Origin of the sequence: Allobosea sp. NPDC003192 (assembly GCF_050275675.1) — a bacterium.
Lineage (GTDB): Bacteria > Pseudomonadota > Alphaproteobacteria > Rhizobiales > Beijerinckiaceae > Allobosea.
This window is the reverse complement of record NZ_JBNNPK010000010.1, coordinates 53,465-218,107: the sequence shown is the minus strand read 5'-3', so window position 1 is coordinate 218,107 and position 164,643 is coordinate 53,465. Positions and strand designations below refer to the sequence as shown.

The 164,643-nt window shown below is 66.3% G+C and carries 152 protein-coding genes, 1 tRNA gene and 1 riboswitch (1 of these 154 running past the window's edge); of the genes, 75 read left to right on the top strand and 78 right to left on the bottom strand.

Features of this window, described 5'->3' with window-relative positions:
- Window positions 1-295: 295 nt before the first annotated feature.
- The gene (locus ACQKLX_RS15970) at window positions 296-1,504 is read right to left on the bottom strand and encodes a M20 family metallopeptidase (RefSeq protein ID WP_427362544.1); all 1,209 of its coding nucleotides are present in this window, start codon (window positions 1,502-1,504) and stop codon (window positions 296-298) included.
- A gap of 232 nt (window positions 1,505-1,736) precedes the next feature.
- Here ACQKLX_RS15970 and ACQKLX_RS15965 point away from each other — a divergent pair, with 232 nt between their 5' ends.
- A complete protein-coding gene (locus ACQKLX_RS15965) occupies window positions 1,737-3,203 on the top strand; it encodes a methyl-accepting chemotaxis protein (RefSeq protein WP_427362543.1) in 1,467 nt (488 codons plus the stop codon).
- Between the two features lie 27 nt (window positions 3,204-3,230).
- On the opposite strand, the gene ACQKLX_RS15960 is transcribed toward ACQKLX_RS15965, so the two are convergent.
- Window positions 3,231-4,421, bottom strand: a complete 1,191-nt coding sequence (locus ACQKLX_RS15960; RefSeq protein ID WP_427362542.1) for a pyridoxal-phosphate-dependent aminotransferase family protein — start codon at window positions 4,419-4,421, stop codon at window positions 3,231-3,233.
- 108 nt (window positions 4,422-4,529) lie between these two features.
- A complete protein-coding gene (locus ACQKLX_RS15955; protein WP_427362541.1) occupies window positions 4,530-5,162 on the bottom strand; it encodes a LysE family translocator in 633 nt (210 codons plus the stop codon).
- A gap of 178 nt (window positions 5,163-5,340) precedes the next feature.
- Between ACQKLX_RS15955 and ACQKLX_RS15950 the strand changes: the two genes are divergently transcribed.
- Window positions 5,341-5,877, top strand: a complete 537-nt coding sequence (locus tag ACQKLX_RS15950; protein ID WP_427362540.1) for a GNAT family acetyltransferase — start codon at window positions 5,341-5,343, stop codon at window positions 5,875-5,877.
- Between the two features lie 18 nt (window positions 5,878-5,895).
- On the opposite strand, the gene ACQKLX_RS15945 is transcribed toward ACQKLX_RS15950, so the two are convergent.
- From ACQKLX_RS15945 to ACQKLX_RS15935, 3 genes are all read right to left on the bottom strand, one after another.
- Complete coding sequence (locus ACQKLX_RS15945) at window positions 5,896-6,402, bottom strand: DinB family protein (protein WP_427362539.1); 507 nt, start codon at window positions 6,400-6,402, stop codon at window positions 5,896-5,898.
- Window positions 6,403-6,421: 19 nt separating this feature from the next.
- A complete protein-coding gene (locus tag ACQKLX_RS15940) occupies window positions 6,422-7,642 on the bottom strand; it encodes an NAD(P)/FAD-dependent oxidoreductase (RefSeq protein WP_427362538.1) in 1,221 nt (406 codons plus the stop codon).
- A 143-nt stretch (window positions 7,643-7,785) separates the two neighbouring features.
- Window positions 7,786-8,700: a LysR family transcriptional regulator gene (locus ACQKLX_RS15935; protein ID WP_427362537.1), complete on the bottom strand. Its 915-nt coding sequence runs from the start codon at window positions 8,698-8,700 to the stop codon at window positions 7,786-7,788.
- Between the two features lie 258 nt (window positions 8,701-8,958).
- Between ACQKLX_RS15935 and amaB the strand changes: the two genes are divergently transcribed.
- The 5 genes from amaB (at window position 8,959) to ACQKLX_RS15910 (ending at window position 15,333) form a co-directional block, all read left to right on the top strand.
- Window positions 8,959-10,479 carry an L-piperidine-6-carboxylate dehydrogenase gene (gene amaB, locus ACQKLX_RS15930; protein ID WP_427362536.1) on the top strand — a complete coding sequence of 507 codons (1,521 nt, stop codon included), beginning with the start codon at window positions 8,959-8,961 and terminating at the stop codon, window positions 10,477-10,479.
- A 22-nt stretch (window positions 10,480-10,501) separates the two neighbouring features.
- Window positions 10,502-11,719 carry an acyl-CoA dehydrogenase gene (locus ACQKLX_RS15925; RefSeq protein ID WP_427362535.1) on the top strand — a complete coding sequence of 406 codons (1,218 nt, stop codon included), beginning with the start codon at window positions 10,502-10,504 and terminating at the stop codon, window positions 11,717-11,719.
- 121 nt (window positions 11,720-11,840) lie between these two features.
- Window positions 11,841-13,031, top strand: a complete 1,191-nt coding sequence (locus ACQKLX_RS15920) for a CaiB/BaiF CoA transferase family protein (protein ID WP_427362534.1) — start codon at window positions 11,841-11,843, stop codon at window positions 13,029-13,031.
- Entirely contained in the window at window positions 13,024-14,694 is a 1,671-nt protein-coding gene (locus tag ACQKLX_RS15915) for a thiamine pyrophosphate-binding protein (RefSeq protein ID WP_427362533.1), read from the top strand. Before ACQKLX_RS15920 ends, ACQKLX_RS15915 begins: the two co-directional genes overlap by 8 nt.
- Before the next feature lie 141 nt (window positions 14,695-14,835).
- Window positions 14,836-15,333, top strand: coding sequence for a hypothetical protein (locus tag ACQKLX_RS15910; protein WP_427362532.1), 498 nt, complete (start codon window positions 14,836-14,838; stop codon window positions 15,331-15,333).
- Here ACQKLX_RS15910 and ACQKLX_RS15905 read toward each other — a convergent pair.
- The 5 genes from ACQKLX_RS15905 to ACQKLX_RS15885 form a co-directional block, all read right to left on the bottom strand.
- Window positions 15,327-16,043, bottom strand: coding sequence for an SDR family NAD(P)-dependent oxidoreductase (locus tag ACQKLX_RS15905; RefSeq protein ID WP_427362531.1), 717 nt, complete (start codon window positions 16,041-16,043; stop codon window positions 15,327-15,329). The two genes, ACQKLX_RS15910 and ACQKLX_RS15905, sit on opposite strands and share 7 nt — an antisense overlap.
- Window positions 16,040-17,008 (bottom strand): transaldolase, encoded by a 969-nt coding sequence (gene tal / locus ACQKLX_RS15900; protein WP_427362530.1) that lies wholly within the window; start codon window positions 17,006-17,008, stop codon window positions 16,040-16,042. The genes ACQKLX_RS15905 and tal overlap by 4 nt, the downstream gene beginning before the upstream one ends.
- Before the next feature lie 128 nt (window positions 17,009-17,136).
- Window positions 17,137-17,973 (bottom strand): carbohydrate ABC transporter permease, encoded by an 837-nt coding sequence (locus tag ACQKLX_RS15895; protein ID WP_427362529.1) that lies wholly within the window; start codon window positions 17,971-17,973, stop codon window positions 17,137-17,139.
- Window positions 17,973-18,860, bottom strand: a complete 888-nt coding sequence (locus tag ACQKLX_RS15890) for a carbohydrate ABC transporter permease (RefSeq protein WP_427362528.1) — start codon at window positions 18,858-18,860, stop codon at window positions 17,973-17,975. Before ACQKLX_RS15890 ends, ACQKLX_RS15895 begins: the two co-directional genes overlap by 1 nt.
- Window positions 18,861-18,964: 104 nt before the next feature.
- Complete coding sequence (locus ACQKLX_RS15885) at window positions 18,965-20,335, bottom strand: ABC transporter substrate-binding protein (RefSeq protein ID WP_427362559.1); 1,371 nt, start codon at window positions 20,333-20,335, stop codon at window positions 18,965-18,967.
- Between the two features lie 299 nt (window positions 20,336-20,634).
- Here ACQKLX_RS15885 and ACQKLX_RS15880 point away from each other — a divergent pair, with 299 nt between their 5' ends.
- The 3 genes from ACQKLX_RS15880 (at window position 20,635) to ACQKLX_RS15870 (ending at window position 24,883) form a co-directional block, all read left to right on the top strand.
- Window positions 20,635-21,618 (top strand): ABC transporter substrate-binding protein, encoded by a 984-nt coding sequence (locus ACQKLX_RS15880; RefSeq protein ID WP_427362527.1) that lies wholly within the window; start codon window positions 20,635-20,637, stop codon window positions 21,616-21,618.
- 32 nt (window positions 21,619-21,650) lie between these two features.
- Window positions 21,651-23,396, top strand: a complete 1,746-nt coding sequence (locus ACQKLX_RS15875; RefSeq protein WP_427362526.1) for an ABC transporter permease — start codon at window positions 21,651-21,653, stop codon at window positions 23,394-23,396.
- Between the two features lie 182 nt (window positions 23,397-23,578).
- Window positions 23,579-24,883, top strand: a complete 1,305-nt coding sequence (locus ACQKLX_RS15870; protein WP_427362525.1) for a diguanylate cyclase — start codon at window positions 23,579-23,581, stop codon at window positions 24,881-24,883.
- A 12-nt stretch (window positions 24,884-24,895) separates the two neighbouring features.
- Here ACQKLX_RS15870 and ACQKLX_RS15865 read toward each other — a convergent pair whose 3' ends face one another.
- A complete protein-coding gene (locus ACQKLX_RS15865; protein WP_427362524.1) occupies window positions 24,896-25,831 on the bottom strand; it encodes a LysR family transcriptional regulator in 936 nt (311 codons plus the stop codon).
- A gap of 121 nt (window positions 25,832-25,952) precedes the next feature.
- Between ACQKLX_RS15865 and ACQKLX_RS15860 the strand changes: the two genes are divergently transcribed.
- From ACQKLX_RS15860 to nudC, 4 genes are all read left to right on the top strand, one after another.
- The gene (locus ACQKLX_RS15860) at window positions 25,953-27,449 is read left to right on the top strand and encodes a CoA-acylating methylmalonate-semialdehyde dehydrogenase (protein WP_427362523.1); all 1,497 of its coding nucleotides are present in this window, start codon (window positions 25,953-25,955) and stop codon (window positions 27,447-27,449) included.
- Between the two features lie 21 nt (window positions 27,450-27,470).
- Window positions 27,471-28,622 (top strand): isobutyryl-CoA dehydrogenase, encoded by a 1,152-nt coding sequence (locus ACQKLX_RS15855; RefSeq protein WP_427362558.1) that lies wholly within the window; start codon window positions 27,471-27,473, stop codon window positions 28,620-28,622.
- A 12-nt stretch (window positions 28,623-28,634) separates the two neighbouring features.
- Complete coding sequence (gene mmsB / locus ACQKLX_RS15850) at window positions 28,635-29,621, top strand: 3-hydroxyisobutyrate dehydrogenase (protein ID WP_427362557.1); 987 nt, start codon at window positions 28,635-28,637, stop codon at window positions 29,619-29,621.
- 93 nt (window positions 29,622-29,714) lie between these two features.
- Entirely contained in the window at window positions 29,715-30,671 is a 957-nt protein-coding gene (gene nudC, locus ACQKLX_RS15845; RefSeq protein ID WP_427362522.1) for an NAD(+) diphosphatase, read from the top strand.
- Window positions 30,672-30,793: 122 nt separating this feature from the next.
- Here nudC and ACQKLX_RS15840 read toward each other — a convergent pair whose 3' ends face one another.
- Both ACQKLX_RS15840 and ACQKLX_RS15835 read right to left on the bottom strand, forming a co-directional pair.
- On the bottom strand, window positions 30,794-31,648 hold the full coding sequence (locus ACQKLX_RS15840; protein WP_427362521.1) for a prephenate dehydratase: 855 nt from the start codon (window positions 31,646-31,648) through the stop codon (window positions 30,794-30,796).
- A gap of 16 nt (window positions 31,649-31,664) precedes the next feature.
- On the bottom strand, window positions 31,665-32,402 hold the full coding sequence (locus ACQKLX_RS15835) for a 3-deoxy-manno-octulosonate cytidylyltransferase (RefSeq protein ID WP_427362520.1): 738 nt from the start codon (window positions 32,400-32,402) through the stop codon (window positions 31,665-31,667).
- Window positions 32,403-32,575: 173 nt separating this feature from the next.
- Here ACQKLX_RS15835 and ACQKLX_RS15830 point away from each other — a divergent pair, with 173 nt between their 5' ends.
- The 6 genes from ACQKLX_RS15830 to ACQKLX_RS15805 all read left to right on the top strand — a co-directional run bounded on the left by ACQKLX_RS15830 (window position 32,576) and on the right by ACQKLX_RS15805 (window position 40,277).
- Entirely contained in the window at window positions 32,576-33,121 is a 546-nt protein-coding gene (locus tag ACQKLX_RS15830) for a c-type cytochrome (RefSeq protein ID WP_427362519.1), read from the top strand.
- Window positions 33,122-33,285: 164 nt separating this feature from the next.
- The gene (locus ACQKLX_RS15825) at window positions 33,286-35,154 is read left to right on the top strand and encodes an extracellular solute-binding protein (RefSeq protein WP_427362518.1); all 1,869 of its coding nucleotides are present in this window, start codon (window positions 33,286-33,288) and stop codon (window positions 35,152-35,154) included.
- 6 nt (window positions 35,155-35,160) lie between these two features.
- Window positions 35,161-36,252, top strand: coding sequence for a microcin C ABC transporter permease YejB (locus ACQKLX_RS15820; protein ID WP_427362517.1), 1,092 nt, complete (start codon window positions 35,161-35,163; stop codon window positions 36,250-36,252).
- 1 nt (window position 36,253) lies between these two features.
- Window positions 36,254-37,435: an ABC transporter permease gene (locus ACQKLX_RS15815; RefSeq protein WP_427362516.1), complete on the top strand. Its 1,182-nt coding sequence runs from the start codon at window positions 36,254-36,256 to the stop codon at window positions 37,433-37,435.
- Window positions 37,432-39,060 carry an ABC transporter ATP-binding protein gene (locus ACQKLX_RS15810; RefSeq protein WP_427362515.1) on the top strand — a complete coding sequence of 543 codons (1,629 nt, stop codon included), beginning with the start codon at window positions 37,432-37,434 and terminating at the stop codon, window positions 39,058-39,060. The genes ACQKLX_RS15815 and ACQKLX_RS15810 overlap by 4 nt, the downstream gene beginning before the upstream one ends.
- Complete coding sequence (locus tag ACQKLX_RS15805) at window positions 39,060-40,277, top strand: phosphopentomutase (protein ID WP_427362514.1); 1,218 nt, start codon at window positions 39,060-39,062, stop codon at window positions 40,275-40,277. The genes ACQKLX_RS15810 and ACQKLX_RS15805 overlap by 1 nt, the downstream gene beginning before the upstream one ends.
- A gap of 40 nt (window positions 40,278-40,317) precedes the next feature.
- Here the strand turns inward: ACQKLX_RS15805 and ACQKLX_RS15800 are convergent, their stop codons facing one another.
- Together ACQKLX_RS15800 and ACQKLX_RS15795 are read right to left on the bottom strand one after the other, a co-directional pair.
- Complete coding sequence (locus tag ACQKLX_RS15800) at window positions 40,318-41,775, bottom strand: methyl-accepting chemotaxis protein (RefSeq protein WP_427362513.1); 1,458 nt, start codon at window positions 41,773-41,775, stop codon at window positions 40,318-40,320.
- Complete coding sequence (locus ACQKLX_RS15795) at window positions 41,772-42,134, bottom strand: hypothetical protein (protein WP_427362512.1); 363 nt, start codon at window positions 42,132-42,134, stop codon at window positions 41,772-41,774. The genes ACQKLX_RS15800 and ACQKLX_RS15795 overlap by 4 nt, the downstream gene beginning before the upstream one ends.
- A 193-nt stretch (window positions 42,135-42,327) precedes the next feature.
- Here ACQKLX_RS15795 and ACQKLX_RS15790 point away from each other — a divergent pair, with 193 nt between their 5' ends.
- The gene (locus tag ACQKLX_RS15790) at window positions 42,328-42,786 is read left to right on the top strand and encodes a TadE/TadG family type IV pilus assembly protein (protein ID WP_427362511.1); all 459 of its coding nucleotides are present in this window, start codon (window positions 42,328-42,330) and stop codon (window positions 42,784-42,786) included.
- Window positions 42,787-42,821: 35 nt separating this feature from the next.
- Window positions 42,822-44,501, top strand: coding sequence for a pilus assembly protein TadG-related protein (locus ACQKLX_RS15785; protein ID WP_427362510.1), 1,680 nt, complete (start codon window positions 42,822-42,824; stop codon window positions 44,499-44,501).
- A 6-nt stretch (window positions 44,502-44,507) separates the two neighbouring features.
- On the opposite strand, the gene ACQKLX_RS15780 is transcribed toward ACQKLX_RS15785, so the two are convergent.
- The 6 genes from ACQKLX_RS15780 to ACQKLX_RS15755 all read right to left on the bottom strand — a co-directional run bounded on the left by ACQKLX_RS15780 (window position 44,508) and on the right by ACQKLX_RS15755 (window position 48,844).
- Window positions 44,508-44,915: an arsenate reductase/protein-tyrosine-phosphatase family protein gene (locus ACQKLX_RS15780; RefSeq protein WP_427362556.1), complete on the bottom strand. Its 408-nt coding sequence runs from the start codon at window positions 44,913-44,915 to the stop codon at window positions 44,508-44,510.
- A 46-nt stretch (window positions 44,916-44,961) separates the two neighbouring features.
- Window positions 44,962-45,435 (bottom strand): UPF0262 family protein, encoded by a 474-nt coding sequence (locus ACQKLX_RS15775; protein WP_427362509.1) that lies wholly within the window; start codon window positions 45,433-45,435, stop codon window positions 44,962-44,964.
- 47 nt (window positions 45,436-45,482) lie between these two features.
- Window positions 45,483-46,775, bottom strand: a complete 1,293-nt coding sequence (hisD, locus tag ACQKLX_RS15770) for a histidinol dehydrogenase (RefSeq protein ID WP_427362508.1) — start codon at window positions 46,773-46,775, stop codon at window positions 45,483-45,485.
- A 25-nt stretch (window positions 46,776-46,800) separates the two neighbouring features.
- Complete coding sequence (locus tag ACQKLX_RS15765; protein WP_427362507.1) at window positions 46,801-47,241, bottom strand: DUF2948 family protein; 441 nt, start codon at window positions 47,239-47,241, stop codon at window positions 46,801-46,803.
- A gap of 96 nt (window positions 47,242-47,337) precedes the next feature.
- Entirely contained in the window at window positions 47,338-48,627 is a 1,290-nt protein-coding gene (gene murA / locus ACQKLX_RS15760; RefSeq protein ID WP_427362506.1) for a UDP-N-acetylglucosamine 1-carboxyvinyltransferase, read from the bottom strand.
- Between the two features lie 52 nt (window positions 48,628-48,679).
- On the bottom strand, window positions 48,680-48,844 hold the full coding sequence (locus ACQKLX_RS15755) for a hypothetical protein (protein WP_427362505.1): 165 nt from the start codon (window positions 48,842-48,844) through the stop codon (window positions 48,680-48,682).
- Between the two features lie 507 nt (window positions 48,845-49,351).
- Between ACQKLX_RS15755 and ACQKLX_RS15750 the strand changes: the two genes are divergently transcribed.
- The 4 genes from ACQKLX_RS15750 to ACQKLX_RS15735 all read left to right on the top strand — a co-directional run bounded on the left by ACQKLX_RS15750 (window position 49,352) and on the right by ACQKLX_RS15735 (window position 55,875).
- Window positions 49,352-50,314 carry an enoyl-CoA hydratase-related protein gene (locus tag ACQKLX_RS15750; RefSeq protein WP_427362504.1) on the top strand — a complete coding sequence of 321 codons (963 nt, stop codon included), beginning with the start codon at window positions 49,352-49,354 and terminating at the stop codon, window positions 50,312-50,314.
- Window positions 50,315-50,488: 174 nt separating this feature from the next.
- Window positions 50,489-52,840, top strand: coding sequence for a putative bifunctional diguanylate cyclase/phosphodiesterase (locus ACQKLX_RS15745; protein WP_427362503.1), 2,352 nt, complete (start codon window positions 50,489-50,491; stop codon window positions 52,838-52,840).
- A 123-nt stretch (window positions 52,841-52,963) separates the two neighbouring features.
- Window positions 52,964-54,409: a dihydrolipoyl dehydrogenase family protein gene (locus ACQKLX_RS15740; RefSeq protein ID WP_427362502.1), complete on the top strand. Its 1,446-nt coding sequence runs from the start codon at window positions 52,964-52,966 to the stop codon at window positions 54,407-54,409.
- Window positions 54,410-54,420: 11 nt separating this feature from the next.
- Window positions 54,421-55,875, top strand: coding sequence for a sensor histidine kinase (locus ACQKLX_RS15735; RefSeq protein WP_427362501.1), 1,455 nt, complete (start codon window positions 54,421-54,423; stop codon window positions 55,873-55,875).
- A gap of 15 nt (window positions 55,876-55,890) precedes the next feature.
- On the opposite strand, the gene ACQKLX_RS15730 is transcribed toward ACQKLX_RS15735, so the two are convergent.
- Window positions 55,891-56,517 (bottom strand): S24 family peptidase, encoded by a 627-nt coding sequence (locus ACQKLX_RS15730; RefSeq protein WP_427362500.1) that lies wholly within the window; start codon window positions 56,515-56,517, stop codon window positions 55,891-55,893.
- A 238-nt stretch (window positions 56,518-56,755) separates the two neighbouring features.
- On the opposite strand from ACQKLX_RS15730, the gene ACQKLX_RS15725 reads away from it, so the two are divergent.
- On the top strand, window positions 56,756-57,097 hold the full coding sequence (locus ACQKLX_RS15725) for a DUF952 domain-containing protein (protein ID WP_427362499.1): 342 nt from the start codon (window positions 56,756-56,758) through the stop codon (window positions 57,095-57,097).
- Window positions 57,094-58,182 (top strand): quinone-dependent dihydroorotate dehydrogenase, encoded by a 1,089-nt coding sequence (locus ACQKLX_RS15720; RefSeq protein ID WP_427362498.1) that lies wholly within the window; start codon window positions 57,094-57,096, stop codon window positions 58,180-58,182. Before ACQKLX_RS15725 ends, ACQKLX_RS15720 begins: the two co-directional genes overlap by 4 nt.
- Window positions 58,183-58,185: 3 nt before the next feature.
- On the opposite strand, the gene ACQKLX_RS15715 is transcribed toward ACQKLX_RS15720, so the two are convergent.
- Window positions 58,186-58,458, bottom strand: a complete 273-nt coding sequence (locus tag ACQKLX_RS15715; protein WP_100961135.1) for a DUF6460 domain-containing protein — start codon at window positions 58,456-58,458, stop codon at window positions 58,186-58,188.
- 84 nt (window positions 58,459-58,542) lie between these two features.
- Window positions 58,543-59,223, bottom strand: coding sequence for a response regulator (locus ACQKLX_RS15710; RefSeq protein WP_427362497.1), 681 nt, complete (start codon window positions 59,221-59,223; stop codon window positions 58,543-58,545).
- 295 nt (window positions 59,224-59,518) lie between these two features.
- Between ACQKLX_RS15710 and ACQKLX_RS15705 the strand changes: the two genes are divergently transcribed.
- From ACQKLX_RS15705 to ACQKLX_RS15685, 5 genes are all read left to right on the top strand, one after another.
- Complete coding sequence (locus ACQKLX_RS15705; protein WP_092154960.1) at window positions 59,519-59,776, top strand: DUF4212 domain-containing protein; 258 nt, start codon at window positions 59,519-59,521, stop codon at window positions 59,774-59,776.
- A 13-nt stretch (window positions 59,777-59,789) separates the two neighbouring features.
- The gene (locus ACQKLX_RS15700) at window positions 59,790-61,775 is read left to right on the top strand and encodes a sodium:solute symporter family protein (protein ID WP_427362496.1); all 1,986 of its coding nucleotides are present in this window, start codon (window positions 59,790-59,792) and stop codon (window positions 61,773-61,775) included.
- A gap of 176 nt (window positions 61,776-61,951) precedes the next feature.
- Window positions 61,952-62,263, top strand: a complete 312-nt coding sequence (locus ACQKLX_RS15695) for a hypothetical protein (protein ID WP_427362495.1) — start codon at window positions 61,952-61,954, stop codon at window positions 62,261-62,263.
- On the top strand, window positions 62,260-62,601 hold the full coding sequence (locus ACQKLX_RS15690) for a hypothetical protein (protein WP_427362494.1): 342 nt from the start codon (window positions 62,260-62,262) through the stop codon (window positions 62,599-62,601). Before ACQKLX_RS15695 ends, ACQKLX_RS15690 begins: the two co-directional genes overlap by 4 nt.
- Before the next feature lie 73 nt (window positions 62,602-62,674).
- Window positions 62,675-63,058 carry a hypothetical protein gene (locus tag ACQKLX_RS15685; RefSeq protein ID WP_427362493.1) on the top strand — a complete coding sequence of 128 codons (384 nt, stop codon included), beginning with the start codon at window positions 62,675-62,677 and terminating at the stop codon, window positions 63,056-63,058.
- Window position 63,059: 1 nt separating this feature from the next.
- On the opposite strand, the gene ACQKLX_RS15680 is transcribed toward ACQKLX_RS15685, so the two are convergent.
- Window positions 63,060-64,697 (bottom strand): cisplatin damage response ATP-dependent DNA ligase, encoded by a 1,638-nt coding sequence (locus ACQKLX_RS15680; RefSeq protein WP_427362492.1) that lies wholly within the window; start codon window positions 64,695-64,697, stop codon window positions 63,060-63,062.
- Entirely contained in the window at window positions 64,694-65,749 is a 1,056-nt protein-coding gene (locus ACQKLX_RS15675; protein ID WP_427362491.1) for a ligase-associated DNA damage response exonuclease, read from the bottom strand. The genes ACQKLX_RS15680 and ACQKLX_RS15675 overlap by 4 nt, the downstream gene beginning before the upstream one ends.
- Before the next feature lie 60 nt (window positions 65,750-65,809).
- Here ACQKLX_RS15675 and ACQKLX_RS15670 point away from each other — a divergent pair, with 60 nt between their 5' ends.
- Window positions 65,810-66,748: a methyltransferase gene (locus tag ACQKLX_RS15670; RefSeq protein ID WP_427362490.1), complete on the top strand. Its 939-nt coding sequence runs from the start codon at window positions 65,810-65,812 to the stop codon at window positions 66,746-66,748.
- A 21-nt stretch (window positions 66,749-66,769) separates the two neighbouring features.
- On the opposite strand, the gene ACQKLX_RS15665 is transcribed toward ACQKLX_RS15670, so the two are convergent.
- The gene (locus tag ACQKLX_RS15665; RefSeq protein WP_427362489.1) at window positions 66,770-67,699 is read right to left on the bottom strand and encodes a LysR family transcriptional regulator; all 930 of its coding nucleotides are present in this window, start codon (window positions 67,697-67,699) and stop codon (window positions 66,770-66,772) included.
- 105 nt (window positions 67,700-67,804) lie between these two features.
- Between ACQKLX_RS15665 and ACQKLX_RS15660 the strand changes: the two genes are divergently transcribed.
- The 9 genes from ACQKLX_RS15660 to ACQKLX_RS15620 all read left to right on the top strand — a co-directional run bounded on the left by ACQKLX_RS15660 (window position 67,805) and on the right by ACQKLX_RS15620 (window position 77,973).
- Window positions 67,805-68,494: a L,D-transpeptidase gene (locus ACQKLX_RS15660; protein ID WP_427362488.1), complete on the top strand. Its 690-nt coding sequence runs from the start codon at window positions 67,805-67,807 to the stop codon at window positions 68,492-68,494.
- Between the two features lie 55 nt (window positions 68,495-68,549).
- A complete protein-coding gene (locus ACQKLX_RS15655) occupies window positions 68,550-71,036 on the top strand; it encodes a ligase-associated DNA damage response DEXH box helicase (RefSeq protein WP_427362487.1) in 2,487 nt (828 codons plus the stop codon).
- A gap of 44 nt (window positions 71,037-71,080) precedes the next feature.
- A complete protein-coding gene (gene pdeM, locus ACQKLX_RS15650) occupies window positions 71,081-71,743 on the top strand; it encodes a ligase-associated DNA damage response endonuclease PdeM (RefSeq protein WP_427362555.1) in 663 nt (220 codons plus the stop codon).
- Between the two features lie 194 nt (window positions 71,744-71,937).
- A tRNA-Thr gene (locus ACQKLX_RS15645) sits at window positions 71,938-72,012 on the top strand.
- Between the two features lie 323 nt (window positions 72,013-72,335).
- Window positions 72,336-73,316: a glycosyltransferase family 10 domain-containing protein gene (locus ACQKLX_RS15640; RefSeq protein ID WP_427362486.1), complete on the top strand. Its 981-nt coding sequence runs from the start codon at window positions 72,336-72,338 to the stop codon at window positions 73,314-73,316.
- A 319-nt stretch (window positions 73,317-73,635) separates the two neighbouring features.
- Entirely contained in the window at window positions 73,636-74,223 is a 588-nt protein-coding gene (locus ACQKLX_RS15635) for a class I SAM-dependent methyltransferase (protein WP_427362485.1), read from the top strand.
- A gap of 52 nt (window positions 74,224-74,275) precedes the next feature.
- Complete coding sequence (locus tag ACQKLX_RS15630) at window positions 74,276-75,985, top strand: hypothetical protein (RefSeq protein ID WP_427362484.1); 1,710 nt, start codon at window positions 74,276-74,278, stop codon at window positions 75,983-75,985.
- 100 nt (window positions 75,986-76,085) lie between these two features.
- Window positions 76,086-77,027 carry a glycosyltransferase family 2 protein gene (locus tag ACQKLX_RS15625; RefSeq protein WP_427362483.1) on the top strand — a complete coding sequence of 314 codons (942 nt, stop codon included), beginning with the start codon at window positions 76,086-76,088 and terminating at the stop codon, window positions 77,025-77,027.
- Between the two features lie 25 nt (window positions 77,028-77,052).
- Complete coding sequence (locus ACQKLX_RS15620; RefSeq protein WP_427362482.1) at window positions 77,053-77,973, top strand: class I SAM-dependent methyltransferase; 921 nt, start codon at window positions 77,053-77,055, stop codon at window positions 77,971-77,973.
- Between the two features lie 3 nt (window positions 77,974-77,976).
- On the opposite strand, the gene ACQKLX_RS15615 is transcribed toward ACQKLX_RS15620, so the two are convergent.
- Window positions 77,977-78,792: a phytanoyl-CoA dioxygenase family protein gene (locus ACQKLX_RS15615; RefSeq protein ID WP_427362481.1), complete on the bottom strand. Its 816-nt coding sequence runs from the start codon at window positions 78,790-78,792 to the stop codon at window positions 77,977-77,979.
- A gap of 9 nt (window positions 78,793-78,801) precedes the next feature.
- Window positions 78,802-79,965 carry a class I SAM-dependent methyltransferase gene (locus tag ACQKLX_RS15610; RefSeq protein ID WP_427362480.1) on the bottom strand — a complete coding sequence of 388 codons (1,164 nt, stop codon included), beginning with the start codon at window positions 79,963-79,965 and terminating at the stop codon, window positions 78,802-78,804.
- A gap of 137 nt (window positions 79,966-80,102) precedes the next feature.
- On the opposite strand from ACQKLX_RS15610, the gene rffA reads away from it, so the two are divergent.
- Together rffA and ACQKLX_RS15600 are read left to right on the top strand one after the other, a co-directional pair.
- Entirely contained in the window at window positions 80,103-81,260 is a 1,158-nt protein-coding gene (gene rffA, locus ACQKLX_RS15605; protein WP_427362479.1) for a dTDP-4-amino-4,6-dideoxygalactose transaminase, read from the top strand.
- The gene (locus tag ACQKLX_RS15600; RefSeq protein ID WP_427362478.1) at window positions 81,257-81,997 is read left to right on the top strand and encodes a WbqC family protein; all 741 of its coding nucleotides are present in this window, start codon (window positions 81,257-81,259) and stop codon (window positions 81,995-81,997) included. The genes rffA and ACQKLX_RS15600 overlap by 4 nt, the downstream gene beginning before the upstream one ends.
- Before the next feature lie 15 nt (window positions 81,998-82,012).
- On the opposite strand, the gene ACQKLX_RS15595 is transcribed toward ACQKLX_RS15600, so the two are convergent.
- Both ACQKLX_RS15595 and ACQKLX_RS15590 read right to left on the bottom strand, forming a co-directional pair.
- Window positions 82,013-82,915 carry a glycoside hydrolase family protein gene (locus ACQKLX_RS15595; protein ID WP_427362477.1) on the bottom strand — a complete coding sequence of 301 codons (903 nt, stop codon included), beginning with the start codon at window positions 82,913-82,915 and terminating at the stop codon, window positions 82,013-82,015.
- 5 nt (window positions 82,916-82,920) lie between these two features.
- Entirely contained in the window at window positions 82,921-83,583 is a 663-nt protein-coding gene (locus tag ACQKLX_RS15590) for an acetyltransferase (RefSeq protein ID WP_427362476.1), read from the bottom strand.
- A 243-nt stretch (window positions 83,584-83,826) separates the two neighbouring features.
- Between ACQKLX_RS15590 and ACQKLX_RS15585 the strand changes: the two genes are divergently transcribed.
- From ACQKLX_RS15585 to ACQKLX_RS15570, 4 genes are all read left to right on the top strand, one after another.
- Window positions 83,827-84,207, top strand: a complete 381-nt coding sequence (locus tag ACQKLX_RS15585) for a hypothetical protein (protein WP_427362475.1) — start codon at window positions 83,827-83,829, stop codon at window positions 84,205-84,207.
- 440 nt (window positions 84,208-84,647) lie between these two features.
- Window positions 84,648-85,565, top strand: coding sequence for a LysR family transcriptional regulator (locus tag ACQKLX_RS15580; protein WP_427362474.1), 918 nt, complete (start codon window positions 84,648-84,650; stop codon window positions 85,563-85,565).
- Window positions 85,566-85,655: 90 nt separating this feature from the next.
- Window positions 85,656-87,707, top strand: coding sequence for a hydantoinase/oxoprolinase family protein (locus ACQKLX_RS15575; protein WP_427362473.1), 2,052 nt, complete (start codon window positions 85,656-85,658; stop codon window positions 87,705-87,707).
- Window positions 87,708-87,709: 2 nt separating this feature from the next.
- Complete coding sequence (locus ACQKLX_RS15570; protein WP_427362472.1) at window positions 87,710-89,713, top strand: hydantoinase B/oxoprolinase family protein; 2,004 nt, start codon at window positions 87,710-87,712, stop codon at window positions 89,711-89,713.
- A 10-nt stretch (window positions 89,714-89,723) separates the two neighbouring features.
- Here ACQKLX_RS15570 and ACQKLX_RS15565 read toward each other — a convergent pair whose 3' ends face one another.
- From ACQKLX_RS15565 to ACQKLX_RS15550, 4 genes are read right to left on the bottom strand one after another with little or no spacing between them, the layout of a single operon-like run.
- On the bottom strand, window positions 89,724-90,437 hold the full coding sequence (locus ACQKLX_RS15565; protein ID WP_427362471.1) for an MOSC domain-containing protein: 714 nt from the start codon (window positions 90,435-90,437) through the stop codon (window positions 89,724-89,726).
- On the bottom strand, window positions 90,434-91,333 hold the full coding sequence (locus ACQKLX_RS15560; protein ID WP_427362470.1) for an ABC transporter permease: 900 nt from the start codon (window positions 91,331-91,333) through the stop codon (window positions 90,434-90,436). Before ACQKLX_RS15560 ends, ACQKLX_RS15565 begins: the two co-directional genes overlap by 4 nt.
- The gene (locus ACQKLX_RS15555) at window positions 91,330-92,286 is read right to left on the bottom strand and encodes an ABC transporter permease (protein ID WP_427362469.1); all 957 of its coding nucleotides are present in this window, start codon (window positions 92,284-92,286) and stop codon (window positions 91,330-91,332) included. Before ACQKLX_RS15555 ends, ACQKLX_RS15560 begins: the two co-directional genes overlap by 4 nt.
- A 60-nt stretch (window positions 92,287-92,346) precedes the next feature.
- Window positions 92,347-94,029, bottom strand: coding sequence for a peptide ABC transporter substrate-binding protein (locus ACQKLX_RS15550; RefSeq protein ID WP_427362468.1), 1,683 nt, complete (start codon window positions 94,027-94,029; stop codon window positions 92,347-92,349).
- A 279-nt stretch (window positions 94,030-94,308) separates the two neighbouring features.
- Here ACQKLX_RS15550 and ACQKLX_RS15545 point away from each other — a divergent pair, with 279 nt between their 5' ends.
- Together ACQKLX_RS15545 and ACQKLX_RS15540 are read left to right on the top strand one after the other, a co-directional pair.
- On the top strand, window positions 94,309-95,637 hold the full coding sequence (locus ACQKLX_RS15545) for an NAD(P)/FAD-dependent oxidoreductase (RefSeq protein WP_427362467.1): 1,329 nt from the start codon (window positions 94,309-94,311) through the stop codon (window positions 95,635-95,637).
- Window positions 95,638-95,726: 89 nt separating this feature from the next.
- Window positions 95,727-97,049 (top strand): NAD(P)/FAD-dependent oxidoreductase, encoded by a 1,323-nt coding sequence (locus tag ACQKLX_RS15540; RefSeq protein ID WP_427362466.1) that lies wholly within the window; start codon window positions 95,727-95,729, stop codon window positions 97,047-97,049.
- A gap of 4 nt (window positions 97,050-97,053) precedes the next feature.
- Here ACQKLX_RS15540 and argE read toward each other — a convergent pair whose 3' ends face one another.
- Window positions 97,054-98,196, bottom strand: a complete 1,143-nt coding sequence (gene argE / locus ACQKLX_RS15535; protein WP_427362465.1) for an acetylornithine deacetylase — start codon at window positions 98,194-98,196, stop codon at window positions 97,054-97,056.
- A 212-nt stretch (window positions 98,197-98,408) separates the two neighbouring features.
- Here argE and ACQKLX_RS15530 point away from each other — a divergent pair, with 212 nt between their 5' ends.
- Window positions 98,409-99,077 carry a haloacid dehalogenase type II gene (locus tag ACQKLX_RS15530; protein ID WP_427362464.1) on the top strand — a complete coding sequence of 223 codons (669 nt, stop codon included), beginning with the start codon at window positions 98,409-98,411 and terminating at the stop codon, window positions 99,075-99,077.
- Between the two features lie 2 nt (window positions 99,078-99,079).
- Complete coding sequence (locus ACQKLX_RS15525; protein ID WP_427362463.1) at window positions 99,080-100,549, top strand: aldehyde dehydrogenase family protein; 1,470 nt, start codon at window positions 99,080-99,082, stop codon at window positions 100,547-100,549.
- 9 nt (window positions 100,550-100,558) lie between these two features.
- Here ACQKLX_RS15525 and ACQKLX_RS15520 read toward each other — a convergent pair whose 3' ends face one another.
- Window positions 100,559-101,512, bottom strand: coding sequence for a LysR family transcriptional regulator (locus ACQKLX_RS15520; RefSeq protein WP_427362462.1), 954 nt, complete (start codon window positions 101,510-101,512; stop codon window positions 100,559-100,561).
- A 230-nt stretch (window positions 101,513-101,742) separates the two neighbouring features.
- On the opposite strand from ACQKLX_RS15520, the gene ACQKLX_RS15515 reads away from it, so the two are divergent.
- The 6 genes from ACQKLX_RS15515 (at window position 101,743) to ACQKLX_RS15490 (ending at window position 107,815) form a co-directional block, all read left to right on the top strand.
- A complete protein-coding gene (locus ACQKLX_RS15515; RefSeq protein ID WP_427362461.1) occupies window positions 101,743-102,828 on the top strand; it encodes an ABC transporter ATP-binding protein in 1,086 nt (361 codons plus the stop codon).
- Between the two features lie 29 nt (window positions 102,829-102,857).
- Window positions 102,858-103,562, top strand: a complete 705-nt coding sequence (locus tag ACQKLX_RS15510) for an HAD-IA family hydrolase (protein ID WP_427362460.1) — start codon at window positions 102,858-102,860, stop codon at window positions 103,560-103,562.
- 5 nt (window positions 103,563-103,567) lie between these two features.
- A complete protein-coding gene (locus ACQKLX_RS15505) occupies window positions 103,568-104,884 on the top strand; it encodes an NAD(P)/FAD-dependent oxidoreductase (protein WP_427362459.1) in 1,317 nt (438 codons plus the stop codon).
- Between the two features lie 39 nt (window positions 104,885-104,923).
- On the top strand, window positions 104,924-105,979 hold the full coding sequence (locus ACQKLX_RS15500) for an ABC transporter substrate-binding protein (protein ID WP_427362458.1): 1,056 nt from the start codon (window positions 104,924-104,926) through the stop codon (window positions 105,977-105,979).
- A 241-nt stretch (window positions 105,980-106,220) separates the two neighbouring features.
- Window positions 106,221-107,033: an ABC transporter permease gene (locus ACQKLX_RS15495; RefSeq protein WP_427362554.1), complete on the top strand. Its 813-nt coding sequence runs from the start codon at window positions 106,221-106,223 to the stop codon at window positions 107,031-107,033.
- Window positions 107,030-107,815: an ABC transporter permease gene (locus ACQKLX_RS15490; protein WP_427362457.1), complete on the top strand. Its 786-nt coding sequence runs from the start codon at window positions 107,030-107,032 to the stop codon at window positions 107,813-107,815. Before ACQKLX_RS15495 ends, ACQKLX_RS15490 begins: the two co-directional genes overlap by 4 nt.
- Before the next feature lie 196 nt (window positions 107,816-108,011).
- Here the strand turns inward: ACQKLX_RS15490 and ACQKLX_RS15485 are convergent, their stop codons facing one another.
- Window positions 108,012-109,289: an NAD(P)/FAD-dependent oxidoreductase gene (locus ACQKLX_RS15485; protein WP_427362456.1), complete on the bottom strand. Its 1,278-nt coding sequence runs from the start codon at window positions 109,287-109,289 to the stop codon at window positions 108,012-108,014.
- Window positions 109,290-109,520: 231 nt separating this feature from the next.
- Between ACQKLX_RS15485 and ACQKLX_RS15480 the strand changes: the two genes are divergently transcribed.
- On the top strand, window positions 109,521-110,342 hold the full coding sequence (locus tag ACQKLX_RS15480) for a GNAT family N-acetyltransferase (RefSeq protein ID WP_427362553.1): 822 nt from the start codon (window positions 109,521-109,523) through the stop codon (window positions 110,340-110,342).
- A 6-nt stretch (window positions 110,343-110,348) separates the two neighbouring features.
- On the opposite strand, the gene ACQKLX_RS15475 is transcribed toward ACQKLX_RS15480, so the two are convergent.
- The 12 genes from ACQKLX_RS15475 to ACQKLX_RS15420 form a co-directional block, all read right to left on the bottom strand.
- Window positions 110,349-110,825, bottom strand: coding sequence for an Lrp/AsnC family transcriptional regulator (locus tag ACQKLX_RS15475; RefSeq protein ID WP_427362552.1), 477 nt, complete (start codon window positions 110,823-110,825; stop codon window positions 110,349-110,351).
- A gap of 243 nt (window positions 110,826-111,068) precedes the next feature.
- Window positions 111,069-112,463 carry an aminotransferase class III-fold pyridoxal phosphate-dependent enzyme gene (locus ACQKLX_RS15470; protein WP_427362455.1) on the bottom strand — a complete coding sequence of 465 codons (1,395 nt, stop codon included), beginning with the start codon at window positions 112,461-112,463 and terminating at the stop codon, window positions 111,069-111,071.
- Between the two features lie 9 nt (window positions 112,464-112,472).
- The gene (locus ACQKLX_RS15465) at window positions 112,473-112,916 is read right to left on the bottom strand and encodes a helix-turn-helix domain-containing protein (protein WP_427362454.1); all 444 of its coding nucleotides are present in this window, start codon (window positions 112,914-112,916) and stop codon (window positions 112,473-112,475) included.
- 148 nt (window positions 112,917-113,064) lie between these two features.
- Window positions 113,065-114,534, bottom strand: a complete 1,470-nt coding sequence (locus ACQKLX_RS15460) for an NAD-dependent succinate-semialdehyde dehydrogenase (RefSeq protein ID WP_427362453.1) — start codon at window positions 114,532-114,534, stop codon at window positions 113,065-113,067.
- Window positions 114,535-114,547: 13 nt separating this feature from the next.
- Window positions 114,548-115,474: a 2-hydroxyacid dehydrogenase gene (locus ACQKLX_RS15455; protein ID WP_427362452.1), complete on the bottom strand. Its 927-nt coding sequence runs from the start codon at window positions 115,472-115,474 to the stop codon at window positions 114,548-114,550.
- A 19-nt stretch (window positions 115,475-115,493) separates the two neighbouring features.
- Window positions 115,494-116,378, bottom strand: coding sequence for a GNAT family N-acetyltransferase (locus tag ACQKLX_RS15450; RefSeq protein ID WP_427362551.1), 885 nt, complete (start codon window positions 116,376-116,378; stop codon window positions 115,494-115,496).
- A gap of 5 nt (window positions 116,379-116,383) precedes the next feature.
- Entirely contained in the window at window positions 116,384-117,091 is a 708-nt protein-coding gene (locus tag ACQKLX_RS15445; protein WP_427362451.1) for a cupin domain-containing protein, read from the bottom strand.
- Between the two features lie 230 nt (window positions 117,092-117,321).
- A complete protein-coding gene (locus ACQKLX_RS15440) occupies window positions 117,322-117,657 on the bottom strand; it encodes a hypothetical protein (protein WP_427362450.1) in 336 nt (111 codons plus the stop codon).
- The gene (locus ACQKLX_RS15435; RefSeq protein ID WP_427362449.1) at window positions 117,657-118,541 is read right to left on the bottom strand and encodes a DUF6772 family protein; all 885 of its coding nucleotides are present in this window, start codon (window positions 118,539-118,541) and stop codon (window positions 117,657-117,659) included. The genes ACQKLX_RS15440 and ACQKLX_RS15435 overlap by 1 nt, the downstream gene beginning before the upstream one ends.
- A 5-nt stretch (window positions 118,542-118,546) precedes the next feature.
- Window positions 118,547-119,374 (bottom strand): carbohydrate ABC transporter permease, encoded by an 828-nt coding sequence (locus tag ACQKLX_RS15430; protein WP_427362448.1) that lies wholly within the window; start codon window positions 119,372-119,374, stop codon window positions 118,547-118,549.
- A complete protein-coding gene (locus ACQKLX_RS15425) occupies window positions 119,367-120,239 on the bottom strand; it encodes a carbohydrate ABC transporter permease (protein WP_427362447.1) in 873 nt (290 codons plus the stop codon). Before ACQKLX_RS15425 ends, ACQKLX_RS15430 begins: the two co-directional genes overlap by 8 nt.
- A complete protein-coding gene (locus ACQKLX_RS15420; protein WP_427362446.1) occupies window positions 120,239-121,363 on the bottom strand; it encodes a mandelate racemase/muconate lactonizing enzyme family protein in 1,125 nt (374 codons plus the stop codon). The genes ACQKLX_RS15425 and ACQKLX_RS15420 overlap by 1 nt, the downstream gene beginning before the upstream one ends.
- A gap of 96 nt (window positions 121,364-121,459) precedes the next feature.
- Between ACQKLX_RS15420 and ACQKLX_RS15415 the strand changes: the two genes are divergently transcribed.
- Genes ACQKLX_RS15415 through ACQKLX_RS15400 form a run of 4 tightly spaced genes read left to right on the top strand, consistent with a single transcriptional unit; the run spans window position 121,460 to window position 125,597 of the window.
- Window positions 121,460-122,251: a FadR/GntR family transcriptional regulator gene (locus ACQKLX_RS15415; RefSeq protein WP_427362445.1), complete on the top strand. Its 792-nt coding sequence runs from the start codon at window positions 121,460-121,462 to the stop codon at window positions 122,249-122,251.
- Window positions 122,223-123,524 carry an ABC transporter substrate-binding protein gene (locus ACQKLX_RS15410; RefSeq protein ID WP_427362444.1) on the top strand — a complete coding sequence of 434 codons (1,302 nt, stop codon included), beginning with the start codon at window positions 122,223-122,225 and terminating at the stop codon, window positions 123,522-123,524. The genes ACQKLX_RS15415 and ACQKLX_RS15410 overlap by 29 nt, the downstream gene beginning before the upstream one ends.
- Before the next feature lie 31 nt (window positions 123,525-123,555).
- Window positions 123,556-124,845, top strand: a complete 1,290-nt coding sequence (locus ACQKLX_RS15405) for an ABC transporter substrate-binding protein (protein ID WP_427362443.1) — start codon at window positions 123,556-123,558, stop codon at window positions 124,843-124,845.
- Window positions 124,845-125,597, top strand: a complete 753-nt coding sequence (locus tag ACQKLX_RS15400; protein ID WP_427362442.1) for an SDR family NAD(P)-dependent oxidoreductase — start codon at window positions 124,845-124,847, stop codon at window positions 125,595-125,597. The genes ACQKLX_RS15405 and ACQKLX_RS15400 overlap by 1 nt, the downstream gene beginning before the upstream one ends.
- Window positions 125,598-125,918: 321 nt before the next feature.
- Here ACQKLX_RS15400 and ACQKLX_RS15395 read toward each other — a convergent pair whose 3' ends face one another.
- Together ACQKLX_RS15395 and ACQKLX_RS15390 are read right to left on the bottom strand one after the other, a co-directional pair.
- Window positions 125,919-127,127: an MFS transporter gene (locus ACQKLX_RS15395; RefSeq protein ID WP_427362441.1), complete on the bottom strand. Its 1,209-nt coding sequence runs from the start codon at window positions 127,125-127,127 to the stop codon at window positions 125,919-125,921.
- Window positions 127,124-128,443, bottom strand: coding sequence for a tetratricopeptide repeat protein (locus tag ACQKLX_RS15390; protein ID WP_427362440.1), 1,320 nt, complete (start codon window positions 128,441-128,443; stop codon window positions 127,124-127,126). The genes ACQKLX_RS15395 and ACQKLX_RS15390 overlap by 4 nt, the downstream gene beginning before the upstream one ends.
- A 133-nt stretch (window positions 128,444-128,576) precedes the next feature.
- Here ACQKLX_RS15390 and ACQKLX_RS15385 point away from each other — a divergent pair, with 133 nt between their 5' ends.
- Both ACQKLX_RS15385 and ACQKLX_RS15380 read left to right on the top strand, forming a co-directional pair.
- Window positions 128,577-129,443 carry an AraC family transcriptional regulator gene (locus ACQKLX_RS15385; RefSeq protein WP_427362439.1) on the top strand — a complete coding sequence of 289 codons (867 nt, stop codon included), beginning with the start codon at window positions 128,577-128,579 and terminating at the stop codon, window positions 129,441-129,443.
- On the top strand, window positions 129,440-130,219 hold the full coding sequence (locus ACQKLX_RS15380; RefSeq protein ID WP_427362438.1) for a GntR family transcriptional regulator: 780 nt from the start codon (window positions 129,440-129,442) through the stop codon (window positions 130,217-130,219). Before ACQKLX_RS15385 ends, ACQKLX_RS15380 begins: the two co-directional genes overlap by 4 nt.
- On the opposite strand, the gene ACQKLX_RS15375 is transcribed toward ACQKLX_RS15380, so the two are convergent.
- The 5 genes from ACQKLX_RS15375 to ACQKLX_RS15355 all read right to left on the bottom strand — a co-directional run bounded on the left by ACQKLX_RS15375 (window position 130,208) and on the right by ACQKLX_RS15355 (window position 135,726).
- On the bottom strand, window positions 130,208-131,728 hold the full coding sequence (locus tag ACQKLX_RS15375) for a tripartite tricarboxylate transporter permease (RefSeq protein WP_427362437.1): 1,521 nt from the start codon (window positions 131,726-131,728) through the stop codon (window positions 130,208-130,210). The two genes, ACQKLX_RS15380 and ACQKLX_RS15375, sit on opposite strands and share 12 nt — an antisense overlap.
- A gap of 4 nt (window positions 131,729-131,732) precedes the next feature.
- Window positions 131,733-132,224: a tripartite tricarboxylate transporter TctB family protein gene (locus ACQKLX_RS15370; protein ID WP_427362436.1), complete on the bottom strand. Its 492-nt coding sequence runs from the start codon at window positions 132,222-132,224 to the stop codon at window positions 131,733-131,735.
- A gap of 70 nt (window positions 132,225-132,294) precedes the next feature.
- Window positions 132,295-133,245: a Bug family tripartite tricarboxylate transporter substrate binding protein gene (locus ACQKLX_RS15365; RefSeq protein WP_427362435.1), complete on the bottom strand. Its 951-nt coding sequence runs from the start codon at window positions 133,243-133,245 to the stop codon at window positions 132,295-132,297.
- A 90-nt stretch (window positions 133,246-133,335) separates the two neighbouring features.
- Window positions 133,336-134,268, bottom strand: coding sequence for a methylisocitrate lyase (gene prpB, locus ACQKLX_RS15360; protein WP_427362434.1), 933 nt, complete (start codon window positions 134,266-134,268; stop codon window positions 133,336-133,338).
- A gap of 6 nt (window positions 134,269-134,274) precedes the next feature.
- Window positions 134,275-135,726, bottom strand: coding sequence for a bifunctional 2-methylcitrate dehydratase/aconitate hydratase (locus ACQKLX_RS15355; protein WP_427362433.1), 1,452 nt, complete (start codon window positions 135,724-135,726; stop codon window positions 134,275-134,277).
- A 210-nt stretch (window positions 135,727-135,936) separates the two neighbouring features.
- Between ACQKLX_RS15355 and ACQKLX_RS15350 the strand changes: the two genes are divergently transcribed.
- The 3 genes from ACQKLX_RS15350 to ACQKLX_RS15340 are packed head-to-tail and all read left to right on the top strand — an operon-like array spanning window position 135,937 to window position 138,871.
- Window positions 135,937-136,908: a Bug family tripartite tricarboxylate transporter substrate binding protein gene (locus ACQKLX_RS15350; RefSeq protein WP_427362432.1), complete on the top strand. Its 972-nt coding sequence runs from the start codon at window positions 135,937-135,939 to the stop codon at window positions 136,906-136,908.
- 34 nt (window positions 136,909-136,942) lie between these two features.
- A complete protein-coding gene (locus ACQKLX_RS15345) occupies window positions 136,943-137,368 on the top strand; it encodes a tripartite tricarboxylate transporter TctB family protein (RefSeq protein WP_427362431.1) in 426 nt (141 codons plus the stop codon).
- Entirely contained in the window at window positions 137,369-138,871 is a 1,503-nt protein-coding gene (locus ACQKLX_RS15340; protein WP_427362430.1) for a tripartite tricarboxylate transporter permease, read from the top strand.
- Window positions 138,872-138,904: 33 nt separating this feature from the next.
- Here ACQKLX_RS15340 and ACQKLX_RS15335 read toward each other — a convergent pair whose 3' ends face one another.
- From ACQKLX_RS15335 to ACQKLX_RS15285, 11 genes are all read right to left on the bottom strand, one after another.
- Window positions 138,905-139,561: a class I SAM-dependent methyltransferase gene (locus ACQKLX_RS15335; protein WP_427362429.1), complete on the bottom strand. Its 657-nt coding sequence runs from the start codon at window positions 139,559-139,561 to the stop codon at window positions 138,905-138,907.
- A complete protein-coding gene (locus ACQKLX_RS15330) occupies window positions 139,558-140,337 on the bottom strand; it encodes an ABC transporter ATP-binding protein (protein WP_427362428.1) in 780 nt (259 codons plus the stop codon). Before ACQKLX_RS15330 ends, ACQKLX_RS15335 begins: the two co-directional genes overlap by 4 nt.
- A complete protein-coding gene (locus ACQKLX_RS15325; protein WP_427362427.1) occupies window positions 140,334-141,377 on the bottom strand; it encodes a FecCD family ABC transporter permease in 1,044 nt (347 codons plus the stop codon). The genes ACQKLX_RS15330 and ACQKLX_RS15325 overlap by 4 nt, the downstream gene beginning before the upstream one ends.
- Window positions 141,374-142,381 (bottom strand): ABC transporter substrate-binding protein, encoded by a 1,008-nt coding sequence (locus tag ACQKLX_RS15320; protein WP_427362550.1) that lies wholly within the window; start codon window positions 142,379-142,381, stop codon window positions 141,374-141,376. Before ACQKLX_RS15320 ends, ACQKLX_RS15325 begins: the two co-directional genes overlap by 4 nt.
- Before the next feature lie 240 nt (window positions 142,382-142,621).
- Window positions 142,622-142,933, bottom strand: a riboswitch (cobalamin riboswitch).
- 35 nt (window positions 142,934-142,968) lie between these two features.
- Entirely contained in the window at window positions 142,969-144,675 is a 1,707-nt protein-coding gene (gene lhpI, locus ACQKLX_RS15315; protein ID WP_427362426.1) for a cis-3-hydroxy-L-proline dehydratase, read from the bottom strand.
- A 302-nt stretch (window positions 144,676-144,977) separates the two neighbouring features.
- Entirely contained in the window at window positions 144,978-145,604 is a 627-nt protein-coding gene (locus ACQKLX_RS15310; RefSeq protein ID WP_427362425.1) for a DUF1345 domain-containing protein, read from the bottom strand.
- 59 nt (window positions 145,605-145,663) lie between these two features.
- A complete protein-coding gene (locus tag ACQKLX_RS15305; protein WP_427362424.1) occupies window positions 145,664-146,845 on the bottom strand; it encodes an enolase C-terminal domain-like protein in 1,182 nt (393 codons plus the stop codon).
- Window positions 146,846-146,856: 11 nt separating this feature from the next.
- Entirely contained in the window at window positions 146,857-148,131 is a 1,275-nt protein-coding gene (locus tag ACQKLX_RS15300) for a TRAP transporter large permease (RefSeq protein ID WP_427362423.1), read from the bottom strand.
- Window positions 148,132-148,136: 5 nt separating this feature from the next.
- Window positions 148,137-148,649, bottom strand: a complete 513-nt coding sequence (locus ACQKLX_RS15295) for a TRAP transporter small permease (protein ID WP_427362422.1) — start codon at window positions 148,647-148,649, stop codon at window positions 148,137-148,139.
- A 9-nt stretch (window positions 148,650-148,658) separates the two neighbouring features.
- Window positions 148,659-149,657: a TRAP transporter substrate-binding protein gene (locus ACQKLX_RS15290; protein WP_427362421.1), complete on the bottom strand. Its 999-nt coding sequence runs from the start codon at window positions 149,655-149,657 to the stop codon at window positions 148,659-148,661.
- Between the two features lie 54 nt (window positions 149,658-149,711).
- A complete protein-coding gene (locus ACQKLX_RS15285; RefSeq protein WP_427362420.1) occupies window positions 149,712-150,371 on the bottom strand; it encodes a GntR family transcriptional regulator in 660 nt (219 codons plus the stop codon).
- Window positions 150,372-150,842: 471 nt separating this feature from the next.
- Here ACQKLX_RS15285 and minC point away from each other — a divergent pair, with 471 nt between their 5' ends.
- From minC to minE, 3 genes are read left to right on the top strand one after another with little or no spacing between them, the layout of a single operon-like run.
- A complete protein-coding gene (gene minC, locus ACQKLX_RS15280) occupies window positions 150,843-151,592 on the top strand; it encodes a septum site-determining protein MinC (RefSeq protein ID WP_427362419.1) in 750 nt (249 codons plus the stop codon).
- A gap of 39 nt (window positions 151,593-151,631) precedes the next feature.
- The gene (gene minD / locus ACQKLX_RS15275; RefSeq protein ID WP_427362418.1) at window positions 151,632-152,447 is read left to right on the top strand and encodes a septum site-determining protein MinD; all 816 of its coding nucleotides are present in this window, start codon (window positions 151,632-151,634) and stop codon (window positions 152,445-152,447) included.
- Window positions 152,444-152,707 carry a cell division topological specificity factor MinE gene (gene minE, locus ACQKLX_RS15270; protein WP_427362417.1) on the top strand — a complete coding sequence of 88 codons (264 nt, stop codon included), beginning with the start codon at window positions 152,444-152,446 and terminating at the stop codon, window positions 152,705-152,707. The genes minD and minE overlap by 4 nt, the downstream gene beginning before the upstream one ends.
- 29 nt (window positions 152,708-152,736) lie before the next feature.
- Here minE and ACQKLX_RS15265 read toward each other — a convergent pair whose 3' ends face one another.
- From ACQKLX_RS15265 to ACQKLX_RS15250, 4 genes are all read right to left on the bottom strand, one after another.
- Window positions 152,737-153,150 carry a (R)-mandelonitrile lyase gene (locus ACQKLX_RS15265; protein ID WP_427362416.1) on the bottom strand — a complete coding sequence of 138 codons (414 nt, stop codon included), beginning with the start codon at window positions 153,148-153,150 and terminating at the stop codon, window positions 152,737-152,739.
- An 86-nt stretch (window positions 153,151-153,236) separates the two neighbouring features.
- The gene (locus tag ACQKLX_RS15260; protein WP_427362415.1) at window positions 153,237-156,599 is read right to left on the bottom strand and encodes an error-prone DNA polymerase; all 3,363 of its coding nucleotides are present in this window, start codon (window positions 156,597-156,599) and stop codon (window positions 153,237-153,239) included.
- Entirely contained in the window at window positions 156,596-158,131 is a 1,536-nt protein-coding gene (locus ACQKLX_RS15255) for a Y-family DNA polymerase (protein ID WP_427362414.1), read from the bottom strand. Before ACQKLX_RS15255 ends, ACQKLX_RS15260 begins: the two co-directional genes overlap by 4 nt.
- The gene (locus ACQKLX_RS15250; RefSeq protein WP_427362413.1) at window positions 158,049-158,867 is read right to left on the bottom strand and encodes an ImuA family protein; all 819 of its coding nucleotides are present in this window, start codon (window positions 158,865-158,867) and stop codon (window positions 158,049-158,051) included. The genes ACQKLX_RS15255 and ACQKLX_RS15250 overlap by 83 nt, the downstream gene beginning before the upstream one ends.
- A gap of 174 nt (window positions 158,868-159,041) precedes the next feature.
- Here ACQKLX_RS15250 and ACQKLX_RS15245 point away from each other — a divergent pair, with 174 nt between their 5' ends.
- From ACQKLX_RS15245 to ACQKLX_RS15235, 3 genes are all read left to right on the top strand, one after another.
- Window positions 159,042-160,046, top strand: coding sequence for a DUF808 domain-containing protein (locus tag ACQKLX_RS15245; protein ID WP_427362412.1), 1,005 nt, complete (start codon window positions 159,042-159,044; stop codon window positions 160,044-160,046).
- 77 nt (window positions 160,047-160,123) lie between these two features.
- Window positions 160,124-161,062 (top strand): AEC family transporter, encoded by a 939-nt coding sequence (locus ACQKLX_RS15240; protein WP_427362411.1) that lies wholly within the window; start codon window positions 160,124-160,126, stop codon window positions 161,060-161,062.
- 20 nt (window positions 161,063-161,082) lie between these two features.
- Window positions 161,083-162,180, top strand: a complete 1,098-nt coding sequence (locus ACQKLX_RS15235; RefSeq protein ID WP_427362410.1) for an NADH:flavin oxidoreductase/NADH oxidase — start codon at window positions 161,083-161,085, stop codon at window positions 162,178-162,180.
- 12 nt (window positions 162,181-162,192) lie between these two features.
- Here ACQKLX_RS15235 and ACQKLX_RS15230 read toward each other — a convergent pair whose 3' ends face one another.
- The 5 genes from ACQKLX_RS15230 to ACQKLX_RS15210 all read right to left on the bottom strand — a co-directional run.
- The gene (locus ACQKLX_RS15230) at window positions 162,193-162,501 is read right to left on the bottom strand and encodes a DUF1330 domain-containing protein (RefSeq protein WP_427362409.1); all 309 of its coding nucleotides are present in this window, start codon (window positions 162,499-162,501) and stop codon (window positions 162,193-162,195) included.
- A 2-nt stretch (window positions 162,502-162,503) separates the two neighbouring features.
- Complete coding sequence (locus ACQKLX_RS15225; RefSeq protein ID WP_427362408.1) at window positions 162,504-162,791, bottom strand: DUF1330 domain-containing protein; 288 nt, start codon at window positions 162,789-162,791, stop codon at window positions 162,504-162,506.
- A 36-nt stretch (window positions 162,792-162,827) separates the two neighbouring features.
- The gene (pyrF, locus tag ACQKLX_RS15220) at window positions 162,828-163,535 is read right to left on the bottom strand and encodes an orotidine-5'-phosphate decarboxylase (RefSeq protein ID WP_427362407.1); all 708 of its coding nucleotides are present in this window, start codon (window positions 163,533-163,535) and stop codon (window positions 162,828-162,830) included.
- A gap of 121 nt (window positions 163,536-163,656) precedes the next feature.
- Window positions 163,657-164,316, bottom strand: coding sequence for a DsbA family oxidoreductase (locus ACQKLX_RS15215; protein WP_427362406.1), 660 nt, complete (start codon window positions 164,314-164,316; stop codon window positions 163,657-163,659).
- A gap of 13 nt (window positions 164,317-164,329) precedes the next feature.
- Window positions 164,330-164,643, bottom strand: the 3' portion of a protein-coding gene (locus tag ACQKLX_RS15210; protein ID WP_427362405.1) for a type II toxin-antitoxin system VapC family toxin. 73 nt of this gene lie beyond the right edge of the window; 314 of the gene's 387 nt are visible here — the last part of the coding sequence; the start codon falls outside the window, past its right edge; the stop codon is at window positions 164,330-164,332.

Genomic DNA, 164,643 nt, shown 5'->3' with positions numbered 1-164,643 from the left:
AGAGCCGGCCGCGCTCCTCGTCGAAGGCCTTGCCGAGCCCCCGGACCTCGGCGGTGAAATTGCTGACGTAGTCGGGCGAATGAGAAATGCGCGGGGGAACCCCTCTCCCGAATGGGAGAGGGGCAGGGGTGAGGGACCGCCGCTGACCATCAAAGCGAGGCGGCGCCGCTGCGCCTTCTGTTGTTAGGGCAGGCCCTCATCCCTGCCCTTCTCCCACTCGGGAGAAGGGTTCCCCGCGCCTGCCACTTGAACCTCCGCCCACTCGATAAGCGTCAGCGATCCGAGTTTGCCAATTTCACTCCATCCGCGCCGCGGTCCGCATCACCGCCAGCGCCAGCGTCTGCGCTGCCGGCACGATGCTCTCGACCTCCAAGAACTCGTCCGGCGTATGGGCCATGCCGCCGACCGGGCCGACGCTGCATAGCGTCGGGCAGCCCTGCGCCGCGGTGAAGCCGGAATCGGCGCAGCCGCCGGTGTATTCCGCGGTCACCGCGACACCCAGGCTCGCCGCCGCCTCGCGATAGGTGTCGTAGAGCAGCAGCGAATCCGGCGTCTGCTCCAGCGGATGGAACTCGCCCTTGATGATCAGCTTGGCCGAGGTGCCATCGACCACCGGCGTCTCGACGATCTCGCGGATCGCCTCGACCAGCTCTTCGCGCTGCGCTGGCGTCTTGTAGCGCAGGTCGATCTCGCACCAGGCCGAGGGCGCGACAGTGTTGACGGTCTGGCCGCCACCGATCAGCCCGACATTGACGGTGACGCCTGCTTCAAGGTCGGTCAGTCCCTGCAGGCGCGGGATCTTGTGGCCGAGATCGACAATGGCCGAGACGCCCTTCTCGTAATTCGCGCCGGAATGGGCCGCCTTGCCGACGAACTCGGCCCGCATGAAGACGCCCCCCTTGCGGCCCGAGGTGATCGACTGCTTGTGATCGCGGTTGTAGTCGGTGCCTGCCGGAAGCCGGCTCGGCTCGGCGTTGAAGACACAGCGCGACTCGCGCGCGGCCGCCTCGATCACCGGACGCGAGGACGGCGACGCGATCTCCTCATCGCTGGTGGTCAGCATCATCAGCGGCGCCTTGAGGCCACCATTGGCGGCGAAGGCCGCAGCGACAAAGGCTTCGATCACGAGGCCGGCCTTCATGTCGGCGACGCCCGGGCCATAGGCGCGGCCATCGCGGATGGTGAAGGGCCGACGCGTCGGCTCGCCCTCGGGGAAGACGGTGTCGCGATGGCCGAGCAGCAGGACCGGCCGCTGGTCGTTGGCCGTCGGGTTGGGCAGGCGCGCCTTGACCGCGTCGCCAAAGCGAGCGTCGGGCACGATCTCGACGGAAAGCCCGTTCGCCTCGTGGAAGCGCACCAGCACCTGCCCCGCCCGGTCGACGCCCGCCTTGTCGTAGGAGCCTGAATCGGTGTCGACCATCTCGCGCAGCAGATCGATCATCGCCTGCTTGCGGTCGCCCAGCCAGGCGAGGATGCGGGCTTCTTCCTGCGTCGTGTCGGTCATGGTCGGCTTTCCGTGTCTGATGCGGTCGCGAGCTTAGCCAAGCCGCTCCGGCGACGATAGGAGACGCACGCACATCCGTCAGGCCTTCGGCGCGACCCGCCGCGCGAAATCCCGGCGATGTGCGCATGGTTAAGCGAAAATTCAGCGCGAGGAGGCAGACTGCGGACGGGGGATTGGCCTGCCGACAGCTATCGGCCGCCTCCTGACCGCACGCTCACAGGCTACAGCCCGCATGCAGACAGATTCCGCCACGACCTATCTGACGCAGCTCCGGCTGCGCGTCGGCGGCGCCCTGACCTTGCTGCTCTGGTTCTTCGTGCCGACGACGATGCTGGCCTGGTTCGCGACCGGCGGCACCGGGACGTTCACGCCCCTGCTCATCACGATCGGCCTGGCCGCTTTCGCAACCCTGGCCTGCCGGCGCGACCCGATCGGTATGGCGACGCAGATCATCCTCTCGCTGGCCGCCACCGGCAGCGCGCTCGCCTTCACCTATGTGCTGGAAGGGGCGGACTGGCATGAGGCAGGGCATGCGGTGCTGCTGATCATGCTGACGCTCTCAGCGGGCTGGTGCGCCTGGCAACCACTCGTTGCCGTCACGGTCATGGCGTTGGGACATGTGGCCCTCGTCGAGACCGCGTCGCCGCAGCCCAACCTCTCCCTTCAAGACGACAGTCTCTTCCTCGCCTGCGTCGTCATCCAGCTCGGCCTGCTGCTCTGGATCATCAGGCAGCAGAGCCGGACACTCGCGGCGGCGGGCGACATGGCCACGCAAGCACGGAACGACGCCACGGCGCAGGCCGAGGAGCTGCATCAGGCGCAGTTGCGCGACATGGAGCGCGAGGCGGCCCGCCGCCAGGCCACCAAGGACATCGTCTCCGGCTTCAACACGCAGTTCCTCGCCACGCTCGACACCGTGCTGCACGACATCCGCAATCTGAAGGGGCGCGCCGCCGCCCTGAACGAGATCGCCGACATCGCCAATGGCGAGGTCACCGCCGTGGCCTCGACCTCGGAGGAATCCTCGCGCAACGTCTCCGACGTCGCGACGGCAACCGAACAGCTCTCGACCGCGATCACCTCGATCGACCGTCAACTCGCCACCACCCAGACGCTGGTCGCCGACATGAACGGCAGCGCCCGCGCCACCGCAGGCTCGGTCGACCTGCTCGACCAGGCGGTGCAGCGCATCGACGGCATCGTCGCCCTGATCCGCGGCATCGCCGGGCAGACCAATCTCCTGGCGCTCAACGCGACGATCGAGGCGGCGCGCGCCGGGGATGCCGGCAAGGGCTTCGCCGTCGTCGCCGGCGAGGTGAAGAGCCTGTCGCACCAGACCGCGATCGCAACGCAGGACATCGCCGGGCAGATCGCCGAGATCAAGCAGGCGACGGCCGGCGTGGTCGAGACCATCGCCAAACTGACCGCCGGCATGGCCGACATGGACGAACGGACGCTCTCGATCGCCGCCGCGCTGGAGGAGCAGGGCCAGATGACCCATGTCATCAGCCGCAGCATCGCCGAAGTGGCGACCGGCACGGAATATCTGGCGCAGACCACCAACAACATCCGCGGCTCGGCCCACCAGACCCATGAGGTGGCGAGCGCGGTGCTTGCCTCGACCACAGCGCTGGAAGGCAAGGCAGAGGAACTCGGCACCGCCGTGAACCAGTTCCTGCAGCGCGTCTCCGCCGCCTGAGGAACTAGCCGATCGTCCGAAAGACGCCTAGACCGCCATCTCGCGCGCGTTGGCGCCGAGATGAGCGATAGCAGCGGCGACGCCGCCCTCGCCATGCGGGATGCCTTTCGCCTGCAACGCCATCTCGACTGCGCTCAGGCTGCCCAGCACCATCGGCGCGTTGACGTGGCCCATATGGGCGATGCGGAAGGCCTTGCCGGTGAGATCGCCGATGGCGAGGCCGAGCGTCACACCGCAGACCTGCTGCGCGTAGTCGGTGATTCCAGCCGGATCGCCGTCGACGAGGATGGTGGTGACCGAAAGAGCGCGATGCGACGGCTCGACGACATTGAAGCTCAGCCTCTGGCCTTCAGCCCATTTCGCCATGGCCGCCTGCGTCGCAGCGGCCAGCAGGGCATGGCGACGCCAGACAGCCTCGAGCCCTTCCGCAAAGATCATGTCGAGCGCGGCGCGCAGGCCGAACATCAGATGCTCGGGCGGCGTGCCGCAATGCTTCATGTAGAGCAGCGGGTCCATGCGCGCGGTCCAGTCCCAATAGGGCGTGCGCATGTTCGCCTCCCGATGCGCCTGCAGCGCCTTGGCGTTGGCAGAGACGAAGGCGAGGCCGGGCGGGGTCATCAGCCCCTTCTGCGAGGCCGACATCGCGACATCGACGCCGAAGGCGTCCATCTCGAACGGCATGCAGCCGAGCGCTGCGACCCCGTCGACCATGTAGAGCGCCGGATGGCCGGCCGCATCGATGGCGCGGCGGATCGCCGGGATGTCGTTGACCACGCCGGAGGCCGTGTCGATCTGGACCGTCAGGACCGCCTTGATCTCATGGCCGGTGTCGCGGCGCAGACGCTCTTCCACAGCGGCCGGATCGACCGCCGCGCGCCAGGAACCGGCGAGCACCTCGACATCCGCCCCCATGAACCTTGCCATCTCGCCCCAGCCGATGGCGAAGCGGCCACTGGCGAGCACCAGCACCTTGTCGCCGCGCGAGAGCACATTGGTGAGCGCCGCTTCCCAGCCGCCATGGCCATTGGCAGCGTAGAGGAAGGTCTCTCCCTCCGTGCGGAAGATCGCCTTGAGATCGACCAGCAGCGTCTCGGTCAAGTCGACGATTGTCTTCGACGCCAGCTCCTCGGCCGGCCGCATCATCGCCTGGAGCACGCGGTCGGGAATATTGGTCGGACCCGGCATCGCCAGGAGGGCCCGGCCGTTGGCAACACTCATCTAGAACTCCTGCCTTGTGCACTGCGCCCGGCATGACCGGCTGCCCGCGACCGAACAGCGCGAAGCAAAAGCCCTGCTAACCGTGCAGAAATCGTTGCCGGCCGCGGTTCAGCGGCGCGCTTCGGCCGCCATGCGCACGGCAAAGCCGGCGAGCATCGTGGCCATCAGCCAGCGCTGCACCAGCGACCAGAACGGGCGCGTGCGCAGAAAGATGGCGATGCCGCCGGCAGCGAATGTGATCAACGTGTTGACGCTGACCGAGACGATGATCTGGATGAAGCCGAGGATGATCGACTGTGCCAGCACGCTGCCGGCGGCCGGGTCGATGAACTGCGGCAGCAGCGCGAGATAGAACATCGCGATCTTCGGGTTCAGCAGACTGGTGAGGAAGCCCATCATGAAGAGCTTGCGCGGGCCATCGTGCTTGAGCTCTCGGACATTGAAGGGCGAACTGCCGCCGGGCCGGACCGCCTGCCAGGCGAGCCAGAGCAAATAGGCGGCGCCGGCGAGCCTGAGCGCGTCATAGGCGAAGGGCACGGCGAAGAGCAGCGCGGTGATGCCGAAGGCGGCGCAGAAGACATAGAAGACGAAACCGAGCGCGATGCCGCCGAGCGAGATCAGGCCGGAGGCCGGCCCCTGCGAGATCGAGCGCGAGATCAGGTAGATCATATTCGGCCCGGGCGTCAGCACCATGCCGAAGGCAAGCAGGATGAAGGTGACGAGGTTAGTCGTGTCGATCATAGGATTCCCCAGCCTGGAGCTGGCGAACCATGACATTGCCGACGAAAGCCGCAAGACGCGCTCCATGCAGCAGCCGCATCGCCGTCATCCCGGATTGAACAACGCCTGACAGGAGATGGCGGGAACGAGTCACAGTCTGCCGGGTTTCATGGCGCACGATCTCGGGGGGAGACGCTCCATGACCTTGTTCAGCCGCCTGCTCTACTCGGCCATCGCCGGCGCCCTGCTACTGGCCTCGATCCTGCTGATGGCGGTCGCGATCTCGCGGACCTTCACCGGCTTCTGGACCGGCGAAGGCGCGCTCGACACCATGCTCGACGGGATCGGCCTGGTGATCATCGCGGTCGCCGTCGCCGATGTCGGCAAGTTCCTGTTCGAGGAGGAGGTCATCGCAGACCGGGAACTGCGGCGGCCGGCGGAGGCGCGGGGGTCGCTGACCAAGTTCATGACGATCATCATCGTCGCGCTCAGCCTGGAATCACTGGTGCTGATCACCAAGGCCTCACGCGACAAGCCGGCCGACATCCTGTTCCCGGCGCTGCTGATGCTGGTTGCGGTGGCGGCGCTGGTCGGGCTCGGCCTGTTCCAGAAGCTCAGCCAGCATGCGACCGCGGCCATCCCCGACGATGTTGGGGACGACGAGGGCGAAAGCACGCCGGGCAGCCCCGCAAAGGGAAAACTCCAACGCCCCAAAAGGCGGGCGGCCGAGGCCTAGCCCCCCCGGGCCGACGGCTCAGCTCCGCAACTCCACCAGCATCAGATCAGTGTCGTCCGGCTTCGCGCCAGCCGCGGTGAGCATCGCATGCGCCTGGCCGCGATGATGGGTCTGGTGGTTGAAGAAGTGCATGACGAGCACCGGCGCCTGCATCGTCATCTCGCGCCCGTTCAGGCCGGAGAACCAGGTCACATTCCCCGAGAGCCATTCCGGCGAGAGATCTTCCGCCCAGCCCAGGATTGTCTTGTCGAAATCGCGGCGCGCGACCTTCAGCTTCTCCCAGTCCTCGATCATCGAGGCCGACTCGCGATTGGGCACGGCCGGCTTCGGCGTTCCGGCGAAGCGCGACAGCCAGGTCTGGTCGGCCCAGAGCAGATGGCAGAAGGTGCCATGGATCGAGCGGAAGAAGGCGCCGCGATCCTGCCGGCGCGCCTCGTCGGTGAGCGTATCCGCCGCCTCGTAAAGGCTGCGGTTCTGCCAACGATTATAGCGCGCCATGGTCGTGACATAGGCCGTGTCGATCATGATGCGCACACCTTTCAGATCAGATGATGTTCGCCTCGCGCAGAGGCCGACCGGCGACGATGCGCTCATGGCCGAGATCGGCGAGATCGAGCGTCAGGTAGCGGCCGTTGACGATGTGCTCGGCGAGGCCGCGCCCGACCGCCGGGGATTGCTGCAGGCCATGGCCGGAGAAGCCGTTGGCGAGGTAGAGATTGGGAACCCCGACCGCGGGGCCGAGGATGGCGTTGCCGTCGAGGCCGTTCATGTCATAGGGGCCGGCCCAGGCGCGGCCGGGCTTGATCGCCTCGAAGGCGGGCACGCGATGAGCGAGCGGCGCCCAGACATATTCCTCGAAGAACGACCAGTCGACATCCTCGACATCGGCGTCGGTCTCGATCCATTCGCGATCGAGCTCTTCCGGCGGCGAGGAACCGCAGATGAACATCTGGCCGTCACTGCCGCGCTTGCCCTCCGGGCGGACATAGGCGCCGGAGGTGTCGATCAGCAGCGGGCAGTCGTCGACCTCGCCCTTGCAGGTGAAGCTGTAGACATAGCGCTTCATCGACTTGACGGGGATGGCGACGCCGGCTGTCGCGGCGAGCCTGGCGCCATGGGTGCCGGAGGCGTTGACTGCGGCGGCGCAGGCGATGCGGCTGCCATCGGCCAGTTCGACGCCAGTGACGCGGCCGCCCTCGACGACATAACCGGCAACCTCGCCCTGGCGGTATTCGACGCCGAGCGCGCGCGCCTTCTTGCGGAAGGCCTGCAACAGGGCCCAACCGTCGAACCAGCCCTCGCCGCTGACGCCATAAGTGCCGCAGAGGAGATCCGAGGTATTTAGCCAGCTGAATTTGCTGCGCAGCATCTCTGCAGCATAAAGCGCGACATTGGCACCTTCCTGCTGCTGAAGCCTTTGATTCTGTTCGAGAACCTTACGCCCTTCATCGCCTGCGACATAGAGATAGCCGCCCTCGTGCAGATCGATCGACGGCGCCTCACCATCGACCGAGAGGTAGCGGCCGATATTACGCAAAAACGCGATGCCGAAGAGCGAGACGCGGATGTTCACCGCGCTGGAAAACTGCTGGCGGATCGAGGCGGCCGAGAGCGCCGAGGCCGAGAGCCGATAGGTCGGGTCCTTCTCGACGACGATGACCTTGCCCTTGAAGCCGGGATCGCTGGCGAGGTGGTAGGCGACGGAGGAGCCGATCGCGGCGCCCCCGACAATGACGATGTCGGCCGAGGCTGGAGCGGAAGACATGAGTGACCTGCGCAAGCGGTGGTTCGTGATCTCCGCGCATGAATGACGGCTCAACCGGCGCTTGTCGAGAGGTTAGATTCTCGAACCATGTCGTCATTCCGGGGCAGGCCGAAGGCCTGAGCCCGGAAAGACGGTGCAGCAGGTCAGCTCGCGACCTCGCATTCCCCGACGAGCCAGTCGCGGAAGGCGACCACCGCCGGCAGGCTCGCCTTGGCCTCGGGGTAGACGAGGTAATAGCCTTCCGGGCCGCGCACCGGCCGATCCACCGGAATGACCAGCGCGCCCGAGCGCAGTTCATCCTCGACCAGGAAGCGCGGCACGATGGCGACCCCGAGCCCAGCCACCGCCGCCTGCGCCACCATGGCAAACTGCTCGAAGCGCGGCCCCATCAGCGCCCGCTCCGGCGGCAGGCCCTGCTGCTCCAGCCAGTTGGCCCAGGCGCGCGGGCGGGTCGACTGTTGCAGCAAGGGCTGGCGCAGCAGATCGGCAGCCTCGCTGATGCCGCCCCGCGCCACCAGCGCCGGCGCCGCGACCGGCACGACCTCCTCGCCCATCAGCCGGTGCAGCCGCGCGCCCGGCCAAACCGGATGGCCGAAATGGATGGCCGCATCGGCCGGATCATGGGCGAAGTCGAAGGGCACGAGCTTGGTCGAGAAATTGATGGTGACGCCGGGATGCGCCTCGGTGAAGCGCGGCAGCCGCGGGATCAGCCAGCGCGTGCCGAAGGTCGGCAGGATCGCGAGATGAAGCACGCCAGCGCCGCCGCGGAAGGCCATGGCCGAGAGCGTCGCGGCGGCCAGTCGCGAGAGCCCGTCGCGCACCTCGGCGGCATAGGCGCCGCCGGCCGGCGTCAGGCTGACGCGCTTCTTCACCCGCTCGAACAGCTTGAGGCCGAGATTCTGTTCCAGCAGCGCGATCTGGCGGCTGACGGCGCCCTGCGTCAGGTTGAGCTCCTCGGCGGCGCGCGTGAAGCTGCCATGGCGCGCCGCTGCCTCGAAGGCGGCGAGCGCCGAGAGCGAAGGCACCGAAAGGCGGCCGGGAACGATCTCCGAGGTCATGATCTCAACTCATCAAGTCGTGAGAACATATCGATTGCGGAGAGCGGCTGGAAGAGGGCATTCTACCGCTCGAATGCCGGGCTGCATGTCGTGGCCCAATACGAGCCCTCATCCTGAGGAGCCGCGTAGCGGCGTCTCGAAGGATGCTTCAGATTGCACCGTTCCGGCGGGCTGGAGCATCCTTCGAGACGCGCTTCCTTTGGAAGCGCTCCTCAGGATGAGGGCTGTGGTTCGCCGGCGATCAGGATCAGAGCACCCATGACGACCTCCCTTCCGAACGATGCCCTCGCCTTGCTGAAGCGTCTCGGCGTGCCCGAGAGCGCCTATGCCGGCGCCGGCCTCAACGCCCGCTCGCCGATCACCGGCGAGAGCGTCGCGACACTGCGCGAAACCTCGCCCGCGGAAGCCGAGGCCGCGATCGGCCGGGCCCAGTCCGCCTATCTCGCCTGGCGCAAGGTGCCGGCGCCGCGGCGCGGCGAGTTCGTCCGCCTGCTCGGCGAGGAACTGCGCACGCACAAGGCCGATCTCGGCCTGCTGGTGACACTCGAAGCCGGCAAGGTCACCTCCGAGGGCCTCGGCGAGGTCCAGGAGATGATCGACATCTGCGACTTCGCCGTCGGCCTGTCGCGCCAGCTTTATGGCCTGACCATCGCGACCGAGCGCCCGAACCATCGCATGATGGAGACCTGGCATCCGCTCGGCGTCTGCGGCGTGATCTCGGCCTTCAACTTCCCGGTCGCGGTCTGGTCGTGGAATGCTGCGCTCGCCTTCGTCTGCGGCGACAGCGTCGTCTGGAAGCCGTCGGAGAAGACCCCGCTGACCGCGCTCGCCGTGCAGGCCATCGTCGAGAAGACGATGAAGCGCTTCGGCCCCGAGGCCCCGGTCGGCCTCTCGGAAATCCTGATCGGCGGCCGCGAGATCGGCGACATCCTGGTTCAGGACCATCGCGTCCCTGTCGTCTCCGCCACCGGTTCGACCCGGATGGGCAAGGAGGTCGGCCAGAAGCTCGCCGCCCGCTTCGCCCGCGCCATCCTCGAGCTCGGCGGCAACAACGCCGCGATCGTCGCGCCTTCCGCCGATCTCGATCTCGCGCTGCGCGGCATCGCCTTCGCTGCGATGGGCACCGCCGGCCAGCGCTGCACCACTCTGCGCCGCCTGATCGTGCATGAAAGCGTCTATGACGCGCTCGTGCCGAAGCTCGCCAAGGTCTACGGCTCGGTGAAGATCGGCGATCCGCGCGAGGCCGGCGTGCTGGTCGGCCCGCTGGTCGACGAGGCCGCCTATCAGGGCATGCAGAAGGCTCTGTCCGAGGCCAAGGCCGAGGGCGGCAAGGTCCATGGCGGCGAAAAGGTCGATGTCGGTACCGGCGGCTTCTATGTCCGCCCAGCCCTGGTCGAGATGCCCAGCCAGTGCGGCCCGGTCGAGCGCGAGACCTTCGCCCCGATCCTCTATGTGATGAAGTACAAGTCGATCGACGAGGCGATCGCCATTCAGAACGCTGTCGGCGCCGGCCTGTCCTCTTCGATCTTCACGCTCAACATGCGCGAGGCTGAGCTGTTCGTCTCCGACGAGGGTTCGGATTGCGGCATCGCCAACGTCAATATCGGCCCGTCCGGCGCCGAGATCGGCGGCGCCTTCGGTGGCGAGAAGGAGACGGGCGGTGGCCGCGAGGCCGGCTCGGATGCCTGGAAGGCCTATATGCGCCGCGCCACCAATACGCTGAACTACGGCACCACGCTGCCGCTGGCGCAGGGCGTCAGCTTCGACGTCGACGCCTGATCAAGATCAAGGGGAGAGCACCATGGCCGAAGCCGCGCGCAAGACCGCCCATAGCCACAAGCTGGCTGAGTTCAACTGGGAAGACCCCTTCCTGATCGACGAGCAGCTCTCCGAGGACGAGCGGCTGATCCGCGACACGGCCCGCCAATACGCGCAGGAGAAGCTGCAGCCGCGCGTCGCCGAGGCCTATCTCGAGGAGAAGACCGAGCGCGGCATCTTCAACGAGATGGGCGAGCTCGGCCTGCTCGGCGTGACGGTCCCGGAAGACTATGGCTGCGCCGGCGCCAACTACGTCTCCTACGGGCTGGTCGCCCGCGAGGTCGAGCGCGTCGACTCCGGCTATCGCTCGATGATGTCGGTGCAATCCTCGCTGGTGATGTACCCGATCTACGCCTATGGCGACGAGAACCAGCGCAAGAAGTACCTGCCCAAGCTCGGCTCGGGCGAATGGGTCGGCTGCTTCGGCCTGACCGAGCCCGACGCCGGCTCCGATCCGGCCGGGATGAAGACCCGGGCCGAGAAGGTCGCCGACGGCTACAAGCTGACGGGATCGAAGATGTGGATCTCGAACTCGCCGATCGCCGACGTCTTCGTCATCTGGGCGAAATCGGCCGCGCATGACAACCAGATCCGCGGCTTCATCCTCGAAAAGGGCATGAAGGGCCTCTCCGCGCCGAAGGTCGGCGGCAAGCTCTCGCTGCGCGCCTCGATCACCGGCGAAGTCGTCATGGACGGCGTGATCGTGCCGGAAGAGAACCTGCTGCCGAACGTCTCGGGCCTGAAGGGTCCGTTCGGCTGCCTCAACCGCGCCCGCTACGGCATCTCCTGGGGCGCGATGGGCGCTGCCGAGGACTGCTTCCACCGCGCCCGCCAATACGGGCTCGACCGCAAGCAGTTCAACAAGCCGCTCGCCCAGACGCAGCTCTTCCAGAAGAAGCTCGCCGACATGGTCACCGAGATCACGCTCGGCCTGCAGGGTTCGCTCCGGGTCGGCCGTCTGCTCGACGAGGGCAAGATGGCGCCGGAGATGATCTCCCTGGTGAAGCGCAACAATTGCGGCAAGGCGCTCGACATCGCTCGCGCGGCCCGCGACATGCACGGCGGCAACGGCATCTCGATCGAGTACCATGTCATGCGCCATGCGGCGAACCTCGAGACGGTCAACACCTATGAGGGCACGCACGACGTTCACGCGCTGATTTTGGGCCGGGCCGTCACCGGGCTGCAGGCGTTCTTCTGATCCTCCCTCTCGGGTCGTCCCGGGCGAGCGCAGCTCGACCCGGGACCCATGCCTGAACCGTTCCGGCATGGGTCCCGGCTCTCCGCTTCGCTGCGGCCGGGACGACGGCGTGGATTTCAATATGACTTCAGCCCCTCCCCTCGCCGGCCTGCGCGTTCTTGAACTGGCGCGCATCCTCGCAGGCCCTTGGATAGGCCAGCTGCTCGCCGATCTCGGCGCCGACGTCGTCAAGGTCGAGGCGCCCGAGGGCGATGATACCCGCAAATGGGGCCCGCCCTTCGTCGAGGGCACGGGCGAGGAGCATCTCTCGGCCGCCTATTTCCATTCGGCCAATCGCGGCAAGCGCTCGATCACGGCCGATTTCCGCACCGAGGAAGGCCAGGCGCTGGTGCATCGCCTCGCGTCCCATGCCGATGTGGTGATCGAGAACTTCAAGGTCGGCGGGCTCGTCAAATACGGGCTCGACGCCGTCTCGATGCGCAAGGCCTATCCGCGGTTAATCTATTGCTCGGTCACGGGCTTCGGCCAGGACGGGCCCTATGCGCCGCGCGCCGGCTACGACTTCCTGGTCCAGGGCATGGGCGGGCCGATGTCGGTCACCGGCGAGCCCCAGGGCGCGCCGATGAAGGCGGGCTATGCCGTCGCCGACATCTATACCGGCCTCTACGCCACCACCGGCATCCTCGCCGCCTTGCGCCGGCGCGACGCGACCGGCGAAGGCGCCGCCCTCGACATGGCGCTGCTCGATGCGCAGGTCGCCGTGCTCGGCAACCAGGCGATGAACTATCTCACCTCGGGCAAGGCGCCTTCGCGCCTCGGCAACGCCCATCCCAACATCGTGCCCTATGACGTCTTCCCGGTGGCGGACGGGCACATCATCATCGCGACCGGCAATGATGGGCAGTGGCGCAAGCTTTGCGAGGCCGTCGGCGACGCCGGCTTCGCCAGCGAGCCGGACTACATCGACAATCGCTCGCGTGTCGCCAACCGCGTCGCCCTGACCGCGCGCCTCAACGCGCTGACCAGCCGCTTCGCCAAGCTCGATCTGCTGGCGAAGCTGGAGGCCGTCGGCGTGCCGGCCGGCCCGATCAACACGATCGAGGAGGTCTTCGCCGATCCGCAGGTCAAGGCCCGCGGCGTGCGCGTCGACCTGAAGAACCCGGCGGCCAAGGCCGGCTCGACCCCGACCGTCGCCTCGCCGATCGTGCTCGACGGCGTCAGGCAGGTCGCGTGCCGGCCGAGCCCGCGCCTCGGCGAGCATGCAGACGAGATCCTGAACGACCCGGCCTGGGGAGGGCCGCACAATGGCTGAGCGCACTGGCGGGCAGATCCTCGTCGACCAACTTCTGATCCACGGCGCGACCGACGCCTTCTGCGTGCCGGGCGAGAGCTATCTCGCCGTGCTCGATGCGCTGCACGACGCCGAGATGAAGGTCACCATCTGCCGGGCCGAGGGCGGCGCGGCGATGATGGCGGAGGCCGCCGGCAAGCTGACCGGTAAGCCCGGCATCTGCTTCGTGACGCGCGGCCCCGGCGCGACCAACGCCTCGCCCGGCATCCATATCGCCGACCAGGACTCGACGCCGATGATCCTGTTCGTCGGCCAGATCGAACGCGGCATGCGCGAGCGCGAGGCCTTCCAGGAACTCGACTACCGCGCCGTCTTCGGCACCATGACCAAATGGGCGACCGAGATCGACGATGCAGCGCGCATCCCCGAGATCATCAGCCGCGCCTTCCATGTCGCGACCGCCGGCCGCCCCGGTCCGGTGGTGATCGCGCTGCCCGAGGACGTGCTGACCGACCTCGCCGATGTGCCGGATGCAGCGCCCTACCAGATCACCGAGACGCACCCGTCCCTGCTGCAGACGATCGACCTGCAAAAGCGGCTCTGGGCGGCCAAGGCGCCGGTCGCCATTCTCGGCGGCTCGCGCTGGGACCCGCAGGCGATCGCGCGCTTCCAGCGCTTCGCCGAGCGTTTCGACCTGCCGGTCGCGGTCTCGTTCCGCCGGCAGATGGTTTTCCCGGCCGATCATCCGAACTTCGCCGGCGATCTCGGCATCGGCCCCAATCCGAAGCTGCTGAAGCGCATCCAGGACAGCGACCTCGTGCTGCTGGTCGGCGGGCGTCTCTCGGAGATGCCGAGCCAGTCCTATACCCTGTTCGGCATTCCCAATCCGGGCCGGCCGCTGGTGCATGTCCATCCCGACCCGGAAGAGCTCGGTCGCGTCTACCGGCCGGAGCTGGCGATCAACGCCTCGCCGACGGCCTTCTGCGCCGCGCTCGAGACCGTGCATCCGCCGCAGGTGATCCCGTGGGCTGGCGCGGCGGCCGAGGCGCATGACGCCTATCTCGCCTGGAGCGAGCAGCCGGCGCCGGTGCCCGGCAAGTTTCACCCCGGCGAGATGGTGACCTGGCTGCGCCGCAACATCCCGGCCGACGCCATCATGTGTAATGGCGCCGGCAATTACGCGACCTGGGTGCACCGCTTCCATCGCTTCACCAAGTTCGCGACCCAGCTCGCGCCGACCAGCGGCTCGATGGGTTATGGCGTGCCGGCGGCGATCGGCGCCAAGCGGCTCTTCCCCGACCGGATGGTGATTGCCTTTGCCGGCGATGGCTGCTTCCTGATGAACGGTCAGGATTTCGCGACGGCCGTGCAGTACGAACTGCCTGTTATCGTCATCGTCGTCGACAACGGCATGTACGGCACCATCCGCATGCACCAGGAGAAGCATTATCCTGGCCGCGTCTCGGCGACGACGCTGAAGAACCCCGACTTCGCCGCCTATGCCAAGGCTTTCGGCGGGCATGGCGAGCGGGTCGAGACGACCGAGGAATTCGCTCCGGCCTTCGAGCGGGCGCTGAGCAGCGGCAAGCCGGCGATCATCCATTGCCTGCTCGATCCAGAGGCGATCACCCCGGCGAAGTCGCTCTCAACCATCCGCGCCGAGGCAATCGCCGCGCAAGGTTGAGGCCACACTGAACTTTCCCGTCCGTTCCTCGTTTCAGAGGAGCGGGCGCCTGATCTAGTCGATTCGATTGCGGCGCTGACGCGAACAAGCGCGACGCAACCGGGCGAGGCAGGAACAGGAGGTTCGGCCATGACGAGACGGATGATCCTGGCAATCGGCATTGCCGGCGGCCTCGCCTTTGCTTCGCAGGCCCAGGCCGCGGGCTTCCTCGATGATCTCACCAGGGCGATCTTCGGCAACCCAGCGCCGCCCGCGATGATCGGCAGCCCGGACGGACCTGCGATCAGGCCGAAACCCAGCAAGCCGCGGCCGGTGAACACGAAGCCGGCGGAGCCTGCAGTCAAGCTCGATCCTGCCAGCGACGCCTATTGGTATCTGCGCGACCCTACCCTTCGGAAAGGCGACATCGTCGTCACCCGCAGCGGCGTCGTTGTCTTCGACGGGCAACGCGCGTCCGGCCATGAAACCAGCGATTTCACTGCGCTCGAAGGAACCAAGCGGTTGCCGAAGGCGCAGCAGCAGACGCTGGAAGCCGCCGCCGCACGCGGACGGGCCTATTTCACCCCGTCAGCCACCGCACCCGTTGTTCCGGCGATGGAAACGAAAATCGATCCCAACGCAACCGCGCAGGCTCAGTAGGTCGCGCGACCGCCGGAGAGATCGAAGATCGCGCCGGTCGAGAAGCTGCATTTGTCGCTGGCAAGCCAGGCGACCAGCTCCGCCAGTTCGTCGACCGTGCCGAGCCGTTTCAGCGGGCTCTTGCCGATCATGGTCGCGACCGTCTCGGCGCTCATCTGCTGCAATAGCTCAGTCTCGATCGCCGCCGGCGCCACCGCGTTGACCAGCACGCCGGTGCCGGCGAGTTCCTTGCCATGGGCCTTGGTCAGCGCGATCACGCCGGCCTTGGCAGCGCTGTAGGCCGAGAGCGTCGGCGTGCCTTCCTTCCCGGCGAGCGAGGCGATGTTGACGATGCGGCCATGGCAGCGCCGCATCATGACATCCGCCACCGCGCGCGAGCAGAGGAAGGTGCCGGTCAGATTAACCGCCTGGACCTTTTGCCATTGCACCAGGGGCGTCTGTGCGACCGTGGTCGAAGGGCCGGTCAGCCCGGCATTGTTGACGAGCACGGCGACCGGTCCGTGCTCACGTTCCGTTCGTTCGAGCGCGGCGGCGACCTGCGCCTCATCGATGACATCGCAGGCGATGAAGGCGTGACCGCCCTCACCTGCCGCCAGGTCCCAAATCACCGGGACGAAGCCCTCCTGCGCCAAACGCTCGCAGACAGCGCGGCCGATGCCCTTGGCGCCGCCGGTGACGACGGCGACCTTCACCGAGACGGCCGGGCTCACGCCGCCTTGGCCTCGTCGAGCTTGGCCGCGACGAGCTTGCGTAGGCTGCGCAGGTCCTTGACGAAGCCGCGAATGCCTTCGGCGAGCTTCTCGGTCGCCATCGGATCCTCGTTCATGGCGAAGCGGAAGGCTTTCTCGTCGAGATCGAGCTTTTGCGACGCCTTGCCGGAGGCTTCGGGCGAGAGCTTGCGGGGGAGGTCACCCGTCGCACCGGCGAGCTCGTCGAGCAGGCCGGGGCCGATGGTCAGACGATCGCAGCCAGCCAGCGCCTCGATCTCGCCGGTGTTGCGGAAGGAGGCGCCCATCACCACCGTGTCGATGCCATAGGCCTTGTAATAGCTGTAGATCGTGCGGACCGAGACGACGCCGGGATCGGTCTCGGCCGTGTAGGGACCACCGCCGGCCTTGACGTGCCAATCGAGGATGCGGCCGACGAAGGGCGAGATCAGGAAGGCCTTGGCATCGGCGGCCGCGACCGCCTGCGGCAGAGCGAAGAGCAGGGTCAGGTTGCAGTCGATGCCCTCGGCCTGCAGGACGCGGGCGGCCTGGATGCCCTCCCAGGTCGAGGCGATCTTGATCAGGATGCGCTCGCGCCCAACGCCGCGCTCCTTATAGGCGGCAATGATGGCGCGCGCTTTGGCGATCGTGGCGTCCGTATCGAAGGAGAGATCGGCGTCGACCTCGGTCGAGACGCGGCCGGGGACGATCTTGGTCAGTTCGGTGCCGAAGGTGACGGCGAGCCGGTCGCAGACCGCCTCGACCGCACCGGTCCCGCCCTGGCGCTTGCCCCAGGCGATCGCCTCCTCGACGAGGCCGGCATAGGCCGGCGTCTCCACCGCCTTGAGCAGCAGCGTCGGATTGGTGGTGCAGTCGACAGGCTTGAGACGGCGCACGGCCTCGATGTCGCCGGTGTCGGCGACGACGGTGGTCATGGCGCGGAGCTGGTCGAGCTTTGAGGCGGTCATCACGTCATCCGTAAGGGTTGCTGTCGGTCCTGCCGTCAATATGAGACCTGCCGGCCGTCATTGCGAGCGAAAGCGAAGCAACCCGGCTCTGCATCAACCCCGGCCGGGTCGCTTCGTCGATGCTTTCGTCAGCTCTTCACAGCACCCGACGTCAGGCCCGTGACCATGTTCTTGCGGAAGCCGTAATAGATCACTGCCGGCGGAATGGCGTAGATCAGGCCGGCTGTCATCAGGAGGTTCCAGGGCGCATCGTCGGCCGAGAGAAAGAGGCCGAGGCCAACGGCGAGCGGCACCGCCCTTTCGCTGGAGAGCAGCAGGAAGGCGTAGAGATACTCGTTCCAGGCGAGCAGCAGCGCGTAGATGCCGATCACCACCATGGAAGGCTTCATCAGCGGCAGGTAGACCAGCCGGAAGAGCTGCAGCGAGTTGGCGCCGTCCATGATCGCGGCTTCGTCGAGCTCCTTGGGCAGTTTGTCCGAAGCCTGCTTCAGCACCCAGATTGCATAGGGCGAGGCGAGCGCAACCATGGCGAGGATCAGCGCGACACGGGTGTTGAGCAGCCCGAAGGTGCCCATCGCCTTGTACATGGGGATGGCGAGGAAGGCGGCCGGGATCAGATAGGTCGCCAGGGCGAAGTTCATGATCGAGCGGCCGCCCGGCGCCTTCAGCCGCGAGATGGCGAAGGCGGCGCAGGTCGCGATGAACAGCGTGATCAGCCCGGTCGCGATCGCGATCAGGAAGCTGTTGAATAGCTGCACCCAGAAATTCGTCAGGTAGTAGTGCTGCTGGTTGAAGACGATCTGGAAGTTCTGCAGCGTCGGCTTCTCCGGCCAGAGCTTGCCGGCGAGCATCGATTCCTGCGTCGAGATCGACAGCACGAAGAGGTGGTAGATCGGCAGCAGCGTCCAGATCAGCACGGGAATGGCGATCAGGATCAGCTTGCCTTCGTCGAGGACCCTTTTCATCACTCGGCTCCCTTCGACAGACGCTTCACCATGAACCAGACCATAGGCAGGATGAGCGGCATCGCGCAGATGATCGAGGCGATGCCGAGGTCGAGATTGTTGTTGCGCATGTAGCGGATGCCGAGCGTCGCCAGGACGTGGTTGAGGTCGCCCGGGCCACCGCCGGTGAGCAGGTAGACGCTGTTGAAGTCGCCGAGCGTCCAGATCATCGAGAGCAGGGTCGAGGTGACATAGAGCGTCGCCAGGGACGGCCAGGTGATGAAGCGGAACTGCTGCCATTTGTTGGCGCCGTCGACGCTGGCGGCCTCGTAGAGGTCCTGCGCGATCGCGAGCCGGCCGGTGACGAGGATCAGCGTCCAGAACGGCAGCGACTTCCAGATATGGACGAGGATCGAGGAGGCGAAGGCGAGCGTCGGGTCGGTCAGCCAGCCCGGGCCCTCGACGATGCCGAACCACTGGAAGAGCTGCTGGTTGATCATGCCGTTCTCGGGGTTGAGCATGATCCGGAAGGACAGGATGGTCGGGATCGAAGGCACCGCCCAGGGCAGGATGAACAGCACCAACATGAAGCGCACCCAGGCGCGCTGCTGGACGAAGAAGCCCGAGAGGAACAGTGCGATGATGAACTTCAGGTTCACCGCGATGAACAGGAAGACGATGGTATTGACGACCGTGCGGAAGAAGATCGGGTCGGCGAAGAGCGCCTTGTAGGACTGCCAGTTGAGGCCGAGCCAGAGGCCGTAGGCGACGGGGTAGACCACCATCACCGCGAAGACGAGGAGATAAGGCGCGAGCATGAGCACGCCCCAGAGCACGCGGTCGCGCGCCTGCCCGGACGTAGCCTCGCTTGAAACGGTCGTGGGGGGTGCCATCGCCGTGGTGGTCATCTTGTTGTTCTCCCTCGATACGCCCTGCCAGCGGAGACGGGCCGGCATCCCGCGGCGCGTGCGCCGCGGGATGCCGTATTTGTCGGCTTCGCGTTATCCCGGCGTCAGCCGGCGATCTGCTTGATGCGGGCGATCATCTCGTCGACCGCCTGCTCGGGCGAGATCTTGTCCTGGACGACGCGGTTGACCGCCTTGGCCCAGACGTTCTCGGCATTCACCGTGGTGAACTTGTAGTTGTAGACGAACTGGAACGGCACGGTGCCGTCCGTGTATTGCTTGTAGACGATCTTGCGATGCGGGTCGGCGCCGGTCCAGAACTCGGCCTTGGCGGCTTCGATCGTGGTCGGGAACCAGCGGCCGACCGAACCCTCGACGAAGGGACGCAGATTCTCGTCCTTCATCATGAAGGCCATGAATTCCTTGCCGCGCTTCTTGTTCTTGCCGTCGGCGAAGACGACGGCGGTCTTGACCGCGGCGAGGTTGGTCATCGGCGAGCCGTCCGGCTTGTTCGGGAACTCGGCCGTGCGGATGTTGTCGTAATAGTTCTTCTTGGCCTGATCACGCTGCTCCTGCGTCAGAGCCTGATTGTTCATGTCGTCGAGGTGCTTGGCCGCGATCGAGATCGTAGCGTTGTGGGTCAGCACCGTCGTGCGGTTGTGGAAGGCGACGTTGTTGTCGGGGTCGAGCCAGTTCACCGAGGAGGGCGGCGTACAGCCGCGCTGGGAGATGTTGGAATAGTCCTTGACCGCCTTGACCATGGCCGCCTTGTTGGCCGGCTGGTCGAGCACGATCTTGCCGTCCTCGTCGACGACCTTGGCGTTATGGGCGTTGGCGAAGGTCAGGAAGGAGTAGAAGGTGTCCGAGGCGGCGACGCCCATCGGATGGCCAACGGCGTAGATGCGCTTGCCTTTGGAGCGCAGCGCGCCCTGGACCTTGTCGCACCAGAAGTCCCAGTAACCGTCCCAGCCCTTCGGAATGTCGCTTTCCTTGAAGCCGGCTTCTTCCAGCATGTCCTTCCAGTAGGTGATGTGCATCATCTGCTGCTGGACCGGGAAGGCGTAATAGGCCTTCTTCTTGGTCTTGTCGTTCATCAGCAAGGTCGTCGCCAGCGCCTGCGGCTGGATCTGCGCCTTGATCGGCTCCAGCACGTCGGTGACGTCCTCGAGCTTGCCCTCGAAGGCCCATTGCCCGGTGGTGCGGAAGTCATAGGTGGTGCAGAAGCCGACATCCGGCGGCGTGCCGGCCTGGACGGCACCGACCGACTTGGTGACGCAGTCTTCCGTCGCATAGAGGGAGAGGTCGACCTTGACGCCCGTCGCCTTCTGGAATTTGTCTACGACGGCGAGCAGCGCGTCGTCCTCGCCCTTGTAGAAGCCCTTGGTGAACCAGACCGTCACCGTCTCCTGGGCGAGCGCCGCTCCGGACCAACCGGCGGCGATGGCGGCCAAGGCTGCGCCGGCAGCCAGAGAGCGCACGGATTTCATGGTAACCTCCCATTTCAAACGTTTAAATTGAGCTTTTTTGCCCGCTCCTCATAAACACTAGTCGATCAGCCATGCAACTCACAAGCGGCTGGGTTGCACGATTTTCATGCGACGCTCGACCGACCGCTTCGACGAGAACCCGCGTGAATCGGCTTTGACGGCGCAGCCCCGCCGCGTCAAAGAAGACAATGTCACGGATGTGTCATGAGCGCAGCTTACCCCGCGCCGCACGATCCATACCCTGACGTTCGCGCGATCTTGCTGCGCGGCAGAGCCAACCGGAGTTTCCCATGCGCGCCCTCGCAATCGCCGCCCTTGCGCTCGGCCTCGCTGTTCCGGCGATCGACGCCGCCTTCGCAGTCGAAGGCAAGCTGGTGCTCTACACCAGCCAGCCCAACACCGACGCACAGCAGACGATCGACGCCTTCAAGGCGAAATACCCCAAGGTCGAGATCAGCTTCGTTCGGGACGGTACGCCGCGCGTGATGGCCAAGCTCCGGGCCGAGATCGAGGCCGGCGCGCCACAGGCCGACGTGCTGCTGATCGCGGACGCTGTGACCATGGAAGGCCTGAAGAAGGAAGGCCGCCTGCTTGCCCATGACAAGGCCGATGTCTCGGCCTTCCCGGCCGGCGTGCACGATCCCGCGAAGATGTGGTTCGCGACCAAGCTGATCACCACCGGCATCGTCTACAACACCAAGGCGGCGCTGAAGCCCGAAAGCTGGCTCGACCTCGCCAAGCCCGAGGTCAAGAACCAGCTCGCCATGCCGAGCCCGCTGAATTCGGGCGCCGCGATGATCCACACGATCACGCTGACCGGCAACCTGCCGGGCGGCTGGAGCTTCTACGAAAAGCTGAAGGAGAACGGCACGCTCGCGGCCGGCGCCAATGGCGACATCCTGCGCCAAGTCGCCACCGGCGAGAAGCTCTACGGCATGATCGTCGACTTCATGCCGATTCGCGAGAAGGCCAAGGGCGCTCCGGTCGAGTTCGTCTTCCCGAAGGAAGGTGTCTCGGCGGTGAGCGAGCCGGTCGCGATCCTGAAGAGCAGCAAGAACCCGGAAGCTGCCAAAGCCCTGGTCGACTTCCTGATCTCCAAGGACGGCCAGGAGCTCGCGCTGAAGCAGGGCTATGTCTCGGCTCATCCCGACGTCGCCCTGCCGGCAGGCTATCCCTCGCGCGGCGCGATCAAGCTGATGCCGTTCGACGCCGCCAAGGCGCTGGCCGACGAGCCGGCCGCCCGCAAGCGCTTCAGCGCGATCTTCGAAGGCTGAGGCCCGATCAGACCGGTCCAGGCACCGACACGATGACGCTCGCAGCACCCGCAGAGCTCCGGCAGGCCGGTATCCGCCCGGCCTTTCCCGGCCTCGCGCTGCCGGCCGGCCTCGGCTTGCCGGTGCTGCTGCTGCTGTGCGCAACGCTGTTCGGCGCCCTGCCCTTCCTGCGGCTGCTGATTGCGGCCTTCGCTCCGGGTTGGCAATTCGCACCCGAGGCGGCGCTGGCCGAGATCACCAGCCGCGCCGCGGTCAACGCGACCCTGCACACCTTCGAGACGGCCGGCCTTTCGGCGCTCGGCGCGTTGCTGATCGGCGGCACGACGGCGATCCTGCTCGCCGTCACCGACGTGCGTGGCAAGCGGCCGCTTGCCTTCGCGCTGGTGTTCTCGATGATGATCGCGCCGCAGGTGGCGGCGCTCGCCTTCCTCAGCCTGTTCGCGCCGAGCTCGGCTCTGCTCGGCATGCTCGGGCTCGCTCCCGAGCCCGGCACCCCCAATCCCCTGCTCGGGCGCGGCGGCATCATCCTGGTGATGGCACTGCACCATGCCCCGCTGGTCGCGATCACGCTCTGGACAGGTTTGCGCAGCGTGCCGCATGCATTGGTCGAGGCCGCGCAGATGGAAGGCGCGGCGCCCGCCACCATCGTCGGGCGCATCCTGCTGCCGGTGCTGCGGCCGCAGATCATCGCCGCGGCGCTGCTCGCCTTCGTCGCCGGCATCGGCAATTTCGGCATCCCGGCCCTGCTTGGCCTGCCGGTGAACTACCTGACCTTGCCGACGCTGATCTATCGCCGGCTGTCGAGCTTCGGCCCGGCCGGGCTGCCGGATGCCGCAGCGCTCTCGCTGCTGGTCGCGCTCGTCGCCGGCTGCGGCATCGTCGCCAGCCTGATCGCGACGCGCCGCGGCGGCGGCAAGGTCGAGATCGAGCGGCCCCTGCAGCCGTTCTGGCAGCTCGGCACCGCGCGCCCCTTCGTCGCTGCCGGCCTCTGGCTGCTGATCGCGCTCAAGCTCGGCCTGCCGCTGCTGGCGCTGATCGGCGAGGCGCTGACGCCGGCGCTCGGGGTTGTCCTCACCTGGCAGAATCTCACCTTCGACAAGTTCGCCGAGGTGCTGCTGCGCCAGGACGTGACGGTGCGCGCCTTCCGCAATTCCTTCCTGTTCGCCGGTACCGCCGCCGTACTGCTGGCTTTCCTCTCGATCGCCTTCGCCTACGGGCTGGAGCGGCGCATGGGCAAGCTCAGGCGCGTCGTCGACGTGGTGATCGAACTGCCCTACGCGCTGCCCGGCGTCGTGCTCGCCATCGCCTGCATCCTGATGTTCCTGAAGCCGCTGCCGCTGATCGGCGTCAGCATCTACGCCACGCCCTTCATCATCCTCTTCGCCTATATGGCCCGCTTCCTGCCGCTGGCGCTGAAGGCCCCGGTCGCGGCTATGGCCCAGATCGAGGCGCACCACGAGGAAGCCGCCAGGCTCGACGGCGCCGGCCTCTGGCAGATGCTGCGTTTCATCGTCGCCCCGATCCTGGCGCCGGCGGCGGCCGTCAGCGGGCTGATGGTCTTCCTCGTCGCCTTCAACGAACTCACCGTCTCGGCACTGCTCTGGTCGTCCGGCACCGAGACGCTCGGGGTCGTGCTGTTCAGCCTGAAGGAAGCCGGGCTCGCCGGGGAAGCTGCCGCGGTGGCGATCAGCGCCTGCGCGGTGATCCTTGCCGTGATGCTCGGGCTCGACGCGCTCGGCCGCAAGCTGCCGGCGAACATCCTGCCCTGGCGGATCTGAGCGGCAGCGTCCTGCCGCCCTGATAAGAGCGCCTTATCAGGGCGATCCAGACCGACATAGTTAAGCCCAATTTAACGTTACGGCAGGATGGTCTGCCGCATGGAGTTCGCCCTTCCGCCGCGAAGCAGAGCTTGCAACCCGCCGCATACCTCGCCGGCGCCGATCAGGGACTTGTGAGTTCAATGGCCTATCGCGCAAACGGACGCCGCCAGAGCGAGCCCATCGACGATCAGCTCAAGGTCCTCCTCGTCGAGGATTCACGGACCTATGCGCTGGCGCTGTCGCGCCGCCTGGAAGCCGAGCTGCGCCTGCCCATCGTCGTCTGCCAGTCGCTCAACGAGCTGCACGAGGTCGTCACCGAGAACCGCGCCGCCTATACCATGGCCGTGGTCGACCTGAACCTGCCCGACGCGCCGCATGGCGAGGCCATCGACTTCACGGTGCAGCGCGGCATTCCCACTATCGTCCACACCGCGAGCTACGATCTCGACACGCGCAACCGGATCATGGAGCGCGATGTCATCGACTATGTCCCCAAGGACAGCGCCTTCACGCTGGAGACCGTGGTCGCCACCGCCAGACGCGCGCTCGCCAACCGGCAGACCCGCATCCTGGTCGTCGACGACGTCTCTGCGACCCGCAAGCTGCTCGCCCATATGTTGAAGGTGCAGCAGTACCAGGTGATCGAGGCAAGCTCCGGCGACCAGGCGCTGTCGCTGCTTCAGAACGATCCCGACATCCGGCTTGTGGTGAGCGACTACTATATGCCTGACCTCGACGGCTACGAGCTGACGCGCCGCATCCGCCGGCAGTTCGCATCCGATCGGCTGCGCGTGATCGGCGTCTCCTCGTCGAGCGACCGCATGGTTTCGGTCGGCTTTCTCAAGGCGGGCGCGAACGACTTCATCTCGATGCCGTTCATTCCGGAAGAGCTGCAATGCCGGATCGCCAGCAATGTCGAGACGCTTGAGCAGCTCGTGCAGCTCCACAGCCTGGCCTCGCGCGATGCCTTGACCGGGCTGTTCAACCGGCGCCACTTCTTCGCGAATGCCGGCAGGCTGATCGAGGACGCACAGGCGAAGAAGCGAAAGAGTGCCGTCGCCATCCTCGACATCGATGACTTCAAGCAGCTGAACGACAGCCATGGTCATGATTTCGGCGACCAGGCGCTCGCCAGCGTGGCGCGATGCCTCGCCCAGTCGATCGAAGGCAGCGGCCACCTGCTCGCCCGCATCGGCGGCGAAGAGTTCGCCATCCTGTTCCCGGGCCTCGACGCCAAGGCGGCGATGCGCATCAGCGATCACATCCGGCTCGACATCTCGCACGAAACGCTGCTGGTCGACGACCAGCAGGTCACGCTGACGGTCTCGATCGGCGTCGCGGAGATCGATGCAGCAAGCAGGTTCGACCAGCACCTGATCGCCGCCGACCGCGCGCTCTACGTGGCCAAACGCGAGGGACGCAATCGCGTGCGCCTCGCGGAGTAACCACGCACAGGTTTAGCCCGCCGCGGCGAGACGAGCGCCGCCAGCAGCCAGCTCACCCATCAGCAGGGCGCGGTTGGCCTTCGACTCGCGCACGATGAAGTCGACGACCGCCCGCACCCGCGCCACATCCTTGAGATCGGCGTGGACGAGCAGCCAGAAGGAGCGCGTGATCGAGACGCTCTCCGGCAGCACCGGCACGAGCCGCGGCTCGTCGACCGCCATGAAATGGTGGATGACCCCGATGCCGGCGCCTGCGGCGACCGCGTTCATCTGCGCCAGAACGCTAGAACTCTGGATGTGGGCACGCAGGCCCTTGGCGACCTCGTCGAGATAGTCGAGTTCGGGCGTGAAGATCAGGTCGTCGATATAGCCGACGACGCGATGGCCGAAGAGATCCTCGGCCGCTGTGATCGGCGGCATGGTGTCGAGATAGTCCTGCGAGGCGTAGAGCCCGAGCCGATAGTCGCAAAGCTTGCGCGCGACGACCTTGCCCTCCTTGGGCGGGGCGAGCGTGATCGCGACATCGGCCTCGCGCTTCGACAGCGAGAGCAGGCGCGGCATGGCGATGAGCTGCAGTTCCAACCCGGGATAGGCCTTGGTGAGCGCAGCGAAACGGGACGCCAGGAAGGTCGAGCCGAAGCCATCAGGTGCGCCGATCCGGACCGTGCCGGAGAGCGCCATGTCGGCCCCGCCGATCTCGCTCTGGATCGCCAGCGCCTCGGTCTCCATGCTCTCGGCCTTGGCCAGCAACTGCTCGCCATGACCGGTCAGCGCATAGCCCTGCGGGCGACGCTCGAACAATTTGGCCTTGAGCGATTCCTCCAGCGAGGTGATGCGGCGTGAAACGGTGGCATGGTCGGCGCCGAGGCGGCGCGCCGCCGCAGTCAGCCGGCCCGAGCGGGCCACGGCGAGAAAAAAGCGCAGGTCGTCCCAGTCGAACCGTTCCATGGCGCTTCTCCCATATCTGTGTTTTCGCACGACGCTGGTCGATATCCGCCTATAGTCGTGCGCAAACGATAATGATAGGGGTAGCGCCAATCAGCAGCACACGACTTTAGGGGAGGATGCCATGCGTCAGATCGGTCACTTCATCGGCGGCAAGCACGTCGCCGGCACCTCGGGCCGCACGGCCGACGTCTACCAGCCGATGGACGGCTCGGTGATCGGCAAGGTTGCGCTCGCTTCCGCCGCCGAGATGCGCGCCGCGGTCGAGAACGCCGCCGAAGCCCAGCCGAAATGGGCGGCGGTCAATCCGCAGCGCCGGGCCCGCGTGCTGATGAAGTTCCTCGACCTGATCGCGCAGAACAATGACGAGCTCGCCGAGCTGCTCGCCCGCGAGCACGGCAAGACCATTCCCGACGCCAAGGGCGACATCCAGCGCGGCGTCGAGGTCGTCGAGTTCTCGCTCGGCGTGCCCAATCTGATGAAGGGCGAGTTCACCGACGGCGCCGGCCCCGGCATCGACATCTACTCGCTGCGCCAGCCGCTCGGCGTCGTCGCCGGCATCACCCCGTTCAACTTCCCGGCCATGATCCCGCTCTGGAAGCTCGGCCCCGCCATCGCCTGCGGCAATGCCTTCATCCTGAAGCCGTCCGAGCGCGACCCCGGCGTGCCGATGCGCCTGGCAGAGCTCTTCGTCGAAGCGGGCGGACCTCCCGGCATCCTCAACGTCGTCAACGGCGACAAGGAGGCGGTCGACGCCATCCTCGACGACCACGACATCAAGGCCGTCGGCTTCGTCGGCTCGACCCCGATCGCCGAGTACATCTACGCCCGCGGCTGCGCCAACGGTAAGCGCGTGCAGTGCTTCGGCGGCGCCAAGAACCACATGATCATCATGCCCGACGCCGACATGGACCAGGCGGTCGACGCGCTGATCGGCGCCGGCTACGGCTCGGCCGGCGAGCGCTGCATGGCGATCTCGGTCGCGGTCCCGGTCGGCAAGGCCACCGCCGAGGAGTTGGTCAAGCGTCTCATCCCCCGCGTCGAAAGCCTCAAGATCGGCCCCTCGACCGACATCTCGGCCGATTACGGCCCGGTCGTCACCAAGGCGGCGATGGAGAAGATCAAGTCCTATGTCGACATCGGCATCGGCGAGGGCGCCAAGCTCGTCGTCGACGGCCGCGACTTCAAGATGCAGGGCTACGAGAACGGCTTCTATGTCGGCGGCTGCCTGTTCGACAACGTCACCAAGGACATGCGCATCTACAAGGAGGAGATCTTCGGCCCCGTCCTCTCCGTGCTGCGCACCGAGAGCTATGACGAGGCGCTGAAGCTCACCAACGACCATGAATACGGCAACGGCACCGCGATCTACACCCGCGACGGTGACGCCGCCCGCGACTTCGCCTCGAAGGTCCAGGTCGGCATGGTCGGCATCAACGTGCCGATCCCGGTTCCGCTGGCCTACTACACCTTCGGCGGCTGGAAGCGCTCGTCCTTCGGCGATCTCAACCAACACGGCCCGGATTCGATCCGCTTCTACACCAAGACCAAGACGGTGACGGCGCGCTGGCCCTCGGGCATCAAGGACGGCGCCAGCTTCGTCATCCCGACGATGAACTGAGCCGGCGGCGAAGGAGATCGGATCGTGTTCTCCCTAACCGAAGACCAGATTGCGATCCGCGACATGGCCCAGGGTTTCGCTGCCGAAACCCTGGCGCCGCATGCCGTGCGCTGGGACGAGGAGAAGCATTTCCCGGTCGAGGAAATGCGCCAGGCGGCGGCGCTCGGCATGGGCGGCATCTACATCCGCGACGATGTCGGCGGTTCCGGCCTGTCACGTCTCGACGCAGCGGTAATCTTCGAGGCGCTCTCGACGGGCTGCCCGACGGTCGCCGCCTATATCTCGATCCACAACATGTGCGCCTGGATGATCGACCGCTACGGGTCGGACGAGCAGCGCCATAAGTTCCTGCCGAAGCTCTGCAGCATGGAGCATCTGGCGAGCTATTGCCTGACCGAGCCGGGCGCCGGCTCGGACGCCGCGGCGCTGAAGACCAAAGCCGTGCTCGACGGCGACCATTACGTGCTCGACGGCCAGAAGCAGTTCATCTCCGGCGCCGGCGTCTCCGACATCTATGTCGTGATGGTCCGCACCGGCGAGGCCGGTCCATCCGGCATCTCGACCATCGTCGTCGAGAAGGGCACGCCCGGCCTCTCCTTCGGCGCCAACGAGAAGAAGATGGGCTGGAACGCCCAGCCGACGCGGGCAGTGGTCTTCGAGAATTGCCGCGTGCCCGTCGCAAACCGGATCGGCCCGGAAGGCATCGGCTTCAAGATCGCCATGGCCGGGCTCGACGGCGGCCGGCTCAATATCGGCGCCTGCTCGATCGGCGGGGCGCAGGGCGCGCTCGACAAGGCCCTCAGCTATGCGCAGGAGCGCAAGGCCTTCGGCTCCCGCATCGCCGATTTCCAGGCGCTGCAGTTCAAGCTCGCCGACATGGCGATCGAGCTCGAGGCTGCCCGCACCTTCCTCTGGCGCGCCGCGGCGGCGCTCGACGCCAAGACGCCGGATGCCAGCAAGCTCTGCGCCATGGCCAAGCGCGTCGCGACGGATACTGGCTTCGAGGTAGCCAACCAGGCGCTGCAGATCCATGGCGGCTATGGCTATCTCGCCGATTACGGCATCGAGAAGATCGTCCGCGATCTCAGGGTCCACCAGATCCTGGAAGGGACCAACGAGGTGATGCGGATGATCGTGGCGCGCTCGCTGGTCGGGCGGGCGAAGGGGAATTGAAGACGCACCGTCATTCTCGGGCGAAGCGAAGCGCAGACCCGAGAATCTCCTGAAAGAGATGCTCGGGTCAGGCCCGAGCATGACGCCAATGACAGCGGGAAGGACACGACCATGAGCACCATCGCCTTCATCGGGCTCGGCAATATGGGCGGGCCGATGGCCGGCAACCTGGTCAAGGCCGGGCACAAGGTCTCGGCCTTCGACCTGTCGCAAGCCTCCAAGGATGCCGCCGCCGCGCTCGGCGTCGGCATCGCCGGCTCGGCGAAGGAAGCGGTCGCCGAGGCCGAGATCGTCGTCACCATGCTGCCGGCCGGCAAGCATGTGCTGGGGGTCTGGGCCGACATCCTCCCCGCCGTGAAGCCTGGGACGCTCCTGATCGATTCCTCGACCATCGACGTCGAAAGCGCCCGCAAGGCGCATGCGCTCGCCGCCGAGCGCGGCTGCCTCTCCCTCGACGCGCCGGTCTCCGGCGGTGTCGGTGGCGCCCAGGGTGCGACCCTGACCTTCATGGTCGGCGGCAGTACAGACGCCTTCAAGCGCGGCGAGCCGGTCCTCTCGGCCATGGGCAAGAAGGTCGTGCATTGCGGCGACGCAGGCAACGGTCAGGCAGCCAAGATCTGCAACAACATGATCTTGGGCATCTCGATGATCGGCGTCTCCGAGGCCTTCGTGCTGGCCGAGAAGCTCGGCCTGTCGCATCAGGCGCTGTTCGATGTCGCATCGACCTCCTCGGGCCAGTGCTGGTCGCTGACGACCTACTGCCCGGTGCCAGGCCCGGTGCCGACCTCGCCGGCCAACAACGACTACAAGCCGGGCTTCGCCTCGGCGCTGATGCTGAAGGACCTGAAGCTCGCCCAGGAAGCAGCGCAGGCCGCCGGCGCCTCGACCCCGCTCGGCGCTGCGGCCGCGCAGGTCTACGGCATGCACAACGCCTGGGGCGAAGGCGGCACCGATTTCTCCGGCATCATCCACCTGCTGCGCGGGCGCGGGAAGGAGTGAGCAGGCGGCCCCTCTGTCGGCGACTGTTCGCATACGTATAATTCTGCGTTCGCCCCGTTCCGGTCGGACCGAAAGGGGAGTAGGACGGGAGGCATGAACGACGCCTCCCGCCGCACCGAACGCTCAGCCCAGACCGGCTTCGCCACCAGCTCGCTCGACCGACGCGCCGATCTGCGCGACCGGCCGGACGAGGTCGCCACGCTGCGCGCCCGCAGCGATGCGCGTTTCACCGTCGTCGCCGGCGAGACGCCGATCCTGCTGCGGACAGGCGCCGAGACGCAAACCGTCTGGTTCGACGAGCGCGGCGCCGACGGCCTCGGCGAAGGGCAGGAAGAAGTCTTCCTCGGACTCGATCCGGATGGCGCCCCGCGCTTTGGCCGATTGATCGATCGCGAGCTGCTGGACGGCCTGCGCGAGCAGGCCGTGCTTGTCGTCACCGACCTGCGCAGCGTCGCGCTGAAGCGACTGGTGCCGAAGGACGAACTCGGCCCGCTCGGCGAGGCCAAGGCCCTGCTCGACTGGCATGCCCGCCATCGCTGCTGCGCCCAATGCGGCGCACCGACCAAGCTCAGCTCGGCCGGCTGGAAGCGGCAATGCGAATCCTGCGGCGCGCAGCATTTCCCGCGTACCGACCCGGTCGTGATCATGCTGGCGGTGCGCGGCGACAACTGCCTGCTGGCGCGCCAGGCCCGCTTCGCGCCTGGCATGTATTCCTGCATCGCAGGGTTCGTCGAGCCGGGCGAAACCTTCGAGGATGCGGTGCGCCGCGAGACCTGGGAGGAAGCGGGCCTGCGTACCGGCACGGTGCGCTACATCGCCTCGCAGCCCTGGCCCTTCCCGGGCTCGCTGATGATCGGCTGCATCGCCGAGGCGCTGAACGACGACATCGTCCTCGATGGCACCGAGCTGGAAGCCGGCCGCTGGTTCAGCCGCACCGAGGCGCTGCAGATGCTGGAGGGCAAGCACCCCGACAACCTGTTCTGCCCGCCGCACATGGCGATCGCCAACACGATCCTGAAGGCGTGGGCGGTGGACGGCGAGGAACCGTGATCGTCCGGACGCGTCATTCTCGGGCGAAGCGTAGCGCTGACCCGAGAATCTCCTGACGAGAAGGCGCTATCGGAACCTCCTCCGGCCTGAGATGCTCGGGTCAAGCCCGAGCACGACGGATGTCACTCCCCCGGCTCGGGGAAGCTGTCGCGGAATGCGTGGGCGGGGTAGACGCCCAAAATCTTCAGCTCCTTGGAGAAGAAGGCGAGTTCGTCGAGGGCGCGCTTCAGCGCCGGATCGTCGGGATGGCCCTCGACATCGCTGTAGAACATCGTCGCCGAGAAATGGCCGTCGACCATGTAGCTCTCGAGCTTGGTCATGTTGATGCCATTGGTGGCGAAGCCGCCGAGCGCCTTGTAGAGCGCCGCCGGCAGGTTGCGGACCTGGAAGATCAGCGTCGTCACCGTCTTGCCCGAGCCCTGACGGGCGAACTCCGGATATTTCGAGAGCACGACGAAGCGCGTGGTGTTGTGCTTCTCGTCCTCGATGTCCTCCATCAGGATGTTGAGACCGTAGACCTCGGCGGCGATGTGCGGTGCGATCGCGGCCCGCGTCGGATCGCCAGCCTCAGCCACCTGCCGGGCCGAACCGGCGGTGTCGGCCGCGACCTCGGCCTTGAGGCCGAGCTTGCGGATGATCTTGCGGCACTGGCCGAGCGCATGGATGTGGCTCTGCACCGTCTTCAGCGTCGCCAGCGTCGCGCCCTCGACCGCCATCAGATGGAAGCGGATCGGCAGGAAGTGTTCGCCGATGATGTGCAGGCCGGAGCGCGGCAGCAGGTGATGGATGTCGGCGACACGGCCGGCGATCGAATTGTCGATCGGGATCATGCCGTAGCGGGCAGCGCCGTCGGAGACTGCGGCGAGCGCGTCCTCGAAGGTGCGGCAGGGCAAGAGCTCGCAATCCGGAAAGACCTGGAGGGCGGCCTGCGAGGAGAAGGCTCCGGGCTCACCCTGATAGGAAACGACGACTGACATTTTAAGTCTTTCAGGCTCAGGCTCTGGATGTCAGGAACGCGCGGGCGCGGTCCAGATCGGGGGGCGTGTCGACGCCGCGCGGGACGTGATCGATGATCATCGCGTCGATGCGCATGCCGTCCTCGATCGCCCGCAGCTGCTCGAGCTTCTCACGCAGTTCGAGCGGCGACTGCGGCAGCGAGACGAAGCGGTCGAGCGCGCGGCGGCGATAGGCGTAGAGGCCGACATGGTGATAGAGCGGGCCGTCGCCATAAGGCGCGGTCGCGCGGGTGAAGTAGAGCGCCCGCATCCGGCCGGGCGAAATCTCGCTGCCGATCAGCTTGACTACGCTCGGCGCGGTCTTTTCCTCTTCCTCGGTGATCTCGCCGGCAAGCGTCGCGATATCGACGGCCGGATCGGCGAGCGGCTCGACCGCTGCCGCGATCGCGGTCGGCGCCAGCGTGGGGAAGTCGCCCTGGACGTTGACGATGATGTCGTGCTCGCCCTTCGGGTCGATGATATCCGCGGCTTCCTTGATCCGGTCGGAGCCGGTCTGATGCGCCGGGCTGGTCATCACCGCGCGCCCGCCGGCCTGCTCGATCGCGGCGAGGATGCGCTCGTCATCGGTCGCGACCACGACATCGCCGACACGCGCTTCGATGGCGCGGCGCCAGACGCGAACGATCATCGGCTCGCCCAGGATGTCGGCCAGCGGCTTGCCCGGCAGGCGTGTCGCCTGCATGCGGGCCGGGATCAGGATCAACGGATTGGGCATTGGCTGGGGAAAGCTCGCGGGGCGGCAAAAGGTCTCAAAGCGGTGCGTGCTTATACGAGTTGCAATGCAGCGCGCAAAGCGGTTAAGCAGCGCAGGCGTGCCGGCTCCCGCAAGGGTCCGGCCGCAGCGCTGTCTTGCCTCGCCGACGGGCGGGCTAGGGGTTGTGAGAGACGATGAATATCGAACTGAACAAGATCGCTGGCGCGGGCCTCTCGACCCTGCTCGTCGTGATGGCCCTGAACATGGGCGCCGGCATCGTCTTCGCCCCGAAGAAGCCGGCCGTGCCGGGCTTCGACCTGCCGAGCCTCGAGCCGGCAGCAGCTGGCGGTGGCGGCGCGGCCGCTGCGGCGGCCGAGGAGCCGATCGCGGTGCGCCTCGCCAAGGCCGACCCGGCCAAGGGCGAGAAGGCCGTCGCAGCCTGCAAGGCCTGCCACACCTTCGAGAAGGGCGGCGCCAACAAGGTCGGCCCGCATCTCTATGACGTCTATGGCCGCCCCGAAGGCTCGGTCGCCGGCTTCGGCTATTCGGCCGCGATGAAGGGCCGCAACGACAAGAGCTGGGATGCCGACGCTCTCGACCACTTCCTGAAGAACCCGAAGGCCTACGTCCCCGGCACCATCATGGCCTTCGCTGGCATCAGCAGGCCCGAGGCCCGCGCTGACGTCGTCGCCTATCTGAACACGCTGGCCGACGCGCCCAAGCCCCTGCCGAAGCCCTGAGCGGCAGCGCTTTCGCAGCAACGTGATCCATGAGCCGGGCCAAGCGCCCGGCTTTTGCTTGTTTGCGCCATGCAATTGCCGCCACCATCGCGGCGAATGCCGGTTGCGCTGGCTTTAGCTGAACGCAACGACATAATCGGACGACGAATCGCAAGGGGTATCGCATGGCGATCCGGATCACCCGCCGCAGGCTGCTCGAAGCTGGTGGCGCGCTCGCAGGCGCGGCCGCACTGCCGGGCTCGCTCACGACGGCGCTCGCGCAGGAGAACGAGGTCCATGGCCTCTCGACCTTCGGCGAGCTGGCGCTGCCGCCGGATTTCCCGCATTTCGCCTATGTGAACCCGAAAGCGCCGAAAGGCGGCTCGATCACCATCCAGATCAAGCGCGCCGGCGGCAACCAGAGCTTCGACACCTTCAACACGCTCAACACCTATGTGCTGCAGGGCGATGGCGCCGCCGGCATGGATGCGTGCTTCGACAGCCTGATGGCCGGCTCCGGCGACGAGCCCGGCTCGCTCTACGGCCTGCTGGCGAAGAGCGTCGTGGTATCCACGGACAAGCTGACCTATCGCTTCCGCATGCGGCCGGAAGCGAAGTTCCATGACGGCTCGCGCGTCACCGCGCGTGATGCCGCCTTCTCGTTCAACCTGCTCAAGAGCAAGGGCCACCCGACTTATCGGCTGATCCTTGCCGAGATGGAATCGGCGATCGCCGAGAGCGACGACCTCATCGTGGTCAAGCTCACGCCCAAGCGCAGCCGCGACCTGCACCTCGTCGTCGCCGGCCTGCCGGTCTTTTCCGAGACATTCTGGTCGACCCGCAATTTCGAGGCCTCGACATTGGAGCCGCCGCTTGGCTCGGGCGCCTACAAGGTCGGCAAGTTCGAGCAGGGCCGCTTCATCGAGTTCGACCGGGTTCCTGAGTACTGGGCCAAGGATCTGCCGGTGAATGTCGGCCAGAACAATTTCGACCGCGTGCGCTGGGAGTATTTCCGCGACCGGCAAGTGGCGTTCGAGGCCTTCAAGAGCGGCGTGATCACCTTCCAGGAGGAGTTCACCTCGCGCATCTGGGCGACCGGCTACGACTTCCCCGCCATCCATGAAGGCAAGGTCAAGAAGGAGGCCCTGCCGAAGACCGAGCCGATCGGCTCGCAGGGCTGGATCTACAATCTGCGCCGCGAGAAGTTCGCCGATCCGCGCATCCGCGAGGCGCTCGGCCTCGCCTTCGACTTCGAGTGGACCAACAAGAACATCATGTTCTCGTCCTTCTCGCGGGCGACTTCCTATTTCGAGAACTCGGATTCGAAGGCCGTCGGCAAGCCCTCGCCGGAGGAGCTGGCGCTGCTGGAGCCGTTCCGTGGCAAGGTGCCGGAGGAAGTCTTCGGCGAGCCCTTCCTGCCGCCGGTCTCGGACGGCTCTGGCAGCGATCGCGCCCTGCTGCGCCGGGCCGACGAGATGCTGCGCGCTGCCGGCTGCAAGCGCGACGGCAATGTGCTGAAGCTGCCAAACGGTCAGCCCTTCGAGATCGAGTTCCTCGACTCGACTCCGTCCCTGCAGCCGCACACCCAGCCTTTCCAGGCCAATCTGAAGCGGCTCGGTATCAACGCGACCTCACGCATCGTCGACGGCGCGCAATACCAGCGCCGGCTCGACGAGTTCGACTTCGACATGATCAGCCGAGCAATGAGCGGCAGCGCCATCCCGAGCGACACGATGCGCGTCGTCTACGGCTCGGAAGCGGCCAGGACACGCGGCTCGCGCAATGTCGGTGGCATCGCCAGCCCGGCGATCGACGCGATGATCGACAAGATCGGCCAGGCCGACAGCTATGCCGAGGTCGTCGTCGCCGCAAAATGCCTCGACCGGCTATTGCGGGCCGGGCGCTACTGGATCCCGATGTGGTGGAACGCCAGCGAGTGGCTGGCCTATTGGGACATGTATGAGCGCCCGCAGACCAAGCCGAAATTCAGCTCCGGCGCTCCGGGCACCTGGTGGTACGATCCGGAAAAGGCCAAGCGGATCGGGAAGGCATAAGCGGGAATGCTGAATTACATCGCCCGACGTCTGGCGTTGATGGTGCCGACTCTGTTCGGCATCCTGCTGATCTCCTTCGTCATCGTGCAGTTCGCGCCGGGCGGGCCGGTCGAGCGGATCATCTCACAGCTCAATAATCCCAATAGCGGCGCGGCCGAGCGCGTCGGCGGTGGCTCGGGCGGTGATGCCGGCGCGCAAGCGCTGGATTCAGGCTCGGCCTATCGCGGCGCGCAGGGGCTCGATCCAGCCTTCATCAAGGAGCTGGAGAAGCAGTTCGGCTTCGACAAGCCGGCGCATGAGCGCTTCCTCAAGATGCTGAAGGACTATGCGACCTTCGATTTCGGTCGCAGCTATTTTCGCGACGCGCCGGTGCTGCAGCTGATCAAGGAGAAGCTGCCGGTCTCGATCACGCTCGGGCTGTGGATGACCCTGCTCTCCTATGCGATCTCGATCCCGCTCGGCATCCGCAAGGCGGTCAAGGACGGCTCGCGCTTCGACACCTGGACCAGCGCGGTCGTGATCATCGGCTACGCCATTCCGAGCTTCCTGTTCGCGATCCTGCTGATCGTGCTCTTCGCCGGCGGCTCGTTCTGGCAGATCTTCCCCTTGCGCGGCCTGACCTCGGAGAACTGGGCTCAGCTCAGCCTGATGGGCAAGATCGGCGACTATCTCTGGCACATCGCCCTGCCGGTGCTGGCGATGGCGCTCGGCGCCTTCGCGACCTCGACGCTCCTGACCAAGAACTCCTTCCTCGACGAGATCCGGAAGCAATACGTCCTGACGGCGCGGATGAAGGGGCTGTCGGAGCGCGGCGTGCTCTACGGCCATGTCTTCCGCAACGCCATGCTGATCGTCATCGCCGGCTTCCCCGGCGCCTTCGTGCATGCGCTCTTCGCGGGATCGCTGCTGATCGAGACGATCTTCTCGCTCGACGGGCTCGGGCTCCTCTCCTTCGAGGCGATCGTCAACCGCGACTATCCCGTCGTCTTCGCCAATCTCTACATCTTCTCGCTGATCGGCCTCCTCGTGCACCTGATCACCGACCTGACCTATGCCTGGGTCGACCCGCGCATCGACTTCGAATCGCGGGAAGCCTGAGATGAGCGACACCCTCCTCGACGCCCCGCCGCCGGTTCTGCGTTCGACTGCGCCCGCAGCTGCGGCTCCCCCGCAGATGAAGCAGGGCTGGCTCAAGCTCTCGCCGATCAACCGGCGCCGGCTCGACAGCTTCAAGGCCAACAAGCGCGGCTGGTGGTCGTTCTGGATCTTCCTGACCCTGTTCGTGCTCTCGCTCTTCGCCGAGTTCATCGCCAATGACCGGCCGCTGATCGTCCGCTACAAGGGCGAGACGCTGTTCCCGGTCGCAGTCAACTATCCCGAGGAGAAGTTCGGCGGCTTCCTCGCCACCACCGACTATCGCGATCCGACCATCGCCAGGGAGATCGCCAGCAATGGCTGGGCAATCTGGCCGCCGATCCGCTATTCCTACCGCACGCATAATCTCGACCTGCCGGTACCGGCCCCTGCCCCGCCGACCTGGATGCTCAAGGACGAGCAATGCCGGCCGATCGCCGAGCGGACCGGCGGCATGACCTGCCGCGAGCTCGAATGGAACTGGCTCGGCACCGACGATCAGGGCCGCGACGTCGTCGCGCGGCTGATCTACGGCTTCCGCATCTCCGTGCTGTTCGGGCTGATCCTGGCCTCGATCTCTTCAGTGATCGGCATCGCCGCCGGCGCGATCCAGGGCTATTTCGGCGGCTGGACCGACCTGATCTTCCAGCGCGTCATCGAAATCTGGACCTCGATTCCCGCGCTCTATCTGCTGATCATCGTCGCTGCGATCATCACGCCGGGCTTCTTTGTGCTGCTCGGCATCCTCCTGCTGTTTTCCTGGGTCGCGCTGGTCGGCGTCGTCCGTGCCGAATTTCTGCGGGCGCGCAATTTCGAATATGTCCGGGCGGCGCGAGCACTCGGCCTCTCCAACCGGGCGATCATGGTCAAGCACCTGCTCCCCAACGCCATGGTGGCGACGCTGACCTTCCTGCCTTTCATCCTCAATGGCTCGATCACCACGCTGACCTCGCTCGACTTCCTCGGCTTCGGCCTGCCGCCCGGCTCGCCCTCGCTCGGGGAACTGTTGGCGCAGGGCAAGGCGAACCTGCAGGCGCCCTGGCTCGGCCTCTCCGGTTTCGTCGTGATCGCGCTGATGCTGTCGCTGCTAATCTTCATAGGCGAGGCGGTGCGGGATGCCTTCGACCCGAGGAAGACCTTCGCGTGAGCGCTCCCCTCCTCTCCGTCCAGGACCTCTCCGTCGCCTTCCGCCAGGGCGGGCAGGAGACGCTCGCGGTCGACAAGATCTCGTTCGAGATCGCCAAAGGCGAGACGCTGGCGCTGGTCGGTGAATCCGGTTCGGGCAAGTCGGTCTCGGCGCTGTCGATCCTGAAGCTGCTGAACTACCCGGCGGCACATCACCCGTCGGGCAAGGTGCTGTTCAATGGCCAGGACCTGATCGGCGCCAACGAGGACGCGATGCGCAAGGTCCGCGGCAACGACATCACCATGGTGTTCCAGGAGCCGATGACCTCGCTCAACCCGCTGCACACCATTGCGCGGCAGATCGGCGAGATCCTCGAGCTGCACAAGGGCCTGCGCGGCGAGAAGGCGCGTGCCCGCACGCTCGAGCTGCTCACTTTGGTCGGTATCCGCGACGCGGCGAGCCGGCTCGACGCCTATCCGCACCAGCTCTCCGGCGGTCAGCGCCAGCGCGTGATGATCGCGATGGCGCTCGCCAACGAACCCGACCTCCTGATCGCCGACGAGCCGACCACCGCGCTCGACGTCACCGTGCAGGCGCAGATCCTGACGCTGCTCAAGGAGCTGCAGGCCCGCCTCGGCATGGCCATCCTCTTCATCACGCACGACCTCGGCATCGTCCGGCGCATCGCCGACCGTGTCTGCGTCATGCTGAAGGGCAAGATTGTCGAGCAAGGCCCCGTCGCCGAGATCTTCGGCAGGCCGCAGCATGCCTATACGCAGCGCCTGCTCGCCGCCGAGCCGAAGGGCCGGCCGGAGGCGGTGCCGGACGGCGCGCCGATCCTGCTGGAGGCCGGCCCGGTCAAGGTCTGGTTCCCGATCAAGACGGGGCTGCTGCGTCGCACGACCAGCCATGTGAAGGCGGTGGATGGCATCTCGGTCAAGGTCCGCGAAGGCGAGACCCTCGGCATCGTCGGCGAGTCCGGCTCCGGCAAGACGACGCTCGGCCTCGCCATCCTAAGGCTTATCGCCTCGGAAGGGCCGATCGTCTTCCTCGGCGACCGCATCGACGGGCTGAAGAGCAAGGCGGTCCGGCCGAAGCGCAAGGATCTGCAGGTCGTCTTCCAGGATCCCTATGGCTCTCTCTCGCCGCGCATGTCGGTCGCCGACATCGTCGCGGAGGGGCTCACCGTCCAGCAGAAGGGGCTGAGCTATCAGCGCCAGCGCGAGATCGTCGCCCAGGCGCTCGCCGATGTGGGCTTGGATCCGGCGACCATGGACCGCTATCCGCACGAATTCTCCGGCGGCCAGCGCCAGCGCATCGCCATCGCCCGCGCCATGGCGCTCGATCCGAAATTCGTCGTGCTGGACGAGCCGACCTCGGCGCTCGACATGTCGGTCCAGGCGCAAATCGTCGAATTGCTGCGCGGGCTGCAGTCCAGACGCAAGCTCGGCTATCTCTTCATCAGCCATGACCTCAAGGTGGTCAGGGCGTTGTCGCACCGGGTGGTGGTGATGCAGAACGGCAAGGTGGTCGAGGAAGGGCCGGCGGAGGAGATCTTCCAGCGCCCGCGCGAGGCCTATACGCAGGCGCTGCTCGCTGCCGCCCTCAACATCGAGCCGGCCAACAGCCCCGCGGTGCGCGACTGATGGCGCGCGCCATCCTGATCGTGCTCGATTCCGTCGGCTGCGGCGGCGCCGAGGATGCGGCTGCCTATGGCGACGAGGGCGCCGACACGCTCGGCCATATCGCGCAGGCCTGCGCTGAAGGACGCGGCGACAGCGAGGGTTTGCGCAGCGGGCCGCTCCATATCCCTAATCTCGCCCGGCTCGGCCTCAGCCATGTCTGCGAGGCTTCGACCGGCAAGCCGCTGGCCGGCGTGGCGCGGCCGGATGCTCCGCAGGGGCGGTATGGCTACGGCGTCGAGATCAGCCAGGGCAAGGACACCCCGTCAGGCCATTGGGAGATCGCTGGCTGCCCCGTCCCGTTCAAATGGGGCTATTTCACCGCGCTGGAGAACACGTTCCCGGCCGATCTGATCGAGGCGATCATCCGCGAGGGCGCCCTGCCCGGCATCCTCGGCAACAAGCACGCCTCCGGCACGGCGGTCATCGACGAGCTCGCCGAGGAGCACATCATGACCGGCAAGCCGATCTGCTACACCTCGGTCGACTCGGTGCTGCAGATCGCGGCGCATGAGGAGCATTTCGGCCTGGAGCGGCTTTATGCGCTCTGCAGACGAGTCCGTGTCCTGGTCGATCCGTTGAGGATCGGGCGCGTCATCGCCCGCCCCTTTGTCGGCACGACCGAGACCGGCTTCACCCGCACCGGCAATCGCAAGGACTTCGCGATTCCGCCACCGGACGAGACCATTCTCGACCGGCTCGTGGCCAAGGGCCGGCCCGTCGTCACCGTCGGCAAGATCGGCGACATCTTCGCCCATCGGAACACCGGCGAGGAGATCAAGCCTTTCGGCAACGCCGCCATGTTCGCGGCCGCACTGGAAGCGTTCGAGCAGTTGCCGGATGGAGGCTTCTGCTTCGTCAACCTCGTCGACTTCGACACCGAATACGGCCACCGCCGCGACATTCCCGGCTATGCGGCGGCGCTCGAAGCCTTCGATCGCGAGCTGCCGAAGCTGGAAGCGCTGCTGAAGCCCGGCGACCTCGCCGTCATCACTGCAGACCACGGCAATGATCCGAGCTGGCCGGGCTCAGATCATACGCGCGAGCATGTGCCGATCCTGGCCTTTGGGCCGGATGTGCCGGCCGGGCCGATCGGCCGCCGCGGGAGCTTTGCCGATATGGCAGCGACCCTCGGCAACTGGCTGAAGGTCGGCACGATCGGCCCCGGCCGCGCCTGGTAGCCTCGTCCCCGCGCCTCCCGCCGAACACAGCAGCGGTGGCCTAAGCGGCAGCGACACGCTCGCAGAACTCGGCAACCTCGCGGCGGATGCGCTGGGCCTGCGTCGCCAGGTCGCTGGACGAACTCTGCAGGCTGCCCGCCGCGGCGTAAGTGCGCTCGGTCACCGCCTCGAAGCTCTGCAGGGTCTGGGCACTGCGGCTGGCGCCGTCGGAGGACACCTGGACCTCCTTGGCAATCTCGGCAGTGGCGCGATCCTGCTCGCCGACCGCATAGGCGATCGCGACCGAGACGGTCTCGACCTCGCCGATCGCCTCGACGATCTCACGGATCGACTTGAGCGAACGCTGCGAGGCGGTCTGGATCGCCTCGATCGAGCGCGCCACCTCGGCGGTCGCGCTCGCAGTCTGTGCCGAGAGCGTCTTCACCTCGCTGGCGACGACGGCAAAGCCCTTGCCCATGGCGCCGGCGCGTGCCGCCTCGATCGTCGCGTTCAGCGCCAGCATGCTGGTCTGCGCCGCGATGCCGCGGATGATCTCGACCACGGCGCCGACGCTTTCACCGGTGCGGGCCAATGCCTCGATCTCGGTGCTGGCGGCCCGCGCCAGCTTCGCGGCAGATTGCGAGCTGTCGGCGGTCTGCGTGACGTTGCGGCCGATCTCGGCGATCGAGGAAGCGAGCTCCTGGCTGGCTGCCGCAGTCTGCTCGATGCTGGTCGTCACTTCGGTCGAGCTGCGCGAGACGAGCGCTATCTGCTGGCGCGCGCGGTCGGACGCGCCGGTCAGGCCGCGGGCGTCGACCTGCATCGCCTCGGAGGCCTTGTCGAGCACGGCCATGGCGCCGTCCATCTCGTCGCGGAAGTGCTCGACCATGGCGCGCAGGCGCCCGGCGCGGGCTTCGGCATCGTCGGCGAGCGCCCGCTCGCGCTCACCCGCCAGCCGCTCACGCTCGGCGACCTCCTCTGCGCGGCGCAGATTGGCCTCGGTCTGCGCGAAGATGCGCGCCGTCATCACTGCGATCACCGCGAGGAAAGCGGTCTCGACCACCACGATGACGGCATGCAGCAGAACCCGGAGCAGGTTGCCGCCCTGGTAGAAGACGGCGGCGGGCAGGATGAACTGCAGCACCAGATGGTGCATCGCCGTGAGCGCTGCGCCCAGGATGATCGGCCGCCAGTCGCAGAAGCCGGCGAGCAGCGCCAGCACGGCGAAGTAGTACATGTGCATGTCGGGCTGCCAGGGATGCCCGGAGAAAACAGCGACCAGAATGGAGACCTGGCCGATCAAGGCGACCGCGATCGCGCATTGCGCCAACAGCGTCGCACCGGCACTGCGATAGGCGATCAGTGCTGCGAGCGCGAGCATCAGTGCGCTGATTGCCGGGATCAGCCCGTCGCCGGACTGGGCCAGCGACGCCAGCGCGAGCAGCGGAACATGAATGAAGGTAAGGCCGATGAGGCAGCGCGCGACCAGATCCCGTAGGCCAGACAGAGTCAACGTCATAGGCGGCTCGTTTCGACCTCGGGAGAAATGATGCATCCGGCAAGGCCGTCGAGGCGCAGCATCAGCAGGGCGCCGGAGGGCCTTGCTGTGGTTTCCGGGGCGAGTATGACGACGAACGGCACCGTACCTTGCCGCAGGATTCTGGCACTGGTCGCCAGGCTGCGCGCCACGGCCTCCTCGCCGGAGACCCAAGGCGGGAAGATCGCCGCCAGCGGAGGCGATGCTCCCGCGGCCGGGCCGGGCAAGCTCGCGAGTGTCAGTAGGCCGGAGCAGAGCGCCAAGCCCGCAATCAAGCCGATATCGCGCCACTGCCGAAGTCGCCGAGAGCGGGAAGCTGTCGATATCGCGACGGGTGTCATCCTCAGCTCGGCTCTCGACTTGGCTAACGCAACGTCGCCCTTCAGAAAGCTCCTGAGCGGTATCGCTTAAATTTCGATTAATCAGCCCGTCTCGTGCCTATTGCTACTGCCGCGCCCAGCCGCGGCATTAACGTTTCGTAAACATGCCAGCTATACACTTTATAGTTGTTGTATCGAGGGGAGCGGATATGCCATGCGCTCGCTCAGCTATATACTACATACCATGCGCAGGTTCATGCAGCGCTTTCGTTCTAACCTTCTCGGCGCCATCGCCGTAGAATTTGCCTTAATTGCGCCGATCCTGCTGCTTCTCCTGTTTGGTATCATAGGCTATGGATACACGTTCAGCGTGTATAACGGTGTTCAACAGCTTGCCGCGGAAGCGGCTCGCGCCTCTGTCGCCGGCCTGGACGATGCCGAGCGCGAGCGGCTGGCACGCGCTTTCGTCGCCCGTAGCGTCGGGTCCTACGCTTTTCTCGATCCGAGCAAGCTAACCGTGCGGACGGTCGCTCTGGGGGCGCCAGCCCCGAGCTTCGAGGTCACGGTCGCCTACGATTACTCGGACACTATTTTCAATCGCCTCGGTTCAATCGTCGCGCTGCCAATGCCCGTGGTCGAACGCCGCGCCGTCGTCCAGCGCGGCGGTTACTGACGCCATCCCCGTATCGAGCGGACAAGGAGGCCATCATGATCCGTGCGTTCCGGAAACTCCTCGCCGATCGCCGCGGCGTCTCTTCGATCGTTTTCGCCGGCTCCTCCCTCGTCCTCTTCGGCTTCGGCGCAATGGCGGTCGATGCAAGCAGCTTCTTCTATCAGAAGCGCCGGCAGCAGACCGCGACCGACCTCGCCGCCCTCGCCGCTGCGGCCGATCTGGAGCGCGCAACGAATGCAGCCAGGGCGAGCGCGAGCCGCAACGGCTTTGCGGCCGGAACCGTTGAGATCGTGCAGACCGGCACCTACACGCCCGATGCGCAGCTGACGCCCGATGCGCGCTTCCGGCCGGGTTCAGGGCCCGCGGCCAATGCGGCCCGGATCGAGATGCGCGCGACCACGCCGATGATTCTCGGCCGTGTCCTCGCCGTCGGTCTTGGCGGCGAGAGCGGCGACGTCGCCATCGTGACGCGCGCGACCGCTGCACAGGAGGCGCAAGCCGCCTTCGCCATCGGCTCGCGCCTGGCCCGCGTCGAGGGCGGCGCTCTCAATGGCCTGCTCAGCGGCCTGCTCGGCACGAGCATATCGCTGTCGGTGATGGACTATGAGGGGCTGGCGCGGGCGCGAATCGACCTGTTCGGCTTTGCGCGCCGGCTGGCGACGCGTGCCTCGATCTCGGCCCTGACCTTCGACGAGGTCGTCCGCGCCAATGTCCGCATCGGCGACGTCATCCTCGCCGCCCAGGACGCGGCGCGAGACCAGGGCGCAGGCAGCGACGCGATCTCGGCGCTGGGACGCCTTGCGGCTGCTGCGACTGGCTCGAGCCAGCGTCTCAACCTGCAGAACCTCGTCTCGTTCGGCAGCTATGGCAGCAGGCAACTGAACGAAGAGGTGCCGCTCAAGGCATCGCTATCGGCGCTCGACCTCGTCTCGGCCGCGGCCCAGATCGCCAACGGCTCGCGCCAGCTCGATCTCGGCCTCGCGGTCAACGTGCCCGGGCTCGCTGCCGTGTCGCTCAAGCTCGGCATTGGCGAGCGCCCCGTGGGCACCAGCCTCGTGCGCGTCGACCGCACCGGCACGAGCGTCCACACCGCCCAGACACGCCTGCTGCTGACGCTGACCCTCGTCGGCAGCGGCCAGGCCTCCTTGGTCAAGCTGCCGCTCTATCTGGAGCTCGCCTCCGCAACCGCCCGGCTGACCTCGATCTCTTGCGGGGCCGGCGACGTCGCGAGCTCGCGGGTGACGCTCGGCGTGACACCGGCGGTGGCCGATGCCTGGATCGGCCAGGTCTCCAATGCCGAATTCAGCAATTTCAGCGCGAGACCAAATCCGCCCGCAGCGACGCTGCTGAACCTCGCCGGACTCGCCAAGGTGACGGGTCGGGCGCATGTCACGATCAGCAACACCGGCGAGACGCCGGTCAGCTTCAGCTATGCCGAGATCCAGCGAGCCGACAAGAAGACGACCTCGACCCAGAACTTCGTCGCGAGCCTTCTGTCGAGGCTGGTCGGCGATCTCGATCTGCGTGTCGAGCTGCTGGGGCTCGGACTTCCGATACCCGGCCTCGATGGCGCGGTGTCAGGCGTCATCGCCGGCGCGGCCACCCCGCTCGACCAGGTGCTGACAAGCCTGCTCAACACGCTGGGGATCGGACTGGGGCAGGCGGACAGCTGGGTCAGCGGCGTGCGCTGCGGCGGCGCCGTGCTGATTCAATAGCACACCTCAGGAGCGCAGCCGCGTCTTGATCCGCTGCATCAGCCCATCGCGGACGGCGCGATAGGCGTCGAGCACCTGCTCGCGCGAGCCCTGGATGATGGTCGGGTCCGGCGTCGGCCAGTATTCGACCTCGGCAGCCAGCGTGCGCGTCAGCTCGAGCGCCTTGTGGTGCGCCTCGGGCGAGAGCGAGACGATCAGGTCGAAGTTGAGGCCTTCCCACTCCTCCAGCTCCTCGACTGTCTTCGGCTTGTGCTTGTGCGCGTCGATGCCGATCTCGTCGAGGACCGACAGCGCGAAGGGATCGAGCTCGCCCTTGCGCTTGCCGGCGGCGGACTGGACATAGATCGACTTGCCGAAGAAGTGCTTGGCCAGCGCCTCCGCCATGGGCGAGCGTACCGCGTTGTAGGCGCACATGAACAGCACGCTCTGGAGTTTGCGCGGTACGGGCGGCTCCAAGCGCTCAGCCCTTCCAGTGCAGCGCGTAGATCAGGGTGAAGAGACGGCGCGCGGTCTCGTTGTCGATCTCGACCTTGTTCGACAGCCGCTCGACCAGGAGAACCGCCGCCTCGTCGTGCAGGCCGCGGCGGCCCATGTCGATCGCCTCGATCTGGGCAGGCGTGGCGGTGCGGATGGCAGCGTAGTAGCTGTCGCAGACCAGCTCGTAGTCCTTGATGATGCGCTTGAGCGGCGTCAGCGAGAGATGATGCGTGACAACCGGCGCGCCGTCGGCACTCTTCACCTCGAAGGCGAGCCGCCGTTCGATCAGAGCGAGATGGACCGCGTAGGGGCCGCCGTCGAAATCCGGCAGGGCAAAGTGGTTGCGCTCGATCAGGTCGTAGATCGCGACGGCGCGCTCATGCTCCTGGTCGGCACTGCCGCGCCCGAGCGAGGCCTCGTCGAGCGTGACGGCGACCAGATGGTTGCGTTCCGACATGTCCCCTCCGCCCAACTCCGTGCAGGCGCAGAATCGCCAACCTGCCGTCAGCCGTTGAGTCGGATCGTCACGGAACGTGCGTGAGCCTGCAAGCCCTCGGCTTCCGCGAGCTCGGTCGCGGCGCCCGCCAGCGCCCGCAACGCCTCCGGATCGCATTTCAGCAGCGAGGTACGCTTCATGAAATCGAGCACGCCGAGCCCGGAGGAGAAGCGGGCCGAGCGTGCCGTCGGCAGGACATGGTTCGAGCCGCCAACATAATCGCCGATCGCCTCCGGCGTATGCCCACCCAGGAAGATCGCGCCGGCATTGCGGATGCGCATCGCCAGCCCCTCGGCATCGTCGGCGATGATCTCAAGATGCTCCGGCGCCAGCCGGTCGACCAGCGGGATCGCACTGGCGAGCGTATCGACCAGGATGATCGCACCGAACTCGCGCCAGCTCGCCCCCGCGATTTCGGCTCGCGGCAAAGTCTTGAGCTGCCGTTCGACCGCGCGCTCGACCGCGTCGGCGAGCGCGGCGTCGTCGGTGATCAGGATCGACTGGGCGGCGGTGTCGTGCTCGGCTTGGGCGAGCAGGTCGGCGGCGATCCAGTCGGCATTGGCGCCGGTATCGGCCAGGACCAGCACCTCGGAGGGGCCGGCGATCATGTCGATGCCGACCGTGCCGAAGACGCGGCGCTTGGCGGCGGCGACATAGGCGTTGCCGGGACCGACGATCTTGGCGACCGGGAGAATCGTCTGCGTGCCATGGGCGAGCGCGGCGACGGCCTGCGCCCCGCCGATCCTGTAGATCTCGTCGATGCCGGCGAGCCTCGCCGCGGCGAGCACGAGCGGATTGCCCTCGCCACGCGGCGTCGGGGCGACCATGACCAGGCGCTCGACACCGGCGACCTTGGCCGGGACGGCATTCATCAGCACCGAAGAAGGATAGCTCGCCGTGCCGCCCGGCACGTACAGTCCCACTGCCTCGACCGCGCTCCAACGCCAGCCGCTCTCGACGCCGAGCGCATCGCGCGACCATGAATCGTTGGGCTTCTGGCGCAGATGGTAGGCCTCGATCCGGGAGCGGGCCGTCTCGAGCGCAGCGAGCTGCTCGGGCGTGCAGGCGGCGATCGCCGCTTCGATCTCGCTCTGCGTGACGCGCAGTGTCTGCGGTGTCAGAGGAAGTTTGTCGAAACGTTCGGTGTAGTCGATCAGCGCGGCATCGCCGCGAGCCCGAACGTCGGCGATGATCGCTGCTGCGACCTGGTCGACATCCTCGGAAACCTCGCGCTTCATCGCGAGCAGGGTGGTGAACTCCTGCTCGAAACCGGCATCGCGTGCGTCAAGCCTGATCGGCATGGCAAATGTCCTGACCGGAAAAGGTTCAGCCGGCGTCCGGATGGGCAGGCGTCGCGACGGCTTCCCAGATCGGACCGAGATCCTTCATCTGCGCTTCGATGCACTCGACATCGAGGCGGATGGCGGCGCCGTCGGAGAAATGCAGGGTCACCTGCCCGGCCGGATCGTCACTGCCGGTGAAGGTGACCGCGAGCAGGCTGAGTACGGCGTCGCCCGCCGCGATCTTGGTGCTGCGCGCCGCCGTGACGCGTTCGAAATGCAGGGCGGAGAGCCGGCGGCGCTTCTGGCCTTGTGCCGCGCCCTCCCAGTCGAAGCGGCGCAGCGCCAGCGCGAAGCGCTTCTCGGCCGGAAGATAGGCGATGTCGCCGCGCTTCAGCACCGCATCCTGCAAATGCGCCGAGATCACCGACAAGTCGTCGGTGTCCAGGGCGATCAGCTTCAGCGGCTCGGCGGCGAGATCGGACATGGAGACTCTTGTCTTATCGCATTTTCTTCACGCGAACCGGTGCCCACTTCGCTCGAAAATGCTCTCGGCCCTATCTGGCGGGGGCCGTGCCTTGCGTCAACCGCTGATGCGTTCGACCTGGGCGCCGCAACGGCTGAGCTTGGCCTCCAGCGCCTCGAAACCGCGGTCGAGATGGTAGACGCGGTTGATCATCGTCTCGCCCTCGGCGACGAGCCCGCCGATGACCAGCGAGACCGAAGCGCGCAGATCGGTCGCCATCACCGGCGCGCCGGTGAGTTTCTCGACGCCATCGACATAGGCCGCGTCGCCGTCGAGCCGGATCTTGGCGCCGAGCCGGGCCAGCTCCTGCACATGCATGAAACGGTTCTCGAAAATGGTCTCGCGGATGCGCGAAGTGCCCTTGGCGATGGTCATCAGCGCCATGAGCTGGGCCTGGAGATCGGTCGGGAAGCCCGGGAACGGATCGGTGGTGACGTCGACCGGTTCCAGCGCGGCGCCGTTGCGGCGGACGCGAACGCCTTCATTGGTCTCGGAGACGTCGACGCCGGCCTGACCCAGCACATCGAGCGCCGCCTGCAGCAGGTCGGCACGCGCGCCTTCGAGCAGGACGTCGCCGCCGGTCATCGCCACTGCCATCGCATAGGTGCCGGTCTCGATCCGGTCCGGCAGCACGGCATGGTGCGCCCCGCCGAGGCGCGAGACGCCGCGGACGGTGATGGTGGAGGTGCCGGCGCCCTCGATCTTGGCGCCCATCTTCTCGAGGCAGGCGGCGAGATCGACCACCTCGGGCTCGCGCGCAGCATTCTCGATCACCGTGGTGCCGTCGGCGAGGACAGCAGCCATCAGCGCGGTATGAGTGCCACCGACCGTGACCTTCGGGAAGACGATCTCGGCGCCCTTGAGCCCCTTCGGAGCGCGAGCCAACGCATAGCCGCCCTCGATGGTGATGGTGGCGCCGAGGCGCTCCAGCGCCATCAGCAGGAGATCGACCGGGCGGGTGCCGATGGCGCAGCCGCCGGGCAGCGAAACCTTGGCCTCGCCCATCCGGGCCAGGATCGGCGCGATCACCCAGAAACTCGCCCGCATGGTCGAGACCAGCTCGTAGGGCGCGCAGGTGTCGACGATCTGGCGCGCGGTCAGCGCCACCGTCTGGCCGGTCTCGGCGCTCTGGCCGATGCGCTTGCCGGCGACCGAGCGGTCGACGCCATGATTGGAGAGGATGCGCGAGAGCGCGCTGACGTCGGAGAGCCGCGGCACATTGGTCAGCGTCAGCGTCTCGTCGGTGAGAAGGCTGGCGATCATCAGCGGCAGAGCCGCATTCTTCGCGCCGGAGATCGGGATCACGCCATTGAGGCGCTGGCCGCCGGTGATGCGGATACGGTCCATCGGGCTCGTCCTGCAGGATGACCGGCAGCGAGGCCGGCCGGAAAGGGTGGGATCAGGACCGGGGGGAGTCGGCCTGGGTGGGCGGCAGCATGTCCTCGGCCGTCGTTTCCGAGGCACGCCTGGCTCTTGCCTGCGCCTTGCGGCGCTTCAGATTCTCGCGGAGGGCGGCGGCGAGGCGCGCCCTTCTCTCATCCTCGGCTTCGGTCTGGCGGCTCAAGGCGTCAGCTCGTCGTGATGTCCGCAACCTTGCGGTAGCGGGCGTTGGTTCATGGTTAGCCGCTCGACCACGCCGGGACAAGGCCAGCCTGCGGCACGTCGTTCCTTGCACGACCGATTGCGGCACAACTGCGGCGTGACCGTTCTCCCGATGGTACAGCCTTGCTTCAGGCCGACCAGAGCCCTCGCCGCCCAGCGGATCGGCCCATCGCCGCCGGACGTCCCCAGACAACCCGCAAAGCGCTGCTGCGATTGGTAAAATTTTTACTATCTCGGCAACCCTGACCGACGAGTGATATGCTGGCACGCCCATTGCGTGCATCGACGACAGCGATAGCAGCGCCAGCAAGACAACCGAGAGATGCGGTTTCAGGCAGGGAACCAAGCTTCGCCTTAACGAACAAAACTTAACGAAATTAACCATTTCGGACAGTTTGCGTTTACAGGTTGTTAACTTTCTCTACCCTCGGCGGCGTCGAGGGGTGCGATACGAGGCGGAGACGGGACGATGTTTCAGAGCTATGCACCGACGGCGGACGGCCAGGCCGCTGCCGAGCTCGTCGATGGAGAGGTGATCGAGGCCATTCGCCAGCGGGCCGGCTTCCTGCCGGAGGTCCAGCTCGCCTATGAGCAGGAGCTGCGCCTGCTCTGGGTCACCATCAAGCCGGAGCTGAAGCCGGTCTTCACGCTGCAGCTGCTCGAGAGCCTCGGCAAAGTGCAGCAGGCGATCATCGATCTTTGGGGCGCGCCGGAACAGTATCACGCCGCGCCCGTGCGCTTCCTCGCCTTCCGCGGCACCGGTCCGTTCTTCACCCTCGGCGGCGACCTCGACTTCTATCTCGACTGCCTCGCCAAGAACGATCGTCCTGCTCTCGCCGAATATGCCCGGCTTTCGGTCGAAGACGCCCTGCGCAACGCCAGCGGTCTCAACGGCATGGCCGTCACCCTCTCGACGATCCATGCCAAGGCGATCGGTGGCGGCATCGATGCGCCACGCTCATGCAACATCATGATCGCCGAGGAGCAGGCCTCGTTCGTCTACCCGGAGATCAAGTTCAACCATTTCCCGATCACCGCCGTCGGCCTCCTGTCGCGCCGGATGGGCCCGCGCGCGGCCGAGCACATGCTGCAGTCCGGCGAGGAGATGAGCGCGACCGAGTTCCTGGCTGCAGGCGGACTGGAAGCGGTGGTGCCGACCGGCACCGGCGAGGACTGGATCCGCAAATACGCCGCCGACTCGCTGCCGATCCATGCGGCCCGCACCGCCCTGTTCTCGGCCTTCAACCGCCGCGCCGGCAACCTGCGCGAAGAGCTCGAATATCTCGGCCAGCTCTGGACCGACTGCATGCTGCGCCTGCACCCGAGCGCGATCTCCAAGCTGCAGCGCATCGCCCAGACACAGGACCGCATGCTGGCGCGCGTCTACCAGCGCGGCCCCGAGGATGCGTTCGCCCCCGCCGGCGCCGCCTGAGCGGGCAACGGAAAACCCGGCTAGTCGGCGTTCGCGTCGATCGCGCGACTCCGCCGCGTAACCCTCATGAAACTTTTACCTTTCCCTCTTAAAGCCGTTAGATGATGCGGCAAAGGATGGGCCTGTTCACCCGCCTCTCCAGTGACCGTCAAAAGGCAGGAGTGGATGGCGGGAGTGGCGAACCGGTTGCATAGCGCCAGCGCCGACAGAGCGATCGCGGAGCAGCCGGCCGGCCATGACGGCCGGAGCGCGGTCGACCTTGCCGACTATCGCCTGCTGGTCTCCTCACTGTTCTCGTCGCCGGGCTCGATCATCCCCGGCGGCATCGCCGGTATCCTGACGCCTTTCCTGTGCTGGGTGGCGACCAGGGCCGAGCTGTTCATGGCGCTGACGCTCTGCGTCGCGCTGGTCGTCGTCATGCGGATCATCACGGTGGTCCGCTATCGCAGGCTCGACCATTCCGAGGACACGCTCGGTCAGACCGAGCGCTGGGACAGGGAATACTTCTTCGGCGCGACCGTGTTCAGCGCGGTGCTCGGCTTCAGCTGCTATGCGGCGCTGGCCTGGACGGACGATGCCGCCGCCCACATCACTTCAGTGTCGTCGACAATCGCGCTCGCCTCCGGCTATGTCGCGCGCAATGCCGGGCGGCCGAAATTCGTCGCGGTGCAGTTGCTGACCTTCTGCGTGCCAATGGCGGTGGGCCTGATCCAGGCGCATAACCCTTACTACCAGTATATCGGCTATTTCGCGTTCCTCTATGTCGTCGCCAACATCGCGATCACCAACTCGCTGCACCGCAACCTGCTGGCACTGAGCGACGCGACCAAGCAGTCCAAGGCGCTGGCGACCGCGCTGCGCTCGCAGAACCTGACACTCGACGCCGCACTCAACACGATGATCCACGGGCTGGCGATGTTCGACCGCAAGCTCGACCTCGCGGTCTCGAACGCGCCGCACGCCGCGCTCTACGGCATTCCGGAGACACTCGCCTTGCCCGGCACGCCGATCAGCGCGATCGCGCGTTTCCTGGTCGAGCGGCAGGTGATGAACCCCGAGCAGGTCCGCGACATCAAGGCGGCGCTCGACGGCGTGCAGGCTACGCAGCAGGCCGCCATCTACGAATTGCAGTCGCGCAACGGGCGGATGCTGGTCGTCACCATCGCGCCCGCGGCCGAGGGCGGCGTGCTGATGCTGACCGAGGATGCGACCGAGCGGAAGGCGACCGAGGCACGCATCGAGCAGATGGCGCGCTTCGACGAATTGACCGGCCTCGCCAACCGCTTCGAGTTCAACACGCAGCTCGCCGATGCTTTCCGCCGGCAGGAGCGGACCGGCGAGACATTTGCCCTGCTCTATATCGATCTCGACGGCTTCAAGCAGGTCAACGACAATCTCGGCCACGACATCGGCGACCGGGTGCTGATCCAGACGGCGGCGCGGCTGAAGAGCGCGATCCGCCACAACGATCTGCTGGCGCGCTTCGGCGGCGACGAATTCGTGCTGATCCTGCCCGCGACCGATGTCGCGACGGTCCGGATGATCGCGCAACGCATGATCGAGGCGATGGACCGCGCCTTCGAGCTCGAGACCAAGACCGTCTACGTCACCGCCAGCATCGGCATCGCCCTTGCCCCCACCGACGGGACGACGCCCGCCGACCTGCTGCGCCATGCCGACACTGCGCTCTACAAGGCCAAGGCCGCCGGCCGCAACACCGCGACCTTCTTCGACCCGGCCATGGCCGAGGAGATGCTCGAGCGCCACGAGATCGAGGTCGATCTGCGCCAGGCCACCGCCGAGGGCGCGCTCGAGCTGTACTATCAGCCGATCATCGACCTGCGCACGCAGGAGATCGTGACGCGCGAGGCGCTGATGCGCTGGCGGCATCCGAGCCGCGGCATGGTACCGCCCGGCGTGTTCATCCCGATCGCCGAGCAGTCCGGCCTGATCGCCGGCATGGGCGACTGGGCGATCCGCCAAGCCTGCCGCGACGCGGCGAAATGGCCCGATGGCATCGGCGTCTCCGTCAATATCTCGCCGCTGCAGTTCCGCGAGCCGGGCCGCATCGTCGAGACCGTCAAGAACGCGCTGCTCCTCGCCCATCTCGCACCGGGCCGCCTGACGCTCGAAGTGACGGAATCGCTGCTGATCGAAGACAACAAGACGACGCTCGAGGTCATCAACGAATTGCGCGCGATCGGGGTCAAGTTCGCGCTCGACGATTTCGGGACGGGCTACTCCTCCCTCGCCTATCTCTCGACCTACCCGTTCTCGCAGGTGAAGATCGACCAGAGCTTCAGCCGCGACGTCAACAGCGACGAAGCCTCCAAGGCGGTGATCGAAGCGGTCTGCCAGCTCGCCCGGCGCCTGTCGATGAACGTTGTCGTCGAGGGCATCGAGACCGAGGCGCAACGCATGGCGGTGCAATTGCTCGGCGCCCAGCGCGCCCAGGGCTACCTGTTCGGCCGGCCGCAGCCGGTGTCGGCGTTCAGCAAGGGCGACGAGCCGCGCAAGATCGCCTGAGGCGCGCTCCACAACCGTCTTACCGGAATCGACCGCTTCCATCCTGCGATCACCACGTCGAACTTGATTCTGCCGCAACGGCACCGCATCTGCACGAGCGAGATAGCGACCGGGAGACGCGGCGTGAGCGAAACCGCCAGCCCAGCAACCAGCAAGGAGCCACTGACGCCGGATATCTGCGTCATCGGCGACGGGCCAGGCGGACTCGCGGTCGCGACGGCCGCCGCCCTGTTCGGCGTACACGTCGTGCTGATCCGGCAGGGCGGGAGCGCACGACCCGTCAACGAGGGAGCACGCGGCCAAGCCCTGCGTGCCGCGGCCGGGCAGATGCGAACGGCCGCCGACGCTACGCTCCTTGGTATCGCGCAGTCGGCGGGCGAGATCGATTACGGGCGCGTCCGGGTCCATCTCGACCAGGCCGCGGGCCGAGCGGCCGTGAACGAGTCCGATGAGCGCCTCACGGCCCTCGGCGTCCTCGTGCTCAAGGGCGATGCGCGCTTCCAGAACCGGCGCCAGCTTGCCGTCGGTGAGACGGTGATCAAGGCCCGGCGCTTCGTCGTCGCAACCGGTTCGCTGCCAGCCATGCCATCGATCCCCGGCCTTGCCGACCTGGGATGCCTGACCGAGGACAGCGTCTTCGACCTCGCGAAGCGGCCGGACCGGCTGATCGTGCTCGGCGGCACGGCGGCGGCCGTCGAGCTGGCGCAGGCGATGCGCGGGTTCGGCAGCGAGGTCGTGCTGGTCGCGCGCGAAGGCCTGCTGCCCGACGAGGATCCGGAAGCGGTCGGGGTGGTCCGGCGCGGCTTGCTGGCCGACGGCATCGCCTTGCACGAAAGCCGGCCGATCCTGCGCGCCGAATTGCACCGGCAGCGACCGCGCCTCCTGCTCGATGGCGATGTCCGGATCGACGGCACGCATCTCCTGGTCGCGAATGGGCGCAAGCCGAACATCGCTGGCCTCGAACTCGATCTCGCCGGGGTGCGAAGCGACGAGACCGGCATCATCGTCGATGCCTCGCTGCGCACAGCCAACCGCTGCATCTATGCCGTCGGCGATTGCGCCGGCGGCGCGGCCGCTGGAATGGCGTCCAGCCATGCCGCCCAGCATGAGGCCGGGCTCGTGCTCCGCAACGCCCTCTTCCGCCAGCCCGTCCGTTTGAGGCGCGAGCTCGTGCCACGCACTGTCCACGGCCGGCCGGAACTGGCGAGCGTCGGCCTGAGCGAGACGCAGGCACGGGCGCGAGGTGAGATCCGGGTGCTGCGCTTTCCCTTTGCCGAGAGCGGGCGCGCCCAGGCCGAGCAGCAAACGGAAGGGCTGATCAAGCTGGTAGCAGACCGCAAGGGCGGCATTCTCGGCGTCGTCATCGCCGGGGCGCGGGCGGCCGAACTGATCGTGCCGTGGGGGCTCGCCATCCAGAAGCGGATGAACGTCAGGGAGATGGCCGGGCTGATCGTGCCGTCGCAGAGCCTGTCGGAGCTGTCGCAGAAAACAGCCCTCTCCTTCCAGGCGCCGCTCGCGGCAAAGCCAGGTATTCGCCGTCTGATCGGCTTCCTGCGCCGTTTCGGATAGACTGGCTCTCGATGTCAGTGAGACGGTTCGATCCCAATACCCTGTCGATCAGCGTCGCGCGCGGGCCGACCCAGCTCGGCCTGTCGGCCAAGCTGCTCGTGCTCACCATCCTGTTCGTGATGCTGGCCGAGGTACTGATCTACCTGCCCTCGGTCGCGAACTTCCGGCGCAACTGGCTGAACGATCGGCTTGCGGCGGCACAGATCGCCGTGCTCGTGCTCGAAGGCTCACCGGCCGAAGGCTTGCCGGAAGGCAGCGAGGAACGGCTGCTCGCCGGCGTCGGCGCCTCCGCCATCGCCGCGCGCGTCGGCGGCGCGCGCCGGCTGCTCAGCCTCGATTCGATGCCGCACGAGGTCGCCAAGACCGTCGACCTGCGCGACCAGAGTTGGGTGCAGTCGATCGTCGAATCGGTGGCGACGCTGGTCAGCCCCTCGCATGAGATGCCGATCCGGGTGGTCGGACAGGCTGTCGGCGCCGCCGATTTCGTCGAGATCGTCATCGACGAGCGGCCGCTGCGCCACGCCATGCTGAAATTCTCGGTCAACCTGACGCTGGTCACCTTGATCATCTCGATCCTGACGGCCGGGCTGGTCTATCTCTCGCTGAACTGGCTGATCGTGCAGCCGATCCGGCACCTCGCCGCCAATGTCATGGAATTCGAGCACGATCCGGAGAATCCGCGCCGGATCATCGAACCGACCGAGCGCGCCGACGAGATCGGCGAGGCGCAACGGGCGCTGGCGCGCATGCAGGCGACGCTGGCCGACGACCTCAGGGCCAAAAAGCACCTCGCCGAACTCGGCCTCGCGGTCAGCAAGATCAATCACGACCTGCGCAACATGCTGGCCGCGGCGCAGCTGATGTCCGACCGGCTGACCGAGACGCGCGATGTGAAGATCCGTCGCTTCGCCCCGCGACTAATCGCGACGCTGGGGCGCGCCATCGATTTCTGCCAGGCGACGCTCGCCTATGGCCGGGCGATGGAGGCGACGCCGGCTCTGCGCGACGTGGCGCTGCGCCAGCTCGTCGCCGAACAGGCCGAGCTGCTCGGCCTTGGCGAGAACGGCACGATCGGCTTCGCCAACGAGGTGCCGGCCGAGGTGATTGCGCCTTGCGACCCCGACCAGATGGCGCGCGTGCTCTCCAACCTGATGCGCAATGCGATTCAGGCACTCGACAGCATCGCTGAAACCGGCGGACGGGCGCCGATTCTCAGGATCAGCGCCGGCCGGCGCCATGAGGAGATCATCCTGCGTATTGCCGACAATGGGCCGGGCGTGCCGCCGCGGGCGCGCGAAAACCTGTTCCAGGCCTTCCGCGGCTCGGTCAATCCCGGCGGAACCGGGCTCGGCCTCGCCATCGCCGCCGAGCTGGTGCGGCTGCATGGCGGGATCATCGCGCTCGAGCCGTCCGAGGTCGGCGCGGTGTTCACGGTGTCGCTACCGGTGCAGCGGGCTGCTGCCTGACCCCACAGTCCTCCGTTACTGGCTGGCCCAGATCACCCGCGCCATGAAGGCGATCTCGGCGAGAGCCAGTACCCGGTCAGGGTGCTCGGGGTTGAGCGAGGCGAGTTCGAGCGTCTTGGCGGTCTGGCGCCGGAGTTGCTTGGCCAGCACCTCGCCATCGACGGTCTTGACCACGACACGGTCGCCACGGCGGATCGCAGCGCCGGGCGAGACGATGATGGTGTCGCCGTCGCGATAGAGCGGCAGCATCGAATCGCCGGCAATCTCGAGCGCATAGGCCTTCTCATCCTGCAGGCCCGGAAAGGCGACCTCGTCCCAGCCGGAGCCGAGCGGGAAGCCGCCATCGTCGAAGAAGCCGCCCGAGCCCGCCTGGGCGAAGCCGATCAACGGAATCGTATGGGCAGGTGGCGCGCCGCGCCGGATGACGTTCATGAACTCGTCGAAGGAGGCGCCGGTGGCGGAGAGGATCTTGGCGATCGATTCGGTCGAGGGCCAGCGCTCGCGCCCGTCGGCGCCGATGCGCTTCGAGCGGTTGAAAGTGGTGGCGTCGAGCCCGGCCCTGCGGGCGAGGCCGGACGGCGTCAGGCCATAACGCTGGGCGAGCGTGTCTATCGCGCTCCAGATCTGATCATGGGACAGCATCGCGGTGAGGCCTCGATCTGATGGTGCCGACGCGGCGCATAGCGGGGATAGAATAGGAAATATCCCCTATTCAATAAGAATTCAATCTGCTTTCTGTGTCGACACATTGCGGCGTCCCATGATCGTGAGGAAACCCGGGACGGACGGAATGACGGCCAACCGAAAAAATCGGGACCGCAACTCGGCGCGACACGCTTTCCCCTTTTGCCGGCGGCCGTCAGGCGATATGTCCGGCGGCATGCCGCTCGTCTACAAGATCTGTCCCGAAGCGCTCTGGCGCGAAGCCGAGGCCGCAGGCCTCTTCCGGGGAGCACCGGTCGACCTCGCCGACGGCTTCATCCATTTCTCGACCGGTTCGCAGGTCCGCGAGACAGCAGCCCGGCATTTCGCCGGCCAGGACGATCTGCTGCTGATCGCCTTCGACGACGCCAGGTTCGGCGAGGCCCTGCGCTACGAGCCCTCGCGCGGCGGGGCGCTGTTCCCGCATCTCTACGCCACGCTCGACCCCAGGCAGGCGCGCTGGATCGCGCCGCTGTCGCTGGGCGAAGCCGGCCATGTCTTCCCGGAGGATGTCGCGTGATCGGAGCGCTGTTCGGCCTGGCGCGGCCGCTGATCCACAAGCTCGACGCCGAGCAGGCGCACCGGCTGACGATCGCGGCGCTGGCGGCCGCACCGCCGCTGCGGCCGGCAGCCGATCCGCCGTCGCTCGCGGTCGAGGCCTTCGGCCTGCGCTTTGCCAACCCGGTCGGTCTCGCCGCGGGCTTCGACAAGCATGGCGAGGCGGTCGACGGCGCGCTCGGGCTGGGCTTCGGCTTCGTCGAGGTCGGCGGGGTGACGCCGCTGCCGCAGCCGGGCAATCCGCGCCCGCGCGTCTTCCGCCTGCCGGAGGACGAGGCGGTGATCAACCGCTACGGCCTCAACAGCGAGGGCATGGAGGCGGTCGCGGCGCGGCTGGCCGCGCGCCGCAAGAAAGGCGGCCTCGTCGGCGTCAATCTCGGCGCCAACAAGGATTCGGCCGATCGCAGCGCCGATTATGCGGTGCTGGCGGGCAGACTCGCACCGCTTGCCGATTTCCTGACCGTCAACGTCTCCTCGCCGAACACGCCGGGCCTGCGCGACCTGCAGGCAGAGAGCGCGCTCGACGACCTGATCGCACGTACCCTCGCCGCCCGCGACGAAGCCGCCGCCGGGGGCAAGCCGACGCCGGTGCTGATCAAGATCGCACCCGACCTTTCGATGCCCGAGCTCGACGGCATGGTCGCGGTCGCCCGCCGCCGCAAGATCGACGGCATGATCGTCTCGAACACGACGATCGCCCGGCCTGATAGCCTGCGCAGCGCCAGCAAAGCCGAGACCGGTGGCCTCTCGGGCAAGCCGCTCTTCGTGGCCTCGACCCGCATCCTCGCCGAGACGTTCCTGCGCGTGGAACGCCAGTTCCCGCTGATCGGCGTCGGCGGCATTCACTCCGCCGAGACAGCCTTCGCCAAGATCCGGGCGGGGGCGAGCCTGGTGCAGTTCTATTCGGCGATGGTGTTCAAGGGGCCGGGGCTGGTCGGCGAGGTCAAGCGCGGGCTCGACATGCAGGTGCGCAAGGCCGGCCTGCCGCGGCTCGACGCGCTGGTCGGGCGCGATGCCGAGGCGATCGCGCGCGGGGAGACCTTGTAAAACCTACCGCTTCGAGGCGAACAGCCGGCTGATCAGCCAGAGGGGCACGACGACCAATGCGCCGGCGAGCGCCCAGCCGCCGACCTCGCGGACCGCGTCGAAGCCCATGTCGGTGAGCGAGCGGACGAAGCGCAGCGCCGAGTCGAAGAGGCCGCGCGGCGACAGGCCGAGAAAGGCCATGGCCGCGCCGACCAGCAGCGAGATGAAGAACAGGCGCACGAGGACGCTGAGGACGGAACCGCCCAGGAAACGCTCGGTGCCACCGCCATTGGCCATGGAAATCCCCTTCGGATCGACCGCGAGAGACAAATCAGACCCTGCTTGAACCGGGCCTGAACGCCGTCGTCAACCGCCGTGCGCTCAGCTCGTCGCCGAAGCACCCTGCGCCGCCCAGCCGGCGCCCGCGATCTTGGCGGCGGCGATCACGGCCTGGGTGCGGCTGTCGACGTTGAGCTTGGTCAGGATCGCCGAGACATGCGCCTTGACCGTCGCCTCGGAGACGCCGAGCTCATAGGCGATCTGCTTGTTGAGCAGCCCCTCCGACAGCATCATCAGCACGCGCACCTGCTGCGGCGTCAGAGTCGCCAGGCGACGGACCATGTCGGCGGTCTCATGATCGACCGGGGCGGAGAGATCGACACCGGGCGGGGTCCAGACGCCGCCATCAAGCACCGCCTGGATCGCCTCGCCCATCTGCGCGACCTCGGCGGTCTTGGGCAGGAAGCCGAGCGCACCGAACTCGATGCAGCGGCGGATCACGGCCGGATCGTCATTGGCCGAGACGACGATGACCGGGATCTCGGGATAGGAGGCGCGCAGGAAGAGCAGGCCGGAAAAGCCCTGCACGCCCGGCATGGAGAGATCGAGCAGGATGAGGTCGATGTCCGAAGCTTCGGCGAGGGCCTGGCCGAGCGCCTCGAGCGAACCGACCTCGCTGATCTCCGAACCTGCCAGCCCATGCGAGACCGCCTGGCGCAAAGCGCCGCGAAAGAGCGGATGATCGTCGGCGATCACGATCCGGGTCGACGGCTGGCGACTCATTGCAGGCGTTCCTCGCATCCTTGCGGTCAGTTTGACCTCGCATGTGCGTGATCTCAAGCACAACCACCTTCGGCGGCCGATATTCAACGCGGTCCTCCGGCGGGATCGCATACGTCAACTGCCGGCAAGCTATCGGCGGCTTCTATAGTCCTACGCCTTAAGTCGGCATTCTTTCGGCCAGTGCACTGCATTAACCTAGGAGTGGGCAGCTGGGGCAGCGGGCGCGATTCGCGACAAAATCCGGCAGTCGCTATAATATAATATAACAAAAAATAGCCATGGAGGGAGATTTTTCATGAATTCACCCGACGAGAGCAAGCACTGGGATAAAACCAGCCGCCTCATGATCACGATGATGAGTATCTGGTTCTTCTTCGGCTTCGTGATCCATATGTTCGTCAATCAGTTGAATACAATAAAAATATTTGGATTTCCGTTCGGATACTACATGGCAGCCCAAGGCTCCCTGATCGTATTCGTCGCGATGCTGTTCTGGTTCGCCAAAGCCCAGGACAAGATCGACCGCGAATCCGGCTTCGCCGAAGACGAGTGAGGGGAAACCGGTCATGACAGCGCAAGCAACATCCCGAAGTGGGGACTTCACCTCGAACCTCGGCCGCATCTACGGCATCTACACCGGCGGCTTTGCCGCCTTCATCATTCTGGTCGCGATCCTGGAGAGGGCCGGCGTCCCCAACCAGATCCTCGGCTACATGTTCGTCGGCTTCACGGTCCTGGTCTATGCCTTCATCGGCATCGTCTCGCGGACCGTCCAAGTGTCCGAATATTATGTCGCGGGCCGCAAGGTCCCCGCCTTCTACAACGGCATGGCGACCGGCGCCGACTGGATGTCGGGCGCCTCGTTCGTCGGCATGGCGGGCTCGCTCTTCCTGCTCGGCTATGACGGGCTCGCCTTCGTGCTCGGCTGGACCGGCGGCTATGTGCTCGTCGCCGTGCTGGTCGCGCCATTCCTACGCAAGTTCGGCGCCTATACCGTCCCCGACTTCCTGGCCGCGCGCTATGGCGGCAACACCGCCCGCATGCTCGGCGTCATGGTCCTGCTCGCCTGCTCCTTCACCTATGTGGTGGCGCAGATCTTCGCGACCGGCCTGATCGCCCAGCGCTTCCTCGGCATGGACTTCGTCGTCGCGGTCTATGTCGGCCTGCTCGGCATCCTGGTCTGCTCGATGCTCGGTGGCATGCGCGCCGTCACCTGGACACAGGTCGCGCAGTACATCGTGCTGATCGTCGCCTATCTCGTGCCGGTGGTGATCCTCTCGGCGAAGAAGTTCGGCCTGCCGATCCCGCAGCTAACCTATGGCTCGGCCATCGCCGAGATCACAGCGCTGGAGCAGAGCTTCGTCGCCAAGGGCCTGGCGACCGAAGCCGTCATGGCGGCCAAGGCGCATACCACGCCGTTCAACAGCTATTCCCCGGCCAACTACTTCGCGCTGATCCTCTGCCTGATGGTCGGCACCGCCTCGCTGCCGCATGTGCTGATGCGCTACTTCACCACGCCGTCGGTGCGCGATGCGCGCATGTCGGTGGCCTGGTCGCTGCTGTTCATCTTCCTGCTCTATTTCACGGCGCCGGCCTATGCGGCGTTCTCGAAGCTCGAGGTCTATTCGACCCTGATCGGCAAGAACGTCGCCGACATGCCTGCCTGGGTGTTCACCTATGGCAAGCTCGGCCTGGTGACGATCTGCGGCAAGGCCGCCGACAGCGTCGCCACCATCACCGCCGCTTGTCAGGCCCTGCCCGGCCACGCCGGCGTGCTGCGCCTCCAGGATTTCGGCATCAACACCGACGTGGTGGTGCTGTCCACGCCGGAGATCGCCGGCCTGCCCTATGTCATCGCCGGACTCGTCGCCGCCGGTGGCCTCGCCGCCGCTCTTTCGACGGCCGACGGGCTCCTGCTCGCCATCGCCAACGCGCTCTCGCACGACATCTACTACAAGATGATCGACAAGAACGCGCCGACGGCACGCCGGCTCATCGTCTCTCGCGTCCTGCTCGTTGTGGTGGCGGTCGCCGCAGCCTGGACGGCCTCCAAGCGGCCGGCCGACATCCTGGCGATGGTCTCCTGGGCATTCTCACTGGCCGCCGCGGGGCTTTTCCCGGCGCTGGTGCTGGGCATCTGGGACAAGCGGACCAACCGTGCCGGCGCGATCGCCGGCATCATCGCCGGCTTCGGCATCTGCCTGTTCTACCTCGTCGTCACCCGCTACTTCCCGGGTCATGGCGCCGCCTATTTCGGGATGAGCTCGCTGCTCAACCCCGTCACCGGCGCGCCGCTCGTCGATGTCGCCAAGGCGCTGGCCGCGCCGAACGGCATGGAGACCTGGGTGGCGGGCACGCACCCGCTTGCCTCGAAGGTCGGCTGGTTCAACATGAACAACATCTCGTCGGCGATCTTCGGACTGCCGGTCGGGTTCATCGTGATGTTCGCGGTGTCGCGCCTGACCGCTGCGCCGTCGCAGGAGTTGCAGGACTTCGTCGACAACTGCCGGCGCCCGCGCGGCGGCACGATCATGGAAGAGAAGACCAGCTGATCGCGGTCTGATCGCTCATCGCTCGCGAGGGGGCGGGACCTTGTCCCGCCCCCTTCTTGTCCACATCGCCAGAGCGGGATGCGAAAAATGGCAACGGTTCCTCGCATCCTGCTCTAACTCTGTGTGAGAGGCGGCATCCCGCTCTCATCGCATCGACCTGCCCCGGAGTATCGCGCGTGGCCCAGGAAGCCGGCTTCTGGCTGTTCCATCTCCCGAATATCCTTCTGGCGGCGATGATCTACACGCTGATCGGCCGCTACATCCTGTCGCTGTTCTTTCCGCCCGACAGCGACAAGGTGATCTGGACCGTGTTTCGTCAGGTCACCGATCCCATCCTCGACGCCGTCCGCGTGATCACGCCGGCCATCGTGCCGGCACCGCTGGTCAACATCTTCGCCGTCGTCTGGCTGCTGCTGGCGCGGATCGCCTTCTATTTCCTGATCCGATCGCTCGGCCTCCTGCCGACGGTCACCGGAGTGGCCTCATGACGGACGATCGCGAAAAGCTCATTCGCCAGGACGGGCTGCTGATCGGCATCGCCGGCGCCTCCCTCCTGTCGGGCATGCATTTCTCTCCTTTCTTCGATCCGGCCTTCGTGCTGGTGAAGTTCCTGGTGGCACCGGCGTTCTTCATCTCCTCGCCGCTGCTGCTGTTCTACTTCACCTCGCTGCTCGTCTCGGTGGCCTGCCTGATCGTGGCGGGGGTCCCGGCAGCGCTCTATGAGCGCGCCAGGCATCCGGGCACCAGCAGCGGCACCTCGCTCGGCATCTGGCTCGCCGGTTTGCTCGTGCTTGCTGCTCCGGTCTTCTTCGGCATGGCCGGATAGTCACGAAAGGGTGATTTCGAAGCGGCGCGGCACTGGTCCAATCTGGACCTATGCTGCAATGCGGAAGAGCGCCATGCCGCCCGACCTGATACGCCGGCTGCGGCTTTGTGCCGAGATCTCGACCGCGCGGGCCTGCGGTTTCTCCGGGCTGGCGACGCTTTGCCTGATGGTCGGTCTGTCGAGCAGCGTCGCGACCACCCTCAAGGCCGGCGGCTATTCGGCTCTGCTCGTCGCCTGCGTGCTGTTGATGATGGCCCAGCGGGCCCGGAGCCGACCGTTCAAGCGCACCGAGCTCTGGCTGATGCTGGACGATAGCGAACGCCCGCCGGAGGCGCTGGCCCAGCAGCTTCTCGGGGAGGTCCGCCGCGCCACTTTCCTGCGCTTTGCCGCCTATCACGCGCTCGCGGCGGCGGTGATGCTGGCCGGCGCCTTCCTGGCGACCGCAAGCCGCTTCTGAGTCACGGCCCCGCCGGCAGCAGCGCCTCCAGCGTCTCGATCCGGTCTGCCTCGCCCGGCGGCTTGTCCCAGCGGATGCGGTTGATCCGGGGAAAGCGCATGGCAATGCCGGATTTATGCCGCGTCGAGCGCTGCAGCCCCTCGAACGCCACTTCGAAGACGAGACCGCTTGAGAGCGTGTGGATCACCTCGCGCACCGGCCCGAAGCGGTTCAGTGTATTCTTGCGGACATATCGGTCGATCTCGAGCAGTTCCTCGTCGGTGAAGCCGAAATAGGCCTTGCCGACCGGCACCAGCTCGTCCGCGCCCGCCTCCCCGACCCGCCAGACCCCGAAAGTGTAGTCGGAATAGAAGGAGGAGCGCTTGCCGTGGCCGCGCTGGGCATACATCAGCACGCAGTCGACCAGCCGGGCATCGCGCTTCCACTTATACCAATAGCCCTTCGGACGGCCGGGCAGATAGGGCGAATCGAGCCGCTTGATCATGCAGCCTTCGACCGCCTCGGCATCGGCGCCTGCCCCGGCAGAAGCCGGGTCGGCGCGGGCTTCCGTCAACTCCTCCCAGTTCGCGAAGGTAATGCGCGGCGAGAGATCGAAGCGGGCGCTGTCGAGCCGGCCGAGGAACGCTTCCAGCCTGGTACGCCGCTCGGTGTAGGGATGGGCGCGCAGATCGTCGTCGGCTTCGGCCAGGAGGTCGTAAGCGCGGATATGGGCGGGGAATTCGGCCAGCATCCTGGCCGTGACCTGCTTGCGGTTGAGCCGCTGCTGCAGCGTGTTGAAGCTCTGGACAACGCCGTCGCGCATCACCAGCAATTCGCCGTCGATCGCACCATCCTGCGTCAGTGCCTCGGTCAGATCAGGAAAGGCGCCACCGATCTCCTCGCCGGTGCGGGAGTAGAGCCGGACCACGCGGCTGCCATCAGCGCGCGTGCCGGCGACGGCCTGGACGCGGATGCCGTCCCATTTCCATTCGGCGGCGAATTCGCTGGCATCGAGCTTGTCGAAATCGCCGTCCTCGATCGCATGCGAGAGCATGACCGGGCGGAACGGTGCCGGATCGGTCGCCTCCGGCCGCGGCGCCCTGCCCTCCAGCCAGGCGAAGAGCGCGGTGTAAGGAGGCTCCAGCCCATGCCAGACCTGCTCAACCTCGTCGGCCGGAATGCCGCCAAGGCTCGCGGTCGCCGTCTTGGCGAGGCGGGCGGAGACGCCGATGCGCAGGGCCCCGGTGATCAGCTTGAGCAGCGCCCAGCGCCCGGTCTCGTCGAGCGCATCGAGCCAGGAGGCGATCAGGCGCGGCATCTCGGTCTTGCCGGACTTTTGCAGGCCGGCGACGACATCGGGCAGATGCGGCACATCGTTGGCGCCATGCCTGGCCGGCCACATCAGGGCGACCGTCTCGGAGAGATCGCCGACATAATCGTAGGAGAGCGCGAACAGCACCGGATCGACGCGCTCGGCGATCAGCGCGCGGATCAGGCCGGGCTTGGCGTTCTGGAAGACCAGCCCGCCGGTCATCGCCGCCAGCGCATAGCCACGGTCGGGATCGGGCGTGGTGCGCAGATAGTCGGCGATCAGCGCGAGCTTGCCGTTGCGGCGCGGCTCATAGGCGAGGCGGTCGAGCAGCCAGGCGAAGCGGTTCATAGGACTGCCTCAGCCGGCTTGGCGTCGGGCTCGGCCTCGCCTTCGTCGCCATAGCCGACGAGGTGGAGCGGCATGCCTTTCAGGCCGACGGTGCCGCACCAATGCGCCAGCGCCTCGGCCTCGCCATGGGTGATCCAGATCTCGTTCGCCTGGACCTCGCGGATCGTCGCCTGGAGATCGTCCCAATCGGCATGGTCGGAGATGATCAGCGGCAGTTCGACGCCCTTCTGGCGCGCCCGCGCCCTGACCCGCATCCAGCCAGAGGCGAAGGCGGTGACCGGATCGGGAAAGCGGCGCGACCACAGGTCCTGGATCGCGCTCGGCGGGCAGATGACGATCTCGCCGGCAAATGCCTTGCGTTCCTCGGCCTTGCGCTCGCCCGGCTCGATCTTGCGGATCTCGCCGAGCGGGATGCCCTCTGCCTGGTAGAGCTCGGTGATCTTCTCGACCGCGCCATGGATGTAGATCGGCCGCTCGTAACCGGCCTTGCGGATCAGCGCCATCAATCGCTGCGCCTTCCCTAGCGAATAGGCGCCGACGATATGCGTGCGGTCGGGAAAGAGCCGGACGGAATCGAGCAATTTGGCGGTCTCGGCATGGGCCGGCGGATGGCGGAAGACCGGCAGGCCGAAGGTCGCCTCGGTGATAAAGACATCGCAGGTGACAGGCTCGAAGGGCGCGCAGGTCGGGTCGCGCTCGCGCTTGTAGTCGCCGGAGACGACGATGCGCAGGTCCTTGTGCTCGACCACGATCTGGGCGGAGCCGAGGACATGGCCGGCCGGGACGAAGCAAAAATCGACCGCGCCGATGCGGACGGTTTCACCGGGCGGCGCTACCTGCTGCGAGCCGGTGAAGGCCTCGCCATAACGCAGAGCCATGATCGCCAGTGTCTCCCGGGTTGCCAGCACGGCGCCATGGCCGGCGCGGGCATGGTCGGAATGGCCATGGGTGATCAGCGCCCGTGCCACCGGGCGAACCGGATCGATGTAGATGTCGGCCGGCGGGCAATAGAGCCCGGCCGGGGTCGGCGTCAGGAGATCGGAAGGCTTCATCGTCTGGCCAGTGTCATGCACCTTCGCTAAACCCGCAGCATGATCGAAAAGGGCAGCAGCGTGTACTCCGCCAGTTCCGGGGACGAGCGTCTCGACCGTCGCTATGCCTGGGCCGAGGCGGCATTGAAGGATGGCGATCCGCAGGCGGCGATCGACATCCTCGATCAAACGCTCGCCGAGAACTACGGTTTCACCGCCGCCTGGCATCTCTATGGGCTGGCGCAGGAAGCGCTCGGGCACAATGAGGAGGCTGCGACCGCCTGGCGGCAATGCCTCGATCTCGACCCGAACGACCATGTCGGCGCCAAGCTCGACCTCGCCCGTATCGGCGCGCTCGCGGCCGAGCAGGCGACGTCGGAGAATTTTTCAGGCGCGCTGTTCGACGGCTATGCCGAGCGCTTCGACAGCCATCTCGTCGGCACCTTGCAATACCAGGCGCCGGCACTGCTGAAGGACGCTCTCGCCCGCCACTGCCAACAGGCCGGCCGGCCCTTCCATTTCGAAACGGCCTATGACCTCGGTTGCGGCACCGGGCTGATGGGCGAAGCGATCCGCGCCGAGATCGAGTTTCTCGCCGGCTGCGATCTCTCGCCGCGCATGATCGCCAAGGCGCAGGCCAAGACGCGCGAAGATGGCAGCCCGCTCTACGACAAGCTCGCGACCGCGGGCCTCACCGCCTTCCTGGCGAGCCGGCCCGATGTCTCGGCCGACCTCGTCATCGCCGCCGACGTCTTCGTCTATCTCGGCGACCTCGTGCCAAGCTTCCACCAAAGCGCGCGAGTGCTCAAAGCGGGCGGCCTCGTCGCCTTCACCGTGCAGAGCCATGAGGGCGAAGGCATCACAGTCGGCCAGGACCGGCGCTTCGCGCATGCCGAGAGTTGGGTCAGAGAGGCGCTCGTCGAGGCCGGACTGAAGCCGGCGCTCGTCGAATCGCAGAGCACCCGGATCGATCGCGGTCAGCCGGTGCCGGGATTGCTGATCATCGCCAAGCGTTACTGACCCGCAAAGTCCGGCAGGCCCTCAGGCAGCCTCCGAACGCATGTCACCGGCATCGACCCCCTCGACAGCGCGCAGGGCCGGGATGGCGAAATCGGTAAAGGCGCGTACGACCGGACGCATGAAGCGCACCGACGGGAAGACCCAGAAGGCCTCGGTCGGCTTGACCTCGTAATCCGGCAGGATGCGGACGAGCCGACCTGAAGCGAGCTCATCCGCGACGAGAAGCTGCTGTACCGGTCCGGCGGCGTGGCCCGACAGCAAGGTCGCGACGATCGTCTCGGCAGCGTTCGTGCGCATGATTGGCCGCACAGGCACGTCGACGCTCTCGTTTCCGCGACGCAACAACAGCACGTCGCGCGGCGAGAGCAGCGTCGGCGTGGTCACAATGTCGATCTCGGAGAGGCGTGCGGGCGTCTCGACCGGCCCCGAGCGCTCAAGGAAACGCGGCGCCGCGACCAGGATGCGACGCACCAGGCCGAGGCGCCGGACGATCAGTTCCTGCCCGTCCGGGCGGCCATATCTGAGCGCGAGGTCGAACCCCTCATGGACCAGGTCGATCGTACGGTTCTCCAGGACAAGATCGATGGTGACCGTGGAATAGCGCGCCTGAAAGGCGAGCGCGATCGGATGGAGGTGCCTCGCGCCGATGCAGGACGGCGCGTGCACGCGCAGCGGCCCTTCGATCGTGCCCATCTCATGGCGAACGCCCTCCAGCGCCGCGTCGATGGTAGAAAGCGCGCTCCGGCTGGCCTCGTAAAGCGCCTTGCCCTGCACGGTCGGCCGGACCATGCGGGAAGAGCGCTCGAGCAGGCGCGCGCCGACATGCCGCTCGAGATTGCGCAGATGCTTAGTGACAGCCGGCTGCGATACACAGAGGTCACGCGCCGCTGCCGTGACCGAGCCGCGCTCGACAGTGCGCACGAAGGCTCTCAGGGCGGCGGCGATATCCATGCATAGCCATTGGTTATGATATCTATCACCTCATAACGGATCGACGCTAGCGCTGCAAATTGCTCTATCGCCTCACTAGTCCCGCCACGCGAGCCGATAGACCGAATGCCCATCGACAGACGCCGCCTGCTACTCGGCAGTCCGTTCCTTCTCTCCGGCTGCGTGACGAGACCCGCGCCGGACCTTTCCAGCCAGGCGCCTGCCAACCACCCCGACACATTCGCTGCCGACTACGCCTCGATCTACGCCGCGATCGACGGCGAACCCTTTCCGGTCCCGGCCGTCGATCTCGCCGAGATCGAGCCCAAATTCCTGCGGCGGGAAGTCGGCTACCGCACACCAGAGCGGCCCGGGACCGTCGTCGTCGATCCCGGCGAACGCTACGCCTATCTGGTCGGCGAAGGTGGCCGCGCGATCCGCTACGGCATCGGTGTCGGCAAGGAGGAGGGCTTCAACTTCCGCGGCGCCGCGACGATCGCGCGCAAGGCGCAATGGCCGCGCTGGACGCCGACGCCGGACATGATCCGCCGTGAGCCGCAGCGTTATGGCCGCTATGCCGGCGGCCTCGCCGGTGGCGCCGGCAACCCGCTCGGTCCGCGCGCACTCTACCTCTATCGCGACGGGCGCGACACGCTCTACCGGCTGCACGGCACCGTCGAGCCCTGGACGATCGGGACGATGGTCTCATCCGGCTGCGTTCGGCTGCTGAACCAGGACATCATGGACCTGTATCGACGCGTTCCTGTCGGCAGCAGGGTGGTCGTGCTGGGATCGGATGCCGACACGGCTGTCTGAAAGAGGCGAAGCCGCCGTTCCCTTTTCGTTCGACAGAGCCTATCTCTGTCGCTCGATGGATGCGCCCTCGCCTCTCCCGCCCGCCTTCTCCGCCTGGTTCGCCAGCCGCGGCTGGAGCGTGCGGGCGCATCAGCTCGCTCTGCTGGAGGAAGCCCGGGCCGGCCGCTCGACCCTACTGGTCGCGCCGACCGGCGCCGGCAAGACCCTCGCCGGCTTCCTGCCCTCACTGGTCGAGCTGACCCAGCGCGGCGCAGACCGTGACGGGCTGCACACGCTCTATGTCTCGCCGCTCAAGGCGCTCGCCGTCGACATCGCTCGCAATCTGGAGACGCCGATCCGGGAAATGGGGCTCGACGTCAAAGTCGAGACCCGCACCGGCGACACTTCACCCGCCAAGCGCGCCCGCCAGATCGAGCGGCCGCCTGACATTCTTTTGACGACGCCGGAGCAGCTCGCGCTGCTGGTCTCGCATCGCGATGCCAAGCCGTTTTTCGCGAACTTGCGCCGCGTCGTGCTCGACGAATTGCACGCGCTCGTCACCTCCAAGCGCGGTGACCTACTCTCGCTCGATCTTGCCCGCCTGCGCGCGCTGGCGCCGGAGATGAGCGCAGTCGGCCTCTCGGCGACGGTGCGCGAGCCGGCGGACCTGCAGGCCTATCTGGGCGGTGCCGGCACGCCATCCGGCCTCGTCACCGTCAAAGGCGGTGCGAAAGCCGAGATCGGGATCATGCACACCAAGCGGCGGCTGCCGCTGGCGGGGCACATCACCGCGCATGCCGTCGACGACATCTATGCCGCGATCCAGCAGCACAAGTTGACGCTGGTCTTCGTCAATACCCGCATGCAGGCCGAGTTCATGTTCCAGGCGCTGTGGAGCGTGAATGAGGAGACGCTGCCGATCGCGCTGCATCACGGCTCACTCGATGTCGGCCAGCGCCGCAAGGTCGAGGCGGCGATGGCCGCGGGCAGGCTCAAGGCCGTCGTCTGCACCGCGACGCTCGATCTCGGCATCAACTGGGGCGATGTCGATCTCGTCATCAATGTCGGCGCGCCCAAGGGCGCGAGCCGCCTGATGCAGCGCATCGGCCGCTCCAACCACCGCATGGACGAGCCCTCGCAGGCGCTGCTGGTGCCGTCGAACCGCTTCGAGCTGCTCGAATGCCGCGCCGCGCTCGATGCGGTGGCGGAAGCCGCACAGGATACGCCGCCGCCACGGATCGGCGCGCTCGACGTGCTCGCCCAGCATGTGCTGGGCGTCGCCTGCTCGGATGGATTCGAGCCGGATGCGCTCTATCGCGAAGTCCTGACCGCCTCGCCCTATGCCGATCTCGACCGCGCCGATTTCGACGCCGTGGTCGATTTCGTCGCCACCGGCGGCTATGCGCTGAAGAGCTATGAGCGCTTCGCCAAGCTGCGCAAGAGCAAGGACGGCATCTACCGCGCCAGCAATGCCCGCGTGATCCAGCAATACCGGATGAATGTCGGCACCATCGTCGAATCGACCATGCTCAAGGTCCGGCTCGGGCGGGCACGGCCGGCACGGCCCGGCGGCCAGCAAATGCTCAGCCGCGGCGGGCGCGTGCTCGGCGAACTGGAGGAATACTTCGCCGAGACGATGACGCCGGGCGACACCTTCATCTTCGCCGGCGAGGTGCTGCGCTTCGAGGGCGTCGTCGAGAACGAGGTGGTCTGCTCGCGCACCGCCGCCGGCACCGACCCAAAGATCCCCTCCTATAATGGCGGCAAGTTCCCGCTCTCGACCTTCCTTGCCGCCCGCGTGCGCGCCATCCTGGCGACGCCGAAGGATTGGGCGAAACTGCCGGACGAGGTCTCGTCCTGGCTGCATGCTCAAAGGCTGAAATCGCGTCTGCCCAAGCCGGGGGAGCTTTTGGTCGAGACCTTTCCGCGGGCGGGGCGCTTCTTCCTCGTCGCCTACCCGTTCGAGGGCCGCCTTGCCCACCAGACGCTCGGCATGCTGCTGACCCGCCGGCTGGAGCGGGCGCGATTGAAGCCACTTGGCTTCGTCTGCAATGATTACGGCATCGCGGTCTGGACGCTCGGCGACATGGGCGCGGCGATCGCGCGCGGCGCCCTCTCGCTCGACGAGCTCTTCGCGCAGGACATGCTTGGTGACGATCTTGAGGAGTGGCTGGCGGAATCGGCGCTGATGAAGCGCACCTTCCGCTCCTGCGCGGTGATCGGCGGCCTGATCGAGCGCCGCTTCCCCGGCCAGGAGAAGAGCGGGCGGCAGGTGACGATCTCGACCGACCTGGTCTACGACGTGCTACGCCGGCACCAGCCCGACCATGTGCTGCTCCGCGCCGCACGCGCCGATGCCGCGACCGGCTTGCTCGACATCGGCCGCCTGGGTCAGATGCTGACACGGATCAGCGGGCGAATCGTGCATCAGCCGCTCGATCACGTTTCGCCGCTCTCGGTCTCGGTCATGCTCGAGATCGGGCGCGAGGCGGTCAGTGGCGAAGCGGCCGACGAGATCCTGGCCGAGGCGGAAGCGCAGATGCTCGAAGAGGCGATGGCGTGAACCTGGCGACGAAGGAAACGGGAGGGGTGGCGGCAGAGGCGTTCATGCTCGGCCGGCTCGCGCTCGTGCCTGACCTCTCCGGCGCGCTCTATCTGCCGGACGAGCGCACGCTCGTCGTCGCCGACCTGCATCTGGAGAAGGGGTCGGCCTATGCCGCCCGTGGCGTCCTGCTGCCGCCCTATGATTCCGCCGCAACGCTGCGGCTGCTCGGCGCCGCCATCCTGCGCTACCAGCCAGCGCGCGTGATCGCGCTCGGCGATTCCTTCCATGACCGCGGCGCCGAGGCGCGTATCGATGAGAGCTGCTTGTCGACCCTGCGTTCCCTCCAGGCGGACCGCGACTGGCTCTGGGTCAGCGGCAACCACGACCCGACAATCTCGGCCGCGATGGGTGGGACGGTCCTAGACGAACTCGAAATCCGCGGCGTCAGGCTGCGGCATGAACCGAACGCTGCCGGTGCGCTGCCCGAGATCGCCGGCCATCTGCATCCTGCCGCCAAGGTCCGGATGCGTGGCCGGGCGCTGCGCCGGCGCTGCTTCGCCCTCTCGCCGAGCCGCTGCGTCATGCCGGCGATGGGCGCCTATGCCGGCGGCCTCAATGTCCGCGATGCCGCCTTCCGGCCGCTGTTCGGGCTGGGCTTTTCCGCCCATCTCCTCGGCGACGGCAGGCTCTTCCGCATCGACCAGCGCCTGCTTCTGCCGGATTGAAGCGAACGGTCGCCGAGGGCTGGAGCACTCCATTGGTAATGGAGAGGTCGAGCGCCCTTCATTTTCCTGTGCAGGGATATGTGCGTAACAGGTTGCGTCGGCGCGGGGCTTGTGGCATCAGGACGCCGCTTCGGAACGGCGCGGCGCTTTTAAGGGTTTTCGATCGACCCGAAACGCCAGCACATCCCGGTCCTGCTGCGGTAGCTCAGTGGTAGAGCACTCCATTGGTAATGGAGAGGTCGAGAGTTCAATCCTCTCTCGCAGCACCAGCCCTTTTCTCGGCTATGCGACCAGTTTCTGACGATCCGGAGAAAGTGCGCCTCAGCACACTTTACGAGTTGTCGCCTAGCACACGGCATTCGGCTATTTAACTGGGTGAGCACAGCCCTATCGCAACGGTCTCCATGTATCGATTGTACCGACCACCGCATCGATGACAAACTCGAATGGTTGGTGGCTCACTCCGCGGCGCGAGAACCTCAATTAGAGCATTCATAAGGCGTAGATAGGTTTCGCCTTTCAAGACACGCTCCGACATTGTACGATCGCCATTCCGATCGAACCGGGACCTATTGAGGCTTAGCAAACCCCTATGATATTTAATCTTAGAAATTTCCGCCAGAAATCTAAAGATACGATAAGGATTGGTTTTTCCGACAATTCCCCCGCAACCGAGCGGATGATGTTAGAATTTCTCTCCGCTCATTTTAATATAGAGATCACCAATAACTGCGATTTCTTGATTCATGCGTTTGGTCAATATGGAGCCGATGGTCAGTACGGCCAATTTCTTTCTCATAATGCCCCCGTGCGAATTTTTTTCTCTCAGGAAAATATCATTCCTGATTTCAATATAAGTGACTATGCAATAGGTTTTCCATATATAGAATTTGGCGACCGGTACTGTCGCGGCCCGAATTATCTTTTCTATGACAGCTTTGATTATTTATCAAAAATAAAACAAACGCAACCCGGCAATCCAGAAGAATTAAAATTCTGCAATTTTATTTACTCAAATGGCAACTGTCACCCCTATCGCGACGCATTCTTTAAGCAGCTACACGCGATTAAACATGTTGATGCTGCTGGAGGCCACTTGAATAACTGCAATACCCAACCTCAGGCTGCCTTCTCGGCCGGCTGGGAAGCTGCCAAGGTCGCATTCCAACGCAACTACAAATTCTCTATAGCTATGGAGAATAGCTCGACTCCCGGCTACACAACCGAAAAAATCGTACACGCCCTAGCCGCGGGAACGATTCCAATTTATTTTGGAGACAGTTTGGTTGCCAGGCAATTTAATAGTAAGCGCTTTATTAACTGCCATGATTTTGATAACGAAGACCAGGTTATTTCAAGAATAATTGAAATAGATAATAATGATGAATTATTTTACTCTATTCTCAATGAACCATTTTTTCCTCCCGACTTGCCGGATCAGAAAGAAAATCTAAAAACATTCTTCGCACACATTTTCAGTCAAGAGCCGACCACAGCAAAACGCCGCAACCCGCATGTTTGGGGACCCATGTACGAATCTAGAGTAGGCCGCTCGAAGTCCCCAGCCAGCTAAGCACCCACTGAGATCGCCCGCTCAAGGCGGATTGCTGCGCGGGCGCACCATGCAGCAGCTATCCGCGCCAGAATCTAGACAACTGCCGGAGCATTGCCCCCCGGCACTCAGGGGTTAACTTTTAGCGGCAATGCATCTGAAAATGCACTGCACATTCAGTCACGCGACTTCACGCCCGGCTGGCGTTCGGTTAAGCGTTACGCGCGAAAGAGGATCGCTCGCTCTCTAGGTCCGAAAGGCCTATCGATGCAGCGTCTAGAGCGGGCGGTCGGGGAATAGAATGTCACAGCGGACGTCCGGCCTCTACCGGCTAATGTCTATGCCGAAAATCTATGCGGCCTTTCAACACGCGATCGGCGGGACGCGCGGCCGAGAAATCATGGTCGGCGATTATATCATGCCCAAGCTTGGCGACCGCGTACTCGACCTCGGTTGTGGATCCGGAGCCCTGCTGCCCTTCTTGGGGACTGTCGATTATGTCGGCATCGACACCAACGAAAAGCATATTGAGACCGCCAGATCCCTGCACGGCAAGAACGGCCGCTTCATCTGCGGTGACTTTACCTCGATCGCCGCCGAGACCGAACGCTCATTCGACACGGTGCTGTGCATCGGCCTTCTTCATCACCTCGACGATGAGCGAGTGATCGAGATATCGCATCTGGCGAGACGTTATCTTGTACCCTCAGGTCGCATGATCGCGCTCGATCCTGTCTTCGAAGCCGGCCAGAATCCGATCGCGCGTCTCCTGGCCGCCGCGGATGCCGGAGCGCGCGTGCGAACGGCAGAAGGCTACAGGGAACTCGTCAGCCAGGCACTCGACAACGTCGAAGTCCATGTACGGCATGACATGATGCGCGTCCCGTACTCTCATTGCATTACGACGGCAGCGGCTCCAGCAGCCTAGTGGATCGGAAGTGCCACCTGTCATGTCCGCTCTTCAAGAACGACTAGCCCGCATGCGTTTTTCCGCCGTCCAGAATTTCCTGCGCCGCGCCGCCGCGTTCGCAAGCCAGCATCGCAAAGCTCTGATCCTAGGCATCTGCCTGCTCAATCTGACGCTCGGCATTTTCGTGCCGATCTACGTCGATGAGCTGGTCTACAAATTCGGGCTTGCACGCTACCTGCTCGAGGGCGGGCAGCAACTGTCGATCTATCCGCAATGCATCGACACCTTCCTGACGCCGGTCCCCCTGCCGCTGATCCCGGGAGCGGTGATCATCGCGGGCGCCTGGCAGCATCTCGGCCTGTTCGGGATGCGTTTCAGCGGATTTGCCTTCATCGTCGCATGGGCCGCGCTCATCTGGCTGATCATCTCGCGGCTGACGGCTTCACGCGACGTGCGTGTCGCGGTCGCCTTCACACTCTTCGCAGTCATGAGCCTCGGCGTGACGAGCTATGCGCTCCTGCTTTCACGCCCAGACCAGTTCCTGGTCCTTGGGCTGACTATTCTCGTCGCCTTTCCCATCATTCTGGATGCCCGCGAACGCGAAACCGGTCGCGCAGCCAGCGGATGGATCATCGCGACCGCCGCACTTGTCTACTTCCTGGTAATCTCGACCGCCTCCTACGCTCACCCCAACATTGTCTACTACACTCCGGTCGTTCTTGCCTCGGCTTATCTGACATTCCGCCGCGTTGGCCTGCTGCCGGCGCTCGGAGCTTGCGCCATCGCACTTGTTGTCATTGGTTTCGGGCTGATGAATGGTGCCCGCGTGCTTGCAAGCTGCAACGACCCAGCGCTGGCTGCGGCAACGGGTAAGCGTCTAGTGGACCTGCGCGGATTGCTAACAGCACCGTTGGCGACAATCGGAGTTCTTCTAGGCAATAGCTTGGGTGGTCTGTTCGACCTTCTGCGCTATGTCAGCTTTACAGGCAACTACCAATCTGGCTGGCTGCCGCCGACTCCGCTGCTTGACGGCGTCATCGGCGGAACGTTCCTGTTCGTGATTCGCGTGATCTGGCACGTCGCAGTAGTCGGTGCCATCGTCGTGGCTACCGCCAGACTGCTACACGACAGATCTCCGGCACTGCTGCTGGCTGGCGCCTTGCTCATTTCGCTCGCCGGGCAAGCGGCGCATAACCGCAGCCTGAACTTCACCCTGATACAGCTCCTGCTGCCGCTCGTGGCCCTGTTCTGTGTCCTTGCGTTGACGCCAGTCGCGGAGACTGCTTTGTCCGCGCGCTGGTGGATGCCCCTGCGGAATGTCGTCGCAGGGTTCGCGGCGGCTAGCGCGCTCGTCTGCCTGATCTTCCTCGTGCCTCAGCTGATCGGCACCGCTTGGTCGAAGCGGATTTTCAACGATCAGCAACACCATTCCTATTCCGCATTCAACGCGAGCATCCGGGCCCAGTCGACCGCTCGGTTGGCCCAAGCCTGCCGGATCGTGCCGGGCCAGGCGCCTGGCCTTGTGATTGACGACGTCAGTTATGCAACGTTCTATCGCGAACGCAGGCCGATGTTCGCTACCTACGTCAATCCGAGCCTGATGGGCGCGGGCTTGAAAGGGCGACTTCCCGAGTTCTTTGCGTCGCATCGCAGCAGCGGCTTCATCGGCAAGTGCAACTACCTGCCGTGGGAGCTGCAATCCGTCGCGATCCGTGATGGTGAGAACTGTTGCGTCAGTGCCGAGGTGATCACGACAGCCCTGCCGGCATCAGCGAAGTGAGCTCGAGCATCGCATTTGCGGGCAGTTTGTCGCAGGTTCGTTGGCACGTAGCTGCTGCTCTCGGCTCAAGATTACCGCCGGACCTCGCCGTAGGATTGTGATGAAGCTATCAATTGTTACAACGCTGTATCGCTCCGAAGCGACGGTCGACGAGTTCTACCGCCGCTGCATGGCCGCGGCGGCTCACTGTTTCTCTGACGTGGAGCTGATCTTCGTCGATGATGGATCGCCGGATGACAGCTTGGCCCGCGCTCTGACGCTGGCCGAGAACGATCCGAGAGTCGTCGTCATCGAGTTCTCGCGAAATTTCGGGCACTACAGAGCCATGATGGCGGGGCTGAGCGCGGCGTCCGGCGACTATGTATTTCTCCTCGACAGCGATCTGGAGGAAGAACCCGAGTGGCTCGGCGCATATTGGGACCGTCTCAGGCGCGACAACTGCGATGTTGTCTACGGCGTACAGGAAAGCCGCAAAGGCAGCTGGTTCGAACATGTGACCGGAGAATTCTTCTACTGGCTGGTAGACAAGCTCAGCGAAGAGAAGATTCCGCGCAATCTCGTGACAGCTCGGCTGATGAAGCGCCAATATGTTCGGGCGTTGCTGAGGCACCGCGACCGCGAGTTCTTCATCGCCCAGCTCTGGCTGCTGACCGGTTTCCGCCAGCAAGCAATCTCCGTAAAAAAACTTGCATTGTCGCCGACGACGTACTCGATAGCACAGCGAACCAATATGCTGGTACGCTATGTCACGACCACGTCCACGAAGCTCCTTTACATTATTCTCTATACAGGTTGCGGTATCGCAGGACTATCGGCGCTAGCCGTGTTCTTCACCATCGGCAGATACCTATGGACCGGGGTTGCCGCCGATGGCTGGAGCTCGATTATCGTCGCGATCTGCTTCTTCGGCGGATTGACTACGCTCATCCTCGGCATCATCGGCATCTACGTCGCGAACATTTTCTCGGAAACGAAGCGGCGTCCTTATGTCATCGTCCGCCAAGTCCATCGGGACCGCACATTGCCATCGAGCGGATCCTGACTGTGATAATCTTCGCGAGCTGACCATGCCTCCGCAGCGATTTTGTCCTGCCTGCGCTGCCGCCGAGCCGGTTCGCGACCACGAGCCAATATGGTCAGCCGGATGGGTGTGCCGGGCTTGTGGGCACGAGCCCAACCGGATTGATGGTGTCATCGCCTTCGCGCCCGAACTCGCCGACACACTCAGCGGCTTCGACCCGCGTTCATTTGACGCGCTCAGCCGGAATGAGAATGGGCACTACTGGTTCGAGCCGCGCAATCGCCTCATTACCGGATTGATCCGTCGCCATTTCCCCGAAACCAAGCGCTATCTGGAAGTGGGCTGCGGCACTGGCTTCGTCCTGCGAGGCGTACATCAAGCTCTGCCGGCCGCGGCAATAGCCGCGTCGGAAGTCCATCCTGCAGGCTTGATCCATGCGCGACGCCGGCTTGCCGATGCGCCGTCGGTCACGTTCCTGCAAATGGATGCCCGGCATATCCCTGCCCGGGGAGCTTTCGATCTCGTGGGTGCCTATGACGTCATCGAGCACATCGAAGAGGACGAGCAGGTCTTGGCGGAACTTCACGGAGCGCTTGCCCCGGGAGGAGGCGCCGTCATCGCCGTGCCGCAACATCCATTCCTGTGGAGTGCAGTCGACGATCTCGGACACCATGTCCGCCGCTATGCGCGCGGCGAGCTGGAGAACAAGATGCGCCGTGCTGGTTTCGATATCCTGTTCTCATCCTCCTATACCGCAGTGCTGCTGCCACTCATGGCAGCAAGCCGCATGCGCCGTGAGCGCCCTGCAGCTCTCGATGATCTGCTGAAGCGTGAATATGATGTCCCGCCTTGGCTGAACAAGCTGCTGCGAGGCGTCCTTCAGGCGGAAGTCTCATGTACTCTGGCTGGTCTGCGCTGGCCGGCGGGGGGGAGCCGTATCGTGGTAGCGCGCAAGCCGGTGCGATAGGCCTTACTTGCGCCGAGACGCGAAAAATTCACCGAGCGACCGCGGGGTCCGCACACCGTAGCCGAGAAGCTGCTTCAGACTTTCATCATCCGTAAACGCTTCTCCCAGAAGGGCGGGCAGGTCGATCTGTTGGCGAATGATTGGGCTTGTATAGACGTGATTGACACCCCGACGGTCTGCAGTCGTCTGATTGGTCGAGCCGGTGTGATAGATCATGCAGTCGAGCACTATGTAGCTGCCACGCTTGGCCGTGACCTGTAACGCGGCATTTCGGACGAAGCGCTGTGACGGGAACTCCTCCTGTTTATGCGTCGCGGGTAGAACGATCGTCGCTCCGTTCTCAGTCGTAAAATCGTCCACGCAATACAGCGCGTTGATCGCCATCGGGCGAGAGAAGATGACATGCTGATAGGGCAGATCGCGATGCCAGGCCCCTTGATTGTAGGTCGCGGCATTGGCTGGGTTGATCACGCCATTCTGCTGGGACAGCACGATGTAGTCGGCGATCATCCGCTTAGCGACCGAAAGCACGCGCGAATTGACAGCTAGATCGAGCAGGCGCCGATCATGCAGGAATGCTGCCCGGACTGTATTGTGTTCGTCCAGCCGCTTGAGGGAATCGATGCCTCCGGCTTGTTGCTCAGAGTGTCGTCGTGCCACATCGAAAGCTTCCGCAAACCTATCGAGCTCGCTGTCCTGATACCCGCCATCGAGCACCGCGTACCCGAGGGTCGCCAGAGATTCGCATGCCTCTTCGACCTCGGTTTCGGTGGTGCGACGGCGTAGAATGCCATAGCTTCTCTCGACGATCGCGTTCACTGAACTCTCCTAGAACTGGATAGTGCTCGGCAAGAGCAGAGGCTGCCCGCCATCGTTACGGATCCTGTCGGCAACCACATCGCGCGACTTGGGCGCTACGCCGACGATTGTGATGTAGCCTCTCTCGTGGTCCGTAGGAACATACCGCGCCGTCGGCAGTCCCAGATTCCATGCATCCCCTGGATCGTCCACAACTAGGCGATCCGCACGCGCCCAGCTGCGCGGCGCATAAGCGCGAAGCAGAGCCGCCATCTGGCCGGCTCCGAAAATCTGGACGGGCCCCTTCCAGGCATCGAGCGCGGTCGTCCAAGCGTCATCGAGCGTATGCCATGCAGTAAGATAGCGTTGTGCAGGGTCGAGATCGAAACCGCCCCACGTAAGACCCGCGGCAGCAGCCCCGGCCACGATCGTGAACGCCTGGAAGCCTGCCAGGCTTCCAGCGAGATCGATGCGATTTTCAACCTTGCAGTGAGCGCGCGCGGCGAAGGCTGCGAATGCACTCGGCGACAACGTCCAGAGATGGTCGTAGAACAGCAACTCGCAGTTTGCCGGCGTTGCAGCAGGGCAGCTGATCACAGCGCGTGCATTCTCGCGCAGCCGGTCGGCCAGTTCTCCGATGAACCCAACCGGATCTACGGCATGCTCGATAGTATTGATCGAGACGACCGCATCGAAGCCGTTCCACTCCGAGCCTTGACAGTCTCCGAGCAGTCCCCGCGCCAGGGTAACACCGTCTTCTCGCCCGGCGGCCCCATGCGGCAAAGCGGGATCGACACCCCAAACTTGGCATTCCGGCAACTTCTTTCGAAGATGGCGAGCGAGTGCGCCGGAACCACAGCCGACATCGAGCAGACGTCGGATACCGTGGGCTCCCTTGAGTGCTTCGATGACAAGTGATGAATAGACCTCGCCTCGCGCGTCGTCGGACCGCTCGCCATGGGTCGCGAGACCGTAATCCTGCGAATAGATCGCTGCGACTTTCGATGCGCCCAATTGCCGACGATGCCGGACCAGGCCGCAATCGGGACAACCCAACTTATCGATCGGGCGAGGCAGGATACGTCCGTCGCTGATGATCGATTGGCGATCAGAGGGCGGCCGCAGGGCCACCGTTTCGCGCCCGCCGCAAGCGGGGCAATGCTCCTGAGTTTGCTCGCCGACGAAGTCGTGCACGTCACTGCCCCGAAACGATCAGTCGGGGGACCGCCGCTCGACTAGACATAGCCAGATCGTACTGCCAAAACAATCGCCGCCGTACCGCAGCACAGACTCTCGGCCACCGGCGCAATGCTTTTTGTGGAACCGAGACGGTGACCGAGTTGCTAAGCGAGAAGATTCCATTCGGCCGTCCCGCAATCGTCGGACGGGAGTTCGATTACATCGAGCAAGCTATCCGGAATGGCACGATCGCCGGTGGCGGGCCCTTCATGAAGCGCTGCGAAGCATGGCTCGAGACCACTCTCTCGGCTCGGCGCGCGCTCATGACTCATTCCTGCACTGGCGCGCTTGAAATGGCTGCCATGTTGTCGAATGTCGGACCAGGCGACGAGGTGATCATGCCCTCGTTCACCTTCTCGGCGACAGCAACAGCCTTCGTCCTGCGCGGCGCGACTCCAGTTTTCGTCGACATCGACCCCGACACGCTGAACATTGATCCGGCGTTGATCGAGCCCGCAATCACCGAGCGCACGCGCGTCGTCGTCCCTGTCCACTATGCCGGGTTAGCCTGCGCGATGGACGAGATCATGACCATTGCGCAACGCCATTCGCTGATCGTTGTCGAAGATGCCGCTCAGGCGCATCTCTCTCATTACAAAGGCAAGGCCCTCGGAACCATCGGCGATTTGGGCTGCCTCTCGTTTCACGAGACGAAAAACGTCATCTCCGGAGAAGGTGGCGCACTCATCCTCAACAACGAGACACTACTCAATCGCGCCGAGATTATCCGCGAAAAAGGTACCGATCGCAGCATGTTCTTTCGCGGTCAGGTTGACAAATATACCTGGCAAGACATTGGCTCCTCATACTGCCCCAGCGAGCTGGTCAGCGCATTCCTGATGGCGCAGTTCGAATTAGCCGACGCGATCTGCGAGCGCAGACGAAAGGTCTACGACCTCTACCACGATCTGCTTGCGCCACTCGCAACGGAGGGGCTGGTGACCTTGCCACGCGCCTCGGGGGCGGAAGTCAACGGTCACATCTTCTGGATGCTGCTCGAATCGGAGCCGGTTCGAGCCGACCTGATCCGGCATCTCACCGCGCACGGGATCAATGCCGTTTTCCATTACATCCCGCTGCATTCGGCACCAGCCGGGCGCAAATACGGGCGGACCTCCGGGAATCTGGCCGTGACGGAGCGTGTAAGCAACACACTGCTACGGTTGCCGCTCTATTATACTTTGACTGATGATCATGTCCGGCGCGTCGCGGGGGCGATTTCTGCATTCTTCGGACGCTCACTGGGATGAGCCGTGTAGCGATTATTCAGTCCAGCTACATTCCGTGGCGGGGTTATTTCGGCGCGATCGCAGCTTGCGAAACCTTCGTATTCTTCGACAGCGTCCAGTTCACGCGGCGCGACTGGCGAACCCGCAACACCATCAAGACAGCCCAGGGGGTGCATTGGCTGTCGGTGCCGGTGGCACAGAAAGGCCATTACCACACGCCGATCTATCAGATCCGCGTCGCTGAACCTGGATGGTGGCGAGCCCATCTGAAGACGATCGAAATGTCGTATCGTCGTGCCGCCCATTTCGACGAGGTCTTTCCCTTTGTCGCCGGCCTTTTCGAGGCGACCGATACGCAAGAGCTTCTATCTGAAATCAACATGGGCATGACAGCTGCGATCTGTGCCAGGCTCGGAATCCAGACTCGGCTGCTGCGTGACGTCGATATCCTGCCTGCCGAAGAGATGGCGGCCATGGATCCGACAGTACGGCTGGCGAAGCTATGCTCGGCCGTCGGCGCAAATGTCTACCTTTCGGGCCCGGCGGCAAAAACCTATCTCGACGAGCGCGTTTTCCACGAGGTGGGAGCGGAGGTGGAGTGGATTAACTACCAGCGCTTCGCGGCGCCGTACGCGCAACTCTGGGGCGAGTTCGCGCCGGCAGTGTCGATCATCGACACATTGCTAAATGCAGGCTTCGATCAAACCAGGAGGATCCTGTACAGCGACAATGGGGCAGCAATCCAATCGGCGTCGTAACGTACCGGGCGTCTCCTAGGCTTCCCAGACAGCAAGGCCGAAGCCCGTCTTGCCGTAGCCAGCTCCGTTGTAGAGCAGCCAAAGCCGGCCGCCATGATCGAACACGGCGGGATATGTCGCGGCACCACCTTCCCAGCCCTCAGCTTCCGGCATAGGAAACTTCGCGTCCTTGCGGAGCCAATTGATACCGTCCCGGGAAACGGCATAGGCAATGTCGTAAGCCCCGTGGCCTCGACGTGCGAACCACATGCGATATCCATCGCCCGTGCGGTGGACGCTGGGACGCACGACGGCCACCTCGCCAGGCTCCACATCGACCACGATCTGCGGCGAACGCTTCCAAGTGATGCCATCAGCGCTGATCGCACGCCTTATCGCATGCGACATGTCCGCCTTCTCAGCTCCCCACTCGATATGGGTGCCGTACCACATCTCCCATTGGTCAGGACCATTATTCAGGACGCAGGGATAGGAGAGGCTGAAATGGTCGACGGGGTCGCGATCCATAACCGGGCCTGCGGACAAGCGCTCGAACCGACCTTCACTCGCACTGCCGACGGCGACCCCGATCGCGTTGCGCCACGGCACCGAGCCGCCGATGTTCCAGCCCATGTAATAAAGTCGGTCTTCGCTTTGCCCTCGCACGATCGATCCGACACCTACGCCAGCATCGTCGAAGGCACCAAGCGAACCAGGCAAGAGCAGCGGCTCTGGTGAGCTCTCCTCGATCCGCGGCTGCTCCGATATGCGCGCAACCACCGAACCTACCGATGATCTATTCGAACTGTCGCGACCCGAATAGAATATTCGGAACAGATCGCCCGACAGATGAGCTGGGACCGGCAGAGCACTATGGCTGACGAGAGCCGGGTGAGTGCTATTCGGCACGAACAGCTGCCCGAGTTTACGCCATGCCATGTCGCTTAAATCCGTCGCAAGCGGAAGCTCGGCACCTTGGAAATCTCAGTGGCCGAAGGAGAGAGGACTGCATTGTCCGGGATATCGGACAGGATCAGGCTACCAGCACCGATCACGCAATCCGCACCGATAGTGACGCCATCCCTAATGGTTGCGTTGACGCCAATGAAACAGCGTGGACCGACCGTAACTCCGCCCGAGACCACGACATGCGAGGCGATGAACGTATCCTCGCCTATTGTACTGTGATGGCCGATATGATTTCCGGACCAGAGAGTTACGTTCTCGCCGATACGAACGAAGGGTTGAATCGTATTATTCTCTAGGATGAATTGATTTGCAGCCGGCGTGAAATCAACGAAGGTTGTCGCTCGTGTACTGACGTAGTGGCTAACCTGGTAGCCCTTCGCCCGCACCTCAGCAACCTTGTCACGACGCAGTTTATTCAGCCTTGCATAGCCGATAGCGACGAATATTTCTGTTGTATCCGGAGGAAAACAGCCTTCTATCTCTTCCCACGGCACCACCGGTCGACCGTGAAGAACGGGGCCAGGACTGTGAGCCGCATCGACAGTGAACGCAGAAACCGCGCGCCCGGCGTCATGAGTCAGATAGAACGCAGCCAGTTCGGCGGTCATCCCCGCACCGAAAACGACAACGTTCCGCAAGAGATTCTCCTTCCATCAGGCCAGCCGGGCATGGACCGCTTCCCTGTGTCACGAAGTGGGAAGAGGATCAATCCCGTCATGTTTCGCAGCCACGGAAAGATGCAATGGGAGGCTCGACTCGACCTGCCAGTTTTGCCTCAGAGCAAGTTAACAGGCGCGCCTCAACTAAAAACATAGCATAAGCGGCAAACCGCGTTGAAGACCGTCTTGGCTCGGTCTCGTATCCGACATAGTGGAGCAACGATGTCGCAGACTGCTTCGTTCATCGCCTTGGCCATTTCGCTGGCATCCGTCTCCATCTCGCAGCTGATATTCAAGGCCCGTCTCACGGCTTTGTCGGCCTCGTCCGAGATTGGACTGAGCATTGCCAATACGGCTCTCGCCATCCTGGGGGACAAGTCCATGTGGATTGGAGGCGTGTTCCTGATTGTCGGTTTCTTGAGTTGGTATCTCGCGATGATGCGGCTGCCACTCAGCCTGATGCTGCCCATGTCGGCGCTCATCGCCCCGGTTGCGTCAATAGGCGCCTTCATGCTGCTGGGCGAACATCTGTCACTGGCCAAATTTGCGGCGATCATGGTCATCGTTTCCGGGGCGGCCTGGCTTGGATGGCTAAACGCCTGAAGAAGCCCTCGCCAGCGCACATGAGACACTTCGGCCGTCAACTCGTTACGGCGCAGTCAGATTTAGACGCATACCGAGGAGGCCTTTCACGAGCTTGCCTGTGATTCAGCACCCAAGCTCGTGAAAAGCCTCAAATTGCGCATAGCTATTCAAATTCAAGCGGCTCTCTTCATTGCCGCGGGATCATGACCGGTACCTGCGCGAGCCGCCTTCGAAAGGCGATATGCCATTCAAGCCAGTGGACTACAGGGAGATTTGGCGGGTTCAACCTTCGGCGCCTACTGAGTTCGGCTCCGGCCGTACCTGGCCCCTGGCCGTCATGGAGACAGTCCGCTTTCGAACAGCTGTCGCTATTAATAGCGCGGCCGATCCGTTGGCGCTTGACAGCTTCGATAACGGCAACAGCTGACAGGCAGCACAGCCGCCCCTAGGATCGCACTATGCGTGCACGCCAGATCGAAGTCTTCCGCATGGTCATGCGCTGCGGCACGCTGACCGGCGCGGCCGAAGCGCTCAATGTCTCGCAGCCGGCTCTCAGCCAGATCCTGCTGCACACCGAGGACGAGCTCGGCTTCAAGCTGTTCCAGCGCGTCAAGGGCCGGCTGATCCCGACGCCCGAGGCCGAGGAGATCTACCCCGAGGTCGAGCGCCTGTTCGGCGACCTCGAAATGCTCCGGCGGCGCACGCGCGACCTGCGTCATGGCAAGGCCGGTCTCGTGCGCCTCGCCGCCTCGGCGCCGCCGTCCCTCTCCTTCGTCCCGGAGGCGCTGCGCCATTTCCGCGCCGCGCATCCCAATACGCGCGTGCGCTCCTATGTCGTGCCGGCCGAGGTCATCCTCACCATGCTCGACCGCGACCAGGCCGGGCTCGGCATCGCCATGATGGACCAGCCCACGCCCTTCATCGAGACCGAGGTGGTCGGCTACACCCGCGTGGTCTGCGTCCTCCCGGCCGGGCATCCGCTGGCGGAGCGCGACTCCGTCAGCGCCGAGGATCTCGATGGCGAGACGCTGATCTCCTACCGCGCCGAATCCCTGCCCGGGCAATTGCTGCGCGACGCGCTGGCCAAGCAGGGCCTGCCCTTCCGGCCGGAGATGGAGATCGACGTCTCGATCATCGCGCTCGCCTTCGTGCAGCAGGGGCTCGGTGTCGCCGTGGTCGACGGGCTCCTGCCCTGGCACAATTTCCCCGGCCTGGTGACGCGCCCGTTCCAGCCGCATGTCTCCCTGCCGCTCTGCCTGCTGACCAGCACGCGCCGGCCGCTCTCGCGCAGCCATGAATTGCTGCGCAATCATATCCGCACGGCCTGCCAGCAGCTCGATCTCGACCGGCCAGCGCCGGCAGCGCCGCAGGCATAAGGGCGACTTATCCGGCATCGCCGTTTTGGTGTTGGACCCCGGGAGGCACCCTCTCCAAAACTGGCTCGTCCTTTCCTGAGCGGGCCCATCATGAGCTGGCGTATCGGCGTCGACATCGGCGGCACCTTCATCGATTTCTGTGCGCTCGAGACCGGCAGCGGCCGCGTCGAGACGATCAAGGTTCTGACCACGCCCGACGCGCCGGGCCGCGAGCTTCTCGCCGGGCTCGACCTCCTGAACGCGCGCCATGCCGTGCCGCCGGAAGAGATCGTCTCCTTCGTCCACGGCACCACGGTCGGCATCAACACCATCATCCAGCGCAAGGGCAGCCGGCTCGGGCTGATCACCACCGCCGGCTTCGAGGACGTGATCGAGCTGGCGCGGCTGCGCATGCCCGACATGTATTCGCTGTTCTGCGCGCGCCCGGAGCAGCTCATCCCGCGCGACCGCGTCTTCGGCGTCGGCGGGCGCATTCTCTCCGACGGCAGCATCGCCGAGCCGCTCGACCGCGACGCGCTCTCGGATGCGGTCGAGAAGCTCAAGGCGCGCGGCGTCGACGGCGTGATCGTCTCTTTCCTGCACGCCTATCGCAATCCCGCCCACGAGGTAGAAACGCGCGCTCTGATCGCCGAACTGGCGCCGGAGCTTTTCGTCTTCAGCACCAGCGAGGTCTGGCCGGTGATCCGCGAATATGAGCGCACCACCACCGCGATCCTGAACGGCTATGTCCATCCGCGCGTCTGCGGCTATCTCGACGCGCTCGAGGAAGCGCTCGCCTCGCGCGGCGTACCGGCCGGCCCGATGCTGACCAAGTCGAATGGCGGCGTGATGAACGCCGCGACCGGCAAGCGCGCCTGCGTCAACATGCTGCTCTCCGGCACGGCCTCGGGCGTGATCGGCGCGGCCTATCTCGCCGAGCAAGCTGGCGCGAGGAACATCCTCACCCTTGATATCGGCGGCACCAGCGCCGACCTCGCCTTGATCATCGACGGCCAGCCACAATTCGGCACCGGCGAGGTCGTCGGCGACTTCCCGCTCTATGTTCCCAGCGTCTCGGTCACCTCGATCGGCGCCGGCGGCGGCTCGATCGCCTGGGCCGATGCCTTCGGCGTGCTCAAGGTCGGCCCCGAAAGCGCCGGCTCGACCCCCGGCCCTGCCTGCTATGGCCGCGGCGGCGCCCGCGCCACCGTCACCGACGCGATGGCGACCTGCGGCTTCCTCGGCCACACCGCCCTCGCCTATGACCAGATCGGCATGCGCCGCGACCTGGCGCAGAAGGTCGTCGGCGAGGTCGCGGCGATGCTCGGCCGCAGCGCCGAGGCGACCGCCGAGGCGATCATCGCCATCGCCGTCTCCGAGATGTTCGTCGAGGTCAACAAGCTCGTCGCACGCTATGGCGTCGACCTGCGTGACTTCGCGCTGATGCCCTTCGGCGGCGCCGGGCCGATGCTCGGCTGCTTCCTGGCGCGCGAGCTCGGCATACCGCGCGTGCTGGTGCCGCGCCGCCCCGGCGTCGTCAGCGCGCTGGGCGGGCTGATCGCCGACCTGAAGGGCGATTTCATCCAGAGCGTCTTCGCCGCGGCGGAACCCGCTTCGCTGCCGCAACTGCGTGCGGCACTGGCTCATCTCAAGCGCGACGGGCTCGCCTGGATTCGCGAGGACCAGCGTTTCACCGGGCCTGTCGTCGAAAGCCTGAGCGCCGACATGCGCTATCACGGCCAGTCCTTCGAGATCGAGGTACCGCTCTCCGAGAGCTGGCTGGTCGAGGGCGACCTCGCGGCGATCCGCGCCGCCTTCCACCGTCAGCACCTCGCCATCTACGACTTCAACGACGAGGCGGCCGAGGTCCAGATCGTCAATCTGCGCCTCGTCGTCACCGGCGCGACGCCGCGGCCCGAGCTTGCCCCGGCGAGCGAGGCGGTCGACGAGGCGGCGATCCCGGCGCGTCTCATCACGGTCTGGCTCGACGGCGCCGAGCGCGAGGTCGCGCTCTTCCAGCGCGAGGCGCTGCGCTGCGGACAGCATTTCTCGGGCCCGGCCGTGGTCGCGCAGGAGGACACCACCATCTGCATTCCTGCCGGCTTCGAGGCTGAGGTCGACGCCTTCCTCAACCTGCATCTCATCCTGCGCGAGGGAGCCTGATCATGGTCGACAAGGTCACCTTGCAGGTCCTGGCCAATCATTGCCGGGCCGCCGCCGAGAACATGGCCTACACGCTCTACCGCACGGCGCATTCCACCTTCGTCAAGGAGACGGAGGACTTCACGGTGATGGTGATGGACCGCACCGGGCGCGTCGTCGCCGTGCCGATGGATCTCGGCGCGACCTGGTATCCGGGCATGAACTACAACCGCGCCATCGCGATGGTGCCGGAGTATCGCCCGGGCGACATCGCCTTCACCAACGACCCCTATAGCGGCTACCTCGCCACCCACGCGCCCGACACGCATCTGTGGAAGCCGATCTTTCACGAGGGCGAGATCGTCTGCTTCGTCGGCGGCCATGTCCACAATACCGACATGGGCGGGGCGGTGCCGGCGAGCCTGTCGCGCTCGCTGACCGAGATCCACCAGGAGGGCATCCGCTTCCCGCCGATGACGCTGATGCGCGACGGCGCCTTCGACGAGACCGTGCTGCGCATCATGATGATGAATGTGCGCAAGCCCGCGCTCAACATGGGCGACCTCAAGGCCTTGGCCGGCGCGCTCAACACCGGCGAGCGCAAGATCCAGGCGATGGTCGCCAAGTTCGGCGCCAAGGGCTTCATGGACGGGCTCGACGGGCTGATGGACTATGCCGAGCATCAGGCCCGCGAGATCCTGCGCTCGATCCCGGACGGCGAGTATTTCTTCTCCGACTATGCCGACGAGGACGGCGTCGACGGCAATCCCTGCCGGCTGGCGCTGACGCTGACGATCAAGGGCGACGAGGCGATCCTCGACTTCACGGGATCGGACCCGCAGCTCGGCTCCTCGCTCAACGTGCCGACCGGCTCAGACCCGCGCCATACGCTGCTGCTCGTCGGCGTCTATTACGTGCTCTACACGCTGAACCCGCAGCTCCTGCTTAATTCCGGCCTGACCCGGCCCTTCACCTGCATCGCGCCGGAAGGGACGGTGCTGAATCCGTCCTTCCCGGCGGCGGTCGGCATGCGCAGCCTGACCTGCGCACGGCTTCGCAGCCTGATCTTCGGCGCCTTCAGCCTCGCCGCGCCCGAACGCCTGCCGGCGGCTCCAGCCGGCTCCAGCTCGATCGTCAACGTGATGACCACCGACGATAAGACGCACCGCAGCGTCATCGCGGCGATCAACCCTGTGGTCGGCGGCGGCGGCGGCATGCCGCATCGCGACGGGCCGAACGGTTCGGGCGCCGACGCCGCCTATCTCAAGAACACGCCGATCGAGATCACCGAGACCGAGGTGCCGATCCGCTTCATGCGCTACGGGCTGCAGCCGGATTCAGGCGGCGCCGGGCGCTGGCGCGGCGGGCTTGCGACGGTGATGGAGTTCAAGGTGTTCTCGCCGAACTCGCGCATCACCGTGCGCAACCGCGACCGCTCGCATTTCCGGCCCTGGGGCACGCTCGGCGGCCTCTCCGCCGAGACCTCGAACTTCATCATCAATCCCGGCCGCCCGAACGAGCGCGTGCTCGGCAACACCGACATCGCCGTCGCCGAGCCCGGCGATGTGATCCACATCCATTCGCCGGGCGGCGGCGGACGCGGCTCGCCATTGGAACGCGAACCGGAGCGGGTCCTGCTCGATGTCGAGCGCGGCTATGTCAACCTTGACGCTGCACGGACGCTCTATGGCGTGGTGATCGAGGCGGGCGCCGTCGATCCCGAGGCGACGGCTGCGCTGCGGGCTGAGCTGAGGACACACGCCCACAGGACGCATTTCCATTTCGGCCCCGAGCGGGACGCCTTCGAGCAGGTCTGGACGGCTGAGAACTATGCCGGACTGACGCAATTGCTGGCCAGCCTGCCGGTGCATTGGCGCTTCTTCACCAAGACCAAGCTCTTCGCCGTGATGCGCGATGCTGCCGGCAAGCTCGACGTGGCCGCGGCCTTTGCCGCGGTGCGGCGGGACTATCCGCAGATCCCGGCGGTCGGGGAGGACATCCCCGAGATGGCGCAGGCAGCCGAGTAGCCGCCTGTCCTCAGCTGACGGTAACGGTCGCGCCTGCAGCGATCTCGCCCGGCGTCACCACGTCGCAATAGATCCCGAAATTGCGTTCGTGGCGCTTGACCACCGTCCGCAGGATCTCGACGTCCTGGGGCAGGCCGTCCTGCGCGATCGTGATGAAGCCGCAGCGGCCGCAGGGCTCGCGCCCCCGCAGCACGACGTCCCCGATCCTGATCTCGCGTCCGATCCAGCCATGCTCCGGGATGGCATCGAGCTCATCGGGCCAGTCGAGCAGGATGTTCGGCCGGAAGCGGCGGGCATCGATGACGCTGCCGGGCAATTCCCGTTCGAGGCTGCGGATTGCCGCGCTGGTGACGAGGTGGATCGGCGCATGCTCGTAGCGCGGCCGAAACCCGCCTGAGCCGACCGCGTCGAAAGGCTTCAACAGCGGCATGAAGCCGAAGGCCTGCGACAGGCCCTCCAGCAGTTCCGCATCCTGCGGCCCGGCCCAGCACTCGCCATCGAGCGAGAGGGCGATGTCCTCCCCCATGGCTTTGGCATGGGCACGCGGCACGCCGATGAAATGCTTCTCACGGCCGGGGGAGGCGATGCGGCCGGTCGCAGCGTCGAGCAGCCCCCAGATCCGGTCGCCGGCGACACCGTCAGCCTCGACGTGGAGCTGGGCCAACTGCTCACCGGCCATCGAGCTGACCGGGTAGCGCCAGAGTTCGACGACCTGCCCCGTCACTGGCCGTCCATCCGCGGATCGAGCGCGTCGCGCAGGCCGTCGCCGATGAAGTTGAAGCTGGTGACCGCAAGCGTGATCGCGGCGCCGGGGATGATGGCGAGCCAGGGCGCGCTGGTGAGATAGCTCTGGGCGCTTTCGAGCATGTTGCCCCAGCTCGGCGTCGGCGGCTGGATGCCGAAGCCGAGGAAGGAGATATAGCTCTCGGCCAGGATCGCATGGGCGACGTTGAGCGTCGCCGCGACGACGATCGGCGCGATCGCGTTCGGCAGGAGCTCGCGGACCATGATGCGCCGGTTGCTCGCGCCGAAGGAGACGGCCGCCTGCGCGAATTCGCGCGTCTTCAGCGAGCGGATCTGCGCCTCGACCACGCGGGCGACCTCCATCCACGAGGTCATCGCGATCAAAAGGATGATCGACGGCACCGAGGGCGAGATCAGCGCCGAGATCGCCAGCAGCAGGAAGATCGAGGGGAAGCACAGCATCGCGTCGACGAAACGCATCAGCGCCGCACCGAGCGCCCCCTCGTAGAAGCCGGCGACCATGCCGACGACGATGCCGATCGCCATCGCGATCGCCATGGCCGAGAAGCCGACCGCCAGCGAGATCCGCCCGGCCATCAGGAGGCGCGCGAGGATGTCGCGGCCGAGCGGGTCGGTGCCGAGCACATGCGGGCCGGAGAACGGCGGCGCGAAGCGGTTGCGGATATCGATGAAGGTGTCGGTGTAGGGCAACAGCCACGGGCCGACGATGCAGGCGAGCGTCAGAAAGACGATCGTCGCCGCGCCGAAGACCGCGAGCCTGTGGCGCCGGAAACGGCGCAGGCCCGGGCTGTTCCAGAAGCCGGGCGCCGGCGGCAGCGCCGGCTCGACCGTGCTGGTGAAGGGCACGCCGCTCATCGCCCGCTCCTCGAAATGCGCGGATCGGCGACGCCGTAGAGCAGGTCGGCGAGCAGCGATCCCAGCAGCACGAGCACGGCCGTGAACATCAGGATGCCCATGACCACGGGGTAGTCGCGATAGCTGATCGAATCGAGGAAGAGCCGGCCCATGCCCGGCCAGGTGAAGACCGTCTCGGTCACCAGCGCGCCGGAGAGCAAAGTCGGCACATGCAGGCCGGTGATGGTGATCATCGGCAAGAGCGCGTTGCGCAGGGCGTGGCGCATCAGGATCTGCCGCTCGGGCACGCCTTTGGCCCGGGCGGTGCGGATATAGTCCTGGTTGACTACCTCCAGCATGGACGAGCGCATGTAGCGGCTCCAGACCGCGGTCGAGACCAGCGCCAGAACGATGCAGGGGCCGATCAGGTGGTGCACCTGGTTCAGGAAGGAGCCGTCGCCCATGGTGTAGCGGTTGCCGGCGGGCAGCCAGCCGAGCCCGACCGAGAAGACATAGATGATGACGAGGCCGAACCAGAAGGTCGGGATCGAGAGCGCGATCATCGCGCCGATCGTGGCGAGCGAGTCGAACAGCGAATAGCGCCGGATCGCGCCGAGGATACCGACCCAGGCGCCGATCACCATGGCGAGCAGCGTCGAGGTCAGCATCAGCTCCAGCGTCGCGCCGAGATGGGAGGCGATGATGTGCAGCACCGGCTGCTGGTCGCGATAGGACACGCCCCAGTCGCCTGAGAGCATGCGCCAGAGCCATTCGACGTACTGCACCGGCAGCGGGCGGTTGAGGCCGAGCTGCTCGGCGATGCGGTCGAGATCGGCCTGGGTCATGTCGCCGCCGGCGGCGAACTGCGACATCGGTCCGCCCGGCGCCAAATGCAGGATGGCGAAGCCGATCACCGAGACAATCAGCAGCAGGAGCAGCGACTGCCCGAGCCGGCGCAGGAGAAAGGCAATCATGGCGCCCTCCTCCCGGCCGGCGCCGGCGTCATGCCGGCGCGGTTCAGATCGCGCACCACGTCACTTGGCCCAGTACCACTGGCCCATGTTCCAGGTGTTCTGCCTGGCGTTGATGTTGGGCTGGTAGCCGATCAGCCCCTCCTTGTAGCCCTCGACCGGCGCGTACTGGTAGATCGGCAGGATCGGCAGCTCCTCGCGCACCAGCACCTGCAGCTTCTGGTAGATCTCCTTGCGCTTCGCCATGTCGAAGGTTTCCTGGCCCTGCTTCATCAGCGCGTCGGCCTCGGCGTTCTGCCACTGCATCTGGTTGGCGCCGTTGCCGCTCTTGGCCGGGATCGCATCCGAGCCGAAGCGATGCGCCGGATCGGGATCGATCACCGTGCGGAAGGCGGTACCGACCAGCAGCGACTGGAACTTCGAGCGGGTGTAGAACTCGCCCCAGATCACGGCGGCAGGCATGTTGTTGATCGCCATCTTGATGCCGATCTGCTGCCAGTCCTGCTGCATCAGCTGCTGGCACTGCTCGCGCAGCGCCGCGCCCGTCGTGGTCGAGACCGCGAACTCGAGCGGCACGCCGTTCTTCATGCGCACGCCCGAGCCGGAGCGCTTCCAGCCGGCATCGTCGAGGATCTTGCCGGCGAGTGCGGGATCGTAGACCTGCTTCGGCAGGTTCGGGTCATAGGCCCAGGATTCCTGCGGCATGAAGGATTCGGTCGGGATGTGCAAGCCGTAGAAGACGATGTCGATGATCGCCTGCTTGTTGATCGAGGCGTAGAGCGCCTTGCGCACGGCCTTGTCCGACAGGGCCGGATGCTCGAGGTTCGGCATCAGCACCTCGAGCGAGGCGCTCGGGATTTTCACCACCTTGCGGCCCGGCAGCTTGATCGCCTCAGCGTAGAAATTGGCGGGGATGCCGGTGCCGATGATCAGGTCGACCTGGCCAGTGCGGAACTGGGCATAGAGTGCGGTCTGGTCCGGCACGTATTTCAGCACCGCCTTCTCCAGATACGGCCCCTTGCCGTGGTATTTCTCGTTGGCGACGAGCTGGATGTTGTCGCCCGGCGTGCGCGTGCCCCATTTGAACGGGCCGGTGCCGACCGGCGCGCCGTTGAACGGCGCCGTGTTCGGATCGGCCGCCTTCTCCAGCAGATGCTTGGGCACGATGAAGGTATTGGAGAGCAGCGCGAGATAGGGCGCATAGGCCTTCTCCATGCGCCAGGAAATCTCCAGCGGGCCGGTGACCTTGATGTCCTTGACCAGCGAATGGCCGACACGGGTACGCGCCTTGAAGCCCGGCGCGTTGATCAGTTCGAGCGTGTACTTGACGTCCTCGGCGGTGAACGGCGCTCCGTCATGCCAGGTGATGCCCTCGCGCAGCTTGACCTTCCAGGCGAGGCCGCCCTCAGAAATGCCGCCATTGGCCTCGCTCGGTACTTCCGCGGCGAGGTCGGGGACCAGCGAACCATCGGGCTGGGCCAGCCACATCGTGTTGAAGACCTGCATCCAGACGGTCTCGTCGACCTCGATGCCGGGCATCAGCGGATTGAAGGCGGTCGGCTCCTGCGACAAGCCGACCACGACCTGGCCGCTAGGCTTGGCGGGCGGCGGCGGGGGCGCCTTGCCCTGGGCGCGGGCGCCGAGGCCGGAGGCGGCGAGCAGACCGCCGGCGCCGAGCGCCAGGACCTCGCGGCGATGCAGGGCAGGCAGAGCAAGGCCGGACGCCTTGATGGACGGCTTGGTCATCGTTGATCCCCTCATTGTCGACGGCCTTGTGCGGCCGCTGCACGGTCGCCGCCTTTTGCCTGGCAGTTCGCCGCATGGGCCGCCCGCTGTCGGCCCACCCCATGATAGGCAGCAGGCGACCGGCGATGGTCACCGTCCTGTGCCGGGGCAACCAAAACAATCTGCCGAATCGCACCCTTCCTTTGGCATAGGGTTCCAGACGGTTCAGGCTTGAATATCGGCCTCCCGCTCTCGGTCCACGCCGCCGGCACGACCGCTCTCCGCCAAGGACCACGCCGCATGTCGCCACCGGTCAACCGCGTCCAAAGCGACGAAGCCCTGCCCGCCGCGGCCGACATCGTGGTCATCGGCGGCGGCGTCGCCGGCGTCACCGCCGCCTATCACCTGGCGAAGAAGGGCCATTCGGTCGCGCTAGTGGAGAAGGGCTATCTCGCTGGCGAGCAGTCGAGCCGGAACTGGGGCTGGTGCCGCCAGCAGAACCGCGATCTGCGCGAATTGCCGCTGGCGATGCGGGCGGTCGAGATGTGGAACGGGCTCTCCGAGGAAGTCGGCGCCGATGTCGGCTTCCGCCGCACCGGCCTGACCTATCTGACGACGCGCAAGTCGGATCTGGAGGCTTGGGAGGGCTGGGGCGACAAGGCCCGCCAGTACCAGATGCAGACGCGCATGCTGAGCCCCCGGGAAGCCCGCGATCTGGCGCCGCACGCCAAAGGCGAATGGATCGGCGGCGTGCATTCGCCGACAGACGGCCGCGCCGAGCCGGCCATGGCCGTGCCCGCCATCGCGCAGGCGGCCCGCCGCCTCGGCGTCACCATCCATCAGGATTGCGCCGCGCGCGGCCTCGAGACCGCGGCCGGCCGCGTCTCCGGCGTCGTCACCGAGAAGGGCACGATCAGGACCTCGACAGTGCTGCTCTCCGGCGGCGTCTGGACGGCGATGTTCGCCCGCCACCACGGCATCCGCATGCCGCTCGCCGGCATCAAGTCGACCTCGTTCTTCACCGGGCCGGCCCCCGAGATCACCGTCGGCGGGATCTCGACGCCCGATCTCACCATCCGCCGCCGGGTCGATGGCGGCTTCACCGTCGGCATCAGCGGGCGCGGCCTGCTCGAGCTCTCGCCGCACGGCATGCTCAACGCCAAGCCGTTCTGGCGCACCTTCAAGAAGCGCCACAACCTGCTGACGATCCGGGCCGGCAAGTCGTTCTTCTTCGGCCCGGAAGCGCTGATGCGCTGGAGCAACGATACGGTCTCGCCCTTCGAGAAGATGCGGACCTACGATCCGCCGCCGCAGGAGGAGCTGATCAGCTTCGCCAAGAAGCGGCTCGGCGAGATCTTCCCGCAGCTCGCCACTGTCGAGATCAAGCACAAATATGGCGGGCTGATCGACTTCACGCCGGACTGGGTGCCGGTCATCTCGGCGGTCGATCCGCTGCCGGGCCTGCATGTCTCCGCCGGTTTCAGCGGCCATGGCTTCGGCATCGGCCCGGCGGCGGGGCGGCTCGCGGCCGACATCGTCGCCGGCGATGCCCCGATCGTCGATCCCACCCCCTATCGCTACAGCCGCCTCGTCGACGGGACTGACCTCGGCGAGCCCGGCCTGATGTGACGCAAGCCTTCTCCTAACCGCATCGTCCCGCCGCATCGGGACATCCCTGGCCGTGCCGCTTCGTGGCATGGCCGCCTCCGGAGCCCTCCATGCCACTGACCATCGAACGCATCGCCAGCAGCCCGGCACTGCCCGCGGCAGCCGATGTCGTCGTCATCGGCGGCGGCATCGTCGGCGCGGCGGCCGCCTATTATCTGGCGCGGCGCGGCCGCTCGGTGGCGCTGGTCGAGAAGGGCGTGGTCGGCGGCGAACAGTCGAGCCGCAACTGGGGCTGGTGCCGCAAGCAGAACCGCGACGCCCGCGAACTGCCGCTGGCGATCCGCGCCATGGAGCTCTGGGAGAAGCTGAGCGAAGAGTTCGGCCGCGACAGCGGTTTCCGTCGCTGTGGCCTCGTCTACGCCACCAACGACGCCGCGCAATTGGCGCAATGGGAGCGCTGGCGCGAGACGGCAAAAGCCTTCGGCGTCGAGACCATGATGCTCACCGGAGCAGAGACCGCGGCGATGACCGCCGCCAGCGGCCGCAGCTGGCTCGGCGGGTTGCACTCCGTCACCGACGGCAAGGCCGAGCCTGCTCTGGCCGCCCCGCTCATGGCCGACGGTGCCCGCCGCGCCGGGGCCAGCGTGCACCAGAGCTGCGCCGCACGCGGGCTCGACGTCACCAACGGCGCCGTCACCGGCGTCGTCACCGAGAAGGGCACGATCCGGACCAATGCAGTCGTGCTCGCTGGCGGCGCCTGGGCTTCGGCCTTCTGCCGCCGCCACGGCATCGCCTTCCCGCAGGCGAGCATCCGCGCGACCAGCCTGCGCACCGAACCGGCGCCTCACTTCCTCGACGCCTTCTACACCCCGGAGATCGCGCTGACCCGCCGCCTCGACGGCAGTTACACGGTCGCGATCAGCGGCAAGGGCACACTCGAGATCACGCCACAGGGGCTGCGCTATGCCCGCGAGTTCCTGCCGATGTTCGTCAAGCGGCTGAAGGCGGTCGAGCTCGGCATCGGCTCTTCCTTCTTCAAGGGCCCGGAAGCCTTCGGCAGCTGGAAGCTCGACGAGGTCTCGCCCTTCGAGACGATCCGCGTGCTCGACCCCGCGCCGAGCCGGCGCGCGATGGCAACCTTGCTGGAGCGCGCTCATGCGATGTTCCCGGCTCTCAAGAACGTCGCCGTGCGCGAAAGCTGGGGCGCCTATATCGATTCCACGCCCGACGCCGTGCCGGTGATCTCGCCGGTCGCAGGCCTCTCCGGCTTCGTGCTGGCGGCCGGGTTCAGCGGCCACGGCTTCGGCCTCGGCCCCGCCGCCGGTCATCTCGCCGCCGATCTCGCCACCGGCGATACGCCGATCGTCGATCCGCGCCCGTTCAGGCATTCGCGCCTCGTCGACGGCTCCCGCGGCGCGATCGGCGAGTTCTAACGGCTCAGCAGAGCCGGTCGGCGACGCGTGAGATCATCGCCATCGCCCCGGCCAGCTCGGCATCGGTGATGTACTCTTCCGGCTTGTGGGCGCGGTCGACATCGCCCGGCCCGCAGACGATCGCGGCGATGCCGGCGCGCTGGAAACGGCCGGCCTCGGTGCCGTAGCTGACGGCGGCCTGGCGCCCCTGGCCAGAGGCCGCCTCGGTGAAGGCAACCAGCGGATCGCTCTCGTCGAGCGCGAGCGGCGGGTAGTCGCTCATGGTCTCGAAGCTGAACGCGACCTTGTGCCCGGTCGCGGCGGCCTCGCGCGCGATCCGCTCAGCAACCTCGGGCAGGAAGCCGAGTAGCGCAGCGGGCTCCTGCCCGGCGATGGCGCGGGCCTCGACCTCGAAGACGCACTGCGCCGGCACGATATTGATGCCGGTGCCGCCCTTGATCACGCCGACCTGGATCGTCGAATAGGGCGGCGCAAAAGTTTCGGCAAAAGGCCCCTGCGCGGCATGTCGCAGTGCCTCCTCATGGATCGCGGCAATGAGGCCGGCGGCGTAGTGGATCGCGTTGTCGCCGAGATCGGTGCGCGAGGAATGCCCGGCCTTGCCGTGGACGGTGACGCGCTGGGCGATCTTGCCCTTATGGGCCAGCACCGGCCGCAAGCCACTCGGCTCGCCGACGATGCAGCCGAGCACGGGCGGGCACAGCTCCGGCAGGCGCGCGATCAGATGGCGCACGCCGACGCAGCCGACCTCCTCGTCATAGGACAGCGCGATGTGCACCGGCCGCGCCAGCTTCCTGGCGACAAGGGCGGGAACGCTCGCCAGCACGCAAGCGGCGAAGCCCTTCATGTCGACCGCGCCGCGCCCGATCAGCCGCTCGCCGTCGCGCCGCAGCTTGAAGGGATCGCCGGCCCAGCCCTCCGGCGCCGCCGGCACCACGTCGAGATGGGCCGAGAGGATGACGCCGCCTTCGACCTTCGGCCCGATTGTGGCGAACAGGTTGGCGCGATCGCCCTCCGGCCCAGGCACGATCACGCTGTCGACGCCATGACCGGCGAGATAGGCGCGGACATGCTCGATGATCGCCCCGTTGGGCGTGCGGCAGACGGAGGGAAAGCCGACGAGATCGGCGAGAATGGTTTCGACGGTCATGAGGATTCGCTTGAGGGTTGGTTCGACCGAACTTCGGCGAGGCGGCCCGGCCTGTCCATCCTGGTCGATACCCGCAGCAATCCATGCCGAAGCATACCCCGTCATCAGCAGAATATTCGGTCATACCGATCGGATTCCGCCTCCCTGCCCGCGCTTGCGCTCTAGCCTTTTCCCAGCGGCAGACAGCCGTCGCAACGATCGAGAGCGAGACGATGAGCAGCTTCCGGCCGAAATTCATTACCTTCGACTGCTATGGCACGCTGATCTATTTCGAGATGGCTCCGGCCGCCCGGCGCGCCTATGCCGGCCGCCTTTCGCCCGAGCAGATGGACGCGTTCTGCGACGCTTTCTCGAGCTATCGCCTCGACGAAGTCCTCGGCGCCTGGAAGCCCTATCAGGACGTCGTCCGCAATGCGGTGGAGCGAACCTGCAAGCTGCTCGGCCTTCCCTATGATCCCGCAGACGCCCAGGCCATCATCGACGAGATTCCGAGCTGGGGTCCGCATCCGGACGTGCCGGCTGGCCTCGCCAAGGTCGCCAGGGAGATTCCGCTCGTCATCCTCTCCAACTCGATGACCGACCTGATCCCGCATTCGGTCGCCAAACTCGGGGCGCCCTTCCACGCGGCTTACACCGCGCAGGACGCGCAGGCCTACAAGCCCCACATGCGCGCCTTCGAATACATGTTCGACATGCTCGGCTGCGGCCCGCAGGACGTGATGCACTGCTCGTCGAGCTTCCGCTACGACCAGATGACCGCCTACGACATGAAGATCGCCCGCCGCGTCTTCGTCAATCGCGGCCATGAGCCGTCGAACCCCTATTACAGCACCCACGAGATCAAGGACATAGGCGGCCTGCCGGCGCTGGTCGGGCTCTGATCATGCCGGGTGATTTCGACCCGGCCACGATCGAGGTCACGACCGGACACTTCATTGCCGGCGAGGCGATCGGCGGCGGCGAGACGCTTCCCGTCGCTCGTCCATCCGATCTCGTCGACTATGCCGAAATCCCGATCGCCGACGCCGCCATGGTCGACCGAGCCGTCGGCAGCGCTCATGCGGCGGTCGCGGCTAGCGGCTGGGCCGTAAGGCCGCCACGCGAGCGGGCCCGCGTCCTGAGACGATGGGCGGAGCTCATCGAAGCGAATGCCGAAGAGGCCGGCCGGATCGAAGCCGTCGGATCGACGCGTCCGATCTCCCAGGCCGTGACCGGCGATGTCGCAGCCACCGCCGACGGCATCCGCTTCTTCGCCGAATGGGCCGACAAGCTCGGGGGAGAGGTCGCGGCGACACGCAGCGACAATCTCGGCCTGATCGTCTCCGAGCCCTATGGCGTCGTTGGCGCTATCGCGCCCTGGAACGTGCCGCTCAGCACCGCCTCGTGGAAGCTCGGCCCGGCGCTGGCGGCAGGCAATGCCATCGTGCTGAAGCCGTCGGAGCTGACGCCGTTTTCCGCCGTCAGGCTGGCGCAGCTCGCGATCGAGGCAGGCATGCCGGCCGGCATCTTCAATATCGTTCAGGGCACTGGCGTCACAGGCGATGCGCTGGCGCGCCATCCCGGCATCGGCAAAATCTCGTTCACCGGATCGACCCGGACCGGCGCCGCGATCATGAAGGCCGCGGCCGAGAGCGGCATCAAGCCGGTGACGCTCGAGCTCGGCGGAAAGAGCCCGCAGCTTGTCTTCGCCGATGCCGATCTGGAGAAAGCGGCAAGCTGCATCGCCGGCTCGATCCTGGCGAATTCCGGCCAGGGCTGCGTCGCGGGCTCACGGGTGATCGTGCAGCGCTCTGTGGCGGAAGCCTTGACCGATCATCTCCGGAGGAAACTCGTCGAGATCAGGCCTGGGCATACGTGGAAAGCGGCGACCGATTTCGGCCCGATCATATCCGACGCGCAGGCTCGCAGGATCGACCGCATCGTCTCCGCCAGCCGCGAGCAGGGTGGCGAAATTTTGCTCGGCGGCGGCCTGATGGCGGGCTATGGCGGCGCCTACTACCAGCCGACGATCATCGCGAATGTGACGGCCGACAATGCGGCGGTGCGCGAGGAGATATTCGGGCCCGTCCTCACCATCCAGACCTTCACCGACGAAGACGAAGGCTTCGCGCTCGCCGATCATCCCGAATACGGCCTCGCAGCCGGCGTCTACACCCGCGACCTCGGCCGCGGCCTGCGCGCCGTGCGCCGGCTGCAGGCCGGCACCGTCTGGGTCAACCGCTACAGCCGCACGCTCGACTTCATCCTGCCGACCGGCGGCTACAAGAGCTCCGGCATCGGCAAGGATCTCGGACGGCAGGCGGTGGAGCAGAACCTGCGGCACAAGACGGTGCTGATCGACATCGCGAGCTGAGGCGCGCCTTCAGCCATAACAGGCCCGCCTCAAGCCGAGGCCTGGATGAAGCGCGTCGATCGCTTCGATCTCGCCCTTCAGCTCCGCCCCGATCCAGTCCCGGATCGCGCCGACGACCGGGCTCGGCGGGCGGTTGCGCGGCGTCAGCAGCACGCAATTGCGCTCGCCGCGCGTCAGCCGGTCGCTGGCCGGCACCAGCGCGCCCGACCTCAGCGCATGCGAGACGACTGTGATCCAGCCGAAGGCGACGCCCTGGCCGAGCAGCGCTGCCTGCACCACCACGGCATAGTCCGAAAAGCTCAGCGTCTTGACCGGCCCGGGCCGGCCGGTGGCGAAAGGCGGATAGCGCTCGGCCCAGTCGAGCGCGGAATCGGTCAGGTTGATGATCGTGTTGCCTTCGCCCGTCGCCTCGGCTTCAGGCTCGGCTTGCCGGTAGCCGGGGCTGCAGATCGGCAGCATCACCTCGCGCACCACCATCGCCTCGGCCGGCACAGCCTCGTCGCCATCGAGGAAGCGCATGCCGAGATCGACATTGTCGACCGGCCCGCGCAGCGAGCCGGCGATCATCTGGAAGCGCAGGTCGACCGAAGGGAATTGGCGCTGGAACTGGTCCATGCGCGGCATCAGCCAATGCGTGGTGAAGGCGGAGGAGACCGAGATCGTCACCGTCTCCTTGCCGCCGCGCAGCTGCTCGACCTCGCGCAGGCCCGCCTCGATGCTGCGGAAGCCATCGGCGACGCGGCGATAGAGCACCTCGCCTTCCGGCGTCAGGACCGCGCCCTTCCCGCCGCGCTCGAACAGGCGCAGGCCGAGATGGCCCTCGAAGCGCGACAGCATGCGGCTGACCGCCGGCTGGGTGACGTTCAGCTCCTCGGCCGCGCGGGTGAAGCTGCCGCTGCGCGCCGCCGCCTCGAAGACGAAGAGCGCATTGCTCGACGAGACCATGCGGCGCAACTCAGACATTACATCAGGTTATGCTTCGCCTGATTATTTGGCAATTGCGACAGAGGGCCGAAATCCCGTTTCATGATCCCATCGAATGCAGCGTGCGGTGACGGCCCGGCAGAGGCCCGCACCGCCTCACGGCACCAGCGCCGGTGCGGATCGCCATAAGACCACCTTATGGCCCGTCCCGAAAACGGTCTTTGCCTGCGCAGTGCCGCGATGTCGCTGTATCCGGACGGGAGAGTGCCATGGCCAGCATAGGCGGCGAACGCGTCGAGATCAGATCCGCGAGCAAGCATTACGGCTCGGTCCGCGCCCTCGACGACGTCTCGCTCGACATCGCCCCGCAGGAATTCGTCTCGCTGCTCGGCCCCTCCGGCTCGGGCAAGACCACGTTGCTCGGCATTCTCGGCGGCTTCATCCAGCCCTCCGGCGGCTCGGTCCATCTCGGCGGCCGCGACGTTACCTATACCCCGCCGCACAAGCGCGACATCGGCATCGTCTTCCAGAACTACGCGCTGTTCCCGCATATGAGCGTCGGCGAGAACGTCGCCTTCCCCCTGCGGGCTCGGCGCCTGCCGAAATCGACCTATGCCGAGAAGGTCCGCGGTGCGCTCGCCATGGTCGACCTCGCCGGCTACGAGGAGCGCGGCATCGGCCAGCTCTCCGGCGGCCAGCGCCAGCGCGTCGCGCTCGCCCGCGCCATGATCTTCGAGCCGCGCCTGATCCTGATGGATGAGCCGCTTTCGGCGCTCGACAAGCAGCTGCGCGAGAACATGCAGATCGAACTGCGCCAGCTGCACAAGCGGCTGGGCGCGACGATCATCTACGTCACCCACGACCAGCGCGAGGCGCTGACGATGAGTGACCGCGTCGCCATCCTGAAGGACGGCAAGCTGGTCCAGATCGACAGGCCCGAGCGCCTGCACGACCATCCTGCTAACGCCTTCGTCGCCAGCTTCATCGGCGAGGCGACGCTGCTGCCGGTCCAGCGCGCCGGCTCCGACAGCGTCTCACTCGCCGGCACCGTGCTGAAGAGTGCCCGCCCGATCGCGCCGAATGGCGAGCTCGTGCTCGCGATCCAGACCGAGAAGCTGCTGGTCGAGGATGGCTCCGGCAGCCCCGAGCGCAACCGGCTCGAAGCCCGGGTCACCGATATCGTCTTCCAGGGCGAGAGCCTGCGCGTCTTCCTCGCGCTCGACGACGGCACAGCGCTCAGCCTGCGCCAGCCCAGCCATTACGAGGCCGCCCGCCGCATTCCCCCGGTCGGTGAGCGCCTCGCCGTCAGCCTCCACCCGCAGGACACGATCATCGTGCCGAAAACCGGCGCCTGATCCCCATCCCCCAGCAGAGACGCAAGACCATGGCCCTCAGCGATTTCAAGGTTCTCACATTCGACGTCGTCGGCACGCTGATCGACTTCGAGGCCGGCGTCCTCGGCGCGGTGCGGCGCCTTGGCGGCCCGGCCGCCGCCAAGCTCAGCGACGACGAGATCTTCGCGCCCTACCTCAAGGGCCGCGAGCTGCATTACGAGCGCTCCAGCGAGGTGATGAAGCTGGTCTACATCCACCTCGCCAAGGAGCTCGGCCTGCCGCACGACGATGCCACGGCCGACGCCTTCCAGCTCGCCATCCTGCGCCATCCCGCCTTCCCGGATTCGGCAGAGGCGCTGGCACGGCTGCGCAAGCACTACCGTCTGGTGGCGATGACCAATGCCGACCGGCCGAGCTTCACCTGCTACTCGCATACGCTCGGCAACCCGTTCCACGACAGCATCACCGCCGACGAGGCGATCCACCCCAAGCCCGATCCGCTCTACTTCGCCTATAATCGCGGCCGGCAGTCCGCCTTCGGCTACAAGCAGGAGGAGATCCTCCACGTCGCGCAGAGCCAGTACCACGACATCCGCGTCGCCAAGTCGCTCGGCTACGCCACCTGCTGGATCGAGCGGCGCCAGGGCCAGAAGGGTTTTGGCGGCACCCCGGCGGTGCCCGAGATCACCAAGCCCGACTATCATTTCCCGACGCTGAAGGCGCTCGCCGACGCGGTCGAGGCCGAAAGGGCCTGACGCACATGACGGCCGCGCCGACATCCTGGCAGGCCCTCGACGCGGCGCCCTCGCTCTGGCGGGCGACGGCGTCGCCGCTGGCTACCTTGCCGCCGCTCGCCGGCGATGCGCAGGCGGATGTCGTGATCATCGGCGCCGGCTATACCGGGCTTTCGGCCGCCCATCATCTCGCCGCCAGCGGCCTTGCGCCTGTCGTGCTCGAAGCGAACGAGCCGGGCTGGGGCGCAAGCGGGCGCAATGGCGGCGTCATCACCGCGAAGTTCCGCCTGTCGTTTCCGGCCATCGCCGCCGGCCATGGCCGGGGCATGGCGAAAAGAATGTACGATATCGCCCATGAGGCGACCGATATCGTCTCCGAGTTGGTCGACGCCCATGGCATCACGGACGCCGGCTTGACCCGGGCCGGCCAGGTCAAGGCGGCGCACAACCAGGAGACGCTGGGCTATGCGGTGAAGGAAGCGCAGTGGCTTCGCGCCGAACTGGGCGACACCACGATGACCGTACTCGATGCCGGACAGGTGCGCGAGGAAACCGGCTCAGCCGGCTTCGTCGGCGGCGTGCTCAATGCCGGTTCGGGCGGCATCCACCCGCTCAACTATCTGCGCGGCCTCGCCCGCGGCGCGAGCGCGCAAGGCATTCCCGTCCATAGCCATACTCCGGCGGTCAGCCTCAGGCGCGAAGCGGACGGCGTGCTGGTCGAGACGCCGCGCGGCACGGTGCGGGCGAAGCAGGCGATCATCGCCACCAACAGCTATTCCGACCTCACACCCGCCACGCGGGACTACCAGCGCACGCTGATCCCGTTCCGCAGCGCGATCATCGCGACCGAAAAGCTCTCGCCGAACCTTGCCGCCAGCGTGATGCCGACGGGCCGGACCTATACCGAGACCAAGCGGATGATGCGCTGGTTCCGCATGGTCGACGACCGCATCGTCTTCGGCGGCCGCGGCGCGTTCGGCAAGACCGATTCCGCAGCGGCCTTCGCCGCGCTGCACAAGGCGATGATCGGCATCTTCCCTGATGTCGCCGACGTGCCGCTGGCTTATTCTTGGTCCGGCCTCGTCGCGATGACGCTCGATTCCGTGCCGCATGTCGGCCGCGTCGACGACCGGGTCATGGTCGCCATGGGCTACAATGGCGCGGGTGTCGCCATGTCCAGCCTGATGGGACGCTACCTCGCTGCCTTCGCGCGCGGCGAACGCCCCGATGTCGGGCTGCTGGACGTCGGCCGCATGCGGCCCGTGCCCTTCTACGCGCTTCGAGAACCGGCGGTCCGTGCGGTCGCCGGCTGGTACCAGTTTCTGGATGCGATCGGACGGTAGGCCTCGAAGCTCCGATCCAAAACAACAGGGGAACAGGACATGGCCAAGAGCTTGAACTTCCGGACCGCCTGCGCCGTCGCAGGCTTGTCGCTCGCAGCGCTCGGCTCCGCCAGCGCGGCCGAACAGATCATGTTCGTCTCGCAGGGCGGCGCCTATCAGAAGGCGCAGACCATCGCGATCCTCGATCCGAGCGCCAAGAAGCTCGGCATCACCATCAACCAGGACAGCGTGCCCGATGCCTGGCCGATCATGCGCTCGCAGGTCGCGACGGGTAAGCCGACCTGGGACGTCGTCGACGTCGCCACCAATTTCTGCCTGCGGGGCGGCGAGCAGGGCATCGTCGAGAAGCTCGATTTCAGCAAGATCCCGAACGCCGCGGCGATGCCGGCCGAGTACCGCAGCGACTACTCGGTCGCCTATGAGTTCTATTCCAGCGTGCTCGGCTACAGCCTGAAGAAGTTCCCGGACGCTGCCTCCGCGCCCAAGAGCTGGGCCGATTTCTGGGACGTGAAGAAGTTCCCGGGCCGTCGCTCGCTGCGCAACCACCCGCTCGCGACGCTGGAAGCGGCGCTGATGGCCGACGGCGTCGCCGCGGACAAGCTCTACCCGCTCGACGTCGACCGCGCCTTCAAGAAGCTGGAGGAGATCAAGCCGAACATCACGGTGTGGTGGACCTCCGGCGCCCAGTCGGCGCAGCTGCTCAACGATGGCGAGGTGGACATGGTGATGGCCTGGAACGGCCGCATCAGCGCGCTGACCAAGGAAGGCGCCAAGGTCGCCTACACCTACAACCAGGGCATCCTGCAGAGCACCTCGCTCTGCGTGCTGAAGGGCGCGCCCAACCTGCCGACCGCGATCAAGTTCCTGAACGAGGCAGTCGATCCGGTGCACCAGGCCAACCTGCCGCTGCATATCGACTACGGCCCGGCCAATCCGAAGGCCTACGACACCAAGGTGATCTCCGAGGCGCGGGTCAAGGAACTGCCGAGCGCGCCCGAGAATGCCAAGGTGCAGGCGCTGATGTCCTATGCCTGGTGGACCTCGCCGGCCGGCGAAGCCGCCGAGAAGCGCTGGCTGCAGTTCATGCAGAAGTGAGCACGGCGCAACCTCCGTCATTCCGGGGCGCCGCAGAGCGATGAGCCCGGAATCCATAAACGATGCCGGTTCCGGATCGGGAGCCCACCTCCCCTCTCCCGATCCAACGCATCGGCTCTGGATCCGGCGCTCGATCCTTCGGATCGCCCCGGAATGACACCGACCTCGTGAGAGCAGGAGCACACGGCTCGTGAGCGCGATCGACCCATCCCTCACCCATCAGCGCCGCGAGCAGGCGCTGATGACGCTGCTCGCGGCCCCGGCCGTGCTGGTGATCGTCGCGCTGGTGGTGATCCCGGTCGGCTGGCTCGCGGCCCAGTCGATCTACGACAACGGCTTCACGCTGGAGCACTACCGCCGCATCTTCACCGAAGAAGTCTACTGGCGCAGCTTTGCGCTGACCTTCCGTATCGCGCTGATGGTGACGCTGCTCACTCTGCTGCTCGGCTACCCGGTCGCCTATGCCGCCGCCCACGCCAAGCGGCCGTGGAACGTGCTGATCCTCGCCTGCGTGATGTTGCCGTTCTGGACCAGCGTTCTGGTGCGCGCCTATGCCTGGCTTGTGCTGCTGCAGCGCACCGGCGTCGCCAACCAGCTGCTCGAACGCTTCGGCCTGATCAGCGAACCGCTGGCGATGGTCCATAACGAGCTCGGCACAGTGATCGCGACCGTACACATCCTGCTGCCCTTCATGGTCCTGCCGCTCTATTCGACCATGCAGAAGATCCCGCGCGAGCTGATGCTCGCCGGCGCCAGCCTCGGCGGCGGTCCGCTCTACAGCTTCCTGCGTATCTTCCTGCCGCTGTCGCTGCCGGGCGTCGTCGCCGGGCTCACCCTCGTCTTCGTGCTGACGCTCGGCTTCTACATCACGCCCGAGCTGCTCGGCGGTGGGCGCACCGTGATGATCTCGATGGTGGTGAGCCGCAATGTCGAGCTCTACGCGCAATGGGGGGCAGCGAGCGCCGTCGGCGTCGTGCTGCTCGCCTGCGTGCTCGCGATCTTCGCCGCGGTCGGCCGCATCATCCCGCTCGACAAGATGCTGGGGCAGAAATGAAGACCTCGCTGCTGCCCCGCCTCGCCTTCGGCCTCGTCGTCGGGCTCGTCCTGATCTACCTGATGCTGCCGGTGCTGATCATCGTGCCGATGTCGTTCTCGAGCACGCGCTTCCTGACCTTCCCGCCGCCGGCGCTCTCGCTGCGCTGGTACGCCGAATATTTCGGCAATCCCAACTGGATGCAGGGCACGCGCATGAGCCTGATGCTCGGCGTGCTCACCGTGCTGATCGCGACGCCGCTCGGCACCGCCGCCGCCTATGCCATCAGCAATGCCCAGAACCGGCTGATGCGCTCGCTGCACATGGTGCTGATGCTGCCGCTGATCGTGCCGATCATCATCGTCGCGATCGGCATCTTCTTCGTCTACGCCAAGCTCGGCCTGATCCAGACGCTGACCGGGCTGGTGCTGGCCAATGTCATGCTCGGCCTGCCCTATGTCATCACCTCGGTCGTTGCCGGGCTGCAGAGCTTCGACAAGACGCAGGAGATGGTGGCGCGCAGCCTCGGGATGAATCGCCTCCGCGCCTTCCTCACCGTGACCCTGCCGCAGATCAAGGCCAGCGTCTTCGCCGGCGCGGTCTTCGCCTTCATCTCGGCGATCGACGAGACGATCATCGCGCTCTTCGTCTCGGGGGGGCAGTACCAGACCCTGACCAAGCGCATGTTCACGGCGCTGCGCGACGAGATCGACCCGACCATCGCCTCGATCTCGACCCTGCTGACGGCGGCTTCGTTCCTGCTCGTCCTGCTCGCCATGAGCGGACAGAAGAAGGAGGCCTAAAACCCACAGCCCTCATCCTGAGGAGCCGTGCAGCGGCGTCTCGAAGGATGCTTCAGTGCACGCTGGAGCATCCTTCGAGACGCGATCTGCGATCGCTCCTCAGGATGAGGGCTGTGAAAAAAGTACGGCCAGTTCCGTTTTAGTCCGTGAGCACCGGCAGCGCACACGACCGCCGGAGTAGCGTTCCCGAGCGCTCTCAGTGGCGCCAGTCCTGGTAGCGATAATACATCCCGACGAAAGGCAGGAACCAGGGTGGGCCGAAATGGCCGGGCACCGCCGGCCAATCGAGCCCGGCGAAGGGATTCGCCTTCGTGTCGCCGCCCATCACCTTGGCCATCGCCTGGCCCGTGTGGACCGACATCTGGGCGCCATGGCCGCTATAGCCGAGCGCATAGAAGACGCCGTCACGCTCGCCGGCACGCGGCAGCCGGTCGGCGGTCATGTCGACCAGCCCGCCCCAACAATAGTCGATGCGCGTATCCGCGAGCTCCGGGAACAGCTCCAGCATGCGCGCCTTCAGGATCGCACCGCTCTTGGCGTCCGAGGCCGGGTTCGACAGGGCAAAACGCGCCCGTCCGCCGAAGATCAGCCGGTTGTCCGGGGTCAGCCGGAAATAGTTGCCGATGTTCTTCGTGGTCGTCGCGGTTCGCCGCGTCGGCATGATCGCCGCCGTGCGCTCTGGCGAAAGCGGCTCGGTGGCGATGATGAAGCTGCCGACCGGCACGATGCGTCGCCGGAGCCAGGAGAAAGGCCCTTGCCGTGAAACCCCCGTCGCAAGCAGCACCTGCCCGGCTTCCAGCGTGCCACGGCTGGTGACGACGCGGTGAGCCTGGCCATTCAGCCGCTGGAGCCCGGTCACCGCCGCGTTCTCGTGGATCGCCGCGCCGTTTCGCGCCGCCGCCTCGGCGAGGCCGACACCGAACCGGCCCATATGCATATGGGCGCTGCGCGGATAGACCAGCCCGCCGAAGAAGCCGTCCGAACCGATCTCGCGGCGCATGTCCCGCGGCGGCACCACGACCAAGTTCGGCTCGACCGTTCGCTGCAACAGGGCCGCGCTCTTCTCCAGCTTGGCGAAATGCTCCGGCTTGGCGGCGAGCTTGATCTTGCCAGTGCGGATGAAATCGCAGTCGATCGCCTCGCGCGCGACCAGCGCCTCGACGGTATCCACGGCATTGTCGAAGGCGCGGTAGAGCGCGACCGCCCTCTCCTCGCCGAGGGTCGCGGCAAGCCCGCCGAGATCATGCGCCAGGCCGTTGTTGCAATGCCCGCCATTGCGGCCGGAGGCCTGGCCGACAACGCGATCGGCCTCCAGTACGGCGACGCTCGCGCCCGCCTTCGCCAAAGCAAGCGCGGCAGAGAGACCGGTGAAGCCGCCGCCGACCACGGCGACATCGACCTTGCCGGCAATCGGAGCCGCCGAGCCGGCGGTGAATCTCGGCGCCGTCGCGAGCCAGTAGGGTTCGAGCTTCATGGGGTTATGGTCTCAGTGTTCCGGACAAGGCAGCCCGTGCCGCCCTCGGCCGGGCGAGCCGGCTCCGACCGCCGAGAATACCGCCTCGCCGAACAGGTTCTTGGACAATTTTGCAGTTCTCCGCAGCCCAGGGCCTGCCTATAGTCGGCCCGTATTCAAGCAACGAGGCCTATCGCAGTGGCTTACAATACGGCTCGGCGCCGGCTCGACTACGAGCTGACCATCCGGCCGATGACAGAAGCGGACATCTCCCAGGCGCACCAGCTCTCCGTCGGCGTCAGCTGGCCGCATCGGCCGGAGGACTGGCGCTTCGTGCTGGAGGTCGGGCACGGCTTCGTCGCCTGCGATGCGATCGACCGGGCGCTCGCATCGGCGATGTGGTGGCCCTACGGGCCACATTTCGCGACGATAGGCATGGTCATCACCTCGCCGCGCCTGCAGATGCAGGGCGCCGGCCGGCGCCTGATGGACACGATCTTCGAAGAGGCGGGCGAGCGCGACCTCAGGCTCAACGCGACGCGGGCCGGCTACCGGCTCTACCGCTCGCTCGATTTCCAGCCGATCGGCCGGATCTTCCAGCATCAGGGCCGCGCCCAGGCGCCGGCCGGCGCTGCGCCCGACGAATTCGCCGTCCGGCCCATGACCGCCGCGGATGGTGAAGCGATCGCGCAGCTAGACGCCGACGCTTATGGCGCCGACCGCTCGCGCGTCATCGCCGCCTTGATGAAGCTCGCGACCGGGACCGTGATCGAGCGCGACGGCAGGGTCGCGGGCTTCGCGCTCTGCCGTCGCTTCGGCCGCGGCCATGTCGTCGGCCCGATCGTCGCCGAGAGCGACGAGGCGGCGATCGCACTCCTGCGCCCGCATGTGATCGCGCATGACGGGCAGTTCCTGCGCGTCGACACCGCCCAGGAACAGGGCAGGTTCGGCGGCTTCCTCGAAGAATGCGGCATGACCGTCTACGACACCGTGACCACGATGGTCCGGGGCCATAATCACGGGCCGCGCGGCGAGGCGCGGACCTTCGGGCTCGTCACCCAGGCGCTTGGCTGAAATCGGTCAGATGTCGAACAGCGTCGGCAGTGGATAGCCGGGCTTCTGGATCGGCGACTTGATCACGATGTAGCTGAAGTATTTGGAGATGCCGATATTGCGATCGAGCAGCGTCTCGATCAGCGACTGGTAATGCGTCAGCCCGCGCGTGACGAATTTGACGAGGTAGTCGTAGCCGCCGCTGACGAGATGGCATTCCACGACTTCGTCGACGCGCCGAAGCGCCGTCTCGAAGCGGATGAAGTATTCCTTGGTGTGGTCGGTCAGGGTGATCTCGGTGAAGACCGTGATCGTCTCGCCGAGCTTCTGCAGATTGATGGTCGCGCCATAGCCGGAAATGAAGCCGGCCTGCTCCAGCCGCTTGACCCGCAGCAGGCAGGGGCTGGGCGACAGGCCCACCGCATCGGCCAGGTTGACGTTCGTGATCCTGCCGTTGTTCTGCAGCTCGATCAGGATCTTCATGTCGATGCGGTCGAGCCGCACGCCCGGTGTCACGACGAAGGCCTCTTGTCCCTTGATGCCTCTTGCGGAACCGGGCCTGCGGAGCGGGCCCGAACCGGTATCAGACTAGAGCAGGATGCGAAAAAGTGGGAACCGGTTTTTCGCTATGATCCTGCTCTAACTCTTTGATGAGAGGCGGATTCAGATTTCGGATGGAACTGCTTTGCGGTTCCATCCGAAACCATCCGGCTCTCGTCGTTTGATGCGGTCCGGGCCAAGCAAGGATCACGCCGCTTTTGCGGTTTTCAACGCCCCCGCCACCTCCGGCAGTGCCAGGACGTCGTCGAGCGTCTTGCGCAGCCTGGAGACGATCAGGTCGATCTCTGCCTCACTGCAGCAGAGCGGCGGGGCAAGGCCGATGATGTCGTCGGCGAAGGCGCGGAAGATGACGCCATTGGCATAGCCGCGGGCGAAGAGATGGTCCGGCAGCTTCGCCTCGCGCGGCAGCTTCTGCTTCGTCGCCTTGTCGGCGACCAGCTCGACACCGGCGAGCAGGCCGCGCGCCCTGATCTCGCCGACGAGCGGGTGGTCGGCGAGCGTCGCCAGACGCTCCTCGAAATAAGCGCCGACGCGCTGGCCGTTGGCGAGGATGCCGCCCTCCTCGTAGAGGCGCAGCACTTCGAGCGCGACCGCGGCGCTGACCGGATGGCCGGAATAGGTGTAGCCATGGCCGACCGGCCCGCCGGCCGGGGCGTTGTCGGCGATGGCGCGATAGACCTTTTCGCCGATGGCGAGCGCGCCGAGCGGCGCATAACCCGAGGTCAGCCCCTTGGCCATGGTCATCATATCAGGCACGACGCCCTCGGCCTCGCAGGCGAACATCGGGCCGGTGCGGCCGAAGCCGGTGATGACCTCGTCGGCGACGAAGAGGATGTCGAGCTCGGCGGCCGTCTCGCGCATCGCCTTGAGCCAGCCCTTCGGCGGCACGATGACACCGCCCGAACCGATCACCGGCTCGCAGAAGAAGGCCGCGACGTTCTCGGCGCCGAGCTCCGCGACCTTGGCACGCAGCGAGGCGACGCTGGCTGCGATCACCGCCGCGTCGCCCGAGCCGGTCGGGTTGCGATAGGCATAGGGCGGGACGACGTAGTGATGCACATGCGCCGGAAAGTCGAAATTGGCATGGAAGGCCGGCAGCGCCGTGACGCCGGCGCCGGTCGAACTCGAGCCGTGATAGCCGCGCTCGAGCGAGAGGATCGCCTTCTTCGTCGGCCGGCCGGTGACGTTGTAGTAGAACTGGATCAGGCGCAGCGCGCTGTCGACCGCATCCGAACCGCCCAGCGAGAAATAGATGTGGTCGAGATCGCCGGGGGTCAGCTCGGCGAGCTTGGCGGCGAGGCGGATCGTCGGCTCGCTGCCGAAGCTGAAATAGCCGGTGGCATAGGGCAGCTCGCGCATCTGGCGGGCGGCTGCCTCGACGATGCTGTCATGGCCGTAGCCGACATTGACGCACCACAGCCCGGCGAAGCCGTCGATCAGCTCGTGGCCGTCGGCATCGGTGACGAAGGCGCCCTTGGCCGATTTCATCACGGTGACGCCGCGCTTCTCATGGCCGGCCCAGTTGGCGACCGGATGGACCCAGTGGCGGCGGTCGAGTGCTTCGAGGGAGTTGACGCTCATGGCGGAACCTCAGGCAGGACGGGAAGACGGAATGGATGAGAAGGCCGTGGGCCCCGGATAGGCGATCCGACCGGCCCGCGATGGCGGGGGTTGCACCAACTCGCGCAGATAGCGGCCGGGCGTCACGCCGTAGATGTTCTTGAAATGACGCGAGAGATGGCTCTGGTCGAAGAAGCCGGCCTCCAGCGCGGCCTGCGCGGCCGGAACGCCATCGACGAGCAGCGCCCGCGCATAGCGCACGCGCTCACGGCAGACGAAGCGATGCGGCGTCAGCCCGACCTGGCGCCGGAAGACAGTGACGAAGCGGCAGACGCTGAGGCCGGCCAGCGAGGCGAGGTCGTCAAGATAGAGAGCCTCGGTGAAATGCCGCTCGATATGGCTCAGCGCCCGCCGGATGCCGGGGCTCGCCGGCTCCGCCACTCGGGCGGCAGAACTGGAAACAGACTGGAGCATGGCCGCTTCGTCCTCCGCTGAACCCAAATAGGGTCAGCAGGGAGGCTAGGAGCGGCCGGCGCTGCTGTGCGGCGGCTTTCGCGCGCCGCTTTGGTATCCCCTGCCCTATTCGGGGGCGGGATCGGCAGATCGTGCTTCGCCCTGCCGATCAGGCTGACTTCAGCCCGCCGATATGGAAGCTCTTCAGCTCAAGATATTCCTCGATGCCGGTCGCGCCGCCCTCGCGGCCGATGCCAGACTGCTTGATGCCGCCGAAGGGCGCCACTTCCATCGAGACCGAGCCGGTGTTGAGGCCGACCATGCCGAATTCGAGCCGCTCGCCGACGCGCCAGGAGCGGTTGAGGTTCTCGGTGTAGAAATAGGCCGCCAGCCCATAGGGCGTGCCGTTGGCGATATCGATCGCCTCGTCCTCGTGCCTGAAGCGGAACAGCGGCGCGACCGGGCCGAAGGTCTCCTCATTGGCGAGGCGCATGCGCGTGGTCGCGCCGGTCAGCACCGTCGGCACCACGAAGCGGGAGCCGTCGACCTCGCCCTGAGCCGCGGCGAAGCGCGTCGCGCCGAGCGAGAGTGCATCATCGAGATGCGCGTGGACCTTCTCGACCGCCGCCGCATTGATCAATGGGCCGATGGTGACGCCGTCCTGCCGGCCGTCGCCGACCCGCATCGACGCCACGGCCTTGGCAAGGCGGTCGGCGAAGGCGTCGTGGATGCCGTCCTGCACCAGGATGCGGTTGGCGCAGACGCAGGTCTGGCCGGCATTGCGGAACTTGCTGGCAAGGGCGCCGGCGACCGCAGCGTCGAGATCGGCATCGTCGAAGACGATGAAAGGCGCATTGCCGCCGAGCTCGAGACTGAGCCGCTTCAGCGTGTCCGAGCATTGCCGCATCAGCAGCGCACCGACCCGGGTCGAGCCGGTGAAGGAGAGTTTGCGGACGATGGGATTCTGCGTCAGGGCCGCGCCAACCCCTTGGGGCAGGCCGGTGACGATGTTGATCACGCCGGGCGGGAAGCCGGCGCGCTCGGCCAATACGCCGAGCGCCAGCGCCGAATAGGGCGTCAGCTCCGAGGGCTTCACCACGATCGGGCAGCCGGCGGCGAGCGCCGGCGCGCATTTGCGGGTGATCATCGCATTGGGGAAGTTCCAGGGCGTGATCGCGGCGGAGACACCGACGGGTTCCTTCAACACGAGGATGCGCCGGTCGTTGGTCGGGGCCGGCACCGTGCTGCCATAGACGCGGCGCGCCTCCTCGGCGAACCATTTGATGAAGCCGGCGCCGTAGAGCACCTCGCCCTCGGCCTCCGCCAGCGGCTTGCCCTGCTCGGCCGTCATGATGCGGGCGAGATCCTTGCGGTGCTCCAGCAAGAGGTCGTGCCAGCGCTCCAGCAGGGCGGCCCGCTCGGCCGCCGGCCGCGCCTTCCAGGCCGGGAACGCGGCCTCGGCGGCCGCGATCGCGGCGTTGGTTTCCGTCTCGCCGCAGGCTGGAATCGTGCCGATCTCGATGCCGGTCGCAGGGTCGCGCACCGGCAGTTCCTCGCCGGAGGCGGCACCAACCCATTCGCCGCCGATCAGGGCGCGACCTACGAGAAGGCTGCGGTCTTCGAGAGCGACGATGGACATCTTAGGACCTCGTTCAGTAGCCGCGACCGCGGTCGATCAGGCCGATCAGGGGCTCGCCCGCCTCGTGGCGCCGCAGGTTGTCGAGGACGATGTCGAGCGAGGCCTCGGAGCGCGAGCGGCTGGCTATATGCGGGGTGAGCAGGACCTTGGGGTGGCTCCAGAGCGGATGCCCTTCCGGCAGCGGCTCGGGCTCGCAGACATCCAGCACGGCGCCCGCAAGATGGTCGCTGTCCAGCGCCGCCAGCAGGGCGTCCTGGTCGAGATGGCCGCCCCGGCCGGCGTTGACGATCATTGCCCCCTGCGGCAACCGGGCGAACAACTCGGCGCCGAGCAGGCCGCGCGTCGCATCGGTCAGCGGCAGCAGGCAAACCAGGATATCGGTGCGTGCGAGGAAGGCCGGCAGTTCGGCATCGCCCGCGAAGGTCTCGATCCCCTCGACCTCGTGCCGCGAGCGGCTCCAGCCGGCCACGCCGAAGCCGAATTCGGCGAGCTTCAGCGCGCAGGCCTTGCCGAGCATGCCGAGGCCGAGAACGCCAACGCGGCGCTCGCTCGTCGGCCTGATCCGCAGCGGCCTCCAGGCCTGTTCCCGCTGCGCAGCGATATAGGGCACGAGGTCGCGATGCAGGGCGAGCACCGATATGGTGACGTATTCGACCATGCTGTCGACGAGGCCGGGCTCGATCATCCGTATGATCGGCAGGCTCGCTGGGATATCGGCGAGGTTCAGCTGGTCGACGCCAGCGCCAACCGAGACCAGCAGTTCGAGATTGGGGAACTGGCCGAGCAGGTCGTCCGGCGGAATCCAAGCGGCGAGATAGCGGATCTCGGCGGGATCACCGATATCCGGCCAGATCCGGAACGGCAGCTCAGGCGCCTTGTCCGCGAGCAGCCGCGTCCATTCCTCGGCGCGGGCAGCATCGGACTTGAGCAGCAGCGTCATGGTGTCGACCTCGCGGATATCAGCCGAGCGCCTGAGTGATCAGGGCATGGAGGCGCGCCGGTCCAGGTGCGGCCGGCAGATCGCCCCGCACCATGGCCGCAACGTCTCCGGCCGGCGCAAGGCCATGCTGTTCCAGCCACCCGCCCAGCCCGGAATCGAACGGCAGATCGACCCGGATGAACTGCCCGGCCCGACCGTGCAGCCAGCAGGCGATCAGAGCACGCGCCTCCGTCTCGTCGGCAGCCACGACCGGACCGATCACATGGCCGCGACCGAAGGCGCGCAGCATGCTGAAGCCGACCGGCTGTCCCGCTCGTTCCAGCACCAGGCATTCGCCGCATTGCAGGAGCGCCGCCAGGACCGGCCCTCGCTCCAGTCCTGTCGCCTCTCGATCGAGCCGTTCGAGCATGGCGAGATCGGCCGGGCTGCCCGGACGCAAGCTTTCGTCCGCGCCAAGCTCCGGTGCGGCGACGGCGAGGACGTGGCCGTGATACTGGGTCACGCCACCACAGGGCCGGAAGCCGAGACGGACATAGAGGGGCTCGCCGGCGACGGTCGCATTGAGCATCAGCGACCGCTCGCCGGCCTGCGCTAGCAGCGCCTGCATCAGGCGCTTGCCGATCCCGGCCCCCTGCTCCTCGGGTACGACGATGATCATCCCGACTGTCGCATGGCGCTCGCCATAGGGCCACCATTGGCCGGTGGCGACGAGCCTGCCGTTCCGCTCGCCGACGATACCGTGACCGAGGCCGATCACGAACTCCCAGTCCTCACGGCGATGCGGCCAGCCGATGCGGTGCGACAGCTCCGCGCACGAAGCCGCATCGTCCATGCGGATTGCCCGCAGCGTCAGCGCTTCCGGAGCCCCGATCCCGGCCGTGCCCGTCTCGACGACGGGTGCCATCGAGCTCACGCGCCGACCTCCTGAACGACATAGACCTTGGCGACATGCTCGTCGCTGTCCCAGGCGCATGGCGTGCCCTGGGCCACGAACACGCTTTCGCCTGCCGCGATCCGGACCGGACGCCCGTCAGTTCCGGTGAGGGTGACGCTGCCGGCGAGGATATGCATCAGCTCGTTGACCGGCTGCGGGCGCAGGATGCGTCGATATGGCGTCGAATCCCAGATGCCGGCCCGCAGGCGCGCCGCCTCGTCGGTAAAGGCGTTGAAGCTCCGGCACTTCGGCACCGGCCCTTCGAGAAGATTGGCCGGGGGCGGCGACGACGGCGAGAGCGGCGCATCGGCCGGCAGCTCCGTCACGCCGGGTGCAGCCGAAGCTGCCCCGGCGCCGGCGCAGAAGATCCAGCTCGTGCCAGGTGTCGCCTCGATGCGCAGGGTCGTGCCGCGCGCGATCACAATGCTTTCGCCGGGCTGAAGCGTGCGTCGATCGCCGGCTGCGAGCGTCAGATCGAGACGCCCCGCCCGGAGAACCAGCACCTCGGTGTGCGGGAAGGCCGCGCTCTCCAGGACGCCGGAGAAGGCTACGCGCCCCACCGCCAGATCCTGTGGCCCGCTCCAGGCAATCTCTCGGGCAGCGCCGAAAGGATCGTGTTTGGAAAGCGGCCAAGTGCCGGCGGCACTGGCGTGAGTGGCGAGGACGATCGGAAAGGTCGGCATGAACGGTTCACCCAGCATGATGATGCTGAGTTAGGCCGTTTCGCAGCCGGCGGATTGGAGGAAATTCTCGGGATCGGCTGCCGGCATGGCGCAGAGGCCGCGTCGACGAGGCGTGGGCTGATTCGGTCATCGAATTTGACAGAGGGCTTGAGACGACGCTGACGCTCGTCACGAAGACCGCACCTCAACCTCGGTTGCGAGATCGTCGCGCGTCGAATGCCCGGCTCCGGTCAAGCTTTGAGGTGAAGCGTCACCAGCACGGTGATCTCGGCGCCATCCGGCAGCGTCGCGGCGACGCGGACGAAATTGCCGAAATGGGCGAGGCGCTGGAAGCTCACCGCGTCCTTCGCCGTCGGCAGGGCGAATTCCGAACCTTCGGCGCACCAGTGCATGCCGTCGGCCGAGATTTCGATCCGCGCCTTGGGCAGCGCTCCCTTCGGCTGCTTCAGCGCCCGCACGAAGACGATGGCCTCCCTCGCCCAGCCGGCCTCGTAGGGCTCGGTCGCGCTCGATCCCGTCCAGCTCTCGTTGCGGGCGACGACAGCGGTCAGGTTCTCTGGCAGCATCAGAATTCTCCCGACAGGCAGACGGAATCGAGATAGGCGAAGGCGCGCTTGTCGGTGTCGGTCTCGGCGAAGAAGGCGAGATTGAGCATGCACCAGAGGTTCTTCATCGCGGGTATGCGGATGCAGTCGAAGCCGTCCATGGAGAACACCCGATCATTCACTTGGAATCTGGTCGCCTGCATCGCGGCGAGATCGAAGTCGAAGCGCAGATAGTGCCAGTTCACCTTGGTCGGGATCTCGTTGTAGCAGAGCCGCTGCTCGCCGCCGGGCAGATCCTCCCAGTCGTCGGGGGCGAGGTGGTAATGCGTGATCGTCTTGCCGGCCGTTCCGATCGGCTTGATCGGCGTCGTCCGGCGCTTGAACTGCCATTTCTGGATGTGCTTGCCGTCCTGCGCATTGAGGAAGCGCAGATGCGGCATCACCCGATCGCCCGGGCCTGAGGTATCGCCGATCTGAAGATCGTAGAGGAAGCCGAAGGAGCGGATATCGGTCTCCGAGAGTTGCAGGTCCATCGCCTCGGGCTTGAAGGTGAAATAGGCCTCGAGCCGGATCGGCCCCGGTTTGCGGAAGGTCAGGCGCTTGATCGCGACGTTCTGCGCGCCCTTTTTCGGCCGCGTCGCGATCTTCAGCGCATAGGAGCCGTCGACGCCGCCATGCGAGCCGAAATCCCAGTTCGGCAGGGTCGAGAGCATGGCGTGGCTGTGCTGGGCATAGCCCGGCAGCATCGCGTCCAGCGTGTCCTCGTAATTGCCGACCAATTGGGTCCAGCCGCACATGCCGCGGTCGAAATCGTCGAGGCAGATGATCCGGGGCAGCGGATCGAAACGGCTGAGCTGCGGGTCGGCCTCGCGAATGGCGCGTCTGAAATCGTCGAGCTGGGTCATGGCGATTACCCCTTCACCGCGCCGGCGGTCAGGCCCGCCACGAGATGCTTCTGCATGAGGATGACGAAGGCGAGCACCGGCACGAGTTGCACGGTCGAGGCGGCGAAGAGCACGCCCCATTCGACGCCCTCGACGGCGCCGATCATCTCGGAGATCACCAGCGGCGCGGTCTTCGCCTTGGTGGTGGTGAAGATGAAGGCGAAGAGGAACTCGTTCCAGGCGTAGACGATGACGAAGACCGAGACGGCGAGCATGCCCTGCGCCGCCATCGGCAGGATCACCTTGGCGATGATCTGCATCTGCGAGGCGCCGTCCATCATCGCGGCCTCGTCGAGCTCGCGCGGGATCTGGTCGATGAAGGTGCGCATCACCACCGTACCCAACGAGACGAAGAAGGTGGCGTAGAGCACGATCAGCACGAAGTGGGTGTCGTTGAGGCCGAGCCAGTTCACCACCGGAAACAGAGGCAGCGTGATCACGATCGGCGGGATCAGCCGGATGAAGATCAGGAAGAAGGCCGAGGCCTGCAGGCCCTTCGAGGCGAAGCGCGAATAGGCGAAGCCGGCGAGCAGGGAGACGCCGACGGCGAGCACGGTCGCGCCGACGGTGACGAGGAAGCTGTTCCACAAGCCGAAGAAGAAATCGCCCCAGCGGCTCCAGAGCGCCTGATAGTTCGCCAGCGTCGGCACGAAGGCGAAGGTGCTGCCGGTCGAAAAGATGTCGCGGTCGGCCTTGAAGGACGACATGGCGATCAGGCCGATCGGCACCAGCGACCAGGCGACGATCGCGAGGACGCCGACGAGCTTGAGGAGATGGCGCAGAAGCTTAGGCACGCGCGAACATCTCCCTGTAGAGTCGGCGCAGATAGAACAGCGCGAGCAGGAGCGAGGCGAGCACCAGGAGCCAGCCGGTGGCCGCGGCCGGGCCGAAGGCGTTGTAGCGGAAGGCCTCGAGATAGAGATAGACCGCCATCACCTCGGTCGAGCGCGCCGGGCCGCCTCCGGTCATCAGCCAGACCTCGGAGAACAGGCGGAAGGCGAAGATGTAGCGGAACAGCGCCGCGATCAGCAGCGCCGGCATCAGCAGCGGCAGCGTCACCCGGCGGAACGAGGTCCAGGGTGAGGCGCCGTCGATCGCCGCGGCCTCGTAGAGGTCGCCGGGTATCGAGAGCCTCGCCGCATAGAGGATGATGAAGCTGAACGGCAGGTGCAGCCAGATCGAGAGCAGGCTGACCATGGCGAGCCCGTGGTTCGGGTTCACCGCCCATTCGATCGGCGGCAGGCCGAACGACATCAGGAGCCGGCTCATCATCCCGACATCAGGCTCGAACAGGAAGCGCCACATCACCACCGCCGAGACCTCGCTGACGGCATAGGGCGCGAGCACGATCGCGAGCAGCAGCGGCCGGAACGGCACGCCCGAAGCGAAGAACAGCGCCATGCCGAGCCCAAGCAGCAGCTCGACATGCACGACGACGGCGACGACGATCACCGTGTTGAGGAGCGCTTTCCAGAAATAGGCGTCGCCCAGCACCTTGGCGTAGTTGGCGAAGCCGACGAAGCTTGCCGCCTGGCCGAAGGAGGACTGGTTGAGGCTGAGCCAGAAGACATAGATCGCCGGCAGGAAGATGATGCCGCCGATCATCAGCTGGACCGGCGAGACCAGCGCGATCGCCGAAAGAGGGGTGCGGGCGCTCATCAGGCGATCCTGAAGCGCGCGAGCGCGTCGCGGTCGATCTCGATGCCGAGCCCCGGCCCCTGTGGCACGGAAAGCTTGCCATCGACGAGTTGCGATCCCTCGCCGACGATCGGCTGGGTGAAGGCGTCGCGCAGCGGGTTCTGGTAGACCATGCATTCGAAGGTGCGGAAGGTCTCGGCCGCCGCAGCGAGCTGCAGGCTGGCGGCGACGCAGATCGCGCCCGACCAGCCGACATGCGGTGCATAAGCCGTGTTGAAGGCGGCGGCGAGCTCGCAGATGCGCCAGGTCTCGCTGATCCCGCCCGAGCGCGTCACGTCCGGCTGGATCAGCCCGAGCGAGCGGTCCTGCAGCGAAATCAGCGCGTCGCTCGCGACGAAGTCGCTCTCGCCGGCAGCGAGCCGGATCGGCAGATGCTGGGACAGGCGGCGATAGCCCTCGCGATCCTGCGGCGCGATCGGCTCCTCGAAGAAGCCATAGCCGAGATCGGCCAGCGCCCGCCCTACGATCAGTGCGTCGTCAACGTCATAGGCCCAGTTGGCGTCGACATAGAGGGCGATGTCGTCGCCCGCGAGCTTGCGGACGAGTTTCGCGCGGGCGATCGCATCGCGCAGGGGGTGGCCGAGCTTGACCTTGATTTCGCGGAAGCCGGCTTTCAGCACGGCTGCGACCTCGGCCTCGACCGTCGCATCGTCGAGCCAGTTGATCGAGGAAGCGTAGGCCGCGATCTCGCTGCGACCCATGCCGCCAAGCAGCTTGTGGATCGGCTGGCCCGCCTGCTTGCCAGCGATGTCCCAGAGCGCGATGTCGATGGCCGCGATCGCCTCGACGACCTGGCCGCCGGGACGCCCCGACAGTGCGGCCCGCATCGTCTTCCACAGCGCCCGCCGGTCAGCGGCATCGCGGCCGATCAGGCGCGACACCAAGGCTTCCTCGATGAAGCGGGCATAGCCGGCGGCGCCGCGGCGGCAGAGACCCTCGCCGAAGCCGACGGTGCCGTCTTCGGTCTCGATTTCGACCACGACGATCTCGATCGCCGGATAATCGCCCTGGGATGTCCGCTGGACCTTGGGCAGGGTCGCACGCAGCGGATGCGCAACAACCTTCGAGATACGGCTGGCCGACATGAAGCGGCGTCCTCTTGAGCGCTCAACTTATCTGATAGGTTGAACAGTTGCCAAGCTGAGCAGCATCTGTCAATGATCATCGAACGGAGGTGATCGATGAGCGATGCCGCTTCATCCCTGCTCGATGGCGACGATCCATTCGCCGGCGGCGATGTCGTGCCGATGCGGCTCGGCGACGCCGTGATCCAGCGCATCACCCAGGCGATCCAGGATGGCAGGCTGAAGCCCGGCGATGCCCTGCCGTCGGAAGCGCGGATCGCCGCCTCCTTCGGTGTCAGCAAGCCGATCGCCCGCGAGGCGATCCGCCAGCTCGCCGCGATGGGCGTCGTCCATATCCAACAGGGCAAGCCGACCCGCGTGCAGGCGCTCGATGCCGCCCCGCTCGACCGCTTCTATCGCTTCGCCGTGCGCGGCCGCCCGAACGGCCTGACCGAGGCGGTGGAATTGCGCCGCATCCTCGAGCCGCCGATCGCGGCCCATAGCGCCGCGCGCCGCTCGGCCGAAGACATCGAGAAGCTCGACCTGATCCTCGCCCGCATGGAGGATGCACTCGGCCACGTCCCGCGCTGGATCGAAGCCGATCTCGACTTCCACGAGGCCATCGCGGCCTCCTCAGGCAATCGCCTGCTCGATTTCCAGATCAGGGGCCTGCGGCCGGTGATCCGCGAGGTCATGGAGATCTTCAACTCGCGCGGAAAGCGCACCAAGGACGATTGGCGCCGCACCTTCGAGCGGCATGTGCGCGTCGTCGAGGCGATCCGCGCTGGAGATCAGGCCGCGGCCTCGGCCGCCATGAACAAGCATTTCGAAGCGGCTGAAGCCGCCATCGCGGAACTCGCGAACCATCGGGAGGACAGGCATGACCATGGAGACAGGGCTGGACCGTAGGCAGTTCGGCGCCGGCATTCTCGGGCTGAGCTTTGCGACGTTGGGCGCAGGCGCTGCCCGCGCGCAGCAGAGCGGGCCGTTCAACGTCTTCGCCCATCGCGTCATGCAGACGGTTGCGACCGGCGCGCAGGGCGGCGACATCACCAAGGATTGGGCCGCGAAGAACGGTGTCGGCGTCCAGTGGACGACTTTCGACACAGGCCCGCTGCAGGAACGGCTCTTCCGCGAGGCGAGCCTCGGCGAGAGCTCGGTCGATGTCGGCTTCGTCCTCAATACCCAGGTCGTGCCGCGTGCGGCAAATCTGTTCGAGGCGCTCGACGACTATCTCAAGCGCGACCCGCTCGAGGACGCAGGCGACATCTTTCCGGGGCTGATGCAGGGCATGAATGTCGGCGGCAAGCAGCTCGCCGTACCGTTCCGCCATGCCTCGTCGGGTCTTCACTACAATGAGGAGATCCTGGCCGAGAAAGGCTTCTCCAAGCCGCCGGCGACGATCGAGGAGATGATCGAGATCGCTAGGGCTTGCAGCTACCGCCGCGCCGACGGCACGCAGGTCGTCGGCCTGTGCACGCCGGGCGTGACCTATCCAAACGTGATCGACCTCGCCCGCGCCTGGGATGGCGAGTTCATCACACCGGACTTCAAATGCGCCGCCGACCAGCCGCCGATGCTGAACGCGATCAGGACCTTGCGCGAGCTCTTCCAGGCCAATGCCTTCCCGCGCAATTTCGCGACGCTGTCGCCCGAAGACGTCAATGTCTGGATGCAGCAGGGCCGGGCGGCGATGAGCCTCCAGAGCATGGGCCGCAACCGCATCTACAACGATCCGCAGAAGTCGAAATTCTCCGGCAAGATCAAGACGATCGCCGTGCCGGCCTCGAAGACGCTGGCGGGCAAATACGATGCGGCCCCGGCCAAGGTCGAGTTCTGGGGCATGGTCATCCCCAAGAACGCCAAGCGCAAGGACCTCGCCTGGAGCTTCATCAAGGCGATGGCTTCGAAGGAGGCGACCTTGAAGGCCGCCCTCAACGGCAACGGCCCGGTGCGCGCCTCGACCTATGCCGACCAGAGTTTCGCCGGAACCGTGCCCTACGCTGCCGAGGAGCTGAAGGTCTTGAAGGTGGCGCGCGTGCCGCTACCGGCCTTCGACGAAGCGGCCCGCGCCGGCGACCTCTTCAAGGAGGAAGCGGAGGCGGCGGTGCTCGGCATGAAGACGCCGGAGGAGGCGATGGCCTCACTCGTCAAGCGTGTGCAGCCGCTGCTGCCGGCCTGACCGCAGGCCGCAAAGGTCCGGAGGAGATGCCATGACTTTTCCGATCTCGCGCCGCCGCTTCGGCGCTCTCGCCGGTGCGGCCGTGGCCGCATCTGTCCTGCCCGGTCGCGCCTTCGCACAGGCAAAGACACTCACAGCCCTTGGCCACCGCGTCCACCAGACCGCCGCAACGACCGGGCCGGGCGGCAATGCGACCGAAGCCTTTCGCCAGGCAAGCGGGACGAACCTGAACTGGGTCACCTTCGGCGACGTCAACGCCGTGCACGAGCGCCTGCTGCGCGAGGCCTCGCTGGCAGAGACCTCGATCGACGTCGCCTATCTCGTCAATGGCCGCGCCGTGCCGCGCAATCTCAAGCTGTTCGAGCCGCTCGATGCGTTCATGAAGGATGCGCCGATCGAGGCTTTCGATGATTTCGCGCCGGGCCTGATCGGTCCCCTCAAGGCCGATGGCGCGCTGCATGGCATCCCGGTCCGCCACGCCACCAATGCGCTGATCTACAACGAGGCGCTGCTGGAAGAGCGTGGCGTCAGCAAGCTGCCGACCACTTTCGAGGAACTGGTCGAGGTTGCGCGCAAGCTCACCTTCAAGCGCGAGGACGGCACGCAGGTCCACGGCCTCGCCTTCACCGCCGTCTTCGCCTCGAATTTCCTGACGGTCTCGCGCTGCCTCGGCGGCGACTACATGACGGCCGATGGCAAGCTCACCGCCAACGAGCCGGCCATGGTCAAGGCGCTGACGATCCTCGCCGATCTCTACAAAGTCGGCGTGCTGCCGCGGAACTTCGCCACGGTGAACAATGAAGAGATCACCACCTGGATGCAGCAGGGTCGGGCGGCGATGACGATCAACCCCTTCGCGCGGCTGGTCTCCTATAACGACCCGGCGAAGGGTAAATATGGCGGGCGCTTCAAGTCGCTGCTGCCGCCGATGGCGGCCGATCTTTCCGGCAAGGTCGCGTTCGCGCCGACGGTCGAGTTCTGGTCGTTGATGATCCCGAAGAATGCCAAGCAGAAGCCGCTCGCCTGGGAATTCATTCGCGCACTCTCCTCGAAGGCCGGCACCACGGCGATGGCCCTCAACGGCAATGGCCCGACCCGAATCTCGACCTATGCCGACGAGAAGCTGAAGGCGGCGATGCCCTATGCCGCCGACGAGGCCGCGGCGCTGAAGGCCTCGCGCATCCATCTGCCGGCCTTCGACGAGCAGGCCCGCGCCCACGATATCTTCGTCGAGGAAACGCAGGCTGCCGTGCTCGGCCGCAAGCCGCCGCAGCAGGCGATGGATGATGCGGCCGCGCGCGTGAAGCCGCTGCTAGGCTGATGGCGGGTCAACTTTCAGGACGCGTCGCCCTCGTCACCGGTGCGGCGCGCGGGATCGGGCTCGCAATCGCGACGCGGCTCGCCGAGGCCGGTGCGCATGCGATCATCCATGACCGGGACGCAGTGGCCGCTCATGCGGCAGCGGCCGATCTGCAGGCGAGAGATCTAGCGGCGTCGCCTTTGATCGCCGATCTCGCGGAGGCTGCGGCTCCTTCCGCCATGGCGGCGGAGCTGACCGCGAACGGCATCGGGCCCGACATCCTCGTACTTTGCGCCTCTGCCGAAACCCTGGAGACCTGGGACGCCGTCTCGGAAGCCGCGATGGCTACTCAGACGCAGATCAATCTCCACGCGACGATACGGCTGCTGCAGGCCTTCCTGCCGGGCATGCTGGTGCGCGGCTTCGGCCGGGTGATCGCAATCGGCAGCGTGCAGGAGGCGCGTCCCAATCCGACGCATTTCTATTACGCGGCGACCAAGGCGGCGCAGACCAACATGGTCCTCAATCTGGCCCGGACCCTGCGCGCGCCGGATGTCACCTGCAACATCATCCAGCCCGGCGCGATCCTGACGGATCGCAACCGCGTCGTCCTCGCCCAGCCCGGACGGGAGGAACAGGTGCTGGCGCGCATTCCGCTCGGCAGGCTGGGCCGTGCCGGTGACTGCGCAGGCGCGGCTCTCCTGCTCTGTTCGCCCGAGGGTTCCTACATCAACGGCGCCGAGATCTCGGTCGATGGCGGGATGCGGCTCTGATAAGGGCCGCGTGAACCATAAGCATGCGGCAGACTGCAGGTGGGCGCCTGGCGCTCGGGGGCCGGATGCCATCATCCGTCTGCGCGGCCGACCGGAAACGATCGTTTCCGACAATGGTGCCGCATTCGCCTCGATGGCGATCCTGCGCCGGCCCCGGCAGACCGGCGTGAAGGAGCTACATCACCTCCGGCATGCCCGTCGACGAATCCGGATGTGGAGCGGTGCACCCGCGCCCGATCAGGGACAGGCGCGCAGATGCGGTGGCCGAGACCTCTGCCCGCCTTGCGGTCGCAATACGGCCCGCCGCCCAGCCCGGTCTTGCTACGCCGCGACGCGGCGCCCGGCTGCGAGCGCCACGATTGCGATGAGCAGGGGCGCGAAGGACAGCCACAGCACCATGTCCCAGCCGAAGGCGGAGAGCAGCCCTCCCGAAAGGAAGGAGCCGATCGCCATAGTGCCGAATACCGCGAAATCGTTGAATGACTGCACCCTCGCCTTCTCCTCCGGGCGATGGCACTCCAGGACCATGGCCGAGGCGCCGACGAAGCCGAAGTTCCAGCCCAGGCCGAGCAGGATCAGCGTCACCCAGAAATGCGCGATATCGATGCCGAACAGCCCGACCGCCGACGCGGCACCGGTCAGGAGCAGGCCGGCAGCAACGATCTTCGCCGAGCCGAAGCGCGTGATCAGGCGCCCGGTCCAGAAGCTCGGCCCGTACATGGCGATGACATGCCATTGCAGCCCGAGATTGGCCGATTCCTGGGAGAGCCCGCACAGCTTCATCGCCAGCGGCGCCGCCGTCATCAGGAAGTTCATCAGGAGGTAGGAGACGACCCCGCAGATCACCGCGAGGATGAATCGGGGCTGGCGCACGATGACGCCGAGCGGCCGGCCGGCCGCCTGCTCGGCAGCGGTCGGCATCGGCAGTTTGACCCCGAGCAGAATGAGGGCGGACAGCGCCGCGACTGCCGCCTGACCGACATAGGTGGCCGCGAAGAGATAAGGCGGCCACAGGTTCATCGTATGCGTCACCAGCTGCGCGCCAATGACGCCTGCGAAGACGCCGCCCGCCATCACCGCCGACAAGGCGCGCGGGCGCCGCTCCGGCGCGGCGCAATCGGTCGCGGCGAAGCGGAAAGACAGGACGACGGCGGCATAGACGCCGGCACAGAAGGTGGCGAGGCAGAACAGCCAGAACGAGGCGACGAGCATGGCAAGAGCCGCCAGCGCGCCAGCGAGGACGCCACAGCCGGTACCCAGCATGAACACCATGCCGCGGCCGCGACGCTGCGCGATCGCGCCGGCCGGCAGCGTGCAGAGCGCCATGCCGACGACGAAGATCGAGACCGGCATCGTCGCGAGGGCCTTGCTGGGTGCGAGCATGTCGCCGACGACCGCACCCGTGGCGAAGACGACGGTGGCGTTGGCGCCAGCGAGCGCCTGGCAGATCGCCAGCCGCAGGACATTGCTGCGCTCCTGCCGAAGCGAAATCGCCGCCTCGGCGTCCGGAAGAATGGATGTCGTGGTCATGCGGCGAGCTGGGCTTTCCAGACGATGTCACGCGGCGAAGATCGGCGATGCAAGCGCCGATCCAGGAGGTCCCGCGCCTTGACTACCTCACCGTTGCGCATCAGGGCGAGCAAAAGCGTGTCCTCGAAGATTTCCCTTTGAGCGCCGCTGCCACCGATCCGGGCCACCTCGCCGGCCAGAGGTTCGAGGATATGGACACAACCGGCATAGTCACTCTGCGCGAATGCGAGTGCCGCCCGGCAGATCGCCGGAACGACGGGGCCGGCCGCAAGCGTGCCGACTTCGAGAAGGCTGGTCAGTGCGTCGATGCGCTCCACAGCCGCGCGCTTGTTGCCGGTTGCCGCGTCGGCCAGGCCGAGATGGGCATCGACGAAGGCTAAGCCTGGCTTGGCGAACTTGGTTTCGGCGTAGGACCTGGCGCGCTCCCACATCCCGGCCGGCACCTCATGGCCGTAGGCCTGCAGGCGCCAGAGCAGCGAGATGGCATCCGTCATGATGTTGATCGGTGTACCCAGCGAAACCGACGGCTGGATATATTGCTCGTAGATCCCAATTGCCCGGGCGGAATCGCCGCGCTCAAGCGCTGACAACGCCTCGTGCCAGGCGATGTGGCCGTGAAGGATGCCGGAGCGGTCATAGCTCGGCAACCAGCCGGCAACAAACGCCTCCGCCTCCTGTGTCGCCCCGCCCTCGAACATCGCATGGGACAAGGCGTGCGCCCCATTGGCGTTGGCCGGGCGGAGCTCGAAGGCCCGCTGCGTGAGGTCACGGCCGAGCCTGACCGCTCCATTCTCGGTATGGGACCAGCCGCGATAGGTCAGGAACCACCAGTCATCCGCGGCAAAGTTCCGGGCGTGGCGCTCGCAGAGATCGACCCGGGCCTGATCGTGCCCCCTCATGCCGGAGAAGGCAAAAAGGCCGAAGGCGCCCAGTGGCAGCGAGAGAATGATGACGTCGCGTGGCCAGCTCTCCGCGTGCTTGAGCGCCGCATCGAGTGCCTTGGCGCCTTGCCCGGCAATCGCGAGAGCGAGCGTTGCAACATGGCTGCGTTCGCGCGCGGTTCCGTTCAGGTCGACGATCCTCGATGCCAAGGCGATACGAACGGCAGCTTCCAACGGCTGCGCGCGCACCGCCAGCGCACGTGCCAATGCGGCATGAGCCAGCGCGAAATCCGGATCCGCCTCAATCGCCTGCTGCAGGGTTTCGATCGCACCCGGCCATGCCGAGAGCAGCAGATCGACACCTTCGCGGTAAAGGTGCGCGGCCTCCGGAGAGCCGGTCGAGATCGGCAAGCCACGACGATCGGCATCAGGCATCGGCAAGGTCCCCTCGCAGACGAACCAGTTGCGACAAGCGCAGCACCTCTCGCCCACCATGCACTCCGCCTACCAGAAACTCGGCTGACCTACTTTCGACGCTTTGCCAAAAAATGTAGAATATCCGACAAATATGAGCACCATGAGCTGGTCGATCATCACCGCGCCGCCGGATGCCCTCCCGCCGCGCCCCCTGACGATGCGGGCCCAATCGATTCCGCCTCGGCATCACTTCCTCGAACACGCCCGTGACTGGCACCAACTGGTCTATGCCATCGACGGCGTACTGACCGTCTCCACGGCCGGGCAGACCTTCATCACCTCGCCGGACCAGGCGGCATGGCTGCCGACCGGCGTATCGCACCGCGTCGGCTCGTTGCTCGGCGCGGAATTCCGGAGCCTGTGGATCGAGACCGAGTCCGGCGGCGGCCTTCCGCCTGCCCCCACGGTCCTTGCGGTCTCGCCGCTACTCAAAGCCCTGATCGTCGAAGCGGCGGCGATCGAGGGGCAGGACAACAGCGGCGGCTATGACAGCCGCGTCGCCATACTCATTCTCGATCAATTGCGCCGGGCTCCGTCCTTGCCGACAGTCCTGCCATGGCCGCGCGACGGCCGCCTCGCCGCTCTCTGCGAAGCCTTGTATCTCGATCCGGCCGACGAGCGCAGCGCCGATGACTGGGCTCGGGAACTCGGGCTGTCCGGCCGGACCTTGACGCGCCGGTTCGAGGCCGAGATCGGCGCTCCGCTGCGCTCATGGAAGCGGCGTCTGCGATTGTTCCGGGCGATCGAGCTGCTGAACGGCGGGATGTCGGTGACGCAGACCGCGATGGAACTGGGCTACGGCTCCTCCTCGGCCTTCATCTTCGCGTTCAAGGCCGAGATGGGCGCCAGCCCCCACGCCTATGGCCGCCAGACAGGCCGGCGTGGGACGCCGGCGAGCCATTTTCCGATGCACCCGGCCTCGGCAATCGCGCATACTCGGCGCGACCCAGAATCATGATCCTCGGCAAGGCGACGATGGCGACACCAATGGCCGGCGAGCCCGAGACAACAGAGCCTTCAAGCCCAATGCCAGGTGGCAAGCTCGGCATCGGCGACAAGCTCTACGATGCCCTGACGAGTGCGATCGTGACGGGAGAGATCGCCCCGGGCGAGAAGCTGAGCGAGCCAGTCATCGCGCGCCGCTACGGCGTCAGCCGCGCCCCGGTCCGCGAGGCGATCCGACGCCTGCAGGAGCGCGGGCTCGTCAGCTATGTCACCAATCAGGGTGCGCGCGTCGCCCAGCCGAGCGCCGACGAGTTCCTGGCGCTGCTCGATGTGCGCGAGGCGACCGAGGGCATGGCCGCGCGGCTCGCGGCAGAGAGCATGAGCGATGCGGAGATCGCGGCGCTGGAAGCTCTGGTTCAAGGCCACCGCGGCGAGATCGAGCGCAACCCGACGGGCGCCTATCTGCAGGACGCGCCCGAGGCCGACTTCCATCGTCGGATCGCCAAGGGCAGCGGCAATCCGATCCTCGCCGAGCTGCTTTGCGAACAGTTCTATCCGCGTCTGCGCCTGTGCCGGCGGCTGCATTCGACCGTTCCAGGCCGTGGCCGCGAAGCCTGGCACGAGCACATCAGGATCACCGAGGCGATCAGCCATCGCGACGGCGAACTGGCCGAGATCCTGATGCGCCGCCATATCCGTGCGGCCCGCACCGCGCTGCAGGCTGCACTCACCAGCGCCGAGAACGCCAGGCCGGCGGCGAGGCGACGCGGTGGCCGGTCAGCCGGCTGAGACGGGTTGCACCTGGGCCGCCCCGGCGCGCCGGCGCCGCCAGGCGAGCAAAGGCGGCAGGGTCAGCACCAGCGCCGCGATGGCGAGCAGCGAGGCCGAGATCGGCGTGCCGACCAGCACGCTCCAATCGTCCTGGCTGACGGCGAGCGCCCGCCGCAGCTGAATTTCCGCCTGCGGGCCGAGGATCAGGCCGATCAGCACGGGCGCGATCGGGAAATCATAGACGCGGGCGACATAGCCGATCAGGCCGAGCCCGCACATCAGGGCGAGATCGATCCAGGAGGTCGAAAGTCCCCAGACGCCGACCAGCGCGAAGACGACGATGCCGCCATAGATGTACTGGCGCGGGATCAGCAGCAGCCTGACCCAGATGCCGACCAGCGGCAGATTGAGGACGAGCAGGATCAGGTTGCCGATATAGAGCGAGGCGATCAGGCCCCAGAGCAGATCGGGATTGGTGGCGAACAGCATCGGCCCAGGCTGCAGCCCGTAGTTCTGGAACGCGGCGAGCAGCACGGCCGCGGTCGCCGTCGAAGGCAGTCCGAGTGTCAGCAGCGGCACGAGAATGCCGGCCGCGGCGGCATTGTTGGCGGCCTCGGGGCCCGCGACGCCTTCGATCGCGCCTTGGCCGAACTCCTCCGGATGCTTCGACAGGCGCCGCTCCAGCGCATAGGAGAGAAAGGTCGGGATTTCGGTGCCGCCGGCCGGCAGCGCGCCGATCGGGAAGCCGATGACGCTGCCGCGCAGCCAGGGCTTCCAGGAGAGCGCCCAGTCCTGCCGCGTCATCCAATGGCCGCCGGAGAGTGGGTTGATCGCGGGAGGCGCGGAAGCATGGCGGCTTGCGACATAGAGCGTCTCGCCGATGGCGAAGAGCGAGACCAGCACCACGGTGAAGGAGACGCCGTCGAGCAGCTCGAGCATGCCGAAGACCATGCGCGTCTGGCCGGTCTGGGTGTCGATGCCGATCGTGCCGAGCGCCAGGCCGAAGAACAGCGAGGCGAAGCCGCGCACCAGCGAGCGCCCCATCACCACGGCGACCGAGGTGAAGGACAGCACCATCAGCGCGAAATAGTCCTCGGGGCCGAAGACGAAGGCGAGCTCGGCGATCGCCGGCGCCAGGAAAGTGAGGGCGAGCGTGCCGATCGTGCCGGCGACGAAGGAGCCGATCGCCGCCGTGGCCAGTGCCGCGGCGCCGCGACCGCTGCGGGCCATCCGGTTGCCCTCGAGCGCGGTCATCACCGAGCCGCTTTCGCCGGGCGTGTTGAGCAGGATCGAGGTCGTCGATCCGCCATAGAGCGCACCGTAGAGGATGCCGGCGAACATGATGAAGGCCGAGGCCGGGTTGACCTGAGCCGTCACCGGCATCAGCAAGGCGATGGTCAGGGCCGGGCCGATGCCGGGCAGAACGCCGACCGCGGTGCCGAGCGCGCAGCCGATGAAGGCCCAGAACAGGTTGATCGGCTGCAGCGCGACCGCGAAGCCGCCGATGAGCTGGTTGAGGATATCCATCGTCTCACCCGATCAGCGGCAGGAAGCCGCCGAGGCTGATCCCCAAGCGGGAGAAGCCGAGCCAGGCGGCGCTGCCGAGCACGAAGCCGATCCCTAGATCCAGGGCGGTCCGGCGCGAGCCAAAGCCATGGGTGACGAGGGCGAAAGCCAGCATCGCCGTGAGCGGGAAGCCGAGCCAGCGCATCGTCAGTAGGGGAATGGCGACCCCGACCAGCGCCAGCAGAAAGCCCGTGCGGGAGGGCGGCGCCTCCGCCTCGTGATCGACAGCGGCGAATTCGCCACGCAACGCCTGCAGGATCAGGAGGACACCCAGGACCAACAGGCCGAGGCCGACAGCGAGCACGATCGCCGCCGGCCCGAGACCGATATAATTGGTCGTCGAGGAGATGCCGCGCGCGCCATTGAGCCAGAGCGCACCAATGATTGCCAGAGCGAGCCCGAGCCCCCAGGGCCTGGATCGGCGTTCGCGCGGCTGGGCCTCTTCGGTGACAGGCATATGCGTCAGCTCCCTGAAACCAGATGTGGAGCGGCACGCAGCTCGGGGCCGCGCACCATTGGCGCGGGAGCTATTTCAGGATGCCGACTTCCTTGAGCGCGCTCGTCCAGTTCGCCTCCTCCTCCTTGAGGAAGGCGTTGAACTTGTCGCCGGGCAGATAGGCGTCCTCCCAGCCCTGCGTCTTCAGGGTCTCCTTCCAGGCCGGCGTCTCATGCAGCTTGGCGAAGCGTTCGAGCCAGAGTTTCTTGGCGCCCTCGCTCATGCCGGGCGCGCCGACGAAGCCGCGCCAGTTGCCGATCTCGACCGGAATGCCCGATTCCTTCAGCGTCGGCGCGTTGATGCCGTCGACGCGAGCCGGCCCCGAGACGGCGATGATCCGGATACGCCCCGATTCCGCGAACTGCCGGAACTCGGATGCGCCGGAGATCGCGGCCTTGATCTTGCCGCCGCCGAGCGCCGCCAGAATCTCGCCGCCCGAGAAGGAGACGAAGTTGATCTTGGCGACCGGCGCGCCGGCCTGCTTGGCGAGCAGCGCCAGCATGACGTGGTCGGCGCCACCGGCGGAGCCGCCCCCGACCGAGAGCGCGCTCGGATCGGCCTTGAGCGCGGCGATGAAATCCTGTGGCGTCTTGATCGGCGAGTTCGCGGGAACGGCGATCGCGTTGTACTCGTTGGTCAGGCGCAGCAGCGGCGTCGTATCGGCCAGCGAGACCGGCGTCTTGTTGGTGATGACGCCGCCGACCATGATGACGCCGGTCACCAGCAGGGCGTTGTCGTCGCCCTTTGCGGTGCGGACGAACTCGGCGAGGCCGATCGTGCCGGCAGCTCCACCCTTGTTGGTGAAGGAGGCGCCGTCCGTGAAGATCTTGCTCTGGGCAAAGGCCGCCATGGTGTGACGGCCGGCGCCGTCCCAGCCACCGCCGGGGTTGGCAGGGATCATAATTTTCGCCGGATCGGCGAAGGCCGTCACCGCGCCGAGCCCGAGCACCAGCGCGCCGGCTATCGTCAAACGCTTCAGCATCGCTTCTTCCTCCCGTTTTTCATTACGCCGCCTTGTTCGGCTGGTCGTCTCTTTGGTCGTCTCTTGCCGCGCCGGGCGCGGATGTCGTCGTCAGGCGCCGCGCTCGCGCTGCGGCATGCCCTCGGGGATGATCGTTTCGATGATCGAGGCGTCGAGCGCCTCGTAGTCGTGCAGGCCGATGGTTCCGTAGAGCTCGGCACGTGTCTGCATCTGCTCGACCATGGCGTGAGTGCCGCCATCGCGGGCCAGCGCCGCATAGAGCCGCTGCTGCGCCTTGTTGGCGACGCGCAGCGAGGAGACCGGCCAGATCACCATGCGATAGCCCATCGCCTCGAACTCATCGGCGGTGAAGAAGGGCGTGCGGCCGAACTCGGTCATGTTGGCGAGCAGCGGCACGCCGGGCACGCGCCTGGCGAATTCGCGGAACATCTCGGCCGTGTTCAACGCCTCCGGGAAGATCGCATCGGCTCCGGCCTCGAGATAGAGCCTGGCGCGGGCGACCGCGCCGTCGATGCCTTCGCTCGCCGCAGCATCGGTGCGGGCGATCACATAGAGATGCCGGCGCGCCTTCGCGGCAGCGGCGACCTTGGCCGCCATGTCATTGATGTCAGCGAGCTTCTTGTCGTTGAGATGGCCGCATTTCTTCGGCAGCAGCTGGTCCTCGATATGGACGGCGCCGGCGCCGGCTTCCTCGAAGACGCGGACCATGTGCATGACATTGAGCGCCTCGCCATAGCCAGTATCGCCATCGACCAGCAGCGGCAGACCCGAGGCGCGGGCGATCTGGCGGATGAAGAAGGCGACCTCGTCGACGGTGATGATGCCGAGATCGGGCAAGCCCATCGACGCGGTCATCGCCGCGCCCGAGAGATACAGGCCCTCGAATCCGGCAGCCTTGGCCTGTAGCGCGGCCATGCCGTTATGGGCGCCGGGCAGGCGCAGGATGCCGCCGCGCTCGACCAGCGCCCGGAAGCGCAGGCCGGCGGGCTCGGTGGGGAGTTCGGAGGCGACGAGGTAGGGCATGGGCACTCAGTTGCAGTAGAGATCGACGTAGTCGTTGACCGGCATTGCCTCGAGCTTCTCCTGGTCGAGCGAGACGTCGAGGATCTGGCGCTGGCGCTTCTCAACGAAACGGCGGGCGAGATTGGTGCGGAACTTCGCCTCGAGCAGCGGAATGCCGTCGGCACGGCGGCGCTTGTGGCCGATCGGGTATTCGACCACCAGCTCGGGCAGCACCATGCCGTCGTTCAGGGTCACGGTCATGCCGTTGGCGATCGAGCGCTTCTCGGGATCGTGGTAATCGCGGGTGAAGGCGGGGTCCTCGACGCACTCGATCTTGTCGCGCAGCGCGTCGATGCGCGGATCGGCAGCGACATCGTCCTCGTAATCGGCGGCGGTGAGCCGGCCGAAGATCAGCGGCACGGCGACCATGTACTGGATGGTGTGGTCGCGATCGGCCGGATTATGCAGCGGGCCGCGCTTGTCGATGATGCGGATGCAGGCCTCGTGCGTCCTGATTCTGATCGAGGCGATGTCGTCGCTGCTGCGGCCCATCTCGCGCAGGCGCTCATGCACGCTCATCGCCGCCTCGACCGCGGTCTGCGAATGGAACTCGGCCGGGTAGGAGATCTTGAACAGCACGTGCTCCATCACATAGGAGCCGTAGGGGCGCTGGAACTTGAAGCTCTGACCGCGGAAGGACGCGTCGTAGAAGCCCCAGGTCTTGGCCGTCAGCGCCGAGGGGTAACCCATCTCGCCGGTCTGCGCGATCAAGGCGAGCTTCACGGCACGGCTCGTCGCATCGCCCGCCGCCCAGCTCTTGCGCGAGCCGGCATTGGGGGCGTGGCGATAGGTCCGGAGCGCCTGGCCATCGACGAAGGCGAGCGAGAGCGCATTGACGATCTCGTCGCGATCGAGCCCGAGCATTCCGGCCACGACAGCGGTCGAGGCGACCTTGACCAGGATGACGTGGTCGATGCCAACCTTGTTGAAGGCGTTCTCCAGTGCCAGGCAGCCCTGGATCTCGTGGGCCTTGATCATCGCTGTCAGCACGTCGCGCATCGTCAGGGCCGGGCGCCCGGCCGCTACCGCGGTCCGTGACAGCCAGTCGGCCACGACGAGAATGCCGCCGAGATTGTCTGACGGATGGCCCCATTCCGCCGCCAGCCAGCAATCGTTGAAATCGAGCCAGCGGATCATCGTGCCGAGATTGAAGGCGGCCTGGATGGGATCGAGCTGATACGGCGTGCCCGGGACGCGGGCACCGTTCGGCACGACCGTGCCGGGCACCACCGGACCGAGCAGCTTGGTGCAGGCCGGATACTCCAGCGCCTCGAGCCCGCAACCGAGCGTGTCAATCAGGCAGTTGCGCGCGGTCTCGTAGGCGAGCGCGCTGTCGACGCGATAGCCGAGCACATAGTCGGCGATGTCGACGAGGACGCCGTCAGGAGCCGGCCGTTCATTGTTGCTGAAGCCCGCCATCGTCCGGCCATTCCTCGCATTGCGCCGCTCGCTTCCCGCGCTCGGCATTTATTGTCGACATAAATTGCACCTGATCCGATGTTTGACAAGCGTGATGAGATCACTACTCTAAAAATTGTCGACAATAATATGAACCGGGCAACATCCCGGTTTCGGCGCGCATCCGGCACAACCGGTGGCGACGACAAGAACAAGAGCTGGAGGAACGTCATGAGGACATCGATCGCCATCTGCTGCGCCGTCATGCTGTCGGCAGCTGCGCAGGCGCAGGATTTCAAGCCCCAGAATCCCGAATGCATCGCGCCGGCGGCGCCGGGCGGAGGCTTCGACCTGACCTGTCGGCTGACCAGTCGCGTCCTGAACGAGACGGGGCTCGTCGGCCCCTCGATCCGCACGACCAACATGCCGGGCGGCATCGGCGCGATCGCCTACAACGCAATCCAGGCGCAACGCTCGGCCGATGCGAACGTCATCGTCGCGGTCTCGACCGGCTCCTGGGTCAATCTCGCCCAGGGCAAGTTCGGCCGCTTCAGTGAAGCCGACGTGCGCTGGCTCGGCGCGATCGGCGCCGATTACGGCGTGCTCGCCGTGCGCAAGGACAGCCGCTTCAAGTCGTTGGCCGACGTCGTCGAAGCGCTGAAGACCGATCCTGCCTCGGTCAAGGTCGGAGCGGGCGGCACGGTCGGCAGCCAGGACTGGATGAAGCCGGCGCTCGTCCTGAAGGCGGCTGGCGTCGATCCGCGCAAGATGCGCTATCTCTCCTATGAGGGCGGCGGCGAGGCGATGGGCGCCCTGATCGGCGGGCATATCGATCTCTTCCCGGGCGATGCCTCGGAAGTGCGCGGCCAGCTCGAGGCCGGCGAGATCCGCCTGCTCGCGACCTTCTCCGACAAGCGCCTGCCGGGTGCCTTCGCGCAGGTGCCGACCGCCAAGGAACAGGGTTACGACGTGCAATGGCCGATCGTGCGCGGCTTCTATGCGCCGCCGAAGGCACCCGAAGCGTCCTACGCCTACTGGACCGGCGTCCTCAGCAAGCTCAATGCCGATCCGCGCTGGCACAAGGCGCGCACCGAGCAGGGGCTGTTCGAGTTCGACATGGTCGGGCCGATCTTCGATGCCTTCGCCAAGAAGCGGACGGCCGATTTTCGCGCGCTGGCGGCCGAAGTCGGCCTCGCCAAGTAGTTCGCCTTGCCGGGGTAGCGGAGGCAATGACGCCATGATCGACCGTCTGGTCGGATTGATCTGCATCCTGCTCGGAATCGGGGCGATCTGGCACGCGCAGACGCTGCACGTGCCGTTCGCCGCCGATCCGGTCGGCCCGCGGCTGTTCCCGACGATCATCGGCGCCGTCCTGGCGCTCGGCGGCTGTGTTCTCGCCATCCGCCCCGGCCGGGTGGAGCTGGAGTTCGGCACCTGGCCGCGTGCCCTGGCGGTGCTCATCGCCAGCCTGATCTATCCGCTGTTGCTCCTGCCGCTCGGCTTCATCCTCGCCACCGCGCTGCTGTGCTTTGCGGGATCACTGGCCTTCCGCGCCCGGCCTCTGCCAGCGGCCGTGTCCGCAGTCGCGACGGCGATCACCTTCTTCGTGCTGCTCGACACATTGCTCGACCTGCCGCTGCCGCGCGGACCGCTGGGGATCTAGATGGACGCATTTTCCGCCCTTCTGACCGGTTTCCAGGTCGCGCTCACCCCGCTCAACCTCGCGGTTGCTTTCGCCGGCGTCGCGCTAGGAACCGCGATCGGCGCCTTGCCGGGCATCGGGCCGATCAATGCAGTGGCGCTGCTGCTGCCGCTCTGCTTTGCCCTGAAGCTGCCGCCGGAGACGGCGCTGATCCTCCTCGCCGGCCTGTATTACGGCAGCGGCTATGGCGGGCGCATTTCGTCGATCCTGCTCAACATCCCCGGCGATCCCGGGCTGGTGATGACGACGCTCGACGGCTATCCGCTCGCCAAATCCGGGCGCGGCGCGGCGGCGCTGGCGATCAGCGGCATCGGCAGCTTCGTCGGCGGCACCAGTGCCGTCATCCTGATGACTTTCCTCGCCGTACCGCTGGCGCGCCTGGCGATGTCGTTCGGCCCGGCCGACTACGTGGCGCTGATGGTGCTGTCCTTCGCCCTGCTCGGCACGATGAGCGAAGGCAAGGCGGTGAAGACCTGGATCGCCGTGGCACTCGGCCTGCTGCTCGCCATGATCGGCATCGACGGCGGCAGCGGCGTCGAGCGCTTCACCTTCGGCTCGCTGGAACTGCTCGGCGGTATCGACTTCACCAGCCTGACGATCGGGCTTTTCGCCGTCGCCGAGATCCTCGTCCTGGCAGAGGGGATGATCAGCGGCGTGGTTTCGCGCACGGGCGACGGAGCACGGCTGACGCTGAAGGAGATCGTCTTCTGCCTGCCGGCGATGCTGCGTGCGACCGGCCTTGGCTTCTTTCTCGGCGTGCTGCCGGGCACCGGCGCCTCGGTGGCCTCGGCCATGGCCTACACTGCCGAGAAGCGCATCTCCGACAAGGGCACGTTCGGCAAAGGCGACATGCGTGGCCTCGCCGCGCCGGAAACCGCCGACAACGCGGCGCAAACGGGCTCGATGGTGCCGATGCTGGCGCTCGGCATCCCCGGTTCCGGCACGACGGCGGTCATGCTCGGCGCCTTCCTGATGTACTCGATCACGCCCGGCCCGCTGCTGTTCACGCAGCGCCCGGAGGTGGCCTGGGGCCTGATCGCCTCGATGTATATCGGTAACCTGATGCTGCTGGTGCTCAACCTGCCGCTGGTCGGGCTGTTCGCCCGGCTGCTGCTGGTGCCGGCCTGGATCCTCTATCCCGGCATCCTCGCTTTGTCCTATGCCGGCGTCTATGCCGTCTCGAACTCCACCTTCGAGCTTCTGATCACGACCGCGATCGGCATCCTGGCCTACCTCATGCGCAAGGTCGGCATTCCGCTGATCCCCCTGATGCTCGCCTTCGTGCTCGCCCGGCTGCTGGAAGACAATTTCCGGCGCGCGCTCTCCCTGTCGGATGGCGGCTACGAGATCCTGTTCTCGACGCCGACGAGCATCGTGCTCTGGATTCTGGCCCTGCTCGCCATAGGTTGGCCACTCGTCAGGCAAGCGCAGCGGACCCGAGCTCCGGCTCCCAGCGAAGCCTGAGTTCGGCCGCTTCCGGCGGGAGACCCGAGATCGTCAGCCCTTCCGCGCCGTCAGCACGAACATCGGCACGTCGCCGGGATAGGGCGAGGCCGGGAACAGATGCTGCCAGCTCCGCGCCGTGCCGAAGCCGGCTTCGGCGAGCATCGCACGGGCATCGTCTTCCGTCAGCCCGTCATGCCGCGGCAGGCTGGCGGCGAGCCCGTCGGAATAGGTCGAACGATACTGGGCCGCGACCGACCAGAGCCCATCCGAGACGAGGATGAGACCGCCCGAGCGCAGGGTGAGATGAGCCTTGCGCAAAGCCGCCATCGGGTCAGGCAAGGTCCAGAGCACGTTGCGCAGCGTCACGATGTCGGCCGAGCCAGGCGCGAACGAGGCCTCCTCGATCAGAGCATGCTCGAAGGCGACATCGAGCCCGGATGTCTCGGCCGCCTGCCGGGCCGCGGCGAGCATGCCCTCCGAGCCGTCGCAGCCCCGCACGCGATGCCCGAGCGACGCGGCGATGAGCGCACAGGCGCCCGTACCAGTGCCGAGATCGACCACGTCCTTCGTCCCTTCCGCTTCGAAGGCGGTTGCGAGGACATCCCGCCAGAGCCCGGCCTGCGCGACATGGGACGCCACGCCGTCGAAGGCCGGCGCGCGCCGGGTCCAGTAGTCGGAAACCTGGGTCTGCGCCTCAGCCGCCTTCATGATTGCCTCCGCTCGGGTTCGATCAGGTATTCGATGTGCCGGCGGCCTGATGCTCCCGTGCCGATCGAGACCGCAACGCCGAAAATGCGCTGGATCGCCTCGGCGGTGAGGACCTCGTCCGGCGTCCCCGCCGCCTGCAGCCGCCCGTCGTGGAGCAATGCGATCTCGTCGCAGAACATCGCCGCGAGATTGAGGTCGTGCAGTGCCATGATGCAGGTGATGCCGAGGCGGCGAACCAGGCCGAGAATCGAGAGCTGGTGCTGGATGTCGAGATGGTTGGTCGGCTCGTCCAGGATGAGCTCGCTCGGCTCCTGCGCCAGCGCGCGGGCGATATGGACACGCTGGCGCTCTCCCCCCGAAAGCGTGTGCCAGAACTGGTCATGCCGCTCGGTAAGCCCGACCCGCGCCAGCGCCTCGTTCACGGCCGCCTCGTCGGCATCGTTCCAGGATGCCAGCGCGGCGCGGTGCGGGGTGCGGCCGAGACGGACGACATCGCAGACGGAGAGCTGGATCTCGGTCGTCGCCTGCTGCTCGACGAAGGCGAGGCGGCGGGCGAGCTCGCGCCGCGGCACGGCGGCAATGTCGCGCCCGTCGAGCATGACGACGCCGCTCGCGACATTGCGCAGACGGCAGAGCAGTCGCAGCAGGCTCGACTTGCCCGAGCCGTTCGGCCCGATCAGGCCGAGCACCTGGCCGGGCGCCGCCTGCAGCGTCACCCCGTCGACAATCATCTTGCCGGCAGCGCCCCAGCGCACCTCACGGGTCGCGAGCGTCATGTCGCTCGCCTCGTGCGGTAGAGGATGAGGGCGAAGACCGGCGCGCCGAACAGCGCCGTCACCACGCCGATCGGCAGGATCTGCTGCGGGATCAGCACTCGCGAGAGGATGTCGGCGAGGATCATGAAGATCGCACCGACGACGAGACAGGCCGGCAGCAGGCGGGCATGGCCGGAGCCGACGAGGAAACGGGCGGCATGCGGGATGATCAAGCCGACGAAGCCGACGGTGCCGACGATCGAGACCATCACCGCGGTCATCACCGCGGTGGTGGCGAAGAGCACGACCTTGACCCGCGTCACCGCGACGCCGAGCGAGGCGGCGGCATCGACACCGAAGGCGAAGGCGTCGAGCGCCTTGGCGTGCAGCATGCAGATGCCGAAACCGATGAAGGCGACCGGCGCAGCGATCCAGAGGTCCGGCCAGCGCACGCCGCCGAAATTGCCGAGTAGCCAGAACATCACGCCGCGCGCCTGCTCGGCGCTGGCCATCGTCGTGACGATGGTCGCGGTCGCGGCGTTGAACAGCTGCGAGGTCGCGACGCCGGCGAGGATGACGCGATCGCTCGCCCCGCCCGCCCCCGTCGCCAGCAGCGCCACGACGGCGAGCGCAGCACAGGAGCCGATGAAGGCTCCGGCCGAGACACTCAGAGCTGTGCCGCCGATGCCGACGCCTAGGATCAGCACCGCAACGGCGCCGGTCGAGGCGCCCGCCGAGATGCCAAGCACATAGGGTTCCGCCAGCGGGTTGCGCAGCAGCGCCTGCAGGATCGCGCCCGAGAGCGCCAGCGCTCCGCCGCACAAGCCCGCCATCAGCGCCCGGCTCAGGCGATAATCGAAGATCACGCCCTGCTGGATCGCGCTGACCGGGAAACCGAGATCGAACAGCCCATTGCCGAGCGCCCGCAGCGCCGTGGCCAACGGGATGCGCATCTCGCCGATCGTCACCGCCAGCGCCACCGAAAAGGTGAGCGCGACGAGCGAGGCCAGCGCAATAGCGACCCGCGCCGGCCAGTTCGGGCCGTGGGCAGCGTGGCTCAAGGGGTGAGGCCGAAGCCAGAGATCGCCTTGGCGAGCGTCTCGATGCCGTCGACCGTGTCGAGCCCAGCGCGGGTCGCTCCGACATCCAGGATCACGATGCGCTGGTTTTTCACCGCATCGAGCTTGCTGGCGACGGGATCGGTCTTGAGGAAGTCGAGCTTCTTCTCGATGTCGTCGGCCGGGAAGCGGCGGCGATCCATCTTCACGGTGACGATGACGGCAGGGTTGGCGGCAGCGATGCTCTCCCAGCCAACCAGCGGCCATTCCTCATTGGTGGCGATGATGTTGCGGGCGCCGAGCTTCGACAGGATGTAGGCGGGCACGCCGTTCTTGCCGGCCATGAAGCCGTCGCCCTTGATGTCACGGCTGGAGAACCAGACCACGACCGGCACGTCCCTGGCCTTGAGGCTGGCGACGGCCTGCACCGCCTTGTCCTCGCGCGCCTTGAGTTCTGCGACGAGGACCTCTGCGCGATCGGAGACATCGAAAATCTGCCCGAACTCGCGGATGTTGCGGTAGACCAGCTCCATCGTGAACATCTGGGTGCGCACGCCGTCGCCGGCGCCGGAATTGTCCTTGCCGACGCAATCGGTCGGCGAGACATAGGTCGGCACCTTGACCTTGGCGAACTGGTCGCGCTTGCCGACGATGCCGTTCGGCCCGACATGCCATTCGAACATCGCGGTGACGAGATCGGGCTCCTGGGCGAGCACCGCCTCGAAGCTCGGATCATTGTCGGCGAGGCGCTTCACCTTGGCGTTGGCGGCCTCATAAGGCTTGGCGACCGGCGAGAACCAGACGGCGGTGCCGACGACACGATCGCCGAGGCCGAGCGCGTAAAGGATTTCCGTCTGCGTCTGGCCGATCGCGACGACGCGCTTTGGCGCCGCCGTGAAGGTCACGCTCTCGCGGCAATTCTCCAGCGTCAGCGGATATTGCGTCGGTGCGGCTTGGGCAACCCCCGCGGCCAAAGTGCCGAGCAGCGCCGCGACGGACCATCGCAGCAAGCGAACAACATGACGCGCAGTCGGCACGGCAGAAGCCTCAAATGTAACGATGTTGCATTTTTGATAGAATGGACGGCGCGCAGCCGTCAAGCTCTGCGCAACGGCGCGGGCGGCAGTCTTCGTGACCATGGATTTCATCGCTCCCCGAGATGACGGGCGGGGAGCTGCGCAGGGGCGTGGATGGATGGAGGGCATGGCCGCCATCGACACACACCTCCGGAACACCCCGTCCGAAAGACGTCTTCGACGACCGGGGCAGGTCTCCTGGCTCGCGGGTCGGTGCCGGTTCCGCCCGGCCTTCCCGGCGCGATATCGGCGCCAGTGGACGATGGACGGAGAGCTCGCCGCTTACAGTTGCGGGGGCAGCCTCGGCTTTGGCCATAGATCGCCATGTGCCCTATCGGACGCAGAGTGGCGATCTATCTCTTTGTCGAAGCATCGGATTCACCCGAAAAGCGGATTCCACTTTTCGGTCCAATGCCCAGTGCCTCACCGAATTCCCTCTTAGCTCCGGATGCGATCCGGAGAACCTCGATCGCGGCCACCCTATAAGGCCGCGCCGTGCGGTCAAGCCCGCCGGAGGCTCAGGAGAGCCAGGCCGGCAAGCGCGCGGGAACGATCCCGGTCAAAGCGGCCTCGATACAGTCATCAAGCGTCCCGAGTCTGACGGCGCAACCCGAGAGCCCCGGCCCGTAATGGGCGTATTTTCCAGAGTTGGTCAGGACCACCTTCGCCCGCTCCGGAAAGACAGGGCGGGTGATCGAGCACCAGCAGAGATCGGGAATGATGTCGACACCGCTCGCCCGAAGCCTCGCCAGCGTGCCATCGGCCTGTGCTCCGGCGACGACCTCCCGCCCGGCGGTGATGATGACGGAGAGCGCCGCCGCGAGAGGGCGGCCATCGAGCCGCTCCGCGACGGCTCGGCATTCGTCGAGCGAGGCATGCGGACTGCCTATGGCGACGAGATCGACTTCTGGCGGTCCACCACTCAGCTTGCGCCAGCCCGCGGCCAGGTCCTCGCGCGTGATCACGACTTCCTCCTCGGGATTGCCGCCGAGGCTGTCCGCTTCCGGCGTGATCCCCTCGACATGCAGCATGGCCGCGGCGGAGGTGGTGCCGAAGGCGGCGCAGAGTGCCTTGAGATCGTCCCGCGTCGGCTGTGTCCTTGCGAGCCCCCTGATCAGCGGGATTCGGTCGGACGAAGCGAGACCGACGAGGTAGCCGATCAGGGGCCAGGCCGCACTGTCTGCCCCCTCCGGCAGCTCGACCCGGACAGCGCGGCGTGCCCGTCTGCCTTCGTCGAGAAAAGCGCCGGCAAGCGGCGCGCGGCCAGTGACCGCGATACAGAAGTCGAGAAAATCCGGATGCTTCGCAGTGCGGGCGCCGAGCACGGAATTGGCGAAGATCACCGCATTCGATTCCGACCAGCCGATCGCCTCGCCGAAACCGGGCGGGTCCGGCAAGGCATAGGGTGCGCAGGTGAAGCTCGCCTGGCAGCCCATGCGGACATAGGCATCAGCGAGGCGCGCCGCAGGCTCGCCAAACTCCGGCGCGACGCCCTGGTGGCGCCAGTTCGCATGATCGACCGAGATCGCGTTCATCGTCGTTGGGACGCGGACACGCGCACCGAGCTCCCCCATCTTCTCGGCGAAGACCAGATTGGCCGGGCCGGCATAGATGCAGCCATCGACATGCGCCCGCGTGACATCGACGAGCGCTCGCGCGCCCTGCTGGCTCGCCATGGCAACGAGGATGCGCATGGCCTGCTGAGCGGCGATCCCGTCATTGCCGTCGAGCATATGGCGATCGGCCGCGGAGAGCTGCAACACCTCCTGCGCCGCAGTCGTGAGAGCGACCCGAATGCGCCCGCCATCGGCCACCATGCCATCCAGCGTAATCGTCGCCTCCGTCGCAGAGGATAAGGCCGCGAAGGCCTCCTCCGAGAGGCGGATGATCGGGATGCGCCGCCCGAACATCTCGGAGGCGACGATCGCCCCGAGCGTCAGCGTGTCCTCGGGACCGGCGAAGACCAGGGCTGCGGGATTCTTGCCGGAGAGCGCGAGCTCCAGCAGCACACCCGAGCCAGAACAGGAGCCGCGACTTGTCGGCATCAGCACGATCGCGCCGACGAGCGAGGCACCATGCGAGAGGTGGTGAACGTCGATCACCCTCCCCGAGGACGGATCGACACCGCCCCAGAAGCTCAGGGGTTCGCCGAGGGTGATGACCGGCCCGGCGGCGTCTCCGGGGACGACTGCGATCCCGATATCCTGTCTCAAAGCTGAGCTCATCTCGCGGATCGACAAAAGGGGGCAGAACTGGAACGAGGCCGGTGCGCGATACCACCCTCTCGGTTGGTGATATCACCGAATGGAAGGTGCGTATTGAAGCCCGCCCTTCGTCCAGTATCCGTCATCAGATGATTTGAGGCCGTGTCCTCTTCCGCGGTAAATCTCGCAATCCGACCGAGCAGGCGATTCAACATGAATCGGACGACTGCGAACACCAGCCGGCCAAATCGTGGACAGCCGTTCATCGGCTGACCGGCGAGGTCAACGTCACGGCCGCCGACCAGACGTCGCCACAAGGGCCATCAATTTCCCGCTACCGCGACATTGACGGCAGCGGCGATCAGCACGGCGTTGAAGAAATAGGCGACGACCGAGTGAGCGAGCACGAACCGGCGGATGCGCTTTGCCGATATGGTCACGTCGGCCGTCTGGGCCGCCATGCCGATGACGAAGGAGAAGTAGACGAAATCCCAGGCGTCGGGTTCGGCATCGCCCGGAAATTCAAGGCCACGCTGGGGCTTTCCATCCGATCCCAGCTTCCAGAACAGGTGGGCATAGTGGAAGGCGGCCATGGTGTGGATCGTGGCCCAGCCGAGCGGAACCGCCAGCAGGGCGAGCGCAAGCCAGATCCAAGGCTGATCTTTGCCGGCGTCGAGAATCAGAAAAAGCGCCAGTAATGCCGATGCGATCGTGGCGAGTGTGGTCAGGAGGATGAGATAGGCCGGAGAATCGCTCTTGCGAGCGATCGTGCGCAGGGTTTTGCCATGGAGATAGTCGAGGTTCGCCACGGCCAAAGTGAAATAGGTGATGAAGAAGCAGTTCGAGGCGATGACGAGCGCGAGCCGCCAATCGAGCCAGAACATCGAGCACAAGCCCGCCAGATAGGCAGCGACGACCAGCAGAAACTGTATGCGGCGATCCTCGGCCATGGTCGCTTCCGGCTGACGGGCGAACTCCTCGAAGAGTACGCAAGAAATGCCGCCACAGGCTACAGCTTGAACACCTCCCGCGCCGTTTCATGGGCGCGGATGTAATCCCAGTCATAGGTCACGCCGAGGCCGGGGCCGCTCGGGACCGGGAAGCAGCCATCCTTGTCGACGCCGTCGAGCTGGTCGCTGTAGCCGCAGGCATAGACCGGCGGTACCGCGTTCGGGCAGTCGGGGCCGACCAATGCCAATTCGTAGAAATTGGTGTTGCGGGTCGCCGCCATGCAGTGACGATGGGCCGGGCCGCAGGCATGGATCTCGACATCGACGCCGAAGGCCTCGGCGAGATGGGCGATCTTCATCGCACCGGTGATGCCGAGATCGTATTCGGGATCGGAGCGCAGCGCGTCGGTGCCGCCATTGATCAGGAAATCGGCCTTGGGCTCGAATCCGCGCAGATATTCGGTCTGCAGGATCGGCGTCTTCAGCATCTCGCGCAGCTTCTTGTGGGCGAAGGCCGAGACGCCGCAATCGCGCATCGGGTCCTCGTACCAGAAGTAATTGCCCTCGTCGCAGGCGCGCCCGACATAGAGTGCATCGGCGAAGGTCCGAAGCTCGTTGGCGGGGTCGAGCATCAGGGTCATCCGGTCGCCGACGGCCTTGGCGACATGCAGCACGTTGGCGGCCTCCTCGCGCGCATCGCCATCGTGCCAGCCATGGACCTTGAAGGCGCGATAGCCGAGATCATAGCAGTGCTCGGCGAAGTCGACGAAGGCCTCCTTGCTGTCGAGCCCGCCATTGCGGTCGCCATGATAGGTCGAGGCATAGGTCTTGAGCTTCGTGCGGTAGCCGCCGAGCAGTTGCGAGACCGAGGCGCCGAAGCGCTTGCCGGCGAGGTCCCAGAGCGCGATGTCGATCGGCCCGATGCCCATGCCGTCATGCTGGCGCAGCTCGCGCTTCATGTCGTTCCAGATCTCCTCACGGTGATCGGGATCACGGCCGAGGATGTTGGGCGCGAGCGAAAGCGTCTGCGCCATGGTGGCGCGGGTGCCGCCCCAGTGCATGACGTATTGCCCCTCGGCGCCGTCCTCGCTGCGGATGATCACGGCGAACTTGGTCAGTCGCAGCTCGGAATTGGGCTTGTAGCCGATATTGTAGACGGCGCGGGCGTTCTCGGCGGACGGCCCGAGATTCCTGGCCTCGAACGAGAATTCGACGATCTCGACTTCGCTGATCCTGGTCATGGGAAATTCCCTTAGAAACCGGCGACGCGCGGCAGCCACAGGCTGAGCGCGGGCACATAGGTGATGATGGCGAGGGCGACGATCAGCGCGATCAGGAAAGGCCAGAGCTCGCGGAAGAGCGGCCCGAGCTTCTCACGGGTGATCGCCATGGCGACGAAGCAGAGCACCCCGACCGGCGGCGTGACCTGGCCGATGACGAGATTGACCAGCAGAACGATGCCGAAATGCACGAGGTCGATCTGCAATGCCGTCAGCAGCGGCAAGAGGATCGGCACCAGGATGATCATGATCGCGATCGTCTCCATGAACATGCCGGCGATCAGCAGGGCGATGTTCAGGATCAGCAGCACGACCATCGGGTCGGTCGAGATCGACTTCATGAAATCGGTGACGAGCTGGGGCGCCTGATCGACGGCGAGGATCCAGCTGAAGGGCGAGGCCGCCGCGACGATGGCGAGGATGACCGCCGTCTCGCGCGCCGTGCCGATCAGGATCGTCGGCAGGTCGGCGAGGCGGATCGTGCGATAGACCAGCATGCCGACGACCAGCGAATAGGCGGCTGCGACGCCGGCGATCTCGGTCGCGGTGAAGAGCCCGGCGCGGAAACCGACGATGATCAGCACCGGCATCAGCAGCGCCAGCGAAGCGTATCTGAATTCCGTCCAGAGATTGGCCAGCGAGAAGGCTCCGGCCGGCCGGAAATCGCGCTTCAGCGCCATGATGGCGATGGTCGCCATGATGCAGCCGGCCATGACGAGGCCCGGGATGATGCCGGCGACGAACAGGCTGCCGAGCGAAATATTCGCCTGCCAGGCATAGACCACCATCAGGATCGAGGGCGGGATGATCGGCCCGAGCGTCCCAGCGACCGCCGAGAGCGCGGCGCCGAAGGCGCGCGGATAGCCCATCTTCTCGAGTTGCGGCACGAACACCCGCGCCGCCGCGGCCGTGTCGGCGACCGACGAGCCGGAGATCCCCGAGAGGAAGACCTCGCCGACGACGAGGGTATGGGCAGGGCCGCCGCGGATATGGCCAACCAGCGCCTTGGTGAAGCTGAACAGCCGTTCGGAGATGCCGGACGCGTTCATCAGCGATCCCGCGAGCGTGAAGAGCGGGATCGCCAGCAGCGGGAAGGACTGCACGCCGGCGACGATGCGCTGCGCCGCCACGGTGAGCGGGATGCCCTCCATGAAGATCACCAGCAGGGCCGAGCCGGCCATGGCGATCCAGATCGGCGTGCCCACGACGATGAGCAGTGCGAAGGCGCAAAGGAGCAAGGTCACCATGGCCGCTACTCGCGCGTCGTGATGTCGGACCAGAGCGCGCCGGCGGGGCCCTCATCCAGCAGGTTGCGCAGGAGGTGCAGCAGCGAGAGCAGGCTGCCGACGAAGAGCGGCGCGATCATCCAGCCGGCCGAGATCCCGAGCATCGGCGTCAGGTTCGGCATTTCACGCTGGAGATAGCGCCAGGAGAAGAAGGTCAGCGTGCCCAGCACCACCGCCGTCGCCAGGAAGGCGAGCAGGCCGAAGGCGCGGGCGAGCCAGCGCGGCGCGAACATCACGATGACGTCGATGATGATGTGGGTGCGGGCGTGGAAGGCGCTGGCGATGCCGAGGAAGACCATCCAGGCGAAGAGCAGCAGGATGAGTTCCTCCGACCAGGTCAGCGGGTCGCTCAGCACATAGCGGAAGACGACGGCCACGCAGACCAGCGTCGCGATGGCGGCGTGGAGGACAGCCAGGGCAGCGTCCTCCACGCAGCTCGACCAGTCGTCGAGCCGCCGTATCAGGTTGAGGCCAGTCATCGTGCCGGACTAGCGCTGGCGCTGCTTGTCGATCGAGGCGAGCACGCGGTCGAGATGGGCCTTGCCCCAACGGCCTTCCATCGCGGTGGCGACGACCTTGGACTTGGCGGCGAAGGCGTCCCGATCGACATCCTCGATGATCTTGGAGCGGCCGGACTTGCGGATGTCCTCCAGCATCGAGGCTTCGCGCTTCTGCTGGAGATAGGTGTTCATCGCCGAGGCGCGGGCAGCTTCCGCGAACAGCACCTCGCGATGCTCGGGCTTGAGCTTGGCGAGGCTGTCCTTGTTGATGACGATCATGTTGTTCTGGAGCATGTGCTTGGTCATCGCGACGAAGCCCTGCACCTCGTAGAACTTGCGCGAGAAGATCGTCGGGATCGGATTCTCCTGTCCGTCGACCGTCTTCTGCTGCAGCGCGGTGTAGACCTCGCCGAAGGGCACCGGCGTCGGCGCCGCGCCATAGGCCTTGATCATCTCGACCCAGACCGGGCTCTCCGGCACGCGGATCTTCAGGCCCTGCAGGTCCTCGGGCTTCTTCACGGCGCGGTCGAGCGTCGTCATGTTGCGCCAGCCCCAGTACCAGATGCGGCTGACCGGCACGATGTTGTGCTTGTCGCGCAGCTCGTCGAAAATCGGATCGAAGGCGTCGGAGCGAATGACGGCTTCAGCCTCGGTCCAGTCCTTCCAGAGGAAGGGCGCGCTCGGGATTTCCAGCGCCGGCACCAGCGAGGAGGCAGCGGCCATCGAAGGCGCGGAGAGGTCGAGCGCGCCTTCCTTGACCTGCTTGAAGAGATCGACCTCCTTGCCAAGCTGCTCAGCCGGGAAGACGCGGATGGTGACGGCGCCGCCCGTGCCCTTGTTCACCCGCTCGGCGAATTCCTGGAAGAGCTCGCCGGCGATCTCGGCGGTGGTGTTGGCGTGGCCGAAGCGCAGGGTCTGCGCCTGTGCCGCGCCGGCGATGAAGCTGCCGGCGATCAAGGCCGCTACGGCGATGCGTTTCAAGATCATGCTTGTCCTCCCTGATGTTGAACCGGGCCGTTTTCGGCCTCGGGGCAGTTGCAGCTATTTGATCAGCCGCTCGTAAGAGCCTTCGAGATGCAGGCGCATCGCTTGCGCCGCGGCGTCGGGATCACCCGCTTCGAGCGCATCGACGATGCGGAAATGTTCCTGATGGGTCAGGCCGACATCCTGCTCGCGCGTCAGGTAGAGGCGCGAGATGTGCAGGTGGAAGCGCAGGTCGTCATAGCTCTTGAGCGCGACCTGGTTGCCAGCGGCCTGCAAGATGATGCGGTGGAAGCGGTCGTCGCCCTCGGTGAAGCCGCGATGGCTGCGGTATTCGCGTGAGGGCGCGCCCGCCATCATGACCGCGACCTCGTCACGCAGCGCCTGGATGACATCCGGGCCGGGCCGGCGCCTGGCCGCCTCGGCCGCCGCCCAGGGCTCGATCACGCCGCGGAAGGTGTAGATGTCCTCGTAATAGCGCTGGTCCGGCAGGGGCGCGGTGGCGAAACCGATGAAGGGCTCGGCCTTGACCAGCCCCTCGGCGACAAGCCGCGCCAGCGCCTCGCGGATCGGCGTCGAGGAGACCTGAAGCTCGCGCGCCAGCCCGTCGACATTGAGCTTCTCGCCAGGCGCATAGGCCTGATCGAGGATGCGCTCCTTGATCGCCTCGTAGACCTGGTCGCCGAGCACGACCCGCTCGATCTTGCGCGCTCCACTCAAACTTTCATATCCTATATCTTGGATCGTGCATGATCCTGAGACGGGCTATCCGCAGAGTCAACCCGCGGGGCTGACGAAACCGGCGGCACGCGATCGACCGCCGACTCAAGCTGAGTGCGAATCGAATCATGCGATTCTGCTGACCATCCCCTGTCGGAATCGACGGCTCGGCATCGCTCGCTAGCGGAACAAACCGCAGCATTCTCAGGCCCTACCGTCTCCGCGAGGGTGAAAGCCGCAGCCAAGGACACCCCTTCGCGATCATACGGCCAGAAGCGCTTCAACCACCGGCCCGGCCACATCCCCAGCTTCGTGGCACCAGCGCAACCAACGCCTCAATACCTTGAAAATAAATGAGTTTCATCCACAAACGTGGCATGCGCTGACGACTTCTCCCCATATGGAGCCCAGGCGATTTACTGCTCGTTAACCATTCGATTCCTACATCTGAGGAACCGAAAATTTACCAAGATGACCGCCGTGTTAACCCAACCCCGGCCGATCCGCCTCAAGGGGCGTTCCTACCTTGCGCTGACGCTGACACCGGAGCTGCCTTTCGAGGATTGGCTGGTGCGGCTCGACGATCTCGCCGGCCGCTCCGCCGGTTTCTTCCTGCGGCGGCCGGTGGTGCTGGACGTCGAAGGGCTGGAGATCGACCGCGCCCAGCTGCGCGATCTCGTCGGCAAGCTCGGCACCCGCAATGTCCGGATCATGGGCATCGAGGGCGCCCGCCCCTCCATGCTCGGGGCCGACCTGCCACCGGCCATGTCGGGCGGTAAGGCGACCGGCGACATCGAGGAGCCTGCGGCGACACCGGTCAACGAGCCCCCTGCCCCCGCTGCGATCGAGAACGTGACCGACATGCCCGCCGCGCCGCTGCCCACCACGGGTGCGCCGGCCTCGCTTGTCGTGACCCAACCGGTGCGTTCCGGACAATCCATCTTTACCGAGGGCGACATCACCATCCTCGGCTCGGTCGCCTCCGGCGCCGAGGTCATCGCCGGCGGCTCGATCCACATCTACGGCACGCTACGCGGCCGGGCGATGGCGGGCACGCTCGGCAACGCCGCCGCGCGCATCTTCTGCCGCAAGCTCGAAGCCGAGATGGTCGCCATCGACGGCTTCTACAAGACGGCCGAGGACCTCGAGCCCGGCCTGCGCGGCAAGCCCGCCCAATTCTGGCTGGAAGGCGAGACCTTCACGGCCGGGTCAATGGCTTAAATCGACAGACGGCGCGTCCCCAGGAACTAGGAGAGGTCAATGGGCAAGGTCATCGTGGTCACATCGGGCAAGGGCGGCGTCGGCAAGACGACGTCCTCCGCCGCCCTCGGCGCAGCGCTGGCGCAGAACGGCGACAAGGTCGTGGTCGTCGACTTCGATGTCGGCCTGCGCAATCTCGACCTCGTCATGGGCGCAGAGCGGCGCGTGGTCTACGACCTCGTCAACGTCATCCAGGGCGAGGCCAAGCTGACGCAGGCGCTGATCCGCGACAAACGGCTGGAATCGCTCTATCTGCTGCCGGCCTCGCAGACGCGCGACAAGGACAACCTCACCGCCGAGGGCGTCGAGAAGGTCATCGGTGCGCTCAGGACCCATTTCGACTGGGTGATCTGCGACAGTCCGGCCGGCATCGAGCGCGGCGCCACCCTCGCCATGCGCCATGCCGACATCGCGATCGTCGTGACCAACCCGGAAGTCTCTTCGGTGCGCGATTCCGACCGCATCATCGGCCTGCTCGATTCGAAGACGGCGAAGGCCGAGGCCGGCGAGCGCATCGAGAAGCACCTGCTCCTCACCCGCTACGACCCCGCCCGGGCCGAGCGCGGCGACATGCTCAAGGTCGACGACGTCCTCGAGATCCTGTCGATCCCGCTGCTCGGCATCATCCCCGAGAGCATGGACGTGCTGCGCGCCTCCAATATCGGCTCGCCGGTCACCCTGGCGGATGAGCGCAGCGCCCCGGCCCTCGCCTATTTCGACGCGGTCCGTCGGCTCAAGGGCGAGAGCCTGCCCGTCACCATCCCCGGCGAGAAGCGCGGCTTCTTCGGCAAGATCTTCGGAAGGAAAGCGGCATGAACCTGCGTCGTCTCTTCTTCCGCACCCAGTCGGCTCCGGCCGCACGCGAGCGCCTGCAGGTCCTGCTCGCCCATGAGCGCCTGTCCTCCGACGGCTCCGACCTCGTCACCAAATTGCGCGACGAGATCCTGCAGGTGATCGCCCGGCATGTGCAGGTCGACAGCGACAAGGTCAACGTCCGGATGGAACGCGGCGCCCAGGTCTCGACATTGGCCGTCGACATCGAGATCCCGTTCGACGCGGGCAAGAAGGCGGCCTGAGGGCCGCCTTTTCCTTTTTAAGGCCGGCCTTACATCACTGCCGGGCCGCGGCCGTCATACTCGGCGTCGGTAACCTTCTCCAGCCAATCGACGACCTTGCCGTCCTTGGCTTCCTGGACGGCGATATGCGTCATCGCCGTCTGCGGCCCGGCGCCGTGCCAGTGCTTCTCGTCCGGCGGGAACCAGACCACGTCGCCCGGCCTGATCTCCTCGACCGGCCCGCCCCAGCGCTGTACCCGGCCGAAGCCGGCGGTGACGACCAGCGTCTGGCCGAGTGGATGGGTGTGCCAGGCGGTACGCGCACCGGGCTCGAAGGTGACGCTGGCGCCCTGCACGCGCTCTGGCGCATGTGGGTTGAACAGCGGATCGATGCGGACGGTGCCGCTGAACCAGTCGCCCGGCCCTTTTGCCGATGGCCGGGTTCCGGCGCGGATGATGTCCATGGCTGTCTCCTCGGGCCTGCGGTCGTCCTGAAAACGAGACCGATAATCTAGTCACGCCAATGCCTGGATAGAATGGGCAGCTGGCATCAATGGAAATCGCGCGATTTCGGCAGGATCCGGACATTGCGAGGATGGCGCGCCCGCGGGATCTGCGGATGCTGGAACTCGTCGGCGCGGGTCAGCACGATCTCGGCCTGGTGCGTGTCGGAGAGGCTGAGCAGTTCGATCGAGCGGTCGACGACGCGCTTTGCCATCAGGTGGACGACACCCTCCGGGCTCTTCTGCACCCGGCCCTCGACCAGGAGCAGCCGCGCCGCCATGACCTCTCGGCGGAAGCGCTCGAAATCGCGGGCCCAGAGCACGACATTGGTGATGCCGGTCTCGTCCTCCAGCGTGATGAAGATGGCATTGCCCTTGCCGGGACGCTGGCGCACCAGCACGACCCCGGCAACGCTGGCCCAGCTGCCGTCACGCGTCGCTGAAATCTGTTCGCAGCTGACGACGCGCTCGCCGGCGAAACGGGGTCGCAGCAGGCCCATCGGATGGCCCTTCAGCGAGAGCCGCGCCGTCTGGTAGTCGGCGACGACATGCTCGGCGAGCGGCATCGCCGGCAGCGCCATCGCCCGTTCCGCGCCGAGCTCGCGCGCCTGCGCCGCCTCGAACAGCGGCAGCGCCTCGTCATCCGGCAGGCGGCGCACCGCCCAGAGCGCCTCGCGCCGGTCGAGCCCGAGCGAGCGGAAGGCGTCGGCATCGGCGAGCAGACGCATGGCGCGGGCCGGCAGGCGGGCACGGCGGGCGAGTTCCTCGACATCGCGATAGGGCTCGGCCCGGGCCTCGACGAGACGCTCCGCCCAGTCCTCCTTGAAGCCGTCGAGCTGGCGCAGGCCGAGGCGCAGGGCCCAGGGGCTTTTCCAGCCCGGCCCTCCCGACTCCAGCAGATTGTCCCAGGCGCTGGAATTGACGTCGATCGGGCGCGGCTCGACGCCGCCATTCTCCTGCGCCTCCCGGACGATCTGGGCCGGGGCGTAGAAGCCCATGGGCTGCGAGTTCAGCAGCGCCGCAGCGAAGATCGCCGGATGATGGCATTTCAGCCAGGAGGAGACATAGACCAGCTTGGCGAAGGAAGCGGCATGGCTCTCGGGGAAGCCATAGCTGCCGAAGCCCTTGATCTGCTCGAAGCAGCGCTGGGCGAAATCGCGCTCATAGCCGCGCTCGACCATGCGCTCGACCATCATCGCCTCGTATTGGCCGATAGTGCCGACATTGCGGAAGGTCGCCATGGCGCGGCGCAGGCCATTGGCCTCGGGATCGGTGAATTCAGCCGCCGTCATGGCGAGCTGCATGGCCTGCTCCTGGAAGAGCGGCACGCCGAGGGTGCGTTTCAGGACATGATAGAGTTCGTCCTTGTCTCCATGCTCCGGTGCCGGCGAGGGATAGCTGACCTCCTCGATCCCGGAACGCCGCTTCAGATAGGGATGCACCATATTGCCCTGGATCGGCCCGGGCCGGACGATCGCGACCTGGATGACGAGGTCGTAGAACTCCTTCGGCTTCAGGCGCGGCAGCATGTTGATCTGTGCCCGGCTTTCGACCTGGAAGACGCCGAGAGACTCGCCTCGCTGGAGCATGGCGTAGGTATCGGGATCCCCATGCGGGACATCGGCGAGTCCTAAGTCGATGCCTTCCTTATCACGCAGCAGGTCGAACGCCTTGCGGATGCAGGTCAGCATGCCCAGAGCGAGCACATCGACCTTCATCAGCCGCAACGCGTCGATGTCGTCACGGTCCCATTCGATGAAGGTGCGGTCCGCCATCGCGGCATTGCCGATCGGCACGGTCTCGTCGAGGCGCCCGCGCATCAACACGAAGCCGCCGACATGCTGCGAAAGATGACGCGGGAAGCCGAGCAGGCGCACGGCGAACCGCACGGCCTGCGCGATCACCGGATTGTCGGGATCGAGCCCGGCCTGGCGAATCTGGTTGCGGGTAATATCCGAGCCCCAGCTACCCCATTGCGTCGAGGCGAGGCGAGCGGTGACATCCTCGGTCAGCCCCAGCGCCTTGCCGGCCTCGCGAATGGCGCTGCGCGGCCGGTAATGGATCACGGTCGCGGCGATGCCGGCGCGATGGCGACCATATTTCCAATAGATCCACTGGATCACCTCCTCGCGCCGCTCATGCTCGAAATCGACATCGATATCGGGCGGTTCGCGCCGCTCTTCCGAGATGAAGCGGGCGAAGAGCAGGGTGTGCTCGTCCGGATCGACCGCGGTAATGCCGAGCGCATAGCAGACGGCTGAGTTGGCGGCCGAACCGCGTCCCTGGCAGAGGATGCCGCGGCCTTCGGCGAATTCGACGATCTGGCGAATGGTCAGGAAATAGCGGGCGTATTCGAGCTTGCCGATCAGGACGAGTTCGTCATCGACCTGTTTCTGAACCTTCTGCGGGATGCCGTCAGGATAACGCATCGGCAGGCGCCGGCGCACCAGTTCCTCCAACCAGCCTTGCGGCGTCCAGCCGGGCGGGACCGGCTCGTCCGGATACTCGTATTTCAGTTCCTTGAGATCGAATGCGATGCGGCCGAAGAGATGCTGCGTCTCTTCGATCGCCTCCGGCGCCTCCTTGAAGAGGCGGGCCATCTCCTGAGGCGGCTTGAGATGGCGCTCGGCATTGGCTTCGAGCAGGCGGCCGGCCTTGTCGATCGTCGTGCCCTCGCGGATGCAGGTCAGCAGGTCCTGCAGGTCGCGCTGCTCCGGAGCGTCATAGAGCACGTCATTGGTGGCGATCAGCGGGGTGCGGGTCGGCGCCGCAATGCTTTTCAGCCGGGCGAGGCGGCGGCGATCGTCGCCGCGGCGCGACATGATCGCGGCGAGCCAGACCGCACCGGGCGCGGCGGCATCGAGCCGGGTGAGGGTCTCGGAGAGGCCGTCGAGCCGGCGCTCCGGCATGACGATCAGCAGGAGGTCGCGGGCATCGTTCAGCAGGTCGTCGAGGGTGAGGATGCACTCGCCCTTGGCGCCGCGCAGATTGCCTGTCGTCAACAGGCGGCAGAGCCGGCCCCAGCCGGCGCGGTTGGCAGGATAGGCGACGATGTCGGGTGTGCCGTCGGCGAAGACGAGGCGGCTGCCGGTAGCGAGTTTGAAGCGCTTCGCCATCACCTGGAGCTGGGGCAAGGTGAAGGGTAGGTCGGCGAAGGCAGGGTTCTCGACCCAGATATATTCGCCGGGGCTGCCGCCCTCGCGGATCTTCTCGGGAGCCAGCACGCCATCCTCGCGCAGGTCGCGCAGCGCGCTCCAGGCCCTCACCACGCCGGCGACGGTGTTGCGGTCGGCGATGCCGAGGCCGGCCTGGCCGAGCAGCAGCGCGGTCATCACCAGGTTCGGCCCGGGCGAGGCACCGCGCAGGAAGGAGAAGTTCGTCGCGGCGACGGGTTCGGCATAGGAGGTCATGCGAACAGCCCGTGCAGATACCAGCGCGGCGCGGTCGTCTCGCGGCCATAGAGGCCAGCGCGGAAGAGCCAGAAGCGACGGCCTTGCGCATCCTCGACGCGGTAATAGTCGCGCGCGTATTCGCCCGGTCCATCGCGCCACCAGTCCGGCGCGATCCGCTCCGGCCCCTCGGCGCGGGCGATCTCGTGCAGCACGCGCCGCCAGCGGAAGCGCAGAGGCGGACCGTCCGGCACCTCGGCCAGGGTCTCGACCGGCTGTGGCGGCTCGAAGAGCTGGAGCGGACGAGCTGGCGGCTCGTCCGGCTGGGTAACGGGCCAGGGTAGCGCCTCATCCGACTTGGCAGCTGCCGGGACAAGCGCTGCCTCGCGCTCAGGCTGATGACTGTCCTGCGCAACAAAGCGCAAGACGCGCTCGCGGCCGAAGCGAGCGACCAGCCGGTCGACCAGATCAGCTACGGCTTCCTCCTCGACGGCGCGCCCGTCGAGGCTCGCCTGCGGCGTGCCGAGCGGCTCGCAGACCGGCACGGCAAGCCTGATCGCATCATAGCCGAAGCCGGGGTCGAGCGGATCGGCCAGGCTGTCGATGCGCTCGCGATAGAGCCGCAGGATCGCGGCGGCATCGCGCGAGGGCCGGCCGGTCTCCAGCTGAAGCCTTCGCACCGCGCCATCGCTGCGGAAAAAGCTGACCTCGAAAGCGCGCCCGCCATCGCCGCGGGCCTCGAGCAGGCGCCCGGCCTCGCCGAGCAGGCGGGCGACGATCGCCTCCAGCCCGTCGGTATCCTGTAGCGGATCGGGGAAATGCCGCTCGACCACGCAATCAGGCGGCGGCCGCAAGGGCGTGATCCGGGCATCCTCTTGGCCAAGGATGCGGCGCAGCTTCGTGACCAGCGCCTCGCCGAAGCGGGCGGCAAGCGTGTGCGAGGGCCGCCCGGCGAGATCGCCCAGCGTCTTCAGCCCGGCGCGCGACAGGGCGATAACCGTTTCGGACGAAGCCTCCAACGCTGCGACCTGCAGCGGCAGCGTCCGCTCTTCATCCTCGCCCGGTAACGAGATGGCGCAGCGGCCGAAGCGAGAAAGGGCGCGGGCCGCATGCGGCGTACCGGCTATGCTGGCGAAGACGGTGAGCCCGAGCCAATCCATGCTGCGGCCGACGCGCTGGCGCAGCGCCGCCTCACCACCGAAGAGATGGGCGCAACCGGTGATGTCGAGCACCAGCCCATGCGGCGGATCGAGCGCGACGAGCGGGGTGAAGCGGTCACAGAGCGCGGCGAGCCATTCGATCAGGCGCTGGTCGGCGGCCGGATCGGCCTCGACCACCGTCAATTCCGGTATGCGGGCGCGAGCATCGGCCAGGGTCAGGCCGCGGGTCAGGCCGAGCGCGACGGCGCGCTTGTCGCAGTCGGCGAGGCGCAGCGCGCCGCGATCCTGCTCGACCAGGACGAGCGGGCGCTCATCCGGCCCGGCGGAGCCCCGCCGGCACAGGCGCTCGCTCGCCAAATACGGAAACCAGAGGGCGAGATAGCGGCGCTGCATCCTTTCTGCCTCCCTTCCCCCCGATCCGGTCCCGGAAACATCGTTCGTCACGGTTCCACTCCACACGCCACTCACGCTCACCAAGGCCGCCGCGATGGCGCAGCAGCCGTAATCCGAAGGCGGGATCGCCCGGCGCCTCCGCCTCCCGCGCCCGCGACGGCAAAGCGCGCACCTGCCAACGCGTGCTGGCGGCGCTGGGCTCCGGCTGCGCGGCTACCCGCAACAATAAGGTCAGGACGCCGGAGGTCTCCGCCGCCAGGGCCAGGCGGCGGCTAGCAGTCAGGTCGAACTGGCGCGGCGCGCCCCAGGGCTCGATCAGCGTCGCCCCGAGCGCGGCGCAGCGCGCCGCTTCCGCCCCGGCCCGCAGCGCGCCCTCGCCGTCCCTGACCCTGACCAAGAGGATCTGCGCGGGATCGAGCCCGAGCTCGGCCAGGCCCGGCGGATGCAGGCGCCCGGCCTCGGCATCGAGGAAATCCTGCCGGACCCAGAGCACCGGCCGCGAGCCGGCGGCACGCAGGGCCAAGGCCGCGGCGAAGCCCGTCGCGGCCGGGAGATCGGCTCCGGCCGAGGCGTAGACCTCATGCAGGGCGGAGCGCGCGATGCCGCCGCCCAGCGGCTCGTCGAGCGAGGGCGTCCCCAAAGCGACGCGCTCCACCGGCGAAAGCTCGCGCGACAGCCCCGCCAGAGCGAGGCTCTGCCGCAAGGCAGCCAGAGAACGGGTGGAAGCGTCTGCCATCGGAGTATATGTTCACTTTTTGTTCCAGATATAAAGCGACTCCAAAACACTCCGGAGTCAAGCCCACACACGCTCCCGCTTGCCTGCGGGCGCCTCACTGCTGTCATATCAGGGCAAACCGGATCGCTTATCAGCCCCGCGCCGCCCAGCTTGCGGCCTCGCCTGGAGACCGCCATGAGTTCGGGACTGTTCGCCCTCCTCGACGACGTCGCAGCCCTGGCCAAGGTCGCTGCGGCCGCACTAGACGACGCCGCGGCGCAGGCGACCAAGGCCGGCGCCAAGGCGGCCGGCATCGTCATCGACGACGCGGCGGTGACGCCGCGCTATGCCGTCGGCTTCGCGGCGGAACGCGAGCTGCCGATCATCGGCAAGATCGCGCTCGGCTCGCTGAAGAACAAGCTGCTTTTCCTGCTGCCGGCGGCGCTGGTGCTCAGCCTGGTCGCGCCCTGGGCGATCACGCCGCTGCTGATGGCGGGCGGCGCCTATCTCTGCTTCGAGGGCTTCGAGAAGGTCTACGAGCTCGTCGTGCCGCATGCGCATCACGACGAGGCCGCCGGCGAGGGCGGCACCAACATCCTCGACTCCAAGGAGCTTGAGAACCAGAAGATCGCCGGTGCGATCAAGACCGACTTCATCCTCTCGGCCGAGATCATGGCGATCACGCTCTCCGGCGTCACCACCTCCTCCTTCTGGATGCAAGCGCTGGTACTGGCCGTGGTCGGCCTCGGCATGACCGTGCTGGTCTATGGCGTCGTCGCCCTGATCGTGAAGGCTGACGATGCCGGCGTCGCCCTGTCGCGCAGCGGCATCCTGCCGGTCCGGCTCCTCGGCCGCGGGCTCGTCTCCGGCATGCCGCCCTTCCTCAAGCTGCTGAGCGCGGTCGGCACCGCGGCGATGCTCTGGGTCGGCGGCGGCATCATCATCCACGGCCTCGCCGGCTATGGGCTCGCCGGGATCGAGCATGCCATTCACGATGTCGCCGTCATGGTCGGAAAGGTCTGGCCGCCGCTCACGGGCGTGCTGGAATGGCTGACGACAGCGGCTGCCTCCGCGGTGTTCGGGCTCATCGTCGGCGGGCTTTGCCTCATCGGCATGCATTTCATCGTCGAGCCGATCCTGAAGGCGCGGCGCGGCGGCGGAGTGAAGCCGACAGCCCTGCCGGAAAAGCAGACCCACTAGGCAGCAACGGACCCGCACGACGGCCCGAAATCTGCTAGCGCTGGCAACCGGTCCGGCTCGCGGACCGCGGTGCCTCCATGCTGCAGTTCCTTGCCACCAGCACGCCCTTCTTCGCTGTGATCGCGCTCGGCGCCTTCACGGCCTGGCGCGGGCTGTTCAGTGCCGACGCGGTCAGGGTGTTCAACACCTTCGCCTTCATGGTGGCGACGCCGGCGATGGTGCTGCGGGTGATGTCGCGCCAGCCGATCGCGGAATTGTGGAACGGCATCTTCTTCGCCGCGCTGGCGCTGATCGGGGTCGCGGTGCTCGCGCTTGCCATCACCCTGCAGCGACGCCTGCTCGGCCTGCCCTTCCCGAATGCCGTATCGCGGGGCCAAGCGCTGGTCGGCGGCAATTTCGCCTTTCTCGGCATTCCGCTGATGCTCGCCTTCCTCGGCGACAGCGCCGCGGCGCCGATCGCGATCGGCCTGATCTGCGACACCGCCCTGATCGTGCCGCTCTCGATCGGGCTGATCGAGGCCGGACGCGGCAAGGGCTCACCATTGGCGATCGCGCTCAAGCTCGTGCGCGGCACGATCGTCAACCCGTTCATGCTCTCGATCATGGCTGGCATCGCCCTGTCGCTGAGCGGGATCGCGCTGCCGGAGCCGGTCGACCGTTTCCTGCTCTTCCTCGGCGCCTCGGCGGCGCCAGTCGGCGTCTTCGCGCTGGGGATCGCCGCCTTCCAGTGGAGCCGCCAGGGCAGATTGCCCCTGCGCGGCGTGCTGCCGCTGGTCGTCGGCAAGCTCGTCTTGCATCCCTTGCTGACTTGGGTGGTGCTGGCGCTGGTGCTGAAGCTCGATCCGTTCTGGGTCCAGGCCGGCGTGCTCTATGCGGCGCTGCCGATCGCGGCCAATGTTTTCGTCATTTCCGAACGCTTCGATACCGGCAGCCGCCCGATCGCGGCCGCGATCGTGATCTCGACCGCCGCAGCCGCCCTCACCTTCCCCCTCGCGATCTGGCTGATCTCGCCCTGATCGCCTGCCCGGAGACATCCATGCCCAGCCAGCTCTTTCAGCCCTTCGATCTCGGCGGCCTGCACCTGTCCAACCGCATCGTGATCGCGCCGATGTGCCAGTACTCGGCGGAGGACGGTTCAGCCACCGACTGGCACCTGATCCATCTCGGTAACCTATCCTTGTCGGGTGCCGGGCTGCTGATCATCGAGGCGACGGCGGTCGAGCCGGAGGGGCGGATCAGCCCGGACGATCTCGGTCTGTGGAGCGATGCCAACGAAGCGGCGCTGGGGCGTGTGCTCGACGCCCTCCGCCGTCATTCCGACATGCCTGTTGGCATCCAGCTCGGCCATGCCGGCCGCAAGGCCTCGGTGTACTCGCCCTGGACCGGCGGCGGGCAGCGTCCGCTCGAGGATCGCGGCTGGCAGCCGCTCGCTCCCTCAGCCTTACCGATGCAGGCCAATGACCGGCCGCCGCTGCCGATCGATTCAGCCGGGTTGAAGCGAATCCGCGAGGCCTTCGTCGCGACGGCGCGCCGGGCGGCGCGGCTCGGCCTGCAGGCGATCGAGCTGCATTGCGCCCATGGCTATCTGCTGCACCAGTTCCTGTCGCCGCTGGCGAACCAGCGCGACGATGCCTATGGCGGCTCGCTGGAGAACCGCATGCGCTTTCCGCTGGAGGTCTTCGATGCGGTCCGCGAGGCGGTTCCAGCCGCGATCCCGGTCGGCGTGCGCGTCTCCGGGACCGACTGGGTTGAGGGCGGCTGGGACATCGGCCAGACCGTCGCCTTCTGCGAGGCGCTGAAGGCGCGTGGCGTCAGCTTCATCCACGTTTCCAGCGGCGGCGTCTCGGCGGCGCAGAAGATTGCGCTGTCGCCTGGCTACCAGGTGCCGCTGGCCCGGGCGGTGAAGGCGGCGACGGGCGTGCCGACCATCGCCGTCGGCCTGATCACCGATTACGAGCATGCCGAGGCGGTCGTCGCGGGCGGCGATGCCGACATGGTCGCGCTGGCGCGCGGCATCCTCTACGAGCCACGCTGGCCCTGGCATGCCGCCGCCCATCTCGGCGCCAGCGTCAAGGCGCCGAAACAGTATCTGCGCTCGCAGCCGAGCCGGTTCCGGACGCTGTTCGAGAGCTGAGGGCAGGCAGGCTCAATCGCCCGGCTGCGCGCCCTCATAGCCCTCGATGATGACGAGGTCGACCGGGCCGACCTTGGCGAGGTGCTGCACCGCCGCCTGGTACTCCGGCGAGTCGTAGCAGGCGCGCGCCGTCTCGATGTCCTTGAACTCGATGACGACATTGTGCTTGCGGCCCTCGCCGCGAGCGAGCTTGTACTCGCCGCCCCGGACGACGAACCTTGCGCCGTATTTGGCGAAGGCGATGGCGTTGAGCGAGCGATAGGTGGCGTATTCCGACTCGTTCTGCACGTCGAGCCGGGCGATCCAGTAGCCTTTCGCCATGCTCAGGCTCCTTCGACCGCGATCAGGTCGATCTCGCCGGCGCCCTCGCGCAGCTTGCGTGCCTCGCCATACTCGGCCGAGAACAGATAGGCCTTGGCTGTTGCATAATCGGGGAATTCGAGGACGACGTTGCGGGCCCGGCCTTCGCCCTCGCCGACCGACATCTGGCCGCCGCGCACCAGGGGCGTGCCGCCATATTGCTTGATCACCTCGGACGCCTTGGCGGCGTAGACCGCCCATAGCGTCGCATTGGTCACCTTGGCGCGACCGATCACATATCCCTTGGGCATTTGCCGCTTCCGTATCCGATGGAAAGGAGCGGCAGACTAAGCGGCGCTCGCGATCTCGTCCATGACCGCGGCGGCCGCTGCACGCGGGTCTGCCGCGCGGATGATGGGACGCCCGACGACGAGATGGTCGGCGCCGGCGCGGATCGCCTCGGCCGGCGTAAGCGTACGCTTCTGGTCGCCGACGGCGCTGCCGGCCGGGCGGATGCCGGGGGTGACGATCGCCATGTCCGGCCCGATCACGCCGCGGACGATCTCGGTCTCGGCTGCGGAGCAGACGATGCCGTCGACCCCCGCGGTGCGGGCTTGCTGGGCGCGCATGCGCACGAGATCGCGTACCGCGAGCCCGTAGCCGGCATCCTTCAGGTCGCCATCGTCATAGGAGGTCAGGGCAGTGACGGCGAGCAGCTTCAGCGCCGCCTCGCCGCGCCCCTCAACCGCGCCGCGCATGGTCTGCGGATAGGCGTGAACGGTCAGGAAGGTGACGCCGAGCTTGGTCAGCGACTCCACGCCCTCGGTGACGGTGTTGCCGATGTCGTGCAGCTTGAGATCGAGGAAGACCTTCTTGCCCTCGGTCACAAGCTGGCGGGCGAGATCGAGCCCCCCAGCGAAGGCAAGCCGGTAGCCGATCTTGTAGAAGCTCGCCCCGTCGCCCAGCGTCGAGACGATGCGGTAGGCGTCCCAGACCGTCGGCACGTCGAGCGCAACGATCATGCGGTCCCGGAGATCATTGATCTTCTGCGTCATCGCCCTGCCCTCCACCTGCTCCTTGGTGAAAGGCACGATTCGAGTTGGCGCGCAAGGATTATCTCATTTTTGAGACAGATCTTCTTTTCGATCTGAGTGCAAAGGCGCGCCGCGGAACGCCTCACTCATCCTCGTCATGAGGCTTCGCCGCCAGCACCTGCGCGAACACTTGCGTCCAGACCTCCGGCGGCTGCGCACCTGACACCGCGAGCTTGCCGTCGACGATGAAGAACGGCACGCCGGTGACGCCGACCTTCTGGGCGTGCGCCTCGAGCCCGATCACGGTCTCGCGCAATTCGTCGTTGGCAAGCTCGTCGCGCGCAGCCTGCTCGTCGAAGCCCTGCTCGGCGGCGATCGCGACCAGCGTCTCGATATCGCCGATATCGCGCCCGTCCTGCCAATAGGCCTTGAACAGCGCCGCGGTCATCTCGCCGCCGCGCTGCACGGTCGCGGCAGCGGCGACGAGCATATGCGCCATGCGAGTGTTGACGCTCTTCGTCACCTTCGCCCAGTTGAAGGTGACTCCGCTCTCCAGCGCCGCCTCGGACAGGCGCAACTCGATCTCGCGGCGCTTGCCGGGTCCGAACTTGGCGTCGAGATAGGCGGTGCGGTCCATGCCGTCAGCCGGCATCTCCGGATTGAGCTCATAGGGCAGCCAGGTGATGGCGACACGCTCGGTGAGATTGTGATTGGCGAGTGCCGTTTCGAGCCGGGTCTTGCCGATGAAACACCAGGGGCAGGCGATGTCAGAGACGATCGCGAGCGGCAGCTTGTCCTGCATTGATGATCTCCGCTCAAACTGTTTGGACCGGGTCGCCGTAATGGGCGAGCAACGCGTCCGAAGTCAAAAGGGTCAGGCTTTCGGCCCGAGCCTGCGCGACCAGCATCCGGTCGAACGGGTCCTTGTGATGGCTCGGCAGCCTATCCAATACGAGAACGTGCTCCCCGAGCACCGGCATCTCGCGATAACCGTTGTCGAGCAGGCCACGCCGCAGAACCTGCAAACTGACAGAGAAATCCGCCCTTCCGAGGGCATTCTTGATCGCGATCTCCCACAGGCTGACGACGCTGAAGAGCAGTTCGTTGTCGGGATCCTGCAGCAGGTGCA

What these genes read in the sequence shown, in the direction of transcription:
- ACQKLX_RS15970 (WP_427362544.1), bottom strand. Translation starts at nt 1,504, where the DNA reads ATGACCGACACGACGCAGGAAGAAGCCCGCATCCTCGCCTGGCTGGGC.
- ACQKLX_RS15965 (WP_427362543.1), top strand. Translation starts at nt 1,737, where the DNA reads ATGCAGACAGATTCCGCCACGACCTATCTGACGCAGCTCCGGCTGCGC.
- ACQKLX_RS15960 (WP_427362542.1), bottom strand. Translation starts at nt 4,421, where the DNA reads ATGAGTGTTGCCAACGGCCGGGCCCTCCTGGCGATGCCGGGTCCGACC.
- ACQKLX_RS15955 (WP_427362541.1), bottom strand. Translation starts at nt 5,162, where the DNA reads ATGATCGACACGACTAACCTCGTCACCTTCATCCTGCTTGCCTTCGGC.
- ACQKLX_RS15950 (WP_427362540.1), top strand. Translation starts at nt 5,341, where the DNA reads ATGACCTTGTTCAGCCGCCTGCTCTACTCGGCCATCGCCGGCGCCCTG.
- ACQKLX_RS15945 (WP_427362539.1), bottom strand. Translation starts at nt 6,402, where the DNA reads ATGATCGACACGGCCTATGTCACGACCATGGCGCGCTATAATCGTTGG.
- ACQKLX_RS15940 (WP_427362538.1), bottom strand. Translation starts at nt 7,642, where the DNA reads ATGTCTTCCGCTCCAGCCTCGGCCGACATCGTCATTGTCGGGGGCGCC.
- ACQKLX_RS15935 (WP_427362537.1), bottom strand. Translation starts at nt 8,700, where the DNA reads ATGACCTCGGAGATCGTTCCCGGCCGCCTTTCGGTGCCTTCGCTCTCG.
- amaB (WP_427362536.1), top strand. Translation starts at nt 8,959, where the DNA reads ATGACGACCTCCCTTCCGAACGATGCCCTCGCCTTGCTGAAGCGTCTC.
- ACQKLX_RS15925 (WP_427362535.1), top strand. Translation starts at nt 10,502, where the DNA reads ATGGCCGAAGCCGCGCGCAAGACCGCCCATAGCCACAAGCTGGCTGAG.
- ACQKLX_RS15920 (WP_427362534.1), top strand. Translation starts at nt 11,841, where the DNA reads ATGACTTCAGCCCCTCCCCTCGCCGGCCTGCGCGTTCTTGAACTGGCG.
- ACQKLX_RS15915 (WP_427362533.1), top strand. Translation starts at nt 13,024, where the DNA reads ATGGCTGAGCGCACTGGCGGGCAGATCCTCGTCGACCAACTTCTGATC.
- ACQKLX_RS15910 (WP_427362532.1), top strand. Translation starts at nt 14,836, where the DNA reads ATGATCCTGGCAATCGGCATTGCCGGCGGCCTCGCCTTTGCTTCGCAG.
- tal (WP_427362530.1), bottom strand. Translation starts at nt 17,008, where the DNA reads ATGACCGCCTCAAAGCTCGACCAGCTCCGCGCCATGACCACCGTCGTC.
- ACQKLX_RS15895 (WP_427362529.1), bottom strand. Translation starts at nt 17,973, where the DNA reads ATGAAAAGGGTCCTCGACGAAGGCAAGCTGATCCTGATCGCCATTCCC.
- ACQKLX_RS15890 (WP_427362528.1), bottom strand. Translation starts at nt 18,860, where the DNA reads ATGACCACCACGGCGATGGCACCCCCCACGACCGTTTCAAGCGAGGCT.
- ACQKLX_RS15880 (WP_427362527.1), top strand. Translation starts at nt 20,635, where the DNA reads ATGCGCGCCCTCGCAATCGCCGCCCTTGCGCTCGGCCTCGCTGTTCCG.
- ACQKLX_RS15875 (WP_427362526.1), top strand. Translation starts at nt 21,651, where the DNA reads ATGACGCTCGCAGCACCCGCAGAGCTCCGGCAGGCCGGTATCCGCCCG.
- ACQKLX_RS15870 (WP_427362525.1), top strand. Translation starts at nt 23,579, where the DNA reads ATGGCCTATCGCGCAAACGGACGCCGCCAGAGCGAGCCCATCGACGAT.
- ACQKLX_RS15865 (WP_427362524.1), bottom strand. Translation starts at nt 25,831, where the DNA reads ATGGAACGGTTCGACTGGGACGACCTGCGCTTTTTTCTCGCCGTGGCC.
- ACQKLX_RS15860 (WP_427362523.1), top strand. Translation starts at nt 25,953, where the DNA reads ATGCGTCAGATCGGTCACTTCATCGGCGGCAAGCACGTCGCCGGCACC.
- nudC (WP_427362522.1), top strand. Translation starts at nt 29,715, where the DNA reads ATGAACGACGCCTCCCGCCGCACCGAACGCTCAGCCCAGACCGGCTTC.
- ACQKLX_RS15840 (WP_427362521.1), bottom strand. Translation starts at nt 31,648, where the DNA reads ATGTCAGTCGTCGTTTCCTATCAGGGTGAGCCCGGAGCCTTCTCCTCG.
- ACQKLX_RS15835 (WP_427362520.1), bottom strand. Translation starts at nt 32,402, where the DNA reads ATGCCCAATCCGTTGATCCTGATCCCGGCCCGCATGCAGGCGACACGC.
- ACQKLX_RS15830 (WP_427362519.1), top strand. Translation starts at nt 32,576, where the DNA reads ATGAATATCGAACTGAACAAGATCGCTGGCGCGGGCCTCTCGACCCTG.
- ACQKLX_RS15825 (WP_427362518.1), top strand. Translation starts at nt 33,286, where the DNA reads ATGGCGATCCGGATCACCCGCCGCAGGCTGCTCGAAGCTGGTGGCGCG.
- ACQKLX_RS15820 (WP_427362517.1), top strand. Translation starts at nt 35,161, where the DNA reads ATGCTGAATTACATCGCCCGACGTCTGGCGTTGATGGTGCCGACTCTG.
- ACQKLX_RS15815 (WP_427362516.1), top strand. Translation starts at nt 36,254, where the DNA reads ATGAGCGACACCCTCCTCGACGCCCCGCCGCCGGTTCTGCGTTCGACT.
- ACQKLX_RS15805 (WP_427362514.1), top strand. Translation starts at nt 39,060, where the DNA reads ATGGCGCGCGCCATCCTGATCGTGCTCGATTCCGTCGGCTGCGGCGGC.
- ACQKLX_RS15800 (WP_427362513.1), bottom strand. Translation starts at nt 41,775, where the DNA reads ATGACGTTGACTCTGTCTGGCCTACGGGATCTGGTCGCGCGCTGCCTC.
- ACQKLX_RS15795 (WP_427362512.1), bottom strand. Translation starts at nt 42,134, where the DNA reads ATGACACCCGTCGCGATATCGACAGCTTCCCGCTCTCGGCGACTTCGG.
- ACQKLX_RS15790 (WP_427362511.1), top strand. Translation starts at nt 42,328, where the DNA reads ATGCGCTCGCTCAGCTATATACTACATACCATGCGCAGGTTCATGCAG.
- ACQKLX_RS15785 (WP_427362510.1), top strand. Translation starts at nt 42,822, where the DNA reads ATGATCCGTGCGTTCCGGAAACTCCTCGCCGATCGCCGCGGCGTCTCT.
- ACQKLX_RS15780 (WP_427362556.1), bottom strand. Translation starts at nt 44,915, where the DNA reads ATGTGCGCCTACAACGCGGTACGCTCGCCCATGGCGGAGGCGCTGGCC.
- ACQKLX_RS15775 (WP_427362509.1), bottom strand. Translation starts at nt 45,435, where the DNA reads ATGTCGGAACGCAACCATCTGGTCGCCGTCACGCTCGACGAGGCCTCG.
- hisD (WP_427362508.1), bottom strand. Translation starts at nt 46,775, where the DNA reads ATGCCGATCAGGCTTGACGCACGCGATGCCGGTTTCGAGCAGGAGTTC.
- ACQKLX_RS15765 (WP_427362507.1), bottom strand. Translation starts at nt 47,241, where the DNA reads ATGTCCGATCTCGCCGCCGAGCCGCTGAAGCTGATCGCCCTGGACACC.
- murA (WP_427362506.1), bottom strand. Translation starts at nt 48,627, where the DNA reads ATGGACCGTATCCGCATCACCGGCGGCCAGCGCCTCAATGGCGTGATC.
- ACQKLX_RS15750 (WP_427362504.1), top strand. Translation starts at nt 49,352, where the DNA reads ATGTTTCAGAGCTATGCACCGACGGCGGACGGCCAGGCCGCTGCCGAG.
- ACQKLX_RS15735 (WP_427362501.1), top strand. Translation starts at nt 54,421, where the DNA reads ATGTCAGTGAGACGGTTCGATCCCAATACCCTGTCGATCAGCGTCGCG.
- ACQKLX_RS15730 (WP_427362500.1), bottom strand. Translation starts at nt 56,517, where the DNA reads ATGCTGTCCCATGATCAGATCTGGAGCGCGATAGACACGCTCGCCCAG.
- ACQKLX_RS15725 (WP_427362499.1), top strand. Translation starts at nt 56,756, where the DNA reads ATGCCGCTCGTCTACAAGATCTGTCCCGAAGCGCTCTGGCGCGAAGCC.
- ACQKLX_RS15715 (WP_100961135.1), bottom strand. Translation starts at nt 58,458, where the DNA reads ATGGCCAATGGCGGTGGCACCGAGCGTTTCCTGGGCGGTTCCGTCCTC.
- ACQKLX_RS15710 (WP_427362497.1), bottom strand. Translation starts at nt 59,223, where the DNA reads ATGAGTCGCCAGCCGTCGACCCGGATCGTGATCGCCGACGATCATCCG.
- ACQKLX_RS15705 (WP_092154960.1), top strand. Translation starts at nt 59,519, where the DNA reads ATGAATTCACCCGACGAGAGCAAGCACTGGGATAAAACCAGCCGCCTC.
- ACQKLX_RS15700 (WP_427362496.1), top strand. Translation starts at nt 59,790, where the DNA reads ATGACAGCGCAAGCAACATCCCGAAGTGGGGACTTCACCTCGAACCTC.
- ACQKLX_RS15690 (WP_427362494.1), top strand. Translation starts at nt 62,260, where the DNA reads ATGACGGACGATCGCGAAAAGCTCATTCGCCAGGACGGGCTGCTGATC.
- ACQKLX_RS15685 (WP_427362493.1), top strand. Translation starts at nt 62,675, where the DNA reads ATGCCGCCCGACCTGATACGCCGGCTGCGGCTTTGTGCCGAGATCTCG.
- ACQKLX_RS15680 (WP_427362492.1), bottom strand. Translation starts at nt 64,697, where the DNA reads ATGAACCGCTTCGCCTGGCTGCTCGACCGCCTCGCCTATGAGCCGCGC.
- ACQKLX_RS15675 (WP_427362491.1), bottom strand. Translation starts at nt 65,749, where the DNA reads ATGAAGCCTTCCGATCTCCTGACGCCGACCCCGGCCGGGCTCTATTGC.
- ACQKLX_RS15665 (WP_427362489.1), bottom strand. Translation starts at nt 67,699, where the DNA reads ATGGATATCGCCGCCGCCCTGAGAGCCTTCGTGCGCACTGTCGAGCGC.
- ACQKLX_RS15660 (WP_427362488.1), top strand. Translation starts at nt 67,805, where the DNA reads ATGCCCATCGACAGACGCCGCCTGCTACTCGGCAGTCCGTTCCTTCTC.
- ACQKLX_RS15655 (WP_427362487.1), top strand. Translation starts at nt 68,550, where the DNA reads ATGGATGCGCCCTCGCCTCTCCCGCCCGCCTTCTCCGCCTGGTTCGCC.
- pdeM (WP_427362555.1), top strand. Translation starts at nt 71,081, where the DNA reads ATGCTCGGCCGGCTCGCGCTCGTGCCTGACCTCTCCGGCGCGCTCTAT.
- ACQKLX_RS15640 (WP_427362486.1), top strand. Translation starts at nt 72,336, where the DNA reads ATGATATTTAATCTTAGAAATTTCCGCCAGAAATCTAAAGATACGATA.
- ACQKLX_RS15635 (WP_427362485.1), top strand. Translation starts at nt 73,636, where the DNA reads ATGCCGAAAATCTATGCGGCCTTTCAACACGCGATCGGCGGGACGCGC.
- ACQKLX_RS15630 (WP_427362484.1), top strand. Translation starts at nt 74,276, where the DNA reads ATGCGTTTTTCCGCCGTCCAGAATTTCCTGCGCCGCGCCGCCGCGTTC.
- ACQKLX_RS15625 (WP_427362483.1), top strand. Translation starts at nt 76,086, where the DNA reads ATGAAGCTATCAATTGTTACAACGCTGTATCGCTCCGAAGCGACGGTC.
- ACQKLX_RS15620 (WP_427362482.1), top strand. Translation starts at nt 77,053, where the DNA reads ATGCCTCCGCAGCGATTTTGTCCTGCCTGCGCTGCCGCCGAGCCGGTT.
- ACQKLX_RS15600 (WP_427362478.1), top strand. Translation starts at nt 81,257, where the DNA reads ATGAGCCGTGTAGCGATTATTCAGTCCAGCTACATTCCGTGGCGGGGT.
- ACQKLX_RS15595 (WP_427362477.1), bottom strand. Translation starts at nt 82,915, where the DNA reads ATGGCATGGCGTAAACTCGGGCAGCTGTTCGTGCCGAATAGCACTCAC.
- ACQKLX_RS15585 (WP_427362475.1), top strand. Translation starts at nt 83,827, where the DNA reads ATGTCGCAGACTGCTTCGTTCATCGCCTTGGCCATTTCGCTGGCATCC.
- ACQKLX_RS15580 (WP_427362474.1), top strand. Translation starts at nt 84,648, where the DNA reads ATGCGTGCACGCCAGATCGAAGTCTTCCGCATGGTCATGCGCTGCGGC.
- ACQKLX_RS15575 (WP_427362473.1), top strand. Translation starts at nt 85,656, where the DNA reads ATGAGCTGGCGTATCGGCGTCGACATCGGCGGCACCTTCATCGATTTC.
- ACQKLX_RS15570 (WP_427362472.1), top strand. Translation starts at nt 87,710, where the DNA reads ATGGTCGACAAGGTCACCTTGCAGGTCCTGGCCAATCATTGCCGGGCC.
- ACQKLX_RS15560 (WP_427362470.1), bottom strand. Translation starts at nt 91,333, where the DNA reads ATGAGCGGCGTGCCCTTCACCAGCACGGTCGAGCCGGCGCTGCCGCCG.
- ACQKLX_RS15555 (WP_427362469.1), bottom strand. Translation starts at nt 92,286, where the DNA reads ATGATTGCCTTTCTCCTGCGCCGGCTCGGGCAGTCGCTGCTCCTGCTG.
- ACQKLX_RS15550 (WP_427362468.1), bottom strand. Translation starts at nt 94,029, where the DNA reads ATGACCAAGCCGTCCATCAAGGCGTCCGGCCTTGCTCTGCCTGCCCTG.
- ACQKLX_RS15545 (WP_427362467.1), top strand. Translation starts at nt 94,309, where the DNA reads ATGTCGCCACCGGTCAACCGCGTCCAAAGCGACGAAGCCCTGCCCGCC.
- ACQKLX_RS15540 (WP_427362466.1), top strand. Translation starts at nt 95,727, where the DNA reads ATGCCACTGACCATCGAACGCATCGCCAGCAGCCCGGCACTGCCCGCG.
- argE (WP_427362465.1), bottom strand. Translation starts at nt 98,196, where the DNA reads ATGACCGTCGAAACCATTCTCGCCGATCTCGTCGGCTTTCCCTCCGTC.
- ACQKLX_RS15530 (WP_427362464.1), top strand. Translation starts at nt 98,409, where the DNA reads ATGAGCAGCTTCCGGCCGAAATTCATTACCTTCGACTGCTATGGCACG.
- ACQKLX_RS15525 (WP_427362463.1), top strand. Translation starts at nt 99,080, where the DNA reads ATGCCGGGTGATTTCGACCCGGCCACGATCGAGGTCACGACCGGACAC.
- ACQKLX_RS15520 (WP_427362462.1), bottom strand. Translation starts at nt 101,512, where the DNA reads ATGTCTGAGTTGCGCCGCATGGTCTCGTCGAGCAATGCGCTCTTCGTC.
- ACQKLX_RS15515 (WP_427362461.1), top strand. Translation starts at nt 101,743, where the DNA reads ATGGCCAGCATAGGCGGCGAACGCGTCGAGATCAGATCCGCGAGCAAG.
- ACQKLX_RS15510 (WP_427362460.1), top strand. Translation starts at nt 102,858, where the DNA reads ATGGCCCTCAGCGATTTCAAGGTTCTCACATTCGACGTCGTCGGCACG.
- ACQKLX_RS15505 (WP_427362459.1), top strand. Translation starts at nt 103,568, where the DNA reads ATGACGGCCGCGCCGACATCCTGGCAGGCCCTCGACGCGGCGCCCTCG.
- ACQKLX_RS15500 (WP_427362458.1), top strand. Translation starts at nt 104,924, where the DNA reads ATGGCCAAGAGCTTGAACTTCCGGACCGCCTGCGCCGTCGCAGGCTTG.
- ACQKLX_RS15495 (WP_427362554.1), top strand. Translation starts at nt 106,221, where the DNA reads ATGACGCTGCTCGCGGCCCCGGCCGTGCTGGTGATCGTCGCGCTGGTG.
- ACQKLX_RS15490 (WP_427362457.1), top strand. Translation starts at nt 107,030, where the DNA reads ATGAAGACCTCGCTGCTGCCCCGCCTCGCCTTCGGCCTCGTCGTCGGG.
- ACQKLX_RS15485 (WP_427362456.1), bottom strand. Translation starts at nt 109,289, where the DNA reads ATGAAGCTCGAACCCTACTGGCTCGCGACGGCGCCGAGATTCACCGCC.
- ACQKLX_RS15480 (WP_427362553.1), top strand. Translation starts at nt 109,521, where the DNA reads ATGACAGAAGCGGACATCTCCCAGGCGCACCAGCTCTCCGTCGGCGTC.
- ACQKLX_RS15470 (WP_427362455.1), bottom strand. Translation starts at nt 112,463, where the DNA reads ATGAGCGTCAACTCCCTCGAAGCACTCGACCGCCGCCACTGGGTCCAT.
- ACQKLX_RS15465 (WP_427362454.1), bottom strand. Translation starts at nt 112,916, where the DNA reads ATGCTCCAGTCTGTTTCCAGTTCTGCCGCCCGAGTGGCGGAGCCGGCG.
- ACQKLX_RS15460 (WP_427362453.1), bottom strand. Translation starts at nt 114,534, where the DNA reads ATGTCCATCGTCGCTCTCGAAGACCGCAGCCTTCTCGTAGGTCGCGCC.
- ACQKLX_RS15455 (WP_427362452.1), bottom strand. Translation starts at nt 115,474, where the DNA reads ATGACGCTGCTGCTCAAGTCCGATGCTGCCCGCGCCGAGGAATGGACG.
- ACQKLX_RS15450 (WP_427362551.1), bottom strand. Translation starts at nt 116,378, where the DNA reads ATGGCACCCGTCGTCGAGACGGGCACGGCCGGGATCGGGGCTCCGGAA.
- ACQKLX_RS15445 (WP_427362451.1), bottom strand. Translation starts at nt 117,091, where the DNA reads ATGCCGACCTTTCCGATCGTCCTCGCCACTCACGCCAGTGCCGCCGGC.
- ACQKLX_RS15440 (WP_427362450.1), bottom strand. Translation starts at nt 117,657, where the DNA reads ATGCTGCCAGAGAACCTGACCGCTGTCGTCGCCCGCAACGAGAGCTGG.
- ACQKLX_RS15435 (WP_427362449.1), bottom strand. Translation starts at nt 118,541, where the DNA reads ATGACCCAGCTCGACGATTTCAGACGCGCCATTCGCGAGGCCGACCCG.
- ACQKLX_RS15425 (WP_427362447.1), bottom strand. Translation starts at nt 120,239, where the DNA reads ATGAGCGCCCGCACCCCTCTTTCGGCGATCGCGCTGGTCTCGCCGGTC.
- ACQKLX_RS15420 (WP_427362446.1), bottom strand. Translation starts at nt 121,363, where the DNA reads ATGTCGGCCAGCCGTATCTCGAAGGTTGTTGCGCATCCGCTGCGTGCG.
- ACQKLX_RS15415 (WP_427362445.1), top strand. Translation starts at nt 121,460, where the DNA reads ATGAGCGATGCCGCTTCATCCCTGCTCGATGGCGACGATCCATTCGCC.
- ACQKLX_RS15410 (WP_427362444.1), top strand. Translation starts at nt 122,223, where the DNA reads ATGACCATGGAGACAGGGCTGGACCGTAGGCAGTTCGGCGCCGGCATT.
- ACQKLX_RS15405 (WP_427362443.1), top strand. Translation starts at nt 123,556, where the DNA reads ATGACTTTTCCGATCTCGCGCCGCCGCTTCGGCGCTCTCGCCGGTGCG.
- ACQKLX_RS15400 (WP_427362442.1), top strand. Translation starts at nt 124,845, where the DNA reads ATGGCGGGTCAACTTTCAGGACGCGTCGCCCTCGTCACCGGTGCGGCG.
- ACQKLX_RS15395 (WP_427362441.1), bottom strand. Translation starts at nt 127,127, where the DNA reads ATGACCACGACATCCATTCTTCCGGACGCCGAGGCGGCGATTTCGCTT.
- ACQKLX_RS15390 (WP_427362440.1), bottom strand. Translation starts at nt 128,443, where the DNA reads ATGCCTGATGCCGATCGTCGTGGCTTGCCGATCTCGACCGGCTCTCCG.
- ACQKLX_RS15385 (WP_427362439.1), top strand. Translation starts at nt 128,577, where the DNA reads ATGAGCACCATGAGCTGGTCGATCATCACCGCGCCGCCGGATGCCCTC.
- ACQKLX_RS15380 (WP_427362438.1), top strand. Translation starts at nt 129,440, where the DNA reads ATGATCCTCGGCAAGGCGACGATGGCGACACCAATGGCCGGCGAGCCC.
- ACQKLX_RS15375 (WP_427362437.1), bottom strand. Translation starts at nt 131,728, where the DNA reads ATGGATATCCTCAACCAGCTCATCGGCGGCTTCGCGGTCGCGCTGCAG.
- ACQKLX_RS15370 (WP_427362436.1), bottom strand. Translation starts at nt 132,224, where the DNA reads ATGCCTGTCACCGAAGAGGCCCAGCCGCGCGAACGCCGATCCAGGCCC.
- ACQKLX_RS15365 (WP_427362435.1), bottom strand. Translation starts at nt 133,245, where the DNA reads ATGCTGAAGCGTTTGACGATAGCCGGCGCGCTGGTGCTCGGGCTCGGC.
- prpB (WP_427362434.1), bottom strand. Translation starts at nt 134,268, where the DNA reads ATGCCCTACCTCGTCGCCTCCGAACTCCCCACCGAGCCCGCCGGCCTG.
- ACQKLX_RS15355 (WP_427362433.1), bottom strand. Translation starts at nt 135,726, where the DNA reads ATGGCGGGCTTCAGCAACAATGAACGGCCGGCTCCTGACGGCGTCCTC.
- ACQKLX_RS15350 (WP_427362432.1), top strand. Translation starts at nt 135,937, where the DNA reads ATGAGGACATCGATCGCCATCTGCTGCGCCGTCATGCTGTCGGCAGCT.
- ACQKLX_RS15345 (WP_427362431.1), top strand. Translation starts at nt 136,943, where the DNA reads ATGATCGACCGTCTGGTCGGATTGATCTGCATCCTGCTCGGAATCGGG.
- ACQKLX_RS15340 (WP_427362430.1), top strand. Translation starts at nt 137,369, where the DNA reads ATGGACGCATTTTCCGCCCTTCTGACCGGTTTCCAGGTCGCGCTCACC.
- ACQKLX_RS15335 (WP_427362429.1), bottom strand. Translation starts at nt 139,561, where the DNA reads ATGAAGGCGGCTGAGGCGCAGACCCAGGTTTCCGACTACTGGACCCGG.
- ACQKLX_RS15330 (WP_427362428.1), bottom strand. Translation starts at nt 140,337, where the DNA reads ATGACGCTCGCGACCCGTGAGGTGCGCTGGGGCGCTGCCGGCAAGATG.
- lhpI (WP_427362426.1), bottom strand. Translation starts at nt 144,675, where the DNA reads ATGAGCTCAGCTTTGAGACAGGATATCGGGATCGCAGTCGTCCCCGGA.
- ACQKLX_RS15310 (WP_427362425.1), bottom strand. Translation starts at nt 145,604, where the DNA reads ATGGCCGAGGATCGCCGCATACAGTTTCTGCTGGTCGTCGCTGCCTAT.
- ACQKLX_RS15305 (WP_427362424.1), bottom strand. Translation starts at nt 146,845, where the DNA reads ATGACCAGGATCAGCGAAGTCGAGATCGTCGAATTCTCGTTCGAGGCC.
- ACQKLX_RS15300 (WP_427362423.1), bottom strand. Translation starts at nt 148,131, where the DNA reads ATGGTGACCTTGCTCCTTTGCGCCTTCGCACTGCTCATCGTCGTGGGC.
- ACQKLX_RS15295 (WP_427362422.1), bottom strand. Translation starts at nt 148,649, where the DNA reads ATGACTGGCCTCAACCTGATACGGCGGCTCGACGACTGGTCGAGCTGC.
- ACQKLX_RS15290 (WP_427362421.1), bottom strand. Translation starts at nt 149,657, where the DNA reads ATGATCTTGAAACGCATCGCCGTAGCGGCCTTGATCGCCGGCAGCTTC.
- minC (WP_427362419.1), top strand. Translation starts at nt 150,843, where the DNA reads ATGACCGCCGTGTTAACCCAACCCCGGCCGATCCGCCTCAAGGGGCGT.
- minD (WP_427362418.1), top strand. Translation starts at nt 151,632, where the DNA reads ATGGGCAAGGTCATCGTGGTCACATCGGGCAAGGGCGGCGTCGGCAAG.
- minE (WP_427362417.1), top strand. Translation starts at nt 152,444, where the DNA reads ATGAACCTGCGTCGTCTCTTCTTCCGCACCCAGTCGGCTCCGGCCGCA.
- ACQKLX_RS15265 (WP_427362416.1), bottom strand. Translation starts at nt 153,150, where the DNA reads ATGGACATCATCCGCGCCGGAACCCGGCCATCGGCAAAAGGGCCGGGC.
- ACQKLX_RS15260 (WP_427362415.1), bottom strand. Translation starts at nt 156,599, where the DNA reads ATGACCTCCTATGCCGAACCCGTCGCCGCGACGAACTTCTCCTTCCTG.
- ACQKLX_RS15255 (WP_427362414.1), bottom strand. Translation starts at nt 158,131, where the DNA reads ATGCAGCGCCGCTATCTCGCCCTCTGGTTTCCGTATTTGGCGAGCGAG.
- ACQKLX_RS15250 (WP_427362413.1), bottom strand. Translation starts at nt 158,867, where the DNA reads ATGGCAGACGCTTCCACCCGTTCTCTGGCTGCCTTGCGGCAGAGCCTC.
- ACQKLX_RS15245 (WP_427362412.1), top strand. Translation starts at nt 159,042, where the DNA reads ATGAGTTCGGGACTGTTCGCCCTCCTCGACGACGTCGCAGCCCTGGCC.
- ACQKLX_RS15240 (WP_427362411.1), top strand. Translation starts at nt 160,124, where the DNA reads ATGCTGCAGTTCCTTGCCACCAGCACGCCCTTCTTCGCTGTGATCGCG.
- ACQKLX_RS15235 (WP_427362410.1), top strand. Translation starts at nt 161,083, where the DNA reads ATGCCCAGCCAGCTCTTTCAGCCCTTCGATCTCGGCGGCCTGCACCTG.
- ACQKLX_RS15230 (WP_427362409.1), bottom strand. Translation starts at nt 162,501, where the DNA reads ATGGCGAAAGGCTACTGGATCGCCCGGCTCGACGTGCAGAACGAGTCG.
- ACQKLX_RS15225 (WP_427362408.1), bottom strand. Translation starts at nt 162,791, where the DNA reads ATGCCCAAGGGATATGTGATCGGTCGCGCCAAGGTGACCAATGCGACG.
- pyrF (WP_427362407.1), bottom strand. Translation starts at nt 163,535, where the DNA reads ATGACGCAGAAGATCAATGATCTCCGGGACCGCATGATCGTTGCGCTC.
- ACQKLX_RS15215 (WP_427362406.1), bottom strand. Translation starts at nt 164,316, where the DNA reads ATGCAGGACAAGCTGCCGCTCGCGATCGTCTCTGACATCGCCTGCCCC.